This window comes from Arthrobacter sp. 260, from assembly GCF_013116745.1.
In the GTDB taxonomy this organism is placed as follows: domain Bacteria; phylum Actinomycetota; class Actinomycetes; order Actinomycetales; family Micrococcaceae; genus Arthrobacter_D.
In genome coordinates this window covers 1-221,532 of the sequence record NZ_JABFOE010000006.1, presented here as the reverse complement: position 1 = coordinate 221,532, position 221,532 = coordinate 1, and the positions used below count along the sequence as shown (strand labels likewise).

Below are 221,532 nucleotides of genomic sequence, written 5' to 3'. Positions count from 1 at the left end.
GGGGTGGGGGTGATTTCCGTCAGGTCATTCAGCCCGGCGACCGCGACCCGCCAGCCCTGGGCCTCCTCCGTCTCCTCGGCGAGGTCCTCGAACTCCGCCCAGAGTCCGGCTTGGTAGCGGCTGATCTTCAAGCCCGGCTCCCACTCGTTGAGCGCGCGGGCTTCCTCGATCAACTCACGCAGCTGCTCGAAAACCGGCTGGTTCATTGAGAGGTAGCTGTGGTCCACCAGCTTGATCTTCTTCTTGCCCTGCGCCAATGCCCGGAAAATGTGGTCGAAGGGGATCTTGCGCCCCTGGACCGTCACCAGTACCCCGAGATCAAACCAGTCGCGGTTGTCAGTCTCCACGGTGGTAATGGTCAGCTGGGCGGGTTCGGTGAGCTCCTCATAGCTTGGCTGCTCGCCGACGACGTCCACGCGGATTCCGTCGAGCTCCAGGAGTTTCGGCAGGGTGTCTTCGGTGAACTCGACGGCGGCCATGTCCTCCAGGGTGACCGCCTTGAGGGGGGTGCCTCCGAGATGGACGCGCGCGGTGCGGAGCAGCGCCTCCTCCACTGCGGGGTCCCGGTAGTCCTGGGCACCGGGATCGGGTTGCAGGGCCTTGCGGGTGGTGTCATCGCCGAGCCGGTACTCCCAGTCCCAGGACAGGTCCAGCCGGTCCCCGGACGTGTAGTGGGCCGTGAGGACCAGCAGGGGTGGCGCAATATCCGGGAAGGTCACCGAATCGTCGCTGCTGATCACTTCGATGGCCTGGCGGAGCCGCGGGTAGAAACTGTCGAGGAACAGGGGCATCTCGGCGGCGGGGATCACCACGGGGGCGGTCTGCAGCAGCAGTCCAATGTCATGGTCGGTGAGACGTTTGGCGGTGGGTGCCAGGGTGATGATGGTGCTCTGGGTGGGGCTGCCCGGGTGCACCGTGTAGATGCCGTGGGTGCTGATCGGTTGCGCAGTGTCGGGCGGGTGCTGGTGGCCGTCGATTTCCAGCACCGGACGGAGATGCAACTGGCCGTCGGTGGTGGTCGCATCAAGTTTCAGGGTGGCGCTGCCCGCCAGGACCACCGCGACCCCCTTGGTCGATCCGACAAACTCGACGCCCAGGCGCGCCGCTTCCCGTAGCAGCTGCCACAGCAGGGGGTTGCTGAAGTCTTCCAGGTAGAGCCAGGAGTCATTGTTGCCGAAGTAGCTGACACCCGTTCCCCGATGCAGGGATGGGAACTGGGAGAACCACCGGTGCTGATCCGGGTCGAGGATCATGCCGTAGGTCTGGTAGCTGATGCTGCCCCAGGACAGGTTGTTTTTGACCCAGTTGCCCTTGCTGTTGCGGATCACCGGCCGGACGCCGAGCTGCGGTTTCGCCGTCCGGCGCTGGGTCTTCGGGGTGGACTGCCAACCGGTGCGGAGGCCCTGTGCGGTCCGCAGCTCGAACTGGAGCCCCAGCGGGGTGTTGCTGGTGGGCGGTCCTGCGGGATCGTCTGCCGGCGGGGAGATCAGTCCTGAAAGCGAGGTCTGCCAGCCCTGTGGTGCGGATTTCCTGACCGGCGCGGTGAGTTCCTGACGCGAGAGGAGGTGTTCGGTGTTGCTCTGCAGGGCCGTGGCGGCGACGTGCTTGCAATCGAGGCTGATGGGGCAACTGCAGAAGCTGTCTTTGAGGTGGTACCTCCCGTCGCCCTTCGCGCTGAGGAATAGCCGGGTCCGGTACGCGCCGGGTGAGTTGCCCTGCACCCTGGCGTCCAGGGTGTTTGCCGACGGGTCCCAGGCCAGTTGGGTGACCGCCCCTTGCTTCGCATAGGTCTGCCCCCGCTGGAATGAGGCACCGCCCACCATGCGGATGATGTCGGTGACATCGATCATGGGGGAGCTCGTCTGGGGCATGGATTAATGCTCTCACGCGCTCCTGACGGAATCCCCTAGCTGTCGGCCGGTCGGAACGGGCCCACGGCGTTCGGACGGAGAAAAGAGCAGTGACTGGAAAACGACCCAGGAGTAAAATGACGGGGGAGAGCAGGGAGCGGGCGATGAAGCCGTGCATGGGTGCATATCGCAGGGTGGTTAGTTGCATAGCCATCGCGGGGCTGATTACCCCAGGGCTGGCCAGTGGTGCGGCGGCGGCACCGCCCGGTGACGCGCAGCAGAGCGATCTGCGCTATTACCAGGCCGCGGTCAACCTCCTCCCGGATTCGGACGACGCCTATGCTGGGGCGGTCTCGTTCCGACAGGAGGTCGGTGGGTTCGCAACAGTTGACGTATTCCTGTCCCGGGCGGACACGGTCACTTGTTCGGATTCAACCGAAGATATTGCCACCAGCACGGTGCAAACCGAAACCAGGGATGCGCGCGAGCCCGGTCCGGTGGTCCTCGAGATCGGACACAGCCTCGACCGCGCCGTCGGGCAAGCAGTCGTCAATCTGGTTGTCACCGCGAACCCCGGGTGCGGCGAGCCGGAGTCGGTCACGACGCTATGGGCGCAGGAGATTCAGCTTGCGGTGACAGGTACCTCGGCGAAATTCTTCACAGGCATTAGCGGCACCACCTCCGCTGGTCCTGACCGATCGACCGGCCGGTTTTATGACTTTGCCCGCGACGGTACTGGAACTCTGACCGTGGGTTCGCTCATTGTAGGGACGGAGAGCCCAGCAGCATTCCTGAAATACGCCGTGGAGCGCCAGCGAAACCACGGGGACGTTCCGGCCGCACCGGACCCGGTCGCACCGCCGGGTGGCACGGGTGCGCGGGGAGACTACAGCGCCGAGTTTGAGCCCCCCGGGGGCTTGGGTGTGCTCTTCGAGGACACGATCGTGCAGGCCAGCACCACCGGCCCCCCAGGACGTGTGACGACGGTCAGCGCGTCGAGTTTCACCGCCGAACTGATTGACTGTGGTGACGGTACGACCGCCATCCGGGAGCAATTTGTGGTCGGGTCAGGACCCGGGGTGCTGACTATCGGTCGCAAGCTGGGAACAGCTACCGCCTCCGGATCGATCCAGTTCGATCGGTTCATCACCAACGGCTGCCTTGGCGGCGGGACGGTGTCCGATGCCGTGGTTCAACCGGTGACCTTGAACCTCATTGCGACAGGGCCGATCGTGCGGGTCAGCGACACCCGCTGGCAGATTCGTCCGGGCGAGGGGTCTGAACGCACGCACGGGTGGTACCTCGGGCGGCAGGCAACCGGCTCAGTGGCGATCGGCGCCGTGGGCGGAACAACAAATCTCGCTGCTATCGGCTCCGCTGGCCCCTGAGCAGCTGGGTGGCCGAGCCGTCAGTCGTCGCCTCCGCCGATCACGTCCACGTGCACATGGTCGAGGTGGCGCAGGATCTCGTTCGCGGGGGCGGGAGCCTCGTAGTAGTGCCATCCTCCGCGGGCAAGGTGGGCACTCCAGAACTCGTCGTCGAAAATGACGTACTGGATGTCCAGGTCCTCGGCGTGGGCGACCAGCCAGTGGGACAGGACCCACCCCTGACGCCGGTTCTCTTCCGTCACCGGGCGGAAGAAGACGTCGATGGCCCGGCCGTCGTAGTGGGTGGATTCCCCGCCGTGTCCCTGTCCGACGCCACCCGGGGCGAAGCCGCCCAGGCTTTGGTCGCCGAACACCTCGGCCATCGCTACCCGGACCTGTTCGGCGCGCGGTGTCAGACCGGAGGGAGTCAGCTCTTCGACCTGAAGGTCGTTGGCGGCCGAGCCGCGGCAGTGAAGGCTGGGGCCGGCGTCGTCGGCTGGTCCATCGATGAGACGCTGGATCACCGCGTCGTCGATGCCTGTGGTGTCGGGGGCGTCGAGGCCGCGGGACAGGAGCGCCGCGGCGGTGGTGGCCCGTTTCGCCGTTTCGCGGTCCAGCCCGATGTCGCCCTCGGCGGTTTCGACGGTGCAGGCCGACCCACCGAGGAGGGATCCACCCTGGCTGGCCAGCGGGCCCACCAGACGGGGGCCCACGAGAATCAGCCCCGCGGCGAGCACCGCGACCACCAGCAGGCCCACGAGCACCCGGTACGACCGGCGTCGTCCGGGTGTCTCGTTGCTGGTCCGGGGCATGGGTTAAATGCTCTCACGAGAAGAGAGAGCGGGTGCCGCTAGGGGCGGAGCATGACCTTGCCCTTGCGGCCGGCGACGAAGTTCGCTTTCGCCGCAGCCTGTACCTCATCAAACGGGTAGACGGCCTCGACGGGCAGCGAGATGGTGCCCTCCGAGACCCGCGTGAGTAGTTCGCCCAGCAGTTCGCCACGCCGCTCTGGTGCCATCGACCCCATGACGCGGCTACCCCAGAATCCCTTAACGACAAGATTCTTGAAGATAATGGACCCGGAGTTCAGGGCCAGCGTGCTGCCGCCCATGGCGCCGAAGATGACAAGGGTGGCATCCTCGGCGAGTTGGGAGAGGACATCGTTGCTCGCGTCGCCGCCGACCGAATCCACTCCAGCCACGATCTTCGCGCCTCCGGTCAATTCGGCGACCCGGTCCTGCCAGCCGTCGCTTTCCGTGGACACGATCCGCTCGATGCCCTGGGCCGCGAGTTCCTCGACGCCAGCGTCACGACGGACGAGGCCGATGACGTTGATTCCGCGGGAGGGAGCCAGCTGCGCCAGCAGTCGGCCGACCGCGCCGTTGGCGGCGTTCTGGATGATCCAGTCACCCTCGGAGAGTTCCAGCCAGTCCAGCAGGGCGAGGGCCGAGAACGGCATGGCGACAAGCTGCGCTGCGACCTCGTCGGTAGCACCCTCGGCCACCGGGATCAGGCCAGCGGCCGGGGCGATGAAGTACTCGGCCCAGACACCGAAGGTGCCGCCGGTCGCGACCCGCTGGCCGATGGTGAGGTGCTCGACGCCGTCGCCGAGGGCGTCCACCACACCGACAGCCTCGGTGCCCGCCTGGGCGGGGAGGGTGGGCTTGAAACCGTAGGTACCTCGAACGGTCCACAGGTCGTGGTTATGGATGGCTGACATGAGGGTGCGGACCCTCACCTGGCCGGGGCCTGGCTCGGGTGTGGCGATGTCCTCCACCTGCAGGACGTCCCAGGGTTCGCCGAATGTGTGCTGACGAATAGCGCGCATAATTGCCTTCTCTCGTTGCCGTGCGGTTACGGGGAAACAACTACGGGGCCGGGTCCGGTATTCCGGCCGCACAGGACCTCCCCGGATACCGGGATGTGGGCCCCGTTTTTGCCTTCCGTGAAATCCATGTAGACTAATACGCAGTTGTAGTGTTGCGCATTTTGTATTTCAAGCGGCGAAACCCAGACGGGCCAGCCGCTTTTTCTGTAGAAGCGGGAAACGAACGCCGCGACTGAAACTACCCGACAGTCGGGATCAGTTTCATATTTCCAGAAGGATGTTTTAAAAATGGCAACAGGTACCGTGAAATGGTTCAACGCTGACAAGGGCTTCGGCTTCATCGAGCCAGAAGATGGCAGCGCCGATGTGTTCGCTCACTTCTCCGCTATCAACTCGAGCGGCTTCAAGTCCCTCGACGAGAACCAGAAGGTTAGCTTTGAGACCGAGCAGGGCCCCAAAGGTCCTCAGGCCGTAAACATCCAGGTCGTCTAGTTCGACTTAGTGGTCAATGACCACTGAAATAGGGCGGGAAGCAATTCCCGCCCTATTTTGCGTTAAGGGATAATCTATTACGGCAAATCTGCGCCTGTATTTGATTGCGCCGCCTCGGCAGCGGGGAATTGGTTCAGAGCCAGGGCATCGAGGCTCGACAAAGCGCGGTGCACCCCGATCAGGAGCAGCAAGAACCCTGCGACGGCCAGGGCGATACCCGCAGTGGTCCAGAAGTTCGACTCCGAACTGATCTGTTGCGGTACTCCTAGAAAGACCCAGGCTACAAACCCGGCAGCGGTCAGGAACAGGCCCAGCGTCGTGATTCCCGCCGATTTTTCTACGGTGAATGTAGTCATTGCAGAAACCTACCTCACGGATCCCAAATCCGGCTCGATTCACCTCAACTAGCAGGTGCTCGTCGAGAGGGAGGTTAGCTCCGTTGACTCAAGGCGGGTTTTGGGCGTTCCAGCACCCACCGGACCAACAGTCCTGCGATCAAGGCCCAGAACGCACCGCCGATGCCGGCCAGGCTCAGGCCGGAAGCGGCGACCAGGAACGTCACCACGGCGCTCATCCGCTGGCCGACGTCCGAGAGGGCTGCGGAGAGCGCCGAGGCCATGGTCCCCATCAACGCCAGTCCCGCCACCGCCTCGATCAGTCCCGGCGGGGCGCCGGTGACCACGGTGACCAGTGCTGCCGAGGCTCCAGCAAGAATAAGGTAGCAGCACCCCGCGCTGACCGCTGCAATCCAGCGGCGGCCCCGGTCCGCTCCCGCCGTCTCACCGGCTGACAGCGCGGCCGACAGGGCCGCCAGGTTGATGGCGTGACCACCGAACGGTGCCGCTGCTGCCGTTCCGATGCCGGTAACCAGCATCGAGGCCCGCCACGGCGTCGGGTATCCGAAGGACTTCAGGACGGCCACCCCTGGCACATTCTGTGATGCCATCGTCACGATATAGAGCGGCAAGGCCAGGCCGGCAACCGCCTGCAGACTGAACTCCGGCACGGTCAACTCGACCGCGGGTGCTGCGGCACTCCAGTCCAGCGCAATCCGGTTGACCGTTAGGTAGCCGGCGATCACCAGCAGCGCCCCAGCCAGGGTCAGCGGCACGGCCCACCGCGGAGCGAACCGGGTCCCGACCAGCCAGATGGCGAGCACCGGAAGCACCAGCAGCGGGATCGTGCCCAGCGCACGGAAGGGTGCCAGACACAGGGGGAGCAACACTCCGGCGAGCATCGCCTGCGCCAGGGCGGTCGGAATCCGTCCGATCAGCCGGCCCAGTGCGGGCACCGCCCCGGTCGCGACGATGAGCAGCCCGGTCACCAGGAAGGCGCCGACGGCGGCTGGCCACCCGCCGTCGTACGAGGCCGCGCCGGCCAGCAACGCCGCGCCGGGGGTGGACCAGGCCAGGGTTACCGGGATTCGATACCTGGTGGAGAGAAGGATCATCCCGAGACCGAAGATGACGGTCAGCGCCAGCAGCCCCGAGGCGGCCTGCTGTTCAGAGGCACCGGTGGCCCGCAGCCCGGCCAACACCACGGCGAACGAGGAGGTGAAACCGACGAGGGCGGTCACCACTCCGGCCAGCACCGGTTCCCGGAGCGGGGTATGCACGGCTGCGTGGCTGGCGGGAGGCACGGGACGGGCTCACAATCTGCTGGCGGGATAATCAGATGTTCTGTAAACAGAACGCTGTTATCGTAGCCGGAGGAGGCACAAGATGACCAGCAACACCACGACACCGGATCGCCTGAGCGCGGTGGGCCGCAGGATCAGGGAGTTGCGCGAGGGGCAGGGGGTTTCCCTGACTGCGCTCGCCGCCCGGGCTGGCATCGGTAAAGGCACCCTGTCGGAGCTAGAGACCGGTCGACGCAACCCGACCCTTGAGACCCTTTACGCACTGGCGGCACCCCTGCGGGTGCCGCTGGCCGTGCTCTTGGGGGAGGAGCTCGGCGCGGAGGCCAGCGACGAGGCGGTCACCGCCCGGTTGCTGGGGGTCCGCCACCACGACGACGGCGGGATCACCGAGGTCTACTGGCTCGCCATTGCCCCAAACGGGTCCCGGGTGTCGCCCCCGCACGGTCAGGGCGTCTCCGAGCACCTGCTGGTGGTGCGGGGGAGCGCGACGGCGGGCCGCACCGGTGAGCCGGCAACGATTCCCACTGGCGGATTCCACAGCTGGGCCAGCGACGCCGAACACTCCTATGCCGCCGGTGCCGAGGGGGCGATCGCTGTCCTGACGATCACCTCCCCTCCTATCGAGGATCTGGGACCCTAGCGGGGCTGCAGCACTCCCGCGCTCGCAGTGCACAGGCCCACAAAGGCGCCCAGTTCTTCAAACTGCTCCGGGCGGGGAGGCAGGTGCTGGGTGAGCTCCGGGGACCTGACGACCACCGCCCGCCATTGCCCGCGGGAGACCGCGACGTTGATTCGGTTGCGGTTCAACAGGAAACCGACACCCCGTGGCGCGTCCGCGGCGGACGAGCAGGCCATCGACACGATCACCACGGGAGCTTCCTGACCCTGGAACCGGTCAACGGTTCCCACCCGCACCTCCTCGAGCCCGGCTGACTCCAGGGCAGCCTGAATCGTCTGGACCTGTGCGTTGTAGGCAGCCACCACCAGGATGTCGTGTGGCTCCAGTGGGCGGGGCAGCGCCTCCGGGCCGCCGGTCCACTGCAGCCCCAGGTGTCCCGTGACCTGGTTGACTACCTCGTCCGCTTCCTCGGGTGACGAAGTGGTGTTGCCGACGTGGCGGACCAGCACACATTCCACCCCCGCCGGTTTGTCTTCCAGGAAGCGCCGCGTCGCCGCCGGAGCCGCTTCGAGCTTCCCGTCGTAGGACAGCCGGGACACCACCGCGCACAGGTCTGGGTGCATCCGCCAACTGTCTGCCAGGAAGTACCCGAACTCCGGCGGGAGGGTGGCGTGTCCGGCCGATAGCCATCCCAGAGCCGAGGTGTCGACCGGTTCGGGGTGGCTGCCCTGGGTCACCTGTGGCAGTTGCTGGGGGTCGCCGAGCAGCAATAGCCGTTTGGCTGCACGGGACACGGCGAGCGTGTTCGCCAGCGAGTACTGGCCCGCCTCGTCGATGACCAGGAGGTCAAGTGAGCCTGCCGGCACTTTGCTTCCCGTCATGGTCCAGGCGGTGCCGCCCACCAGGGCGCCACCTGACGAATCGAGCAGTTCCGCCACACCCTCGTCGGTCTTGTGTCCCCAGGGAGCCTGGGTGTCGCTGGTCTTTTTGGCCGTCCGGCCCGCGGGGACGCCCGCCGTGAGCGCCTGCCGGATCATGTGCTCGACCACCTTGTGGGACTGCCCCACCACCCCCACCTTCCAGCCGTCCGCCACCAGGGCAGCGATCACATGGGAGCCGACGTAGGTTTTGCCGGTGCCAGGGGGGCCCTGCACCGCGAGGTAGGAGTGGTCCAGAGCCGCGACGGCGGCGGTGATAGCGGTGACGTAATCGCCGTCGACCACCTCGGGCAGGGACAGCCTCCCGGAGAGGGTGGGGGCGGACCGGCGCACCACCTCGAGGCCCGGATTGCGGGGGAGGCCCGGTAGCGCGGAGCCTACCTGGGTAGCCAGCTCGGACAGGGCAGCGCGGATGGAAGCGGTCGCAACCGGTTGGTCGGGGGTCAACGCAATGGGCAGCTCGCTGTACTCGGCACCCTTCGTTTTGAGCTTCTCGCGGACCACCAGCACATCGCGGTCCCCGTCGTGGCTGCGGGACACCACTTCGGTGCCGAACCAGCCGGCTCGCTGGGAGGTTTTGCCCTCCGCCTCGGGGACGAGGTCTTCCGGCAGCGGTGGGGTGAACATCCTGAACACCTTCTTGCCCGGGGCAAACTCAGAACCGTCCGAGGCCACTCCCGTCAGCTTCAGGGTGCGCACGGGGTTGCTGCGGGGGGTGGGGCGTTCCCACTCGGAGAGGACCTCCGCCTCCTGCACTACGAAGAGGGTGCGGGTGTCCGGCCAGTCCTCGATTGCCCTGTCCAGCCGGTCAAAGTGCTCCCACCAGAACTGCTTGTTCTCGCGGCGGTGGTAGCCGACGGCGGCAGCGACCATCGCGACGGCCTGTTCGTCGGCGGTCAGGGCGCGCGTCAGCGGGAGGTTCTCAAGGTAGTCCAGCAGCCGGGTTTCCTCGGGACTGGGTTCCTGCACCTCGGTTGGTGTCTGGGCGCGCGACGCTGCGGGTGTGATGCCCCGCTCCGCGGCACGGTCGAGCAGCCAGTTCCGGAGCCGGAGGGTCGAGAGGCAGTCATATTCGTTGTAGTCGCGAATCCCCGCGAGGATCTCGGCGGCCAGCGCGCTGTCCCCGGCATCCCGGGCGGTGCAGTAGTCCGCGTAAGCCACCACCGAGGCTCCAGCGTCCACGACGTCCCCGCTGCGCAGATTCTCCCCCATATAGAGGGGCTCCAGCTTCTTGATGCTGTAGGAATTCTCGGAGATGCGCAGGCTGTGCCGGACCGTCTCGTAGAGGTCCACCAGGACGCCGTCGCGGAGGAGTGCGTCCACTGCGTCCTCGCCCACCACGTGGGCGAGGGAAAGATTGCGCAGCGCCGTCTTCTCGTAGGACGCATAGTGGTAGATGTGCAGGTCCGGGTACTGGGCGCGCCGCCGGGCGACGTAGTCAAGGAAGTCGGTGAAGGCGTGCCGTTCTTCACCGCGGGAGTGGGCCCAGAGCGGCAGGAACGGGGGAGGGTCGCCGGGACGGTCGGGGTTCTCGACCACGCCGAACAGGTACTCAAGCCCCCACCGGCCGGCGTCGTCCTGCCAGAGCGGGTCACCCTCGAAGTCGAAAAAGATGTCGCCCTGGCTTGGCGCGGGAAGGGCAGCGAGGGTGTGGTCGGGCAGCACGCGGTAACTCAGCGTGGCGGGCTGGCCGTCCTTCCCCTTGTACTCGACGCTGCCATCGGGGTGTGCGGTGCCGGTCTGCATCCGGGCCTGGTCGCGGAGCCGGAGCAGGCTCCTGTCAGTGGCAGGGACTTCCAGGGCGGCAAGCTCATCAATGGTGTGGACACCCTCGGCGTGGAGCTTCGCCCGGCGGGTGGTACTCATCCCTCCCACCAGTAGCAGGTCACGGGTGTCGGCGACCCTGACCTGGCAATAGGCGCAGCGGCCGCAGGCCGTGTGGTCCGCGCTGCCCCACTGCACCGGCTCGGGCTGGTGGCGGTGACGGTCGATCAGGCGCAGGAACCGGTCCCGGCGCTCGCGGAACACCGGCAGGATGTCGGCGAGGCTGTGGATGCTGTGTTTCCCGTTGCCGAGCACCAGGGTGACTTCGGACGCCGTCGGGATGCCTGCGGCCAGCAACTGATCGCCGTACGCGGCCAGTTGGAGCAGCGCGCTGACCTTGGCGTGGCGGGCCAGCTTGGTATCCCAGACCGCGTAGGAGCCGTCGGGGGTTTTCACCAGGAAGTCGGACCTGCCGTGGAACTGGCCGTCGAAGAACGCGGCCTGGAAGACGACGTCGGCTCCGGATCGGAGTGCGGCGATCGATTCCCGGTGCTTGTCCGCCAGCAGGGTGCGGTCCATGCCGGCGGCGGGGACAACTTCATACACGCCGGTCCCGGTGTCGGGGTTCCAGTCGCCGTGCTCGGCGACCAGTGACTCGAGTACCCGGTGCTCATGAACGTCGCCGAGGGCCGCGGTCCGCTCCAGCATGGCGTCCGCCTCGAACTCTGGGCGGGTGGCGCGGCCCAGCTTCTCGTCCAGGACGTAGAGCAGCCGGTACTCGCACTCGGCGGCGGTCACCAGATCGGTGGCAGAAAAGACCAGGTCCGGCGGGTCACCGGGGCGGGTGGGGTCAAGAAGAAACACTGTGCCTCCCAGCGGCTGCAACCTTGGAGCTGTTCACGGTATCGGGACGGTTTCAGCTAACCATCCGCCACTGACAGTGTGACATTTCCAACGCCCACCCAGTACGGGCGGGTGGAACCGGCTGCGGTAATTTGGAAGGACCACCACCTTTCTGGAGTGATACGCATGAGCCCCCGCATCCTGTTCCGCACCGTCGCCGTCGCCGAGGCACTGACCTGGGCGTTCCTGCTCCTGGCCATGTTCCTCAAGTACGTCACGGAGACCACCGAGGCGCTCATTTCCCCGGCCGGCGGGATCCATGGGTTCGTCTTCCTGGTGTTCGTAGTGGTCACCATCTTTGTCTGGGTGAATCAGCGCTGGTCCTTCAAGATTGGGCTGCTGGGTCTGGTCTCGGCAATCGTTCCGCTGGCCTCGGTGGTCTTTGACCAGACGATGGAACGCCGCGGGAAGCTCGACGGCGGATGGCGGCTCGCTCCGGGCGCCGACACCCCGCGTGGCCCAATCGAGCAGTTGCAGGCCTGGGTACTGCGCAAGCCCTTCCTCGCTGCCGCTGTGACGGTGGTTGCTGTCGCAGTGGTTTTCGCCGCGTTGCTGGTAATCGGCCCGCCGGTTCCCAGCAGCTAGTAGGTTGGTGGTCTAGCAGCACAGCCTGCTGCACCGTCGATGGAAGGACCGGTCCATGTCACAGACTTACCCAGGGCAGTCGCCCTACTATGGGCCCACCCACACCATGCACTCGCAGCAATCGATGCAGGGCCAGAAGCACGCCCAGATGTCGCTCGTGTTTGGGATTGTCGGACTGTTCTTTATGGGAATCATCTTCGGACCCCTGGCCATCATTCAGGCCAACAAGGCCGAGAAGTTCAATACCGCCTCGACCATCGGCAAGGTTCTCGGCTGGGTGGCGACCATCTGGGCGATCCTGCTCACCCTGGGGTTCTTCCTCATCATCGGGCTGCTGATTCCATTTGGGATGACGCAAAGCTAACCGTCACGGCGCTTCACGGCGCCAGCAATCAATCACTGAACCACCACTGACAGGCCCCCATGCCCAGCACATCCCAGACCCCCGACGACGAGCGCTACTTTCTCCACGAGGGCCGGAAATGGCGCCGCGCCGATCCGAGCCTGCCCGAGGACGTCGCCAAGCAACTGCTCTCCCAGCTGGGCCGTGCCCGCTCAGCGGTCAACAAGCACCGCAAGGCCAAGCAGGAGCCAAAGGTCAAGGACGCACGCCGCCGCGTGCAGATCGCCAAGGAAGGGCTCGGCGAACGCGGGACGCCGTGGTGGGAACAGTCACCGGCTGAGCGGCAGCAGCGTTGGGAGAAGGCCATCAAGACCCTCGACGAACTCCGGACGCCCGACGACGGTCCGCAGCAGCAGGACAAGCCCTAACCGATCCAGCCCCGCCGGATCCAGCCCCGCCCGGATCCAGCCCAGCTGGATTCAGCCCCGCCGGATCTAGCCCCGGCCGGTCCCGGTCTTCGCTGGGGCGTTGTGCCCGGCGCAGATCCACCGGACGCCCCCGCCCGCGATCCTGGCACGCAGCGACTCCTCGGTTCGCCGTGCCTGCGCCTTGTCGCTGATGGGCAGGCGGTAGAACTGGCGGAGCTCGCCGGCTTTAGAGACCCTCACCGCATCGCCCGAAAAGAGTACCTCACCGAACTGGAACGCCAGGTGTCCGGGGGTGTGCCCCGGCGTCGGGAAAGTGGTGAGCCCTTCGAAGATGCCCTGCTCGCCGGTCACTTCCCTGACCTGCGCTGGATATTCGGTGGGCAAGACCCTGGTAAGGAACCGCCGGAAACGGGTGGGCGGTGGCACCTCGCCACGCAGGATGGCGGCATCGGCAGCCCCGAGCCACACCGGCACCCCGAGCGTCTGCTGCAGTTGCTTCACCACGCGGGAGTGGTCGGCGTCGTAATGGGTCAGCAGGATGTGGGTGACCGGGCCAATCACCGGTTCAGCGTCCCGCAATTCCTCCAGCAATCCGTTGTACCCGCCGCGCATGCCGGGGTCGATCACAGCGGTGGACCCGTTGCCGCTGACCACGTAGCCGTTGGAGCCTCGGGAACGTTCCAGTTGATAACAGTTCTCAGCGATCAGTCGCACGGTGAGCCCTCGTTCTTTCCTCAAGTACCTCAAGGATATGGCGGTAAGGTTCCCCGGTGGCTCGGGTCATCCCGAGTTCACAGGTGCGGTTGCACGAGGCGTGGGCTGCCGCACCGAAGCTGACAACTTCGGCGGCCTGCCGCTCCGTGGCGGAGGCCGTGAGCTCGGGATGCAGCATGCCCCGGTCACCGGCGAACGCACAGCACCCCCAGCTTTCGGGCACCAGCACCTCCGCCGCGACGACGCCGGCCACCGCCTCCAGTGCCGGGTTCAGTCCCAGCCGGGTGGACGAACACGTGGGGTGCAGGGCTATCGTGTCGAGCGGCTCGACGTCGCCGAGCAACGGCAGCACCCGATCAGCGACAAACTGCACGGCGTCGATCACCACCAGCTCATCAGAGGTCTGGGCCAGAGCCCCGAGCAGCCCCTCGGTGCAGGAGGAGGCGTCACAGACAATAGGGAGTTCCCCGTTGCGGGTGGCCTCCCGCAACGCCGCCACTGTCTGCGCCCGCATGGCCGCCTCCCCGTCGGCCATCCCCTTCGAGGACCACGGCGTGCCGCAGCACAGTCCGTCAATGCCGGTCGGCACCAGCAACGACAGCCCCGCGCGGTCGCAGAGTTTCTCAAGACTCTCCTGCACGCCTGGACCGCCCCCTGCAGGGCCAAACATCGTCCCGACGCACGCGGGAAAGTACACGGCCACGGGAGTCCCGGTCGGGGCCGGCCGTGCCCTCGCCGAGCCGCCAGCTGGCAGCTCGGCGGAATACAGGGGCACCGTGTCCTGCCCCAGCACCTTCCGGGCCAACCGGTTCGCGGGGACGACGACGCCGGCCGGCACCTTCGCAGCGACGTCGAGCACCCGTCCGGCACCCTGGGTGACCAGCTTCCACCGATGGGCGGCGCCTTCCCAGGCAAGATTTTCTGCGCGTCCGGCCTCGTCGCGGCGCAGCCGTTTCACCAGGGAACCGGTGTTGATCTCGACCGGGCAGGCGGTCTGGCACATGCCGTCAACGGCGCAGGTCTCTACCGACTCGTAGCTGTAGTCCTTTTCCAGCCGCGCTGCCCGCGCGGAATCGCCGTCGAGCCGGGCCTGTTCGATGGCGCGCAGGGTGTTGATCCGCTGGCGCGGGGTGAGCGTGAGGTCCTTGCTGGGGCAGACGGGTTCGCAGAACCCGCAGGAGACGCAGCGGTCCACCTCGGGGGCCACCAGCGGCGTGGTCTTGATGTGACGGAGGTGGGCCTGCGGGTCGTCGTCGAGGATGATGCCAGGGTTGAGCATGCCAGCCGGATCGAACAACTGTTTGAGCTCCCGCATGATCGAATACAGTTCGTCGCCGTACTGGCGGCGGACGTACGGCGACATCATCCTGCCGGTGCCATGCTCGGCCTTCAGCGACCCGTTCTCGCCCAGCACCAGGTCCACCATGTCCTCGGTGAACGCCGCATACCGCTCCAGCTCGGTGGGGGCAGCGAACTGATCGGTCAGCATGAAGTGGATGTTCCCGTCCTTGGCGTGACCGAAGATCACGCTGTTGCTGTACCGGTGGGTGGCGAAGAGGCGGGTCAGCTGCGTGCAGGTGCGGCCCAGCGCCGGGACGGGCACCACCACATCCTCCAGCAGGGCGGTGGTCCCCGGCGGCCTGGCCCCGGACACCGACGCATACAAGCCCTTGCGGAGCCGCCACAGGCTGGCACGGGTCGCGGCGTCAGTGCTGAAGTGTGCCGGCCCGGTCGTCCCCAGCCCACCGACCAGCCGGGCGCGGTCCCCGGCCAGTTCCGCCAGTTCCTCAGCGGAGCCTGCCGAGTACTCCACCAACAGTGCGGCCTGGGAATGGACGTCGAGGGCTCGGACGACGTCGGGAGTCCCCGTCAAGCCCTGTCCCACCTTCAGGGAAACGGCGTCCATCAGCTCGGCCGTCGCCGCGCCGGAGGCCACCAGGCCGGGCAGGGCATCGGCAGCGGATGCCAGATCGGGGAATACCAGGAGGCCGGTCGCGGCGAACGCGGGGCGGTCGATGGTGCGGAACACCGCTTCGGCGATGAAGCCCAAAGTCCCCTCACTACCGACGATCAGGTGGGCGAGCATGCCGGCGGGGGTGTCGAAGTCCAGCAGCGAGTTCAGGCCGTACCCCATGGTGTTCTTCATCGAGAACTGGTGTTGCACCGTCCGCACCGATGCGGGGTTCTCCCGCAGGCGCCGGGACAGGCGTAGAAGCCCGGCATGGAGATCGGGTTCAAGGGCCCGCAGCCTGGCATCGGCGTCGCGGGCCCCGGTGTCGACCACGGTGCCGCTGGGTAGCACCACGGTCACCGAGTCAAGCGTCCGGTACGCGTTGTCAGTGGTGCCGCAGTTCATTCCCGAGGAATTGTTCGCCACCACCCCGCCGATGGTGCAGGCCGCCTCGCTGGCCGGGTCGGGCCCGAATTTTCTCCCGTACCGGGCCAACCGCGCATTCAGGGCCCGCACGGTGACCCCGGGTTGGACCCGGACCCGGGCACCGTCGTCGAGCACTTCGATGTCCCTGAAGTTCCGGCGCACGTCAACGAGGACGCTGTCCGTGACCGCCTGCCCGCTGAGACTGGTTCCGCCAGCGCGGAGGGTCAGCGGAATACCTTGCGCGGCGCTCGCCTGCAGCAGCCGGCCCACTTCCGCGGCGGTGGACGGGACCACCACCGCCTGCGGGATCAGCAGGAAATGGGAGGCGTCGTGTGCGTTCGCATGCAGGTCGATGGGGCGGGTTTTGACCTGTTCCGGGTCGGCGACCGCCGATCGCAGCGCGTCGATCATGTTCGTCGCCGCCCGGCAGTCAGTGCTTCGCCTGGTACTGCACAGGTTCGGGCAGCCCCGCCCGGCTGCGGATCCCTGCGGACAGCCGTTCGATGGATTTCAGGGCGCTCGTCAAGTCATCAACCTCCACGGGGAAGGGCATGTTGTGGATGGTTTCGCCGGGCACGGTGGCGGCCTCGGCTACCCGGCGCAGGTCCTCGTCGTCGTCGACCGACAGGCCCACCTCGGTGAGCGTGTTCGGCAACCCCACCCGGGTGGTGAATTCGACGAAGTCCCGGATGTCGGCCGTGGGAGCACCTTCCAGGACCAGCTGGGTGAGTGAGCCGATGTTGACCTTCTGTCCGTGCGCCAGGCCGTGGGTCTGTGCGGCGGCGGTCAGGCCGTTGTGGATGGCGTGGGCAGCGGCCAGCCCGCCGGACTCAAATCCGAGGCCGGACAGTAGTGTGTTGGCTTCCACCACCTTCTCCAGGGCGGGGGTGACCACGTTGTCCCGGACGGCGTCGAGCGCTGGGAGGGCGTTCTCCCACAGCACATCCCACGACAGCTTGGCGAGGGCGGTCCCCGTCAGGGTGGGCAGGCCGCCAGCCATGGTGGTGGCATTGGACTGGTGGGTGGCCCGGGCCTCAAGCCAGGTCGCCAGTGCGTCGCCCACGCCTGCGGCCAGGAACGACGCCGGCGCGTTGGCCACCAGCTGGGTATCCACCAGCACCAGATCGGGGTTGCGCGGGAAGAAGCGGTACTCCTCGAACACGCCGTCGTCGGTGTAGATCACCGACAGGGCGGAGGTCGGCGCGTCAGTCGACGCCACCGTCGGAACGGTGACCCAGCGGATCCCCGATGCGAACCCCGACGCTTTGACCGCGTCGATGGTGCTGCCGCCGCCCACCGCAACGATCACATCCGCCTGGTGCTCGGTGATGAGACCGATCAACCGATTGACCTCGTTGGCGCTGGGCACGCCGCCGAACCCCACCCGGGTGGTGGGCAAGCTGGCAGCGGTGAGGGAAGCTTCGACGTCGTGCGCCACGAAACCCCAGACCAGGTCATCGGAGACGATCAGCGGTTTGCTGCCGAGCGGGCTCAGGAATTCGCCTACCCGGTGGATGGCGCCCTTCCCTTGCACATACCGGGCCGGGCTGATCATGGTGCGCACGTTTTGTGGATGACTCATCTCAATCTCCTTTGATAGAGGGCTGTTCCACCCCCAGCGTAGGGGTGCCGAAGTTCGATGGCGCCGGGCATTCTCACCGGGCGAGAACCGAAGTTGGACGCCGCCGCAATTAACGGCAGACTGCTGGAATACCTCATTCGTTTTCGACCCAAGGCAGGCGCGCAGTGATCTTCATCGTCGTCAAATTCAACGTCAAACCAGACTGGACGGACCGCTGGCTGGACCTCACCCGGGAATTCACCGAAGCTACCCGCAACGAGCCCGGGAACCTGTGGTTCGACTGGTCGCGGAGCGTGGAGAACCCCAACGAGTTTGTCCTCGTCGAGGCGTTCCAGGACGATGCCGCGGGCGATCACGTGAACAGCTCGCACTTCCAGCAGGCCATGAAGGACATGCCGCAGGCGCTGGTGGAAACCCCACAGATCATCAGCGAGAAGATTTCCGCCGACGGGTGGGGCCGCATGGGAGAGCTCACCGTCGAATAAGTGGCGTTAGCTTGACCAACCGGCGAAGATAGGTGCATGGGACGCAACGACGCGCTTACCGGAATGGGTTCGGTGCAGAAGGCCTTCGCGCTGCTCGACGTCGTCGCCGCCGACGAGCGGGGCCTGTCAGCCAAAGAGATAGCGGCGGCTCTTGAGATGCCGCTGCCCAGCGTGTACCGGCTGCTGAAAACCCTTGTCGAATCGCGGCATCTGGTCCACCTGAAGGACCAGAGCCGGTACGCGCTCGGCTACAAGCTACATGCCCTGGATGCGTCGCTGCACCGCCAGGTGGGGACCCCGTCGGCCGTTGCCCGGCTGGTGCTGGAACTACATTCCCGGGGCGACGCCGCCGCCTACTATGCGGTGCATCGGGGTGACCACGTTGTGGTGGCCCACGTGGTGGATTCCCCCACCCGGCGGCGGATCACCCCGATGGGCTTTGGGTTCAATGACGCGGCGCATGCCACCGCGTTCGGGAAAATCCTGTTGGCCGGGATGGACTCCACTCAGCGGCGGGCGTTCCTGGCCCGGCACGGGCTGCCCTCGATGACTTGCAACACCATCAGGACCGTCGAGGAACTGGAACGCGAACTCCACCAGGTCAGTGAAGGCGGGATCGCCTTCGAACGCGAGGAGTTCATGCTCGGATCGTCCTGCCTTGGGGCGCCGGTGCGAAACGCCGCCGGGCAGATTGTCGGGTCGGTCGCTGTCTCGATGGACGCCGCGGACTTCGACCAGCGGTCGGCCTGGATTGCGACGCTGCTGCGGGACACTGCTGACAAGGTGGGCAGGGCGCTCCGGGCCACGACGGCGCTACCGCAGCGATCCTGACAGGCGGTAATGATGCGCCGGCCGTGACAAACCGGTAACCATTCCTCGATACGATCGTGTAATGGAGAATCAGTCTCAGTTGTGGGGCGTCATCACCGAGGTGCTGACATGGGTGGGGCTAGTGCCCGGGATTCTGCTGATCCTCATTGCCTGGATTGTCAGGACGTCACAGCTCGGCTGGATCGCCACCCACGCAGTTGTTTTCGTCAACGGCGAAGGCATCGGCTATCGCTGGCACGACCAGAACTACGAGATCCGGGAAACCCTGTTCTCCTTCCGGGAGGGCAAGGATCTGGTGCCCGGGACCGAGTTCACCCTCTACTTCAACCGCCGCGATCCGAGCCTGTACTCGCTCACCGAACCGGTGCCACCGGCCCATTCGCTGAGGATCCTGGGCTGGGTCCTCACTGGAATAGGCGCGGTGGCAGCGGTGGCCGGGGTGGTGCTTCTTTTCGTCTGACCACGTGCCTTGCGACTTACAGGGCCGACGTCGAGAGCTGCTCCGCGATGTACTCCGCCTGCCGGATCGCCAGGGCCACGATGGTGAGCGTCGGATTGGCGGCGGCTCCGGTGGTGAACTGGGAACCGTCCGACACGAAGAGGTTCTTCACGTCGTGCGTCTGCCCCCACTGATTGACGACGCCGTCTTCCGGGCGTTCGCTCATCCGTGCCGTGCCCATGTTGTGCGTTGCCGGGTACGGCGGAGTGTGGTGCGAGGACAGCGCTCCGACCGCCTCGTAGAGCAGCGACGCCTGCTGGTAGCCGTGGTTGCGCATGGCGGTGTCGTTGGGGTGATCGTCGAAGTGGACGTTCGGGACGGGCAGCCCCAGCCGGTCCTTCACGCTGGTGTTCAACGTGATCCTGTTCGTTTCCTGAGGCATGTCCTCGCCGACGATCCACAGACCCGCCGTGTTCTCGTAATCATCGAGCAGGGAGGCGAAGTTCGGACCCCAGGCGCCCGGGTCGGCGAAGCTGGCCAGGAACGCCGGCCCCAACGCGATGGTCTCCAGGTAGTACCCGCCCGAGAAGCCGCGGTCGATGTCGTGCCGTGACTCGTCGGCGACCAGACCGGCCATCGTCTCCCCGCGGTACATGTGGACCGGTTTGTCGAACTTGGCGTACACCGACCCGGTGGTGTGGCGCATGTAGTTCCGGCCCAGCTGCCCGGAGGAGTTGGCCAGCCCGTCGGGGAACAGGGGAGACCCGGAGAGCAGCAAAAGCCGCGGCGTCTCGATCGCGTTCCCGGCCACCGCCACCACGCGGGCCTTCTGCTGCTGGAGGTTCCCGGCGTCGTCAATGTACATGACGCTGTCCACGGTGCCCTGGGGTGTATGGGTGATCTGCACGGCGTGGCAGTTCGGGCGCAGATCCAGTTTCCCGGTGCGCAGCGCCTTGGGGATCTCGGAGACCAGGGTGGACCACTTGGACTTGTTCTTGTCGCCCTGGAAGTTGAACCCATCCTGGATGGACGCGGGCCGGCCGTCGTAGGGTTCGGCATTGGTGCCGTACGGGCCGGTGGCGTAGTGCCGGTACCCGAGGCGTTCGGCGCCCGCGGCGAGCACCTTGTAGTTGTTGTTGGCCGGGAGCGGTGGTCTGCCGTGGCGGTGCGTGCTCCCGATTTTCTGTTCGGCCCGGTCGTAGTACGGTGCCAGATCGTCCAGGGTGATGGGCCAGTCCAGCAGGTTCGCGCCGTCGATCCGACCGTAGGTGCGGCGGGTGGCGAACTCATGGGCCTTGAACCGCGGGGTGGCGCCGGACCAGTGGGTGGTGGTGCCGCCCACTGCTTTGACAATCCAGGCCGGCAGGTTGGGGAAGTCGCGCGCGATCCGCCAGGTACCCGACGTCGTCCGCGGGTCCAGCCAGGCCATCTGATTGAACGACTCCCACTCGTTGTTGATGTAGTCCTCGTTCTTGATGTGGCCGCCAGCTTCGAGGACCACCACCTTCACGCCCTTTTCCGTGAGCTCATGGGCGAGCGTGCCGCCGCCTGCGCCGGATCCGATGATGACGACCACCGAGTCGTCGTCCAGGCCGAAATGTGCCGATGTCTCGTCGCTCATATGGATTGTGCTCCTCCAACTTTGTCCTGGCCCTTGAAGAGGTCGTCGACCGGTTCTTCGCCGGTGCTTTCTGCCGAGTCCTGCACCCGCTGGGGTGCCTGCTGTGCGATGTGGTAACCGAGCGGGCCGATCTCCACGAGCGGCTCGTCGGACTCCTCGATCCGTGGATTGGGGAGCCAGTCAAGGTCGTCGAACCCGCGGTGCAGGTAGCCGCCCTTGGAGAAGGATTCCCCCTCGTAACCGAACACGTCCCACACTTCGGGGTCGTCATAGAAGTTCAGGACGGTGGTGCGCCGGATGAAGCCGAAGAACTCCAGGTCGGCGATGCGCTGCAGTGCCGCGAGGGCCCGGTCATCAGGCAGGTCGAGGAAGTTTTCTCCGCCCTGTCGGTTCAGGGCCAACAAGCCCTGGGTGAGCGCCACCCGGAACCAGGTGGACTCGTTGGATTCGGTGATGATCTTGTCGGCCATCCGCTCGTAGGGGCCGTCCGGAATCTTCGGGTGTGGGAAGGCGACCCTGATAATCCGGACCAGGATCTGCCGCGCCTCCTCCGTGAGCTGCAGCTCGTTGAGTGTCGAATATTTTGCGGGATACGCCATCGTTATCTCCCTTAGGTGTGGTTGGGGACGAGAATGCCACGGCCGACCAGTTTGCCGCTGTTCAGGTCGTGCATGGCCTGGACCGCATCTTCGAGGTCGTACGTCTGGGTGTGCAGGGTGACCTTGCCCTGCGCGGTGAGGGTCATCAGTTCCACGAGATCGAGGTAGGTGCCCACGAGGTTTCCCACGATGTTGATTTCCCGGGAGATGATCTCGATGGTGTCCAGATGTACCGCTCCGCCGTAGCCGATCGTGTAGTAACTGCCACGGTTCCGCAGCGCGTTGACTCCGAGTGCCTCGGTGCCGTGCTCACCGACGAAGTCGAAGACCACGTGCGCACCGCCCTCGGTGATCTCGAGGAGTTTTCCGCCGTCGCCGGGTTGGGACACCGTGTGATCGGCCCCCAGGGTGCGGGCCAGGTCGAGGGCTTCCTCGGAGGTGTCGACGACGGTGATCTGGGCAGCGGTGAGCGCCTTGAGGGACTGGATACCGATGTGTCCGAGCCCTCCGCTCCCGATGACGACGGCGTGGGTTCCCGGGTGCAGCAGCGGCGCGGCCTTGCGGACCGCGTGGTAGGCGGTCAGGCCGGCGTCGGCCAACGCTGCAATGTCAGCAGGTTTGAGTGACGGGTCGAGTTTAACTACCGAGCGGGCGTTGGTCTTCATCACCTCGGCCATCCCGCCGTCGACGTTCAGGCCCGGGAAGGTGGAGTTTTCGCAGTGGGAGTCCTGTCCCTCACGGCAGGCCAGGCAGAGGCCGCACGTGACGATCGGGTGCATGATCACGGTGTCGCCGGGCTGGACGTTGGTGACGGCCGACCCCACTTCGCGGACCCAGCCCGCGTTCTCGTGACCGAGAATGTAGGGGAGTTTGGGGTGCTGGATGGCGTCCCACTGGCCCTCGATGACGTGCAGGTCGGTGCGGCACAGTCCTGCGGCGCCGATGTCGACGATGACGTCCCACGGACCGGTGGCCGTGGGTTCGGGCACATCGTCAATCAGTGGGTCTTCCTGGTAGCGGTGTACCCTGACGGCTCTCATGATCCTCCTCAGCAACGAATGGCCGGGGGGACGTCCAGGGCATCAGGGCCCTCCCAGCGATGAACGAGATGTTGCAAGTGTGCCGCCGGTCACACCGGCTGGGAAGGGAGGTTCTCGCGGGGTGAGAAACCAGTGACCCTTCTGCAGAAAAGTGGCTGGTCTGGAGGGGAGTGGTCAGTTAGCCACTAGTCTGCGCCATGAGCACTTTCTGCGGGGACAGGCCGGTGGGGTGGGGTGGAGGCGCTAGCTGATCTCCCCGAACCGGCGTGCGCTCATCCTGCGCGAGGCCTCCACAAGCATTGCGGTCATGGCCTGCTCGGCGGCCGTCGGCTGGCTGTCCGCCATCCTGGCGAGCAGGATCCGACGCTGGGGGACCTCGCCAGAAAGCGGGATCACCCGGACGTCGTCACGGAGCACCGTGAGCGCCAGACGGGGCACCAGAGCAATCCCGACGCCGACCGCCACCATTGCCTGTGCCTCCTGGTAGTCGTTCGCCTCATAGGCAACATTCGGCTGGAACCCGATGTGGTTCGACGCCCGGATCAACACCTCAATCATGGGGTGCTCGTCAGCGCGGACCACCCACTGTTCATCGAGCAGTTCCGCCATGGTGACCGACTCGCGGGACGCCATCGGGTGGGTGACCGAGACCACCAGATCGGTGGGGTCATCCATCAGGTGGCGGAAGGTCATTTCCGACGACTCGAGACGTGACCAGTGGTAGTCCCACAGGAGGCTCATCGAGATATCCCGGTTGATCAGCATCTTCTGGAGGGAGGCCAGGCGCACGCTGCGCACCGACAGCTCAACGCCGGGGTGTTCGCGCCGGAACCGACTGATGGCCAGCGGGACAAGCGATGACCCGGCGGTGGGAAAGGTCCCCATCCGCAGCGCGCCAGCTCGTAGGCCGGCGATGTCATCGAGTGAGTGCTGCAGGGATTTGAGCCTGCCATGGATCTGCTCCGCGTGACTCACAACCGTCTGGCCGGCATCCGTCAACGCGATACCACGGCTATGACGCTGAAGAAGGGGCTGGCCCGCCTCCAACTCCAACTTCCGGATCTGCTGGGAGATCGCGGAGATGGAATACCCGAGGGCTTCGGCAGCGAGCGTCATAGTTCCAAGACGCGACACATCCGCGAGCAGAAGGATTCGTTCAGTGCTGGACGTTTTGATCATGTATTGAAGAATATCTTAAGTAAAGGTGTAGAAGTTGGGGATTGCTTCACTATTGTTGCCGGTTCACACTAAGTGGAGCTCACGTGATGTGGCGCACATATTCTGCAAAGGGGCATTCATGCGAATTCCAGCGGTAGTAATGCGGGGAGGGACCAGTAAAGGGCTGTTCTTCCACGAACGGGATCTGCCAACCGACCCGGGAACCCGGGATCGCTTCATCCTCGCCGCATTCGGCAGCCCTGACCCCTACCGGCGCCAGATCGACGGACTCGGCGGTGCGGTCTCGACCACCAGCAAGGTGGCGATCATCGGGGACGGAGCAGCCCACGGGGTGGACGTCACCTACGAGTTCGGCCAGGTCGGGATCGACCAGCCACTGATCGACCGTCGCGGAAACTGTGGCAACATCTCCTCGGCGGTCGGCCCGTTCGCCGTCGATGAAGGACTGGTCACTCCCACTGACCCCGTGACGATCGTCCGGTTCCTTAATCTCAACACCGACAAGGTCATCGTTGCCCACGTTCCCACCCTGAACGGGCGGTTCAACCCGCTCGGAGACTTCGAGCTCCCCGGGGTGCCGGGAACCGGCTCGCAGCTGCAACTCGATTACATGGATCCAGGCGGCGCCGTCACGGGGAAGCTCCTCCCGACCGGCAACTTGGTTGACGAGCTCAAGGTACCGGGAGTCGGCACCTTGCAGGTGTCAATGGTCGACGCCGCCAACCCCCTAGTGTTCGTCAGGTGGGAAGACCTCGGCCTGTCCGGACTCGAATTGCCCTCAGAGATCGACGCCGATAGTGCGCTGCTAGCCCGTCTCGAATCGGTCAGGGCCCACGCGTCAGTGCTGGCCGGGATCTCCGACACCATCGAAAACGCCACACTAACCGCACCTTCGGTTCCCAAGCTCTCTATCATTGGAGCGCCGCGGACCTACACGGCAACCAACGGAACGGTAATGGACGGCGTCGAAACCAGCGCCCGTGCCGCAATGATGTCGATGGGCCGCACTCATAACTCGTACCCCTTGACCGGCGCCATCGCGACTACAGTCGCGGCGAACCTTCCCGGAACGATCGTCCACCAGGCGGCGGACCGGAGCAGGGACCAGTTCATCATTGGACATCCAGCCGGCGTTCTCACGATGACTGCCGACATAGTTGCTGAGGGAAGCGGATGGAAGGTCAACAGCGTGTCAGGCTTCCGCACCTCACGCCGGTTGATGGAGGGGTTCGTGCTTGTCCCGGATCAAAGGCTCGAATCCGTCCCTGCCTGAGATCAGATTTAGAACCATCGTAAGCATTCACAAGGAGGCAATGAAGCCATGAAAACAACCAAACGTACAACAGTCGCAGTTCTGGCCACGACAGCAGTTCTGGCCCTGGGGGCCTGCTCGGCACCCCAGCAGGGCGGCGGTGGAGGCGGCGGTCAGAGCGGCGAAGCAGCCGAGATCCCGTCCAATGTCCGGCTTGTGGTCCCCTACGCGTCCGGTGGCGGTACCGACACCTGGGCTCGGTTCATGGCCCCCTACGTGGAGAAGCATGTTGAGGGTGAGCCAAGCGTCCTGGTAGAAAACACCCCCGGTGGTGAGTCGATCACTGGATCCAACCAGTTCGTCCAGAGCGGCGGCACCAACGGCGAAGACCTTCTGGTGACCTCCGGAACCACCTACTTCCAGGCGCTCCTGGGCCAGCCGGAGGTCGAGTTCGACTTCGCGACCATGCGGCCACTGATCCTCAACGGCACTGGTGGAGTGGTCTATGTATCCTCTGAAACCGGGATCGAGAACGTCTCGGATCTGGCTGACTACAGCGACACCCTCGTTTACGGCGGCATCAGCGCCACTGGCCTCGACCTCTCACTGCTCCAGGCCATGGACGTCCTCGACATCGACATCGATGCGACCTTCGGCTTCGAGGGCCGCGGCCCGGCGAGGCTGGCGCTCGAGCGCGGCGAGATCAACCTCGACTACCAGACCACCTCCGCCTACAAGACACAGGTGGAACCAATGGTTGAAGCTGGGACGGCCGTTCCGCTGTTTTCCTTCGGTGTTCTTGAAGACGGCGAAATTGTGCGCGATCCCGCGCTCCCCGATCTTCCCACTCTTGAGGAAGTCGTTGAGGAGGTCACCGGCGAAGCACCCAGCGGGGAAGCTTACGAGGCCTACAGGGCATTCCTGATCCCGGGTTACGTCTACCAGAAGGGCATCTGGGCGAACGAGGGAACCCCCGATGAAATCGTTGACGCCTTCCGCGCCGCAGCGACGGCCATCGCTGAAGACGAAGAGTTCCTCGCCAGTAGCGAGGACATCCTGGGCGGTTACCCATTGGTCTCCGGCGAAGAAGCCGAGGATGACCTAGCCGAAGCCTTCCAGATCGAAGAGGAAGTGCGCCAATACACCCTCGACATGCTCGAGACCCAGTACGACGTCGTCGTCGAGACCGAGTAGCACCCCACAGCATCCGGTGCCGTGCTGACCAGGCCCGGCGGCACGGCACCGGGTATCACCGCTTCTACCTAAAAAGGACTACAGCCAATGTGGGATGCTGCCATAACCGCACTGGGATCCTTCCTTGATCCTTCCACCCTGCTCTTTCTCATGCTCGGGGTTCTCGCCGGCCTCATCGTCGGCGTTATCCCCGGACTCGGTGGCACAGCTGCCGTCGCCATTCTTCTGCCCTTCATCTTCGTCCTCGAACCAACCCAGGCGATGGCGCTGCTCATCGGTTCCGTGGCAGTAGTCCACAGTTCCGACACCATCTCGTCGGTGCTGATCGGTATCCCCGGTTCCGCGTCAGCCTCAGTGCTGCTCCTCGACGGTCACGAGATGGCCAAACAGGGCAAGGCGGCCCGAGCACTCTCTATCGCCTTCCTCTCCTCCATGCTGGGAGGCGTCATCGGGGCAATCGGCCTCACCATCGCCATCCCACTCGCCCGGCCGCTCGTGCTGGCCTTCGGATCACCCGAAATCTTCATGCTCACTGTGCTCGGCATCTCCCTGACAGCCCTGCTGTCCAAGGGAAACCTGCTCAAGGGCGTGCTCGCTGGTGTGTTCGGCGTATTGCTGGGTCAGGTTGGCGCGGCCCCCACCTCACCCGACTACCGCTTCACCTTTGACTCCCTGTTCCTTACCGAGGGGCTGGACCTCGTAGCCGTGGCACTGGGCATCTTTGGCATCGCAGAAATCATCGCCCTCGTTGCACGCCGTACGGCCATTTCCAACGTCGCCTCCCTGGGAAGCGGCTGGGGCGAGGGCATCCGGGATGTCCTGCAGAACTGGACCCATGTGCTTCGTGGCGGACTGATCGGCATCTGGGCAGGAGTTCTCCCGGGTGTCGGTGCTACCGCCGGAACCTGGATGGCCTATGGCCAGGCGCAGGCAACGGCCAAGGGCAAGGATAAGAAGAAGTTCGGCAAGGGCGACCCCCGCGGCATCATCGCCCCCGAAAGTGCCAACAACGCTGTCGAAGCCGGCGATCTGATCCCCACCCTGCTCTTCGGCATCCCTGGCGGCGCACCTGCCGCACTGCTGCTCGGTGCACTGCTGATCTACGGCATCGAACCTGGCCCACGAATGATCACCAACAACCTCGATGTCATCTACGTGATCATCTGGTCCTTCGCGATCGCCAGCGTTGTCGGCTCCATTCTCTGCTTCCTGATGGCCAAGCCGCTCTCGAAGCTCGCCTTCATTCGTTTCCCGCTGCTGGCCGCCGGCCTCATCCCTATCCTCTTCATGAGCGGCTTCCAGGAAGTCCGCCAGCTCGAGATCTTCCCGATCATGCTCGCCCTTGGCCTCCTCGGCTGGCTGATGAAGATCTACAGCATCCCCCGTGCACCGTTCCTCATCGGCTTCGTCCTCAGCATTCCGCTGGAACGGTATTACTACCTCACCGCCAACCTGTACGAGTTCTCCGAGTGGGCCATGCGGCCCGGGGTCCTCGTGATGGCTGCAATCCTCGCCGCTCCGCTGGTCTGGGCGCTCTACCGGAAGATCCGGCCGGGGAAGGCTGCCGCGGACGGCGCTCCTGTCGACGAGGATGCGCTGAACGATGCACCGGTTTCGAACGTGTGGCGGCTCGCGCTCTCCATCGGGTTCCTCATCGTGTTCGTGTCCGCCTACTTCATGGCGCAATCCTTCTCCGACGCTGCACGGCTCCTCCCCAACATCGTCACCATCCTCGGCGCAGCATTGTCGGTGGGTGCAATCATCCTGGACCTCCAACGGATGAAGCGGGAAGGGCCACCCAGTGCCGAAGACAAGGCAGCGTGGCGCGCGCAGCTCCGCATTGCGGCCCTGTCGACAGCGTGGCTCGTCGCCTTCGTAGCGCTCACCTACGTGTTTGGACTGGTGGTCTGCGCCGCCATCTTCGCCCCCATCTTTCTCTGGCGGGTGGCCAACGCCCGCTGGCGGACGATCGTCCTCTACCCGATTGTCATCGTCGCCGTGCTGTTGGTCATGCGCGAATTCCTCGGCGTCGTTCTGCCCATCGGCTACATCTATCTAGGAGTCTGACTCATGGTTACCTCACCCAACGCTCAAGCGATCATCCACGACGAGTACGACGTCGTCGTCGCCGGTGCAGGAAACGCCGGCCTGGTGGCCGCGCTCGCGGCCCACGATGCGGGTGCCCGCGTGCTGGTGTTGGAAGCGGCACCCGAGGCTGAGCGCGGCGGAAACAGTCGGTTCAGTGGGGGCATCTTCAGATGCGCCCACGACGGGCTGGAGTCATTGCTCGGCCTGATCACCGAGGAGTCGGCGGCGTGGGCCGACCGGGTGACTGTCGAACCGTACCCGGTGGAGCAGTACAACGCCGAGTACAACAAGTCGAGCAACAGCCGCAACGATCCGCTGCTCACCAAACGGGTAATCGACGAGTCGTTCGAGACCGTGGAGTGGATGGCCGACCATGGGGTGAAGTGGGAACTGACCGTCGGCAAGCTCATCGACCCGGACAAGATCGGTAAGAACGAACAGTATGCGCTGCCTCCCGGTGGGGCGCTGCGAGCCGCCCACGAGGGCGTTGGGCTGATCGAAGACCTGTTTGCCGCCGTCGAGAAGGCCGGTATCGACATCTGGTATTCCTCCCCGGTCTCCGAACTGGTGATGGACGGGAATCGGTGCACCGGGGTGGTGGTGCAAACCACTGAAGGCGACCTGATCGTCGAGGCCGTGACGGTCCTCGCCGCTGGCGGCTTCGAAGCCAACCCGGAAATGCGTCAGCGGTGGCTCGGCCCGGGCTGGGACCTGGTCAAGGTCAGGGGCACCCGGTTCAACCAGGGCACCGTCCTGAACGCGGCGATGACCGCCGGCGCACAGCCGGAGGGACACTGGGGCGGCTGTCACGCCGTGCCGCTCGACGCCGACGCGCCGGTGGTCGGCGACCTGCGCCTGACCGACAAGATGAGCCGTTACAGCTACCCGTATGCGCTGCTCCTGAACTCGGACTGCGAACGGTTTGTCGACGAAGGCGAGAACGAGGTGTGGCTGACGTACGCCAAAACCGGTGCAGCCATCCGCGGCCAGCAGGGCGCCTGGGCGTTCCAGCTGTTCGACGCGAAATCCTCCCACCTGTTGGAGCCGCGCTACTCGACGGGCACCCCTATCGTCGCCGACGACCTCGCCACCCTCGCCGAGAAGGTGGGCGTGAACGCCGAAGCGCTCGCCGCCACCGTGGAGGCCTACAACAGCGCCTGCCACGACGGCGATTTTGACCCGTTCACCAAGGACGGACTGAGCGCCGCCCCCGCCGGGCAACCCGTGAAGTCGAACTGGGCGCAGCGCATCGACAGCCCGCCGTTCGTGGTGTACCCGGTGACCTGCGGGATCACCTTTACCTATGGCGGGCTCAAGGTCGATGACACGGCCCGGGTGATTGATACGGCCAACCGGGTGATGGGCGGACTGCACGCCACCGGTGAGCTCACCGGTGGATTCTTCTATCACAACTACCCTGCGGGTGCTGGGCTGATGCGCGGTGCCGTCTTTGGCCGCCTGGCCGGTGCGGGTGCCGCAGCGGAGGCCCTCGCCACCGCGGCAACGGTGCCGGTGTCATGAGTCTGTCCGTTCTGATCCTCGACGACCGGGAGGGACTGGTGGCCCGGTCACCGGGTCTGCAGCGGATGCAGTCAATGGCCAAGGTGCGGGTGCTCGCCGAATCGCTCGACACCCTGTCCGACGACGAACTTGCCGGTGTGCAGGTCATCATGGCCCTGCGGGAACGGACCCGCCTGGACGCGGCCACGCTGACCCGTTTTCCGGCACTGGAGCTCATCCTGCAGACCGGTGGGCACGCCTACCACCTCGATGCCGCCCACGCCGCCGGACGCGGCATCCCGGTCACGCTGGGCCGCCGCGCGTTCGGGCCGAAGGCGGCGGTCCCGGAACTCACGTTCGCCCTGGCGGTGGCAGCCCTACGCTGCATTCCCGCCGCACATCAGTCAATGCGCGACGGCGAATGGCAGCCGTTCATGGGACGCACCCTCCAGGGAAGGACCCTCGGTCTGCTCGGCTTCGGCCGCCACGGCGTCAACGTGGCCCGTATTGCCGAAGCCTATGGGATGAACGTGGTGGCCTGGCAGCGGGATACCGCCGCAACTCCGACCGACGGAGTACCCCGGTTGCCGCTGGACGAATTGCTGGCACAGTCCGACGTCGTCAGCATCCACCTGAAACTCAGCGACTCATCCCGCGGTCTGCTCGATGCGGGCAAGCTGGCGCTGATGAAAGAGGGGTCGGTGCTCATTAATACGGCCCGCGGCGCCATCGTCGACGAACCAGCCCTGATCGAGGCGCTGCGAACCGGGCCGCTCTCGGCGGCAGGGCTCGACGTGTTCACCGAGGAGCCCTTGCCAGCCAATTCGGAGCTGCGCGGACTGCCCAATGTGGTCCTCACCCCGCACATCGGCTGGACCGTTGAGGAGGTGCTGACGGAGTTTGCCGACATAGCGGCGGATCAGCTGGGCCAGTATCTTGAGGGCACTCTCGACCGTAGGGAGCTGCTGGACGCCGACGTCGTCCTCGCCTCCGGCGCCCAGGGGGGCCTGACACCTCCAGGTGGGTCCTAAAACGCCGCCGGGCAGAACCCCACGGGGGCGCCGGTGGAGTTGGGGCGGTGCCCGGCATACGGCGCTGCTGCTGCTCGGCGGATCCACGGGTGCCACCGTCCTGACGCTGCTGCACATCCCGGCAGGCGCCCTGATCGGTGCCGTGCTGGGGGCCATGGTGGTGAACGGGCTGGGCGATAGGCGGGTGGCCCGCTCTGCCCGCTGGCCCAGCACTGTCGAACGCATCCGTGGACTCCCGGGGCCTGTCCGGGTGACCGGGCAGGCGCTCCTCGGGGTGATGGCCGGGGCTCGGCTGAGCCTGGAAACCCTGCAGAGCCTCGCCGTGTCTGCCCTGCCCGTCACCCTGTCGGTGGTCCTGCTGCTGGGGTTGACGATGGTCCTGGCCCGGTACCTGTTTTCCCGGCACCGGGTGGATCCGTTGACAGCGGTGATGGCGGCCGCGCCGGGAGGTATCAGTGAACTCTCCGTCGCTGCCGCCAAGCAGGGTGCTGCCATGCACGTGGTGCTCACCGTCCACCTGTTCCGGGTGCTGGTCGTGGTGCTTGTGGTTCTGCCGATCCTTATTTTCGTGATTGGCCACTGATGCTCATCCAACTGCTGATCCTGCTGGCCAGCGGCGCCGCCGGATCAACCCTCGGCTATTTCCTCAGGCTCCCCATGTGGCCCATCACCGGGGCGCTGCTCGGCTCGGCCGCCGCCAACGTCCTGATGGCCGCGTCAATCACGATGCCGTTCGCGCTGAGCTTCACCGCGCAGGTCCTGGTGGGCACAGCCATCGGCGCGTCGGTCATGCCGGGCTTCCTGGGGGAGATCCGCAAATACCTGGTGCCGGCTGTCGCCGTCGTCGTCACGCTGGTGGCGGCGGGGATCAGCGCTGGCGTCCTGATGAGCGCACTGGGTCTACTGGGGTTGCCCGAGGCGTTGCTCGGCATGGTCCCCGGTGGGGTGGGGGAGATGGTGGCAGCGGCCTCAGTGCTCGACGCCGACAGCGCCCTGGTGGCCGGCATCCACGTGATCCGTCTGCTCATCACCCTGTGGACGCTCCCGTTGCTCATCAAATGGGCGCAGACCTGGAAGCGTCCACCGCTGCCGGGTTAGGGCTGCAGGTGCTCCAGCACCGCTGCGGTCACCGATTCGGTGCCCTTTTCCGGGCCGCCCGCTGGCAGGATTACGATGCTGCCGTCGGCGAAGGATTCCTCGACAGCCGCCTCGATCCGCATTGCTGCACGGTCGTGGCCGCTGTGCCTCAGGAGCAGGGCGGCGCTGAGAATCTGGGAGGTGGGGTTGGCCAGGTTGCGCCCGGCGATCGTGGGGGCGCTGCCGTGGATCGGTTCGAAGTAGGAGGCGCCGTGACCGATGTTGCCGGATGGGCACATGCCCAGTCCGCCGACGGTGCCCGCACCGAGGTCGCTCAGGATATCGCCCAGGAAGTTCTCCATCACCAGGACGTCGAAGCGATCAGGCTCCACCACCAGGGCGTGAGCGGCGGCGTCGGCGTAGACATGGTTGGCCTCGATGTCCGGGTAAGACGCGGCGACCTCGTCGAAGACCTCACGGAACAGCGCGAAGCTGCGCAGCACATTGGACTTGTCCACGCAGGTCACACGCCGCACTCCGTCACGCGGGGCACCGTTGCGGGTCCGGGCATGTTCGAAGGCGAACTTAACAATCCGTTCGGTCCCGGCGCGGGTAATCAGCATCTGGTCCGATGCCGCGTGGTAGTTCCTGACGCCGCCGCCACGCGAAAGGTACAGGCCCTCGGTGTTCTCGCGGATGATCGTGTAGTCGATCTGTCCGGGCTCAAACTTCATCACAGTGTCAACGCCGCGGAGCATCCTGATCGGGCGGACGTTGGCAAACGTGTCGAGGCCAATCCTCAGCAGGCCGCCGAGCAGGCCGGCTTCGGTGCCGTCAGGCTTGCGGACGTCGGGCAGGCCCACCGGTCCCTTCAATATACCGTGTGCCTGCCGCAAACGGTCCAGCGCGCCCGGGAGCAGTGCCTCCCCGGTCTCCCGGTAAACCCCCGCGCCACCCGGTTCTTCGGTCACGTCGACGGCGGTGCCATCGGCGGCGCAGGCGGCTTCGATCACTGCGACGGCGCTTGCCACCAGCTCAGGTCCGATCCCGTCTCCGGGCATAATGCTCAGGCGAAGTGGGCTGATTGGTTGGGTCTCGATGTTCGGCATGCGCCTACTCCATCTACGCTGGTGGTGGAAGGGTTTCAACAATGACTGTGTACGAGTGTATACAACATTTTTGCAATCCAAGATAAGATGTAGCCAAAGGCTTATTCGATCCGCGAAGGGATACCTGCAATGACTGCTGTCGACACGTTCGGCTCCAAAGATGTACTCGAGGTGGCGGGGGCTGAATATCAGATCTTCCGCCTCGACGCTGTGGAGGGCTCAGAGAAGCTCCCCTACAGCCTCAAGGTTCTGCTTGAGAACCTGCTCCGCACCGAAGACGGTGCCAATATCACCGCGGACCACGTCCGCGCCCTGGCCAGCTGGGACCCGGAGGCCGAGCCGGACACCGAAATCCAGTTCACCCCCGGCCGCGTCATCATGCAGGACTTCACCGGTGTGCCCTGCGTCGTCGACCTCGCTACCATGCGTGAGGCAGTCGTGGAGCTCGGTGGCGACCCCAAGCGGGTCAACCCACTGGCACCGGCCGAGCTGGTCATTGACCACTCGGTGCAGATCGACTTCGCTGGCAACGCCGGCGCCCTGGAACGCAACATCGAGATTGAGTACCAGCGCAATGGCGAGCGGTACCAGTTCCTGCGCTGGGGCCAGACCGCGTTCGATGACTTCCTGGTGGTTCCTCCCGGAATGGGCATCGTGCACCAGGTCAACCTTGAGTACCTGGCCCGCACCGTGATGACCCGCGAGGTCACCACCGGCGACAGCACCGTGCTGCAGGCCTACCCCGACACCTGCGTCGGCACCGACTCCCACACCACCATGGTCAACGGGCTCGGCGTCCTGGGCTGGGGCGTGGGCGGCATCGAAGCCGAGGCTGCCATGTTGGGCCAGCCCGTCTCGATGCTGATCCCCCGCGTGGTGGGCTTCAAGCTCACCGGCGAGATCCCTGCCGGCGCCACCGCGACCGACGTCGTTCTCACGATCACCGAGAAGCTGCGTAAGCACGGTGTGGTCGGCAAGTTCGTCGAGTTTTACGGCGAAGGCGTCAGCGCTGTGCCCCTGGCGAACCGCGCGACCATCGGCAACATGAGCCCCGAATTCGGCTCCACCGCTGCCATGTTCCCCATCGACGAAGTCACCATGGACTACCTGCGGCTCACTGGCCGCCCGGAGGAGAACCTGGCACTGGTCGAGGCCTACGCCAAGGCGCAGGGCATGTGGCACGATCCGAGCAAGGAAATCCTGTTCTCCGAGTACCTGGAACTGGATCTTTCGACGGTTGTCTCCTCGATCGCCGGCCCGAAGCGTCCGCAGGACCGCGTCGAGCTGACCAACGCCAAGCCACAGTTCCGCAAGGACCTGGAGAACTACGTGCACCGCTCCGTCGAAGAGGAGGGCGCGACGGTCGACGAAGCACTCGAAGAGTCCTTCCCCGCCTCCGACCCACCCTCGTCAGTCGAAGCCGACACCAAGATCGACGACCACCCGCACGAGACGGTCACCGAGACCGACGCGAACCGCGACTCCAGCCCCGTGGAGGTCACGACCGCTGACGGCCGCAACTTCACACTCGATCACGGTGCGGTCACCATCGCCTCGATCACCTCCTGCACCAACACGTCCAACCCGTCGGTGATGATGGCTGCAGCAGTGCTGGCCCGCAACGCCGTCGAGAAGGGCCTCGCCTCCAAGGCCTGGGTCAAGACCTCCGTCGCCCCGGGTTCGAAGGTTGTCACCGACTACTACGAGAAGTCGGGGCTGATCCCGTACCTGGAGAAGCTGGGCTTCTTCGTGGTCGGTTACGGTTGCGCCACCTGCATCGGTAACTCCGGTCCCCTCGACGAGGAGATCACCCAGGCCATCCACGACGCCGACCTCGCGGTCACCGCGGTCCTGTCCGGTAACCGTAACTTTGAGGGCCGGATCAACCCTGACGTCAAGATGAACTACCTGGCCTCCCCGCCCCTGGTGGTTGCCTACGCACTGGCCGGCACCATGGACTTCGACTTCGCGTCCGATCCGCTGGGCCAGGACGACGACGGCAACGACGTCTTCCTCAAGGACATCTGGCCGAACCCGGTTGAGGTGCAGAAGATCATCGACGAGTCCATCGACAAGGAGATGTTCCAGACCAGCTACAACACCATCTTCGATGGTGACGAGCGCTGGCAGTCACTGCCCACCCCGGCAGGCGACACCTTCGAGTGGGATCCCAATTCCACTTACGTGCGGAAGCCTCCGTACTTCGAAGGCATGAAGGCTGAGCCGGAGCCCGTCACCGACATCGAGGGTGCGCGCGTCCTGCTGAAGCTGGGAGACTCGGTCACCACCGACCACATCTCACCTGCAGGCTCGTTCAAGTCCGACACCCCCGCGGGCCGTTACCTGCTGGAGCACGGTGTGGAACGCAAGGACTTCAACTCCTTCGGCTCCCGTCGTGGAAACCATGAGGTGATGATCCGCGGCACCTTCGCGAACATCCGGATCCGCAACCAGCTCCTCGAGGACGTCGAGGGCGGCTTCACCAGGGACTTCAGCCAGACCGACGCGCCCCAGGCTGCCGTCTACGACGCCGCGATGAACTACCAGGCAGCCGGCACCCCGCTGGTGATCCTGGCGGGCAAGGAATACGGTTCCGGTTCATCCCGTGACTGGGCCGCCAAGGGCACCGCGCTGCTGGGTGTCCGGGCAGTCATCACCGAGAGCTACGAGCGGATCCACCGCTCCAACCTCATCGGGATGGGTGTGCTTCCCCTGCAGTTCCCGAAGGGTGAAAACGCCGAGTCGCTGGGCCTCACCGGTACCGAGACCTTCGCGGTATCCGGCGTGACCGAACTGAACAACGGCACCACCCCGAAGACCGTCACCGTGACTGCGACCCCTGAAGGTGGCGGCGCGCCGATCACCTTCGAGGCCGTCCTGCGGATCGACACCCCGGGCGAAGCCGAGTACTACCGCAACGGCGGCATCCTGCAGTACGTGCTGCGCCAGATCGCCGTCTGACCCGCTCCACCGACGTATCCGAGAGGCCGTTCCATGAGTATTGTTCTAGCCCACGCCCACAACCCGTCGGCTGATGCCGCCTTCGACTTCGCCCTTGCTGAAGCCGTGGCGCATCACTGCAAACTGGTGATCGTGAACTCGTCCCGTGGGGCGGCCCTCGCGGATCCAGCGCTTGCGTCGGACGAGCAACTGACCGCGCTCGAAGCGCGGGCCACGGCTGCCGGAGTGGCAGTCGAGATCGAACGACCGATGCGCGGCAATGACGCGGATGCCGAGGTGCTCGAAGCAGCAGAGCAGCATTCAGCGAAGATGATCGTGATCGGGACACGGCATCGGTCCGCGATGGGGAAGTTCATCCTGGGCAGCACCGCGCAGCGGATCATCATGGATGCCGATGTGCCGGTAGTCGCCGTCAAGCCTCCAAAGAGCTGATCGTCTGCTCTTGAAGTATGTGTATCCCACTGTATACAATGGGATACACATACTTCTTTAGGAGGCAGGACATGGACGAAGCCAGGAATGCTCAGCAGACAGACGTCGTCGTTATTGGTGGCGGCAATGCCGGATTCTCGGCGGCGCATGCAGCGGCGCAGCGTGGCCGGTCGGTCATTCTGCTGGAGCGCGGCACTGAGGATCTCGCCGGGGGAAACAGCTACTACACAGCCGGTGCCACCCGCATCATCCACGGTGGCCTGGACGACGTCTCCGACTTCATCGAACCCGATGACCGGCATGCCGTTACTGAAGTGCCTGCCTACACGGCCGAGGAATACGCCGCGGATCTCCGCAAGGTCACCAACGGCAAGAACGATCCCGAGCTCACCGAAGTCCTCGTAGCGGAGAGTCAGGACACGGTCCGCTGGCTCAGCGGCCTCGGCCTGAAATACCGCCTGATGTACGAACGCCAGGCTTACGTCCGCGAGGACGGCAGCTACCTGTTCTGGGGCGGTCTTCACGTCGGCAATGTCGGCGGCGGCGAAGGGCTGATGGCGGACCACACCGCGGTCGCCAAGACCCTCGGCATCGACGTCCGCTACGGACACACCACCACCGGGCTCATCGTCGAGAATGGCGCAACCGTTGGGGTGACCTACAGCCTGACCGATGGCAGCACCGGCGAGATCCGTGCGGAATCGGTGGTACTGGCCGCTGGCGGCTTTGAAACGAACCCCGAACTGCGCCGCAAGCACCTCGGCGAGGGCTGGGAGAACGCCAAGGTGCGCGGCACCCCGTACAACGACGGCGCCCTCCTGCAGGCAGCGCTCGACGTCGGAGCGGTGCCTGGGGGCGACTGGAGCACCTGCCACAGCGTGCAGTGGGACGCCTTCACCCCCTGGAATGAGAGCAACCGTGAACTCACCAACCGGTTGACCCGTGGCGGGTACCCCTTGGGAATTATCGTGAACCGTGACGGGAAGCGGTTCCTCGATGAGGGTGCCGATTTCCGCAACCTCACCTACGCCAAGTACGGCCGGGAAATCCTCAAGCAGCCCGGCTCCATCGCCTATCAGGTGTTCGACGCCGACCACCGGCCACTGCTCCGCAGCGAGGAATACGATATGCCGGGGATCTCGGTGGAATCAGCCGATACCCTCGAGGAACTCGCAGCGAAGATCGGGGTGGAGCCGGCAGCGCTGGTCGAGACGGTCACCACTTTCAACGACTCGATCGACCGCGACATCGTCTGGGATCCGAACGTGCTCGACGGTCGCGCCGCACGGGTGGACCCGCCGAAGAGCAACTGGGCGGCACCCCTGGAGAACGGGCCCTTTTACGCCTTCGCGGTCACCTGCGGCATCACCTTCACCTTCGGTGGCCTGAAGTCCGACACCCACGGCAGGGTGCTAACCGCCGACGGCACACCCATCCCGGGGTTGTTCGTCTGCGGCGAGATGCTCGGCGGTCTGTTCAGTGAAAACTACCCCGGCGGGACAGGCTTGGCGGCCGGAATGGTCTTTGGTCGGCGTGCGGGCAACCTCGCATAGCCCAAGCGGACCTACAGTAGTAGGGTGCCTACTGTCCGGCGCCCGTCTAGAGGAGCAGCAATTGTCTGAGTTGGCGATACGTGTCTGATCTGGCTGATTCGACGGGACGCGTAGATGGCGGAGTAATCTTCCGGGTGCTGCGTAGCGAGATTCTGGCGGGAATTCACCCTCCCGGGACGCCACTGCGTGAGGTGGGGCTCTCGGAGCGGTTTGGCGTTTCCCGGACCCCCATTCGCGAAGCGCTCAGCCGGCTGCAGCACGAGCGGCTGCTGGAGCGCGCCGCTCGGGGGCTGCAGGTGCCCCAAATCGATCCCCAGGAAGTCATCCAGATCTACGACCTGCGGGTCATGCTGGAGCAGGAGGCCGCCGGGCAGGCTGCCATCAGCCGCACAGTCTCGGACATCATGCGTCTCGAAGGACTGGTGGAGCGGGATCGCGAACTTGATTCACCGGACGACCTGACCCGGATCCGCTGCAACCTCGAATTCCACACCGCCGTCTGCTCCGCATCTCACAACCGGGTGCTGCAGGACCTGCTCGAACGGCTCTCCACCCACCTCATCCATACCCCTCGGTCCACCCTGTCGGTGGGCAATCGGTGGGAGGATGCTCTCGATGAGCACGAGGCTCTGGTGAAGGCAGTCGTCGATCAGCGGGCGGACGACGCCCGGCAGATCGCCCGGCAACACATGGAAACGGCCCGCGCACTGCGGCTCGAATTGCTGCGGACGGCCGCGAAGGCCGAGTAGCGGGTCCCTTTCGGCGTGCGTCCCACTAGTGTGGGCCGCATGCCTCACCGCCGCGTGGCTACTCCTGGCAGGCGCACCGCACCTATGGCAGGAAAGTGCTGGACGTGCAGACCAGTGGAGAGGCAACCACTTCCGTGCAGCTAGACCACTTTTCTGGTGTCAGCCGTGTAGCTACGCCACTTTCCTAGCCCCGGCTGCAGCCACGGGCGCGGGCACGACGTCGAACGCCATGTTCGCGCCGACGTCGCCCAGTAGCGCCTCAGGGACATCCAGCAGGTAATTCGTCCCGACCGTCCACGGCCGACCAATGCCCTGCCGATGGAACACCTCCGCGGACCGCTTCATATATCCGGACGAGAGATCCAGCAGGGGCCGGCTCACCATGCCCGGCTCCGGCACCGGGACGGCCACCGTGTACCCCTTCCGATCCATATGCTTCAGCAGCCGGCAGACGTACCGTGAGCTGAGGTCCGAGCGCAGCGTCCACGACGCGTTCGTGTACCCCACGCAATAGCCCAGGTTCGGGATCCCCGTCACCAGGACACCCCGGTAGACCCACGCGTCACCCAGGTCCGCTGCCGCGCCGTCGACGCTTAGCTCGGCGCCGCCGAGTGGCTGCAGGGACAGGCCGGTCGCGGTGACCACGACGTCCGCCGCGAGTTCCCGACCGGACGCGAGCACAATCCCCTGCGGTGTGAAGTGCTCGATCCGGTCGGTCACCACTGACGCCTTGTCGGAGGCCAGGGTGCGGTAGAAGTCGCCGCCGGGCGCGACGCAGAGGCGCTGCTCCCACGGGTTGTAGGCGGGGGTGAAGTGGTCGCGGACCTGCTGATCGTCGTCGAGCAGGGAGCGGGCCTGCCCGCGCAGGAACGCCTTCGCCGGCCGCGGCGCCCGTTTGCACAGCTGGTAGAACGCCAGCGGCACCACTACGTTGCGGGCACGAGCCAGCCGGTGCGCCAGCGCTGCGGGCAGGAGGCGGCGGAGCGTGTCGGCGAACCCGTCCCGCTGGCCCACCGACACCACGTACGACGGCGACCGCTGCAGCATCGTGACGTGGGCGGCGTCGTCGGCAAGGGCCGGAACGAGGGTGACGGCGGTTGCACCGCTGCCGATCACCACCACCTGCTTGCCGGTGTAGTCGAGGTCCGCGGGCCAGAACTGGGGGTGGACGACGGCGCCGGTGAAGGACTCGAGGCCGGGGAAGTCGGGTTGGTGGCCGTGGGAGTAGTTGTAGTACCCGGTGCAGGCGTAGAGGAACGAGCAGGTGAGTGTCTGGACGGTCGAGCCTTCAGGTTGCGTTTTCTCCAGCTGCAGGGTCCAGCGGCCGGTCAATGACGAAAAGTCGGCGCTCACCAGCCGGGTGTTGAATCGGATGTGCCGGGTCAGGTCGGACTCGCGGACCTCGTCCCGCAGGTAGCCCAGGATCGAGGAGCCGTTCGCGATGGCATCCGGGGCCGTCCAGGGCCGCCAGGGATAGCTGAGGGTGTACATGTCGGAGTCGGAGCGCACGCCCGGGTAGCGGAACAGGTCCCAGGTGCCGCCGATCGCAGCTCGCGCTTCAAACAGGGCGAACGTCTTGCCTGGGCATTCGGTCCGCAGCCGGTGTGCGGCACCGATCCCCGAGAGTCCGGCGCCGATGATGGCGACGTCGAGGTGCTCGATGGGGGAGGCCATGACTCCATTATCAGGCAGGAGACTTCAGGGTTCCGGGAAAGTGGGTACCCCGCAGCGACGGGGTTGCCCCACCGCTTTTGTGCGGTGGCGCCACTATCGTGGCTGACGGGCAGTAGTCTCGACAGGTGAAACCGTTTCTGTTGCTAGCCACCCGTGCCGAGGACGCCGCCGCCGACGGCGAGTACCAGGCGTTCCAGCGCTTCGGCGGACTCGCACCGGATCAGCTGCACCGCGTCCGGGCCGAATCCGGTCCGATCCCGCACCTCGACCTGAACCACTATTCCGGGATCATCGTGGGCGGCAGCCCTTTTAACTCCTCCGATCCCGAGGAGGATAAATCCGGCGTGCAGCGGCGGGTGGAACGCGAGATTGGGGAGTTGCTGGACCGGGTGGTCGCGGCCGACTTCCCGTTCCTGGGCGCCTGCTATGGCGTCGGGACGCTCGGCCGGCACCAGGGGGCGCTCATCGACAGGACCTTCGCCGAACCGATTGGGCCGGCGTCGATCACCGTAACCCCCGCCGGCGCGGAAGATCCGCTGCTGTCAGGCGTCCCGGCGTCGTTCGATGCCTTCGTGGGCCACAAGGAGGCTTGCACCACCCTGCCGGTGGGGGCGGTACTGCTGGCCTCCTCGGCCAGCTGCCCGGTCCAGATGTTCCGCATCCGCGAGAACCTGTATGCCACCCAGTTTCATCCAGAACTCGACGTCGACGGGCTGGTGCAGCGCATCGACGTGTACCGCAATGCAGGGTATTTCCCGCCCGAAGAGGCCGAGGACTACATGGCCCGCGCCCGAGCCTCCCGGGTGGAATGGCCGTCTGCCATCCTGCGGAACTTTGTGGACCGGTACGCGGCAGAGTAGCCGCGGCGAGCTTTCACGCTCCGTTTACCCGGTATTGATGTCCGGGATGTCCTGGTGAGGCAGCGTCTGTGGAGGAGGGGATCTCGCCCCACCACAACGAAGGGAACATCTTCTATGGCATCCCGTTTCGCCAAGACCCTCACCGGCACAGCCGCCGCGGCGGTGGGCCTCACCCTCCTGGCAGCGCCCGCCGCGTCGGCGCAGGCTCCTGTCCAGGCTCCTGCGGCTCCGGCACAGGACGACGCACCACCTATCCTTATCGGGCATCGCGGCGCGGCCGGAACCGCGCCGGAGAACACTGTTGCCGCGTTCAAGGACGGCCGTAAATCCGGCGCCGATTTCTTTGAAATCGATGTCCAGCTCAGCTCCGACGGTGTGCCGTTCCTCTTCCACGATGACACCCCGGCGCGCACCACCAATGTCGAGGACGTCTTTCCGGACCGCGCCACCGACCCGATTACCTCCTTCACCTGGGCCGAGCTGCAGCAGCTCGACGCCGGTTCCTACTTCGACGACCAGTTCGTCGGTGAACGCATTCCGCACCTCGACGACGCGGCGAAGGTCGCCACCACCAAGACCGGTGTCTACATCGAAATCAAGTCGCCGGTGAACTCGCCGGGCATCGAGCAGCTGGTGGCCGACGAACTGCGCACCGACAAGACCTGGCAGCGCCTCGTCGCAGCTGACAAGGTGCAGGTCCTCGGGTTTGATGAAGGTTCCAACCGGACGTTCGCCGGGATTGCACCGGACATTGAACTCCAACAGCTGGCCGGGGTGGTGCCGGGCCCCGCAGTGCTGGCCTCCTGGGCTACCTTCGCCGATTCCGTGGGGACCAACTACCGTGTCCTGACGCCGCAGAATGTCAGCGACGTCAAGGCGGGAGGTCTGGTGCTCGGCGTCTACACGGTGAACTCGCCTGAGGCGGTCCAGGCGTCGATCGACCTGGGAGTCGACGCCGTCACCACCGACTTCCCTATCCAGAACGTCCGGTATCTCAAGGGGGCGCCGGTGTTTCCCGGCAGCGGCGTGGAAATTGTCGACTCGGTGAACAACCCGGCCGGCGACGACGTCCAGCCCGAAACCGGCGAGCATGTCCTGCTGCGCAATGCGATCACCAGGAGCATTGACGTGAGCGGGTATCTCCTTCGGGACGCCGCCAACAACATCCTCACCGTCGGTGACGGATATGTGCTCGATGCAGGTGCCGAACTGCGGGTCTACACCGGTCCCGGAACCAACACCCCGGAGGCCTACTACAACGGCGGGACGGCGTCGTTGCTGAACAACGGCGGCGAATCGTTGGGTCTCTGGACTCCCGAGGACAAGCTGCAGGATGTCTTCGCCAACTAACTGGCGCAGGCCAGAGGGCTAAAGCGGAGTAGGCATGTCGCTCAGCTGAAGCCCGGCGGCGACGACGTTCAAGGCGACGCCGGTTTCGTTCAGAAGCCGGGCCCGTAGCCGCTGCCGCAGTCTGTCCGAGTGAGGCAGCACCGCGGGGTCCTGCAGGAGGGTCAGCCATACGTCATTGACCGTGGCGCATTGGGTGACGGCGCCGGTCACTCCGCGAACCAGCCAGGTATCCCCAGCAGCTTGAACGCTGGGGATACCTGGCAGGCCGTGGCAGAGGGCGTTGATGGTTTGCGCCGCGATCAGCCGGTGGCGAAGGGTGCTGACTGGGCCGAGCACCTCATCGGCAGTGACCGTCCGTCCGCAGGCGCCGCACATTTACTGGCCTCTCATTGCACTTGCGAGAGAGATACGGGGAATTATCACTGCATCACGTCACCGGAGTTGGGCCCCAGCGTCTGGCCGACGAAGAGGTTGCCGCCGGGATCGCTGGCAAGCAGCAAAGCGACGGGAGCAACCTCCGCCGGTGTGCCAAAACGCCCCAGCGGCAGCTCCTTCCGTTTGGCCGCCTTCCAGGCCTCGGAGATTCCCTCTACCAGCGGCGTTTCGATCGGTCCCGGCGCAATGCAGTTGACCAGCACGTTGTCACCAGCCACCTCGAGAGCGAGGGACTTGGTCATACCGATCAGGCCCGCCTTCGCCGCACTGTAATGGCTGAGGCCGGTGCCGCCCTTGATGCCCAGCTGGGACGAAATGTTGATGATCCGTCCCCACTTGTTCTCACGCATCTCGGCGACCACCTCACGGCAGCAGAGGAAAACCCCCGTCAGATCGACCGTGATGGTCTCCTGCCACCGGGCCAGCGACATGTCCTGGAGCGGTGATTCCGTGAGCAGTCCCGCACTGTTGACCAAGACGTCGATCCTGCCCAGCTCTGCCCGTGCCGCGGCGAAGCCGGCCACCACGCTGGCCTCGTCGCCCACATCAACGGTGATCGAGTGGGGTGAGGGCGTCCGATCCAGCACCACCACCCGCGAACCGGTCTCCCGGAAGGCCTCGGCGATCGCCGCCCCGATGCCGCTTCCGCCGCCGGTGACGACGACGGTCCGCGCGGTGCTCATGCCTTCATCTTGACGGTGAGGCCGCCGTCGACAATCAGCGACTGCCCGGTCACGTAGGCGGCGTCGGCTGAGGTGAGGAACCCAATCACACTGGCGACCTCCTCAGGTCGGCCCACGCGACCCCACGGGATGTCCTGGCCCGCGCGCTCCAGGCCGTCCGGCCCCAATGAGTTCACCGGATCCAGGGACTGAGGGGTTTCGATAAGCCCGGGAATTACCACATTGGCCCGGATTCCGCGGGGACCCAGTTCGACGGCGACACTCCTGACCAGACCAAGAATTCCCGCTTTGGCGGCCGCGTAGTGCGCATGCTCCTCCCAGCCGTAGACTCCACCCGCGATGGACGAGACGGCGACCATCGCGCCGCCCTCGTCCATACGGGTGGAGCCGGCCCGCAGGGTCCGCAGCACGCCGGTTAGATCGACGTCGAGCATGTCGTTCCAGCGAGAGTCGGTGAGCTCATCCAGGGAAGCATTGCGCAGGACGCCTGCGTTGGCTACCGCGTAGTCGAGCCGCCCAAAATCATTGAGCGCCCGATCTGCGAAGGTTTCCACCGACTCGGTGTTCCTGACGTCCACTTCCTGGATGACGGCCTGGCCTCCGGCCCGCTCGACCAGGCGGAGGGTCTCCTCCGGGTCGTGCGGATCGCCGGAAAAGGTGCCGATGACCGAGCGGACCCCGCGCTGCGCGTAGTGGACGGCGAGAGCTCGTCCAATACCACTCGCAGCGCCGGTAATGATGGCTACAGGGGACTCAGACACTCGGGTCCTCCAGCAGCTCCTTGGGGATGGGCTTCGCCATCATCATCAGCAACCCGGAAACCAGGGTGCCGAGGGCGCCCACCCACAGAGCCGCAGCAGTGGTCCCTGCTGCAGCGGTCACGACGGTGAACAACGCTCCGCCGAGGATGATGCCCGGCTGGCTCATCGCTCCAATGAACGCCAACCCGGTGGCCCGGCAGCTGACCGGGTAGCACTCGGCCATGAAGTACTGGATGGCCGCGTAGGGTCCCACCAGGAAGAAGAGTCCGACGCCGTAGGTGAGGATGATGAGGAAGGGGGTGGAAGCGATGGGGCTGAGCATCACCGAGAAGGAAATACCCGAGATGATCCAGCCGATAATGATGGTCTTCTTCCGGCCAATGACATCGCCGAACCAGCCGTGGAAGACATAGCCGAAGTAAGCCAGTGCGTTGATGACGATCAGCATCCAGAAGGCATCGGACAGTTCCACTCCGCGGGAGTTCACCAGCACTGAGGAACCCAGGATGCTGAAGACCATGATGCCGAAGAAGTTCACGATCCAGGCGAGCGAGAAGACGATCGTATTGCGCCGCAGCTGTGGTTCCCAGATGCGCTTCAGGGGAGCAGTCGAGGAGTGCTGGACACCGAAGGAGCCGGCGAGTGCGTGGGCTTCGTCGACATCGCCGGATTTCTCCAGCTGGGTCAGCTTCTCGTGCAGTTCAAACTGAGGAGTTTCCTTGAGCTTCTTGGCGATCAGGTACACGATGACCGCCGCGGGGATGGCCGCCATGATGTACAGGGCACGCCAGCCGAGTGCTGGCAGGAAGGCGAAGGCAAGGGCTGCTGCAAGCAGGAATCCCAGCGGCCAGCCGCCCTGGACGAAGGAGTAGTAGAAGCCGGGACGCTTGCGCTTCTTTTCATCCTCGGTGACCTGGAAAACTTCGTTCATGTAGGTGGCGTTGACTGCCTGCTCGGAGAATCCCAGTCCGCCGAAGGAACGAACCACCACGAGCATGGCGTTGCTGATGAAACCGAGGCCGGCAGGAATCACTGAGGTGAGCGCTGAGACGACGGCGGTGCCACCCACCGTGAGCATCATTCCCTTGCGGCGGCCGAGCCGGTCGATCACCGGTCCGATGCCGAAGCAGACGATCGCCGTGCCGACAGCAATCCAGGTGTTGATCGCGTAGGCCTCGGTCTCGGTCCAGCCGAATTCCTCCTGCATGGCGGGAAGCAGGGTGCCGAACAAGCCGTAGTCAAAGACCGCGATGGTCCATGCGAGCAGGGCCAGGATCATTGCCGTGTTGGTATTTTTCTTGCTGAAGATGGGCAGCGCGCGTTTTTCGTCAGCGGTGGGCGTGGACAGGTCGATGAGTGCCGGAGCCTTCATGAGTTGGCTTCCTTTCTGGGATTGTCGGACAGGAACTTGTCGGCGATCTGGTCGAAGGTCCGCCAGGTGACGCCGTCGTGCGAGTTGAAGTGCTGGATGAGGCGCTCGAGCATGAGGAGGACCTGGGGGCGGCCCGACACGTCGGGGTGGATGGTCATGGTGAAGACGGCGTCGTCCATTTCCTGGTACACCCAGTCGAACTGGTCCTTCCACATCTGCTCGATGTCGCGGGGATTGACGAATCCGTGCGAGTTGGGCGCCGCCTTGATGAACATCATGGGAGGCAGATCGTCCAGGTACCAGTTGGCTGGGATCTCCACCAGGTCCGTTTCATGGCCGCGAACCAGAGGTTTCATCCACGCCTCGGCGGGCTTGCTGTAATCGATCTTCGTCCAGCTGTCGCCCACCCGTACGTAGTACGGCTCGAAGTCGTTGTGCATCAGGGAGTGGTCGTACTTGATGCCCCGCTCCAGCAGGATCTCGTTGGTGATGGTTGAGAACTCCCACCACGGCGCCACATACCCGGTGGGGCGCTTCCCTGAGACCTGCTCAATGAGTTCGATCGACCGGTCAAGGATGGCCGTTTCCTGCTCACGGGTCATCGCAATCGGGTTTTCGTGGGAGTAGCCGTGAACCCCGATCTCGTGACCTGCCTCCACCACCATCCGGGTCAGTTCAGGAAACGTCTCCAGTGAGTGTCCCGGGATGAACCAGGTGGAGGGAAGGTTGTACTTTTCGAAAAGCCGGAGAATGCGGGGACCTCCCACCTCACCGCTGAACAGCCCGCGCGAGATGTCGCAGGGGGAGTCCTCGCCGCCGTAGGAGCCGAGCATGCCGGCAACGGCGTCGACGTCTACGCCGAATGCAATCTGTATGTTCTTTGTCATGGGTCAACCTTTCGATGGGGTCAAAGCGGTCGGGGTGTCTTTCTCCGGCGGGACCAGGAGGCCCCGCCGGTGGAAATGTTGTTCGATAAGGGGGCGGGTCATCCCGAGGCTGAGAAGCAGTTGCAGCAGAATCCTCGCCTGCCCGGGGCGGAGGAGCCCGGACGGGATCGCCCCCGCGGCGAGAAGGTCCTTCCCGCCGCCCGTACCATAGACCGGCACCACAGGTCCGGCATGGACCCGCGTACTGGTGACGACGACGGCGCCTCCGGCCGTCGCCTCCGCGACCGCCGCGCATATGACCGGGTTGGCGTTGCCGATCCCCGTGGCCTCCAGCACGATTCCTGCTGCCCCCGCCGCCAGTGCAGCCTCGATCATCACTGCATCGGCACCGGGGTAGGAGGCGACGACGTCGGTTCGGGGGAAACCGACATCTTCGCCTGTCTGGGGGGCGGGCAGGGGGTCGAAGCGGCCCGGGCGGGAGTCCATCGACACGACGCCGGTGGCGGTGACGCTGCCAGCCGGGATGCTGTCGGGACTGTCGAAGGCCGCATGGGCGGTGGTATGAACCTTCCGCACGCCCGCCGAATGGAAGATCTGCCCGGCGAAGCTGACCAGGGCGCCCCGACCGCCAGCATCACGGGAGGTAGCGACGGCGATGGCGCGCCGCAGGTTATCGGGACCATCAGGGGTGGGGTGATCGGCGGCGTACTGGGCGCCGGTGAAAACCACGGGTCGCCAGTCGTTGTGGAGCAGATCGGCGAGGTAGGAGGTTTCCTCGGTGGTGTCGGTCCCGTGGGTGACGACGACGCCCACCACCAGCGGGTCGCGCAGCGCGGTTTTGACCTCGGAACAGATGTCCAGCATGTCCGGGAAGGTGAGCCGGTAGGAGCCCTTCCGCATCACATCGACCACCTTGACCGGGATCGATCCGTACCCCGTACTCTGCAGCAGCACCTCGCCGGAGTCCTCGGCGACTGTCGCGCCGCCGGCTGCTGCAGAATTACGGGAAGCAATGGTGCCACCGGTAGCCAGCAGCACCACGTACTGTTCCTCGCCAGCGTTCATGATCACCTCCATCTCGTTCGACACGCCTTTACACAATCGTTTGGGTAGGTGGCAATTCAGGTCCGGTCAGGACTCGCATCCGGTGTTGATTGGCCCCAGTAGCTGACGTATCTGTCCTGCTGGACATGCAACCCAATCGTTTGGGTTGCGATCAGAAAAAGACTAGGATGTGATCTGAGTCTCGTCAAGAGGTCGGGCAAAAGTTTTCACGTCTGAAACAATCGACCCATCACGCAAGGGCAGGACGGAGGGGGAGCTTCATGAATAGATCAGGATCAGGACGTGCGCCAGTCACGCTGAAGGACCTTGCCAGCGAGCTGGGCATTCACCCCTCGACAGTGTCCAGGGTGTTGCATTCAACGTCAGATGTCGCCAAGGGTGCCGCGTCGTCAGTCACAGCCCAGAAAGTGCGGGACCTGGCCCGCGAGCGCGGGTATTCGCCGGATCCCCAGGCCAAGAGCCTCAGGACCCGCCGCACCAGGGCCCTCGGCGTGATCGTGCCGCGGCTCTCCGACATTGTGCTGGCCACCATGTACGAGGGCATCGAGGAAGCGGCAGCCGAGAGTAACTACTCGACCTTCGTGATGAATTCGCACGACAGCACCGATGAGCAGCGCCGAAAAGCCGAGATCATGCTGGCCCGCCGGGTGGATGGGCTGATCCTCGGCGACGTGCACGCCGGCAGTGACCTGTTACCGGACCTTCGTGCCCGGCACATCCCGTTCGTGCTGATGAACCGACGGCACCCGGGGTTCCCCTCGGCAACCTGCGATGACGTCGTTGGTGGGGAACTGGTGGCCGACCACCTCTGGCAGGCAGGCCACCGCCGTGTTTCCCTCATCGCTGGAGAACCCTATGCGAGCACTGCCCTGGACCGCACCGCCGGGTTCCGGCAGCGCTGGCGGGATCTCGGCGGCAACCTTCCAGACAGCTCAGTGATCTGGTCCCGTTTCGACACGGAGGGCGGCAGGGAGGCAGCGGAAACCATCGTGGGGCAGCCCGGACCTGCGCCGACGGCGGTCTTCGCGGTCAACGACTTCGCGGCGATCGGAGCCATGGGAACTTTCCGCGCCCACGGCCTGACCGTGGGCCAGGACATCGCCGTCGTCGGCTTCAATGACACTTCCCTCGCGCCGCAGCTGCCCATCCCGCTCTCCTCGGTGCACTCGCCGATGTTCCAGATCGGCCGTCAGGCGATGCTGATGCTGCGACGGGTCATCAACGGCGAGCAGGTCGAGTCGGTCAGGATGACCCCGGAGCTCTTCATCAGGGAAAGCAGCGCAGCGTCCCCTCTCGACGAGTCACAGCGTTCACTGGCCAGCTGACCCCCAGATTCGGGACCTGATCTGCTTCCCCTCAGCGCGGGCAGCGAGGGCCTCTTCCATGGTGACCGGTGTGAAGGTTGTCTGGGTGCCCGGAGCGCTGCGGGCCAGCAGATCCATGTCAGAGCTGATGACGGTGGCCACCATGGCGTAGCCGCCGCCGGAGACTGCATCGCGGTGGAGCACGATGGGTTCCTTGCCGCCAGGAATCTGGATGGAGCCGATCGCGTAGCCGGCGTCGACGATGTTCGACGGATCGGATCCTGCGCCGAACGGCTGAACCCTCGGCTTCCAGGACACGGACGGGCCGGCATACCGCAGACCCGTCCGGTCCGCGACGGGCGTCAGCTGCCACGTGGCGCTAAACAGCGTATCCAGCCCCTCCTCGGTCAGCCGATGGTCGTACAGGCCGGGCATGACCCGCACCGTGATCTGCTTGGCGAAGGTGGGACGGAGGGACTCGTCGATGAAGTCAGCGGCCGACGCGTGGCGTTCCGACCCGGCCGTCCCGACGTCCAGGGTGTCACTTGCCTTGAGGGTGCGCCCCTCGAATCCGCCCATGGCGCCCAACGCGTAGGTGGAACGGCTGCCCAGCACCACCGGGACGTCGATTCCGCCCTGCACAGCGATGTAGTAGCGGGTTCCGGCCCTGATCATCCCGAAGGACACCTCGTCGCCGACGGCCAGCTCAAGCCGGGTCCACTGTTCCCGGGGCGTCCCGTTGACAAGCACATCAACGGGGGCGCCGGCGACGGCGATGACGGCGTCGGCGTCGGTGGTGAACCGGGGACCGATGTAGGTGCACTCCAGGACGGCTTCAGCCGGCGTGTTGCCGGCGAGGGCGTTGGCCATCTCCGCCGACAGCTGGTCCATTGACCCGCCCTGGGGGATGCCGACGTGGTAGTAGCCGGGACGGCCCGTGTCCTGGACCGTCGTGGCAAGCCCGGGTTCAGTGATCCTAATGGCCATTGAGGTGCTCCATGATCTCCTGGTTGTATTCGGTGGGGTGGGCCAGGGCCCGCTCAAGGTCGAACACCACGGGCGCCTGCCGGTAGGTGAAGGACCCGTCAGCCACGAGCTCCTGGATCTCGCGGTATTCGGCTTCGTCAACCGGCTTGAACTTCACAATGTCCCCGGGTTTGAAGAAGATCATGAAGTCGTCGAAGTCCGAAAGCCGCTGGGCAGGATCGAAGATCGGGGCCGCGGCGATCCCGAACATCTGGTACCCGCCGGCGCCGCGGACCGAGTAGATGCAGGCAAAGCAGCCGCCGTGGCCGACGGTCAGGGCGGGAGTATCGGTGCGGGGGCTCAGATACTTGGGGACCTCGAGCTGTTTCTCTTGCGGCACGATCTGGAACATGAAGGGCAGGCCGGCCACGAAACCGACCATCGACACCAGCCACGGCGACTCGTGGTGGCGGCTGATGAACTCGGCCGGGGACGCCAGATTGTTCTCCTCGGCCGCGAAATCGAGGTCATTGCCCTCCGGACGCTGGTGTCCCGAGCGGAAACGGACACCGGTTTCCCGGGTATACGGATCGTCGTACCAGACCGGCACCTCGATGATGCGGGTCTGGAGAGTGTGCTGTGACATCTGCGCCACCTCGGCCTCGACGCCGCGGACAGCCTCCTCGAGGGCGCTGGGCGGGAGGTCATCCGGGTTGAAGCGGATCAACAGGGACGCGTTGGCCGGGCAGATGTCGGTGATTCCCGAGAGGTCCCGGGACCCGAGCGCGGCAGCCATCGCGTTGGCTTTGAAGTTGGCGGCGAGGCTCATGCCCTCGGCAATTTCGACGAAGAGGAATTCGTCTCCTCCCCAGGTATAACGGGCCGCGTCTAGGTGAAGGGCTGTTTCACTCATGCACTAGCTCCTAACAGGTCGGGTGTGGTTTCGATGAATTTGGAGTGGTGCTCGACGGCGACCACCTCGCTCCGCGCGAGGACCGCCTTCAGCAGGGGGAGAGTGGTCTTCACCCCGGAGATGAGGACCTCGCTGAGTGCCCCGGCCGACCGGGCCATCGCCTGGTCCCTGCTGGAATCCCAGACAATGAGCTTAGCCAGCAGCGAGTCGTAGAACGGGGCCACGGCCGACCCGGCCACCACTCCTGAATCGATGCGGACACCCGGTCCTCCCGGCCATTGCAGCCGCTCCAGGGTGCCCGGGCTGGGCATGAACCCGTTTTCGGGGTCCTCGGCATTGATCCGGAACTCGAAGGCGTGGCCGGTGAAGGCGATGTCCTCCGGGGTGAGGCGGAGTGCGCCGTCGCGCGCCACCAGAATCTGTTCACGGATCAGGTCCAGGCCGGTGATCATTTCCGTCACGGGATGCTCGACCTGCAGGCGGGTGTTCATTTCGATGAACGCTGCCTCCTGCGTGTCAGGGTTGTAGAGGAATTCGACCGTGCCCAGCCCGCTGTAGTGACATTGGCGGCCTAGTTCGATCGAGGAGGCCAGGATGGTTGCCCTGACGTCGTCGGGCAACCCGGGGGCTGGTGCTTCCTCGACGATCTTCTGCTGTCGGCGCTGCAGGGAACAGTCCCTGTCGCCCAGGTGGATGACCTGTGCGCCGTCGCCGATGATCTGGACCTCAACGTGCCGGGCGCGGTGGACAAACTGCTCAAGGTACACGGTGGAGTCCCCGAAAGCTGCCTGGGCTTCGGCCTGGGCGATTTCCACGGTCGACAGAAGATCGGCAGCTGCGGTGACGAGGCGGATGCCCCGGCCGCCACCGCCAGCTGAGGCCTTGACCACGAGGGGATAGCCCACCGTCTCCGCGATGCCCAGGATGTCGCTGTCCGGTGTGAGAGCCCCGTCGCTGCCGCGCAGGGTGGGAACTCCTGCTGCCTTGGCTGCCTGCCGGGCACGGGACTTGTTGCCCATGAGCTCGATGGCGTCGGCGGATGGGCCGATCCAGGTTAGCCCCCGGTCAACCACGGCTCGTGCGAACCCGGCGTTTTCGGAAAGGAAACCGTAGCCAGGGTGCAGGGAGTCGCATCCGGTGGCCGACGCCGCCTCCAGGACCGCTTCTGCATTGAGGTAACTTTTACCCGCCGGCGCCGGTCCGATGATGGCAACCTCGTCAGCCAGTTGAGCTGCGTAGGAGCCTTCATCGGGTTCGCTGGCCGCCAGCACCGTCTTGATACCCAACTCGCGGGCCGCACGGATAATCCGGACGGCAATTTCGCCGCGGTTCGCGACCAGCAGCTTCTCCACGGTCATCCCTCGGTCACCGTCGCAATGACGTCGCCGGGGTTGACGGTGCCCGAGTCCTCGATGGCGAAGCTTTCGAGTATCCCCGAGACGTCACTGCGCACTTCGGAGAACTGCTTCATGATCTCCACGACGCCGACCGTCTGGCCGGCGTCGATCCGATCTCCGACGGCGGCGTAGGGCTCCTTGTCGGGGCCGGGCTTGCGGTAGAAGATGCCGGGAAGTGGGGAAATGATGTCGGTCATGGGTGGCCTTTCGGTGCCCTATTTTGGGCTGCTGGGTGGACGAGTAGGTGCCATTAGGAGAGGGCGGCGCGCACGGCGGCGGCGACGTCGGGGGAGTTGGGTGCATCGGAGTGCACGCAGATGCTTTGGAAGTCGATGTGCAGTTCGGTGCCGTCCGATGCCTCGACGATGCCGTCCGCCACCGCACGGCGCACCCGTGTTGCAGCTTGGGCGGGGTCGGTGGGTTCGGGGCGGCGCTGGATCAGCAGTTGACCTGCGGGGCCGTAGTTGAGGTCCACATAGAGTTCACTGACGAACTGCACTCCCATGTCGTCACAGACCGTCTGGTGCTCGGTAGCCGCCAGACCGTAGAACGGCACGTCATAGAGGGCAGCAACCTTGGCCGCGGCGGTCATCAGGGGCCGGTCCCTGGACAGCATCCCGTAGAGCGACCCGTGGGGTTTGATGTGGTTGAGGGTGACGCCGGCGGCGGTGAGGAAGGACTGGAGGGCTCCCACCTGGTAGAGGAGGATGTTCTCCACCTCGTCGGGGGTCAGCTTCATCTCGCGTCGGCCGAAACCGACCAGATCGGGTAGCCCCGGGTGGGCGCCGATGCCGAGTCCCCGTTCGGCAGCTGCTGAGACTGTTGCGGCCATGGTGTCGGGGTCTCCGGCATGGAACCCGCACGCCACATTGATGACGTCGACGGTGTCCATCAGGGCAAGGTCATTGCCGAAGGAGTGCAAGCCCAGGGACTCACCCATATCCGAATTCAGGGTGGGGGCTGGCTTGCTGGTGGTGGGGGTCACAGCTGGCGAAGTCATGCGCTTCACACTAGTGGCCTCCCACGTAGCCGATATAGTGGACTTCCGCCCTCGGATAAACCGGTTTGATGGGCATCTGCACAGGTAGACTTGATGATTATTGCTGATCTGCTCTCCGAAGACACCCTCCAACTCCGGCTGCATACCCCCAGTTCGAGTGAGCGACTAGCCCGGGAAATCAGCTGGTGCGCCCCGGCCGAAACCATCGATCCCACCCCGTTCCTGAGCCGAAACGTCCTCCTCCTAACCAACGGCATTGGCCTGAATATCGAGGACGACCGCACCTGGTCGGCCTATGTGGAGCGGCTGGTCTCAGTGCAGGTAGCCGCCGTGGCGTTCGGTACCGGGTTCGCCCACCACCTGATCCCGCCGGGACTGGTGCGCGCTGCAGCAGACCACGATCTGCCGCTGTTGGAGATTCCACGGTCGGTCCCGTTCCTTCAGGTGCACCGTCACGTCACCAATGTGCTGCAGTCCGAGCGTTTCACCGCGATCACCCGGTCCTGGGAGCTCGCTCAGGCCTGTGCCGGTCTCGCGTCATCGGGGGCAAGACTTTCCGTCATCCTTGACGCGGTCGCTGCGGCGGTCAGGGGCGAGGTGGCGATTGCCGACGCCGTGGGTACGGTCATTGCCAGGTCGCCGGAACGGTCAGCCTGGAGTCAGGAGGACCTGGAGGTGGCAGCATCGGCAGGGATGGATGCCACGGTTCCGTTGCCGATGGGGACAGGGGATTCCTTCCAGCTAGTGGTGCGGGGTGCCGAGGTGGAGCATCCAATTTCCACCCTCCTGGCGCCCGTAGCGTCGATCATTGCCGTGCAGTTGCAGACCGCGCTGCTGACCACCACGTCCAAGCAATCCGAGTTGGTGACGTTGCTGGACCAGGTGGCCGACTGGAGTGGGGTTGCGCTGGAGCAGTTCGCCGAGACCGTGCGGTCTACCGGGCTCCTCAACGATGAGGCGACGGTCGTCATCGCGGCGCGCACCGGCCACGGCACCCTGTCGGACGCCTGGAAGACCCGGCTCATGCTGCAGTCAGCGTTCGACGTCGTCAGGGTCCAGGTGCGCGGCGGGACGCTGTTCGCGTTCGCCCAGCAGCCACACGCGACCGGTCCGCAAACCAACACCCTTGAACCGCTGCTGTCCTGGTTCATGAAAGAGATGCCGGACCAGGCCGTGGTGCTCAAGGGTCCGTGCGCGAGCAGTGATGAGTTGCGACTCGGCGTCTACCAGGCCCAGGACCTTTTGGCGGCAGCGAAGGGGCCGACCATTGCACCGGAACTGGGGATCAGCGCGCTGATTGCCTCCACCGCCACCCACGGAGCGAGGGCTGGCGCGCGGAGGCTCCTGGCTCCCGTGGTTGCCTACGATGCGACGCATTCCTTGGCACTGCTCGACACCCTCGAATGCTTCCTCGCCCACGATGCCCAACCGTCCCGCGCCGCCGCGAGCCTGTACATCCACCGAAACACCCTGAGCCAGCGGATTGGCAAACTCGAAGGGTTGTTGAAGTTGTCCCTCTCCACTTTAGAGGGGCAGGCGACCTGCCTGATGGCCCTGCGGATCCTCAAGAACTGAGCCTCTCATCAGGGCGCCGTAGGCTGACCCCATGACCATTCCCTTTCTTGAGCCCAGCCTGGCTACCGCCACCCAGGTGTTCTCCCGCGATGCCCTACCGGTATTGACGGTCAACCCCGGGGAGTCGGTGCGGGTCCGCTCCCTCGACGCGTGGGGCCACCTGGAACGTCAAATGGTTCCCGGCGAGGACAAGGCGCAACTCTTCACCGAGCGGAAGGGGCACTGCCTGACCGGCCCTATTGCGGTATCGGGGGCGAAGCCGGGGGACATGCTGGCGGTCACCTTCGTGTCGCTTACCCCGGATTCGTGGGGGTTCACCAACGCCGGGCGGAAGGATGACGCGTTCACCCGGTTGCTCGACGTCGACGGCGGCACCCCGCAGTGGCTGCTCTGGGACATCGACGTGCCGCAGGGCACCGCCAGCAACCAGTTGGGGCAAAGCGTGAAGCTCAACTCGTTCCTCGGCGTCGTTGGTGTCCCGTCGAACCGCCCCGGCGACTTCGCGACCACCCCGCCGCGGGCCGACGGCGGCGGCAACATCGACTGCAAGGAACTTACCGCCGGGTCCACCCTGTTCCTGCCGGTCACCGTCCCCGGCGCGTTGCTGAGCATCGGCGACGGCCACGCCATCCAGGGCGACGGCGAGGTGGGCGGCACCGCCATCGAGTGCGGAATGACCACCGACCTGGTGCTCGACGTCGTCCTCAATGCACCGCTACAGACCGTGCACGCAATCACCCCGACGGCGAAGATCACCTTCGGCTTCAACGCGGACCTAAACCTCGCGACGGCCGAGGCGCTCTCCGCGATGCTCACCTGGATGCAGCAGCTCTACGGCATGGAACGTACCCACGCGCTCGCCCTTGCAAGCACCGTCGTCGACCTGCGGATCACGCAGATCGCCAATGAAACGTGGGGCGTCCATGCGGTGTTGCTCCACGATGCCGTGCAGGCATCCGCCGGCTGAACCCAACTTCCAGGCGTGCAGTCCACCGAATAGCAAGTAGGCTTAGGACTTGCGATACCAACTGTTTGACCGCCCAACGATAGGGGTCCCGTCTTGAAACAACCTCAGCCTCGCGGCCCGGTGAGCTCGCTCCTGCTCGACATTCTCAATGGCCCGGAAGAGCTTCAGCCCGGTGCCACAAACCCGCGGGAGGACCTCGCCGCACTGACGCGCGACGCCATTGCCGCCACCGAGGATTTCGCGTTCGACGACGACCTCCAGCTCACCCTCTTCTGCCTCTTCGAGCTGCACTACAGCGGCATCGACGGCACCGGCGCCGACTGGGAGTGGCATCCCGACCTGATTGCCGTCCGACGGCTGCTGGAGCAGGCCTACGAAGCGCAGCTCCGGTCCATCGTGACGCTGCCGGAGCTCCCCGAGCCGACGAGCGCCGCCGTCGCCGGAGGGCTGTTTGAGCTGACCGGTGCCGACGGCGGACCGAGCATGTCCCGCTACGTCGCCAAGCAGGCCACCGAGGAGCAGATCGGCGAGTTCCTAATCCAGAAGTCCATCTACACGCTCAAGGAAGCCGATCCGCACACGTGGGCCATTCCCCGCCTCACCGGGCGGGCGAAGGCGGCGCTGGTGGAGATCCAGGCCGACGAGTACGGTGGCGGCGCACCGGACCGGATGCACGCAACGCTCTACGCCCAGTCGATGCGCGGCGTCGGGCTCGACGACAGCTACGGCCACTACCTCGATTCCGTGCCCGCGATCACCCTTGCGTCGTCGAACCTGATGTCGCTGTTCGGCCTCAACCGTCGGCTCCGCGGTGCGATCGTGGGCCACCTTGCCGCCTACGAGATGACCTCCTCGCTCGCGAACCGCATGTACGCGCGGGGATGCCGGAGGCTCGGGTACAACGACGCCGTCGCCGCCTACTTCGATGAGCATGTTGAGGCCGACGCCGTGCACGAGCAGATCGCCAGCCGGGACATGGCGGGCGGGCTGGTCGAATCCGATCCGGAGCTTCTCGAGGACGTGTTCTTCGGTGCCGCGGCGGCCGCCGTCGTGGACACCTGGATGACCGGGTTCATCCTCGACGCCTGGAACGCGGGCACCTCATCGCTCCGTTCCTCCGCTACGGTTCCGGCATGAGCATGTGCGGATCGGACGCGCACGGCGGCGCGCACGACGACGACGCGCCTGACGACGTAACCGCGCTGGATGGCGGTCCGGCGCGGTCGACGTCACGGCAGACCATCGTGGCGTTTCCTGATGGCCCGCTGCTGGTGCGTGGGGACTTCGACATCGTCGATCCCGACGGCAACCCGCTACGCCGCACCCGCAAGACTGTCGCTCTGTGCCGGTGCGGGGCATCGATGCTCAAGCCCTATTGCGACGGCAGCCACAAGATGATCAATTTCAAGACCGAGCCCGAAAGCTAGGTTCGTCTTCTCGGCGGCTTAGCGCTCCGGCAGTGTCAGTTCGAAGATGAAGTCGTTTTCGACGCCGACACCCAGCCGGAACGTCTTGACCCCCACCTTGGTGAAGCCGTGCTTTTCGTAGAAGCGGATCGCGCGAAGGTTTTCGTTGTTCGTTCCCAGCCAAGCCGCTCGCACGCCGGTCTGGGCAGCAGCCTCAAGGGTTGCCTGCATCAGGGCTGAGGCCTGTCCCTGGCCGTGATGGTCCGGGTGAACGTAGAACTTGCTCAGTTCAACGGTGGGGAAGGTCGATAACGAGGAGCGCACCCCGGCGTCGGTCGGGTCGCCGTGGATGAGCATGCTGTAACCGGCGAGGCGTTCGCCGTCGCCGTCGTGCAGGCTGAGCAGCGTCTTCGTCGGGTCGGCGAGATGTTCGCGGAATTTCGCGGCGGAAAGCTCAGTGGCGATGTGGTGAGCGATGTCCTCGGGCCGGGACGAGGCGGGGCACGCCAGCGGGAAGGTGATGGCGGCGAGGTCGGTGAGCTGATCGGCGTCGTCGGCGGTCGGCCGATCGATGAGTAGATTCACGGGATTCATAATTCCACGCCGGCTGGGGGATTAGGACCTGGGGCCGCTGCGGTGGCGCAATATGACGACGACGGATCCGCCCGCCTCTTCCCGCGTGCAGGTGCAGGTGCGGGAGGAGGCGGGCGGGTGTGCCCGGCTAGGAGCTGGCGACGAGGGTGGGGTAGTCGGTGTAGCCCACCTCGGTACCGCCATAGAAGGTGCTGCCATCGGCTTCATTGAGTGGGGCATCGGTGGCGAGCCGCTCCACGAAGTCCGGGTTGGCGAGGAACATACGCCCGAACGCGATGAGGTCGGCGCCGCGTGCCAGCCATCGGTCGGCGCGCTCCTTGTCTGCCGCTTCCTGGTTCTGGACCAGGGGCGACGGATTGACGATGAGCGTCCCCTTCCAGAGGTCCAGGATGCGCTCGTTGACGCTGTCCTCCCGGGCCTCCACGATGTGAAGATAGGCGGGTTTCAGAGGAACCAGTTGCTCAAGGAGCGACGTGTAGGTGTCCAGAACGTCATCTTCGGAGATGTCATTGAACTCGTTGCCGGGGGAGAGGCGGAAGCCAACCCGCTCGGCACCGATGGCGTCGACAACTGCCTGCATCACCTCAACAAGGAAGCGGGTGCGGGCAACGGGTGAACCGCCGTATTCGTCGGTGCGATGGTTGGTGCCGCTTGCCAGGAACTGGTGGGGAAGGTACCCATTGGCACCGTGAATCTCCACGCCGTCGAAGCCGGCCTCGACGGCGAGGCGGGCGGCCGTCGCGTAATCAGCAACAGTGTCGGTGATGTCCTGCACGGTCATGGCTTCGGGAACCACAAAGTCCTGCATGCCGTTGGTGGTGAAGACCTGGCCCGCCGGACGGATGGCTGAGGGTGCAACCGGGACCTGACCGTCGGGCAGCAGGCTCGGGTGGCCGATGCGGCCGGTGTGCATGATCTGGGCGAAGATCTTGCCACCCTCGGCGTGGACGGCGTCGGTGACCGATCGCCAGCCAGCAACCTGTTCGGCGGTGTGTAGGCCCGGCGTGAAGGGGTAACCCTGGCCCAGTGCATTGGGCTGGGTGCCCTCGGTGATGATCAAGCCGGCCGAGGCGCGCTGCGCATAGTAGGTGGCCATCATGTCGGTGGGAACGCCCTTGTCGTCGGCCCGGGAGCGGGTCATCGGCGCCATGACGGCGCGGTTGGCGAGCTCCAGGCTCCCGACGGCGGTGGTGTCAAAAAGTGTTGAGTCAGCCAAGGCAATGCCTCTCGATTGTTGGTTGGTACGATGTTCAACGTACAACGATGAAAGTCTTAGTACAACTTTCGTCGTACTAGTTCGACATGAAGGAGCTCGGCTATGAGCGCAGAACCTCTCCCACGGCAGGTGGGGCACCCGCTGTCCGAGGAGCTTCGCCTTACTGAGGTGTTGCACGCACTTTCGGATCCGCTCCGGCTGAGTATCGTCACGACCCTGGCGGAATCCGGTACGGAATTGTCGTGTAGCGCTTTTCACCTCCCGGTCACCAAATCGACCAGCACACACCATTTCCGCGTCCTCCGCGAGGCGGGCATTGTGCGGCAGCGGTACGAAGGCACGGCCCGGATGAACAGGCTGCGCCGGGAGGACCTGGACAGTGTCTTCCCCGGGCTGTTGACCTCAATCCTCGCGTCTGCGGGCCAGGATAATTAAGAAAGATCTCCTGATTCAGTTTTCGGCGTCAAAATCCAGGTCATAACGATTGCTTTTCATACAATCCGATAGCGGCGCGGTAAAATCCGAAAATGAGCAATAAAGCCAAACAAGTCATCTCGCCGTGGCGGGGGCTCTTTGGCATCCCCCTGGTGGCCACGGTTACCTTCATGGCATTGATGCTGGCGACTGCTGCGCTGAATGGTTTGCCGGTGCGGGATCCGGATGGATTTCTTGGTCCCAGCTACGTCCGTCTGCCGCTGATTGTGCTGCTGGTGATGGTGGCCGACGTGGTGCCCCGGGTGGTCGCGCAGCGCCCGACGGTTCGGACCCTGCTGCGGACTGTGGGCCGGGTCGTCAGGTCGCGGTGGACGATGCCTCGGGTGGCGGCAATCGCCGCGGGCATGGCGAGCTTCTATTTTGCGTAGGTGGCGTACCGGAACCTGAAGAGTTTCCTGCCGTTCCTAAGGGACCGGCTGACCGACTCCATGCTGGTGGACACCGACCGGTGGCTTGCTGGGGGAGGCAACCCCAGCGATGTGCTCCATGACCTGTTGGGAACGGGCTTCACGGCCGAGTTCCTGTCGGTCGTCTATGTCTCGTTCCTGATTTTCGTGCCGGTGTCGTTAGCGGTGTCGATGGTGTGGTCAGACGACCTGTCGCGCGGCGCCTGGTATGTGAGTGCCCTGTGCTTCAACTGGATTCTGGCCACCGCCGCCTACTACCTCCTGCCGTCGTTGGGGCCGATCTATGTGGAGGAGTCCTCATTCACGGATCTACCGATGACCGCGACCTCGGATCTGCAGGAGTCGCTCTACGAGAATCGGCTCGAAGTGCTGGTCGATCCGAATGCGACGCAGTCGATGCAGGGGATCGCTGCGTTTGCTTCACTACACGTGTCGATAGTCTTTACGGCCGCTCTGATGGCCCATCTGGTGCGGTTGCCGCGACCGTTCCGGTGGCTGTTGTGGGCGTATGTCGGGTTCACGGGCTTGGCGACGGTCTACTTCGGGTGGCACTACATTCTGGACGTTCCGGCGGGGCTAGCAATCGGCGCACTGTCGGTGTGGTTGGCGGCGATGGCCACCGGGATTATTCGTTTTCCAGGTCGACGCCGGGAAACCGAGAAGCTTCAGCCGATGGCCTAGGGCGTGCCCAATTCCTGACAGTCTCCTGCGTGAATACTGCACCACCTCAGACCTGTGCAGATTTAGGCTGGGTGCAGGATCTGACGGGGGAGAAGCGATGACGGCTGGTGCGGGGGCTGCTGAACAGGCGCGGCTTGCAGCTGAACGGGTAACCCGACTGAAGAGCGAGCTCGCGCAGGCACATGAGACAGTCCTGCGCCTGCAGCAACAGGTGCAGCACGCCGAGCGCGCCCATCGGGCATGGAACGCTGGCGCTGCCGGCGAATTGTTGGTGGCGGACCGTCTTGCTCTGCTTGCGGGCGAGGGCTGGCTTACCCTGCACGATTTGCACTGGCCGGGCAGACCGAAGGCCAACCTCGATCACCTCCTGGTGGGCCCGGGCGGCGTGTTGATCATTGATGCGAAGAATTGGTCTGGTGAGGTTCAGCTTCGGCGGGGTGAACTCACGCAGAACGGCGCCGTGCGATCAAAGGAGTCCGCGTCCGCCCTGGACCAGGCGGGAGCAATTGCTGCGCTACTCGAGCCTCAGCATCGGCAGCTTGTCCAGACCTGGCTCTGCTTGGTGGGCCAACCGGACCTGAAGGTTGTGACTGCATCTGGAGTGCGGGTCGAGGGGTTGAACACCATTGAGGCATCCGTTCGGGCGCTGCCCAAAGTCCTGGAACCGGAATTTGTCACCGCAATCCACCACTATCTCCGGCAACTTCTCGGCGGCGAGAAGAGTCCGATGTTGTTGACAACCGCGGGCCTGGGATCCGAAGACGGGGCCGCTTCCATGCTTCAGCATCGCCGCTTGGCGAGCGGACGTACCCGGTCCCAACTGCCTGACCGGTCGGCCACCTCCGCAGGCGCTGACCGCCCACGTAACACCCGACCACCACGGCGGAAGCCGCAACGATCTAAGAAGAAGCCCGGGTGCCTGTCCGTCTCGGTTCAACTTGCGGGACTCGGTCTGGTCCTGGTGTTCCTGGTCAACGTGATCGGCGGCTTCGGCCCGTCAGGTGTAGTGGTGCCGCAACCCACTCCAACCGTTAGCCAACCCGCGGACAGCACCGATGCTGGGTGATCGTAGCTAGCCTGCCCCGAGGATTCGCGCAGCGTCCTCCTGGGCGCACAGCTCAGCGGGGTCGACGAGGGTCCCCTCCAGATGGGTCGTCGGGCGGATCAGCCGACGTAACTCGGCTGACGAATACGGCTCAGGTGTCCGACGATGCGTCATCGCGTGGCAGTTGGGACACAGCGGAACAAGGTCGGTCAGCGGATCCAGCACATAGTCGGCGTCCATTCGCGACCCCGGCACAATGTGGTGGACCTGCATGTACTCGCGCCCGGCCGCCCCGAAGGTCTCCTCGAAGTTGAACCCACAGACCGCACAACTGGTTCCGTGGTGCGCGAGGCACAGCCGGACGGCGTCGGGATCTCGTTCGTACCGGTTTACCACGACCCGGGTCAGGGCACTCATCGGGAGGGTGCCCGGGATCGGGGTGACGGGATCAACAGCTGAAGACGGCGCATGCTCGGCCCATACGGCACGCAGCAATAACGCATCTTCGGGAGCGAGCAGTGTGCCCGACGTCGGATCGGCGCCCCACTCGATGCCCGGCACCCGATCAAGCAGTACCGACTCCGGGATGTGTTCGCCGCGGGGGAGCAGGAGGTCCAGGTCGACGGGGAGGGAGCCGTCGTCGTCGGGCGACTGACCGGCAGGGCCACGGACGTCGGCCACCGTGCCATGCCCGAGTAAGCCACGCTCGTGACCGCCCTGCAGGACAATCCAGACGTCGGCCCCGGCAGCACCAGGTGAGACAGATGCCGGCCAGCTGACTGATGCGACGCCGTCTGCACGGATGGCGTCCGCCGCTGAGGCGTAGGCGAACTGCCACTCCTCCCGCCGATCCGGGTCCCATCCGAGCATGATTGCCGTCATGGCACTCATTGTGCCACCAGCCTTAACGCGAGAGGCCGTGCACCGGAACCCCGGTGCACGGCCTCTGCGAGCTACTGCTTACGCCGGGTCGGTTGATCCCTCGGCGACGGGAGTCTTTTCCGACTCTGACTTCGCGTCACCCGCGAGGGTCTTGTGCCGGCGGTAGAGCTGAATGCCGATGGCGACGGGGATGGCAGCCAACGCGGTGGCCCGCATCCACGGACGGTCCAGGACGTGCCCGGTGGCCGAGTCCAGAGACACTGCACCCGCGCCGGCAATGGCGAACGACGCTGCGGCAATGCCCAACACCACCGGGTACTCAAACCCGCCGTCGGTCGCAAAGAAACCGTTCGGGGTGTGCACGCTCGCGGCGACACCCATCGTGGTTGCGGCGGCAGCGCCAGCTACTGGAGTGCCGAGCCCGACGGCGAGAGCAAGGCCCGCTCCAGCCTCGCCGACCCCGGCCAGCACGGCGCTGGTCTTGGCCGGACGGAAGCCCATGGCGTCCATGCCCTTGCTGGTGCCGTCGATGCCTCCACCGCCGAACCAGCCGAACAATTTCTGCGAACCGTGCGCCACCAGGACGCCACCCAGCGCAACCCGGAAGATGGTCTGGGCGGCCGTGGCGGCGACTGGCGTGTTTGCTTGATACGTCATGGAATTCCTTAAGTGTGGGGGGGGGGTGGTGCTGCGGACAGCTCCCCTTCTATAAGGCGGGAAGCCCCCAAATCCTTCCCGGAGCGCGGAAACTGACCTACGCTGTCCGGCGTGCGCTGAGCACAGCATCGTGGATGGTGAACGCCTCGCCGTCGTGATTCTGCACCCGTTCCCGGGATTCAGTGACAATCTCCCACTGTCCGGGATCCAGTAGGTGGGCGATCTCCTCAGCCGTGTAGAAGAGGTCGGCCCGGGGTGGCCGGTGCGCGCCGGACTCCATGTCGGTCGGGTGGTGCCCCACGATCAACAGGGTGCCACCCGGCGCGACGGCGGCCGCCAGCCGGGTGAACAGCGGTTCACGCTCGGCCTTCGGCAGGTGCATGAATTGGGCGGAGATGAGGTTGAAGGACGACTCCGGCGGCGCCCACCGCAGCAGGTCCTGCCGGTCCCAGGTGATCCGGGCGGCCGACTCCTCGTCGGCCGCAGCGATCGCCGCACCCCGGGTGAGTGCCACCTGGGAGATGTCGACGGCGGTCACCGTCCAGCCCTGCCGGGCCAGCCAGATGGCGTCGGCACCCTCGCCACTGCCGACGTCGAGCGCTGAGCCCGGCGTCAGGTCAGCCACCTCGGCGACCAGCTGCGGGTTGGGCTGACCGCTCCAGATGGCCGGGCGCTCGTTATAGAAGGTGTCCCAGTAGGCCTGGTCGTACTCGGTGGGCTGGTGATCGTGGCTGTGGTGGTCGTGGGAGGTCATGCGGTCACCTTTGTCTGGTTGGCGTCAGTGGTGTTGCGGTGTGCCGCGAGGTCGCGCTGCAGCTCGTCTTCCATGAGACTCATATTAATCATCGCGCCGGTCCACGAGCCATCGGCTGCCGACGCGAGCACCTGCGCCATCAGGTTCGCCGCGTTGCCCACCGCCCAGACGCCGGGGACGTTCGTGGCACCAGCATCACCCGTCGCGATGAAGGTTCCCGCCCCCGACTCGTGAGCGACTGTCGCCACCCCCAGGTCGGCGAACACTTCCGCACGGGCGTTGAAGGTTGGCCCGACGACGACGGCGTCCAGCGGGATGGTCCGGCCGTCGTCGAGCACGACACCGCGCAGCGAGTCCTCCTCGACCTTGAGTTTCTGGACGGTTCCCTCGACCACGCGGATGCCCCGGGCGGCGAGCTTCTCCAGCTCTTCGGCTGCGGGCATGGGGTTGGTGTGGAGGAAGAGAGTGATGTTGTCGCTCCACTGACGGAACAGGAGCGCCTGGTGGGAGGCCATCGGGCCGGTGGCGAGAATCCCAATTGTCTGATCGCGGACCTCCCAGCCGTGGCAGAACGGGCAGTGCAGCACGTCACGGCCCCAGCGCTCGCTGATGCCGGGGACGGTGGGCAGGCCATCGACCAGACCGGTGGCGATCAGGAGGCGCTTGCCCGTGACGACCTGGCCGCTGGCGAGGGTGACGGTGAAGTCCTTGCCGTCGCGTCCGGCGGCGACCACCTGTCCGTCGATGATGGTGCCGCCGTAGGACTCGACCTCGCCGCGGCCGATCGCCAGCAGCTCGGCGGGCTTCATGCCGTCGCGGGTCAGGAAGCCGTGGACCCCCGCGGCGGGTGCGTTGCGTGGCTCGCCGCCGTCGATGATCGCGACGGAGCGGCGGCAGCGGCCGAGCATCAGGCCTGCGCTCAGGCCAGCTGCGCCGCCCCCGACGATGACGACGTCGTAGACGTCTGTGGAGGTAAGGGAAGTGGTGTGTGTGTTCATGTCCTTTATCCTGACGCCGCATATCTAGATGTGCAAACATCTTTGCTGATATGGCAAACTAGGAGCATGGACAAGGAAATAGACGAGGCGCTGGCCGCCGTCGGGCCCCGCCTGAAAGCACTGCGGATCCGCCGGGACATCACCCTGACCGCGCTGGCCAAGGCCACCGGCATCTCCGTCAGCACCCTCTCGCGGATGGAAGCTGGCCAGCGGAAGGCGACGCTTGAGCTGCTGCTACCGCTAGCAAAGGTGCATCAGGTGCCGCTCGACGAGCTGGTGGGCGCCCCGACCACCGGCGACCCGCGCGTGCACCTGCGACCGATCACCGCCAGCTGGGGAACGCTCATCCCGCTGACCCGCAAGCCCGGCGGAATCCAGGCGTACAAGCACATCCTGCCCGGCGGTACCCGTCAGGAAACGCCAACTCAGCAGGTGCACGAGGGCTATGAGTGGCTGTATGTGCTGAACGGGAATCTGCGGCTGGTGCTGGGGGATCGGGACATTGTGCTGCCAGCGGGGGAGGCGGCAGAGTTCGACACCCGCACACCGCACTGGTTCGGCCGGGCCGATGACAACCCGGTGGAATTCATGAGCCTGTTCGGGCGCCAGGGCGAGCGGATGCATCTGCGGGAGGTGTCCGACGACGGCGTCTAGTCGGGTTCCCGGCCCGCCGGGCTTCACCTACCGCTTATCGCACGTTCGCGGCCTTTGAGCCGAATACGCTCGTGGACCATTGACTGTGTATATCCCCGGACCTAGTGTCGAAATCGCTAAAGGAAAAATAATTCCACGATGTGAAACGTGATGTTGGTGCGAAGTTTGGTGCCGACGCGTGCTCACAGTCGTGGAGTCGTGCGGAGTCACAGTCAAAGGGGACTGGTCCATGGACAATCTTGCGGTGCTCAGTTTGTTGGCGTTAGCGCCGATTCTGGTGGTGGGGGTATTGCTGGCGGGATTCCGCTGGCCAGCCAAATACGCCATGCCGGTCGGCTACGTGTTGGCGGTGCTGGTAGCACTGCTGGTCTGGGAAATGGATTTCACCGGCATCGTCGCGGCGTCCCTGGAGGGGCTCATCGTCGCCGCGACCCTGCTCTACATCGTCTTTGGTGCGTTGCTGCTGCTCTCCACCCTCACCATTGGTGGGGCGATGGCCAGCATCCGTGCCGGGTTCAATAACATCTCGGCTGACCGGCGGGTTCAGGCCATCATCATCGGCTGGCTGTTCGGCAGCTTCATCGAGGGCGCCTCGGGGTTCGGTACACCGGCCGCCGTCGTCGCCCCCTTGTTGCTGGCCATGGGCTTCCCGGCGATGGCCGCCGTCATGGTGGGCCTGATCATCCAGAGCACCCCGGTGAGCTTCGGCGCGGTGGGCACTCCTATCCTCGTCGGGGTGACCAACGGGCTGGGTGGCGACCCTGCGGTGGACGAGCGCATCGCCGTCCTCGGGCTGACCATGCCGGAGTTCGTCTCGAACATCGGCTTCCAGGTCGCGGCCATCCACGCGATCGTGGGCATCCTGATTCCGCTGATCCTGGTGTGCATGCTGACCGGCTTCTTCGGACCGGAACGGCGTTTCCGTGACGGTCTTGCCGTCTGGCCGTTCGCTATCTACGCCTCACTCGCGATGACCGTTCCGTACGTGATCGTGGCGCGGTTCCTGGGGCCGGAGTTCCCTTCCCTGTTCGGTGGGTTGATCGGTCTGATGCTGGTGATGTTCACCTCCAGCAAGGGGTTCCTGATGCCAAAGGAGACGTTCGACTTCGGTCCGCGGTCCTCCTGGTCCGACCGCTGGATGGGCTCCATCGAACCGACCCAGGCGACCGATTCCCGCACCCACATGAGCATCATCAGCGCCTGGTCGCCGTACGTGCTGATGGCGTCGCTGCTGGTCGCCACCCGGGTGATCCCATCGCTGAAGGAATTCCTGACCGGCATCGAGATTCCGTTCGCTAACATTCTTGGCACCGGGATCACCACCACCGTGCAGCCGTTCTATTCGCCGGCCTTCCTGATGATCCTCGCCGCCGTTTTCGGGTACCTGATTCATCGGATGAACGGTCAGCAGATCGCCGAGACCCTCAAGGTCTCGGGGAAGCAGTTGGCTGGCACCGCCGTGGCCCTGCTGTTCGCGGTGCCGCTGGTGCGAGTGCTGATCCAGTCGGGTCCGGACCTCAACGCGTCTGGCCTGTCCAGCATGCCGGTCACCCTGGCGGAGGGTGCTGCAGCCATCTCGGGCGTCTCCTGGCCAGTCATTGCGCCGTTCATCGGTGCGCTGGGTGCGTTTGTGGCCGGGTCCAACACTGTCTCCAACCTGACCTTCGCCCAGTTCCAGTTCTCCACCGGTGTTGCTATCGGGGTGCCGCCGGAGCAGGTAGTGGCTGCGCAGGCGGTCGGTGGCGCGGGTGGTAACCCGATTGCGATCCACAACATTGTCGCTGCGTCGGCCACAGTGGGCTTGCTGGGACGGGAGGGTGACCTGCTCCGCAAGACCATCCTCGTGACCCTCTACTACTGTCTGGCCGCAGGGGCTGTCGCGTCGCTGTTCATCTTCGGCTTCGGCGCTAACCTGGGCACGTTCGTCCTGGCGGCGCTGCTCATCGGCCTGTTCTTCCTGGCCCGGTGGATGATGCGGTTCCAGGGCAAGGAGGCGGTCTCGCGGGTCGGTGGCGGTAGCTCCGACGACTCGGCAGCTGGCAGCCGAGGGCTACGGGGAGGCAACGGTAGCTCTAACGACTCGGCAGTTGCAGGCCGTGGCTCAAGGGGCTCCGGCGACGACATTGACGACGTCGACACCCGGGATCGCGTCTAGACCACCAGCATCACCTGACCGCGTTTAGACTCAAAAGCTAGGGGCGGTGTCCCCAGAACCCGGACGCCGCCCCTTCACCACGTATTAGCACCCCTATCCGCCCGCAGCCACCCACAAAAAAGTGGTCTACCGGCACCCCCCATCCACAGAAAAGTGCCGCACCCGCAGAATCGCCGTCGGGCGACCACTTCCCTGCAGGTGCGGCACTTTTGTGTGGGCACATAAAGAGGGGCGGCCCGGGAGTCCCGGACCGCCCGCCCTTCCGAGAGGCTAGATGCCCTTCCCGGGGTTGAGGATTCCGTGCGGGTCGAGGGCGTCCTTGATGGTGCGCATGACGTCCAGGGACACCTCGCCGAGTTCGGGCAGCAGCCAGTCGCGCTTCAGCAGCCCGATGCCGTGCTCGCCGGTCAGCGTCCCGCCGAGGCTCTTCGCCAGGTAGAACATCTCCCCGAGGGCAACCTTCGCCGGCCCCTCGGTGACCGAGTCTTCAGGATTCAGCACCAGCATCGGGTGCAGGTTCCCGTCTGACGCGTGCACCACCGAGTAGATCCGGACCCCGGTGCGCTCCGAGATGTCCTTCAGCCCCACCGCCACCTCGGCCAGCCGGCCGCGCGGCACCCCGATGTCGCCGATCGACACCCGGCCCAGCTTCTCCAGGCAGGGAATGGCCTCGCGGCGGGCGGTCACCAGCTCGGCGGCGTGTTCGTCGTCGTTCGCCTTCTCAATGGACGTGGCGAACGGCTTGATCGCCTCGATCACCACATCCTGCTCCAGGTGTGCGCCGTACCCGTCGGTCTGGGCCAGCAGGAACGCGCCGCCCTGTGACCGATAGGTGGTGCCCATCGCCATGTCGATCGCCTCCAGCGTCTGCCCGTCGATCAGCTCAAGCATCGAAGGCTGGATCCGAGATGCCGTGACCGCGGACGCCGCCTTCGCCGCGGTGGCGAAGTCCGGGAAGAACGCGGCGACGGTCGCCGTCGCGATTGGCAACGGGCGGAGCCGCAGCGTCGCCTCAGTGACGACGCCCAACGTGCCCTCCGAGCCGACGATCAGCGCATTCAGGTCATACCCGGAGACGCCCTTCATGGTTTCGCGGCCGGTCCTGAGCTGGCGGCCGTCGGCCAGCACCACGTTAAGGGACAGCACCGCCTCGCGGGTAACCCCGTACTTCGCGCAGCGCATCCCGCCGGCGTTCGTCGCTACGTTGCCGCCAATGGAACAGATCGCCGTGCTCGCCGGGTCGGGCGCGTAGAACAGCCCGTACTCGCCGGCGGCAGCATTCAGCTCCGCGTTGAGCACTCCGGGTTCGACGACGGCGAGCTGCTCCACCGGGTCGATCCGGAGGATCTTGTTCATCCGGGACACGTCCAGGACGATCTCGCCCGACCGGGCCGAGGCCCCCGCCGCGAGCCCGGTTCCGGCGCCGCGCGTGACAAGCGGGGTGCAATGGGCGGCGGCGAGCTGAACGGTATGTACGACGTCGTCAGTCGTCTCGGCGAAGACCACCCCATCGGGGAGGGACTCCGAGACATAGCCGGAGCGGTCGGTGCTGGCCGCAAGCCGGTCGTCGTCGGACACCGAGCTGTTCCGGAGCCCGTCCAGGACCGTTGACGTGGAGCTGGTGTGCAATGTCATGTCGTAGAACCCCTTTGTTATACGGATCAGCAGCGCCGAAACATGAAAAGTTTATTCACATCGTGGAAGAACACTTCTACTGATTGGATAAAATCCTAGGGGTCCCCATGGGGAGGGTCAATGGATCTGCGCCGAACGCGCTCGCTGGTGCGACGGGAGGACGCAAAAGGGCGGACCCCCAAAGAGGGATCCGCCCCCTGCAGCCTGAAGGCTAGGAGATCTGCAGACCACCGTTGATGTCGTAGGTGGCGGCGGTGATGTAGCCGGCGTCGGGACCCACCAGGAAGCAGATCAGGGCGGCGATGTCGTCAACAGTGCCGACCCGACCCATCAGGATGTCCTTGGACATGTCCTGCTTGCGTTCCTCGGTGAGGGTGCCGCCCATGATGTCGGTGTCCACCGGGCCGGGAGCGACGGCGTTGACCGTGATGCCGTGCTCGCCCATCTCACGGGCCAGCGCCCGGGTGAAGCCGATGATGCCGGCCTTCGATGCACTGTAGGCGACCTTCGAGTAGGTGCCGCCGCCGCGCTGCGCCGAGATGGAGGAAATGCTCACCACGCGGCCGAGCTTGCGTTCGATCATCCCGTGCAGGGCGCGCTGCGTGACCAGGAAGGTGCCGGTCATGTTGACGGCGAATACGCGGTCCCAGGCTTCCTTGGTCTCCTGCATGAACTCGGTGGGGGAGCTGATCCCGGCGAGGTTTACCAGCGCGAGGATCGGGGGCACCGAGGCCTCGACCTTGGTGATGGCTGCATCCACTGACGCCTCGTCCGACACGTCGGCTGCGACGCCGACGGTCTGTACCCCGTGCCGCTGCGCGATGTCCGCTGCGGCTTCCTCGGCTGCGCTGCCGTCGATGTCGAGGATCGCGATGGACCAGCCGTCGCGGGCCAGCCGGTCCGCCGTCGCGCGGCCGATGCCGCGGGCGGAGGCTGCACCGGTGAGGACTGCTGTGCGTTCTGTCGGAAAGGTCACTTGATCTCCTGGTGTTGTTTTTCTGGGTGAATGAAATGTTCGTAGTCGTCGTACGTCTGGTTGATGTGGGCCTGCATCGCCTTGCGCGCCACCTCGGGGTTACGGGTCCGGATGGCTTCCAGCACCAGCCGGTGATGGGCGATGGCGTGCTCCTGCACCTCATGGAACGACGACGTCTCCCGCCGCATTGTGTACAGCAGCTGGCTCAGCGGTCCGAGGATCACCGGCACAAAGGGGTTCGCCGACGCCCGGAAGATCGCCTCGTGGAACTCGATGTCCGTTGCCGTCACGGCGTCGAGGTCCTTCGCCTCGTGGGCCGCCTGCAGCGCGATGTTGGCTTCCTCCATCCGGGCGAGGTCCTCATCGGTGGCGTGCAGCGCGGCCAGCTCGGCCGCACCGGTTTCGACCATCCGGCGGATCTCCAGCAGGCGCAGCGACACGTCGGGCGAATCGGCTGTGGTCGACGCGTACCGCAGGATGGCCTGCAGGTTGGTCCACTGCGCGGCAGGATTCACGTAGGTGCCCAGGCCGCGCTTCACCTGCACGATGTTCTGTGCCTGCAACTGCTTCAGCGCCTCCCGCACCGTCAGCCGACTCACGTCGGACGACGCCGCCAGATCGTTCTCCGGCGGGAGCGCCGCGCCGGGTGGATACCTGCCGTCGATGATCCGTTCGAGCAGGTCGTCGAACACCGACTCAGCGAGCGGTTTCCGCGTCACCGGTGGTCCCTTCGGCAGCCGGAACGCGCCGCTGGGGTGCGACGACCTTGATCACTGCCGAGTCGTCAGCGGTCCCCATGCCCTGGGTCTGCCCGAGCAGGAACAGCTGCTCGGCCGCCGCCGCGACGGGCGCTGCGAGCCCGGCGCTCCGTGCGGCCTTGCCCACAATGCCGAGGTCCTTCACGAAGATGTCGAGCCGGCTGAGCACGTCGGCGTCGCCGTCGTACCCCTGCACCATGCGGGGGCCGCGGTTGGAGAGCATGAACGACGACGCCGCCCCGGTCTCCAGCGCGGCCAACGCCAACTGCTGGTCCAGCCCGAGCGCGTCCGCGAGAGCCAGTGCTTCAGCCGCTGCGGCAATGTGCACGCCGCACAGCAACTGGTTCACGGTCTTCATGGCCTGGCCGTCGCCGGCCTTGTCCCCGACCACGGTCAACGTTGACGAGAGCCGCTCCAGCACAGGTCGCGCGGCCTCCAGGGCCGACGGATCGGCGCCCACCACGATCAGCAGGTCACCCTCGCCCGCCCGCACCGGGCCGCCGGACAGGGGTGCATCGACCAGCGCCACCCCCAGTGCACCGAGCCGTTCTGTCCAGGAGGCGACGGCGTCCATCCCCACGGTGCTCGTCATGACGACGACGGCGCCCGGCGTCAGTGCGCGGGCAATCCCGTCATCGCCGAAGAGGACACCCTCCACCTGAGCGGCGTCGCGGACCGCGAGCAGCACGATCGCCGCACCACCGACGGCGTCGGCGGCCGTCGCAGCGCAGGTCAGGCCGGTCTCTTGGGCCCGGGTCCGTGAGGCGGGCATCGGGTCGAACCCGGTGACGGCGAACGCGCCGGCGAGCCGGGTGGCCATCGGCAGGCCCATGGCGCCAAGGCCCAGCACCGCAACGGCCGTCTGTCCAGTATCAGGAGTCATCGGAGGTCCCAGTCGTTGAAGAAGATGCGGTTGTAGGAGAGGCGGCGGGGGAGCGGAGGATGTCCACGACGTCGGCGAGGGAGTCGTCGGTGCCCACGTTTCCGGCGAAGACCACGAACGGGATGGACTTCGCCGGTCCGTCGGCGGGCTGCCAGAGGGAGACGATGCCGGGCAGCATCGGCCCGCGCACCAGCGCGTGGCGGATGGACAACCCGTGGGCGGCGACGTCGGAGGAAGTAATGCCGCCCTTCGCAATCACAAACCGGACCGGCGCCGTCGCGATGGTGGAGCGCACGACGTCGACCACTGCCTGCGAGATGGTCCGCGCAATGTCGAGGCTCTGCTCCGGATCGTCGGACCGGATCAGGGTGCGGCTGGTGTGCAGGATGACCTCGCCGGTGGGGAGACCGTCGACGACGGCCCGCACCGCCTCGGCTACGCCGGCATCCCGCTGGGCTGGGTCCAGGACGGCTTCCACGTCGAGCTCGACGAGCTTCGCCTCGGGACGCCGTGCCACCAGGGCATCGAGCTGGCGGGTGGTCAGTCCCACGTGGGAGCCGACGACAATCAGCCCGCCGGTCGCAGGGGCGTCCAGGCCAGCGAACACTTCGTCAGCCGTCAGCGGCGCCCGCTCCAGCTGCCCGATCCGGGCCCGCACGAACGGCGGGCCCACACGGTAGAGCAGCTTCTTGCCCCGGCTTTCGGCTTCCTCGAGGCCCAGGGCGAGGGCGCGGAGGTCATCCTCGGTGACAGCGTCGACGATGATCGGCACGGCGTCGGACGCGTGGATGAGCGCGTCAGCGATGCCCTGGGCACCGCCGCGGATGATCGAGAGGTCCAGCCGGATGACGGCGCTCGCCGAGCCGCCCGTCTTCTCCGCCACGTAGTCGCCCAGGTCCGAGGAGATGAACCCGAAGGTGGCGTCCTTCGCGAACTCGGTCTCGGCCACGGGGGTGAGGGCGCCGTCGGTCCCGCGCAGGTAGTGGACGCTGCCGATGGTGACGCGGCCGGCGTCGGGAAAGGCGGGAACCATGACGACGCCGTCGGTCTGCGCGCCGGTCGAGTCCAGCAGGGTCTCGGCGATGACATCGGTCTCGAGCGGGAAGTGGCCGCGGAGCGTGGAGTCGCTGCGGCTGACGAACCCGATGGTGACCCCCGCCTCAGTGGCGGCGTCGAGGGAGTTGGCGACGATCTCCCGGTTGCGCGACGCGGTGGTCGCCGGGTCGAGGCTGCGGGTGTTGGTGAGAACGTAGACCGCCGGAGCCGGTGCGCCGCCGATGCGCTGGGCGAAGGCCCACGCGAAATCGCTCGGCTCCCAGGAGGTGAGGACGGGCAGATCGGCGACGGACTGGGTGCCGGTGGGGTCGTCGTCGAGCACCACGAGGATCCGTCCGGAAGCCTTGACTGCGGTGGCGATCACCTCCGGCGCGATGGCCTGGGCAGCTGGGTAGCCGTTGAGCAACTCTTCTTCGAGTATCACGAGACCGCACTTTCATCACTGGGTATTCGTCACTGGCACTTGTCAGATGTCATATGTCTTCTGCTAGTGTGACACCCAGCACAGTGCCCGTCAAAGTACCGACCAGGCCGGTGTGAACCCCCTGAGATGGCAACGAGGCCTGCTCAGTGACCAAGGAGCAGTACGTGGATATACAACTTCTTTTGGCGCTTGTTCTGGGTATCGCCACCATTATTGTTTTGGTGTTGAGGACCCGGCTCGATGCGTTTGTAGCACTCTTGATTGCCGCGCTGGTGACCGGCCTGGTTGCCGGGCAGGCGCCGCTGGACATCGTGTCATCGATTACGACTGGATTCGGCAACACCCTGGCGTCGATCGGTATTGTGATCGGCCTGGGCGTCGCGATCGGCAAGATCCTCGAAGTCTCGGGAGCCGCCAACTCGTTGGCGCTGGCTTTCCTGAAACTCTTCGGCAAGGGCCGTGAGCCGTGGGCGCTGGGTAGCGTGGGCGCACTCGTGTCCATCCCGGTGTTCTGCGACTCCGGCTACGTCATCATGAACCCGCTCGCCCGTTCCATCGCACGAGTGAAGCGCGCCGGGTACATCACCCTCGCGCTGGCGCTCGGTTGCGGTATGACCCTGACCCACCACCTGGTGCCACCGACGCCCGGCCCGTTGGCCGTCGCCGGTATCCTCGGCGCCGACCTGGGTGCGCTGATCCTCGCGGGTCTCGCCTTCACCGTCCTGCTTTTGCCGATCGTCATCTTCTACGCAAAGTGGATCGGACCGAAGATCGAACCAGCCATGAACGAGGAAGTCCGCGAAGCCGTTTACGGCACCGTGCACGCCAACGCTGGACGTCGTAGCGGCGGCACTGCCGTTGCCGATCACGACGGCGGCGCTGATGACAGCGACGGGTCCGATCTTGAGGTCGACAACAACACCCTCGGTGCCCCTCCCGCCGGTGCCAAGCCGCACAAGGTGGGCGCCTTTGTGGCGTCGCTGCCGCTGCTGGTGCCGCTGCTCCTCATCATCATGAACACCGTCAGTGGTGCGATTGACCAGGAGAACCAGGGTGTGGTGGGAACCGGCGAGTACACGCCGTCGTCCTGGGCCGCCCCGCTGGCGTTCATTGGTAACCCGGTCGTCGCCCTGGTCATCGGTGTCATCCTGGCTGTCTACGTGCTGCTGCCTCGCTGGACCCCGCGCAACAAGGTGCAGGGCTGGTTCGCTGACGCTGCTGCATCGGCGGGTCTGATTCTTCTCATCACCGGTGCCGGTGGAGCCCTCGGTCAGGTGCTGCGGAGCTCGGGTGTGGGCGACGCCCTCGCTGAGGCTATTGCCGGTACTCCGTTGCCAGCATTCCTGGTGCCTTTCCTGGTGGCCACCCTCGTTCGAATTGCACAGGGTTCGGGCACGGTCGCTATGATCACCGCAGCATCGGTCACCGCGCCACTGGTGACCACACTGGGTATCGACCCCATCGTTGCGGCTATGGCCTGCACCGCCGGTTCGATGGTGTTCAGCTACTTCAACGACTCCTACTTCTGGGTTGTCACCCGCTTTGCCGGTCTTGACGGCATTGCTGCCCTCAAGGGCTGGTCCGGCATCACGACGGCGGTCTGGCTCGGTTCGATCCCGCTGCTGTTCATCGCCAACGCGATCCTCGGCTGACCTAGCGAGTCCTTTCACCGGTGGCCGGGCGGTTCGGATGTGTATCCGAGTCTCCCGGCCATCGCTGTTTTCAGTGTGTGTCGTCTTCGCTCTTTTCGGGCTTCTAATGCATTTTAGTGGCCTAAGTCACAATCGTGACCTACGATTGCGCTACCTGGATACCCGAACCTGCAGAAAGCGCGCCTCAGACCGTCGGGTAACCGGATGCTCCGTCCAGCATTCGAATCCTGCGCGCCTATGGGGGACCCTGTGAAAAAACCACTGTTAACTGCCCTGATCACTGCTGCCCTGGCTGGAGCTGCATTAGGCGCACCGGCCGCTTCTGCTGCGACGGTGCACACCGTCTGTGAGGCTGGCTGCGACTACTCAACCATCCAAGCTGCCGTCAATGCCGCCTCTGCTGGCGACACCATCCAAATCTCCGGAGCACTGGCTACATCCGGGACCACCACGGTCAACAAAGACGTCACGGTCACCGGATCGGACGACGCTACGGTCACCCAGACCGGCACAGCGATTACCTTCCTGATGTCGGGAGCCGGATCCTCCCTGTCCAACCTCACCATCACCAGCAATGCCCCGGTTGCCAGGGAGTTTATTCAGGTCGGCGCGTCTGACGTCACCGTCAGTGACAACGTGATCTACGGTCCGGCCCAGCCCCTGCCGATGAGCAGCTGGGTGGGCAATCGGGGGATAGTGACGCAGGGCAGCATTAGTGGATTCGCGCTGACCGGCAACACCATTCACACACTGCGAAGCGGCGCCTACCTGAACCCGAACGGCACCGGAACTATCGCGGACAACACCCTCTACAACACGAAGGGTGACTTCCTCATCGACAACGCCAACTTCCAGTTCATCAACAACCGGTCCGGTGATGAGGCGCAGCCGAGTGAGTGGGGTTTTGTGGTTTTCGGGAACACGGCCCCTGACCGCTACCCCGGCATGGCGGCGCTGAGCACAGCTAATAACTTCATGACCGCATGGGACCAGCGTGACGGCGACACCTTCGTGGCGCCGCAGTCCGCCGAAGATTGCAAAAACGACGGCTGGAAGACACTGAGCCCAGGCTTTTCGAACCAGGGACAATGCATCAAGTTCGTAAACACTGGGCGGTAATTCTTGGTTAGCCCCTGCGTCCCGTAGCTTCTAAAGCTGCGAGACGCAGGGCCCGGCGCCGAGCAGTGCGAGCCCAGCCCGGTCGCCGTCGCCAAGAGCGGTCAGCCCGTTGTTCTCCTCGTACATCAGCTGGCTGGGATCATCGACATGATCGAGCCCGACGACGTGAGCCAGCTCGTGCACAATGACAGCCCTCACCTGGTCTCGGCCCGCCGGGTACTGAAGGTTCTCGGTGAGCGCGGGAGCGTCGAGCTGGACCTGACCGGCAACGTAAACGAACGGCTTGCCAGGAGTATGCGCGTAAAGGCTGCCCCCGAGACCAGCGACGTCTCCCTCCAGCCCCGGGATCTCCGCCGGGCTGGTCCACGAGATGAGGATGGGTGCCCACCGCTTGCCGTAGCGATCCGGCTGGTAGGTGTCCCGGTTCTCGCTGGGCGCCTCTGAGGTGATTCCCCTATAGGCAAAGGTCAGTCCGGTGGCGGCCGATATTTCGGCGACGGCTTCCTCAATCAGCCCGTCCGTGCCAGGTGGTGCGAAGTCCGGCCGCACCACGTAGTCGACGGGTCGGCAGGGGTCGTACGCCACATAGTCCTGTGAATCGTCGGGTGACTCCTGCAGTACGAAGGACGTAGACCCGTTACTCGCCGGTGGCAGGCCCAACGGGACATCCGAGGCATCGACACCGTGAGGCGGTACGGGGGACCCGGGCAAATAGGGGAGGGCCGCGGCGAAGATGTACCGGTCGAAGATGGTCGGAGTCAGGTACAGCCCCACCACCAGGGCAATGACTCCAACCGTGCCCAGTCTCAGTCCGCGGCCGGATCGTCGACCTCGTGGCTGGCGGACGCGTTTCGGTTTACGACTGTGCGTCTTCCGACCGTGCCCATATTCGGTGAGCTGTCCGTTCAGGGATTCTTCAAGCGCCCACAGGGGGACCCGGCCCGAGGGAGACCGCTGCACACCGGATCCGATTCTCGGCGCGGACGCAGGCCGGCGGACCGGTTTGGTGTCCTTGTCCTTATAGAACCATTCACGATCCATCGCCCCCATGGCACTGCTTTCCCGTAGTTTCAAGTGTCCCTGGTTCAGCATTACCGATGGGATGGCCTTCAGAATGGTTCCTTCCGCAATCCTGACGAAACGCTGAGCCAAGTTTCGAAGGAGATTGCCGGGGGAACCGTATGCTTCAGAAACGAGCATGAGATGGGGGACATCATGCGCTGGGTCCAGGCGTCCAAGTTCTTCTACCTGTGTATCGCGTTGTACTAAATCCATTCGCGTTATCAGTCCACGGAGAACAAGTGAAAACAATCAGAGCTGCCCTCATGATACTCGCGGTGCTGATGATCAGCGCCGGCACCCTGGTGGCACCCAGCCAAGTCAGCGCGGCCACTACCTTCAAAGATGTTCCAACGACCAGTCAGTTCCATAAGGAGATCACTTGGCTTGCCGATCAGGGCATCTCAAAGGGATGGTCGGATGGCACGTTCCGCCCGCTGCAGTCGGTCGCGAGGGATGCCATGGCGGCATTCCTCTACCGGCTCGCTGGCTCGCCCGCCTACACGGCCCCATCGCAATCGTGGTTCACCGATGTGCCGGTGGGAACCCAGTTCTACAAGGAAATCCACTGGCTCGCGTCGCAGGGCATCACCACCGGGTACCCCGACAGGACCTTCAAGCCACTCAACTCGGTCAACAGGGACGCCATGGCGGCGTTCCTCTACCGGTTCTCCGTCAAGCCAACCTTCACCGCATCCAAGTCCAGCGCGTTCCGCGATGTGCCCACGGCCAACATGTTCTACAAGGAGATCAGCTGGCTCGCGAACACCGGAATCTCCACCGGCTGGTCGGATGGCCGCTTCCTGCCCCTGCAGCCGGTCAAACGTGATGCCATGGCGGCCTTCATGTATCGGACCAAGACCGAGCTTCCGCTGAACCGTCCGGCCGCTTACGGTTCGACGGCGGTCCAGGTGCTGCAGTCCATCCCGGTCAAGGGTCGGGCTCCCAAGACCGGCTACGACCGTGACAAGTTCGGGCCCACCTGGTTCGACACCGACAACAACGGGTGCGACACCCGCAACGACATGCTGAAGCGCCAGCTCACCAACATCACCTACACGTACGGCAACTGTCAGGTCGCTACCGGGGTCTTGAATGACCCCTATACCGGCATGGTGATCAACTTCGTACGGGGAACCACCACCAGCACGGCGGTGCAGATTGACCATGTTGTTGCGCTGTCCGATGCCTGGCAGAAGGGCGCCCAGCAGCTCAGCGCCGATCAGCGGCTGATGTTCGCCAACGATCCGCTGAACCTCCAGGCCACCGACGGCCCGACTAACGGCCAAAAGGGCGACGGCGACGCCGCCACCTGGCTGCCGCCGAACACCTCCTACCGCTGCACCTACGTTTCACGGCAGATCTCGGCCAAGGCCATTCACGGCCTGTGGGTCACCCAGGCGGAGCGCGACGCGATGGCCGGTGTGCTGAACTACTGCGGCGGTCAGCCCGCCGCAGTTACTCAGCCAGCTCCCATCGTCATGAGCCCGGCGCCGAAACCGACGCCAGCGCCGACGCCCGCACCGAAACCGACCCCCAAGCCCACTCCTAAGCCGACACCGCCTCCCAAGCCGGCTAACCCGGGAGACACCAAGAACTGTGGTGACTTCAGCACCTGGCGGGAAGCCCAGAACTGGTACGAGAAGTACTTCCCCTACTACGGCGATGTTGCCCGACTCGACCAGGACAAAGACGGCATCGTCTGCGAGTCACTTCCGGGCGCTCCGTAACTGGCATCGGTAGCGCGGCGCCTAGGGGCCTCGGTCTTCAGGCGCCGCTGTTAGGCTTCCCCACGTGACTGACCTTCCTGCGCTGTCCCCGCTCCGGACTATTTCCCGCATTGTGCTGGGCGCTTTCCTGCTCTTTACCGGGACGGCTCACCTGTTCTTTGCCCGTGAAGAATTCGCCGCCCAAGTTCCTGCGTGGATGCCGCTCGATACCGACTTTGTCGTCGTGGCGTCAGGCATCGTCGAGGTGGTTCTGGGCGCAGCGCTCGTCTTCCTCCCGCGCTGGCGCGTCCACGTCGGTTGGACCGTGGCCGCGTTTTTCGTAGCGGTCTTCCCGGGCAATATTGGCCAGTACGTCGACGGTGTCGACGCCTTCGGTTTGGATACCGATTCCGCCCGCTTCACGAGACTCTTCTTTCAGCCGCTCCTGGTCGCGTTGGCCCTGTGGTCCACCGGAGCCTGGCGGGACCGCGGCCTGCTTCGCTCCCGTCGTGGTGTTGGCTCCCCTAAGCCGTAATATCCAGCGTGCGGATCAGCCCGTCCTCCAGATTGAAGGTGTACTTCAGGTCGACGGTTCCGCCGGGGAAGTTCCCCTCCAACCGGTTCCAAACGACGTGGCGGTCTCCATGGCTCTCCGCTCGGAGGAACGTGGTGGTGAACTCGAACTCAGTGGTCGTGGTGGTCAGGAACCTCAGGAGGTCCTCACGGCCCGCATAGTGTGTTCCGTTGTCGGTCACCACTGCGTCGTCTTTGAAGGCACTGATTCCCGCGGCACCAGTCGAGGGGTCCAGGTAGGTGCGGATGGCCGCGGGAAGTTGATCCTGTGCGGTCTCGGTGTCATTAATCGAGTCTGAAGCTGGCAGGTAAGTCATGAGAATCCTTCGTGTGGGTGATTATTGTAAGTAACTTCTAAAATAGAAGTGAGTAGTGACTGCTAATCTAGCACTGACTTGGAGGAGTTGGCCATGGCCGCGAAGATTCGTTTGGAAGATCGGGAGTGCCCGCTGTCGACGACGGTAGGTCTGGTTGGTGAATGGTGGACTGTGCTGATCCTGCACGACGTCTTTGACGGGTTCACACGCTTCGACCAGTTTCAGGAGAATCTACAGATCTCGTCCAGCCTGCTGTCATCACGGCTGAAGGACCTCGTGGCTGGCGGGGTGTTGGAACGTCGCCAGTACGAGCTGCATCCGCCGCGCTATGAGTATGTGCTGACCGATTTGGGCCGCTCCCTGCGTCCAGTACTGGTCGCTATGGCTGCCTGGGGAAATTCGAGGTTGGACCCCGAGAAGCGCGCCATGATTCTGGTGGACACGGGGACCGGGGATGAAGTAGACCCGGTGATCGTTGATCGAAAATCCGGACGCGAGCTCACCCCGGGAGAGTTCAGCTTCGCTGACGGCCCGGCAGCCAGCCGGGTGATGCAGGCACGCTACCAACGGAAGCTCACGCTCGCTGCGGCACTACGGGAGGAAGCCGAGCTCGCCGAAGAATAGGGAGGCCCAGGCCTACCGCGTCAAGAGACTGCCGGGTCGGGAGACCCTCGATCTGGTCGCCCACCAGATCTCCGTGGCGGTCCATCCAGTACCGGCGCAGCTATCGCCGCCGTCCGGTCCGAACACCCCACCCCAGTGCGATCCACAGGTCTTCCGCGATATCGACAGGAGCGGCTATGCCCCCGAGTCCGAAGCTAAGCGTATGGGACGTGGCGCACCTTCTGATCTCGATCCGAAAGAGACCGATCTAAGCCTTACCCCTCCCTTGAAGAAAGGTGTTACCCGAACAGGCCCGGACAAACCGGGTCAAAAGAGGGCTCTCAGGTAGTATCAGGGGGCGGCCGCCGACGCCGCAAAGTACTGAGAGGACCGACATGCCCGAGCCTTGGCTCTCTGCTGACGACATCGCTGTGCACCTCGGCATCACTAAGGACACTGTCTATTCCTGGATCGCCGACAAAGGCATGCCCGCGCATAAGATCGGGCGCCTATGGAAATTCCAAGCCAGCGAGATCGACGATTGGGTCCGCGATGGTGGCGCCGAAGCATCGCGACTAGGCCACGACTGATTGGCTGTCCCATTCGAACTCGCCCCACGTTGATGTTGGTCAGCCCATATATTCTGACCTACTGCCTAATTCCCGAAAGGAGGCCACGTGCCCACAAGCATCTACTCACACGATCGCTATGCACTATCGTTCACCAGCGGGGGACTCCTAGTGCGCGAGGCAGACGTGATCGTCGGCGAGTATCTACGCTCGCGCGACTGGGTGACGGTACGTCGTGCAGTCACTGAGCAGAACCTGCTCCAGGCGCGTACGACTTCGTCGAGTGTTCGCGTGACTCGGGAGACGATCCAGCGGCTGGGCGTCTTCGACGATTCGGAACTTGAACTCCTGGCAGAGTCGAGTCTCACCGAGCGCTGTCACTTGATGTGGGCCGCCGCATGCCGTCGTTACGAACTGATTGGTGACTTCGCGGAAGAGGTCGTCCGCGAGCGGTTCCTCCTGATGACCCCGACGCTCGGCACCGAGGACTTTGAGCGGTTCATGGCGGGTAAGAGCTTGTGGCACCCCGAGCTTGACGAGTTGAAGCCCTCAACGCGGGCCAAGCTCCGGCAGTGTGTCTTTCGGATGCTGCATGAAGCGTGCTTCCGCACCGAAGAAGGCGCCATCGTTCCGGCGGTGCTCTCAGCGCGGGTCCACGAAGCCCTTGCTACACGCGGCCCGAGCGACATCCGATTTTTCCCCACCACTCTGCCTCTGGAGTCGATGCGATGAGTACGAGCAAGCGAAGCCTCACAAGCGATGAGAAGCACGTCTACGAGGTGCTGCGCAGTGCGCGGTTCTTGAAGATGGAGGGCCTATCCAAGGAGGTGCCGTTCTTCATCTATCACTACCCGCCCGCATGGGCGCCTGAGGTCGACGGCCTCCGCGACCGCATCATCACGAAACTTCGTAGCGATGACGGATTGAACGTCATGGAGGTTAACCTCTACGACCTTGCCGTCGAGCTACTCAGGAAACGTGGGGTGTGGGATCGCGTCTTGGCCTTGGAACCGGGCATGGACAAGGCCGATTTCCGGGAGACATTGCAGGGCATGCTGGACCCGCATGATCACCTCGCACCCGCGATCCGCGCCCGTCTCGACGCTGAGCCGAGCGACATGGTCTTCCTCAATGGAATCGGCGAGGTGTTCCCCTTTATCCGCACCCACACGGTGTTGGAGAACCTGCAAAGCGTCGTGACGGGCCGTCCGATGCTCGCGTGGTTCCCGGGGACGTACGAGTTCACTCACACCAGTGGTCACCAGTTGCGCGCGCTGAACCTCAGCGCCAGTGATAGCTACTACCGGGCCAAGGACATTCTGGAACAGGAAGCATAAGCATGACCACAATCAATGAAATCTTCGCCAAGCCGATCAGCCGGGCCATCGAGGGCGTCATCAAAGCCGATGACACCTCCCATCTCGCCACCGAGGTCGAGGAGTACGTCCTCACGAACGAGGCTGCCCAGGGCCTCGAACATGTGTTGGAGGCCTACACGAACTACACGAACGCCAACGGGGTCTGGATCTCGGGCTTTTTCGGGTCCGGTAAGTCACATCTGTTGAAGATGCTCGCCCACTTGCTGGGCGACATCGACGGCCATGACTATCCGCGTGCCAAGGTTTCGGAGTACTTCCGTGCCAAGGCCGACGACGCGTTCCTGCCTGCGCTGATCGAAAAGGCTGAACGCATCGCCGCGAAGAGCCTGCTGTTCAACATCGACCAAAAGGCCACGCTGATCTCGAAAGATCAGAATGACGCCCTCCTCAAAGTGTTCGTGAAGATCTTCGACGAATCCCGCGGATACTACGGCAACCAGGGCCACATTGCCCGCTTCGAACGCGACCTCGACAGCCGCGGGCAGTACAATGATTTCAAGGCCGCATTCGAACGCATCGCCGGTATCGCGTGGACGCAGGGACGAGAGCAGGCTGCACTCGAAGCCGGGCACATCGATCAGGCCTTCGCCGAGGTCAACGGCACCGAGAGTTCCGGCATCATCCGTCAATACAGCACCAGCTATTCGGTCTCGATCGAGGACTTCGCCGACGAGGTCGCAGTCTGGTTGGACCAGCAAGTCGGCGGCTTCCGCCTGAACTTTTTCGTCGACGAGGTCGGCCAGTTCATCGGGACAAACACCCAGCTCATGCTGAATCTCCAGACCATCGCCGAATCCCTGGCCACCAAGTGCAAGGGGAGGGCATGGATCTTTGTCACCTCTCAGGAAGACATGGAGAAGGTCGGCGGTGATCGCACGAAGTCGCAGGCGAACGACTTTTCCAAAATTCAGGCCCGTTTCACAAACCGGATCAAGCTCACCAGCCAGGACGTTGAAGAGGTCATCCGTAAGCGCCTGCTGGACAAGACAGATGCTGCCAAAACCGATCTGGCGGCGATCTACGCGACTGAGCACGCGAACTTCAAGACCCTCTTCGACTTCGTCGAGGGCCGCCACTATCCGAACTACCGTGATAAATCCCATTTCGCTGGCACGTACCCGTTCGTGAGTTATCAGTTCCCGCTGTTCCAGTCCGCCATCGAGGGCATCAGCGACCACTACATATTCGAGGGGCGCAACAGCTCGGTCGGTGAGCGTTCCATGCTCGGTGTCGTGCAGGAAGTTGCCCGCGCGTTGGCCGACAAGCCGCTCGGCCAGCTCGCCTCATTCGACCAGATGTTTGAAGGCATCCGTGCCTCGCTGAAGTCAGCGAACCAGCGCGCAATCAACGACGCGGAACGCAGTCCGTCGCTGCCGCCGCTTGCCATTCGCCTCCTCAAGGCCCTCTTCCTGGTCAAGTACGTGGATGCCTTCAAGGCGACGCCGCGCAACCTCACCGTACTGGTTTACGACAATTTCGGTACCGACCTTACGCAGCTCGGCAAGGACGTCAACGAGGCCCTTGCCGCGCTGGAAGCGCAGACCTATATCCAGCGCAACGGCGACATCTACGACTACCTCACCAACGAAGAGCAGAAAATCGAGCAGGAGATCAAGAACGTCGACATCGACAATTCCGAGGTCTCCAAGAAGCTCTCCGACCTGCTCACCGGCTCGGTCATCAAAGCGACCAAGGTCGTCTACGGCAAGAACGGCCAGAATTTCCCGGTCGGGTTCAAACTCGACGGGCAGGCGATGAGCAAGCAGCACGAGCTCGCCCTGCACTTCACCAGCCCCGAGACCGAATTCAGCACGGAGCAGATTAAGGCCCATAGTGCCGGTCTCGATGAACTTCGCGTCGTGCTCCCGCCCGAGACTGACCGGATCCTCGCCGACCTGCGTCTCCTGCTGAAGACCGAGAAGTACGTCAAGCGCGCCCAGGGCGCCAGCCGTACCCCAATCGAGCAGACGATCCTGCAAACTAAGGGCACCCAGAACGCCGAGCGGGAGAAGGAGATCGTCGAACGCCTCCGCACCGCGGTCGGCCGCTCGACCCTGATTCACAACGCAGGCATCCTTGATCTCGCCTCGGCCGACGCGGTGACTCGGATCAATGATGGTTTCCAGAAGGTCATCGCGGCGACTTACGCGAATCTCACCCTGTTGGGAAGCAAGAGCTTCACCGAGCAGCAGCTGTCCACGTTCGTGAACCCGCTTGAGGGTGGCCTGTTCGACGAGACCGCCAGCATCTTGGCAGTGCCCGGGGATGATGTCCTCGCTCACCTGGAGATGAGCGGTAAGCGCCACGTGCAGGTGACGATGAAGCACCTCATCGAGAGGTACACGACCAAACCGTATGGCTGGGGCCAGTGGTCGATCGCTGCCGTGGTCGGTTACCTCGCAAGTCAGTCGAAGGTCGAGATCCAGCTCAACGGCAAGGTGCTCGCGCGCACCGAGATCACCACCGCGTTGCGCAACACGCAGAGCTACCCGAACATGGTCATCGCCCTTCAGCGAGTGTTCGACACGAAGGTGGTGGGTGCGTTCCGGAAGTTCGTCATCGAGTTCACTGACGACGGCGCGATCCCCAAGGACCCGCTGGAGCTTGCACGCGCTGGCAAGGAGCATCTCGACGCGAAACTCGCTGAACTAAAAGCTCTGCGCACCGGCTCCCGGTACCCGTTTATCAATCAGATCGACGAGCCGATCCGGATACTCGACGAACTGTGCAGCAACAAGGCCGAGTGGTTCGTCACCGACTTTGCCGATGCCGACGACCTGCTCGACGCGAAAGACAGCGTGATTGACCCGATCAAGGCGTTCCTGCACGGTGCCCAGAGGGGCATCTATGACACCGCCGTGACGTTCATACAAGCGAATCAGTCCAACATCGCCTACCTTCCCGCGGAAGCCACGGACAAGGTCGCCTTCGCCCTTGATGACCCGCAGATCTTCCGGGGCAGTAAAATCACCCAACTCGGCGCTGAAACCAAGGCCTTGCAGGACCAGCTGGACGACGTGATCGAGGCGCACCGCACTGCCGCCAAGGTGGACATCAAGGCACGCTGGGATCAGGTGCCCGCCAGCCAGGCATACAGTGCTGCAACCGAGGCGACGCAACAGTCCGTGACACGTACCGCTTACGAAGTGCTTGACCGGGTACTGCACGAAACACAGATTCCTGCGATTAAGAACTTCGCTTCGCATTTCGCAAACTCGATTTACCCACAGATTCTCGATGAGCTTGACGCAGCACGAGTTGCTCCGGTGCCCGAGATGGAGGCGCCCGACACCGCCGATAACGCTGAACCGAAGCCAGCGCCTGCCGCAATCAAGCAGACAGTTTCGATCAACAAGCTGCCGCTGCCCGGCGCCGGTCACGTGCTCGAAACCGAAGCCGACATCGATAGCTATCTTGACCAGCTCCGCACGACGCTGTTCGCGACAATCCACGACAACAAGCGCATCACGCTCTAGGACGACAAAGACATGAATACTAGACCTCTGGAGCGCTTTGCCATGCAGGCGCGCCGCGATCTTGTCGCCGCCGTCGACGCGCAGGCCACCACTGTTCTCGCGACCGGATCCGTCGCCCGCAGCGAGCGCGCCGAGGCGGTGAAGAAGCTCGAAGCTGAGATCACGGCACATGGTCGTAGGCGTGTGATCGACAAGGTCGCCTACACCTGGTTTAACCGAATTGTGGCGTTGCGTTTCATGGACGCCCGCAGCTACACCGACGCGGGTGTCGTCTCGCCCGCACAAGGCCAGGCGCATGGCCAGCCGGAGATCCTCACCGACGCCAAACGAGGCAACCTGAATATCGACGTCCTGATTAACAAGAGGACGGCAGACGCGATCATCGCATTACTCGATGGCACACGCCGGAGCACCGATGCCGAAGGCGAGGCCTATGCGCTGCTGTTGACCGAATACTGCCGCTACTGGCACCGATCGATGCCGTTCATGTTTGAGCAGGAGGCCGACTACACTGAGTTGCTCGTACCCGCAGGGTTACTAGCGGACGGCACGATCCTGTCCCTGACACGCGAGGTGTTGACAGAGGAAGTCTGTGATGACGTGGAGGTGATCGGTTGGCTCTACCAGTTCTACATCTCTGAGCGGAAAGACGAGGTGTTCGCCGCATTCAAGAAGAACAAAAAGGCGGGGCCAGACGAGATCCCCGCCGCCACCCAGCTCTTCACCCCGCACTGGATTGTCCGCTACCTCGTTGAGAACTCTCTTGGACACCTGTGGATGCTCAACCGGCCGGCGTCACGCCTCGTTGACCAGATGGACTACTACATAGCGCCGGTCGACGAGGAAACTGAGTTCCTGGAGATCAGCGGCCCTGAGGAGTTAACCGTGATCGACCCGGCCTGCGGCTCGGGCCACATTCTCACTTACGCCTTCGACCTGCTCTATGCGATCTATGAAGAAGTGGGCTACGCCCCGTCGGAGATCCCGAGCCTGATCCTCACCCATAACCTCCACGGCACCGAGATCGATCCGCGTGCAGGCTCACTCGCCGCCTTCGCCCTCGCCATGAAGGCACGTGCGAAGGACCGCCGATTCTTCAACAAGAACGCTGAGCCGAAGATCTATGTAATAGAGCCGATCTCGTTCGGACCGGCCGAGCTCGATTTCCTCGTCACCAAGGATGGGGACCGATTCGCGGAGGAGGCGTTCTGGAACCAGTTCCGCGATGCTGACACGCTGGGGGCGCTCATTCAGTCGGATGCTACGCAGACTAAGCGTGCGGAGGACGTGCTGTCAGCAATCAATGGTGGCAACGACATTATCCACGCGCGGACTCTTGAACTTGCTCGGAAAACTGTCGCACAGGCCAAAGCCCTGAGCCGTAAGTACTCCGTGGCCGCCGCTAACCCGCCATACATGGGCAGCAAGAATATGGATGGCCGTCTCGCTGACTTTGTTAAGGGCGCATATCCCCATGGAAAGCAAGACCTCTACGCATGTTTCGTCCTGCGTGCAATGGACTTTGTCCTCCATGGCGGATTCGTTGCGAAAATTATTGGCGATACATGGATGTCGATTGGAAGTTTCAAGGACCTGCGATCAGACATTCTCACTGGACACTCTTTTGACAGTTTTGTTCACCTGCACGACGTCTCCAACCACCCCGACATCTTCGGAGCAAACGCAGCATTCGTCCTTTCGATGACTAACTCGCCGGGACGGCGGGCACCTTTCGTCCGCCTGACGACGCTGAATGAGGAAGAGAAGCGACTTCGTCTTATCAAGGCGATCAACGATCCCGATTGCGAGTGGCGATTCACAGCGTCGTCTGAAGACTTCGCAAAGGCACCAGGGTCGCCGATCGCCTACTGGCTCTCCGACGCCATGCGTGCAGCCTTTAGGTACGAGCCACTTCAACGCATCTTCACAACACGGTTGGGTCTTTCAACCGCGAACAACGACCAGTTCCTGCGTTACTGGTGGGAGGTGTCTAGCGGTCGAATCGCCCACGGATGCATCGACAGGCGTGCTGCGGAGGCCACTAGGGCGCGTTGGTTTCCATACCAAAAGGGAGGATCATTTAGAAAATGGTACGGAAACCTTGAATTTGTAGTGAATTGGGAACGCGATGGCTACGAGGTGCGTAACTTTGCGGAAGAGGCGACGGGGCGAGTCCGGTCGCATAACTATAATCTGGACTATATCTTCAAGCCTGGGCTGACGTGGACGGACATTACCTCCTCTGAGAACGCGTTTCGCGTTATGGATCGAGGGCAACTATTCGATGGCCGTGGCTCGGCGGGCTTCGCCGATGATAAGAGTAAGCTCCCTGTCGTTCTGGGACTATTGAATTCAACAACCGTTCGCGAGATTCATGCAGCGATCAACCCAACATTGTCCCTCAACGTGGGTGAGGTCGCGCGGACCCCATTCCCTGACGTTCCAGACTCGTTGGCGGGCGACATAGCCTCAAACGTGACGGAGTTGGAGGCTGCGGCGCGACTTGATTGGGACTCGGGGGAAGTTTCGTGGGACTTCGAGACCAACGCGCTTTTGGCTTCCTCGGCTAATGTATGGCGCCCCCGTATTGACAGCGTTTCGGCGTCATACTCCGACGTCATGACGTCATACTGTGACGCCATGGCGGTTGTTTCTGATGAGCAGTTGGCACGGGAGATCGCGAACAATGAGTACATTGCTCAGGCGTATGGATTAAAGGGTGAAGTAGGTACAGGATCTGCTCTCCATCGCGTTTCCCTAAATCGGAATGTTGAGTTTCGATACGGGGCAGGCCGGTCTAAGCATGAGTATGCTGCATTGCAGTCCAAGGACATCGCGGCAGACTTCGTTTCGTACGCCGTCGGATGCATATTCGGCCGTTATAGCCTGGATAAGCCGGGCCTGATCCTCGCGGAGCAGGGGTCGACGCTCCAGGACTACCTCGCAAAGGTGGTCTCAGCAGGCGCGACCAGTGATGTCACTTTCACGCCGGATGCCGATAACGTGATCCCGTTTGTCGACGACGGCTGGTTCGAGGACGACATTGTCGAGCGGTTCCGTCAGTTCCTGCGCATTGCGTTCGGGGAGGAGCGCTTTGAGGAGAACCTGAGCTTCATTGAGCAGTCGCTCGGCGTGCCGAAATTGCGGGACTACTTCATCACGAAGACGGGCAAGTCGAAGTTTTACGACGACCATGTGCAGCGGTACAAGAAGCGACCGATCTACTGGATGTTCTCCAGCCCGAAGGGCTCGTTCAACGCGCTGATCTACATGCACCGTTACAATCCGTCGACGGTCCCGACGGTGCTCAACGAGTACCTACGCGATTACCGAGCCAAATTGGAGGTCGCGCTCACCAACGCCGAGCACGCTGGTGCCGCGGGCTCCACAAAGCACCAGAAGGAAGCCGACCGGCTGCGCAAGGTGATCGCTGAGGTTCGTGACTACGAACACGACGTGCTCTACCCGTTGGCAACCCAGCAACTCACGATCGACCTCAACGACGGTGTGAAGGCGAACTACCCCAAGTTCTACCCGGCGCTCAAGAAGATTGTCGGGCTGGAGGCGGCGGGGTGAGCGCGGCATCTTCGATCTCAGAGCACCTCGTGGCACGCTTCGAGCAGGACCGCCTGGTGGTGTGGCACGATCCCGACAGCAGTTACGCCACCGACGTCGACGCTCACGCGCCGACCGGCGTAGCGGTGCTACGTGTCCAGAACGACGAGTTCGGGGTCAAGCACCGCGTGCTGCGCGACGAGCCGAGCAGAAAGTTTCTGATCTATCGCAGCGGTCGTGTTGCTGAGGGGGCGGGCAACTGGCTGCTCGATCTCGAACTCGCCTACGGTGTCTTCACCGCAGATCGCGGCGCGCTCGTGCGGGCAGACCTCGGCCTCAACGCGCCCGGATCCGATGAGCTGATTGCAGGGCGTGAGACATTCTTTGGCGACGCGAAGCTGGTTTCGAAGCTTTCAGCGTTGTTGCGCGCCGACGATGATCTCGCCAAGGTCCAGGCGAAGATGTGTGCGGTCGTGCTCGGACAGAAGGAGCACAGCTTCTCTGAACTGACTCGGACGCTCCTGGTGCAGCATGCCGAAGGTGACAGTGCCGGCTATGAGGCCCTCGCCACGCAGAAGCTCGTAGACTTCCATTGGTCCGGCGCTGCGAAGATCTATGGCTATGACTCCCAGACGCCGAGCGTGGCCGGGTTCGTGTTGTGGATGTTCCAGCAAGCCCGGGGCGGGTTCGGAGCCACGACCTCGAAAGCGGCGCGCAATATTGAGATCGACTTCCGTAGCTTCCGCAACGACCGCCAGAGCCTGGCCGCGCTGAAGAAGCTCGCGCGTCAGGCCGAAACTGACTTGGACTACGTCGAGCAGGCTACGGACGCGTCGCTTGCTGTACTCATGGCCACAGACATCTTCGATGCTGGCGAGAAGGAGATCATCCGGCGTCTGATCGACGGCATTGCCTCCCAAACGATCTCGGTGCGCGACATCGCAGACACGATCCGCACCCGTCGCCGGGACAGTGTCTGGTTCGACGACTACGCCACGCTATACGTGGCGCTTGGGGCGGCGGCCGAGCTGATCCCGGCTATCCGTTCTGCCCGGATCGATGTGTTGAGTTTCGAAGATGGATTCAGCCGCTATCGCGATGATCTCTTCCGCATCGACCAGCTCTACCGGCAGTACACTCTCGCGTCGCAGACCGCGGAGTTCACACAACCGTTGGAAGCGCTGAACGAGCAAGTGGAGAATGCCTATGTCACAGATTTCCTCTCTAGGCTCGGGATCAGCTGGCAACAGCAGGTCGACCAAGTCGAGACGTGGAAGACGCTCGCGATTACTTCGCAGAGTTCTTTCTACGACCACTACATCGCCCCACAGGTGCGAGGTGGACGCAAGAAGGCCGTCGTCGTCATCTCTGACGCGTTGCGCTACGAGGTTGCCGATGAGCTGACTTCCAAGATCCGCAGAGAGAACAAGTACGACGCTAAGATCGAGGCCATTCTTGGCGTATTGCCCAGTTACACTCAGCTAGGGATGGCGGCGCTGCTCCCACACAAGACACTCGCGCACTCCGAGAACGGCGACCCGGTGCTCGTCGACGGCCAGCTTTCCAATGGCACCGCGAACCGCTCGAAGATCCTCGCGTCCGTCGGTGGCACCGCAATCCAGGTCACAGATTTCTTGAAGATGAAGCCTGCGGAGCGGCGTGATCTTTACGCGGCGCATCAGGTGCTGTACGTCTATCACGACACCATCGACGCGACCGGTGACAAGGCGGTGTCGGAGCACCGCACGTTCAAGGCTGCGGCTGATGCGATCGATGAACTCGTCGACGTCGTTAAGAAGCTGGCGAGTGCGAACGCGACGAATATCCTCGTCACTGCGGACCACGGCTTCTTGTACCAGGAGTCGAAGCTCGCGCCCCAATTCAATCTGACCGTGAAGCCGCAGGGCGATAAGGTCGTAGTCGAGAATCGTCGATATGTTCTCGGCCGCGGGTTGAAGGAAGACGATGCATTCCGCCGGTTCCTGCCCGAGCAGCTAGGACTATCGAGCCATCTGGAAGTTCAGATCCCAAACTCGATCTGCCGGATCGTCAAGCCGGGTGCCGGGTTCCAGTTCGTCCACGGGGGTGCGTCGCTGCAGGAGATCGTGGTGCCGGTCATCTTGATCAACAAGGGACGTTCCGACACCGTCGAGTCTGTGAATGTCGACATCCACCCGGAGTCCGACAAGATCACGACCGGTCAGATCGTGGTCAAGCTCTATCAGCAAAGCGCTGTCACCGATCAGCGCACGGCGAGGAAGCTGCGTGCAGGTATCTACTTCGGTAATCAGTTGATCTCCAACGAACCTGAGCTGCTCTTCGATGCCGGGAGCGCCGAAGGGCGTGATCGGTTCCAGAGCGTCCGCCTGCTGCTGAGCAAGGATGCTGATGAGGCTAATAACCAGGGCGTAGAGTTCCGGCTCTCCGAACCGATCGGCGACACCGGCGAGTGGAAGAAGTACAAGAGCGCACCCTACACGCTCAAGCGCTCATTCACCACCGACTTCGACTTTTAAGGAGCACTCTTGAGCGAGAACATCGACCTGACCCAGGTGGCGCGCGAGGACACCATTGACACCGAAGCCTCCGAAGGCGGCGCGACGAGCGAATTGGATCGCAAGATCAACGAACACTTTGCAGGGGCCGTGGTCCGGAAAGACCTGATCAAAGCGGTCAGGGGCAATGCGATCGTGCCTTCGTACGTGCTGGAGTATCTGCTCGGCCAGTATGCGGCATCGGACGACGAGGCCACGATCCAGGCGGGTATCGACAAGGTACGTGACATCCTCGCTCAGCACTACGTGCACCGTAACGAGTCCGAGCTGGTGAAGTCGAAGATCAAAGAGCGCGGGCGTTACCGGGTCATCGACAAGGTCAGCGTCACTCTCAACGAGAAGGACGACGTCTACCACGCGTCCTTCGCGAACCTTGGGATCAGCAGCGTGGTCGTGGATTCGGCCACGGTGAACGCCCACCAGAAGCTGCTTGTAGGAGGCGTGTGGTGCCTGTGCGACGTCGAGTACTTTCACACCGAAGATAATCGTGTGTCGCCCTGGGTTCTTGGTTCTCTCAAACCGATTCAGATGTCGAACTTCGACTACGACGGGTATCTCGACGCACGCGCGAAGTTCACGACCGATGAGTGGATCGACCTGCTGATCCAGTCGATCGGATTCAACCCCAACAAGTTCGGGCGCCGGGGCAAACTGCTGCAGTTGGTGCGTCTGATCCCGTTCGTGGAGCGAAACTACAACCTCGTAGAGCTGGGCCCCAAGGGCACCGGAAAGTCACACATCTACTCCGAGTTCTCGCCGCACGGCATGCTCATCTCGGGTGGAGAGGTGACCGTGCCAAAACTGTTCGTGAATAACGCAAACGGTCGCCTCGGCCTCGTCGGGTACTGGGACGTCGTCGCATTCGATGAGTTTGCCGGCAAGAAGAAGCGCACCGATAAGGCGCTGGTCGACATCATGAAGAACTACATGGCGAACAAATCGTTCTCCCGCGGTGTGGAGACGCTTGGCGCCGAGGCATCAATGGTCTTCGTCGGCAATACCTCCCACACCGTGCCCTACATGCTCAAACACTCCGACCTCTTCGACGAACTGCCCGATAGCTACCATGACCCTGCCTACCTCGACCGGTTGCACTTCTATATCCCCGGATGGGAAGTAGACACGATCCGCAGCGAGATGTTCTCCGCCGGATACGGGTTCGTCGTCGACTACATCGCCGAGGTCCTCAGGTCGATGCGTAATCTCGACTACTCCGACCGCTACCACAAGCACTTCACGCTCGGATCCGACATCTCGACACGTGATCGCGACGGCATCCATAAGACGTTCTCTGGGCTGATGAAGCTGCTCTACCCGCATGACCAGGCGACCACCGCAGAGGTCGAAGAGGTGCTGCGCTTCGCAATCGAAGGGCGGAAGCGTGTCAAGGACCAGATCCTCCGGATCGACGCCACTATGGCGGAAGTGAACTTCGGCTATGATTCACTCGGCGGTGGCTGGTCAGCGGTGACGACGCTTGAAGAAGACGAATACCCGACGCACTACCATCGTCGCCGCTCGACTAATCCGGCTGGTGGGACATTAGCCGAGTCGGACGTGCAGGTAGTCTCTGCGGGGCCATTATCATCGCTTCCCGCACCCGCGGCCGGCTCCCTTCAGGCGGAACTGTTCCGAGGACAACGGGACTTCTTGGACAACCAGCGGGGTGTCTCCTACGAGAAGCTGCTCATGCCCTACCTTCGAGACGCAACGGAGATCGAGCTCCACGACCCGTACATTCGTATGGGACACCAAGGCCGCAACCTCGTCGAGCTACTCGCACTCATCGCCGCGGCAAAAGACCCGGCAGACGAGGTCGCCTTCAACCTCTTCACAGTGCTCGACCAAGACCCCGAGTATCAGACGAAGCAACTCCACATGCTCAACGACATCGTTCAGGGAGCTGCTCAGCAAGGCATCAAGGTTAATGTGGCGAAGGATCCCGGCGGCCATGACCGCTGGATCCGAACCGACACCGGTTGGCGGATCAACCTCGGCCGCGGCCTCGACATCTTCCAGAAGTCCGACGGTGGCTGGTTAGACTTCGGCACTAGCCGCCAGGAGTTCCGGCAAGTACGTGCTTTTGGAGTGACCTATATTCGCGGAGATGAATGAGCCGATGTTTACGCAAGGGAGGCCTTCGGATCAGTAGGCAGCGACTCCGGGAAGATCATCGCCGGCAACAGGTCTCGGAGGATCCAATCTGCGATCTCGTTAGGCGCAGGGAGTTAGGAGATCCGTTTCAGCACATCACCGAGGTTCGAATGAAGCTCCCTCAACCCCACAATGCTTAAGTGGAGATTGCCCAGAGCCTCGTAATCCCAAGCCGTGAAGAATTGAAGGTCCGTTAACGGCTGGTCGTCTTCCTCAACGTCGTGGCTTGCGACAAACTGAACCCAAGCGATGTCTTTCGAACCACCCATTGCCTGGAACTGAGCAGCAAGTGATCCTTTTGCCGGTTGAGTCGCCTCATCCTCGTTATTGTCATATAGGACAACCTGGGTGAAGCAGGAGTCCTCGTAATCGCTCTTGTGGTCAGCGCACCAATGCTTATGAGTCTGTGCCTCGGCCATACTTTCCCTCCCGTTCAATCGATGATGGTCACGGTAGTGCATTAACACGTGGAAAGACACCATAACGAGAAGTTCTCGCACCTGACAGCTTAGGCTGGGCAGGGCCTGAAAACTTGTGCCCTTGCTGCTGTTCCGAACTCTCACTGACCGGTCGTCATTCTTTTACCCGATGTCCAGCCCGTAAGCGGGGCGGCAGCGGAACATTCCTTTGATTCAGCTGTAGCGCTGCCGAATTCGGCTCAGCGCTGCCGCACAGTCACACCACCTGAACACGTCCGTACCGCACATAGAATGAGCTATGCGACCGAGGAACTGAAGGAGCAGCACCGCGTCCCGGTAGCTAGGCAGGCAGTCGACGAGTTGAATGTGAGCTCGAATCAATCCAAGCTCTGCATTGGACAAGGAATAAGATCGGAACAACCTAACTAAGGAACCCAAGATGTTTGAATTCAAATCCCGGCCAACAGTTCCAGTCGTTTTCAAGACTCTCCACTCCGAGAACACCAAGATCGCCATCCAGACTCCGCCTACTGAAGGCTTAGAGGGGGACCTCAGGGCAGCAATTGGTGGAGGTCACGTTGACTTTGACTGGAACGTGAAGATATACGAATTGTCCAGCAAGCACATTGAAACGGTAGTCAATTATTTGGCTGACAGGTTTGGAGCATGTGAAGTCCAAATCATGACCAGCACAGTCGAGAAGTGCACCAAATCCTGCCAAGACGCGGAGTCCCTGCCAGTGGAGTGTGAGTGCGTATGTGGCGGTCACTATCACGGAGAGGGCTGGCCGGAAGGATGGGCCTTGGCTTCGGCTAAGGGAGATCTGCTGGTGAAGGGAAATCGCAAGATCGAAATCTTCACCATCCACGGAGAACCAGCGTAGCCTCCCAAGATTTTGCGCTTTCGGCAAGATAGGGACTCGACGTCCTCAATCTGGACGTACGCCGCAGACGGCCTGATCAACGGCCAAAAGGGTGATGGCTACGCCGCCTGGTTGCCGCCGAACACCTCCTTACTGCCGCCCCTATGTTTGCGTCAGATCTCGGACAAATCCATCCACGGTCAGTGGGTTACATAGGCCGAGCGCGACGCTATGGCCGGTGTGCTGAGCGCATAAATGGTACGAGAAATACTTACCTACTACTTGAAGTTGCCCGATCGACTAGGGCAAAGGCCTCATCGTCTACGAGTCGCTCCCCGGCGCCCCGTAACTTGCATGGGTATCGCGGCGCCCGGGGGCCCCCGGTCGTCAGACGCCGGTTCTAGGCTTCCTCGGGTGGTAGAAAATCTTGACCTTCCCACGCTGTCCCCGCCCCGGACCATCGCTCGCATTGTGCTGGCCGTCTTCCTGCTCTTCGCTGCGACGGCTTACGTGTCATTTGCTCGCGTCAAGTTCGCGGCCCAGGTTCCCGCGTGGATGCCGCTCGACACAGACTTTTGTGGTTGTCACGTAAGGCATCACCGAAGTAGTCCTGAGCGCTGCGCTCGTTTTCCTCCCACGCTGGCGGGTCCCCATTGGGTGGATCGTCGCGGCGCTTTTCGTGGCCGTCTTCCTGGGCAACATTGCCCAGTACGTCGACGGCGTCGACGCATTCGGCTTGGATACTGACGCATCGCGTCTCACCAGACTCTTCTTTCAGCCGGTCCTGGTGGTGTGGGCCTTGTGGTCCGCCGGCGCCTGGCGGGATCGTCGGTTTCTATGCAAATCCGAAGCGCGCCGCACCAACTAGGCCTGCGGGTGAGTGACTCTTCCACCGGGCCGCCCATCAGATCACCATCACGGTCTCTAAGGTAGCGCCGCGCCGCAGGAGTTCAATCTCGCGCATGTAGCGATCGACTGGATGCCCTGCAGCGTATAGATCCCCTTCCAGATCGAGTGAGCTGGTTTATCTGCTCCCGAGATGTGCAATGACAGTCGCTCGGTGCTCTTTCTATTGACCGTCTAGAGCACACGGGCTGACTTCTTGAGCCTGCGCTACTCAAGTTGTTCAGAAGTGGAACCGGCGAGACGTCGCTGTGACTTTCCATGTACTAAATCCCAGCGATTAGGGCGGGGCGACTCCCCAGCCTCTCCTAACTGCAAATTAGGTGTAGATCGGGTCATATGGGATTGGATAATGATTTTAGTCCTGCTGAGCGATCCATGCGCATGTCAGATTTCAGCAGACCAGGTTGGCATGGCTATTTCTTGGATATTCTGATGAGATCAGCTCATGACGATAAGTAGTGCCGTGGTATCAGCCCCGGTTTTTGACCTCTATACCAGGATACTGAGCGAGGGGACGAACGTGTCGCTGATCGCTGAATTGGCATTCCTCCTCGCCAAATCCGGACACTGCAGGACTAAAGGCGCGAACTGTGCGGACGTCGCGTCAACTGGCGGACCGAGCTCACTTGCAACACTTCTCTGCCCGTTACACCTTATTGACGCGGGTCTCGACGTGCCGAAAATAGGGGTTGTTGGTCGACCGGCCGGTGGGATCGACGTTCTCGGCACCGTCCCGAATTACAAGACCAGCCTATCTAAACGCGAATTCGAGAGAACGCTCAAGCAAGCCCATTACGCACATGTTGTCGCTGATGAGACATGGGCCCCCGCGGATGCTGCATTGTTCCGGTTACGTCAGCAGAGTGGAACGCAAGCGGTCCCTGCCCTCGCAATTGCAAGCCTGCTAGCGAAGAAAGTGGCCGCAGGCGTGCGATTGGCTGGTCTTGAAGCACGAATAGCGCGATTTGGGAATTTTGGGAGCCAACTAGGTCAGGCTCGTGAAAACTCAGAAATCTACTGCGGTGTCGCGCTGGAGCTTGGGCTAAGCCCAGTAGTGGTGATAACAGACGCGACTGTACCGTACCAGCCTTATATAGGGAGAGGGGAGGCTTTGACGGCTTACTGGATGGTAGTGACCGGGGAGGTGCGGGACCCATGGCTGAAAACCCATGCTGAGATGTGCGAGGAAATCGCCTCCATTGTGACGGCACAGGCCCCTTCTGTGAAGTTGGTCTCGCGGAAGAATGGAGGGAGTGGAATGCTCGCGTCTACGGAAGGCCTTCTTCACGCTCAGGGCTCTTCTATCGGGAACCTTCAACGACGAGTAGAGTCGGTAGCCGAAGAAAAGAGAAGGAAAATCTATTCAAAATCTGAGGGCTTCGTTACCTACGATTTGTCAAGTATAAGGCGGATTGTCATTGAACGAAATGCTACTGCGGCGACAAGATCGGACGGCCATGTCGCCCGGTACCCGGACCAGGTTGGCGTCCGCCTCCTTTGCCCACCCGGGCTTCGAGTTAGACGAGGTGAGGCTATTTTAGAGATCCGGTCAAACGATAATGATCATGTAGTCGGCGAATTTGAATCTAAAGCGTTTACTGTTGGTGCGGTACCGTCAGCGGTGCCTAACCAAATATTGGAGGTTGTGAGGCCATGACCAATCTAACTTGCTTTTGGCACCCAAAGCTGGGCTACCACGACTTGTCGCTCGAAGACCCCTGCGATGATTGCCGTAGAACTATGGGGTATCCTCTCTCGAACCCCCCTATTTCAGGTCTGTCAAACTTCGAAATCGTCCAGTCAATTGACCGAGGCTACTATAGCTCGACATACGTTGCGAGACAGGGCGTACTCGGCCAGAAGGTGTGTCTGAAGGTTATACCGCGATCGATCTATGAACTGCGAGGCAAGGACTTCGTCGAAGAGTGTCGCCAGCATATGGAAGTCGCTGACGGCACCCAGCATTTGGTAGATATTCGCGATGCGTTCGACGCCGACGTGCTTTTCCAGGGTGAATCTGAGACGTTGCCCTGTCATGTCGCAGTGCTTGACTACGTTGATGGGCAATCCCTAAGGTCTGTCCTCGAGCATGCGGATTCACTCTCTGCCACTCGTACTGCCCAGATAGCCGTTGACCTACTGAGACTGCTCCAGGAACTTGAGAATAAGCAGGTGTTTCATAATGACCTGCACAGCGGCAATATTCTGGTTGAAAGCCTGCCGCCTGAGCGCGAGAGGGGAGACGCCATTGATCCGTTCACGCGGGCAGTGGCAGTCGACTTGGGCTCTGTGCTGGACTCCAGCCGCAGTGATGAGAATTCGCAGAAAGCGGACAGTCACCAGGTGACCGAACACCTGATGCGTCTTGCCTTGCAGGTGATGCCTGATCCTATGGCGTCGCCTGATCTTGAATTCAGGCTCGCCTTGGCGCTCAACGACATCGCCAACTTGCTCAAGCCGGACAACATTACTCAGCGTAATCCGAATTATCCGGATTTGATTTCCAGCATCAGATTGGCGTTTATCACGGCGTCCTCGCCCTGGAGGAAGCCTAGCGACGGGCTCACACGATTCGGTGATTCCTTCAACGCACAGACTATGCGGCCATGGTTCGTTCCTCGACTTCTGGTCGACCCAGATGGTGAATGGCAGAGTCGTATTGAATCATCGGGCCCCCTAGTGATTACGGGAATGCGAGGCTGCGGCAAGACCATGTTGCTTCGCGCGCTACAGTTTCACGCGCGTGCAAGCATGGCTGGGGGCGATATCGATGAACTGAAGCAGGGCGAGGTTGTGCTTCACGCGCTGCGCGCAGACGGCTACATCGGCTTGTATGTCTCGTGCAATCGCTTGCTGGATGGCTTAGGAAAGCCTGACGGCCCACTCCACGAGCCGAACACACGCCTGTTCCTTTGCTATGCGAGAGAGGCACTTCAAGCTTTACGCCATTTGGCAGAAGTAGGAGGCCGTGGTGCAGTAAGTCCTGTGGCCCCCCGACCAATTGCCTCCCTTATCTCCTCGCTTGTAACGAGTTCAGGGGTTGATGCTGGAGACAACATCCATGTTCTCGAACGGAAAATTCACGAGATGCTTCGCTCGCTCGAAAGTGGTGAGGAAGCATATCAACTCACCGCTCACCCTGCGATTGCGATGCCCAGCCTCGCTGCGGCGGTTACAGAGTGCGCGGAGGTATGGGATGGAGCCCGGGTGCTTTTCCTTCTCGACGATGTATCGACACGTCACCTGAACGAAGAGTCAATCCGACGGCTTCTGTCGAGCCTCATGTTCGTAAATGAGAATTGTGCCTTCAAGATCACCACGGAAGCACAGACGCTCGAGCTGGTGCTGAAATCGCCCGGGCTTATTGAAACCGCAAGAAGCGGACGGGATTACGATAATTTCGACTTGGCCTCCGCAATTTACGCGAAACTACGCGATTCACAGGGTCGTGCAGGGCGCGACTTCGTTGCTAAAGTACTTCAACAGCGCGCGAACCTCACGGGGTCCCACCCTCATTGGTCGCCAAGCGAGGTTATGGGTGACCAGCCTTTGGTAGATATCGCCCGGGGGATCGCTTCGAGCTCTAATTCCTCGCCGGACCGTAAGAATGTCTATTTCGGGATGAGTGCGCTCGCAGCCGTATGCGTCGGGGATATTGGCGACGTGATCTCGATCTACGAATTGATTCTTTCCAAGGCAGGGAGAGTCGAAGCAGTGCCGGTTGCGGCAAAATTCCAATCGAGTGCTTTCCAAGAATTCTGCTCGCGAAGACTTTACCAGCTCAGTCGACGTGCAGGTCGACTAAAGCTTTTCGCTGATGGTTTCGCGAAGGCATCCCACGACCTTCTGATACAGTCAGCGCGTCGTAATCCTTCCCGCTTGCGTGATTATGCAAGCGTCTACGTTCGGGTAACCGCTGGCGATACCGATCGTCAGCTACAACAATTGCGAGAATTAATGGACGCTGGTGTTTTTGTACTTACCGGTGGCCCGGATACGCCTCGAACTAAAACCAGGGATTCCGACCCAGTCGCTCAATACACACTCACCTTCCGAAAATTGTTGGGCCTCTCAAATGCAATCGGGCTTTCACAGCGCGATCGTTTCGAACTGTCGGGGCAGAGTCTTATCGATTGGTTGGATAATCCAAGGGAATCAAGCAACCTTTTAAAGCGCAACCTTGCGTCGAAAAGTGAGACTGTTCAAGAAGACGATGAATATGTACTTTCACCGATGCTCTCGAATCTCTCTTCTGCCTCGACTGCGGAGTCCTTTTTGGATCCCATGCTGTTCGACACCATCATCGAAGATCCAACTGAGTCTCCAGAGTCTGATACCGAATCCATTGTCGAGGCTTCATTCCGTGCGCCGATTCCTTTCCCCTCGATCCTAGAACTGGATCTCGATCAGATTGCGGAGCTTAAACCGCACACCCTCGTAACAGCACAGGGGTTCGAGGAGCGAACTTTTGTGTCTACGCAGCGGCTACTAAACGCCTTCACCCCGGATATCGCGATCACTGTCACCTATCCGCTTGATGGCTTTGGATCAGAAACCAGGGCTTTGTTGGACGAAAGTGGTTGTACTGTCAGACCTATCGCGAGCGACCGCCGATTTGAACTCACACCATCAGTCCATGACGGCATAGCGCTAGTCGATGTCACTGGTCTGTCGAAGACTTTTCTATACGATGCATTGCGGCAACTGCTTAGGCGGGACGGGCGAGTCCTTGTCGTTTACACGGAGGCCGAACGCTATTACCCTCTAAACGAGGATGTGGCTGCTAGATTGGATTCGACGCTCGATGATGATTACGCGAAGCTTGAAGCATGTCATGACATACTGACTGGCGAGCTTAGGCCGTATCACTTCGTGCCGTTACACGATGGAGAAGTTGATGATGGGCGTAGAAGAGTACTGCTTGCTTCAAGCTCCGCGAAACATGAACGGTTGTTCTCACTATTAGAAGAGAGGGACTATGACCATGTGGAAATTATGATCCCTTCTGGAAAGACCCCGAGAGATGATCTGGCCCGCCTCGCGGCACGAGTCGCTGCTAAAGATTTCCATTCTTCTCGAGCCCGAGAAGTATCCAGCAATAACCCTGAAGATGTGTTGGTCACAGCTCGCGAAACGTATGAAGAGTTTTATGCACTGGAGAATTTTAACTATGAAGTTGGTTTAACGGGATCGAAACTTCATGCGGTCGCGTTGGCGGCTGCCAGCAGTGCTCTGAAGTTCTCCCAAGTATGGTATGTGCGACCGAACCAATTCGATACGGCTCGTTTCACTCAGGGTCACGGACGCACTCGGGTATTTCTTATCGAGCGGAATGCGTAATGGACACTAGTCCATGTTCTTCGTCCCTATGGTTTACAGTTCACATTTTGCTCGCCAGTTGTTGAGCGATCGCTTTGCCTAGTGGGATTGGCACGGCGTTTCCAATCTGACGCGCTATGGATGTTCTCGAGCCAAGGAAGCGATGGCTTTCGGGAAAGCCCTGGAGCAGTGCAGCCTCGTAGTGGGTGATCGCACGATCCGCACTGGGGTGCAGGTATCGGCCCTTCTCTGGTTTGAAGAACTCCGTGCGGACGGTGACTGATGGACGATCGGCATGCAGCCTGCCCATGACATCCCCAGACCCAGATGTGTGTCTACGCCAACACTCAGCCTTAAGGTTGTCCGGCAGATTAAAGCGGTTTCCACCTGCGGGGATCGCGGCGAATCGGCTGAGAGAAATCTCTCGATAACTGCGACTCCAGTGAAGTTCACGAGGCGAGAAAGGGCCAGCGTAAGGCTGGCCCTGCCTTTCGCGCATGCGCTCGGACAGGAGATGGTCCATATCGGGGTTTATGGGAACTCCCGAGAATACGTTCGCAACGGTCTCCCAAGGATTCAGTCCTGAATCCCCTGCGCGTGCGTGTGTAGGCTCTGGGAACCCGGGGAATTCAAGATCACGGTGGTGTCCGATCACGACTGTCCGTTTGCGTGTTTGAGGGGCTCCGAAGTCCGCTGAATTTAGAACGCGGTGTTCGAATGCGTACTCTCTGAGTATGCCCCGGGGCGTCGTGGACAGTTTGAAGTGTCCAAATTGAGGAGATTTTTCAAATGCAGCGACATTCTCCACCACAAAGAACTTCGGCCGAACCTTGAGTAAAGTCCTGGCGTACTGTTTCCACAACGAATTCCGTTCGTCTTGGATCTGCTGTTTTCCAAGCGTCGAGAAACCTTGACAGGGCGGCCCTCCCACAAGGATGTCGATTCCGTCTGGCATAGCGGCCGAGGCCAGCCACCCTTGTATCGTGCCGGTGTGCATGATCCCGCGCCCGAAGGAGGCCTCATAGGTTGCGGCAGCGGCTGGGTCCATCTCCACGGCTGCAACGGTTCTAAATTTTCGAGAGGCTGCGTGAAACCCGGCCGTCAGCCCGCCAGCACCGGCGAACAGATCGAGCACACGGATCTCGTCTCTGTTCATGATGGTCGATCTTATCGGGCGAAGATGCTTGTGCATAATACGTCATGGGTGCACCTAGAACATTGTTGGTGGGGGCCGGAAAACTAGACCGCCCTATGCAGGGGGCGTGTCTGCGTCTTTGGGTCGACATCCAGCGCGCGATGATCAACAGCCTCATCGCTGACCGCTACTGAACGGATTCTATGGCGTTATTGAAAGCATGGTTGGCCGCTGGTCTAGCAATTCCACAATTGGGGAATCGGATCGGGCACAGGTGGATCACTCAGAAAGTGTGCAGGGGCACAACGAGCGACAGGGAACCAGTTGTTTCGGGCTAATGCTGATGGCACGGGCCGCTGCGATGATTGGAGAAATTACCAATCAGTTAAAGGATCTGCTAGATGCGCAATGGTGCCGTACCCGAAACCGACCCCTCCCGGTTCGATGGGGCAGACGCCTCGTTCCTTAAGGACTTCGCCACGCTGAGCACTTTTGGAGCCACCGACGGTGGAGGAGTCGATCGGCAGGCCGGATCGACAGCAGATGGGGAACAGCGTGCCTGGTTCACTCAGCTTTTGACGAAGGACGGATTCACAGTCAGCTTCGATCAGATCGGCAATCAGTTTGGCCTGCTGGAACTCGAAGCTGGCAAGCCCTACGTCGTCGTCGGTTCTCACCTCGATTCCCAGCCTACGGCCGGGCGCTACGACGGAGCCTATGGCGTCCTCGCCGCAGCACACGCCGCGTTCCGCCTCGCAGCCGAATGGCAAGCCAGCGGCGTCACCCCCCGCTACAACCTCGCAGTCGTGAACTGGTTCAACGAAGAAGGATCCCGATTCAAACCGTCGATGATGGGAAGTTCCGTCTACACCGGCAAAATGACCCCCGACGTTGCACTGGATAGCACCGACCCCGGTGGTATCACCGTCCGGGAGGCACTAATATCGACCAACGCACTCGGCGAAGGCACCGGTCCGCAGGCAGCTTACTGCGCAGAGATCCACATCGAGCAGGGCCGCAGCATGGAACGTGACGGCATCGCTATCGGCGTCGTCGACTCCAACTGGGCCGCCAACAAATACGAATTCGTTGTCCACGGAGAGCAGGCACACACAGGCTCCACGGTCATCGCTGACCGTCATGACGCCCTCCTCGGCGCTTCTTTGCTCGTCGTCGCTGCACGGGAGATCGCCGACCACTTCCCCGACGGGGCCGTCCACACTTCAGTGGGTCAGCTGAACGTTTACCCCAACTCGCCCGTCGTCGTTCCCTCCCGCGTCAACCTCTTGTTGGATCTGCGTTCAGCCGATGAAGCTCTGCTCCAGGAAGCAGACCGAATGCTGCACGAACGCATCGAGGAGATCGAACGTTCCGCTCAGGCCAAGATCGAGAAGGTCGGCTCCCACTGCTGGCCGGTCACGCCCTACCAAGAGGAGGGGGTCGCCCTCGCGGAGAAGATTACAGCTAACCGCGGCGTCAGTCATGCGCGGGTGAAGACCCTGGCCGGCCACGATTCCACCAACATGAAGGACATCGTTCCGACCGTCATGCTCTTCGTCCCCTCGGTCGAAGGCATCTCCCACAACGAACACGAGTACACCACCGACCAGGACATCGTCACCGGCCTTCACGTCCTGACCGACGTCGTGCGGAGCTTGTGCGAGGGCGAACTCGACCCGCAGTAGTACACAGACACAAAGAAAAGGACGTCCGGCTGGACGTCCCCTTCTTTGTACTCAAAGCCCTATTGGGTCTCAGTCACTCCGCACCACTCTGCGATGAACAAGGCGATCGTCTTCGTGACCTTCCGGACCGACTCGACGTGCACGCGCTCGTCGAACCCGTGGATCGCCTCCGATACCGGCCCGTAGACCAGCGCGGGAATTCCGCCGTACAGGGTGAACACCCGGCCATCCAGGTAGCCCGGCGTCGTGAACGACTCCAGGGCCGACCCGAACACCTCCTGATGCGACGCCGCCAGGACCCCCTCGGCGTCGGACCCTTCCTCCAGCACGTAGCCTTCCGAGAAGAAGCCGCTCCGAACCGCCGACACCTCAGCACCGGATGTCGAGTCCCGCAGGCAAGCCTCGATCTGCGACCACGCATCGGCAGCCGTTACCCCCGGATACAGCGCCGCCCGCACATCGAACTCGCACCACGACGGCACGCTCGACGGCCAGTCACCGCCCGAGATCATCCCGATGTTGAAGTTGATCGGATGATCCAGGTCCTCGAAGTACCTATGACTGCCTTTGTCGGCATTCCACTTGTCCTGCAGCTCCCGCAGATCGCCCATCACCGTGTACGCGGCGTCGATCGCGTTGAACCCGGTCGCCATCTCCCGCACATGGGTAGGCTTCCCGGAGACCCGCACCTTGAACCAGATCACTCCCACGTTGGCTCGCACCAGCATGTTCTCTTCCGGCTCCGGGATGACCACGGCCTCCGCCGTGTACCCGCGCTGCAGGGCAGCCAGCGATCCGTTGCCCGTGCACTCTTCCTCCACCACCGACTGCATGTGGATAACCGCCGCCGGAGCCAGCCCGGCCGCCCGCAGGGCATCGAATGCGAACAGGTTAGCGGCCAGCCCGGCCTTCATATCGCCGGACCCCCGTCCGTACATCCAGCCGTCCTTGATCTCGGCGTCCCACGGACTCCGCGACCAGGTGTCTTCCGGCCCGGAGGGGACGACATCGATGTGCCCGTTGAGGATCAGCGACCGACCTATGGCCGGCGCCGCAGGCGTGTACGTGCCGACCACGTTGGTAAGGTCCTCGAACGCGACGGTCGTCGGCCCGTAGCCGATGTGCGAGGACAGGGTTTCTTCGTCCAGCTGCCAGCGGTCCATAGCGAGCCCGCGGGCTTCCATCTGCGCGAACATCAGGTCCTGCGCGCCGGCTTCCTCGGCCCGGAGCGATGGGTGCCGCACCAGCTCGGCGGTGAACTCGAGCTGACGGTCGAAGGCGGCGTCGACGGCGTCGGTAATCCGTTTCGTGATGTCTGGAGGCAACATGACTACTGCACAATCGCTTTGTCTTTGACACGGAGCTTCTCACCGAAGAACCCGCCGGCCGCCGTAATCAGCGACACCACGATCAGCAGCAGTGACGCGGTCCACGAGCCGCCGCCAGTGGCACCCAGCAGCGCCACAGCGATCAGCGGCAGGAACCCGCTCAAAGCGCCGGCCAGGTTGTAGCCCAGGGCCACGCCGCTGTACCGCAGGTGCGGTGGGAACAGCTCGGTGAGCAGCGCGCCGGTGACGGCGTACGCCAGGGAGACCAGGGCAATACCGATGGTCACGGCAAGGATGATCGCCGCAGGGTTGCGGGTATCGATCATCCAGAACAGCGGAAACGCGCCCGCCGCCGTCGCCAATCCGCCGAAGAAGGTCATCCGACCCGGTCCAACCTTCTCGCTGATCCGGCCAACCAGCAGGACGACGCCGATCTGCACGACGGCGGCCACCAGGGTGGCGTTCACCATCAGCTGGCGGTCCATGCCCAGGGTGGTGGTGCCGTAGCTGATCACAAAGGTGGTCATCACGTAGAACCCGCCGACGCCCAGGAACGCAGCGGCGATAGCGACGAGCAGCCGGCCCCAGGCCTGCTTGAACACGTCGACGGCGGGGATCTTGGCGCGCTCTTCGAGCTTGACCAGTTCACGGAAGATCGGGGATTCCTCGACCTGCAACCTGATGTACAGGGCGATGAGCAGCAGCGGGAACGCGGCCAGGAACGGCAGGCGCCAGCCCCAGGCGTCGAACGCCTCGGAGGGCAGCAGCAGCACCAGGGCAAACGCGCCCGACGACATCAGCGTGCCCACCGGCGAACCGACCTGCACCAGCGCCGCGTACCGACCGCGCTTCTCGATTGGGGCGTGCTCGACGGCGATCGTCATGGCACCGCCCCACTCGCCACCGACGGCGAGGCCCTGCATCAGCCGCAGGACCGCCAGCATGATGGGTGCCGCGAGGCCGATGCTGCCGAAGTCCGGCAGGAACCCGATCAGGCCGGTGGCCACACCGATCATCACGATGGTGATCAAGAGGGCCGGTCTGCGGCCCACCCGGTCGCCGATGTACCCGAAGAGCACCGCACCGATCGGACGGGCGGCGAAGCCGACGCCGAAGGTTGCGAACGCCGCGAGGGTCGCCGCCGTTGCATCGAGCTCGGTGAAGAACAGCCGGTTGAACACGATCGCTGCCGCGGTGCCGAACAGGAAGTAGTCGTACCATTCCAGTGCGGTACCAACGAAGGCGGCGCGGGCAATCTTGCCCGCGTCCTTGCCGCTGACTACCGGAATGTCCGGCTTCTCTTCCTGGGTTGCCTCATGTGGTTGCATGCTCAAACTTCCTGCTTCTGCGTGGTGGGAACGTGCTCTTGCGAATGGACGGTTGGTGAAGTCTCAAGGGTGTCGAGGTAGTCCTGGCCGAAGACGCCGACGCCGTCGATCACCGTGGCCAGCACGGTGATGGCGCCGATCTGCTCGGGGGCGACGTCGGCGGGATGGGCGGAGAGCATCACGAAGTCGGCAAGCTTCCCGGTTTCCAGAGTGCCGCGGTGGGCTTCGTCGCCGGCCATCCACGCGGTGTCAACGGTGTAGGCGCGGAGTGCGGTATCGGCGTCGACCCGTTCCTCGGGACCAAGCACCTTTCCGCCGGAGGTCTGCCGCAGCACCATCGACTGCATGCCGAGCAGCGGGGCGCCGGACGCCACCGGTCGGTCCGAGCTACCGGGCACGCGCACGCCCTGGTCCAGAAAGGAGCGGTGCCGGTAGACCCACGGTTCACGGTCGACGCCGACGGCCGCAGCCATCGTGTCTCCCACCTCGTAGAGGAAGTGCGGCTGCGGGACGGGGGTGACGTTCAGGGTCGCGAACCGGGCCAGCTGGTCCGGCCGGACGATCCCGGCGTGCTCAATCCGGTGCCGGACGTCTTTACGCGGGCGTTCGTTCTGAGCCACCTCGAAGGCGTCGAGGGCGACGTCGACGGCGGCATCCCCGATCGCGTGCGCGGCCACGGTCCAGCCGGAGACGTGGGCGTTGATGATGCGCTGGGTCAGCTCGTCGATGGAGAGCTGGAAGCTGCCGGTGGAATGGTTGTGGTCGCAGAACGCCTCGGTGACGGCCGCCGTCCTGCCAATGAGGGATCCGTCGACGAAGATTTTCATTGCGCCCAGCCGGAGATGGTCGTCGCCGAAGCCGGTGGTGATGCCTAGGTCCAAACCGAAGTTGATGCCGTCGTCGTCGGCGGACTCCAGCGGGTGGAGGGCGTCGCTCGCGGACATCAGCTGCACCCGGGTGGTGAGGGTGCCGCGGCGGCGGGCTTCGGTATAGGCGGCAAGTTCCACCGGGCTGCGGCCGATCCAGCCGGATCCGATGCCCGCCTCGATGACGTGAGTGAGACCCTCGGATGCGTAGATGGCGTTCGCCGCGCCGATCGCGTCGGCCAGGTCGACGATGGGGTAGGGGACCACCAGGGCGGTTACCAGTTTCTGGGCCTGCTCCTCCAGGAGGCCGGTGGGGCCGGAGTCACCGACGACCACGGTGCCGCCCTCGGGAGTGGACACCGAGCGGTCGAGGACCCCGGCGCGATCCAGCACCAATGTGTTCACCACGCACATGTGGCCGGACCGGTGTTTGAGCCACACAGCGCGGCCGGGGGCAGCGGCGTCGAGGTCGTTCCGGTGCGGGTGGGCGCCGAGCACGGTGTCGTCGTAGCCGGAGCCGACTACCCAGGCGTCGTCGTCGAGCCCTTCAGCGAACTCGGTGACCGCGGCGTAGAGCTCGTCGAGGGTCGTGCAGCCGCTGAGGTCCAGTTCGGTGAGCGATTGCCCAAACCACGCCATGTGGTTGTGTGAATCGCCAAACCCGGGGACGACGACGGCGCCAGCGCAGTCGAGCGTCCGGCGGGCGGGGAGTGCTGTGATGTCTTCGTCGAAGCCGACGATGCGGCCATTGAGCACGCCCATCGCGGTGGCCGTAGGGGCAGCTTCGGCCAGTGTGAACAGGCTGGCGTTGACGAGCTTCAAATCGAGCATGAACATCCAAGGGGTTTGGGGGTGGGTGCCGGCTGACAACGGCGGCACCTTTAATGGTGGTCTGGATCACTTCGATAAACAATGGGTGAACACCATCGGGCGGAAGGCTACACTGGGCAGATGCCCAACGGAGAGCCCTATACGCCCAGAAACGAACCCGTTCGTTCGGTCGTGTCCGACGTCGTCGCCGATTGCATGGCCGATATCGACAGCATTACCGACCAGTTCCTGCTCGATGTGCAGCAGATCGAGGGGTATGCCGGATCCACCGTCGATGACAAGGATCTGCGCGAAACAGCTGTGGCGTCCCTGGAGCTGTTGCTGCGGCTGGTGGGGGAGTTGCCGCTACCGGACCGTCTAGCTGGCATTTCCGAGGCACTGGGTCACCGTCGTGCGCAGCAGGGCGTTCCGCTCGAGTCGCTGTTGAAGGCGGTCCGGATGGATTTTCGCCTCCTGTGGGTGGCGATGCTGGAAAAGGTCCCTGCAGCGTCGTTGCCGGATTTCACCCAGGACGCGGTGCGGGTGTGGGAAGCGGTGGAGTTCCACACCATTCGGGTGCACGCCGGTTACCTGGACGAGCTGGCCAGTATGGCGCAGGCGAAGGAGCAGCAGCGAGCGTTCCTGCTGTCGAGGTTGCTCACCTCGGATGGGAAGGACCCCCAGCTGCTGGGTCAGGCCGCGCGGGCGCTTGGGGTCGACGCCGAGAGTCGGTTCATCGTGGCGGTCGCCGCCAGCCACGCGCAGAAGGCATTCCGGGAGCGGGCCGCGGCGGCCGGCGTCGGGCAATTCCTTCACGAGCGCGACGGAGCGCTCATTCTTATCCTGGAAGACCTGCCAGCGCGGGCGGGAAAGGAACCCACAGGGACCCGGCCGTGGCTGGACCAGCTGGACTGCTTCCTCGCGCCGCCAGCCCGATCGCTGGCCGAGGTGCCCCTGATGCTGCGGATCGCTCTGCAGGCTGTGCCCGCGGTTACTCAGGAGTCCTCGGGCAGGCGGACCGTCAGGGAAACGTGGGGCCATGTGGCGGCAGCCCAGCTGGGGGAGTTTGGTCCGGTTCTGGCGGATACGGTGTTGGGTCCGCTGTCGGCTATATCTAGCCATGAGCGGGAGCGACTAATCGAGACGCTGCAGTCCTATTTCGCGTCCGGCTCAGTGTCCGATACGGCCAAGGAGCTCTTCTGCCACCGCAATACGGTGCTGAACCGGCTGGCGCGGTTTGAGCAGCTCACCGGGTTCAGTCCGAACCGGCCGGTCGACGCCGCAGCGGTGCTTGCGGTGCTGAACATTCAGTCTCCGTTCGGGGATGCTGAATAAAATACCCTCTAAGTTTGGAGGCCGGGCCCCAAATTGTCAGAGACCCGTCATATCATGACCGGATGAATATCACTCAGAACACAAATGAGGTTGAACTCCTTCTTGAGATGATTAGGAAGGAGTTGCCAAGAGAAAACTGGAAGCCTTGGCCGGGTGGATATCCGGGGGAAATTGAAGCGGCTCTGATAGATGCGGTCCTCTCTATTCGCGCTTCCTATGGTTCCCCGGAAAACGGTGTGAGGGGTGCGGTGAACCGCTATAGGAGCCACATTGGAGGAGACCACACCGATGATCTGACTCGCCTCTCCGGGATGGATCACGAACTAATGTCGAGGGTTCTGAACAATCAAGTCACGAGTGGCCGGACGAAGGCCTCGGCCATTGTTGAAGCTGCGGGCAATCTTGTCGAAGCGGGAGTGACGGATGCATCAGACGTGGACCCGCTCGATCCTAAACAGAAGAAGGCATATACCTCAGTGCATGGACTCGGGTGGGTGACTTGGGAGTATTTCGGAATGCTCTTGGGAAAGCCAGGGGTGAAGGCAGATAAATGGATTGTCGCCGCAGCAAGCAGGGCAGTCGGTAGGAAACTGTCCTCGGTCGAGGCGCGAGGATTGGTACTGGGGGCCTCGGAAGAACTCAATGTCAGTGCGACCACCCTTGACCACGCACTTTGGGCCCATGAGCGATCTCGCGCAGCGGATGCAATAGAAATTATCTAATTTCCTGCGAAACCCCACTGATCGATTTTCTCAGTACGGTATTTGCTAGTTCATTCGTCAGTGTTGACGAGATTGGAGCCCAAATGAGCGAAATCCTGGTTCGTGCGACAGGGGGCCGCTGGGTCGAGCCAATAGAACATGGATTCGGCCGCGAGGCGGAGTTGCAGCAGATCCTCGCGGATCACCCACAGCTCATTCCCGGCGTCGAGGCCGGCGCAGTTGCCTGCACCGAATTCCAGTCCGGTGCCGGCCCAGCAGATGTCGTCGTGGTCAGTCCGGATGGCTCGTTGACGCTCGTTGAATGCAAGCTGGCATCCAACCCCCAGATCCGCAGGGAGATCGTCGGACAGCTATTCGACTATGCATCTGGATTCTTCAACATGCCGATCGACGAGTTCGAGAGTCGGTGGAAGTCCCGCATGGGGACGTCCCTCGAAGCCAGCATCAGTCCGATCTGGACGGGCCTAAGAGATGCCGTCGAGAAGAATCTCCAGTCCGGCCGGTTTAGCGTTGTGCTGGCAGTGGACGCGATCAACCCCGGGCTAAAGCGGATGGTGGAGTATCTCAACGCGATGTCCGGTCCAAGTACTTCGGTTATCGCCGTCGAGTACGTTCGACACCACGGATCAGGGGTCGAAATCCTGATACCGCGTACCTACGGTCTTGAACTAGCCGAGGCAAAGGTATCTGCCGCAGAACGATCCACCGTCACGTGGACCCTTGAACAACAACGCAGTTGGATCAAGGTAAACGACAGGGAGAACTTGGGCAGGTTTGATCTTCTGGTCCGTTCAGCAGCGGATGTGGACATTCCATTCGTCGGATCCCCGATCGGAGTGAAGTCAGAGGTGCCAGCCAGCGGGTTGCGGATAATACGTGGGGAACTTGGAGAACTTGGAACGGTTTACCTCTACCACTACCGAGGTCGCTCCTCATCTGTGGAGTTTAGTTTTACAAAGGCACCACCCATCTTGGCTCAGGATGAGGAGGCCAGCTCCCGATTTGAAGCCCTTCTCGATGAACTCGCGCTGATCCCGGAAGTCAGCGGCGTCGCCGATCTCCTGAGAACATCGAACTGCGCACGGCGGCCAAACGTCCCGTTGGGCGACCTGTCAGAGGCTGGAATCGGCAGTGTCGTGAAGGCGCTGCAGCGGCTTGTCAGCTAGCCGGTGGACGCGGCAGCGGTGCTGGCGGCCTTGAACATCCAGTCTCCACCAACCGACTAAGTTGCCACTCTGTTGCCTTCGGCGTTCGATGGCTTCGACTGTTCCCTACCCGTGGAGCTTCTGAGCAGTTCCCGTTGCCAGCCTGTTCCAGGCGGCTGAATAACGTTGTGGACATAAGAAACCGCAGCGTTACTCAGTCTCAGGAGCACCCATGAACGCCACCGCCGAAGCCCAGCCCGTTACCCGTCCTAGCGAAGAGAAGAAGACCTTCTCCCGCAGCCGGCGCCTGCTGCTTCCGATCGCTGCGCTGTTCGCCGCCACCGCCCTGGTCGCCGGCTCGGGTGCAGACTTTGTCTCCACCAGCGTCAACACTTCCAACGCCTACACCTCCGGCACCATGACGCAGAGCAACTCCAAGGCCAACGCCGCCATCTTCAACCTGAGCAACGTCAAGCCCGGCGACACCCTCAACGGCACCGTCACCATCACCAACAGCGGCTCCCTGGCCTCCACCTTCTCCCTGAGGGAAGCAGCAACCAACGGGTTCAGCACCAAGTCCAACCTGAAACTCGTCGTCACCCAGCAGGGCGCCACTGCCCCCATCTACTCCGGCACCTTCGGTGAGCTCGGCTCAGCCAACCTGGGCACCTTCGCGCCGGGCGAGGCCCGCACCTTCACCTTCAGCACCAACCTGGCGCAGTCGGCAGGCAACGAGGAGCAGGGCAAGACCGCCACCGCTACCTACACCTGGGACGCAATCCAGACCACGGCCGCCGCCACCAACCAGTAACACCCCCTAAACCGGGTGCGGTGACGAGCACCTGACCGTCACCGCACCCCACCAGCCCCCCTGACAACCAACCAGCCCGAAAGACACCCCATGAGCTCAGCAGCACGACGCCGCAGCCCGCTCCGCAAGGCAGGGGCGATAGCGACAACTCTCGCCGCTATCGCCACCTTCCTTCTCGCCGGCGTCGTGCTGCTGCCGGGACTGCTGGGCCTGGAACGGTATGTCATCACCGGGGGCTCCATGTCCGGAACCTTCGAACGCGGCGCGGTGGTCCTGGCGCAGGTGGTGCCAGTGGACGATCTGGCGGTCGGCGACATCATCACCTACATGCCGCCCGCGGACTCCGGCATCAGCGAGCTGGTCACCCACCGCATCGAATCCATCACCGCATCGGCGACCGGTCCGGTGTTCCGCACGCACGGCGACGCGAACTCCGCCGCAGATTCCTGGACCTTCCAACTCACGGCTCCCACCCAGGCCCGCGTCGACGTGGCCGTGCCCCACGTGGGCTGGGCATTCATTGCCCTGGCGGACAAGGACCTGCGGATGCTGATCATCGGCGTCCCAGCCGCTCTGATCGCCCTGATGAGCGTGGTCGAAGTGACCCGGGTGCTCAGCGAACCCCGGAACGCAACGGCCCAGCCCGGGCCCGTGCCGGTCGCAGGCTAGCGCCGCCCCAGATCAAAGAGTGCCCTCCCACCGTTCGGGGAGGGCACTCTTTCACTTAACTGGCACTAGCCGGCAAGCCAGCGCGCTCTGTTACCCAATTGTGGAAATGTCACCACCGCCTGTTGCATCCCTGTTGACGGCGGCTTTCTACAGTTGAGGGGAAGGCAAACCCCTACCGGAAGCTGGCCATGAAAGTACGCACGTTGATCGCCCTGCTGGCGCTCATCGTCGCGCTCATCGCCGTCGACACTCCCACGTTTTCCACCGCCGCGTTTACCTCGAAAACCACCAACACCGGAACCGTCAGCGCCGCCGTCGACTGGACCCCGCCCACGGTCACCCTCACCAACCCGGGCTCACCCCTCAGGGGAACGGCGACCGTCACCGCCACCGCGGCCGACGCCGAAACCGGCATCGCCACCGTCGCCATCCAGTACCTCGCCCCGAGCACCAGCACCTGGACCAACATCTGCACCGCCAGCACCGCACCGTACTCGTGCGCGTGGGACACCACGCCGCGTCCGGACGGCTCCTACAGCCTCCGTGCGATCGCCACCGATAAGGCGGACTACACGACGACGTCAGCCGTCGCCACCACCACGATCGCCAACGCCATCACGGTGAGCCTCTCCGATCCAGGGGAAGCAGTCCGCGGCTCGGTCCCGCTGACCGTCACCCTCGGCAACGCCGGCTCCACCAGCTACGCCGTGCGCATCGAATACGCGGTGGCGGACTCGGGAAGCTGGAAGACCCTCTGCTCCGCAGCCTCCTGCACCTGGAACACCACCGGCTTCGCCAACGACTTCTACGACCTGCGCGCCGTGGCCACCGCCAACGGCACCACCACAACCTCGGCCATCATCGAAGGGGTAGTAGTCGACAACCTCGCTCCCACCGTGACAATGACCGACCCCGGCTCCCCGCTGAGCGGCGTCCGCACCTTCACCGCCACCGCCACTGACGCCCACTCAGGTGTTGAGGAAGTCACGCTTCAGCACGCCGCCAACGGCAGCTCCACCTGGATCACGCTGTGCACCGTTGCCGAGGAGCCGTTCTCCTGCCGGTACGACTCCACCAAAATAGCTGACGGCACCTACAGCTTCCGGGCCATCGCCACGGACAACGCCGGCAACACCAGGACGTCGGCCACGATTGCCAACCGGGTGATCAACAATGTTGTCGCCTCGGTCTCGCTGGAGGACCCGGCGGCAGTGATCAGCGGCTCGGTGCCGCTCACCGCCAACGCGGCCTCCAGCGCCGGAGTCGCGTCGGTGCGGATCCAGGTTGCTCCCGCAGGAACCACCGCCTGGACCACCGTGTGCACATTGAACGCCTCGCCGTTCACCTGCACCTGGAACAGTGCCGCCGTGGCCGACGGTCTCTACGACTTCCGGGCCGTCATGGTCGATAAGGCAGCAAGGGAGAGCATCTCGGCGACGGTGACCGCCCGCCGTGTGGACAACACCCCGCTGCGCGGCCTGGACATCCAGTCGGCCAATGGGGGCAGCACCCCCGGCCGCATCGAAGCTGGCGACACGATGACCTTCATTTACAACGACCGGGTCAACCTCGGGTCAATCGTTTCGGGGTGGAACGGGTCAGCCCTGGGAGTCACCCTCCGGGCACGGGACGGTAACCTGCTGGGCCTTGGAAGTAACGGCGACACCGTCGACGTATTGCGTAACGGTGCGGTGGTCAACCTGGGTTCGGTGAACCTGCGGCAGAACTACGTTCGGAGCAACAACACCGCATCCTTCGCGGCCACCATGACCGCGAGCACGGCAACCATCAACGGCGTGCCCGTCACGGTGGTGACGGTCGCCCTCGGCCCGGCGGCCAGCAGCAGCAACCGCGTCCGGACGGTCAGCACCACGGCTTCCATGGTCTGGACCCCGAGCGGCCTGGTCACGGACCTCAGCGGTGCCCGGGCATCCAACGCGCCAATCACCGAGTCCGGCTCCCTGGACAGGGACTTCTAGTGTTGGTCATCTTCCGGGCACCTGTGGTCACGGCGATAGCCCTGCTCTTGGGGACAGCGCAGGCGATCGCCGGTGTCCTGTACCTGGGGGACGCCCCGTACCTGTCGGTGCTGCTGTTTCTGGCCGCCCTCTTCTGTGTGCTGGGAAGCGCCAAGTTGTTGCGCGACAACTGCTTCGAGTCCCGGTTTGGGCTGGCGATCGTCGCCGTGTCGACCATCGCCGGGCATATTCTCTCGCTCACCGTTGGCTTGCCGGGGAGCCAGTTTCAGCCGTGGTCGGGGTTGAACGCGATCCTCAGCATCGTGTCGCTCGCGCTCGCCGTGCTGCTGCTCGGCCTGTTGCTGCCCCACCTGTTCTCAGGTGGGGATTCCCAGCCGCCAACCGATTTGTATAGTAGTTGACATGGGGAACAATATTTTGCTGGTCGAGGACGACGACGGGATAGCACTTCCACTGCTCCGCACGTTTGAACGGGAGGGCTACGCTGTCACCCGGGTGACCGAAGGTCTGGAAGGCATCCGCAGGGCCACCGAGGATCAGTTCGATCTCATTGTGCTGGATCTGGGCCTGCCCGACATCGACGGGCTTGAGGTCTGCCGCAAGGTCCGCGAGGACGGCTACGCCAACGGGATTCTCATCCTGACCGCCCGCGGCGGCGAGATCGACCGGGTAGTGGGCCTCGACGTCGGCGCCGACGACTACATGGCGAAACCCTTCGGCCTCGCTGAACTACTTGCCCGCACCCGCGCCCTGCTCCGGCGCGCCGCGCCCGCGAACCGGCCCACGCCGTCGCCAGCTCCCGACGACGACGCCGCCCCGGCCTTCCTGGTCGACCTCCAGGCGCGCCGGGCGTTCTCCAGCGGCAAGGAAATGCCGCTCACCGTCAAGGAATTCGACGTCCTGGCGACCCTCGATAGCTCAAGGGGCGCCGTCATCACGCGTGAACAGCTGATGGACCAGGTCTGGGACCAGAACTGGTTCGGCTCCACCAAGACCCTCGACGTAACCATCGGCCGTCTGCGGCAGAAACTCGACGATTCCGGAGGCGACGTCCAGGTGGTCACCGTCCGAGGGGTCGGGTTCCGGCTGGAGAGGGTGAATTAATGCGGGAGCGCCTCATTGCCGCCTTCGTGGGGCTCGCCGTCGTCGTCGTCGCACTGTATGGGGTCCCGCGCGCCTACATTGTGGCGGATCAGGCCTTTTTCTCTGAACTGCGCAAGATCGAACGCTCAGCGGATCTCTTGGCCGTGTTGCTGCCCGATGCTGCGATGAACGGCCACATCACCGAGGAGTACCTTGGCGAGCTGGTGCAGGCGGGGGAGCGGATCGAGGTGCGGGACGCGGACGACGTCGTCCTCGCGTCCGCTGGTCCGTTGCTGACTGGCCACCCCGATGACATCAGCGTGACCCGTGAGCTCGACGACGGTTCGATCGTCACGCTGGAGCGGTCTGGTCTGACGGTGGCTGCCAGCGTCGCGGATGCGGTAATGCCCGTGGTGATTATCGGCCTCGGGCTGGTGCTGTTTTCTGCGCTCGCTGGGTTCACCCTGGCGCGGTTGCTGTCGCGTCCGTTCCAGGAACTGGCTGACACGGCGGGGCAACTGGGCAACGGCAAGTTCGACCTGGAAGAAAAGCACTACTCGGTGCCCGAGGCCCAGGAGATCAGTGTTGCGTTGCATTCCAGCTCCGCTGCGCTCTCCGATCTGGTGCAACGGGAGCGCGAGTTTGCCGCGAACGCCTCGCACCAACTTCGCACACCCATCACCGCCCTGCGCCTGGAACTGGAAGACCTGACCCTGTGGAAGGAGACGCCGCCCGCCGTCACCGAGCAGTTGACGCACTCGCTGAAGGAGATTGATCGGCTCTCCACGGCGGTGAGCGAGCTGCTGGAGCTGGCCCGCGGGCAGCGGCTCAGCGATGCGCGCGAGGTAGACCTGGGCCTGATTGCCACCCGGGCCGCCGCCCGGTGGGAGCGCCAGATCACAGCTGACGGTCGGGACATCTTCACGCACGGCGCCTCGCTGGCAGCGGTCATCAACCCGGGCCCGGTGCACCAGATCCTGGACGTCCTGATCGAGAATTCCATTGCCCACGGCGCCGGCACCATCCGGGTGGTGCCCGCGGACGCCGGCACCCACCTCCGCCTGACCGTGAGCGACGACGGCGCCCGCCCGATGCACACCAACATCTTCACGCGCCGGGTGTCGCAGGGGCCGGGGGAGGGCATCGGCCTGGCCGTGGCCTCGGAGCTCGCCGAGGCGATCGGCGGACACCTGGTTCTCGGGGCCGAGGAGCGGACCACGTTCAACCTGATGCTGCCGAAGCGGGAGCTCGCCGGGGTCCCGGCGCGCCAGCTAGTTTGAATTCCTGGTTAATTCATCCAGGTGGTTATTTACGTGCACCACCCACCAGTGCATAGTGGGCGGTACACGGCCCTTCTCCCAGAGTGCTCGTTCCAGGGGCCGGCTTTGACCGCCTCTACCCAATGGAGAAGCTCATGGAGAACACAACTGTGACCACCCCCGCCGCCCGAGAGACAGCGACCGAGCTCATCACCAAGTGGGTCGCCCTGTGGAACGGCGACTACGCGATCGCCGAGGACATCATTTCCCCCGAGAACCGTGTGCACGCCGCGATGTTCGACGGCGGCGACGGCAGCGCCGTTGGGGGAGTCACCGGAATGCAGGGTCTTGTCACCCAGATGAGATCGCTCGTGTCAGACCTCGCCTTCACCATCGAGGTCGGTCCGATCGTGGACGGCGACCATGTAGTGATTCGCTGGGTCGCGGTCGGTCACTACAGCGGTGGCCTTCCCGGTGCAGGGGCGCCGGTGGGAACCGAAGTGTCATTCCACGGCACTGACATCCTGCGAATCGTCAACAACCAGATTGTCGAGTACTGGCTCAACGGCGACACCCTCGACCTCATGACACAGCTGCAGGTCGGCGCTGGCTGACGCTCGGTAGAAAAGTTCGACCAGTCACCCATCCAAATGACAGCCTGCTGACGAAGTGAATACGGTCGGCCCAGTACGCCGACCCCATTTCAATTTCGGAGGCTCTTGATGACTGAAGTTACTGCTCACCACGGTCTTTTCAAAGACACGAACCTGCACGTCGACGACACTGGCGGCACTGGCCGGCCAGCGGTCCTGATCCATGGCTGGCCCCTGTCCGGGGAAGCCTTCAGTAGCCAGGTGCCCGCGCTGCAGGATGCTGGCTACCGGGTCATCACCTACGACCGGCGGGGATTCGGCCGCAGTGACAAGCCGAATTCCGGCTACACCTATGACACCCTGACCGAGGACCTGCGCGCCCTCATCGAAGCTCTTGATCTCACCGATGCGACGCTGGTCGGATTCTCCATGGGTGGCGGCGAGGTTGCCCGGTACTTCACCAAGTACGGAACCGATCGGGTGCGCAGCGTGGTCTTCGCGGCGGCAGTGCCTCCCTACCTGATGCAGGGCGAGGACAACCCTGACGGTCCGCTCACAAAGGATGCGGCGGCTGAGATGACCGCGGGGCTGACCCAGGACGAGGAGTCCTTCTACGACGGATTCACCCGCGACTTCTTCTCGGTGGACGGGGAGCTGAAGGTGACTGAAGCGCAGCGCCAGGAAGCCCTCGCCCTCTGCCGTCAGGCGGACAAGAAGGCCGCCCTGGCGTGCATGGAAGCCTTCGGGACCACCGACTTCCGTGACGACCTGCCCAACGTCGCGGTTCCAGCTCTCGTCCTGCATGGCGACGGCGACGCCGTCGTCCCCCTCGAAGGCTCCGGGGCACGCACCCACGCGGCGTTGCCTGGCAGCGAGCTGCACGTGATTCAGGGTGCCCCGCACGGCTGCAATGTCAGCCATGCCGACGAGTTCAACCAGGCGCTGCTCACCTTTCTGAACAAGTAGGTCAAGCTCCCCCGCTGCGAGGAGGATGAGGACCCTTCCTCTTCGCAGGGGGGATCCTGGCCATCCTCAAACCCTTAACCCCCGCGGCAACCATGCGGTTGCCCTTTTGATTGGAACCACACATGCCCATTGCTGTCACAGACTTCGCCCACGTCCGTTTGACCGTCACCGATATCCGCCGATCCCGTGCCTTCTACGACGCGGTGTTTGGATTCGATATAGCGTTTGAGGCGCCACCCGAGGATGCTGATCAGGAGACAAAGGATCAGCTGGGATTCCTCTTCGGCGGCGTGATCTACAGCTTCGGGGGAGGGTTGCTGGGTCTTCGACCGGTTGCCCCATCGGGAGACCGCTTCGACGAAGACCGGGTGGGGCTCGACCACGTCAGCTTCGCCGTCGCCGCTCGTAGTGACCTGGATGCTTCGGCAACGCTGCTGGATGGTCTGGGAATTGAGCACGGCGGGGTGAAGGACATTGGTGCCGGCTACATCCTGGAGTTCAGGGATCCAGACGGTGTTGCCCTTGAGCTCTTCGCGCCAGCGGAGTAACCATTTAAATTGTTGAACAATACCTTGCGCAGATTGTTCAACAACCTGTAGGGTCGTCTCCAATACAAAATGTGACTCCAGTCACCTTAGGTAATGGACGGGCCCATGGCAGATACCCAGAACAAACCGAAGTTGAGCTCCTCGGCTCGGCGAACCGCGCTGCTGGGAGCCATGTTCCTCATGGCGACCAGCGCCATTGGTCCGGGCTTCATCACCCAGACGACAGTCTTCACGGTGCAGATCGGCGCCGCGTTCGCGTTCGCGATCCTGGCGTCGATCCTCATCGACATCGCCGTCCAGATGAATGTCTGGCGCGTCATCGGCGTCTCGGGGCTCCGCGCCCACGAACTCGGTAATAAAGTCCTTCCCGGGGTGGGCTGGTTCCTGGCCGGCCTGGTCTTCATCGGCGGTGTGGTCTTCAACATCGGCAACATCGCCGGTACCGGGCTCGGCGCCAACGCGATGCTCGGCGTCGATCCGAAGATCGGCGGCGCCATCTCGGCGGTCATCGCCATTCTGATCTTCGTCAGCAAGAAGGCCGGGATGGCCCTGGACCGCATCGTGGTGCTGCTCGGTGCCATCATGATCCTCCTAATGATCTACGTGGCCATCGTTGCGGCGCCCCCGGTCGGTGAAGCGCTCAAGAACGCGATCCTGCCCGAGCAGATCGACTTCCTCATCATCACCACCCTCGTCGGTGGCACCGTGGGCGGCTACATCACCTACGCCGGCGCCCACCGGATGCTCGACTCGGGCGTCACCGGTCCCGACAACGTTGGCGAGATCACCCGCAGCTCAGTGCTGGGCATCATCGTCACCGGCGTGATGCGGGTGCTGCTGTTCCTGGCCATCTTCGGCGTCGTCGCTGGCGGTGCCGTGCTGACCAGCGACAACCTGGCCGCTGAAGCCTTCGGAGTCGCGGCTGGCGACATCGGCATGCGGATGTTCGGCGTGGTCCTCTGGGCCGCCGCGATCACCTCCGTCATCGGTGCCGCGTTCACCTCGGTCTCCTTCATCACCACCTCGAAGACGCCCCAGCGCAAGCGGAACCTGATCACCGTCGCGTTCATCGCTGGCTGTGCCATTGCCTACGTCTTCCTGGGACAGGCGCCCCAGGAACTGCTGATCTTCGCTGGCGCGTTCAACGGTCTGATCCTCCCGGTTGGCTTCGGTGTCCTCCTCTGGGTGGCTTGGCGCCGCCGGGACCTGCTGCACGGCTACGTCTACCCGAAGTGGCTGCTGATCGTCGGCGTCCTCACCTGGTTCCTCACCCTGTTCCTCGGCTACACCTCCATCACCGGGCTGGCACAGCTGTGGGGCTGAGTAACGGGCTGAGCGGCATGCCGGCCAACCCTGCCACCATCCTGCCCGCCGACGCCCGCGCCGCCTTCCGCGCCGGACTGGTGACGCCGACGTCGGGCTGGTCCCGCGGCTACGCGCAGGTGAACGTGCTCTCGATCCCGCGGGAACAGGCCTTTGACCTACTGCTTTTCGCCCAGCGCAACCCCAAGCCGTGCCCCATCCTCGGGGTGCTGGAGGCGGGCGAAACTACCGGACCGCTGCTGGCCGGCGGGGACATCAGGACCGACGTCCCCAAATACACCGTCTATCACGACGGCGTGAAAGTGGACGAGCCCACCGACATCACCGCCCACTGGCGCGATGACCTGGTCACCTTCCTCTTCGGCTGCTCGTTCACGTTCGAGTCGGCCCTGCAGGACGGCGGCGTCAGGATCGCTCACATCGACCAGGGCGTGAACGTGCCGATGTACCGGACGAACCGCGACGCCGCTCCGGCCGGAGCCATGTCCGGTCCGCTGGTCGTCTCGATGCGGCCGGTGCCGGCGGCCCAGGTGGCCGACGCCGTCCGCATTACCTCCCGCTATCCCGCAGTCCACGGCGCTCCCGTGCACGTGGGAAATCCTGAGGAGCTGGGCATCGACATCAATTCGCCGGACTTCGGCGATGCGGTGCGGATCCCTGACGGTCATCTGCCGGTGTTCTGGGCCTGCGGGGTCACCCCGCAGGCGGCGGTGATGCAGTCACGGCCTCCGCTGGCAATCGGCCACGCGCCGGGCCACATGCTCATCACCGACGCCCGGGACAGCGACTACCTGGTCCCCTGAGCCGGGGCCCTCATCGAGCGGCGTTAGGAGGCCTCGCTGGCGAGGTGACCCAGGAGTTCGGCCTCGGCCGAGTCCAGGTAGTCACGCAGCCCGGCGGCGGCCTCCTCGCGCTTCCCGGCCCGGAGCCGCTCCACGAGCAGCACGTTGCGGTCCACGTAGTGGCTGTGGAAGTCCGGGGCCGAGGCCATCGCGTGGAACACCAGCCGCATCTCCGCCAGCACCCGGTCCATCAGCGCACGCAGGGATTCGCTGCCGGCCAGGCCCACCACCGCGCTGTGGAGGGCCTGGTTGGCATCGGCCATGTCGGGGACGGAACCGACGTCGCGCGCTGCCTGCGCCCGCTGCACAATGGCCTCCATGTTCTCGAGCACTTCGGGGGTCACCTCACCCCACAACGCTGCAGCGGGTTCGATCATCCGGCGCACACGGTAGATCTCGCGCACCTCCTCGGCCCCCGGGGACGCCACAAACACGCCGCGGTTCGGGATCTTCGTCACCACCGACTCACCCGCCAGGGTGGAGAAGGCCTCCCGCAGGGTATTCCGGGAAACGCCGAGCGCCGTCGACAGCGACTGCTCCGACAACTTGGACCCAGGCGTCAGCTCACCGGCCGCAATCCTGCTCCGCAACACCGTGGCGATCCACGCCGCCGTGTGCGCGTGCTCGGCACCCGCCGTCGCACTCTCCAGCTCCGTCGCTGCCTCTATCGCCATTGCCAATCCCCCAACCCTCGTCACCAACAGATGTTAGTCGACCGCGTCCTGCACTTGGCCCAGCACCTCGCCGCGCGCGACGGCGGCACCCGGCTCCTGCCCGCCCCGCTGGAACGTTCCGGCAGCTGTCGAGAGCACTTCGGTTTCCATCTTCATCGCCTCCACCACCGCGACCGGCTGCCCCACGGTGACCTCGGCGCCGTCGTCGGCCAGCCACTTCACCAGGGTGCCGCCCATCGAGGCGGTGACCTGGCCGTCGTTCTTCCCCGGGTTTTCCGCAGCCTGCCCGACGACGGCGCTGCCAGTCCCACCGCCGCTCATCAGCGCGGCAAAGATTTCGGCGGGCAGTCCCAGCTGGACCGCCTTGCCGTCGATCTCGACCGTGAGGGTTTCCCGGCGAGCGAGGGGGCTTGAGGTTCCGCTGGACAGGGCGGCGTCGAGCCGTTCGGCGAACGCGTTCTCGATCCACGTGGTGTACACGCCGAGCCGGTCCGGGTTGGTGAAGTCGGCGTCCCTCACGACCGCGCGGTGGAACGGCAGCACGGTGGGGAGGCCCTCGATCCGCAGCTCGTCGAGGGCAGCGCGGGCCCGGCGCAGCGCCTGCGGCCGGTCCTCGCCGTGGACGATGAGCTTCGCCATCAGGGAGTCGTACTCGGCGGGGACGCTGGAGCCGGACCGCACCCCGGTGTCGACGCGGATACCGGGGCCGGTGGGGGCCTCGAACACGTCGACCGGGCCGGGGGAGGGCAGGAACCCGCGGCCGGCGTCCTCGGCGTTGAGCCGGAACTCGATGGCGTGACCCCGCGGCGCGGGGTCCTCGGTGATGCTGACGGGCAGGCCCGCGGCGATCCGGAACTGTTCGCGCACCAGGTCGATGCCCGACGTCGCCTCCGTCACCGGGTGCTCCACCTGCAGACGGGTGTTGACCTCCAGGAAGGAGATCACGCCGTCGGGCGCCACCAGGTATTCGACGGTGCCGGCGCTGGTGTACCCGGCCTCGCGGCAGATGGCGCGGGCGGATTCGTGGATGCGGGTGCGCTGGTCGTCGGTCAGGAACGGTGCGGGCGCCTCCTCGACGAGCTTCTGGTTGCGGCGCTGCAGCGAGCAGTCGCGGGTGCCGACGACGACGACGTTGCCGTGCGTATCGGCGAGCACCTGTGCCTCGACGTGGCGCGGCTTGTCAAGGAACCGTTCAGCGAAGCACTCGCCCCGGCCGAACGCGACGGTGGCTTCGCGGACCGCTGAGTCGAACGCATCGTCGATGTCTTCCATCCGGTGCGCGATCCGCATGCCGCGCCCACCGCCCCCGTAGGCCGCCTTGATGGCGACGGGGACGCCGAACTCCTCGGCGAACGCGCGGACTTCCTCGGCGTTGGCGACCGGTCCGTCGGAGCCCGGGACCAGTGGGGCGCCCACCTTGACGGCGATCTCGCGGGCGGTGACCTTGTTGCCGAGGCTGCGGATCGCCGCCGGGGAGGGTCCGATCCAGATGAGGCCGGCGTTCTGCACGGCCTCGGCGAAGTCGGCGTTTTCGGAGAGGAACCCGTAGCCGGGGTGGACGGCGTCGGCTCCCGCCGTCTTGGCGATGGCGAGCAGCTTGTCCATGTTCAGGTACGTGTCGGCACTGGCCGATCCGCCGAGTGCGTAGGCCTCGTCGCTGAGGCGGACGTGGAGGGCATGGGCGTCGGGCTCGGAGTACACGGCCACCGAGGTGAGTTCCGCGTCGGTGCAGGCACGGGCGATGCGGACGGCGATCTCCCCGCGGTTGGCGATCAGGACCTTTTTCATGGGTGCTACTTTCACGAGCTGTGGGTGGTGATCGGGTGCGGAGTGGGCTGCAGGGTCTCGGGATCCACGGTCTGGAACTGGAGTGTGGTCCCCGGCGCCACTTGGGCGGCGATCGGTAGGTCCTCGGGCACGACGACGCCAATCACCGGGTACCCGCCGGTCACCGGATGGTCAGCGAGGAACAGGACGGGCAGGCCCGACGGCGGCACCTGGAGTGATCCGGCGACCACGCCCTCGCTGGGGAGCTCGTCGGTGACGACCCGTTCCAGTGGCTGGCCGGGAGCCTCATTGTCGGGGGTGGCACCGACCGCGAGGCGGACGCCGATCCGGTTCGACTCGCCCGTCACGGTCCAGGTCTGCGTGGTGAGGGATTCCTGGGAGGCCGGGGTAAACCAGTCGTGGCGGGGGCCGCTGGTGATGCGAAGCAGCACTGGCTCCTTCGACCCCAGCCGGATGGCGTCGGGGAGGGTGGACGGTTCCGCGGCGCCGACCGTTCGGCCCTGATCGATCGGGCCGATTGGCAGTACTGTTGCCGCCGTGAGCGGGGCCGGTCCAATGCCCGACATCACGTCGGTGGAGCGGCTGCCCAGCACCTGGGGCACGTCGATGCCGCCGCGGATGGCAACATAGGTGCGCAGTCCGGCGTCGGGCACGTCGAGCTGGAGGGTTTCGCCGTCGTGCAGGGCGAACGGGGAACCCATCGGGGCGGTCCGGGTACTGGTCCCTACTCCGCGGATCTCGGCTGGGGTGATCTCGGCGGGGGTGATGGCACCGGTCAGCGCGAGGGTGAGTTCGCCGTGTGCCCGGACGGTGAGGCCGCCAAGGATGGTTTCAATCACCGCGTCGCCGGGAGCGTTGCCCACCAGCCGGTTGGCCTGGCGGGCGCTCGCGGTGTCGGCGGCTCCGGCTTTGGAGACGCCGACGTCGCCGAGTCCTGGGCGGCCCAGGTCCTGGATGAGGGACTGCGGCCCGGGGGCGATGACCTCGAGGGAATGGCCTGTGGACGGAGGCGTCGTGATGGAGTGGGTGCCGTCGTCGGGCGTTGGGTCAGTGAGCGTGAGGGTTTCCCGGACGGCAACGTACTGCACGGCGGTGCCGGGGCGCAGGAGGGCGGGCTGGTCCCGGTCGAGGTCCCATAGTCGGGACGCTGTGTGGCCGATGAGTTGCCAGCCGCCGGGGGAGCGCCGCGGGTAGACGGCGGAGAAGTTGCCGGCGAGGGCGACCGCTCCGGCGGGGACGGCGGTGCGCGGTGAGGTGCGGCGAGGGACGGTGAGGGTCTCGTTTTCGCCGACCAGGTAGGCGAAGCCCGGGGCGAAGCCGCCAAATGCGGCCGTCCAGAGCTGGCCGGTGTGGGCGGCAACGACGCCGTCGGGGTCGAGGCCGGTAAGGCGGCCCACCTCGGCGAGGTCGTCGCCGTCGTACACCACCTCAATCCGGACCGGGTCGCCGGTGGCAGCGGTGTCAGTGGCGGGGGCGGTGTCGAGGTGGGCGAGGGCTGTGCGGGCTGCGCGGGCGGTGGTGCCGGCGTCGAACACCGCGAGGACGGTCTGGGCGGCGGCGAGGACGTCGACCTGGCCGCGGAGTGGCTGCTCCTGCAGGCGAGCGTGGACGGCGAGGACGGACTCCAGCGAGTCGAGTTGGATTAGGAGCGCGCGTGGCCCGGCCCAGCGGATTTCAGGCTGGCTCATACGAAGCTCCGGATGCTGACGCCGGCTGCCTCCAGGTCTCGGCGGACGGCGGCGGACATCGAGACCGCGCCGGTGGTGTCGCCGTGGAGGCAGATGCTTTCCGCGGTGGTCTTCAGGGTGGAGCCGTCGCGGGCGATGATGACGCCGTCGGTGGCGAGGCGGACCATGTTGGCGGCTACATCGTCCTCGTCGTGCAGGACGGCGCCGGGTTCGCGGCGGGAGACCAGGGTGCCGTCGGGGTTGTAGGCGCGGTCGGCGAAGGCCTCGGCGACGCCGCGGAGGCCCGCCTTTTCGGCGGCTTTCAATGCGACGGAGCCGGGGAGGAGCAGGAGGGGCAGGTCGCCGCCGAACGCCTTGACGGCGTCTACCACTGCCTGCGCCTGGACCTCGTGGGTGACGATCGTGTTGTAGAGCGCGCCGTGCGGTTTCACGTACTTGATGGTGCCGCCGGCCGCGCGGGAGAGGGAGTCGAGGGCGCCGATTTGGTACAGGACGTCGTCGGCCAGTTCGGTGGGGGAGCAGTCGAGGAAGCGCCGGCCGAATCCGGCCAGGTCGCGGTACCCCACGTGGGCGCCGATGGTGACGTTCGCGGCGACGGCGTCGCGGCAGGTCTGGGCGATGGTGGAGGGATCGCCGGCGTGGAAGCCGCACGCCACATTCGCGCTGGAGACGGAGCGGAAGATGGCGGCGTCGTCGCCCATCGTCCAGTTGCCGAACGATTCACCGACGTCGCTGTTGAGGTCGATCGAAACCATTTGTGATCCTCGTCTCTTTCGGGTGTCCCTCAAGGATGCACGAAAAGTCAGGATTGTTCAACAATTTGGGTTGACTGGAGTCATGGCACAGTCGGGACTGCAGGTCCGCTGCTAGGGATGAGCTACCACTTGATGGAGGTCAGGCCGAAGTCGGCCTCGACTTGCTCCCTGAGCTGCTTCCGCAATTGGACCCACTCTTCTGCGGCGTGTTTCCACTCATTCTCGTCTGCCGCGTTCGAGGCGGTGAGGGCGGCCTGGGCGAGTGACTCCATCCGATTCCAGAGGTCCTCGCCGAGCTTCAGCCGTCCGATCTCGATGTCCTCAAAGACCTCGGTCAGTGGGACGAGTTCACCCTTGGTCAGGAAGCCATCTGGGACGGGATGGCCCGATCGGATTCGGTTGAGGTTCGTCATGATCCGCTGGAGCCGCGCATCGAGGGAGGACATCACTTCGAAACGCTCGATGAGGATCATTTCCTCAAAGGCCGAGCGGCGCTGGAGAAGTGTTTCGAAGCGTTTGGTCTTCTCGTCGAACGTTCGCGCAATCGTCTTTTCCACAATCAGCTTCACCAGGAACACCACGACGGCGCCGACAGCGATGAGCGCGACGACTGGCGGTGAGTAGGTGGCAAGCCACGCGAGCAGGTCATTCATGGGCACTCCACCCCTGGGATTGGGTGCAACACCAGGCGCTGCGCTGCACCGAATAGGGCCACAGTGTAGTCCTCCGCCCGACCGGCTGCAGCCTCCTGAGCGGCGCCGGATCCTTCGGTAGGGGTCGAGCCTTTGCCCTAGTCCCGGAGCCTCTTCTCGAGCCGGAAGGCGACCAGCGCCGTTGCTGCTCCGGCGGCGGCGACCACCGCGGCGAGGGCCCAGCCGACGCCGTCGGGAAAGTGGGTGAAGATGAACCCGAAGACGAGCGGGCCCAGGGTGGCGCCGAGGTAGGTGCCGATCTGGGTGATGCCGGTGGCGCGGGTGGTGTGGGGGTGGGAGGTACGGGACACGACGAAGTGGGCCAGGCCGTTCCATCCCCAGCCGAGGCCGAAGGCGATGATGCAGCCGATGCCGTACGCGATCGGGTTTCCGGACGCCATACCGATGAGCCCCACGCAGCCGGTGCCCATCATGATGGCGACCGTGGCCATGGAGCCGCCGATGCCGCGGTCGGCGGCGATGCCGACGAGCGGCCGCGCCAGGATGCCCGCGACGCTGGCGGCGCCGAGGAGCAGGCCCGCGGTGGCGGCGTCGAACCCGGCGCCGACTGCCGAGGACACGGTAAACGAGCCGACCACGTTGGCTTGCGCGGATCCCAGTCCGCTGGCGATGGCTGTCATCAGAAGGAACGGCCGCAGTTCGCGGGGAAGGGGAGTGCTGGTGGGTTTGCTGACGGCTGTGGCGCTCGCTGTGCGCCGGGGTATCGACCGCAGCAGCACCGGGATGAACAGGAGGGCCAGGCCTGCGGCGATGGTGAAGGTCCATTGCCAGCCGATGGTCAGCGCCACCAGCGGGACCGAGAGCCCGGCTGCCAGGGTGGCGGCGGGGATGGCTGCCTGCTTGAGACCGAAGGCGAAGGCCCGGTTTCGGGTGCCCACCTGTTCCACGATCAGGCCGTTGGAGAGCGGCTGGCAGAGTGCGTTGGCAGCGCCGGCGAAGGTGAGCCACAGGATGAGCCACGGCCAGTCGGGTGTGAGGAACGCGATCCCTGCGAGGGCGATCAGGCCCAGGCAAACGCCGAGCGGCATGCCACGCCGGAGTCCCAGGGCGGTGGCGGCGACGCCAGCGGATGCAGACAGCAGGGCTGAGACGCCCCAGAAGACGGCTACCACGATGCCCAACGACGACGGCGTCAGGTTCAGATCTGTTTCCAGTTGGACGGCGAGTCCGCCGATCAGAAAGACCGGGAGCACTCCCACGACGGTGGTGAGCGCGGCCATGGCTGTCGCCAGGCGGCCGGGCCGGCGTCGTGCAGGTTTTTGCGTTACCTCAGCGGCTGTCACGCCTTCAGCCTAGTTGCATCGCGCAACAGGTTGGTTTTGCGTCGTCACATGCGTGGTTGGGACTACGCTCTTCCCATGACCAGCAGTCAGCCTCAGAATCGACCGCCCGACGCCGACGATGTGCCCGACGCCGTGTCCGTTGCGAGCACGGAGGTCGACGTCGTCGCTGTCCAACGGCGGACCGTCGCGGTACTGATCGTCGGGCAGGTGCTGGGCGGGATCGGTATTGGCTGCACCCTGTCGATTGGGGCGGTGATGGCGGCCAACATCTCGGGGTCGGACGCGCTGTCCGGGACGGCAAGCACCCTGAGCACGCTCGGCGCCGCGGCGAGTGCCATCCCGCTGGCCCGGCTGGCGCAACGGCTGGGCCGCCGTCGGGCGCTGACCACCGGGGCTCTGCTGGCTGCATCAGGGTCGGTGGTGGCCATTACGGCCGCCGCGCTCAGTTCCTTTCCGCTGCTGATGCTCTCCTTTGCCTTGTTGGGTGTGGGTGCCGCAGTGAACCTGCAGTCCCGGTTCGCCGCCACCGACCTCGCGAGTCCGCAGCATCGGGGTCGGGATCTTTCCCTGGTGGTGTGGTTTACGACAGTTGGCGCCGTGCTCGGTCCCAACCTCATTGGCCCGGGGGAGACGATCGCGTCGACGTTGCGGATGCCTGATCTCACCGGGTCGTTCCTGATTGCGGTCACCGCCCAATTGGCGGCCGCGGCGGTGTACCTGGTGGCGCTGCGTCCTGATCCGTATCTGTTGAGCAAATCCACTTCGGCAAAGAGCGCTGAGGAGACTGGCCCCGGGGCGATCCGCGGACGGGGTCCGCTGGTCTTCGCGATCGGATCCATCGCTATCAGCCATGCGGTAATGGTGTCGGTGATGTCGATGACGCCCGTCCACCTGATCAACCATGGCGTCACGCTGACGATTATTGGGCTGACCATTAGCCTGCATATCGCGGGGATGTTCGCGTTGTCGCCGCTGTTCGGCTGGTTGAGCGACAAGGTGGGCCGTGTGACCACCATCCTGATCGGCCAGGGCCTGTTTGCTGTGTCGCTGCCGATTGTGGCGTTGGGCGAGGACGATCCGGTCCTGGTGACGGTGGGGCTCGTGTTCCTCGGATTGGGGTGGAGTGCGGCGACTGTTGCGGGATCCGCGCTGGTGGCAGATCTGGTGACCGGGGCGGCGCGGCCGAAGATTCAGGGCCGTACCGACCTCATTATGAATCTGGCCGGGGCGGTCGGCGGAGCTTCCTCCGGGGTTGCCCTGGTGCTGATCGGGTATGCCGGGCTGGCCTGGGCAGCGGGGGTGCTGGTGTTGGTTGTTGTGGCGGGATCGGTGATTGCACGACCGGGCGCCACCCGGTCGGGGGCCCGGGAGACTACCGCCGTGTGAAGTCTTGAGTGCTGACGGGCGTGGTGGGACACTTGTCGCACTCACTCACCGAGGGGTGCCCATGGCAGCGGTGCTTGTTTGTTCAACGCCGGTTATCGGCCATATCAACCCGATGGTCGCCGTCGCGCAGGGTCTGGTAGATCGCGGGCATGACGTCAGATTCCTCACCGGGCGACGCTTCGAGGACCGGGTGGTCGGGGCCGGAGCCAGTTTCGTTCCGTTACCGGTGGAGGCAGATTTTGATGACACCAAGATCGATGAGTCGTTTCCCGGCCGTGTAGGTCTGAAGGGGCCGAAGGGCATCAGGTATGACCTGCGGGAGGTCTTCATGCGCCCCGGGAAGGCCCAGTACGAGGCGGTCCAGCAGGTCATTGCTGCACGCCCCGTGGACGTGGTCCTCGCCGAACCCCTGTTCATGGGCGCATCGCTGCTACTCGCCGGGGATCAGCCGGGCCGCCCAGTCGTCATCAACTGCGGGATTCTGCCACTCAGCCTGGCGAGCAAGGACACAGCACCGTTTGGGCTGGGTATCCGGCCGATGCCTGGGCCCGTTGGCCGGATCCGCAACCGCGTCTTGCAGTTCGTGAGTGAACGGGTGGTGTTCGCTCCCGTGCAGAAGTACGCCGACGACGTCGCCCGTGCCACTACCGGTGCCACCCTTCCCACCTTCTTCATGGACTGGCCGCGGGCCGCCGATCACCTGGTCCAGTTCACCGTCCCCGAGTTCGAGTACCCGCGCCCGGACCTACCCGATACGGTGCACTTCGTGGGTCCGGTGTCCCAGGGTGGACTGCGGGCCGGTGATGCGGGCGCGGTTTTCCTGCCCGAGTGGTGGGACGAGCTCGACGGCGACAGGCCAGTCATCCACGTCACCCAGGGGACCGTGGCCAACCAGGATTTCGATGAACTGGTCCGTCCGGCTATTGAAGGATTGGCGCACGACGACGTCATGGTGGTCGTCAGTACCGGAGGGCGTCCGGTGGAGGCGCTCGAAGGGCCGTTGCCTTCCAACGTTCGTGTCTCCTCCTATCTGCCCTATGACGAGCTGCTGCCGAAAACCGATGTGCTCGTCACCAATGGTGGCTACGGCGGGGTTCATTTTGCCCTACGGCACGGCGTCCCTTTGGTGGTGGCCGGTGAAACCGAGGATAAGACCGAGGTCTCTGCTCGTGTTGCCTGGTCGGGTGCTGGCATCAACCTCCGCACCAAGCGGGCGAAACCAGATGCTGTCGCCAAGGCAGTCCGCGAAGTGCTTGGCACTCCGTCTTATCGGGAGGCGAGTCAACGGATCGGAGCCTCGATCCGGGAGTCGCCAGGTGTGGATGGGCTGGCGGACCTGGTGGAGAGTCTTTATGGTCCGGGGAGTTTCCGGTGAGAGTGGGGGCTTTTCGGGTCGGAGTGATTCGGGTCGCGCGAACGGTGATGGTCGTGCTGGGTGATTGTCCTGCCTGGTGATTGTCGTGCCTGCGTGTTTAGGGTCGCGATCTGACCTGCTTCAAGGCTCTGACCTGTGCCCGCTCGATTGTCGCTCCGGTGCCTGCACCGACGCTGGCCCGTGTGACGGCTCCGGTGCCGGGTAGGGGTGGTGCTGTGGAGTGGTAGGTGTGGCCGGTGGGCGTGGTGACTTTGAGCCTGTGCCGTGGTCCGGGGATTGTTTGGGCTGTCCAGCCGGGGTGTTCTTTGGTGTGATTACAGGCTTCGCAGAGCCCTGCCCCGTTGGTGATGGTGGTGGGTCCGCCGCGGTGCCAGGGGACGATGTGGTCGAAGTGGCGGATCGGGGCGTCACAGTACGGAGTCCGGCAGGTGTCGTCGCGGGCGGTGATGAACCGTCGTTGGGCTTTCGTGAAGAGCCGTGCGGTGGAATCCATCGCCACCAGCTCCCCGGTCGACGGCGCGGTGTAGAGCCGACGCAACCACACGTCGAAGGCATGGCCTCCGGGGGTCGTAGCGGTACCTGTGTTCCCGGCCGGATCGACGACGGTCGTCCCGCCCGATCCAGCAGGTCCAGTGGAGCGAGCGGTTGAGCCAACCGGATCGAGATGATTAGCCCAGGGGTCGGATACTTGGCCGGTTGCTGGATTGGTGACCGGGGCGGTTGTGGTGGGGCTCAAGCTTGTTGTTCCGTTGGTGGTTTTCGCTGTTTGGAGGAGAGTGCGTGCCCAGTGGGAGCCGATGATGCCGTAGCCGGGGATCCGGGCTGGTTCGCTGTCGCCTTCAAAGAGGGCGCGGTCGGTCATGATGACCTGCAATTCGACCCGGCTGACACCGCCGGGGACCCCGGTGACACGTTCGACGAGGGTGTCAGCCATGACCTGACCCCGAGACCTCGGGTCTCCGGCGGCCCGAGTGGTGTCCGCGTGACGGGACAGGGCAGCGTAGGTGCCAACGGCTTCTTTCACGGGGAGCAGGGCGGTGAGGTAGGCCATGGTGTCCGGTGCGGGACGGATACTCACGCACCGTTCCGTCACCGCACGGGCGGCCCGATTCACCACCGACCGGGGATCCCTCCGATAGGAGGCTGCTTTCACCGACGCGACAATCGCCCGATCCCCGCACCCGTCGAACGTCCCCGTATCCGGGGCGAGTTCCTCATCGACCGCTGCCCGGTCCTCAGCGGACAGGCACGCGGTTTCCTTCACCAACAGGGTCGCCCGCCACTCATTCAACTGGCCTTGATGGAGGGCCGCCAACGTGTGGGGCATTTCCGTGACTAAGGCCCGGGCTAATCCGAGGAGGCGGCTGCCGCGGGACGGGGACTCACGCCTCGCTAACGCGATCTGCGCCCCCACACCCTTGCCCTGCTCCCCAGCGGGAACCCCGGCGTCGGCCTGCGCCTGCCGTTCGGCCACATCGACAGCCACTGTAATCCGGGCCTGGACGCCCGCGATCGCGGACTTCAGATCCTCCAACTCTCGCAGCTGGTCTATCAGCCCCGCCGCATTACCGGCTGGCTTCAACGATGACAAAGCTACCGCCACCGCGCTCGTGCCCCCGAGGACAAAGTTGCTACCAGCATGAGCAGAACCGCCCCGCGGGGCGGTCACCCGGGAGGGGATTCCCTTCCGCTGCGGTGATGGAGCTGTACTGCCTTCCATACCTCTATTGTCCCAAACCCCACCGACATTTCTGCGGATTTACAGGCTATGTGGACAAAATCTCTCGAACAAATATTCGACAATCTTGAAGCTGCTCATCCGAAGCCGCAAACCCCCACTCGATTCCCTTGTCAGCGTGCCAGCCGAGGATGAAGATGAGGTGAAAACGACCCACAGGCAGGCAACGCGAAAGGACCAAGATGGAGTATTTTGCTTCGCCCGCCAACGGCGACAACTACACATCCCAGGGGTTTCAGCTTGGCGAGGTGCCCGGACTGATCTGGTGCCCCGCTGAAGCCGCACCCGGCGGGCCAGTAGTTCTCCTCGCACACGGAGGTGGTCAGCAGAAGGCGGCGCCCGCCATCGAGGGTCGCGTCGGGCTCCTCGCCGCCCACGGGTTCGCCAGCATCTCGATTGATGCGCCGGGGCATGGGGACCGGGAACCGTCGGAAACACAGCGTGCACGATCGACTGAACTGCGGCGACGATTGACCGCTGGTGAGCCAGTTACAGATCTCATCGCTGCAGACAACAGCGGCGCAGGCGACGCGGCGGGCGAGTGGCGGGCGTTGCTGGACGAGCTCACAGCCGACGGAATCGGCGTCGGGCAGGTTGGCTACTGGGGTGTCTCACTCGGTGCGGCCACAGGAGTCGCGCTGCTCGCAAGCGACCAGCGTGTTTGCACCGCAGTGCTGGGGTTAGTGGGTATCGAGGGGTTGGCCGATCCTGCCCCACGTGTGGTCTCACCCGTGAGGTTCCTGCTGCAGTGGGATGACCGATTTGTGCCCCGAGAATCAGCACTGGATCTCTTCGACGCCTTCGGCTCGAAAGAGAAGAGTCTGCACGCTAACCAGGGCGATCACGCCGAGGTCCCTCTGACCGAACACACGGATTCAGCGCGCTTCCTCACCGATCACCTCAGCAGGACCTGAAGGACCCGCAAAGCGGGCTACCCCCTCAGCGCCACGTAACCGCTACCCCTCCGGGAACTGCAGCACGCCGCCCTGATAAACCTGCCCGATCATGCCCCTCAACCCAGCCAGTTGCTCAGCCGATTCCAGCAGGCCATTAAGCACGACGACGTCGGCCAGGTGCTTCTCGGCCAACCGGCCCACTGCGCCCACCGGCGTGATGAGTTCCCCGGGTACCGAGGTGGAAGCGGCCAACACCTGCTCAAGGTTCATGCCGGCGTCGGCCATCAGGGAAAGCTCCTCCAGGTTGTCGCCGTGGGCACCGACACCGGCATCTGTGCCCATCCCGATCTTCACGCCAGCCGCAATGGCCCGGGCAACTGACTGACGGTGGTCCTCCGCAACCCGCTGCGCCTTATCAATGACCTGCTGGGAAAGACCGCTAGCTCCGGACTCACCCTTGCGGATCACCGCCAGGGGAGCAGAAAGAGTCGGCACCAGGTAGGCCTCGGAATCGAGGAACAGCTGGATCGCCTCGTCGGTGAGGTAGATGCCGTGCTCGATCGTCCGGACTCCCGCCTGCAAGGCGTTGATGATCCCGGCCGTTCCCTGCGCATGAGCCATCACGTACTTGCCCTGCATCCCGGCCTCTTCGACGATCACGGCGATCTCGGCAGGAGTGAACTGGGAGTGTCGCGGATCGGTGGTTGGCGAGAGGACGCCGCCGGTCGAACAGATCTTGATCTGATCGGCACCCGCCCGCAGCAGGGTGCGGGTCACCTTCCGGACTTCCTCGACGCCGTCGGCAATACCGCTCGGGCGGCCGGGATGGGGACCAAAGTCGGGGGACTCAAGACCTGAAGGGTGCCACATGTCGCCGTGTCCGCCGGTCTGCGACATGATGCTGACCGCCAACCGGAGCCGCGGACCCTTGATGAGCCCCGATTCGATAGCCGTCTTGGCACCCAGGTCGGCGCCACCAGCGTCGCGCGCCGTCGTGACACCGGCCCGCAGCGTTGCCTCGAGGTTCTTGACGGATTCGTAGAACTGCAGCGAATAGGGTTCCACCATCGACTGGATGGAACCGGGGGTCGAGGTCATCACATGAACGTGCAGGTCGATGATGCCCGGCAACACAGTGCGTCCGGCACAATCGACCACGGTGGCCTCCGCGTACTCCTCGGCCAATCCGGCGTCGCGTCCTACCGCGTCGATCTCACCGTCCCGAAAGACGACGTCGGTGGGACCAGAGAGGAAGCGTTCGCCGTCGAACACGTGGCCGTTCTTGAGGACAGTCGCTTGCGTCATGGGTGCCTTTCACGGGTTTGACCGCAGCCAGGCGCTGCAGGCGTTTAGCGGTCAGCCTACAGCCACTCTGCCCGTCGCAGCGGAGGTTCGTCTCCACTGGGACGTTGCACCAGCACCTGGTTCACGCCGGTCAGCCCGTTCTCGAACCCGAGCGCGCTCGTGGCCATATACAGCCGCCACACCCGTGCCCGACCCTCAGTGGTCAGCCTGACAGCCTCCTCCCAATGGTCCTCAAGGTTCTGCACCCAGGCGCGGAGGGTGAGGGCGTAGTGTCGACGCAGCGCTTCGACGTCGAGCACCTCAAACTTCGCCGACTCGAGGGCACCGAGCATCACGGTCAGGCTGAGCATCTCGCCGTCGGGAAAGACATAGCGCGGGATGAACGAGTCGGGGTCGGGGCGCATCGTGTCCCCGGCGTTCCATGAGATGGCATGGTTCAGCAGCCGGCCGCCAGGGCGGAGCAGGTCATAAAGATGACTCGCGTAACCGCCGATCTGTTCGCGCCCCACGTGCTCGGACATGCCGATGGAGCTGATCGCGTCGAACGGGCCGTCGTCGACGTCGCGGTAATCCTGGACCCGGATTTCCACCTGGCCGGTCAGCCCTGCCTCGGCCACCCGTTTGCGGGCACGCTCGGCCTGCTCGGTGGAGAGGGTGACGCCGACGACGTCGGCCGCGTACCGTTTCGCCGCGTGGAGGGCGAAGCTGCCCCACCCGCAGCCCACATCCAGCACCCGCATTCCCGGCTGCAGCCCGAGCTTGCGGCAGACCAGGTCGATCTTGGCCGTCTGCGCTGCATCGAGTCCGGTGTCGGGGGAGTCCCACACCGCGCACGAGTAGACCATCGACGGACCGAGGACTAGCGCATAAAAGTCGTTGCCGACGTCGTAATGATGGGAAATCGCGACGGCGTCACGCTTCTTGGAGTGCTTCCGGCCGACCTTGTCGATGGTGATTTCCTCAGGAGGGGGAGTGGGGTTGCGGCCGATGGCACCCAACCGGATCGCTGTGCCCAGCAGCTTCCTGCGTTCGCGGAGCGTGAGGGGGCTGAAGGGTTCGAGGTCCGCGAACTTCCCGACGGCGCTGAGGGCGGTGAAGCTTTCGTAGAGGTCGCCGGGGGCGTCAATGTCACCCGCCACATACGCCCGGCTCAGACCGAGCATGCCGGGGGACCAGAGCATCCGCCGCAGTGCCCGCCGTGATCGGAATTCGATCACCGGCGCTCCGGCCGGCCCGGCCTCCGACCCATCCCAGGCCTTGAGCCGGAGCGGGATTTCCTCGGTACCCAGGACAATGGCCAATGCCTCGGCCAACCGTGCAGCGACCCCCAGTGATTTACTCATAGGCACTGTCTACTCCGGTTTGGATTCGACGGCTAGGGGTATGGCTGCCTACTGCCGGGGCGGGAGGAGATGGTTCCTTCGCAGCGAGAGGAACGAGCCAGCGTACGCGAGGGCGAAGACGGCTGTCAGCGCAATCGACCACGCCTCAGCCCCGGTGGCGACTTGGAAAACTGCATAGGCGGCGAAGACCAGCATCAGAAGGATCGCACTGAACCCGAGCCCACGGGCGGCCCGCTTGTTCATTCTCGGAGGATTCCTATCCCTACGCATGGCTCCATTGAAGCATGGAGCCTTTCCGCCGCAGCGCTTTCAATCGCCATTGAGGGTGTCAGCTCAGAAGCGAGAATCCCAGATGGGGCACATCGATAGGGAGCACCGACTTGTCGCTGGGGGTGGAACGGATGCGCTCACCCACTAAATAAGCACCGGAGTTCCCGACGACCACACGGCCACTTCCATTGAGGAGTGCGGCGTCGCCTGGAATTGCGCGAAGAACGGGCATGAATATTTCCTCCAGCTTCCTTATCCGGATATCGCAGCCAGCCACTCCTGCAAACTTTCCTTCAACCTTGATGGGGGCGGAGTGGGTGAGGATGTACTCGTCGAGTCCGAGGTAATCGACATAGGGTCCCCATGCAGTCTGTTCCCCAGTGCGGTCGGCAGCAGCGAAGAAGGGCATGTTTTGGTAGTCGTAGAAGCGTTCGCCGCCTGGCGTCAGATCGAATTCGAGCTTCTCGACGCTCTCGTGGCGTTTGATCCACCACTCCAGACCGCCGTCGTTACTCTTGATGGCTTCCCGGGAAAAGATGACCCCGGCGCCGACGACAAAACTATGCGTTTCAAGGAATCCTTTGGCCAGGTTTTCCAGTTTTGGTAGATCGCCTGGCTCAAGGCTGAGGGGGCTCGGACGGTCTGACCACAACTCGGCCGTCTGTGCTGCGAACTCGTCGACATCGCGGCCGAGTGCGTTCATCCATGCAGCGATTTCGTCGGCGGCCTTCGTTGCGAGGCTGTTGGTGCTCACTGACGCTCCTGCTGCATAGTCGGATATCCGAGGGACAGTTTGGCATCCACAAGATGGTGAATGTCCTGCCGAATGTGATCCAACACCAGGCGTTGGGCTTCCTCGGGTGAGTCATCAGCGATGGCGCGAGCCAGCGCGAGGTGCTCGGTTGCAACTCGTTCCGCGTCGCGGGTCAAAGATACTGGTGTCCACAGTGCCTGAACCGTTTCCGCCTGCAGACGGATTTCGGCGTTCATCAGTCTCGGAGATTGCGCCAGAACCGCCAACTCAATGTGAAACCTGCTGTCGGCGCGTGCACGGAGTTCAGGCTTGTCAGACATCACCAGGGTGCGTGCATGTTCGAGAAGCCGGCTGATTTCATGGGACTCGGCACGCTCGCATGCCAATCGCACCGTGGCGGCGGCTATCGCCGCGTGCTCATCACCGACATCTCGGATTTCAGCAATCGATGTTTCTTCGAACCACTTTCTGATGGCATCAGCCGATGTGAAGGGCTGTTTGACGATGAACGTTCCGCCGCTACGTCCGCGCCGCGTGGTGACGATACCCTGATCGCGGAGGTCTGAGAGCGCTTCCCGCAGGGTCGACGGCGCGACACCGAACATTTCCGAAAGGGCTGACTCTGGCGGGAGTCGTTCCCCAACCTTCAATAGCCCCAAGGCGATGGCCTTTGAGATTCGATTGACGATTGCCTCGGAGCGCTCGGTTTCGGGCAACGACCGGTAAACCTGGGCTTGGAACGCGGTAGTAGATGCCAAAAATGACTCCATGCAGTGTAGGGACTAGGCCCGATTCTAACCCGGGCCGAAACCTACCTCTCGGACGGTTTAACGAAAGCCAATCCGCTGCTTGACCTGGCTACCGCTCCGTTGAGCCTAGTGTCGACCGGTCATTAAAGCAATGAAATCGTAGGTTAAGGGTCAGCATGACGACCAAAATTGGCCTAAATTAAGGGATTAGCGACTCTTTTGAGCCGTGTTGCAGATTTAAACCTTTGGAAGTAGGGTTTTTCGCATGTGGCCCCGCTCACAAGTAATCGGGGCCGACCGGAAGGAGTTCCATGCGCGGAGACATCACGGAGCCTGTGAACGAGCTGGACGGCGACGCAGACGCCCAACACCTCGCTAGCCTGGGTTACTCGTACGAGAAGCAGTTCAAACGGGAGATGACCTTCTGGGGAAACGTCTCCCTGGGATTCACCTACCTCTCCCCGGTGGTGGCCATTTACTCGTTGTTCGCGGTCTCCCTGAGCGTCGCCGGACCACCCATGTTCTGGTCCCTCGTCATCGTCGGTTTCGGTCAGTTCTTTGTTGCAACCGTCTTTGGTGAGGTAGTGGCGGCATACCCGGTGGCTGGCGGAGTCTATCCCTGGTCACGCCGGCTGTGGGGCCGCAAATGGGGATGGATGAATGGCTGGGTCTACCTCGTTGCCCTGTTGACCACCATCGCCAGCGTCGCTTACGGAGCAGGGCCATTCCTGAGCACTCTTGTCGGAATGGAGAACAGCACGAATTCAGTGATCATCGCCGGTCTGGTGGTCATTGCGCTGGCAACGATCCTGAATCTTGGCGGAACCAAGGTGCTGAACACCGTGGCAATGGTTGGCCTCCTGGCTGAACTCGGCGGAGCACTCGCGGTGGGGACCTGGCTGTTCGTGACCGCCCGCCAGCACGACCTCAGCGTTCTGTTTCAGTCGTTCGGTGCGGGGGAAGGCAGCGGCTATTTCGTGGCCTTCGCAGCCGCCGGGCTGATCGGCATCTTCCAGTACTACGGTTTCGAAGCGTGCGGTGATGTGGCGGAAGAGGTCCCGAACCCCGGACGGACCATCCCCAAAGCCATGCGGATGACCATTTACATCGGTGGGTTTGCCGCTATGTTCGTGTGCCTGTCCCTGATTCTCGCTGTTCCCGATTTCGCCGCTGTGATCTCTGGCGAAGACGCTGACCCCGTTGGGAACATTCTCCTGTCAGCGTTCGGGCCGGTGGGCTTCAAGGCAGTCCTGGTCATCGTCCTCGTCTCCTTCCTCTCCTGCGTGGTGAGCCTTCAGGCGGCTACCTCCCGTCTTGCCTACTCAATGGCGCGTGACGGTATCCTCCCGGGCAGCAAGCTCCTGCGCACCTTCAGCGAATCGCGCCACGTACCTCCCTACGCACTGCTTCTCGCGGGACTGGTGCCAGCGCTCATTGTCATTGGATCGAAAGTGTCCAGCGACGCATTGACAGTCATCATCTCCTTCGCCGCCATGGGCATGTACATGGGATTCCAGATGGTTGTCCTGGCATCCCTGCGGGCCCGCCTTCTCGGGTGGAAGCCCAACGGTGCCTTCCAACTCGGTGCCTGGGGCATCCCGGTGAACATCGCTGCCCTCGTCTGGGGCGTGCTGGGCATGGTCAACATGGCCTGGCCCAGGACCCCTGAAGACGGGTGGTTCGCCAACTACGTCGTCCTGATCTCAGCGGTCACCGTCGTCGTCATCGGTCTGCTCTACATGGCCTGGAAGAAGCCTTACCTCCTGGGAGATGCTCCAGCGGCTGACGCCGTTCCGACGACGGCGACGACGTCCAGCAACGGCTCAGACACCCCGACGGCGGCAGCGGCAGCGAAGGACGAGAGGTAACCACGCTCATGCTCATCACTGGCATCAAAAGCCGTCCCGTGTACGACAGGCTTATCCCCATGGCGAAGGGCTTGACCCATGTGGCTGCTGGGCAGGGTAGCGGCGGAGAGCCGCTGATCCGTCTGCTCGGAGAGATGAATCCGGAACAGCTGGCAGCGACCAGCGTCCTCTACTCGTCTGAGTCGTTCACGGGCCGAAACTATCTGGCAGAACTACAAGGATTCGGCGTCGGCGACCTCCTCGTCTTTGAGAGCAACGGCGATGCAGTCAGCGGCCTTGATTCATTCCTCGCCGGAGCCAAGATGGGCACCCGTTTGTACCTTTCTGGGTCTGAGGGCTTTATCGGCACCTCGATGCAGGTTGCCACTGCTTATGGGATGAATAGGGACGAGGTCCTGCGAGAGCACGCTGGTTCCTTCGTCCGACGTGTGTGGTGCGCTCACTGCAGCCACTATTCCGAGAATGTGACCCGTCGGGTGTTTCGGTGCCCCGGGTGTGAACGAAACCTGGTGGTCCGCGATCACTACTCCGGAAGGCTCGCCGCGTTCCAGGGAGTGAAAGCTGACGGAGAAGTACCTGGAGAACTACCGGACGACGAGGAGTTGGATACATGAGTGAAGCGCACAACGGAGCCCTGCGGCTGAAGGTCGACCGGATCGAAGCGGTCACCCCGGAAATCAATCGGTATACCTTCTCCGCCGAGGACGGAACATGGCTTCCACCCTTCTCCGGAGGGAGCCATGTTCGGGTGCTCATTCCGTTCGAGGGGGAGACACGGCGCAACGCCTATTCGCTCATGAGTTCGCCCTACGACACGAGCAAATACCAGATCGCCGTCCGTCGCATTGACGAAGGGAAGCGCGGCTCAATCGCCATGCACCGGAACGTCCGCGAGGGCGATGTCCTCTCCGTCACAACGCCAGCGAACCTTTTCCCGGTATCGAAACATGCTCGCCATCATCTGTTCATTGCGGGCGGCGTCGGTGTTACCCCGATCTACTCGCAACTGGAGGAGCTCAGCGTCAAGGGAGGCTCTTTCGAGCTACATCTCGCGGTTCGTGGTTCAGCACATGCCGCCCTCGGCCGCGAACTCAAGGAACTCTATGGGGATCGAGTGACCCTCTACGGCGCAGGAGAGGGCTCCAGGCTGAACTCGGCGGACATCCTCGCCGGTCGGCCGCTTGGTACCCACACCTACGTGTGCGGACCAGCACGGATGGTGGACGATGTCATCGACGCCGCCCAGGCCCTCGGATGGACCGAGTCGCATATTCACTACGAACGGTTTGAGGACCTCGGGTCAACCGGTAGCGCATTTAGTGTCACCCTGGCCCGATCTGGAGCAGTAATCGAGGTGGCTCCGGAGCAATCGCTGCTGGAGGCGGTCGAGGAGGCCGGCCATAAACTGCCCTACCTCTGTAGAGGTGGCGCATGCGGTGAGTGCGAGACCGAGGTTCTTGAACTCGAGGGCACCATCGATCACCGGGACGACTGGTTGTCTGAACCGGAGCGGTGCTCCAACACGCTCATCATGCCCTGCGTCTCGCGCGCCACGTGCACAAAACTTGTCATCAACGCTTAAGGAGAGCTCCCATGACAGCGATACCTGAGTCGACCACCTTTACTACCGACGAAACCTACACACCGGAGGGGCAGTATCGATTCGCCAACTCCCGTGCGGGAGTCCGTCGGCTTCCGTTCCCGTTTCCCGACGACGAGTACATGTACTCGATGAATCTTGAACCCCATGTTCCTGCCGGCACCGGCGCCCTCGTGGCCGGCTTCGACATCGATGAACACTATGTGTCCGAGTGTGCCCATCGCGCGCAGATGCTCGAAGAGATGCCAGGCGTCCACTACATTGCGTTGCCGCACATGTTGGAGGCGCAGTGGGACCTCCTGGAGCTCATCTTCGAGTCCTACAACAGGGATTTTCCGGAGCACTTCACTCTGACCAAGAACGGAAACGAGTGGCGCTGGGAGAACCGGCTGCTGGGCATCGATGACTCCTTCACATTCGGTGATCCCGAAACCTTGCCAATGGATCCGATGGAGTACGCGACGCGGCAGGCCCAAGGTGAGTTCGTCGTCCTTGAGGAGCGGGACAACACTCTTGTCATCGGCGCAGGTATGACAACCCAGCGCGCCGACTACTCCCTCCAGTTCAATATGGGAATGAGTTTCGCCGAGTTCCACGGTCCAGTGCCAAAGGTCGAGAAACTGGGCATTCTCGACCGAGCGCTCAAGTTCCTGCTTCGGATGAAGCCCGGCCACCCAGTCCGGCGGGTCAACTGGTCGCTCACCGTGAATCCGCGCCTTGAGACCTCGGTGGAAACCCTCCCTGATTGGGCGCCGGATCGGGCGAAAGTCACTGCAGAAAATGCAGGAGAACTGGTTTACCTCCGAATCGAACTGCAGCCCCTGCATCGTCTGCCCCGGTCCAATGCCATAGTGTTCCCGGTTCGCACGTACCTTGTCAGCCTGGCCGAGCTGGTGGAACACGCCCCAGACTGGGCAAAGCGGGTCCACCGGGCCCTCTCGTCCCTGGACCTCGAACTCGCCGACTACAAGGGCTTCCACCGTTACCACGGGGCGGCCGTCGAATGGCTCTCACATCACGACGACGGTGCGCCCCTCGCGACCGGCTACCCCTGGATTCAGGACGGAATCCAGCCCGGCGGTAGCTGAGCTACGCGAAAGAGGTGGGGGCTCGCTCATGGGGTGGAAAGGACATCCGGCCCATGAGCGAGCGCCTCCCTAACCGCGCCGGTCGTGTCGCTTCCGCGCCAGATCGTGGGCCAGTTCCAACAGCGACCTCAGCTCAGCCGTGGTCCGCTCCGCGGGGTTGATCACCGATACCCAGGCCTGCGACGCATAGTTTGGGTGCGGAAACAGGACATCCGACGCGGCGACGTCGTACTCCGAAAGGTGCTCGGCAGCGTCCTTCGGCGACCGCCCGAAAAGCGATTCAAAGGATGACCGACCGACTGCGACATTCACCCTGAAGATTCCCGGCCGGTCAAGATCGGACGCCTCGTCGAAGCCCTTGTAGTTCGAGCCGACAATTGTCGCGAAAGGGAACCGGTGAGTGTCGGGGATGTCGCCGTCGGGATCGTAAAAGAAGAAGGTATCTCCCCACGCGCTCTCGGGTGAACCATCAGCAGCGCTCGCGGTGAGTGACACGACACCGGGCAACCCGGAAACGAACTCAATAACCTCGTTCTCGTCCATCCGCCACATACTGCCAGTTGCCGCGAACCGGAACAACGGCATCAGCGCTGAACTAGAGCACCTCACCGGCCGTGCTGACCACCAGCAGGACGCCGAGGATCCCCACCACCCAGGACAGGGTGTTGGTCGAGTTGCGGGTCAGCCACCCGTCGAGTTTCAGCAACACCGGATCAACCCAGCGCGCCGCCACCAGGCGCAGCAGCAGGAACACCAGCGCCGGAAGAATCATCACCAGGCAGTATGCCGCCAGGACCCCGCCGGATAGCGGCCAGCCGACGTCCGACGTGGTCAGCAGCCCAATCGCCCCCAGATACGGAAGCATCGTGGCCACCTCGACCGTCCCGGCGCCCAACGCCAACCCCATGAGCGCTACCCCGCCCGACCCACTTCCGGCATCGGAGGACGGAGACCCGACCGCGCGGTCACGCCAGCGCAGGATGCGCGACGACGGCGGCGCCCCCTCTTTCTTCTCCCGCTTGGCTTTAGCCTCCAGCTGGAAACTCCAGATGACGAGGGCAATCCCCGCCACAAACAGCGCCGTCAGCATGATCCGGGAACTGAACAGGCCGCCCAATCGCTCAATCGCAGCCTCCGCGCCAAACAGGATCGCCAACCCCACCCCGAAGTAGAAGGTCGCCACCGTCACCAGGAACAGCAGGATCCGGCCCACCCGCATCCGCCCGGGCGCCAACATCAACCACAGCGGAATCATCAGGGTGCCGAAACTCGTGGAATCGATCAGGGCGAGCGCGGCGAGCGCTCCAGCAAGTGCAAGTGTCATGCCAGCGACGGTACGGCGGCGGACCGCCAAGCTGCGTCTGCGATAAGGCTGATCTCCGCCGTACCAGTACAACTTTCGGCCGACCCCAGCCCGGCACAGCTGTGATGCAATGAACTGGTGGACAACACCAATCTGCGCCGGGACGCACGCACCGCAGCCATCACCCTGGTCTGCGGTCTGCTGCTGATCGGGTTGGGGCTCACCGGGGTGTGGGGCTCCCAGATGGGACTGGTGCAACTGACCGACGACGAACGGTGGTGGTTCGCGATACCGCTCACCGTGTCCTGTGTGGCACTCGTCTTCAAACGGCGCGCGCCGGTGACCACCCTGCTGATCGGCTTCGTGGCGCTCGCGGGTGATTCCCTTCTTGGCAGCAGCATCGCCACCTTCCTCCCGTTCTTCGATCTGCTCTATACAGCGGCGCTGATTAGCTCCCCGCGGGTGCGTAGGGCGTTGTGGATCATCTCCGGCGGCCTCGTCGCTGCACCAATGATTTATGTGCTCGCCGATACCGCCGACCTCCGCCTGACCGTGCTGATTGGTATGCAGCAGGGTCTTCTCTTCAACGCCCCGCTCTGGTGGGCCATGGACGTGCGGCGCAAGACCGAGCTCGCCGAGGTCGCTGCCGCCCGGGCCGACGCCGTCGAGCGTCTCTCGCTCGCCAGCCGGCAGCAGGCCGTCCGGCAGGAACGCGACTCGCTCGCCCGGGACCTGCACGACGTCGTCGCCTCCCACCTCTCTGCGATCGCCCTGCACTCGGGTGGAGCGCTGGCCACCCCGCCCGCCGAGGCCAAGGATCGGGCCGCGCTGGCCCAGGTGCGCCGGTCGGCCCTCGAATCGATGGAGGACATGCGCACCATGATCGCCCTGCTCCGTACCCCCGACGTCGAACCCGGTGCGGAAGCCACGCCAACGCCCGACGACGACGCCGCCTTCCCGCGGCTGACCCACCTTCAGCCCCTTGTGGACCAGGCCCGTGCCAACGGCCTGACCGTGACGGTCGACAACCAGTTGGCCCAGCTTCCGGAGGGGAGCGTCAGCGCGGCCTCCGAGCTGGCCGGGTATCGGATCGTGCAGGAAGCGCTCACCAACGCGGCCAAGCACGCCCCCTACGCTGAGGTCAGCGTGCAGGTCATCAAGGACCGCGACCCGGCTAACGCGAGCATTACCATTCGCAATACCCTGCCGGCGGCAGCCGGGACTGACTCTCCGCCGGGCCTCGGCCTGGGCCTGACCTCGATGAGGGAACGGGCAGCCGCCATCGGGGGACACCTGACAGCCGTCGCGACTGCCGACCACTGGACGGTAACTGCAGTCCTCCCGCTGCTCACTTCCCCGGCGACGGTGAATCCATGACCGGCACACCGATCCGGGTACTCCTCGTTGACGATCACGCAGCGATCAGGGCCGGCATGCGGTTCATCCTGGAGGCGGCGCCCGACGTCGAGGTGGTCGGTGAAGCATCCGACGGCAACGCGGCAGTGGCCAACGCGACCGCGCTGCGCCCCGACGTCGTCCTGATGGACGTGCGGATGCCCGGAATGGACGGGATTGCGGCGACCCGGACCATCGTTGGCGCCGGCCTGGCCCAGGTGCTGATCCTGACGACGTTCGACATTGACGAGTACATCTTCGGCGCACTCCGGGCCGGGGCCGCCGGGTTCCTGCTCAAGACCGCCGAACCGGCAGCGCTGCTGGACGCGGTCCGGCGGGTCGCCGCGGGGGACGCCGTCATCGCCCCCGAAGCGACCCGCCGCCTGCTGGAGGCCTACGTGACCCTGGACCGGGATGCATCGCGACTCGCAGCCGGCCAGGACACCGCGTCCATCCCGGGCAGCAGCGCACCCGAGGACCAGCTGACGGACCGCGAGACCGAGGTGCTCGCTCTGATCGCCGAGGGGCTGTCCAACCGGGATATCTCGTTGCGGCTCACCATCTCGGCGGGCACCACCAAGACCCACGTGTCACGCATACTCACCAAGCTTGGCTGCCGGTCTCGGACCCAGGCGGCCATCATCGCCCGGGAGGAGCGGCTGGTCTGATACCAGGCGGCAGGTTAAACGAAATCGGTCGGTGTAGACGCCGAAGCGGCTACACCGACCGTGACAACTCTCCGTAGAGATTGTCTATCTAGTTGCGAACCCTAAGACTGGATGGCCGCGCGGCGCACCAGATACGCCCCGCCGAGAGCTGCGGTAAGGACCAAACCGCCGCCCAGCGCGAGAGCGCCCACATCAGTGCCGGGCTGCTGCGCAACGCCGGTCTCAGCGCCGCCCACGGGCATCTCCTGAACCTGAGCAGGCACCGGGACTGCCGGAACCTGGACGACTGGTGCCTCAACCACTTCGTCGACGGGAGGAGTGTTCTGCACAACAAGGGCATCTACAATCGACGCGTTGTAGGCAGGATTGCCCTGTGCATCGCACCCGAAGCCATCCTTATCCGCGTCCAGCTTCAGCTGGTAGCCAGGCGTACCGGCGGGAATGTTGTAAACCCCCACGGCGGCTGCTGCGTCGCAGTTTTCGAACGGAAGAGCTACCGCAAGAGCTGGTGTTGCCGACAACGCGGTGAACCCAACTGCTACCGCAACTGACAGTCCTGCTGTTCGCTTTTTCATGTATCCCCCATTTTGTTGTGACGTCGCCCACTTTTCTGAGAGCAACCCGTCCAGCCTAACCGCCAATTAGCAGCCTGCTTACCAAGAAAGGTGGACGGCGTAAGATCCACCTATGGACAACTCCTACGCCACCACGGATCAGCCAGCCTCCAGCACCGACACCCAGTTGGTGACCCTGGACGACATCCGCGCCGCCGCCAACCGCATCCAGGACCTGGTGTTGCGCACCCCGATTGTTGCGCTGCCCCACCCTGACCGGCCAACCGATGTGCTGCACCTGAAGGCTGAATCCCTGCAACCGACCGGCGCTTTCAAACTTCGCGGCGCCTACAACACCATCTCGCAGGTGCTCGACGAATCCCGCGACCTTGGCATCATCGCCCAGTCCTCGGGCAACCACGCCCGCGCCGTCGCGTGGCTCGCGAAACGCCTCGACCTGCACGCGGTGATCGTGATGCCCGACGCCGCCCCACCCACCAAGGTCGCCGCTGTCCGGGCACTGGGAGCCGAGGTGGTTCTGGTCCCCGCATCCCAGCGTGACAGCCACACCTTCGAACTCGCCGCCGAACACGGATACGTCGAGGTCCCCCCGTACGACGACCTCCGGATCATCGCAGGCCAGGGCACCGTGGGCCTGGAGCTGATCGAACAGCTGCCCGACGTCGACGTCGTCCTGGTCCCCATCTCGGGCGGCGGGCTGATCTCCGGAATCTCCACCGCCATCAAGGCGTTGCGCCCCGAGGTGCAGGTGATCGGCGTCGAACCGGAACTGGCCGCCGACGCCGCCGAAAGCCTGCGAGAGCAGCGCCGCATCACCTGGGACACCGCCCTCACCTACCGCACGGTCGCCGACGGGCTGCGCACCCCAGCTGTCGGTATCCATCCGTGGGAACACATCAGGCGCTACGTCGACGACGTCGTCACCGTCTCCGAGGAGCAGATCCTCGCAGCGGTCCGCCACATCGCGGTCGAGGGCCGGCTGGTGGCCGAGCCGTCCGGCGCCGTCGCCACCGCCGCCTGGATGCACGACCTCGCTCCCCGCGGCGCGAAGGTTGCGGCAATAGTGTCCGGCGGCTCGGTGGCCCCAGCCCTCCTGGCGAAGTTGCTCACCAGCTAGACCAGCCAACCAGCTCCACCGCACACCGGGAAGCACCGCTGGTGGTGATAACCCCCAGAGGAGGGGGAGGGTGTTCCCTCCTATCCCCGCCCGGGTTCGCTCGCCTAGCGTGGAGACCAGCCAACAAGGGGGTTTGCCGTGGGCGTTGTGCCACTGAAAGACATTCTCGATCCAGCATTCGCCGCGCGCTACGGTGTGCCGGCCATCAACATCTTCAACGACCTGACCATGGAAGCGGTCCTTGCGGGGGCCGTCGAAAGCAGATCACCGGTCATCCTGCAGACCTCGGTCAAGACGGTCCGGAGCATTGGATCCCGCGTGCTCTTCGACATGTGGCAGTCGATGACCCGGGGCATCGAAGTGCCGGTCACCCTCCACCTTGACCACTGTCCGGACCGTGCGGTGGTGACCGAATGCCTGAAGGCCGGATGGAACTCGGTCCTGTTCGACGCCTCCGAGCTCCCGGTCGAGGAAAACCAGAGGCAGACCATCGAGGTGGTGAGGGAAGCACGCAGCTACGACGCCCAGGTGGAGGGCGAGATCGAGGCGATCACCGGCGTCGAGGACGATCACGGGTCCGACCAGGTGGCCAAGCGGCAAAGCCTTGAAACCGCGTTGGCCTTCATCGACGCCACCGGGATTGACGTGTTCGCACCCTCGATCGGAAACGCCCACGGCTCCTACAAGGCGGCGCCCGTGCTGGACGCCAACCGTGTCACCGAGATCGTCGAGGCGCGCTCCATCCCCATCGCCCTCCACGGCGGCAGCGGGCTCAGTACCGAACAGTTCCAGGACCTCATCGCCCGGGGATGCGCCAAAGTGAACATCTCCACGGCGCTGAAGGAGACTTTCATGCAGTCCGGGCTGGCGTTCCTGAAACAGGCCGAAGAGGCGGGGAAGTGGGATCCGCCGTCGCTGTTCAAACACACCCGGGCAGACATCATCACCCTGGTCAAAGAATTGACTGAACAGTTCGGCAGTGCCGGAAAAGCCGGACACTGATCATGCCCACGCTGATTTTCGACTGCGACGGCGTGCTCGCCGATACCGAACAGTTTGGTCACCTTCCCGCCTTCAACAAAACCTTCGAAGAGTTCGGCGTGCCCGTCCAGTGGACCGTCGAGGAGTACGCGCAGAAGGTACTGATCGGCGGCGGCAAGGAACGGATGCGCAGCATCCTCACCGACGAGCTGAGCCAGCAGTTGGGATTGACCAGCGAGGAGGCCAAGGACGAGGCGATCCTGGCCTGGCACAAACGCAAGACAGCCATCTACACGGAACTGGTGAACGACGGCGTGATGCCGGCCCGGCCGGGCATCTTCCGGGTGGTGCAGGAAGCACACCTCGCCGGGTGGGGCCTTGCCGTCGCGTCCACGTCGGCCGAACCCGCGGTGCGGGCGGTCCTCACCCATGCGGTGGGGGTGGGACTGGCCGCCTCGTTCACCATCTTCGCCGGCGACGTGGTGCCCGCCAAGAAGCCCGCCCCCGACATCTACCTGCTGGTCCTCGACGACCTGGGCCTCGAACCCGGGGAAGCCATTGTGGTGGAGGACAGCGCCAACGGGCTGCGCGCCGCCGTCGCCGCCGGACTGCGCACGGTGGTCACCGTCAGCGGCTTCACCCGGGACGAGGATTTCACCGGCGCCTCGCTGGTGGTCAGTTCCCTCGGCGACCCGGGCGACGACGACGAACCCGCCGAGGTGCTGCAGAACCCGCACGGCATCGACGTGGGAGCGGCCGTGACTCTGGCAACCTTTCAGCAGCTCCTCGACCTGCCAAGCACCCCCACCCGATCGGAGGAATCATGACCGACCTGGAGAACGTCGAGTTTGTTGTCCGGTCCATCGCCCAGACCGCTGTGGAAAAGGAGAAGGAGTTTGGCGACCTGGACGCCGTCGTCGGCGACGGTGACCTTGGCTACTCGCTGGCCCGGGGATTCGAGAAGGTCCTGGCCGAGTGGGACACCCTCAAACGGGACAGCCCCGCCACCTTCCTGCAACAGGTCGCAGTGATCATCACCAGCAGGATCGGCGGCACCTCCGGACCCCTCTGGGGCACCGCCTTCCTGAAGGCATCCGCCGCCGCCAAAGGTTCCGACCGGGTGGATGGTGCCACGGTGGTCGCGATGCTGCGGGCGGCGACCGACGGCATCAAGGCCCGCGGCAACGCCGAGCTCGGCGACAAGACCCTGCTCGACGCCGTCGTCCCCGCCACCGATGCGCTGGAACAAGAGCTCGCCAACGGCACCGATTCTGCCGGATGCCTTGCCGTGTTCTCCCAGACTGCCCGGACCGCTGCCGACGCCACCAGCTCGCTTGAGGCCAGACGAGGGCGGGCCAGTTACAGCGGCAAGCGCAGTATTGGCTCACCCGACGCGGGAGCGGTGGCGGTGGCCATCATGATCGAACGGCTCACCAGCGAATGGACGGTCCGCTGAGCCCGAGCCCACCCGACCAACACGAGTTTATTCAGCACAACGATGTGGAGACCTGATGAAAAAGTTCGTAAACGACCCCAAACAGTTTGTCCCCGAAATGCTCGAGGGGCTGGCGCTGGCCAACCCGGAGACACTCGAGTATGTCCCCGAGTACAACCTGATCAAGCGTGCCGACAGCCCGAGCGAGGACAGGGTATCAATCGTGCAGGGCTCCGGGTCCGGCCACGAACCGGCGCACGTCATGGCGGTGGGACCGGGCATGCTCGACGCAGCCTGCCCGGGCGACGTCTTCGCCGCTCCACCCTTCGACTACGTGTACGAGACCACCAAACTGCTGGCCTCCCCCAAGGGGGTGCTGCTCCTCGTGAACAACTACACCGGCGACAAGATGGTCTTCGACATGGCCCAGGAAATGGCGGCCGCCGAGGGCCTGAACGTGAAGACCCTGTTCATTGACGACGACGTCTCCGTCACCGACTCCACCTACACCATTGGCCGGCGCGGCGTCGCCGGAAACTTCTTCGTTATCAAGGCCGTCGGCGCGGCAGCTGAACGCGGGGCGGACCTGGATGAGGTGGTCCGGATCGGCGAAAAAGTGAACTCGGTGACCCGGACCATGGGGGTGGCGCTCACCGCCTGCACCCCTCCGGCCAAGGGGAGCCCCTTGTTCGAACTGGGCGAGGACGAGATTGAGGTGGGGGTGGGCATCCACGGCGAACCGGGCCGGCGCCGGGCCAAGATCATGCCCGCGAACGAGCTGGTGGACGAGATCCTTGAGCCGGTGGTGAAGGACCTGCCCTACCAGGACGGAGACCGGGTGGCCCTGATGGTGAACGGGCTGGGTGGTACCCCGATCAGTGAGCTGTACCTGTTGTACGGGGTGGCGCACAAGAAACTGGCAGCCAAGGGCATCACAGTGGCCCGCAGCTATGTGGGGGAGTACTGCACCTCCCTGGACATGGCGGGCGCCTCGATCACCCTGGTGCGGCTCGACGACGAAATCGAGTCCCTGCTGGCTGCCCCCGCCGAGATTGCGATACGCGTGTTCTAGCGGGCACCGCCCGCGTGCACTGGGGCATCTAGGTCACGAGGGCACCGCTCCCCTGCTGGTCAGTGAGGTTCATGCTGACCAGCATGGTGCGGTTGCGCGCACCGCTCTTGCGCAGCAGTGACCCGACGTGTTTCTCGACGGTCTTGACCGAGATCAGCAGCTCGCGAGCAATCTGCTTGTCGGCCATGCCCTTCAGCACCATGGTCCGCACCTGGCGCTCGCGGGCAGTGAAGGTGTCCGGCCCGGCGTCCCGGCCGGCGGCCGACTGCAGGAGCTCATCGAATAGCTCACCATCCACCAGGGCTTGACCCTGGCCGGCGGCCACGATCACTCTCGCGAGGGTCTCGCCGTCGGCGCTTTGGCTGATGAACCCGCGCACCCCCGCCTCCCGGGCCAGCTGGACCTGTGCGGCGGTCGGGTGATCGGTAAGCACCACGATCGCAGCGCCGGGGTCGCTGCGCCTGATGTTAAGCAGCGAATCGGGTGCCTCCCGCTGCACCATCTCCAGGTCGACCACCAGGATGTCGGGGTGCAGGAGCTGGTGCGCATCCTCCAGCTGCGCCGCCGAACCGACCTCCGCGGCGACCTGTACCGCCGGTTCGCTCAGCTGCAGCAACCGGACCAGGCCGGCGCCGACGAGGGGCTTGTCGGTGCCGATCAGCACCTTCCACCGCGCTGGCGGGTGACCGCTCCTGGACGGCAGCTGGTCCGGGAGGGTGGCGCGGATTGTGGTGCCCCAGCCGGGCATCGTGTCGATCTGCAGTTCCCCGCCCAGATGGGCAGCCCGCGAGGTCATCCCATGCAGCCCGAGGCAACCCGATGGCAGGCTCTGCTGCTGGCCGCTCGCCGCGGCCAGGTCGAAGCCGCACCCGTTGTCCTCCACCAGGACACCGATCGCAGCGGGTTCATAGACCAGGCCCACCCGGACGGCGGTAGCCCGCGAGTGCGCGACAACATTCCCGAGCGCCTCCTGGATGATCTTGAACGCCTGGTGGTCGACTTCCGGGGTGAGGGGGCGTGGGCTCCCCATCACCGTGAGTTTCGTCTGGGCCCCGGACATGGACTCGGTCCACGACAGTTCAGCGGCCAACGCTGTATCCAGATCACGGCCCGCCAGCGACGCGGGGCCCATCCCGAGGACCGTGCGCCGGGTCTCGGTCAACGCGTCGTGGGCGATGGTGCGTGCCGTCCCGATGTGCCGTACCGCGACGGCAGGCTCGGAGCCGTCGTCGCGCACGGCTCGTTCGGCGTCGTCCAGGCTGAGGAGCAGGGCGGCGAGGGATCGGCCAACCGCCTCGTGAACGTCGCGTACCGCCCGTTCGCGTTCCGCTGCGATCGCCGCTTCGCGGGCACGCACCGAGGCGCGGGTGTGCAGCTGGGAGTTCGTCAGCGCGATCGCCGCCTGGCTGGCGAAGAGCTCGGCCAGGCCGGCGTCGTCGGCGGTGAATTCGCGGTCCGGGTCCGCGGCGAAGATGGTGCAGGTGCCGATCACCCGTTCCTCCCAGAGGATGGGTACGCCAATCACCGCGCAGTTCCACCGGGGATCGTCGGGGGCGATGTGGCCGCCGTCCACTTCGGAGTACCTGCGCAGGATCACCGTGGACCGGCTGCGGACCACCCGCCCGGTGACCCCTTCCTGCAGGGGGAAGGTCTGCCCTTCCTGGCAACCGACCCCGAAGTCCACCTTTTTCGAATAGGTGCCGTGGGATTCGTTGACGAGGGAAATGGACCCGGAGCCGCAGCCCAACAGGGTGACGGCGTGCCCCAGGATCCGTTCGAGGAGCGGCTGCAGGTCGAAGCGCCCAGCGAAATCACGGGCCAGTTCGGCCACCGTGTCGAGGCGCCGCTGCGGACCCTGCAGGGGCGGCGGGATCAGGTCTAACCGTGACTCAGGCATTTTCGTCCTCTCTGACGAAACGCAGATCAGTGGTCGGTGACGCCCGACACCTGCCCGGACATCACCATCTGTCCAAGCATTACACCACGACAGTTATCCGTCAGCCCATCGATGCCCGGCGGTCCCGCCAGCGGTGGTGGGGTTCGGCTTTGCCGTCGTCGTGCACCACCACCACCGGGCAGACGGCACGGGCGACACAGGCGTTGCTCACGGATCCCAGGTGCAGGCCGCGGAGACCGCCGTGACCACGCCTGCCGACTACCAGCATCTGCGCCCTGGCGGCGGCCTCGACCAGCACGGTCGGCGGATGTCCGCGCACGATGGTGCTGGTGAATCCCGGAGGCGTCTCGTCGCCGAACGCCTCCTGAACAGCCTCATCGAGGCGCTTCTGTGCACCTTTTCCGAAGATGGTCATGTCGGGGAGGAGATATTCCTCGTACATCCGTGGATAGTCCCAGCAGGCGACGGCGTGCACCTCGGCACCGAGCGCGGGAGCGAGCTTCGCGGCCAGCCGCAGGGCGAGGATGGAGGGCTCCGAACCATCGACGCCGACCACTACATGAGGATCCTCTGGGGTCCGTTCCATCGCAGCTCTCCTTGGCTCGCAGCACCATTTCCGGTACCCCAAATTTTACGCCGTGGAAGCCCCTCTGGACCCGGGAAAAAGGGAGCGAAATTCGCTCGCCTATGTGGTGTGACTGGGGGCGGCGACCATGCGCTGGACCTGCTCGCCGAGGCCCTCGATGCCGATCGTGACGACGTCGCCCGCGGCCAGGTAGGGGAACCGCCCGGAGAGCGCGACGCCCTCCGGGGTGCCGGTGTTCACCACGTCGCCCGGATCTAGGGCCATGTACTGGGACAGGTCGCGGATGATCTCAGCGACGCTGAAGACCATGTCCGCGGTGGTGGAATCCTGCCGGGCTTCGCCGTTCACGGCCGAGTACAGCCGAAGTGCCTGCGGGTCGGCTACCTCGTCGAAGGGAACGAGGGCGGGTCCCATGGGGTTGAAGGTGGGCGCGCACTTGCCCTTGGACCACTGACCGCCCGAATGGCCGATCTGGTAGTCCCGTTCGGAAACATCGTTGCTGATGGTGAACCCGGCGATGCACGCCAGCGCCTCCTCGGTGCTGCCCAGGTAGGAGGCACGCCGGCCAATGACCACGGCCAGTTCCACCTCCCAGTCCACCTTCTGGGCGCCCGGCGGGATGACGACGTCGTCGTTCGGTCCCACCACGGTGTTGGGGTGCTTGAAGAAGATGATCGGAGCAGCCGGTGGCAGGTCGCCGGTTTCTGCCGCATGTGCCGCGTAGTTCTGGCCGACGCAGACGACGGCGCCGATGGTCGCTACGGGTGCGCCCACCCGGAGGGACGCGGCGTCGGGAAGCTCCGGCAGCTCGCCGGCGGCCAGCGCATCACGGACCCTCCCGATTCCGTGTTGCCTGAGGAACGGCCCGTCGATATCGCGGGTGAGGGCGCGGAGGTCGTACACCATGCCGTTCTGGCGCACCACCGGAATTTCGTGGCCTGGCTCGCCCAGTCGCATCAGTTCCATGTCAGCTATCCGCCGGAGAGCTCACCGTTTGCGATGGCATCTGCGTACTTACCCAGGTCCGGCCCCGGTTCGAAGTCGATGAACTGTGGTTGCAGCTTCTCGAACAGAAACTTGTAGACCTGGTCCCTGTCACTGTCCGCGTGCTTGGCAGCAGCTTCCTTGACCGCCTCCTGAAGGGCTTTGTCTGCATCCGACAGGATCTTTTCGCGGGCTGGGTCATTCCACGCTACGTCCGAGATGTCCATGCTGGCCTCCGATAATAAGTCGACTGTTCAGTAGGTCAAGGCTACCTTGCGTGCGACCGGGTGGATCTGACGTCCAGAGATAATCCGCCTGCTGCAGTAGGGTTTTAGTCACTACCGTCGATGCATGACGGACGAAATCCGATCGACCGGGGGCTGGGAATGACACGTATACAGACCCCGACAATCGTGGTGATGGGGGTCCAGGGCTCTGGCAAGAGCACCATCGGCGCCCTGCTCGCCGACCGGCTTGGTGTTCGCTTTGTCGACGGCGACGACCTGCACCCCGCGGGCAACAAAACCCTGATGGCTGCGGGCACCCCGCTGACTGACGAGCACCGGTTGCCGTGGCTGCATACCGTGGGCAACGTCCTGGCCCAGGGGCGCGAAGATGGCATCGTCGTCGCCTGTTCGGCCCTGAAGCTGGTCTACCGTGACGTGTTGCGCGGCCACGTGCCTGAGCTCGTCATGGTGCACCCGCACGGGACCATGGAACTGGTGGCGGCGCGAATCTCGGCCCGCGAGCACGAGTACATGCCGCCGTCACTGCTCGCCTCGCAGTACGAGAGCCTGCAGACCCTAGGCGACGAGGAACGCGGGCTGACGATCGACATCTCGCTCGCCCCGCAGGCCATGGTGGACCAGGTACTCACCTACCTGGACGTGCCAGCGGGCGCTGAGCAGCCGCTGGACGCCCACTAGCTCATCCCAGAGCGCCCCTGACCACCAGGGCGAAGGCCGGACGAGGGTCGCTCTGGTCATTGCGGACGATGCGGTGCAGGATCAACCCTTCCGCACAGGCCATCAGTGATTGTGCTGCGTTCACAGGATCAAGCGCCCCCAGTCCGTCGAGGATGCGATGGACCGACCCTTCCATGGCTACGCGGCCAGCCGAGACGGCATCCCGCAGTTCCGGGTTATGGCTCGCCTCCATGAACAGCACCAGCCGTGCGGTCGTCAGGGTCCGGTCGGGGCCGCTGACATGTTCCACCAGTCCTCCGAGCAGTTCAATGAGTTCATCAGCTGTGGCGGGGGCGGCTGCTGCTACCGGCGGTATCTCCCGCGCCACAATCCGGTCGGCAACTCCAGACAGCAGCGCGGCGCGGGTGCGGAAGTAGTTGGAGCTGGATCCCTTCGGCAGACCGGCACGTTGATCGACCCGGGCATGGGTCAACGCGCGCAGCCCGCTGGTCCCCAACAGCTCGATCGCTGCATCCAATGCCCGTACCCTCGAAGAGTCCATAACCAATACTATAAACATAGTGACGCAGCACTATGAACGTAGTAAAATCGTAGGATGACGACCACCGACGAGTCGATGCCCCACCTCGATAGAGTGGAACACCGCTTCCTCGACCTACCCGGGCTCCGCATGCACGTTGCCGAAGCGGGCTCCGGGGATCCACTGCTGCTACTGCACGGATTCCCGCAACACTGGTGGGAGTGGCGGAAAGTTCTTCCAGCCCTCGCGCACCACCCCCGGGTAATCGCCCCCGACCTCCGGGGTGCCGGCTGGACCGACGCTCCGGGCAGTGGTTACCACCGGGAGCAGCTCCTCGCCGACCTCCTTGGCCTGCTGGATGCCCTGAATCTGGAAAAGGTGTCGTTGTTGACTCACGACTGGTCCTCGCTGGTGGCATACCAGTTGTGCTTGCAGCATCCCGACCGGGTCCGCAAGCATCTGGCGCTCAGTATTCCGCCACCGTTCTTCGATTTCGACCGACGACTGGTCGCTGCGATCCTGCGCGGCGCTCCCTACAACCTGGTCGTCCCGCTGCCGTTCGTCGGACCGCAGCTGCTGGGCAAGCGGGACCAGGCGCTTGTCCGCTACCTGCTGCTGCAGTACTCGGGGGAGGAGCGTTTACTCCCGAGGACCTGGACATCTTCGCCGGGCGATTTACCGATCCGGCCCGGGCCCGCGCGGGGTCGGCGCTGTACCGCCGCTTCATTCAGCCCGAGGGTGTCCGGGCGCTGAAGGGCACCTACCGCAGTACCCCGTTGACCACTGACACCAGGGTGCTGCTGGGCGCGAAGGACACGGTCATGTCAGCGGAACTGGTCCACGGCTACGAGGCCTATGCCAGCGACGTCACCCTTGAGGTGGTCGATCACGCGGCGCACTTCATCGTCGATGACCGCCCGGACGTGGTCCGCGACCAGGCCCTGGCCTACTTCGGCGACCAGCGCGCCGCCTAGTCCATCTCCGCGTAGCGCTTCGCCCGCGAGAGCGCATCCCGCAGCTGATCGACGTCGAACGTGGGACCGTACGCGGGTGTATCCCGCTGGAAACGCCATCCCTCGGACAGCGCGCCGGCGTCGACCGGGTCGAACCCGAACTGCGACATGAGGGAGGCAACCGTCTCCTTGGCCGCAGCAGAGTCCCCGGCAATCGGCAGGGCACGCCGCCCCGGAGATCCCTCGGGGGTGCCCTTCGTGGTCAGATCCGCCGAGTAGATGTTGTTGAATGCCTTCACTACCTGCGAGGTAGCTAGGAGGTCCTGCAGCAGTTCGGCGGTGGTGCTCGCTTCGTTGTCGAGGACCGGAATGTGCCCGTCACGCTGCGGATAGTAGTTATTGGTGTCGATGACGATCTTCCCCGCCAGCGGCTCGGCGGGTACCGAGGCGATGTTCTTCAGCGGAATAGTCACGACGACGACGTCGCCCGCCGCGCCTGCCTCGGCGGGGGTTCCCGCGCGGGCGGTGCCCGTGCCAGGTGATGATTCGAGTTCGGCGACCAGGTCCTGCAGGGTCTGAGGCCCCCGCGAGTTGCTCACCACGACGTCGTAGCCATGCGCTACGGCAAGTCGTGCCAACTGGGAGCCTATGTGGCCGCTGCCGATCAAACCGATTGTCTTTATCTGTTCACTCATGCCCGGTACAACCATCTGCGGCCCCGGGTATTCCTGTTGCCGCTGGTGCGCGATCTTTGGATACTGGGTGTGCAGGCGGTTAGCGCACGGGAGACGGACATGAACGACAAGATGAATGACGCAGCCCGCCGGGTGCAGCGGGCCAAGGGGTATCGTGCCGCGCAGAGCGTCGACCCCGACTGGTGGGTCAAGGAACTGATTGTTCGGGAACGGTTGACGGGTCTGGCCCCGGAGCCGTTCCTTCTGCGGAAGGACGACGCTGAGCTGGACGGTCGTCTCAGGGCCGAACGGACAGAGGCGGGGGTCCGGGAGATCCTCGAGGAGTTCAATCGGAGGGTGATCAACGCGCGTCGTCAGTTGCTGGGTGGCCCGCCGGTGATTACCCGGACGCGCGACATCGATGCCGAGGTTGCGCGGTGGCGCGCAGGCCGATCAGGGTCGGCCGGGTCCGGGTCCTGACCAGTTGATAGTGTCCGGCCCAGTCTTATTTGGTGCCTGCCTAAGCCGGGTAGGCAGCTCGAAGCGCCCGCATGCTCAACTGTCCGCAGTGCTCAAGAGGCTCAAGGAGATTCTGCACACCGTTCAGGTCGTGGTTCGTGAGTCGGGTTTTCATCAGGGTGGCCAACGCGGCAAGTTGCTGGAGTCCGAGCATCTTGCAGGAGCTCTCGATGCTGAGGATGACGTCCATCAACTGTGCTTCGTCGCGATCATCGAGAGCGTGGGTCAGCCGGTAGTACCGCTGGTCCCACATGCCGATGGAGATCTGGATGAAGGCATGGCAGGCGACGGGATTCTCGAGTTCGCGCTCCAAATTGACCAACGCCTGCGGCGAATGGAGGGGTAGCGCTTCAATGGCGTAGTCGATCATGGTGTCCTGTTCTTCCCGGGGGTCTTCAGGTTAGAAGCTTCCGTCCACGTTGTAACGAGTGGTAGCTACCCGAATCGGGAGGCTCGGTACGCGGTCGGACATCCTCACTACCCGGCGAGAGTTAAAACAGGATGATCATGGGGGTGCAGATGCGTTTTATCGCTTAGTTCAACCACCAAGTGTACTTACTATCTGCCGAGGAGGCCAGTGTAGGCAGCATCCATGGGCCCGCATCAGCCCCGACACCTGTTTACCAAACGGGTGTTTGGTCTTATGATCAGATCAAGGTTTAGCAGGGGGCCACAGGAACAGAAGTGTCTTGTGGAGTGAAAAAATGAAACAGCACGAGATGGCAGCTGAGGCGGGCTCACGCCTGATGGCCACAGCCGAGTGGGAACCTGATTTCCCCTCGAAGCCGTCCGATCCTGAGGCCCCGGAGTCCGGGCTTCCGGAGGACCTCTCAGAACTTTCGGTCAGTGAGCTTGCAACTCTGTGTGACCGAGTCTTCAGCGAATTGGACCAGGAATTTCCCACATTCGGGGCACACGAGGACTACCGGCTCCTTACTGAGGAGCTGCAGTCCAGGGGAGAGCACAGGTCAGCCGAGGGGCGGCTGACACATGATGTTGTGGAGGGGGCGGACGATGATGAGCAATCATGAAGTCAGCGAGGACACACCAGCGCAGCCGGACAGCAGCGATGCGGTGACACAGCCAGAGGAGACACAGCCAGCTGACGATCCTAGGGCAACCCGGTCAGCAGACCGGAAGAGGGTCAGCTGGCCGAATCGGCGCAGATCGCGGAACCCTGTCTCAACTGGTTCGAATAGCGACCTGCAGCGGCTCGCCGCCCGGAGATGGGATTCACTGACCAAACTCAGCCGCCGCACCCGGCCCAGCGGCCAGTAACCTGCCCTCACGGCGAAGTACGACGGTTCGGGACGCGGTCGGCAGGTCGGGCTGCCCTATCGGGTTGCGCCGGCCAATTGCTCCGATGAGCGCCGGGTACCGAGGGCTGCCAGCTGAAGGGTGAGGGCAGACCCGGCGGCGAGCACTGCGTCAACAACTGGTAGGCCGTAACGGCGGCGCAGCTCGCGGGTCACTCCCATACTGGTCAGACCGGTGCACGCCTGCAGAATCACATCCGCGCCATCGTCGACCAGACGTTCCGCTGCACGATAGGTTTCATACACGCCGGACGGCGTGAGCAGATCCTGGGTATGCCGGACGCCGTCGGGGGAGCGGACCGAGTACTGCTGGCTGCCCAGGATCTGCGATACCGCGCGTGGCGGCGCGGCACCCAGAGCCAGCACTCCCACGCGGGATCCCAGCGCCAGCGCAGCTGCTGCGCCCGCCGAACCGGCGCCGACCACCGGCAGGTCGACAAGGCTGCGGACCTCGTCCAGTCCTGGATCGGAGGAGCAGCTGATCATGATGCCGTCCACCAGGGGCGCCAGCTCCGCCGCAATGGCCAGGACCTTAGGCGCGGCAGCGTTGTGGGTCAGGCGATTGTGCACGCCTTCCGGCTGGTCCTGCACCGCGCGGGACAGCACGTCGACGCCGAAAGACTCCCGGACCGCTCGCCCATGGATGTTCAGTAGACGTGGATCAGAGGAGGTGAGAACCCTAATGAGGCCGATACGTGTCATTGATCCCTCGTTGAATTGGCCGGTCAGTCAAACCCCATGGTGACACCGCCGGATTAACGCGCGGTTTCCGGAGGGTAAGCATTGGAAGCGATACGAGGAACTGTTGGTGGAGCGGGCCAGCCCGTCTATCCGCCGTTGTAGGCGCGCTCCAGCTCAGAGATCTCAATCTTGCGCATCGTCAGCATGGCCTGCATGGTGCGGGAGGCTCCCTCGGCGTCGGGGCCAGCCAATAGCTCGCCGAGGCGTGCGGGGACAATCTGCCAGGACAGCCCGTATCTGTCCTTGAGCCAGCCGCACATCGACTCCTCTCCACCATCAGCCGTCAGCGCGGTCCAGAGCCGGTCGGTTTCCTCCTGGGAAGGAGTGCTGACAACCAGCGACACCGCTTCGGTGAACTGAAACATCGGCCCACCGTTGAGGCCCTGGTAGGGGACGCCGTCGAGAAGAAAATCCACAGTCATCACCGTGTCGGCGGGGACCGGGGCGCCGTCGCCGTACCGGGAAATGTTGGTGATCCGAGAATTCCCAATCAGCGACACATAGAACTTCGCTGCCTCCTCGGCCTGGGTGTCGAACCAGAGACAGGTGGTCATCACTGACATATCGGGGCTCCTCGGGTGCGGGGTGGAGGGGACTGAATACGGGTTCAACGCGGTGCTGGTCGTAGTCTGGACCGGTCCGGGAGGTTCCGCAAGAGCCTGCCTTCGTCAGCCGAGGAGTCGCTCCAGCTGGCGTTTGGCCTTGTCCACGGCCCGCTGCGCGTCGCGGGCGGCGCGTACGGCGCCCGACTGGACGCGTTCGGCGTCGTCAATCTGCCCGTCCAGTGATCGCAGATCGTTCCTCAGCTCGGTCAGGCGGCGCTGCAACTCCTCAATCTCGGAGGAGAGGTCCTGACGGCGGTCCTGCAGCTTGGCGATGCGCCGTCCCGCATCCTCGGCGTCGTCGTCGGCATCTGCCAGCGTCCGTTCGGCGTCTTCCAGGTCATTGCGGGCGTCCTCGACCTCTGCGTCGCCGTCGTCCCCGGCCTTCTGCGACCCGGAGGCAGGGCCGCTGGTGGGCCGGTCAAAGGGCCCACCCACTGCGCCAGCAAGATCGACTGCATCCCAGCCGCTGGCAGTGAGGGCGCGCAACAACCGGCCGGTGGCCACCGCAGCTGCCGCGTCCGGGTCGGTCATCGCGGCGCGGAACGTCTGTTCTATTTCGGCGGCAACCGATGCGCTGACACCGTGGCCCAGCTCCTTGGCGAGGGCCAAGCTGTCCTTGCCCAGCCCAGCCAGTAGCCGCTGCCGCTGTTGGCCAAGGTCCTTCATCCGGGCCTGATCGAGGTTCTCCTGGGCAGCCCGCAACTCAACTCCCAATGCCAGGGCTTCGTCCACCGCGGGACGGCGGTGCAGGGTCAACATGTTCATGAGCCAGCCCGCCAGTGACGGTTTGGGTAGCTTTTTGACCTGGCTGGCCATTTCCTTGTCGGCAATGTCCTTGGCTCGGGCGTTGCGTTCGGCGGTGAATTCCTCCAGGGGCAGTCCGTAAAGGTACGCGGCGGCCTCGGCCAGCGGAGCGCTGTCCGAGGGAGTGGTCTTACCCAAAGGGTGGGACCGACGGCCCGGGTTCCGGATAGGGCTGTTCAGGAAGGGTCCCGGGCAGCGGGTCCTCGCCGGGAACGCCCGGAACGCCGGGAACGCCGGGTACCTCCGGGATGCCTGGCTCGCCCGGAGGGAATGGCTCCGGCGCGGTGTCCGGGTCCGGCGACGGGGAGGTTGGATCCGGATCAGGCTCCGGTGGCTGCGGGATGGTCATGGGAGGTCCTTCCAGGTGAGATTCCGGCAACCCGGCCGGGGTACGCGTGGGTGTGATGACACCCTACGCCGGTTGCCAGCACGGGCCAACGTCCTCATCTGATCAGGACCGGCACCTGGGGCGGCGTTGGTCGCGCCGCCCGGCCCGCCCATAATGACGCTCTGTGTCGTGCCCTCGACCAGACTGAGGGACGCCCGAGCTGGCGTCCCTCATCCGCTCCGATGAGAGCTTGCCGGCCGGGTTCTAGGCGGCTCGGGCGGCCCCGTCGTCGTCCGCTTTAAAGACTGGTTGGACCGCGGGTGAGGTACCGGCCATAAATAGGGCTAGCATTCGTGTTAGGAAGTCAGTCTGGGGAGACGTGCTGCGCCTTTTCGGCAGTAATGACATACGGTCACAGGCGTGTCATGTCGGCGCGCGGTAGTACTGAAGGAAATGAGCCATATGGCGCTGAAATGGGGACCCCGGTTCAAGGGGGAGGGGTTGCCTGAGTCGCTCTTCGCGCGTGCGCACGCTGCCATGTCGGAAGTCTCGCTCATCACCGATGCGAACCAGCGAATCCTCCACATCTCAGACTCGTTCACTGCGATTACCGGGCATAGTGCGGCGGACGTGATCGGCCGGAATTGCAGCATGCTGCAGGGCCCGGGGTCAGACCCGGAGACCAAGAGCGCCATGAGGGCCGCGTTGGCTGCGGGTGAGCCTTTCCGGGGTGAGATCCTCAACTATCGCAAGGACGGATCGGCCTTCTGGAACGATCTCAGCATTACGCCCCTGTGCAATGCCGCGGGGAAAGTGACGCACTTCGTCAGTGTCCAACGCGACATCAATACCCGGATGGCCCTGCACGAACAGCTCCGCTTCCAGGCGTTGCATGATCCAGTCACCGGGCTGCCCAACCGGGTAGCGCTCGCGGAGCGCCTGTCGGAAATCTTCACCGGCGGGAATCACGCCGACGTCACAGCTGCCGTCGGCATGATCGACCTTGACGACTTCCGTTCGGTCAATAACGCGTTCGGCCACGAGGCCGGTGACCAGCTGCTCAAGGAATGGGCTCTCAGAATGCAGGCGAACCTGCGCGACGGCGACTTTCTCGGCCGGATGGGTGGGGACGAGTTCATCCTGGTGGTGCAGGACATCGACCGGGCGTCCGCGGCGGCTGTGCTCGCTGACATTCTCGACGTGCTCCACGCTTCAGTGGAGCGACCGTTCCTCGCATCGGGCCGGAGCGTCAAGGTGGGCATGAGCATGGGGCTGGCACTGTTTCCTCGGGAGGGCTGCGACATGGCATCGCTGCTGCGCCGGGCCGACGATGCCCTGTACCAATCGAAGAAGACGAAAAACAACCGTGCCCGGTGGTGGACGCTTGCGGCAGCTGATCCACTTGTCGGAGAAGGGTCGAACCTGACCTACCTGCGCGGAGGGGGTGCGGTGCCGCGTCCCGACGCGGATGTCATCGACACCTATCGCAGGCAGCTGCGTGGCGGCGGATTGGAAGCGCACGTGCAGCCAGTGATCGATCTCAGGGATGGGACGGTTCACCTGTTCGAGACGCTGGCACGCCTCCGGATGCCCGATGGGCGGCTGATTGCTCCGGGGGAGTTCCTGCCCTACCTGACCGAGGTTGAGCTCGACGAACTGTTCTCCCGGATGGTCGACCAGGCGCTCGGGTGGGTTGCTGCCTGGCAGCGGGAAGGGCTCAATGCCAAGGTGTCAGTGAATCTTCCCCCGAGCACCCTGCTGAATCCCGAGTGCCTTGAGCTGGTGCGGAGTGCGCTGCAGCGCCATGGAGTGTCAGCGGACCGGTTGGGGCTTGAACTGCTGGAAACCCAGACCCTCGAGTGGGAGGTGCAGCGGGATGCCCTGGACCAACTGGTAGCGCTCGGCGTCGGGCTGGCAATGGATGACCTGGGTGCCGGTTATAGCAGCCTCAAACGGCTCTCCGCCCTCCCCTTCAACGCGATCAAGCTGGACCGTGAGCTGTTGTCCGAAATCCGCAGGAAACCGGTGGAAACGCTGAGCATGATTGCCTCACTCATCCAGATGGGTCGGGACTTCGGAATGGACGTGGCGATTGAAGGACTGGAGGATCTGGGAATAGCTGAGGCCGCCGTCGTCCTCGGCTCACCCCTGGGGCAGGGGTATTACATCACCCGCCCTTTTCCTGCTGTCGAGGCGGTCCAGTGGGCGAAAGGATTCACGCTGGACATCAATCCTGCTGTCCCCCGCACCTATCTGGGTGGGTTGGCGTATCACTGGCAGTTTGCGCGGTTGGGGGCGCCGCACCCGCGGCCGCTGGAAGAGTGCCCTCTTACCGGGCTCCTCGATGACAGTCCTGCCAACGACGATGTGATGCGCTGGCACGCCCAGCAGCACGACACCGATGCGAATCATCCGGCGGCTGGTCGTCTGCTGGTCGACTGGCTGGTCTATCAAATCCGCAGGAAAGTCGCCGACATCCCGGGGGCCTTCACCCCGGTCTGACTATCTCGCCGCCAACTACAAAGCCTGCTTAGTATTAAGTGTAGGCTGGGAAGGTGGAGCAGGAACACTGCCCCGCCTGAGCGTTTGGAGCGATCAATGACTGAAGAGAATTCACCCAAGACCAACCCGCCTATTCCCGGTGCACCCTCGGTGGAGCCACCCAGCCTGACGGAGCCGGTGGAACCTCGCGAGCCACTGCCACCCAAGCCAGATCAGGACGCGCCCGAGACGGTGTCGCCCACCGGCACTCCCACCGGCGCCGCCAAGACGGTCAACTCGCAGAGCGGGCGCTTCCTCACCACCGCCCAGGGCACACGGGTCGCTGACACCGATCACTCACTCAAGGCGGGACCTCGTGGGCCGGTACTGCTCCAGGACCATCACCTGCGCGAAAAGATCACCCACTTCGACCACGAGCGCATCCCCGAGCGTGTAGTCCACGCCCGCGGCGCGGGTGCTCATGGAACCTTTGTGGCCAACGGTGCCGCAGCAGGCGTCACGAAGGCTGGCTTCCTCGCCAAGGACGTCGAGACCCCAGTCTTCGTGCGATTCTCCACAGTGCTGGGCTCGCGGGGCTCAGCTGACGCGGTACGTGACACCCGCGGCTTCGCCACCAAGTTCTACACGGATGAGGGCACCTACGACCTGGTTGGCAACAACATCCCGGTTTTCTTCATCCAGGATGCCATCAAGTTCCCCGACGTCGTCCACGCCGGAAAGCCGCACCCGGACCGCGAGATCCCACAGGCGCAGAGTGCGCACGACACGTTCTGGGACTTCGTCTCCCTGCATAGCGAAGCGCAGGCGCACACGATGTGGAACATGTCCGACCGTGGCATCCCTCGGTCGTACCGGACCATGGAAGGCTTCGGCGTCCACACCTTCCGGCTCCAGAACGAGGCCGGGGAGACCACGCTCGTGAAGATCCACTGGAAGCCCAAGCAGGGAGTGCACTCGCTGGTCTGGGAAGAAGCCCAGATCATCAACGGCATGGACCCCGACTTCCACCGCCGGGACCTTGCCGACTCGATTGAGGCCGGCGCCTTCCCACAGTGGGACCTGGGCATCCAGACCTTCCCGGATACCGACGACGAAATGTTCGAAGGCATTGACCTTTTGGACCCTACCAAGTTCGTCCCAGAAGAGTTGGCTCCCGTCCAGATCATCGGCACGATGACCCTGAACGCCAATCCGACCAACTACTTCGCTGAGACCGAGCAGATCGCCTTCCACCCGGGGCACCTGGTGCCGGGCATCGACGTCACGAACGACCCCCTGTTGCAGGGCCGGTTGTTCTCCTACATCGATACCCAGATCAGCCGTCTCGGAGGCCCGAACTTCGCACAGCTGCCGATCAACCGTCCCCACGCACCGGTGAACGACATGCTGCGCGACGGAATGCACCAGACTGCCGTCCACGGCGGAGTGGCGCCGTACCGGCCCAACTCGCTCGACGGCGGTTGCCCGTTCCTCGCTGGCGAGGACATGAGCGCCTACATCGAGGTGCCCGAGGAACTGCCCGCTTCGCACAAGGTAAGGGAAAGCCCCGCCACGTTCGAGGACCACTTCAGCCAGGTGCGGATGTTCTTCAAGTCCCTCACCCCGCTGGAGCAGGACCACGTCATCTCCTCGTTCACCTTCGAACTTGGCAAGGTCTACGAAGAGACACTGCGGGTACGTCAGCTCCAGCACCTGGCCAACATCGACGAGCGTCTTGCCGCCGAGGTTGCCCTGGGTCTTGGTCTGACAGCTCCAGCACCAACGGTGCAGGTCGAGGACCACGAGCCAAGCCCGACCGTCTCGCAGATCGGCGGCACCTGGCCGATCGAGGGCCGGATCATCGGCATCATCGCCGACGCCAGCAGCGACCTCACGGCCGTTGCCAAGCTGACCAGCGGCATTCACGACGCCGGGATGGTTCCACTTCTCATTGCTCCCACCGGCGGAAAGCTCGACGGCGAGATGGTGGTCCAGCGGACCTACCTCACCGCCCGTTCCACCGAGTTCGACGCACTGATCCTTGCCGGTGCTGCAACACCGGGCGACGATGCGGCGAACAGCCGTGACGCGAAGGCAGGATCACCGGGGGTCACTATTGACCCACGGGTTGCCCTGCTTCTTTCCGAGGCGTTCAGGCACTGCAAGGCCATCGGCGGCGTCGGTGACGTGGCATCAGTCCTGCAGGCCAGCGCCATCAGCATCGATGCGCCGGGCGTGGTGACCGGTGACGCCACTCCGGTTCTCACCACCCTGGGTGAGTTGCTGGCCGAGCACCGCGTCTGGGACCGGTTTCCGACACCCGCAAAGTAAATAGGCAAGAGGCATAACTGACCGTCGGGGGAGACCCCGGCGGTCAGTCGTCTTTAACGCCTGACCCGGGGGACAACTGACCACCGCGTGGTTATTCTTGGCAGGAACGGTCGAGTTTCTCAGGCGGCCCGGCAACCCCAGGAGGGACGGTCCACATGACACTGAGTTTGCGCGCACGGCTCCAGGTGACCGCGGTCGGGATGCTATCGGCAAGCGTGTGCCTCACCGGATGCGCTTCGACCCCGGGCGAGCGGGAAGTGGCGCCCTCTGCGACCGACCTGCCAGGGGCAACTTACCTTGCCGATTATCCGGCGTACGAGTCCCTGGAATCACTTGAGGAGAGCGCTGATCTGGTCGTCGAAGTTCTCCTCACCGGGGAGTCCCGGGCCGACGTCCTGGAGCCGATCGAGCCCGAGGACCCGACTGATCCAATGCAAAACCCCGAGTATGGCGCGCCTCCGGCTGATCCGAACGCGCCCACCCCGCCGCCCATTACTGTCACTGTCTTCACAGCAGAGGTGGCAACGGTGGTCAAGGGCGAAGCTCAGGTGGGGGATCTCATTGAAATCCAGCAACTGGGGGGTGTGAGTGCCGGGGCAACCTACGTGGCCGGGCAGCAGGAGTCGCTATCGGATATCGATGCCGCACTGGTCTTCCTGGAGAGCTTCGACGGCGAACCATTCAGTCTTCTCAATCCGCAGGACGGGCTCATCCCGAAAGAAGCCGGTGAGTTCGCTCCACTGCCAGGGAATGCCCTCAGTATCACGGCCGAAGACGTCGAAGCGTACGTGGCGGACAGGAGCTAGGGGAGATTACCCTTCGGGCGGTTCCCACCCGTCGTCCTCGCACGTTGATAAGAGTTGGGCACTAGCGCCAATAATTGTGCCTGGATCTCCCTGGCGGTCAGTTGCCTTAACTTACCTCCGCCGAGAAGTGAGATGTGGCGACCTACGACGCGCTCAACCCGCCCGATCTAACCACTCGGCGGAGGGTAGGGTGGCTGCATGTTTAAGACATTCACCAAGTTTGCTGTCACTGTCGACGGCGTCGAGATCGCAGGCCGGATCTCCCAGCCGACCGCTGAGCCCAAGCCAGCTCTCCTGTTGCTGCATGGGCATCCCGAGTCCCACCTGATGTGGCACAAGATCGCCGACCGGCTCGCAGAGAAGTACACGGTGGTGATGCCGGACCTGCGCGGCTACGGCGCATCGGGTCTGCCGGCCAGCGACCCGCAGCACCTCGCCTATAGCAAGCGCACCATGGCACGTGATCAGGCGTTGCTGATGGAACTCTTCGGTGCAGAGCGTGGCTTTGAACAGTTCGCCGTCTGCGCCCACGACCGGGGCGCCCGCGTGGCCCACCGGCTGGTCGCCGACTACCCGGACAAGGTGACCGCCGCGATTCTCCTGGACATCGCCCCCACCCTCGACATGTACGAATCCACCGACCGGGCGTTCGCCGAGGCCTACTTCCACTGGTTTTTCCTGATCCAGCCGGCGCCCTTGCCGGAGTCGCTGATCGAGGCGAACCCGAGAGGCTACATCGAGAATCTGATGGGCAGCCGGTACGCCGGGCTCACCCCGTTCCCGGCTGAGGTGCTGGACAGCTACGTTGCGGCGCTGTCACGGCCCGGTGCAGTGCACGCCATGTGTGAGGACTACCGGGCGTCGTCAACCATTGACCTGGAGCACGACCGCGACGACCGGAACAATGGTGCGCTCATCGACACCCCGTTGCGGGTCCTGTGGGGCGAGCACGGCGTCGTCGGCAAGCAGTTCGATCCGCTCGCCCTTTGGCAGGCGGTGGCCCCGAAGGCCACCGGCCGTGCACTCGACGCCGGACACTACCTCCCCGAGGAAGCGCCCGAGGACGTCCTGCAGGAGATCCTGGACTTTCTCTAGATGATGACTCCCGCTAGCCGACCTGGTGCGCCGTGGGAAGATGCTGACCATGACACCTTCGACCCTCCCACCAGGATCCACCCCCGCCGGGCGCCGCCCCATTGTCGCTGTCCTGGTAGGGGAGCGGCCCGTGGTCGGCCTGGAACGCGTCGCAGCTCTCGCGGACATCCGCGAAACTGACGCTGCCGGCCTGCCGGAAGCGCTCGACGGAGCTGACGTGCTCTACCTCTGGGACTTCTTCTCGGGTGCACTGGAACCGGCCTGGCAGCACGCCGGATCCCTGCGGTGGCTGCATGTTGCGGCCGCTGGCGTCGACAAGCTGCTGTTCCCGGAACTGGTCACCTCCCCGGTGACCATAACCAACGCGCACGGCGTGTTTGACCGTCCCATGGCCGAGTACGTGCTCGGCGCCATGTTGTTTGCCGCCAAGGGATTCGGCCAGACCCGGGATCAACAGCGCCAGAAGCTCTGGGGGCGGCGTACTACCCGGAACATTGCCGGTTCCCGGGTCCTCGTGGTGGGTACCGGCAGTATCGGGCGGTGCACCGCACGGCTTCTGACAGCTGCCGGAGCCAACGTTGACGGCGCCGGTCGGAGCGCCCGCACGAATGACCCCGACTTTGCGACGGTCCATGCCAGCTCCGACCTGGCCACCATCGCCGGCGGCTACGACTACCTGGTCCTGGTGGCCCCGCTGACCCCGCAGACCCACGGCATGGTCAGCGCCGCGGTGCTCGACGCCATGGCCCCGACCTCGGTCCTCATCAACGTGGGGAGGGGAAAGCTGGTGGACGAGGCAGCGCTGGTGCGGGTGCTCGACGACGGCGGCATCGCCGGAGCAGTACTGGACACCTTCGCCGTCGAACCGCTACCGCCCTCCAGCCCGCTCTGGGGGATGGACCAGGTGCTCATCTCACCCCACATGGCCAGCGACGCCGACTCTTGGCTGAACGATCTTGCCCTCCAGTTCGAGCGCAACTTCCTCACCTGGCATGCCGGGAAGGCGTTGCCCCATCAGGTCGATAAGGAGCTTGGGTACGTGCCGACATCCTCCTAGGACAGCCGTCGATAGGCTCGCGCCGACAGTGGGCGCCGTCAGAGGGACCGGAATAGAACTGAATCCTTTTGGCGTTGCCGCTAATAGGATTCCCACGCCCACACCCTTTCGAAGGATTCTCTGTGCCCCATAGTGCCCCGCCCGCCGCTGAGACCCAGTCGGCCGAGCGACCGGACGACATCGACAACACCAAACGCAACCGGCTGGTGATCTCGCTGCTGCTGGTCTCCGCGTTCGTGGTGATTCTGAACGAGACGATCATGAGCGTTGCGCTGCAGTCGCTTACCGTCGATCTCGGCATCACCGTCAGCGCTGGGCAGTGGCTTACTACGGCCTTCATGCTCACCATGGCGGTGGTCATCCCGGTCACCGGGTTCCTGTTGCAGCGGTTCCACACCCGTCCCGTCTTCATGGCCGCCATGTCCCTGTTCAGCCTCGGCACCCTGGTGTCGGCGCTCGCGCCGGGCTTTGAGGTGTTGCTTGTCGGGCGGATCATCCAGGCCAGCGGCACGGCCATCATGATGCCGCTGCTGATGACCACGGTGATGACCCTGGTGCCCCCGGCGTCCCGCGGCCGCACCATGGGCAACATTGCCATCGTCATCTCGGTAGCACCGGCCATCGGCCCTACCGTGTCCGGTTTGATCCTCAGCGTGCTGGACTGGCGCTGGCTGTTCTGGCTGGTCCTCCCGATTGCCGTTGGCGCCCTGGTGCTCGGTGCCACGCGCATCCAGAACGTCACCACGCCGCGGCGCCTGCCCATCGACGTGCTCTCGGTCATTCTTTCGGCGCTCGCGTTCGGCGGGATCATTTACGGTCTCAGCCAGTTCGGCGAGGCGGCCGAGGGTGGCGGACCAGTACCGCCGTGGTTGCCGCTCGTCGTCGGCGGCGTGGCCCTGGTGCTGTTTGTCCTGCGGCAGCGCAGTCTGCAGCGCGCCGACCGGGCCCTGCTGGACCTACGGACCTTCAAGTCCCGCACCTTCACCATCTCCATCCTGGTCATCTCGGTGTCAATGATGGCGCTCTTCGGAACCATCATCCTGCTGCCCCTCTACGTCCAGAACGTGCTGGGGCTCTCACCGGTGGTAGCTGGCCTGCTCCTCTTCCCGGGTGGCCTGACCATGGGTCTGCTCGGACCGGTGGTGGGTCGCATCTATGACAAGCGTGGCCCCCGGGTGCTCGTGGTGCCTGGCGCGATCCTCGTGAGCCTGGTCTTCTGGGGCCTGACGATGCTCAGCGAAACCACCCCTTTCCTCATGGTGATGGTGGCGCACGTCTTCCTGAGCATCGGCCTTGCCCTGATGTTCACTCCGCTGCTGACCTCGGCTCTCGGATCGGTGCGTCCGCAGCTCTACTCCCACGGCAGCGCAATCGTGGGTACCGTTCAGCAGCTTGCGGGAGCCGCAGGCACCGCGCTGTTTATCTCGGTGATGACCATCCAGGCGACCGCCCTGCTCGACGACGGCGTCTCCGAGGTGGCCGCCGAAGCCGGCGGCATCCAGGCCGCGTTCTTCTGCGGCGCGATCGTGTTCATGTTCGCCGTCGTGGCTGCCTTCTTTATCCGGAAGCCCGTGGACGCACCGGTGGACGCCGCTGAGGCCCCGGTGGACGGCGCCGGAGTCCCAGCCGTCCACTAACCTTGTCGATCGCTAGGGGTGCCTGACTCCGTCACCGTTGATGACGGCCAGGTACCCCTCGCGGAACGTCGGGTAGGTGAACCTGAACCCAGTCGCCAGCAGCGCTGCGTTGCTGAGGCGCTTACCGTTACCGCGGTTTGTCCCGCCTGTCCTGGCAGACGACGGCTGTCCCACCGGTGGGGTCGGTAGACCCAGCTGTGCTGCGAGGAACTCGACCACCTCACCCTGGTCAACCGGTTCGTTGTCGACCCCGATGTAAACGGTTCCGGGGTCGCCGACCTGAGTGGTCAGGTGCACGATTGCCGCAGCCGCGTCATCGCGGTGGATGCGGTTGGTCCACTGGATCTCCTGCGGGACGACGGCGGTCCCGGCGGTCAGCTGATCGATCAGCCGGGTGCGGCCCGGCCCGTAGATTCCCGACAGTCGAAGGATGATGGCCTCCGGACGCCGGGCACGGAGGAGTTCCTCGGTGCTGGCCAGGATGGTCGCGGTTGCAGTGGCGGGTGCCACCGGGTGTGATTCATCGATCCACTCGCCGTCGTCGCCCCCATACACCGCGGTGGAGGACACCAGGAGGATGCGGGCGTCAATGCCGTCCCGGTCCAGGGCGTCAAGAACGTTGCCGGTAGCTTCCAGGTAGGCGGCGCGGTAGGCATCCTCGGTGCGGCCGTCGGCTGCGGTTGCGACCACCACAATGGTCGTGTCGGCGGGGATGGTCGGCAGCTCGCCGGTGAGATCCACCGAAACCCCGTTAAGCTCCGCCGGGAGCTTGTCCGCCGATCTCCGCCATCCGGTGACCCGGTGTCCGGCCGCAGCGAATCTCAGCCCGGCCTCGGTCCCCAGATCACCGCACCCGGCAATCAGCACTCCGCTTGGGATCGCACTGTCCTCGCTCACGCCATTTACCCTTCTCGAACCGGCCGAAATGCCTTAAATGTCGAGCGTACAGGGGCGTGGGCCAGCGCGGGGACCTAGCCGGCTGTCACGGGCTCCGACTCGGGTTCGACCGCTGCGGCGGCTGCCCGCTTGTCCTTCCGGTGCCGCAGTTGGCCGATAAGGGTCACGACTGCGGACAGGACGGCCGAGAGCGCTATCCCGACCCAGAGGTCGATGTGCAGCGCCGCCGCCCCCACCAGCGCGCCGAGCAGGATCAACGCGATGGCCAGAGCCCGGCGTGCCCAGAAGGGGCTCTTCCCACCTGCGAGGCGTGAGTCCGAGGCCAGCCCGGTAATCGTTGAGGTTACGACGACTGTGGTGATCTCGGCGACCTTGAGGCGCTTCGCCGTGGCGGCCTGAATGCCCATGGCCAGTGCGAGCGTGCTGGTGGTGATGCTGCCCAGCAAGTGGTCGCCGGTGACATCGACGAGGGCGGTGAAGAGGGCCAATCCACCGATGAGCACGGCCACCGTGAGGAAGGTCAGTGAGGTGCGGCCGCTCCATCCCTCGGGTGCTTTTCGCAACACCCGCCCACCAATTACGGCGCCGACCATGAAGAAGAGCAACGCCAGGGCTGGTCTGAGCACCGGCAGGTCGCTGCCCCCGGCAATGGCCATGCCCAGCAGCACCACGTTTCCAGTCATGTTGCCGGTGAAGACCTGGTCCAGACCGAGGAAGCCGACGGCGTCCACCACGCCTGTGGAAAAGGTGAGGGTCAGCATGAGCCACAGATGGAGGCGGTCGGTGGGGACAGGCTGACGCTTCATTGGATCCTCCGTGATGTACGACTGGTGCCGCGAAAGTGTTGTTATACGAACCGTCATATTTCGAACGGCATGTATACAAAATACACCTTCCTGTTTATTGTTGTATGCAATCGGTCACATGAGACCTGCACCACACGCAGTCCCCGCCTCCTGAGCCAAGGATAAAAATGCCGCCCACACCATTCACGCCACCGGCCCCGCCGGAGACGCGATCACGGTCCCCGTTCAAACTGGCCGGCGTGTTTGCCAGCGCCGTCGCCGTGGCCCTCGCGATGACCGCCTGCCAGCCACTCCAGGCCCTTGAACCGGCGCCCGAACGCGAAGAGGTCACCACCGCTTCACTCGACGGCAAGACCATCGTCGAGGGTGGGGACCTCGTGATGGCCCTCTCCGCGGAGCCGGATCGCCTCGACCCCACGACGTCGTCGTCGCTCTACACGCGCTACGTCATGCAGACCATGTGCCAGAAGCTCTACGACATCGACGCGTCCGGTGAGCTGATTCCCCAGCTCGCCACCGAACTTCCCGAGGTCTCAGAGGACGGACTGACCATCACCATCCCGGTCCGCCAGGACGCCGTGTTTGCCGACGGCGCCGAATTCAACGCCGAGGCGGTCCGCCAGACCCTCGACCGACATTTGAACCTGGAGGGATCCTCCCGCGCCAGCGAACTCGGACCGATCACCAGCATCGAGGCGACCGACGAGTACACGGTCGAGATCACCTACGAGACACCCTTCGCGCCGCTAACCGCAGCACTGGCCGACCGGGCCGGGATGATGCTCTCGCCCCAGGCCCTCGATGCAGCGGGCGAGAACTTCGGCGACAGCCCGGTCTGTGTGGGACCGTTCAAGTTCGTTGACCGCGTCCCCCAGACCTCCATCTCGGTCGAGCGCGACCCGCTCTACTACGACGCCGAGAATGTCCACCTGGACACCATCACCTACCGGATCATCACCGATGCGAACATCCGCGCAGCGAACCTGCGATCCGGTGACGTGCACGTCGCGGACACCATCTCGCCACAGGACATTGACGCGCTGATCCAGGAGGACGGCATCGGCATCCTCCAGGTCGGCTCCCTCGGCTACCAGGGCCTGACCATCAACCTTGGCAACACCGACGGGGTCGGCGAACCGGTCGGCACCATCGACACCCCGCTGGCCCAGGAGGCAGCGGTGCGGATGGCACTGTCCATGTCGATCGACCGCGAAGCCCTGGTCAACACGGTGTTCAACAGTTGGTACCAGCCAGCCTGTTCGCCGATCTCCCCGGAAAGCCCCTTCACCTCCGAGCTCAGCGAAGCCTGCCCGCCGTTCGATCCGGAAGGCGCCGTCGCACTGCTGGAGGAGGCAGGCATCGAGACCCCGTACGAAATTGAAATGCAGGTCTCCAACGCCCCGGACACGCTCCGCTTCGCGCAGGCGCTCCAGGCCGCCGTGTCCGAGGAGGGTGCGTTCAGCCTGACAATCGTCCCCGTGGAGTACTCCACGCTGCTGGACGTGCAGTCACGCGGTGACTTCGAGATGCTGCAGCTCGGCTGGTCCGGGCGCGTCGACCCACATGGCAACATGTTCAACTTCCTCTCCACCGGGGGAGGCAACAACTACTCCGGCTACAGCGTCGACGAGGTCGACACCCTCCTCCGGGAGGCTGCGCAGGCCACCGACGACGACGAACGCGCCGAGCTTTACGGGCAGGTGGTGGAGAAGATCCAGGAAGACAACCCGCTGATCTACCTGTACCGTGTCCGCAGCCTCACCGCGTACACCACCAACATCGCCGGGGTGGAAACCTTCGCCGACGGTGTGGTGCACCTGTCCAACGTGGCCTTCATCGAGAACGAAGGGGCCCAGCCATGATCCGCTACGTCGGTACCCGGCTCTGGCAGTCGGCGCTTACCCTGATCCTGGCATCGCTGGTGGTGTTCATCGGTGTCCGCCAACTCCCCGGCGATCCCGCCCTCGCCATGGCCGGCGAGGAAGCCACCCCCGAACGGGTGGAAGCCATCCGCGAAATGCTCGGACTCAACGAATCGCTGGCGAGCCAGTACTTCACCTTCGTCGGCAACCTGCTGCGTGGCGATTTCGGTGAATCCACCCGCACCGGAACGCCGGTCACGGAGCTGATTGCCACCACTCTGCCGGTCACCCTGTGGCTGTCGGCGTACGCGATTGTCGTCGCCGTCGTCGTCGGGATTCTCTTCGGCGTGATCGCTGAACGGTTCCGCGGGCGGTGGCCCGAATGGCTGGCGAACGGCTTCGCGCTCGTAGGGCTGTCCGTCCCGAACTTCTGGCTGGGAATCCTGGCGATCCTCTACCTGGCGGTGACGCTTGGCTGGTTCCCGGCGTCGGGCTACGTCGACGTCGCCAGTGACCCGTTGCGGGGCCTTTACTACCTGACCCTCCCAGCGATCATCCTGGGCACCGGACTGGCCGCGGTGATCATGCGGCAGACCCGGGCCTCAATGATCGAGACCATGAGCACCGACTATGTGCGCACGGCCCGGGCGAAAGGCCTGGGACGGGGCCGGGTGCTGATGCGCTACGGGCTGCGGAACTCGCTGATCGTGGTCGTCACGATCGTCGGCCTGCAGCTCGGTGGACTGATCTCCGGCGCCGTGGTGACCGAGCGGATCTTCGCTCTCCCCGGTTTCGGGAAGCTCACCCTCGACGCAGTGTTCACCCGTGACTACCCGGTCATCCAGGCGGTGGTCCTGATCATCACCGTTTCCTACATCGTGATCAACCTGGCCGTGGACATCCTGTACTCAGTCGTCAACCCGAAAATCCGAGTCGGAGGAGCCAACTGATGGCCGCCACAGAAATCGCCGCAACCGGTACAGGCCCGGACAATGGTCCGGGTAACGGATCCGCTTCAGCTGGCCTCGGCTCGGCGCGTGGCCGGATCTGGCGCTCGCTGCGCCGGAACCCGCTCGGCATTGCCGGCGGCATCATGCTGGCGCTGGTGGTCCTCGCCGCCGTCCTCGCCCCCGTGATCGCACCCTACGATCCCACCGAGGTCCACTTCGACGCACCCTTCCAGGACCCCCTCACCGTCGGGTACCTGCTGGGCACCGACGACCTGGGCCGTGACATCTTCTCCCGCATGCTCTTCGGCATGCAGGCCTCACTCCAGGTGGGTGCACTGTCGGTGCTGCTCGCCGTGGTCGTCGGTACGCCCCTGGGGCTGCTTGCCGGCTACTGGAAAGGGTTCGACGCCGTCATCTCCCGCCTCACCGACGTCACCCTGGCGTTCCCATTCCTGATCATCGCCGTCGGGCTGGCCGCGATCAGCGGACCCAGCCTGTCCAACGCGGCAATCGCCCTGGGGATCGCGCAGATCCCCACCATGATCCGGGTGGTGCGCGGCGAGACACTGAGGATCAAGGAAAGCGACTTCGTCCTGGGTGCGCGCACCATGGACGCCTCCGGGCTGCGGATCATGGCCCAGCATGTGCTGCCCAATGCTGCGTCAGCGATCATCGTGCAGGCCACCGTGATCATGCCGGTCGCGGTGATCGGCGAGGCGCTGCTGTCCTTTCTGGGTCTTGGCATCCAGCCGCCAACGCCTAGCCTGGGTATCATGCTCTCGGATGCGCAGCAGTACATTTTCAGGTCTCCCACGGCTGCCATCTTCCCCGGCATTGCGATCGCCGTGATCTGCCTGGCCTTCAACCTCTTTGGGGATGCTCTGCGCGACGCACTCGACCCCACCAGCACTTCCCGCTCCCGTTCCGGCAAAAAGAACCGAAAGTGACTCGATGACCTACACCACCCCAGCTCCCTTCACCACGCGGCCTACCCTTGAGGGCACTTTCGGGATGACCGCTTCCACCCACTGGCTGGCCACCGCCTCGGCGCAGGCGGTCCTGGAACGTGGCGGGAACGCGTTCGACGCCGCAGTCGCCAGTGCCTTCGTGCTGCATGTTGTCGAGCCGCACCTGAACGGTCCCGGCGGTGACATGACCGGCGTGTTTGCGACAGCGGAGAACCCGTCCGAACCCATCGTCCTGATGGGGCAGGGCCCAGCCCCCGCCGCCGCGACCCGCGAGCACTACCTCGCGGAGGGACTGGAACTGGTACCCGGCTCTGGCGCACTCGCCGCCGCGGTCCCCGCCGCCGTCGACGCGTGGCTGCTGCTGCTCCGCGACCACGGCACCTGGGAACTCGGCGACGTGCTGGCTTTCGCCATCGGCTACGCCCGCAACGGGCACCCGATCGTGGGACGGGTGGGCGCCACCATCTCCTCGGTCGCCGAACTGTTCACCGAGCACTGGCCGACGTCGGCAGCGCTCTGGATGCCCGAGGGCCGCGCCCCCGTGGCGGGCGAAATGGTCAAGAACGAGGCCTACGCCTCGGTCCTGGACCGGCTGGCCGCAGCCGGCGCGCCTGATGCCACACGGGAGGAGCGCATCGATGCCGCCCGCCACGAGTGGAGCGAGGGCTTCGTTGCCCAGGCCGCCGTCGCCTTCTCCGCGCAGCCGCACCGCCACTCCTCCGGCACCGACCACGCCGGGGTGATGAGCCTCGAGGACTTCGCCGGCTGCCAGGCTGGCTACGAGCCAGCTACGACCTTCGAGTTCCGCGGGTACACGATCGCGAAGACGGGTGCCTGGGGGCAGGGTCCGGCGCTGCTGCAGACCCTCGCCATCCTCGCCGGGTACGACGATGAGCACCTGGACCCATCCACAGCGCTCGGCGCCCACACCATCCTCGAGGCGCAGAAGCTGGCCATCGCCGACCGCGAGGCCTACTACGGCGACGCCGACGTCCCCCTGGACTACCTGTTGTCCGAGGAGTACGCCGCCGAGCGCCGCGCCCTGATCACCGAGAAGGCCTCCACTGAGTTCCGCCCCGGCACTGTGCCGGGCCGCGAACCCTTCATCCCGCCGCTACGCACCGAATACACGGCGCCGGCCCTCGCCGGCGTGGGAGCCATGGCAGGCGTCGGCGAACCGACCGTTTCACGCAGTGGTGAGACCCGCGGGGATACCTGCCACATCGACGTCGTCGACCAGTGGGGCAACATGGTCTCCGCCACGCCGTCGGGCGGCTGGTTGCAGTCTTCACCGACCATCCCGGAACTCGGGTTCTGCCTGGGCTCCCGGCTGCAGATGACCTGGCTGGAGGACGGGGCGCCGTCCACCCTGCGTTCGGGCAAGCGGCCCCGCACCACGCTGACACCTACCCTGATCCTAAAGGACAGCCTCCCTGTGGTGGCGCTGGGGTCACCCGGTGGCGACCAGCAGGACCAGTGGCAGCTGCTCTACATTCTGCGCACCATTGTCGGCGGTTACTCGCCGCAGCAGGCGATCGATGCACCCTCGCTGCACACCACGTCGATCCCCGGATCGTTCTTCCCCCGCACCTGGGAGCCCGGCGGAGCTGTGGTCGAGGACCGGCTCGGCGAGGACGTCATCACCGACCTTCAGGAGCGCGGCCACGTCGTCACCCGTGCCGGAGACTGGGCGCTCGGCCGCATCTCCTCGGTGGTCAGCGACCCCGCAACCGGCGTCCTGAAGGCCGCCGCCAACCCGAGAGGAGCTCAGGGCTATGCAGCAGGGCGATGATGTGAACGGCATTGGATCGAGCGGCGTTGCAGTGGACACGGGGCCCCGTGAGGTCCTGCTCAAGGTCGAGAACCTGGAGGTCACGTTCGGGACCGCCCCGGTGCTCCACGGCGTCAGTTTCGAACTGCGGCAGGGGGAGCGGGTGGCGATCGTGGGGCAGTCCGGTTCCGGCAAGTCCACCACCATCGGTGCCATCCTGCAGCTGCTGCCCGGCGACGGTTACGTCTCCAACGGATCAATCCAGTTGGGGTCCTCCCGCAACAGGGTGGACCTGGCCGACGCGTCGGACGCCCAGATGCGCTCCATCCGCGGCTCACGCCTCGGCCTGGTCCCGCAGGATCCGATGTCCAACCTCAATCCGTCGATGAAGGTCGGAGCGCAGATCGCTGACGCGCTGATGTCCAACCGGGCTCCGGGCAGCGAACGGCTCGACCGGGCGCAGGTGAAGTCCCGGGCCGTGGCGCTGATGGCAGAGGCGGGAATTCCCGACGCCGAACGGAGGTACGGGCAGTACCCGCACGAGTTCTCCGGTGGCATGCGCCAGCGGGTCCTCATCGCGATCTCCCTCGCCGGTGAGCCGGAACTGCTGATCGCTGACGAGCCGACGTCGGCCCTGGACGTGACGGTGCAGCGGCAGATCCTGAACCACCTCCAGAACCTGGTGGACGCCCGCGGAACCTCGCTGCTGTTCATCACCCACGACCTGGGCCTCGCCGCCGACCGCACCGATCGCATCATCGTGATGTCCGAAGGGCGCATCGTCGAGGTGGGCACACCGCGCGAGATCCTGCTGAACCCGCAGGAGGACTACACCAAGGCCCTCGTGGCGGCGGCACCGTCGGTCGCTGCGGTGCTCGGCCGCGAACCGGCCGGAGGCGGGATGTCCTCGATCGCCGGACCGGAACCGATCCTCGTCATCAAGGACCTGTTCAAGGAATTCAAGCTGCGCGGCCAGCGCGGCGGCACCGTGCAGGCGGTGAAGGACGTGTCCTTCAGTGTGCAGCGGGGAACGACGACAGCCGTCGTCGGCGAATCCGGGTCGGGCAAGACCACCGTGGCCCGGATCATCCTGGGCCTCGAAACCGCCAGCTCGGGCAATGCCCTGATCGACGGGCAGACGATCACCGCCAGCCGGGGGCAGGAACGCCGGGCGCTGCGGCGCAAGGTGCAGCCGGTGTTCCAGGACCCGTACGGCTCGCTCGACCCGACGTTCAGCATTGAACGGCTGATCGACGAACCCCTGCGGATCTTTAAGGTGGGGGACAAGGAGAGCCGCCGAAAGAAGGTGGCCGACCTGCTGGATCAGGTGGGCTTGCCGCACAGCATGGCGCAGCGCCGGCCGAACGAGCTCTCCGGTGGGCAGCGCCAGCGCGTGGCAATCGCGCGGGCCCTGGCCCTGGAGCCGGAGATGCTGATCCTCGACGAGGCGGTGTCGGCCCTTGATGTGCTGGTGCAGGACCAGATCCTGCGGCTGCTCGCCGATCTGCAGGACCGGCTGGGGCTGACCTACCTGTTCATCAGCCATGACCTCGCCGTCGTCCGGCAGATTGCCGATAATGTGGTGGTTATGAAGGCAGGCGAGGTGATGGAATCGGGAAGCGTGGACCAGGTCTACAACCGGCCAGAATCCGAGTACACCCGGGAACTGCTGGGAGCGATCCCCGGTGCTGAATTTGCCGCCTGACCCCAGCCCGGCCGAGCCTGCACCCAAACAGCGGGTGCAGGACGAGATCCGGCACGACATCATTTTCGGCTCGCTGCAGCCCGGCACCCGGGTGACCGAGGCGGTGCTCGCCGCCAAGTACGGGGTGTCCCGCATCCCGGTGCGTGAGGCGCTGCGCGCGCTGGAGGCGGAGGGGTTCGTCGAGTCGAAGCCCTACGCCGGGTCCACGGTCTCGGAGATCCCGGTGGACGACGCCGACGATCTCTTCTCCGTCCGCGAGGCGCTGGAGGCCGCCACGGCACGGCGTGCGGCGCGGCGCGCTGCCGCGCAGTTCAGCGCCGGTGCCCCCAACGGTGTGTGGTGGCGGGTGCGCCGTCAGCTCGCCGACCTGCTCGACGACGGCGACCAGGCCGTCGCCGCGGGCAACCTCGAGCTGCTGCCGGAGCTGAATATCAGGTTCCACCTGGGTATCGCCGAACTCAGCGGCAGTGCATCCCTGACGGCACTGTTGCGCCAGATTTCCGGCAAGATCGAATGGCTCTACGCCACCGACGTCGACAATCGGGGCAAGCAGTCCTGGAGCGAACACCGACTGATCATGGCCGCAATCGACGCCGGCAACCCGGCTGAGGCCGAGCGGCTGATGGCCGGTCACGTGCATCAGTCGCGGGTGGGGTACCTGGACCGCTTCGCTGCCCCCTGACAGGGTTCGCGGATTACAGGAGCGGGCGGAGCGGGGCGAGGATGGCTTCGCTGACGCGGGCCACAATGTGCCGGCGCTCCCACTCCTGGATGGTCAGGATGCGGCTGTTCCCGCTGTCAATCGCGAAGATCTGCTCCATGCTGCTGGCGAGACCCTCGTCGAAGATTTCCAGGTTGATCTCGTAGTTGCCGGTCAGGCTCAACCGGTCAATGTTGGCGGTGCCCACGGTGGACCACTGGCCGTCAACGGTGGCGGTCTTCGCGTGGATCATCGCATTCTGGTAAAGCAGCACCTGGATCCCGTTCTCCAACAGCGACGAGTAGAACCCGCGGGACAACCAGTCGGAGAGCACGTGGTTGGATTCCTCGGGCAGGATGACCCGCACGTCCACCCCGCGCTTGCTGGCCCTCAGCAGTGCGTTGAGGATCTGCTGGTCCGGTATGAAGTAGGCGGTGGTGATATAGATGTGGTCCTTGGCGCGGTTGATCGCGTCGAGGTAGACCCCACGGATGGGGAACACCAGGTTCGCCGGGATGTTGTTGACGGCACGCAGCCGAGGCTCCCAGAAGTCGGCGCTGGTGTCGTCAAGGGGAGGCCGGGACCGGGCAGTGGCGAGGTTCCAGACACTGACGAATGCCTCACGCAGTTCCCAGACCGACGGCCCGACGATCCGCAGGTGGGTGTCGCGCCACTTGGTGGCGTAGAGGCTGCCGATGTTGTAGCCGCCCACAAACCCGGTGGTCTCGTCGACGACCAGCAGTTTGCGGTGGTCGAACCCGGTGCCCCGGATGTTCGTGAAGACGATCGACGGCCGCAGCACCGGAAACCTGAAGACCCGCACATCGGGGTGGAACTTGTAGAACGACGGCCTGACCACCAGATTCGCGAACCCGTCATAGATCACATAGACCTTGACCCCACGCGCGGCGGCGTCGTTGAGCGCGTCACGGAAGGTGCGCCCCACGGCGTCGCCCTTCCAGATGTAGGTCTCCATGAGGATCTGGTGCTCGGCCGACCGGATGGCCTCCAGCATCGCCTCGTACAGGTCTTCCCCGTAGGTGTAGACGGTGGTCGATGAACCGGCCACCTGGCCCTCGAAGATGCCCGGTTTGGGGAACCCCTCGCGCTTGGTCCTGATCTTTTTCTGGATCGCATCGATGATGACCAGTGTTGCGGCAACAACGGCCTGCAGGGCTGCGAGTGCCAGGGCTGCTCGTCCGACGACGGTGCGGGCGAAGCCAACAAGGCGCTTCGGGTGGTGTAGACGCATAATCAAGAGCCTATCGCCACGCGGCGAAAACCCGCTCCACCTGCTGCGTCACGTGGTGGGCACTGTCCGCCAGAATCCGGGCCACCGCACCGCCGGACGCCGTGTCGAACCGAGTGAGGCTTGAACGCTCCAGTGCCGGAGGCGTGAAGCCCAGCGCGGTGACGGCGCCCAGGACCCGGGTCCCACCAAGCACTCCCACCGCTGACCGGTGGTCGCCGGTCAGGTCCAAATCCTCATAGAGGAGGTCACCGGCCGGTCCCGAGCAGCGCACCGAGCTGCGCAGCTCGCCGGGGGTTTCCCCGGTACGGCCGCGCACCAGCACTTCCTGCAGGACGAGGCGGGCGCCAGCCGCCAGCGACACCCGGGTGTCCCTGAGCACATTGGCGCCCTCCGCGACGACCAACGGCGCCCCCGCCCACAGCAGCGTACCGCCGTCGGCCACGGTGGCCGAGAGCCGCCACCGGGCCTGCACGCCTGCCGCGTTGTAGGCGACCAGGCCAGCCGGTTCCACCACCTCAAGCGTGACCCCGGCACCCACCGACACCTCGATCAACACATCATCGCCACCGAGGAGCATCATCGAGATCCCGATCAGGGCGACCCGGGCATGGGTTGGGTCGGGTCCGCTCCCGGAACGACCAGCGGCGCGGTGCACCGGGCGGGGCGCCAGGAACTGGCCCTGGTCCAGCACCGTGTAGCTCGCCCGGCCACCGGCCAACTCGACACCGATCCGGGTGGACCTTGCCGGCACTTCCAGCGACCCTGCGACAGCGGCCACCGGCTAGTGCCGGTGCGTTCCAGCAGCCCCGGAGGGGTCGTCGTGGGTGTGGACGTAGCCGCCGTCCTCGTCGGCGTGGAAGTGCGGCGCCATCGGTCCCGGATCCTGCGGTGTGTGCGTTCCGGCCCGGTGCTGCACCACCATCGAACGGACCCACTCGGCGAGTTCGGCAACGGTGGCGGGCACCTTCCGTGACAGGGCGAGGACCGGGCCGCCCTCGCGGGCGTCGAAGGCATCGGAAAGCATCAGATCGACGTCGACATCCACGTGCGGTGCCAGGTCAATCTTGTTGATCACCAGCAGGTCGGCCCGCGCGATGCCGGGGCCACCCTTCCGGGCGACGTCGCCGCCTCCCGCCACGTCGAGCACGAAGATCTGGGCGTCCACCAGGGCCGGCGAGAACGTGGCGGTGAGGTTATCGCCACCGCTTTCCACCATTACCAGGTCAAGGGGCGCGAAATCGGACTCGAGGTCCTCCACCGCCAGGAGATTCGTGGTGACGTCGTCGCGAATGGCCGTATGGGGGCACGCGCCGGTCTCGACAGCACGGATCCGCTCGCCGGGCAGCACGCCAGCCGATTTCAGGAACCGGGCGTCCTCGTCGGTATAGATGTCATTGGTGATGACGCCGATGGACAGTTCGCCGGACATGGCGCGGCAAATCGACGCGATCAGCGAGCTTTTCCCGGTGCCGACCGGGCCTGCAATGCCAAGCCGGAAAGAACGGGTGGAAAGGGTAGGGATTTCAGGCAACGAACAGTCTCCTTGTTCTGGTGGTGTGTTCCTGCGCCCACTGCTCCATCCACGGAGCGCTGAGCGCGGGCAGGTCGTCTTCGGTCTGAGTGGTGAGCGCTGCACGCGCGACATCGTCCATGGCGGCGCCAGCGTCGAGAATCCAGCGGGTGCCAGTCATCGGATCGATGGGAAGCAGCTTCAGCGCCGCGGCGACCACCGATTGGGCGTCGTCGTAACAGCAGAGCAGTGCCAGTTCCAGTTCCGGAACCCCGAGGGCCGCCCCAAGGACGCCGAGGGCAACCGGGCGGGTGGGCTTCGGCACCTCCCTGGCCAGCAGGTCGACGGCAGGGTTGCCCGGGACGAGGGTTACGGCCAGGCGCAGCATTCCGCGGCCGAGCCGTCGGGACGCGTCACGCTGGGCACCTGACGGTGTCCGTGCGTCCAGTGCCGCCTCAATCGGCGCGAAGGCTGGCCTTCCGGGGGTCGCGCTGACAGTGTCTGCCGACTGGTCCTGTGCCAGCACCGCGCGCCGGAAGGCGAGAACTGCCGCCGCTGTTTCCACCCGCATCACCGTATGGAGCCGGGACAGCAGGTAGCCGTAGACCTGGTCCGGTCCCAGCCCGCCCAGGACCGCCGGCTCCAGTCCCGCCGAATGGGCGTACGCACCCGAGGGCAGGCGGGAATCCGCGAGCAGGAAGCCGGCAAGAGCCGATGCGCTGGCACCCATCCCTAAAGTCCCATGCCTAGAACAGGGTGTAGCGCTGGGTCAGGGGCAACTCGACGGCGGGGGCTGGCTCGATCTCCTGGCCGTCGATGCTCACCCTGAACGTTTCAGGGTCCACCTGGATGTCCGGGAGCGCCGTGTTGTTCGGCAGTGACGCTTTGGTAACCCCTCGGGTGTCGGCGATGGCCGTGAGGCGGCGGGTGAGGCCCAGCCGGTCGGCGAGCCCGTCCTGAAGCGCGGCGGGCGTGACGAACGACGTCGACAGGTGCGGCGCCGACGTCGGGGTCCCCGCCAGCGCCTCACGCATCCAGACGGGTTGAGGGGTGGGGAGTGAAGCGTTGGGGTCGCCCATCTGGCCGGCGACAATCGCCCCGCCCTTGATCACCAGCGACGGGCGGATCCCGAAGAACGCCGGATGCCACAGCACCAGGTCAGCCAGCTTCCCGACGGCGATCGAGCCCACCTCGGCATCGATGCCGTGCGCGACGGCGGGGCAGATGGTGTACTTCGCGACGTAGCGTCGGGCCCTCTCGTTGTCGGCCGGTGACGCGGATTCGGGGGTGCCCAGGTGGTGCTTCATCACGTGGGCCACCTGCCAGGTGCGGGTGATGGTCTCCCCGATGCGGCCCATCGCCTGCGCATCGGAGGAGGTGATGGACAGCGCACCCAGGTCCTGCAGTACGTCCTCGGCCATCATGGTGGTGGCGCGGATGCGCGACTCGGCGAAGGCCAGGTCCTCGGGGATGCGCGGGTTGAGATGGTGACAGACCATCAGCATGTCCAGGTGCTCCGCGACGGTGTTGACAGTGAACGGCAGTGTGGGGTTCGTTGACGCGGGAAGGACATTGGCTGCGGCGGCAACGGTGATGATGTCCGGGGCATGGCCCCCGCCGGCGCCCTCGGCGTGGAACACGTGGATGCCGCGGCCGGCGACTGCCTCAAGGGTCTGCTGGACGTAGCCCGCCTCGTTGAGCGAGTCGGCGTGGAGGGCCACCTGCATTCCCCACCGGTCGGCGGCCCGCAGTGCTGCGTCGATGGCGGCGGGGGTGGAGCCCCAGTCCTCATGGACCTTGTAGCCGGCGGCACCGGCGAGGGCCTGCTCGTCGAGGGCCGCGTCGCTGACGGTGTTGCCCTTCCCATAGAGGAGGAAGTTCAGGGGCAGTGAATCGAGGGCGCGGTGCATCGTGGCGAGGTTCCAGGCGCCGGGGGTCACAGTGGTGGCCTTGGTGCCCTCGGCCGGGCCGGTCCCACCGCCTCCGACAGTGGTGATTCCGGAGGCAACCGCTTCCCGGAGCGCGTCGGTGCCCATCAGGTGCACGTGGCTGTCGATACCGCCGGCGGTGAGGATCTTGCCCTCCCCGGAAATCACCTCGGTTCCCGGGCCGATGACCAGGGCCGGGTCAACCCCGTCCATGATGTCCGGGTTGCCCGACTTGCCTATGCCGACGATCCGCCCGTGCCTGACCCCAACGTCGGCCCGGACAATGCCCCAGTGGTCCAGGATGACGGCGTTGGTGATGATCAGATCCGGCGCGCCCTCGGCGCTGGTCCTGGTGGACTGGGCCATGGACTCGCGGATGTTCTTGCCGCCGCCAAACACCGACTCGTCGCCACCGAAGGTGTAGTCCTGTTCGGGGGTGATCCACAGGTCGGTGTCACCGAGTCTGATCTGGTCGCCGACGGTGGGCCCATACAGGTGGGAGTAGTCGTGCCTGCTGATGTCCATGGGTTAGCCTTCCGGTGCGGGTCGACGCTGGAGCCCGGGAACGGTGCCCGTGCCGGCGAGTTTGACCAGCAGGACCTCACGGGAGGCCCCGGGTTCAAAGCGGACGGCGGTCCCGGCCGGGATGCCCAGCCGGAACCCGGTGGCGGCGGCACGGTCAAAGCTGAGGGCAGCGTTGACGTCGGCAAAATGGAAGTGGGATCCCACCTGGATGGGGCGGTCGCCGTCGTTCACCACCACCAGGGTGCGATGCTCCCTGCCGGCGTTGATCTCAAGGGACCCGGGAAGGGTGCGGATCTCGCCGGGAATCATCCGGCTCGGCTCGCCGGTCATGGGATGGGCTCGGTGATGGTGACGAGCTTGCGGCCATCGGGGAAGGTGGCTTCGATCTGCAGATCGGGGATCATCTCGGGCACCCCTTCCATCACCTCGGCGCGGGTGAGGACGCTGCGGCCCCGGCTCATCAGGTCGGCGACCTGGGCGCCCTCCCGGGCGCGCTCCATGACCCAGCAGGAGAGCAGGGCGACGGTTTCGGGGTAGTTCAGCAGCACACCCCGGTCGAGGCGGTCACGGGCCACCATGCCAGCGACGCTGAGCAGCAGCTTGTCCTGGTCTGACGGTGTGAGGAACATGTAAGAGTTTTACAGCCATAGTGTTACAGCCATGTTGCGGACCCGCGGCAGGTGACCGGCACGCTACCGGGGTTAGAGGTGGCGCAGATACCGGTCTGGTTCGTTCATGAAGCTTCGCCAGTTCACGGTCAGGTCCAGCTCGTCCCAGTGCCTCTCACGGAACCCCCACGGCCCGATCTCCAGGATTGCTGCCCCGGGCAGCGCCGCCAGCAGCGGGGAGTGGGTGGAGAGCAGCACCTGGGACTTCCCGTCGGCGAGCAGTTCCTTCAGGATGGCGAGCAAGGCCAGGCAGCCGCCGAAGGACAGCGCCGATTCCGGCTCATCCAGCACCCACAGACCGGGCCCGCGGAACCGGTCCACTGTCAGTTCCAGGAACGATTCCCCGTGGGACATCGAGTGGAACTGGCGGTCGATGCTGGACATCCCCGGATTCTGTTCCAGGTAGGTGAAAAACCCGTGCATCGTCTCGGCGCGCAGGAAGTAACCGCGCTTGGTGCCGCCCGGATTCCTGACCAGCTGGATGTGCTCCGCCAGGTCGGACTCGGAGGGTCGGGTGGAATGCCGTGCGCCGGTCGACCCTCCCTCCGGGGACAATCCGAATGCCAGCGCGATAGCCTCCACCAGGGTCGACTTGCCGGAGCCGTTCTCGCCCACCAGCACCGTCGCGGCGCCGAGGTCCATCCCGCCATTCAGGAGTTGCGTTACCGGCGGCAGGGTCGCCGGCCAGGTGCCTGGATCGAGCGGATGGGCCGGGTGGGCGGTGACCCGCCGGATGGGAAACCGGTTGAGCTGCATCTCAGCATCTTGGCAGCACCCTCTGACAGTCACAATCTCCGGTACCGTCCAGCCGTATGCCATGATCAGCGCAGGGCGCGTTTCACTTGCGCCGCACTCGACACACGACGAAGGAGTCACCCGTATGACCGGCTGGAGAATCAAGGACTTTCACTCCGCGGACATGGACGCAATTCTGCACCTGTGGGAGGAGTCCCGCAGTGCTGGTGTCGAACCGGTGTACGCCCTCTCCGAGGTCCTCGCCTCCTGCCAGAAGGATCACGCCGTCGTCGCCGTCCATGGTGAGACGGTGGTCGGCACGGCGGTAGCCCGCGCTGCGCACGACCAGGGATGGATCGTGTTCTTCGCCATTGACGAGGCCTGGAGGAACCAGGGGATCGGCAGCGCGCTGCTTGCAGCCATCGAGGGCAGGATGGCCCCGCATGGCCTGACGAAACTCTCCACCCTGGTGCCCGATGCCGAACAGCGCGTGGACGCGTTGCTCAACTCAGGATTCCATGACCGGAAACACCTGCGGTACTTTGAACGGGACATCCCTGTGCAACGCCAGGAGATGGGCCTGCTCAGCGAACTCGGTGGACGGTTGATGCCGAGGAACCTGTGGAGCAACGTGGGCGGCATGCAGCGCGAGAAAGAACTGCTCGAACGCAGGCTGGTCCTACCCCTCGCCAACCCCGACCTCGCCGACCAGTACGGGGTGGTGCCGCCGCGCGCAGTGATGCTGTTCGGTCCGCCGGGAACCGGTAAAACCACGTTCGCCAAGGCCATCGCCTCACGGTTGGAGTGGCCCTTCGTCGAGGTGTTCCCGTCAAGGCTGGCCACTGACTCCAAAGGGCTGGCGGGCGCGTTGCGGGAGACCTTCCTCGAAATTGCCGAACTGGAACACGCAGTGGTGTTCATTGACGAGGTCGAGGAAATTGCCGCGCAACGGCAAGGAGAGCCGCCGTCACCTTTGCAGGGCGTGACCAACGAACTGCTCAAGATCATTCCTGCCTTCCGGGAGCAGCCGGGCCGCCTCCTGGTGTGCGCCACGAACTTCATTCGGGCCCTTGACACCGCTTTTCTCCGCCACGGACGCTTCGACTACGTCATCCCCATCGGGCTGCCCGACAGTGCCGCCCGGCACGCCATCTGGCAGCGGTATATCCCGTCCGAGGTGGCAGCCGACATTGACCTTGCCCGGCTCGTGGACACCTCCGACGGTTTTTCCCCTGCTGACATAGAATTCGCGGCACGCAAAGCCTCCCAACGGGCTCTGGAGCAGGCGGTCTTCGGAGGGGCTGACAGCGGCACGCCGGCGCCGGGTCCATCAAGCGATGATTACCTGAAGGCGATCGCCGAGACCCGGACCACCGTCTCGGCGTCCGTCGCGCAGGAATTCCGCGAGGACATTGAACGGATCGCGAGGCTCTAGCGTCACGAAGCGTGAGTCAGCTCTGTGAGTCCAGCGCCTTGCGGCCCAGATACACCGTGTTGGTCGAGTCCCTGCCCTGCAGCGGGTTGTCGAAACTGACGACGACGGCACGCACCTCGGTGAACACCTTGCCGAGGACCGCGAGGTAGTCGTCGTCGGGCGGGTCGTTGGACCAGAGGGCGAAGACCCCGCCGGGGTGCAGGTGGCCTGCCAGCCGCTGTGTCCCGGCCGGGTCGTAGAACGGCGCGTGGCTGGGGTGGAGGACATGCCGGGGGGAGTGGTCGACGTCGAGGATCACCGCGTGGAACTGCCGGCCCGGTGCCTCGGGATCGAACCCCTCGGCGGAGGCCGCCAGCGCGAAGAAGTCACCGTGGACATAGCGGTTGCGGGGATCAGCGGTCAGGGTTCTGCCCGCCGGGATCAGCCCGGTCTGGTGCCATTCGATGACTTCGCCGAGCGCTTCAACGATCAGCAACGACCTGGCCTTCGGGCTGTCGAGGACCGCCTGCGCCGTGTAGCCGAGCCCCAACCCGCCGACGACGACATCGAGCCCGTCGCCCGGGAGCTCGGCGAGTGCCAGTGTCGTCAGCTCAATCTCGGCGACGGTGAAGAGGCTGGACATCAGGAAGTCGTCGTCGAGTTTGACCTCGTAGACCTCCTTGTCGAAGGTCCGGTCCCAGCGCCGCCTGAGGCTGATCTCGCCGAGTCGGGTCTTTTTGCAGTCGAGTTCTTCGAACATCACCATCCGCCCAGTCTGTCAGGCGATCAGGTGTTCCGGCGGCTGCGGTAGAGCAGATAGATGAAGTACGGCGCGCCGAGGATCGCGGTCAGCAGTCCGGCGGGGAGCTGGGACGGCGCGATCACCGTCCGCCCGAGCATGTCCGCGAGGCAGACGAGCAGGGCGCCGAGCAGCATGGCGGTCGGTAGTGCGAGCTTGTGCCGGTGGCCGATCAGCGCGCGTGCCGCGTGGGGTGCCACCAGACCGACGAAGCCGATCACACCGATGCCTGCCACCGCGGAGCCGGTCAGCACAACGACGCAGACAATGAGGATGGCCCTGGCCGTCGGGACCCGGATGCCGAGCAGGCGGGGGGTGTCTTCGTCGAGCGCCAGCAGGTCGTGGGTGCGGTGGGCACTGGCGATGATCGGAGCCGTGAGGATCAGCGCGACGATCATTGGCACCAGGTGTTGCAGGGACCTGCCGTAGGTGGAACCGGACAGCCAGGTCAGCGCCTTCGCTTCGTTCCAGGGGTCGGTGAGGACAATCAGGAGGGTGATCCCTGCGGTGGCTGCCGCTGAAACGCCGAAGCCGATCAGGATCAGCCGGTCCGTCTGGAGACCGCCGCGGAGGGCGAGGCCGAAGACGATCGCGGCGGTCACGGCGGCGCCGAGGCCAGCGCCGGCGCTGATGAACCAGAACCCGGCGATCGGAACGAAGGTGATGACGGCGATCGCGCCGAGCCCGGCCCCGCCGCTGACACCGAGAATCGCTGGTTCGGCGAGCGGGTTCCGGGTCACTGCCTGCACGGTGGTGCCAGCCAGTGCCAGGGAGGCCCCCGCGAGCAGTGCGGCGCCGACCCGCGGCAGGCGGGTATCCATCACGTTGGACACCACTGGTCCGGCCTGACCGGCAGCCCAGTTGGCGAGGTCACCCAGGAGGAGTTTGGTGTCGCCGATCAGGACGCTGGCAAAGGCGGTGGCGACGGTGAGGGCGGCGATCCCCGCGATGATGAGGATGACCCGGCCGCGCGAGCGGGATGCGGCCATGCTGATGCGGCGGGGCTCGCGCACTGGGCCGGCTGTCCGCAGGCGTTGCGCCAGCAGCACCAGAAAGATCGCACCAAACATGGTGGTGATGACCCCGGTGGGTACCTCGACGGCGCTTTGCGCTCCGACCGCTGCGCGCAGGCCCACATCGGCGCCGAGCACCAGGACGACGCCGGTGAGCGCCGACACCGGAATCATTGCGGCGTGTTTGTGCAGACCGGGGACCGCCGACGCCGCCAACCGGACCAGCGCCGGGGCGGCCAGGCCGATGAACCCGATGGGTCCTGCCATGGTGACCGCTGCCGCCGCCAGCAGGACCGTCAGGACGATGGCAATCACCTGGGTGCGCCGGACGTTGACGCCGAGCATCCGAGCCTGGTCGTCGCCGAGCGTGAGCAGGTCCAGCGACCGCGATGTGAGCAGGAGCACCAGGATGACCACCCCGGTCAGCGGACCGAGGAGGAGGAACTTGTCGATTCCGCTCTGTCCGAGGGACCCGGCCTGCCAGGCGTAGAGCCCACGGGTTTCCTGGGCAAACAGCAGCAGCAGGGTGGTGGTGAGTGCACTGAACGCCAGGGCGATCGCCGACCCGGCAAGGACGAGGCGGACCGTCCCGGCGGCACCGGCCCCGGACAGTGCCAGGACCAGGGCTGCTGCGGCCAGCCCGCCGGCGAACGCAACGCCGACCGCGCCGAAAAGGGGCAGCGGCAGCCCGAAGGCTGCCACTGCCACCACCGCGAGATGTGCTCCGGCGTTTACCGCGAGGGTATCGGGGGACGCGAGGATGTTGCGGGACACCGACTGCATCACTGCGCCGGCAACGCCCAGGGCCACGCCGACCAGAATTCCGGCCGCGAGGCGCGGCACCCGTGAGGCGGTCACCACTGCCGTGGCCTCGTCGGTGGCGCTACCGGTGACCAGCTGCCACAGGTCGGACAGGGTGACTGCGGCCGTGCCCTGACCTAGATGAATCACCGATAGGACGACCACAGCACCCACCAACCCCGCCGCCACAGCGAACAGGGGAACGCGTGAGGCGGTGCTGGCCGGTCCGCGTGGGGTGGCGGGGGCGGGGCGGGTGAGAGTCGTCTGCGGCATGGGAGTGGTTAGTTCAGCGCGTCGACGGCTGCGTCGATGATCTGTTCCATTGAGGTAGGACCGCCAAAGGTCCAGATGGAGTCAGGGAACCGCACTACCTTGTCCTCGGTCACGAAGGGGAGGTCCATCCAGATGGCGTTGTCGGCCAACTCGTCCGTGTACGGATCACCGAAGGCGTCATTGGCCATGTACCAGAAGTGTGCGTCGCCAAGCTCAGTCAGCCCCTCGACGTCGGTCTGTGCCAGACCATAGGCGGGATCGCCCTCCATTGACCAGGCGTTCTCCAGTCCGATCTCGGCGAAGACGTCGGAAACCAGCGAACCCTCGGCGTAGGGACGGATCGAGACGCTTCCCGCGTCGACGTACGAGTCGGAGAAGGCAACAGCGTCGCCGGTGGCTCCGGCTGCTTCGACCGCGGCACGGTCTTCCTCTACCTTGGCCTCGAAGTTGGCTTTCAGCTCCTCGGCTGCGTCCTCGGTGCCGGTGGCCTTGGCGATCAGGCCGATCGTCTCGAACATCTGGCCGATGTTGTCAGCGGCGTCTCCGCCGGGGACCACGATGACGGGGATGGTTTCTTCGATCTGTTCGATGGCTCCGTCGACCAGCGAGTCGGTGACGAGCAGGAGATCCGGTTCCAGTGCGACGAGGGTGTCGATGCTGGGCTCTCCGCGGGTACCGATGTCCGTGACCGTGTCGTCCAGCGGGGCCGAGCTCACCCAGGTTTCGTAGCCTTCGATGTCGGCGGCGCCCACCGGCATCACGCCGAGTGACACCATGTTTTCGATGACTCCCCATTCCGAACCTGCCACCCGGGTCGCGGGGCCGTCGAGGACCACTTCCTTGCCACGGGAGTCGACGATCGTGATGGACTCGCCGGATCCGGTGTCGGCTGAAGAGTCGCTGGAAGCGGCATCCTCGGTGGTGCCGCAGCCGCTGATGGCCAGCATGGCCCCCGCCGTCAGGGCAGCAAGGAGTCGTGTTTTGCGCATGGTGTTTCTTTCTCTAGGTAATTCGAACTAGGGGGTGAGGGAGAGGTAGGTGTGACGTCCGACAGCCCGGGTGGTCAGGGACCCGGTGGCTGCATCGATGGTCACGTCGACCCGGACGCCGAAGGCCCGGGTCAGGTTTTCGGCGGTCAACACGTGAGCTGCCGAGCCTGCAGTGGTGATGGTCCCCGCCTCGAGCAGCACCAGGTGGTCGGCGATCGCCGCCGCCTGATCCAGGTCGTGGAGGACGACGCCGACGGTCACGCCATGTTCGACGGCGAGGTCACGGATGACGTCGAGGATTTCGACCTGATAGCGCAGGTCGAGGTAGGTGGTGGGCTCGTCAAGGAGCAGTACCTGGGTGTCCTGGGCCAGGCAGGAGGCGAGCCACACGCGCTGCAACTGGCCACCGGAGAGCGCAGCCACGGGGGAGTCGGTGAGCTCGTGGGTGTTGGTGAGACGCATCGCGCGTTCCACCACCGCCGCGCCGTCGGGGTCTTTAGCGGTCCAGCGGCTTCGGTGGGGGTGGCGGCCGTAATCGACCACCTCTTTCACAGTGGTCCCGCCGGGGGTGGGGCGGCCCTGGGTGAGGAGGGTAACGCGCTTGGCGAAGTCCCGAGAAGATAACGCGAAGGCATCAACGCGCTCGCCCAGGGTCACCGATCCGCTGTCCGGCTTATGCAGCCGGGCGACGGTGCGCAGCAGCGTGGACTTCCCGCTCCCGTTCGGCCCGATGAAAGCGGTCACCTTGCCCGGCTCCAGCGTGAACCCTGCCTGGTGCACGGCGGGCCGTGAATCGTAGGAGATGGTCAGATCCGTAGCCGTGAGGCCAACGTCGGAACCAGTGAGAACGGAGGTCATTGCTCAAAGGTAAGGCACGCCTAACCTAAAGTGCAATAAATACGTCACGAACGCGTTGTGTAATTACCGGGCCTAGTCGCGGACCCGGACCGCGGTTTCGCGGAGGTAGAGGTCCACGCGGGTGTAGGCGTCGCGGGTCAGGGCCTTCCAGAGTTCGACGGCGAGCCGCGGATCCTCGGATTCGAGGGTGGAAATGGCGTCGGCGGTCAGCACCATGACCTTGACTCCGCCCTCGGCTTTCACCGTGGTTTCCTGGCGGTCGTCGCTACCGAGCGCGAGTTCGCCGAAGGTCATGCCAGCGCTGAGGGTGGTGAGGCGGACCCGTCCTCCGGTGGGACCGGGGACCGACGTCGTAATCTTCCCGGACAGGATGAAGAACACACCGCCGAACCGTTGGCCGACGCGGCGGATCACGTGGCCGTCGTCGTACTCGCGCTCCTCCATCCGGTCGGCAAGCGCCGACGCGTCGTCAGCGGTCAGCGGGCTCAGCGCGGGGCAGTCGGTGACCCGGACCACCGTGGGAAGGTACAGGTCATCGCCGTAGGCGGCGATCAGCCGGTCTTCACACCATTCGACGGCGGCGGTGCGGGTGTCGAACGTGGGGACCTCGCGGTCCACGTCCTGGAAGGTCTCGGCGAGGGTGCCGTCGCTGTCGATCAGGACCAGTTCGCGGCCCTCGCTGACCAGGTTCTCCCGGGTTTCAGCGAGTAGGCGCAGGGAGACATCGGCTACTTCGTCCACGCGGCGAAGGTCCAGGATGATCAGCTCGACGGTCCGGTCGAGGGAGCTCAGCTCGCGGATCATCGACTCGGTGCCGGCGAACAGCAGGTCGCCGTTGAGTTCGATCACGCGGGCGCGGTGGCCGTTGTCCCTGAGGATGTCCATCGCCTCGTCGTTGCGGCGGATGCCCGACGGCGACGCTGAGATGTCGTAGGTGGACCGGATGGCCGACTTGCCGGTCCGGGCGGCCCGGACAAAGTGGAGTTCCATGTCCCGGGAGAGGCGCTGGCTGGTCGCCATGCCGCGCACGCTGCTGCCGTGCTCATCCAGGGGAGGGGAGTACACGGCGAGTCCCACCTGGCCAGGCAGGACAGCGATGGTGCCGCCTGCGACGCCGCTCTTGGCGGGCATGCCAACGGTGCTGATCCAGGCGCCGGCGTCGTCGTACATGCCGCAGGTGGTCATCACGGACAGGACCCGTTCGATCGGCCCGATCTCCAGCACCTGGCGCCCGGTGAGCGGGTTGCGGCCGCTGTTGGCGAGGGTAGCCGCCATCACCGAGAGGTCGAGGCAGTTCACCAGCACCGAGCACTGCCGGAAGTAGTCCTCGATCACCGGCTGCGGATCGTCCTCGATGATATTGAATGAGCGCAGCAGGTGGGCGAGCGCCCGGTTGCGGTGCCCGTGCTTGAGCTCGGACTCGTAGATCTCGGTGTTGACGCTCAGTTGCCGGCCGGCGAAGGCCGAGTAGGTGTTGAGGATCCGCTTGAACCGGCCGTTACCGCCGGATCCCTTGATCAGGGAGGTGGCGGTCAGGGCGCCGGCGTTGATCATCGCGTTGGAGGGGCGGCCGGTACCTTCGGCGAGCGAGATCTCGTTGAACGAGTCGCCGGACGGTTCGACGTCAACTTTTTCGTCCACGGCGTCCATCCCCAGATCGGCGAGGGCCAGGCCGTAGGTGAAGGGCTTCGAGATGGACTGGATGCTGAACTCGTCCCGGGTGTCTCCCACCTCGTAGATGTAGCCGTCCACAGTGGTGAGGCAGATGCCGAAGTTGTTCGGATCGACGTTCGCCATGGCGGGGATGGTGCTGTAGGGCTTGCCATCCTTGAGCTCGGCGATCTCCTGGTGGATACGTTTGAGGTAGCTTTCGATCGGGGAGTCCATGCAAGCAACACTAGGCGATCCGGGCGCACCCTCCGCGCGGGAAGTGCCGCCCGGGCCTGCGGACCCTCCCGGCTTGGCTACTTCTTCTTGCGACCGAGGATCAGGGCCAGCGCAATGCCGACCATCCAGATGTCCTTCGCTACGGGGGTGCCCTCCTGGCTGGGACGGATGCCATCGGATTCGGTCATCTCCGGTGTGCGGAAGTACATCAGCATGGTGCCACCGGCAAATGCGCCCAGGGCGAGACCCGCCAGCCGTGCGGGAACGAAAGGAGACAGCAATGCTGCGCCGATTCCGATCTCGGAGTAGGAAAGATACTTGCCGAACTTCTCCGGTTCCAGCTGGGACACCTGGGGAATCGCCTTCGCGGCCATCCCCTGAAGGTAGGCGGCGGAACCCGGATCGAGGTGAAGCTTGCCGATCCCAGAGTTCAGAATAAAAGCACCGGTAGCCAACCGAAGCGGCACCTGACTTGCTGTGAAACCCATGATGTTCCTTTCGCGCTGGACTTTTCCGTTTCGAGCCTACGTCCGGCCGGTCCCGCGCGCTAGGGCCGCTGACACACGGCCATGAAACTGGCTGCAGGGCCCTGCGATCATGTGGGTCAGCTCACAGGCGGAACCTCGATCCATGAGAGGATACCTAGGGCCCGTTCCCTGACGGCACGGGCTCCCCGCCCCCAAACCTGAAGGATCTTTGATGCCCGGCGAGATGCCCCCAGAGAAGTCGGGCCACGTGCCTGCCGAGAAACTGAACCACGCCGACCGCGTGGACGACGACGGCGGCAAGCCCGCCAAATGGAAGATCGTCGGACCAGGTCTGGTGGTGGCCGCCACCGGTGTCGGCGCCGCCGATATGGTGGCCACCCTGGTGGCCGGTTCCCGGTACGGGTACGGCCTCCTCTGGGCTGTCATCCTCGGTGTCTTCCTGAAGATCATCCTCGTCGAGGGTGCCGGGCGGTTTACCCTGGCCACCGGCTACACGATCTTCGAGGGCTGGCGGTCCCTGGGCAAATGGACCACCTGGTACTTCGGGCCGTACATCATGATCTGGGGCTTCGTCTACGGTGCGACGGCGATGTCGAGCGCCGCGCTGCCCCTCGCCGCGCTGTTCCCGATCTTCCCGCTCTGGGCGTGGGCCATCGTAATGGGCCTCGCCGGCTTCGTGATGGTCTGGTTCGGCCGCTACGCCACCTTCGAGAAGATCACCGCCGCCCTGGTCGGCATCATGTTCATCACCGTGGTGGGCCTGGCCATCATCGCGGCGCCGAACCTTCCGGAAATGGTCACCGGACTGGTGCCGATCATCCCCGAGGGTGGCCTGCTGTACACGCTGGCGCTCGCCGGCGGTGTTGGCGGCACCATCACGCTCGCCGCCTACGGCTACTGGTTGCGCGAAAAGGGCTGGTACACGCCCAAGTGGATGAAGGTGATGCGCATCGACAACTCGATGGCATACGTGATGACCGGCATCTTCGTCATCGCGATGCTCATCGTCGGCGCCGAAGTGGTCCGCTCCGCCGGGGTCAGCCTGAGCGCCGGTGACGAAGGGCTGCTCGACCTGTCCACCGTGCTCCGCGATGAGTACGGCGACGTCGTCGGGATCGGGTTCCTGGTCGGCTTCTGGGCCGCCTCCTTCTCCTCGATCATCGGCGTCTGGAACGGTGTCTCCCTGATGTTCGCCGACTTCTGGGGCAACATCCGCGGCAAGGAATCCGGCCACCCGGACACCCGGGTGGGCGGCAAGTACTTCAGGTTCTACGTCCTGTGGCTGACCTTCCCGCCGATGATCCTGTTCGCCCTGGGCCAGCCGATCGGACTGATCCTCGCGTACGGTGTCCTCGGATCACTGTTCATGCCATTCCTCGCTGTCACTCTTTTGGGCCTGCTGAACGGTAAGCGGATCCCAAGGAAGTATGCGAACAAACTCCACACGAATATCGCCCTGGCGGTTGTCGCGCTGCTGTTCATTGTGCTCGGCATCAACCAGCTTGTCGGGGCGGTCGCACCACTCTTCGGCGGTTAACCCGCCCGCACAGGACGAAAAACGGCCCCGGGGCCCAGACCCGCCGGTTGCAAGCGGCGGGTCTGGGCTGCGGGGCCGTTTCTGGCTGACCGGACGCGGAAACTAGGAGAACTGCGTGTCCGCGAACCCACAGACCGTGATCTCCACGGTCACCTGCAGGGAGCTGGTATCCGGTTCCCGGGCCAGTCCGGCCCGGATGGCTGCGGCCACCTCACGGACCAGTCGCGGCGCCGCCGTGTCAGTGAGTGCGGCGATCCGGGCCCTGACCGCCAGCCGGGAGCCGGAAACGTCAACGTCCACCAGAGTTTCATCGGCGCCTAAGGTTCTGGCAATCCCCGCCAGGATCGCCGAACGTGCCGGGTACAGGCCAGCCACTCCTTCGACCCCGGTGATGATCTCCTCGACCCGGAGTGCCAGTTGGTCCTTACTCATTCACCTCTCCTCTCGGGTCCCCACCCACGCGCTCGTGAACGTCGGTCACCGATACGTCGACGTCGGTCAGGTTCAGCTCCGTCTGGGTTCTCACCGTGTCGGCGATCCGTGTCCGGAGGGACTCGACCATGGCCGGGAGCGGGTAGCCGAAGAATGCAGTCACGTTTACCTCGATCCGGACCTCGCCGCCCGGCTCGGTGATGTTCCCGTGCAGGCGGCATTTGCCGATCGTGGCACCGGCGACGTCGTCGCCGGTCGAGCGGATCAACGCGACGAGGCTGCCCTCGGTCTGAGCGAAGGAGTCCTCCGGGTCCTCGCCCGACAGCGGAATACTCCGACCGGACCGCATCTCCAGCCGCAGGTTGCCCAGAATTGACTGCAGCCAGGGCTCGTCAGCCGACCCTGCCTGTTCGGTATCGGCCGCCGCGAGTTCGCCGGTCAGCCGGTGCAGCGCACGCAGCCCAGCCAACCCTGCCTGACATTCGGGGCAGCGTTCGTAGTGCTGCTCTGCTGTCGACTGACCGGTCCGCAGGTACTCTTCAAGCTCGTCGAGGCTGTGGCCGCAACCGGGATCAGGGATGTCGTTGCTCATCGCCAGTCCTCCATTTCCTTCATCAGGGTGGTTCGTGCTCTCGATAGCCTGCCGCGAACGCTGTCGGTGCTGATCTCCAGCGTTTCGGCGATGTCCTCGTAGGATTGCCCGCCCATCTCCTTGAGCACCCAACACTGGCGCTGCTCGTCCGGAAGCTTCCGGAGTGCTGCCACCAGGGACTGCATCTGAGAGCCCTGTTCGACGGCCCGCTCCGGACCGGGTGCCGGATCGGGTGGTTCGACGTCGTCAAGGTCGTCCACCGGCCGGCGTTTCCTGATCAGGTCAATGCTTTTCCGGCCGCAGATGCGCATGAGCCACGGCTTGACGGCGGCGCCATCCTGCAGGTCGCCGAGCTGGTTCCAGGCCTGGAGCAGGGTCTCCTGCACGGCGTCGTCGGCGTCCGCCGCCGAACCGGTGAGTCGCCGGGCGTAGCCGCGCATCAGCGGCCCGTACCGGCGTGCAATGGCCTCGAAGGAGGCGACGTCGCCGTCCGCCGCGCGCTCCACCAGGAACGAGTCATGGGCATCGTTGAGGTTCAGACGGGGGCGGGCCGGGGCCGTCAATCGACTCTCCGCGTGCGGGTGAGGCGCGCCCGGGCCCCCGCGTGGACGCTGACGAGGATGGGGTGGCGCACGCCAAGCAGGGTGTCCAGACCGCTGATCGCCTCCTCGGCCGCGGCGACCACGGCTGCGGGAGACGCCCCGCGGCGCGGCTGGACCCGGACGCGAAGGCCGGTCTGCCGACGTACCCGCCAGGAGGTCACTCCGACGGACAGGATCTGCCCGTTCCCCTCGAGGCTCGAACGGAGAGCGTCCTCCACGAGGGAGGTCTCGACGGTGGTGGTACCCGCGCCGGTGTCCTGCTGCGCCAGAGTGCGGGTGCGCCCGCCGCCCTGCGAGGCAATCCACCCGAACAGCAGGGCAGCGCACGCCAGCACCAGGGCCAGCGCGGCGACGGTCCACCAGCTGGTCTCGGTGTTCAGGGGAGCGGCCGCCAGAATGCCGGGGAGGCCCTCCACAGCGGCTGTGCCCACGGAGGTCCAGGTACCGGCTACCTCGGGGAGCAGGCCGGCAGCAGCGGTGAGCGCGCCGACGGCGAGAAGTACCAGCCCCAGCAGGACCAGAAGGGTCCGGTTGAGCCAGCGATGGGTGGAACTCATATGCCTAGTGCTCCTTCATGCCTGAGGTTGATCCTAACGCCTGGTTCAGGACGGATCCTGTACCCGGAGAGTTCGTCCTCGACTGCCGCGCGGATGAGCGTTTCGTCAAGAGGAGACCCACTGGTCGGGCGGACGTCGACGGTGATGCGGCGCCGGTCCACCCGGGTGGACACCTGGTCCGGGTCCAGCCCCGCCTCCTGGCGGGTTCGGCGGGACACGGCAGCCGCGATGACTTCCGAATCGACCACCACGGCCGTCCGGTCCCGGCCCACCACATGGAGGTCTCGGGTGCCCGGTGTCAGGGCGACCAGCAGAAACATCAGTCCCACCAGTGCCAGACCCAGACCGGCGAGGGTCAGCCCCCAGGGGAGGACGGTGCTGGGGAGGCCTGCCGCCCAGTTGAGCAGGGCGGGTGGACTGATGATCAGTGGTGGCTGGTTCACCACTGAGAGAACGGCCTCGGTGCCCAGCCACGCCAACCCGGCCAGCAGGACGACGGCGGCACTCACCGACGCGACGGCACGTGAGGAATGCGTTTCGCGGCGGAGAAGCCGGCGGGTGTGAAGTGTTTCGCTCATGCCAGTTTCCTTTCCGCGGGAGGCCGGATCCCGGTCAGCCGGATATTGATCCGGCCCACCTGGGACCCGGTGACCTGCTGGGCTGTTTCACGGATTCCGTTCCGGGCGCGGTCCGCTCGGTCAAACACCGTTCCGCCGCCGTGTTCCACCGCTGAGGGATCCTGTGCCGCCTGCAGGAGGATGGGCGCGGGAAGGGGGACCGAGACCGTGATGCCGAGGGCGCCGTCGTCGTCGGCCAGCACGACCCGCACCTCACTCCGGGGGACGCCGAAGGTGGCTGCTGCCACGGCCTCGGCGGTGTGGGTCAGTGCCGACTTGGTGATCCGGGTGTGCCCGGTGCGTCCCGGAGCGGCGCTCCGGTTGGTAGCGGTCACGACGCCGAACGCCGGCCCCGCAGGGCATCCAGGACTGAGCCTGGGTCAAGCTTACCTTCGGCGGTGCGACCGGCAACGGCACCGATCACCATGAACACGGCGACCAGCACGAAACCCCAAAAACCGAAGATCAGTGCAGCGAAGGCCAGGGTGGCTCCGGTGGCGATACCGGCTGTCGTGGGGCTCACGAGACGCGGGATTCGGTCGGGGCGGACTCGGCGTTGCCGTCGCGGGTGTCATCACCGGGGACGTGGATGTCACTGATGGTCACGTTCACCTCGGTGACCTCCATGCCGACGAGGTCCTCCACGGCAGAGTAGATGGCGTCGCGGACCTGATCCGCCACCTCCTTCAGCGGGTGCGGGTACTCGACGACGAGGGTGACATCGACTGCCACCTGGGTCTGGCCGACCTCGACACTGATGCCCTGGGTGTGGTCTTCCTTCTGGCCGACAGCGCCGCGGATCGAACCGAGCGCGCGCGCAGCTCCCCCGCCGAGTGCATGGACGCCGGGGATGTCGCGGATAGCAATGCCGGCGATCTTCGCCACCACGTTGTCAGCGATGGCCGTCGCGCCGCGCCCGCCGTCGTGCTGACGTTTCCCATGGGGTGCCGTGGCTGCCGCAGTAGCGGGCTGGCGGTTGGCGAGCGCCTGAGGGGTGGAGCCCGTCGTGGTCGGCTTTTTGTCCTGTGGCTGGGTGCTCATCGTGATGCTCCTTGATGCTGAAGTCGGTGGATAAATCGGTGATGCGGGGGCGCCCAAAAGAGGCGCTCCTGCAGGTAAGACGCTCCGTCCGGGGCAAAGGTCACGGTCACCTCAAGGTGATGTGCCTCACACTGACATCGACGGCAAACCGTGACCATGGCGTGATGGTTCCTTTACATTGCTGTGCCTAGTGTGGACGGAAGGCCAATTCAATGCGCCTCGAAACTACTGAAAATGTGCCTGCGGGCTGATACGTAACCAAGGTGAAGAGGGTATTGATTTGTTGGATTTCTTTGGAGACCGGCTGCCTCAAATCCTGTTTGCTAGCTGGCAGCACTTTTCCCTGGTGGTCCAATGCCTGATCCTCGGAACCGTTATTGCGGTGGGACTCGCGGCGCTCGTGTACCGCAGCAACCTCTTCAGGTCGCTCGCCAATAGCGTCTCCGCCGTCGGCCTGACCATCCCGTCCTTCGCCTTCATTGGGCTCATGATCGCTCCGTTTGGGTTCGGTGTCACGCCCGCCGTGATCGTGGTGTCGTTCTTCGCAGCGCTCCCGATCCTTCGGAACGCGGTTGTCGGCCTGACCGGCATTGACCACGGCGTGGTGGAATCCGCCAGGGGGATCGGCATGAGCCGCTTCCGCACGCTCCTGCAGGTGGAGCTGCCGCTGGCCTGGCCGGTGATCCTCGCCGGGATCCGCGTTTCGGCGCAGATGGTGATGGGCATCGCCGCGATCACCGCCTATGCACTGGGCCCCGGGCTGGGAGGCTTCATCTTCTCCGGGCTGTCCCGCCTGGGCGGCGCCAACGCCCTGGAGTCCGTTGCCACCGGCGTCATCGCCGTCATCATTCTTGCCCTAATACTCGACGTTCTGCTCATCGGCCTCGGCCGACTAACCACCCCGCGAGGTATCCGTGTCTGAGATCCAATCCACAGCAACCGACAACTCCGGGACGCCCGGGAACGCCATTACCGGGGCCAGCATCCTGTTGGACAAGGTCACCAAACGCTACCCGGGGCAGGACAGCCCGGCGGTGGACGGTCTCACCCTGGAAATTCCCGCCGGTAAGATTGTCATGCTGGTTGGCCCCTCGGGCTGCGGCAAAACCACCACCCTCAAAATGATCAACCGGCTCATCGAGCCGACTGAGGGACGGATCGTCCTGGACGACGACGACGTCACCGACATCAACGGGGACAGCCTGCGACGCCGGATCGGCTATGTCATCCAGGCTGGTGGCCTGTTCCCCCACATGACTGTCTCAGCGAACATTGGGATCGTGCCGAAGATGCTCGGCTGGAGCAAGGACAGGATCGCCGCCCGGGTCGATGAGCTGCTGGAGCTGGTGTCCCTGGACGCTGCCCAGTACCGGGACCGTTTCCCCAAGGAACTCTCCGGTGGGCAGCAGCAGCGGGTGGGGGTGGCCCGCGCGCTCGCAGCGGACCCCCCGGTCCTGTTGATGGATGAGCCGTTCGGCGCCGTGGACCCGATCACCCGTCAGCGGCTCCAGGATGAGCTGCTGAACATCCAGGCCGAACTGCAGAAAACGATCGTCTGCGTGACCCACGACTTCGACGAGGCAGTGAAGCTCGGCGACTGGATTGCCATCTTCACCGACGGAGCCCAGCTGGTGCAGTACGACACCCCCGAAAGGATCCTCGCGAACCCAGCGAACGAGTTTGTCGAAAACTTTATCGGTTCCGGTGCCGGCCTGAAGCAGCTCACCCTGACCCGGGTCAACGAGGTGGACCTGGCCGACGCCGTGGTGGCCAGCAGCGGCGACCTTGCCAGCGATGTCCTCTCCCGGCTCGACCAGGCCCAGCACGACCACGCAGTGATCGTCGACGGGAAGAACCGCCCCATCCAGTGGCTCACCCGCCGCCAGCTCACCCGGCTGGACCGGGTTACCGACGACCGTGACGCCAAACTCCCGGTGGTCGGCGACCGCGCGACCCTCAATGACGCGCTGGACACCATGCTGGTCTCCAGCGCCGGCGCTGCCCTCGTCACGGGGAAGCGGGACGCCTTCCTGGGCGTGATCGACGTCGAGACGGTGATGGATGCGATCGGACGCGCCCACACGCACGCCCGGTCGGCGCACTCCTCCGGACGTCCGGTGGGAGTCAACACCGGAACCCTGCAGGCAGTCACCGAAGGAAACGGGCAGTGAGCGCTGCCGCGCCCGCCCAGACTCCCCAGGCACTCGCCGCCCAATCGGATGTAGCCGGACCCTCCTGGCGCCCGCTGATCTACCAGCTGGCTGGAATCCTGCTGGCCCTCGCTGCCCTGGTGGCCTGGGCGCTGACGGCAGACCTGTCGGAGACCGAGCTCAACACCCTGAACCCCGATTCCCTCCTCGGTTACACCCTCGAACACCTCGCCCTGACGGCGGTATCGGCAGTGATCGTGCTGCTGATCGCGATTCCGCTGGGGATCGTGCTGACCCGCGGTCCATTCCGGCGGCTGACCGGACCGGTGCTCGCCGTCGTCAACGTGGGCCAGGCAGCTCCCGCGATCGGCCTGATCGTGCTCCTCGCCTCCTGGCAGGGGTTCGGCTTCAACGCGGCGATCACCGCACTGGTGCTCTACGCGCTGCTGCCGGTCCTGCGCAACACCATGGTGGGCATCAACCAGGTGGACGAACGGCTGGTCGAAGCAGGGCGGGGCATGGGCATGAGTGCCCTAGCCGTGCTGTTCAGGGTGGAACTTCCCCTGGCGGTCCCGGTGATGCTCGCGGGGATCCGCACCGCGCTGGTCCTCCTCGTCGGCACCGCAGCGCTCGCAGCATTCATCAATGGCGGTGGCCTGGGCATTCTGATCATTACCGGAGTCAACCTCAACCTTGTCAGCGTCCTGGTGGTCGGCTCGGTCCTCGTGGCCCTGCTCGCCCTCCTGGTCGACTGGATTGGGCGCGTCGTTGAACACGTCGCCCGCCCGAAAGGACTCTGATGCGTTTCACCACTACCCCCACCGCCGCGGCAATACCCGCTACGGCGACCCGCACCCTGACCCGTCGTCTCGGCGGCGCCGCTGCGATCCTGTCGGCCGGGTTGCTGGCCTCGGGCTGCGGTCTGCAGCCCGCCACCTCCTACGTTCCCGTCGCGGGACCCGGCAGCATTGAAGAGATTGTGGACGGCGAGCCGCTGACCGTCACGTCGAAGAACTTCACCGAGCAGCTGATTCTCGGCAAGATCTCGGTCCTTGCCGGACAGGCAGCTGGGTTTGACGTCACTGACCTCACCAATGTGCCCGGCAGCCAGCCCGTCCGGGAGCTGCTGCTCGCCGGACAGGCGGATGTCACCTGGGAGTACACCGGCACGGCCTGGCTCACCTATCTCGGCATGTCCGAGGGGTTCCCGAACCAGGAGGAGCAGTTCGCGGCCGTCTACGAGGCGGACCTGGAGAACGGTCTCACCTGGGGGGATTCGGCGCCTCTGAACAACACGTATGCGATAGCGGTGCGGAGTGAGGCAGTCGAGGAGTTGGGTGGGATCAGTACCATCTCCGAGATCGCAAAGCTGCCGGTGGAGGAGCGGACGTTCTGCGTGGAGGCCGAGTTCAACTCCCGGCCGGACGGCATGAACCCGATGCTGGCCCACTACGGGATGGAGCGCGGCGCATCCGAGGGGGTCCCCGATGACAACATCAGTATCTTCGACACCGGCGCCGTCTACACGGCGACCGATAACGGCGACTGCAACTTTGGTGAGGTGTTCTCGACTGACGGCCGGATCGACGCTCTGGACCTGACCATCCTGGAGGACGACCTGGGCTTCTTCCCCGCCTATAACGCGGCGCCGGTCTTCTTCTCCGAGACCCTGCAGGCATACCCTGCACTGGAGGAGGTTTTCGGGGCAATCGCACCCACCCTGACCGATGAGGCGTTGCGGGCAATGAACCGGCGCGTCGATGTCGAAGGCGAGGAGCCAGCGGACGTTGCCTTTGACTTCATGGTGGAGCAGGGCTTCATCTCCGAACCCGACGGGTTACTCGGCGCCGGCAGCTAGGTGTACCCAGATAGCTAGGGAACCGGCACCGGCGCGGTCAGCGCGGTGATCATCCGTTCCAGTCGGGCGATCCCGGCAAACCGTCCGGCGTTGTCGGTCACCAGCAGTGGGTCGAACCGGTAGGAGGGCTCACGGGTCATCGAGCGGTCGAGGGCGTCCCCGAGCGGAGTGTCAAGGTTGGCGCGCATCCCCTGGCTCACCACGCCGAGGGCAGCGGCGTCGGGCGTCACCAGTGAGACCGGCCGCAGGTCGGCGTCGATCAGCACCACCGATCCCAGCCCGGGGTCGCGAGTGAAAGCGTCCACTGCCTGGGTCAGGGACAGGACGGCGGGCGCGTGCTCGACGACGTCGCGCAGGACCGTGCGCTCGACGCTTGCCTGCCGGGCGGCGAGGCGGTGCGCCACCTCAAGTTCCACCCCTGCCCACGGCGGCCCGGGCCGGGCCAGGAGGTACCCCTGGACCAGGGGAACGCCGAGACTGACCAGGGTGTCGAGCTCCTCGACCCGCTCCACACCTTCGGCGAGGATCCAGGCGTCGACCCGGCCAGCGAAAATGCCGAGCATCTCGATCAGTGCACGTTTTGCCTCATCGCGGTCGACGTCGAGGATCAGTTCGCGGTCAATCTTGATCATCGAGGGGCGCAGCTGCAGCAGGTGGCGCAGGCCCGCATAGCCTGCACCCGCATCGTCGACCGCGATCAGGGCGCCCGCTGACCGCAGCTGGTGCAGATCCGGTTCCAGCTCAAGGTAGGAGTCGATGGGAGTCTGCTCGGTGAGTTCGACGATCAGGCCACCGAGGTTGCCCTCCTGGCGCCAGACGCTGCGGATCTCCTCGGTGGTCAACAGCTCGGGGGAGACGTTGAGGGTCAGAAAGCAGTTGGGAGGCAGGCTGGCCCGCTCCCGCAGGGCCACCTTGAGGGTGGCTGACTCCAGGTCCGCGCTCCTGCCATGGCGGCGTGCAGCTGCAAACCAGGCCTCCGGGTTCCGTTCAGCGAATCCGGGGAAGCGTGCGAGCGCCTCGTACCCGACGACGGTGCCCCGGGATGTATCGACGATCGGCTGGTAGGCGGTGGCCAGACCTTCTCCCCGGCAGGCGGCCGCCAGCAACGAGTCCCAGTCCGGCGCCGCCAGGGCACCGGACTGGGAGGGGTCGGCGGTGGAGCTCAACTCACCGGCTGGATGGCACCGCGGACCGACTGGACCAGCTCGTCCGGGATGGTGGTCAACCCGTGGGCGGCAGCGGCATGCGCTCCCACCTGGACCAGGATTTCGTCCTCGGTGCTGCACACCCAGCGGGCGTCGCAACCGGGAACCACATCACCACATGCAAACGACTTCATCGGATCTCCTTGTACTACGCCTTCGTTGGCGCTGAATTAACCTGTTTGTTTTCTACCGCAGCCTGCGGCATATATTCGCCCCGGCGACGCAGAAAGACTGCTGCACCACCGGCGCGAATTCCCCCACATCCCGAAGACGTCCTTGACTATCGGCAACTGAACCGGTTTAGTTAAGGCTACTTAACCGGTTAAGTGATATGAATCACTGTACGGCGTGCTTCAGCACCTCGTTACCCCGGACCACCTAGACGAGGAAGTCGACAGCGATGCGGGTAACGATCAGCGACGTAGCGCGTGCCGCTGGCGTGAGCAAAGGGGCAGTGTCCTATGCACTCAACGGCCAGGCGGGGGTCAGCGAGGACACCCGCAGGCGCATCCTCAGCACCGCGGCAGCCCTCGGCTGGACACCCAGCCTCCGTGCCAGGTCGTTGTCCTCCTCGAAGGCCTATGCGCTGGGCCTGGTCGTTGCCCGGGACCCCCGGCTTCTGGGAAGCGACCCGTTCTTTCCCTCGTTCATCGCCGGTATCGAAACCACGCTGGCCGACCGCGGCTACTCCCTGGTGCTGACCGTCGCCACCAAGACCGGCTCCGAGGAGTCCAGCTACCGCAGGCTGGCCCACGAGGGCCGCGTGGACGGGGTCATCCTCAGCGACATGCGCACCAACGATTCCCGGATCGCCCTGCTCCTGGAGCTGGGGCTCGCGGCCGTCACGCTGAACCGGCCGGAAACACCCTCACCCTTTCCCGCGGTCTGCATGGATGACACCGAGGGCATCAGCGAGGCCGTCCAGCACCTCATCGACCTGGGCCACACCCGGATCGCCCATGTGGGCGGAAGCCAGCACTACATCCACGGCCTCAGCCGCCGGAACGCCTGGGCAAACACCCTCGAACTGAACGGTCTGGCAACCGACCTTTTCGTCGAGGCCGACTTCGGCGCCGTCCAGGGGGTGGCCGCGACCGCCGACCTGCTGGGACGGGCAAATCCACCGACCGCCATCGTGTACGCAAATGACATCATGGCCACCGCAGGCCAGGCTTACGCCCAACAGCAGGGACTGCGCATCCCCCATGACCTCTCGGTTACCGGCTACGACAACACCGAGTACGCCCAGTACCTCACCCCGGCCCTGAGCAGTATTGGCAGTGACCCGCTGCGCTGGGGGAGCGCCGCAGCCCAGGTCCTGCTCAACCAGCTCGAAGGCACCCACGACGGCGAGGACGTCGTCCTTCCCGCCCCACGACTTATTACCCGCGGGTCCTCCGCGGCACCCCACGGCCGGAACACCACTGGCAGTCAGTAACAGCACATCACCAACAGAAGCAAAATGTGATCTAGGAGAAAACGCAATGACGCGATACACCAAACGAGCACTGGCCATCACGGCCACCGCCATGATGGGTCTCGGCCTCGCCGCCTGCGGTGGCGGCGGCGGGGACGCAGCAGCGGACGGGGAACTCACCAGCGGCCCCATCACCATCTGGTACTCGAACAACCAGCAGGAAGTCGCCTGGGGCGAAGCCATGGTGGAAGCCTGGAACGCTGACAACCCGGACCAGGAGGTCACCGCCCAGGAGATCCCCGCGGGCACCAGCTCCGAAGAGGTGATTGCCGCGGCCATCACCGCCGGCAACGCCCCGTGCATCGTGATGAACACGGCGCCTGTCGCCGTCCCGCAGTTCCAGGAAATGGGCGGGCTGGTCCCGCTGGACACCTTCGAGGACGGGGTGGAGTACGTCGAATCCCGCAGCGGTGACGTCGCCGACCAGTACAAGTCGGCTGACGGCCAGTACTACCAGCTGCCCTGGAAATCGAACCCAGTGGTCCTGTACTACAACAAGGACCTGTTCGAGGCGGCAGGCCTCGACCCCGAGAACCCGGCCCTCGGGACGCAGGACGAACTCCTGGAGACCTCCCGCACCCTCGTCGAGTCCGGTGCCGCAGAGTACGCCATGTGGCCGTCGCCGGCCGGTGAGTTCTACCAGTCCTGGTTCGACTTCTACCCCTTCTTTGCCGCCGCGTCCGGCGGATCCCAGCTGGTCGTTGACGGGGAGGCAGCTTTCAACACCGAAGAGGGCAAGGCTGTGGCTGGCATGTGGCAAACCATGTATGAGGAAGGACTCTCCTCACAGGAGGCCTACACCGGCGACTCCTTCGTCGATGGCAAGGCAGCGATCGCCATTTCTGGTCCGTGGGCCATCCCGGTCTACGGTGACGACGTGAACTGGGGAACCGCACCGGTTCCGGGGCTGGCAGAGGGCGATGAAAGCTACACCTTCTCCGACGCGAAGAACATGGCCATCTACTCGGCCTGCGACAACAAGCAGACGGCCTGGGATCTGATGAAGTTCGCCACCAGCGAGGAACAGGACGGTGCCCTGCTCGAGGCCACCGGCCAGATGCCGATCCGTGCCGACCTGACCGAGGCGTACGCCGAGTACTTCGAGGCCAACCCGGCCTACACCGAATTCGCCGACCAGGCCTCACGGGCCGTCGAGGTACCGAACGTGCCCAACTCGGTGGAGATCTGGCAGACCTTCCGTGACGCCTACGGCGCCTCGGTGATCTTCGGCAACGAGACAGTCGATGACGCGTTCACCACTGCCGCAGAGGAAATCACCAATCTCGCCTCCGAAGAGTAGGCGGACCGACGGTGACCACTTCAACCACCGTCGGTAAGCCGCGGGATCCGGGCACCAGCCCGGCTCCCGCCCCCCGCCGGCGCAAAAACCTGCTGGGACGTCAGCCCCTCGGGATCGTGTTCAGCGCACCATACGTGATTTTCATCCTCGCGGTGCTCGCGTTTCCCCTCGGCTACGCCGTCTACATTTCGTTTCACGACTTCTTCTTCACCGCTCCGGGCGTCGCCGTCGAACGGCCCTTCGTCGGCTTCGACAACTACGCAGCAGTCCTCACGGATCCCGACGTCGGCCGGTCGTTCGCCAACATCGGCGTTTTCCTGATCATCAACGTTCCGCTCACCGTGGGACTCTCCCTGATACTGGCTAACGCGCTGAACCGGGTCACCCGGTTCCGCACCTTCTTCAGGGTCAGCTACTACGTTCCCTACGTGACGGCCAGCGTCGCAGTCGTCGGGGTGTGGCTGTTCCTATTTGCCCAGAACGGCCTGGTCAACTCGATCCTCGGCCCACTGGGTCCGGACCCGTCCTGGCTGGTCAACTCGGGCCTGGCCATGCCCACTATCGCCCTGTATGTGACCTGGAAGCAGCTCGGATTCTTCATCCTGCTCTATCTGGCCGCGCTGCAGAACATCCCCGAGGAACTCTACGAGTCCGCCTCGGTGGACGGAGCGGGCAAGGTCAGGCAGTTCTGGTCCATCACGGTCCCCAGCGTGCGGCCGGCCAGCTTCCTGGTGACGCTGCTCGCCACCATCACCGGCGCGAACCTCTTCACCGAGCCCTACCTCCTCACCGGGGGTGGCGGACCGGACGGCGCCTCGACGTCACCGGTGTTCCTCATGTACCAAGAGGGCATCCTGCAGGGCAACCCCGACACCGCAGCGGCACTGGGCGTCATCCTGGTGCTCGGCGTTCTGCTCCTGGCATTCCTCCAACGCCGCTTTATCGGCGGAAAGGACGACTGAAATGGCCAAGGACTACCAGCCGACCCTCAGCACGACGCCGGTCACCCCGGCCGTCACTCCGGCTCCCCGCGCCTCATCGACCGAGAAGCAGCGCGGGCTGCGGCCGGTCAGCTTCATCCTGCTCGCCGTCGGCGCGTTTGTGTTCCTGTTTCCCTTCTATTACATGTTTATCGGTTCCCTGCAGACCGAACCCGACACCTCCGTGGCGGGGGCATTCCCCAACTTCGAGAACATCACCGGGGCGAACTATGTGTTGATCGACGAGTCGATCAACCTCTTTCGGGGCCTGGTCAACTCGGGGATCTTCACCGGAGGGGTGATTGCGTGCACGGTCCTCTTCGGCATTCCGGTGGGGTACGCTCTGGCGCAGCTGCAGTTCCGTGGCCGCGGTGCGGTGTTCGCGCTGCTGCTGCTGGTGCAGATGGTGCCCTTCCAGCTGCTGCTGATCCCGTTGTACGTGCTGATTGTGCGTGACTACGGGCTGGCGGACAGCTACCTGGGGATGATCCTGCCGTTCGCAATCAACTCCACAGCGGTTTTCGTGTTCAGGCAGTACTTCCTGCAATTGCCCGCCTCCCTGTTCGAGGCGGCCCGGATCGACGGTGCGTCTGAACTGCGGATCCTGCTGCAGATCGCCATCCCCCTGGTGCGGCCAGCCATCGTGACAGCCATCCTGCTGACCTTCATCGGGCCGTGGAACGAATTCCTGTGGCCGTTCCTGGTCACCAAGGACACCGCGTTCCAACCGCTCGCGGTGTCGCTCGCAAACTACATCTCCAACGTCGCGGCGACCGCAGCCAACCCGTTCGGCGCCATCCTGGCCGGTGCCTGCGTGCTCGCGGCACCCGCCGTCGCACTGTTCATCGTCTTCCAACGACAGTTCATCTCCACCAATATCGGATCAAGCGCAAAGGGCTGACCAACCATGACTTCGCAAAGCATTGCAACACCTGTGACCTCACTACCCACCGTTCCGTTCACGCTCACGCGTGCCGGTGTCATCATGACTCCCGAGGAGGGCAACGAGTTCGAAGCTGACGGTGTCCTCAACCCGGCCAGCGGCCGCGGCCCGGACGGAGAGCTGTACCTGCTGCCGCGTCTCGTCTCCAAGGGCAACGTGTCCCGCGTGGGTCTGGCGAAAATCATCATCGAAAATGGGGTGCCCACCGGGGTGGACCGGATGGGAGTGGTCCTCGCCCCCGACGAAGGCTGGGAACGCGGCACCAACAATGCGGGCACCGAGGACCCCCGCACCACCTGGGTCCCCTCGCTGGGCCTGCACCTGATGACCTACGTGGCGTACGGCCCGCTGGGGCCGCGGATGGCCTTCGCCCACTCCACCGACCTCAGGTCGTGGCAGCGACTGGGCCCGTGCTTCTTCGAATACAAGGCTGAGCTGTCGATGGACCTGAACCTGTTCCCCAACAAGGACGGGGTGTTCTTCCCCGAACCGGTCAACGACCCCGACGGCGTCCCCTCCTACGCGCTCCTGCACCGCCCCATGTGGGACCTGGGCTGGATCCGTGAAGGCGAGGGCGAACACCTTCCCGCCGGGATCACCGACAACCGGCCCGGCATCTGGATTTCCTATGTGTCGGTGGAGGACGTCGAGAGGGACATCCGGAACCTGGTGCACATGGGCAAACACACCCTCGTGGCGATGAGTGAGTTCGAGTTCGAGGAGCTCAAGATCGGCGGCGGCCCACCACCGATCCGGGTGGACGAGGGCTGGCTGATCATCCACCACGGGGTGGCCGGAGCGCTGGAGAAATCCGCGTTCGACCACCAGCAGAAGGTCAATTACTCGGCGGCGGCAATGATCCTCTCCGCTGATGACCCTTCGATCGTGATTGCCCGCAGCCGTGAACCCCTGCTGCAGCCCGAGACGGACGACGAGAAGTCGGGCATTGTGCCCAACGTAGTCTTCCCGACCGCCATTGAGGAGATTGACGGTCAGCTATTCGTCTTCTACGGCATGGCGGACTCCAAAATCGGTGTGGCCCGCCTCGATCGGGTAGTGGCATGAGCCCCCGGGCCGCACGCATCCCGTGCCTGGCGGTTAGCGCGGCACTCGCGTTTGTCGGCGTCGGGATGGCACCGGTCGCGGCAGCACCGGGCCCCGTCTCCCTGGCTCCGGCGGGTTCCACCTTCCTGGCACCGGCCCCTGCGGAGACTGCGCCCGTGACCAACACCTCCCATCTGGACTGGTTGCTCGAGGAGGTGCCAGTTCCCACGATCGAGGGCCACAGCACCTACCGTTCGGAGGAACAGCCGGCGGCGCTGGCGCCGTGGACCTATGCCGACCGGAACGACGACGGCACCTACCGCAAGATCGGCGGCGGCAACCTCGACGCCGAGGGGAACTGGAGCCAGGGCGCCTACAACGCCGATGACATCTCCCGCACAGCTGTGGTCTACCTCAGGCACTGGCAGCAGACCGGCAGCGAGGCGAGCAGGGAATCAGCCTTCCAGACCCTGCGTTCGCTGGCCTACCTGCAGACCACTGACGGCCCCAACGCAGGCAATGTGGTGCTGTGGCAGCAGACCGACGGGGATCTCAACCCGAGCGCCGAACCGATCGAGCTTCCCGATCCCAGCGATTCCGCCGAGTCCTACTGGGTGGCCCGCACGGTGTGGGCGCTCGGCGAGGGGTACGCGGCGTTCCGCGACGCCGACCCCGAGTTCGCCGCGTTCCTGCAGGACCGCCTCCACCTGTCCCTGGATGCGCTGAACCGGCAGTCACTGGGCCAGTACGGCCAGTACGAGATGGCCGACGGCAAACAGGTCCCCGCCTGGCTGATCGCCGACGGCGCCGACTCGTCAGCCGAGGCCGTGCTGGGACTGTCGGCGTACGTCGAGGCGGCGCCAACGGATGAGGTGGCGCGGACCGCACTGGTTCGCCTCAGCGAGGGCATCGCCGAAATGTCATCGGGTGATACCCAGGCGTGGCCCTTCGGCGCCATCCTGCCGTGGACCAAGTCCCAGACCTTCTGGCACGCCTGGGGCGGCATGGCTCCGGCCGCCGTCGCCGATGCCTCGGTGGTGCTGGACCGTCAGGACCTGGCTGACGCCGCTGTGCGTGACACCGCAGGGTTCACCGCGCAGTTGATCGCCGCTGGCGGGCCTGACAACGCGTGGACCCCCACGCCGTCGGAACAGGTCCAGATCGCCAACGGCGTGGACTCACGGCTGCAAAGCCTGGTTGCCACGGCCGAGGCGACCGGCGCGACCGGGCTGTACGAGCTGGCGGCGGTGATGGGCGGCTGGTACTTCGGCGCCAATCGCAGCGGCGAGCCCACCTACAACCCAGCCACCGGTGTCACCTTCGACGGTGTCCAGGCGGACGGGTCCGTGAACTTCAACTCGGGAGCCGAATCCACCATCCACGGGCTGCTGTCGATGCTGGTGCTCGACGCCCACCCGGAGCTGAAGGCTGACGCCCTGGGCATCAATGAGACAGTCGCCACCGACGGGCTCACGGTGGTGGAGGCGGAGTCCGGTGCCATCAGGGGGAACGGCTCAATGGTGACGGCCGAGTCCGCGTGGACAGGCGAAGCCAACATCTCGGGCGGTGCGTTCGCGCAGCTCGGCAACGGCGCACGGCTCCGCATCCCGGTGCCGGCACACCAGCAGGACCGGAACGTGTACCCGATCGTGAACCGCACCATCGAGGAGGCGGGGACCACCTCCTGGTCCGGGAAGCGGAAGCTCGGCACCACCCCCAACGGTGGCGCCGGTGAGCAGGGCATCACCGACGCGCCGGGCCTGCTGCAGCCGTTCAGCCTGGACCGGGAGCTGGCAAAGGGCGAACGAACAGTGACAGCCTTGGTCCGGGGAGCCGCGTCGATCGATGCGCTCCTACTCCAACCGGTGATCTCCTCGGTGACGGTTGATGGGCCGGCGGGGGAGTCCACCATCTATGTCAGCGCTTCCGGGAAGAAGTCGCTGCATACGGTTGACGTACCCCGCGGCTATCGGCTGGAACAGCAGGCCTTCGACGCGGCCGGCCAGCCGGTGAAGGTGCCGGGTAGCAGGGACTCCGGCGGCAAGGGTTCCAGCAGCAAGGGGCCGGACGGCGGGAAAGGCCATGGCAAGGGCCACGATAAGGTCTACCTCGCGCCGGGCGGGTTCACCGAAACCTCGCTGGTCCGCCGGTAGGGAGTACTCCGCGGCCGGGCTTCGGCCCGGCCGCGGAGCCCCCGGGAAGGGTCAATCTCGCACCGTTATCCGACTTGCCGTACTGTGTTCACCCTGTATTGGTTTGATCTCTGCTTTGATGGAGGTCAATTAGGTTGTAAACGGTCACCGCCAGCTACCTAGAAGGTCACCATGAATTACCGGACGGCCGAGCATCCTCGGCCGCAGCAGTTTATCCTCCACCTCAGCGACACTCACCTGCTCGGCGGGTCCGGGCCACTGTACGGGGCGGTGGATAGCGAAGCCCGGTTGCGTCAGATCTTTGACGAGCTCGAAACGTCGGGCGCCAGACCCGAGGCGCTGGTTTTCACCGGTGACCTCGCCGACAAGGGCGAGGCCGACGCCTACACGAAGCTGCGCGCGATAGTTGAGCCCGCCGCAGCGAAGCTCGGCGCCGAGGTGATCTGGGCGATGGGCAACCACGACGACCGCGCCAATTTCCGGGTCGGGCTGCTGGACCAGGCGCCGGACGCGTCCCCCGTTGACCGCAGCTACCTCATCAACGGGCTGCGGATCATCACCCTCGACTCCACGGTGCCGGGTCACCACTACGGCGAGTTCAGCCACGACCAGCTGGTGTGGCTGGCCAACGAACTGCTCACCCCGGCACCCCACGGCACCCTGCTGGCCCTGCACCATCCCCCGATCCCCTGCATCCAGGATCTCTCGGTCCTCGTGGAGCTGCGCGGCCAGCGGCAGCTCGCCGACGTCGTCGCAGGGTCCGATGTCCGTGGCATCCTGGCGGGTCACCTGCACTACTCCACCACCGCCACTTTCGCCGGTGTGCCGGTGTCGGTGGCGTCGGCCACCTGCTACACGCAGGACCTGGGGTACGACGGCGGCGGCACCCGCGGGCAGGACGGCGCCCAGGCGTACAACTTGGTGCACGTCTACGAGGACACGATCGTGCACTCGGTGGTCCCCATCGGCGCCTACCGGCCGGTCGGCGAGACCGTCCCGCTGGTCGAAACCCGCCGCCGGCTGGACGCGGCGGGCGTGCGGATCGCCGACGCGGCACCGGCCCGCCAGCTCACCGGGGCCTAGCCTCTCAGCCGGGGGCGGGCTCGCCCCCGGCTGCCGGAACCGTGCGGCCTACTTCTCCCAGGGTGCCTTGATCGGGAAGTACTTCTCCAGGAAATCTGTCACCAGGTGCGCCCGCTCGTCGGCGGGCACTTCAGGGAAGCTCCCGTCATTGAGGCAGAAGAAATCGGTGTGCCGTTTGTCGAGCAGTTTGTTCAGGCTCCGCAGCCCCGACCGCATGGTGGTGTCGATGTACTGGACCTTGGCCGATTCCTGGGTGACAGCCCGTCCGGTGAGCAGTGCGTAGTAGTGGTACAGCGAGTTGGTCACCGAGATGTTGTCCTTGGCACGGAACCGTGAGGCGGCGGTCGCCGCAAACTCGGCGGAGAACTCCTCCTCCATCTCCAGCAGCACGCTCCGGCGCAGTGGAGCCGCCGTGTGCTCCAGGTGGCGGGTGGTGATCCTGCCGAAGCGTTCGTGCAGCAGCCTCCGGTTCACCCGGGCAGCATTCTCGAAGCCGCTGCGTTCGGCGTCGTTGTCGCCCAACCCAATCCGGGTATCGGCCTGGATGAACTTGGTGATCCCGCCGGGGGAGAAGAACATTTCGGGGGACACCGGGCGGCCGAAGAACATGTCGTCGTTGGAGTACAGGAAGTGTTCCGACAATCCGGGAATGTGCTGCAGCTGGCTCTCGACCGCCTGCGAGTTGTGGGTCGGGAGGACCGATGGGTCCCTGAAATGCTCTTCCGACCGGACCAGGGTCACCGAGGGGTGATCGGCCAGCCACTCAGGGGCGTCCGAGTCGGTGGCAATGAAGATCCGGCGGATCCACGGCGCGAACATGTACACGGACCGCAGGGCGTACTTCAGCTCGTTGATCTGCCGGAAACGGGCCTCATGGTCGTCGCCCTCACCTACCACTGCGTCCTTCATCCGGGCGGCGCGGGCGGCCTGGTACTCGGCTGAACTGCCGTCCACCCAGGAGAAGACCAGATCAATCTCGAAGTCGATGTCGGTGGCATGGTCGGCGAACATGTTGTCGATGGTCGGCCACATCAGGCCGTGCCGTTCGACCGAGCCGCGGACCACCTCCGAGGAGGGCAGGGTGCGGCGGGTGAGGGAGTTCTCCACCGGTAGTTCGATGGCGTCGCCGTCGAGCGACCACAGTTCAATTTGCACGCCGGCGGACGGGCCGAAGGACAGGCCGCCGATCGGTTCGATGCGGGGCCGGAACAGGCGGAAGATGCGGGCCTTCGCGCTGTGCGAGAGCGAGCCGTCGGTGACCAGCAGGGTGGTGCGGCGTTTGGTGTCTACGGTGCGTGAGTAGAACGGTTCGTCGCGGCAGGCGGAGACCAGTGCGTCCCGCAGCCGTTCGCGGTACTTGAGGTCGATCGCGATGACGGGACGCTCGTCGTTGCCGCGGACCAGCAGGTACTCGATGCCGGCGTCGTCGAGCGCGGCGCGGATGAACAGGAGGTCCTCGACCATGGCCTGGTGCGGGGTCACGCTCTGGTTGATCAGGGTGAAGCGGCGCTTGACGGTGGTGATGTCGGTGCGGTCAGTGAAACGCGCGACCGCGGCGCGGGACGCCGACTCGAGGACTTCGGCCTCGTTGACCGGCTCGGGAGCCCCGAAATAGATATCGTGTTGGGCAGCAGTATCCGTAATGGGTTCCTCCAAAGGGGGTAACAGGAGTGTTTAGTCCATGATAAAGCCTGCTGCTTACTTGCCCGTCGGCGCGCGGAACACCCGCTAGTAGGTGGAGTACAGCTCACCGACGCGCAGTTCCGCGTCCACCCGGTTGTCCGGCCCTGGAAGTGGGCAGGCCCATGCCTCGTCGTAGGCGCAGGACGGGTTGTAGGCAAAGTTCAGGTCGATGACCACCTTGTCGCCAGCCATTCCGAGGTGCGCGCCCTTGACCGTATCCAGCACGTAACGCCCACCCCCGTAGGTGCCGTCATCCTGGCCACCCGAGCCGTCGCGCAATGGCAGGAACAGCCCGCCGCCGTAGGAAGCGAGCCGCCACAGGGCCAGCCGGCCCACGCCGTCGAGGCCCACGGTGCCGAGCCGCTGGAACGTCACGGTCCCGTCGGTGCCGGTGGGGACGTCCATTTCCTCGCCCACGCCGTCGTCGTCGATCACTGCCTCGAACCGGTAGTCCGCCTGGTACGGGGCTACCGCGAGGCCGTCGAAGGACGCCTTCGCCGTGTCGTCCAGGGGCGACGCCGGGTGGGTGGCGAACAGCCTGTCGCGGCCCGCGCGCCACAGGTCATGCGCCGCCGACGACGATCCGGCCGCCGCGCTCTCGCGCACCTGGCGGTAGAGCTCGAAAACCTGGTTGCGCCAGTCGGCGATGTGCAGTGCTGTGGTCGCTGTTGGCATCATCCAAGCCTAGCGGCCCCGTACCGGCGGTCCGTCACGGAACAGGAAATACAGTTGCCCAGGCGTACTGTGTCATCTGTGACCACCGGCATCTTCTTCATCGTTCTCTTCTCCATCCTGCTCGGCGCGGTAGCGCAGCGGATCGCCGGCCTTGGCTTCGCCCTGCTCATCGCGCCGTTCCTGGTGATCATTCTCGGGCCGCATGAGGGTGTGATCCTCGTCAACATTTGCGGGGTGGTGTCCTCCACTCTCATTGTGGGACGGGTCTGGAAAGACATCGACTGGAGCATGTTCAGGTGGCTGGCGATCCCCTCCCTCTTCGGGTCGGTGCCCGGCTCGGTGGCCGCTGTGATGCTTCCGTCCGCTCCGCTCTCGGTGACCGTTGGAGCGGTCGTCCTGGTTGCGCTATCGGTGTCGCTGGTGCTGCAACGCTCGTCAGTGGTGGTCAAGGGCAATACGCCGAAGGTGGTGGCCGGGTTTACCGCGGGCCTGACCAACTCGATGGCAGGGGTGGGCGGGCCGGCGGTCAGCGCCTACGCGCTGCTGTCCCGTTGGCCCCAGCGGCAGTTCGCCGCGACGCTGCAACCGTTCTTCGTGGTGATCGGGCTGATGACCCTGATCGTCAAGCTCAGCCTCGATCCCACCGACGCCCCCGCACTCCAGTGGTGGATGTGGTCGGCCATCGGCGTCGTGATCGTGATCGGAATCTTCACCGGGGAGAAACTTGGCCGCTTCATCAAGGACGATCACGCCCGGTTCTTTGTGATTGTGATCGCATTCCTTGGTGCCGGGGCCGCGCTGGTCAAGGGACTGATGGACCTGCTGGTCTAGTCCCGGCCCGAGTCGCTGGACATGCAACGCGGCTCCCGGTGGCACCATTGAGGTGATGAAACTTCCTCTCCGTATGCCCGGTCGGCGAGCCCTGCCCATGCCCCTGTGGTTACAGGGTGTGTTTGAGCTGGCCCAGTCAGCAGTGATCTCCGGGCTACTGATCCTGGTACCCCTGGCCGCCGTGTGGTTGGCGGGAGGGTTCGGCGACAGGACCCCCGACGCCATGGCGCAGCTGGGAGGGCAGATCTGGCTCCTCATCCACGGGGTGCCCCTGGAAGTAACCTTTGCGGCGGCTGAGCCCGACGGCGCCGGCACTACCGGCATCCTCTCGCTAGTGCCGCTGGGCCTGACGCTCATCCCGTTCCTGCTGTCCTGGCGTGCTGGCCGGCGGCTCGCCCGGGCCTCGTACTCCGACCAGCTCTGGCAGGGCGTGGTGGGCGCACTCGGCATCTACGCAGTGATCGGCGCCTCGGTCGCCTACCTCAGCTCCACCGCTGAAGCGGCGATCCAGCTGGCCGCTGGCGCCCTCATCCCGCTGCTGTCGGCGGGCCTTGGCCTGGTGATCGGTGCCTACCGTGAGGCCGGGGCGTGGAGCCGGCTGATCGGCGTCGATGGCGTCGCCTGGCTGGCACGCACCAGCCAGCACTCGCGGTGGGCCGGGTCCTACGCCTGGTCCTGTCTGCGCGCCGGATTCGTTGCCCTCACCATCTCCCTGGGGCTGTCAGCGGTACTGCTCGCTGTCACATTCGGCTTCCGCTGGGCCGAGATGGCGGCCGTCTACCAGCGTCTTGACGCTGGGATCATCGGCGGCAGCGCCCTCACCCTGGCGCAGCTCGGTTTCCTCCCCAACCTGGTGGTGTGGACCCTCTCCTGGGCGTCCGGTGCAGGATTCGCCCTGGGCTCGGGCAGCGCGATCACCCCGCTGACCACCAGCGCCGGGCCGCTCCCGGCCCTGCCCGTGCTGGGCGCAGTGCCGCCCGGCACCCTCGAATACGGTCTGGCCGCCCTCGCCATCCCGGTTCTGGCTGGACTGCTGGCGGGGTGGTGGTTCTTCAGGGAAGGCGAAAACCACCTCGACGAGTGGCTGGAAATCAAGATGGAGGCCCGCTGGTTCACCGCCAGCGTCTCGACCGTCTGCGCGGCCGTGCTGATCGGCCTGGCCGCCGGAGCCATGGCAGCGGTTGTTGCCTGGCTCTCCCACGCCTCGCTCGGCCTGGGCCGGCTGGTGGATCTGGGGCCCAACCCGCTCTGGGTGGGGCTGTTCATCGCCGGCGAGGTGGCGGTCGGCGTCGTCGTCGGCTATGCCGCCGGACCGCTGCTGGAGCGGGAGAAGCGCGCCTAGACCGGGACTTCCCAGACTGGGACTGCTCAGGAGCCGCCGGGGAGGAACCCGCCGAGGTTCATCAGGTCGTCCTGGCACTTGGCCTGGGCAGCATTGGTGAGGGCGGTGCTCATGCACTCCTCGTATTCGACGGTGACCGGCCACAGGGCCACCTGGGCGCCGGTACCCAGCACCAGGAACGCTGTTGCTCCAAGACCCACCATTGTGGTGATGCGGAGCAGAGCCGGAAGCTTGTCCCGCACCGCCCGAACGAGGGCGAAGATCCCCAGCACCAGGGCCACCAGACCCAGGACGAGGCCGATCACCTTCCACGGCAGGGGAAGGGTGCCCGTGAGGACAGCACCGAGCATCGCCAGCAGGAACCACCTGAAGTAGCTCCGCGTCCTGGCCAGCTCCTGTTCCGCAGGCGACCCGGGGGTGGGCGCGCCGGGGGCAGGTTTAGCGG

At 64.6% G+C, this 221,532-nt stretch carries 207 protein-coding genes and 1 pseudogene; 109 read left to right on the top strand and 99 right to left on the bottom strand.

The genetic code is table 11. From position 1 onward, the window contains the following. The coding region (locus HMI57_RS09315) for an SWIM zinc finger family protein (protein WP_171585667.1) at positions 1-1,871 on the bottom strand (1,871 nt) is incomplete at its 3' end. A 173-nt stretch (positions 1,872-2,044) separates the two neighbouring features. Here HMI57_RS09315 and HMI57_RS09310 point away from each other — a divergent pair. Next, positions 2,045-3,238, top strand: coding sequence for a hypothetical protein (locus HMI57_RS09310; protein ID WP_171585666.1), 1,194 nt, complete (start codon positions 2,045-2,047; stop codon positions 3,236-3,238). 20 nt (positions 3,239-3,258) lie between these two features. Here HMI57_RS09310 and HMI57_RS09305 read toward each other — a convergent pair whose 3' ends face one another. After that, positions 3,259-4,029: a hypothetical protein gene (locus tag HMI57_RS09305; RefSeq protein ID WP_216607279.1), complete on the bottom strand. Its 771-nt coding sequence runs from the start codon at positions 4,027-4,029 to the stop codon at positions 3,259-3,261. A gap of 38 nt (positions 4,030-4,067) precedes the next feature. After that, the gene (locus HMI57_RS09300; protein ID WP_171585665.1) at positions 4,068-5,045 is read right to left on the bottom strand and encodes a zinc-binding dehydrogenase; all 978 of its coding nucleotides are present in this window, start codon (positions 5,043-5,045) and stop codon (positions 4,068-4,070) included. Between the two features lie 288 nt (positions 5,046-5,333). Here HMI57_RS09300 and HMI57_RS09295 point away from each other — a divergent pair, with 288 nt between their 5' ends. Continuing rightward, complete coding sequence (locus tag HMI57_RS09295) at positions 5,334-5,537, top strand: cold-shock protein (protein WP_019483883.1); 204 nt, start codon at positions 5,334-5,336, stop codon at positions 5,535-5,537. Between the two features lie 77 nt (positions 5,538-5,614). Here HMI57_RS09295 and HMI57_RS09290 read toward each other — a convergent pair whose 3' ends face one another. Further along, positions 5,615-5,893 (bottom strand): hypothetical protein, encoded by a 279-nt coding sequence (locus HMI57_RS09290; RefSeq protein WP_171585664.1) that lies wholly within the window; start codon positions 5,891-5,893, stop codon positions 5,615-5,617. 74 nt (positions 5,894-5,967) lie between these two features. Next, on the bottom strand, positions 5,968-7,152 hold the full coding sequence (locus HMI57_RS09285; protein ID WP_346655175.1) for a benzoate/H(+) symporter BenE family transporter: 1,185 nt from the start codon (positions 7,150-7,152) through the stop codon (positions 5,968-5,970). 106 nt (positions 7,153-7,258) lie between these two features. Here HMI57_RS09285 and HMI57_RS09280 point away from each other — a divergent pair, with 106 nt between their 5' ends. Next, positions 7,259-7,816 (top strand): helix-turn-helix transcriptional regulator, encoded by a 558-nt coding sequence (locus HMI57_RS09280; RefSeq protein WP_171585663.1) that lies wholly within the window; start codon positions 7,259-7,261, stop codon positions 7,814-7,816. On the opposite strand, the gene HMI57_RS09275 is transcribed toward HMI57_RS09280, so the two are convergent. Continuing rightward, the gene (locus HMI57_RS09275) at positions 7,813-11,361 is read right to left on the bottom strand and encodes a TM0106 family RecB-like putative nuclease (RefSeq protein ID WP_171585662.1); all 3,549 of its coding nucleotides are present in this window, start codon (positions 11,359-11,361) and stop codon (positions 7,813-7,815) included. The two genes, HMI57_RS09280 and HMI57_RS09275, sit on opposite strands and share 4 nt — an antisense overlap. A 165-nt stretch (positions 11,362-11,526) precedes the next feature. Here HMI57_RS09275 and HMI57_RS09270 point away from each other — a divergent pair, with 165 nt between their 5' ends. The 3 genes from HMI57_RS09270 to HMI57_RS09260 are packed head-to-tail and all read left to right on the top strand — an operon-like array spanning position 11,527 to position 12,756. Then, complete coding sequence (locus HMI57_RS09270) at positions 11,527-11,985, top strand: DUF3817 domain-containing protein (protein ID WP_171585661.1); 459 nt, start codon at positions 11,527-11,529, stop codon at positions 11,983-11,985. A gap of 55 nt (positions 11,986-12,040) precedes the next feature. Next, positions 12,041-12,349: a hypothetical protein gene (locus HMI57_RS09265; protein ID WP_171585660.1), complete on the top strand. Its 309-nt coding sequence runs from the start codon at positions 12,041-12,043 to the stop codon at positions 12,347-12,349. 59 nt (positions 12,350-12,408) lie between these two features. Then, a complete protein-coding gene (locus tag HMI57_RS09260) occupies positions 12,409-12,756 on the top strand; it encodes a 2-polyprenylphenol hydroxylase (RefSeq protein WP_171585659.1) in 348 nt (115 codons plus the stop codon). Positions 12,757-12,822: 66 nt separating this feature from the next. On the opposite strand, the gene HMI57_RS09255 is transcribed toward HMI57_RS09260, so the two are convergent. From HMI57_RS09255 to HMI57_RS09245, 3 genes are read right to left on the bottom strand one after another with little or no spacing between them, the layout of a single operon-like run. Then, positions 12,823-13,470, bottom strand: a complete 648-nt coding sequence (locus HMI57_RS09255; protein ID WP_171585658.1) for an MBL fold metallo-hydrolase — start codon at positions 13,468-13,470, stop codon at positions 12,823-12,825. Next, complete coding sequence (locus HMI57_RS09250; RefSeq protein ID WP_171585657.1) at positions 13,454-16,258, bottom strand: FAD-binding and (Fe-S)-binding domain-containing protein; 2,805 nt, start codon at positions 16,256-16,258, stop codon at positions 13,454-13,456. The genes HMI57_RS09255 and HMI57_RS09250 overlap by 17 nt, the downstream gene beginning before the upstream one ends. Positions 16,259-16,277: 19 nt before the next feature. After that, on the bottom strand, positions 16,278-17,429 hold the full coding sequence (locus tag HMI57_RS09245; protein ID WP_171585656.1) for a glycerol dehydrogenase: 1,152 nt from the start codon (positions 17,427-17,429) through the stop codon (positions 16,278-16,280). A 164-nt stretch (positions 17,430-17,593) separates the two neighbouring features. Here HMI57_RS09245 and HMI57_RS09240 point away from each other — a divergent pair, with 164 nt between their 5' ends. The 3 genes from HMI57_RS09240 to HMI57_RS09230 all read left to right on the top strand — a co-directional run bounded on the left by HMI57_RS09240 (position 17,594) and on the right by HMI57_RS09230 (position 19,205). After that, a complete protein-coding gene (locus HMI57_RS09240; RefSeq protein ID WP_171585655.1) occupies positions 17,594-17,914 on the top strand; it encodes an antibiotic biosynthesis monooxygenase in 321 nt (106 codons plus the stop codon). Between the two features lie 36 nt (positions 17,915-17,950). After that, on the top strand, positions 17,951-18,745 hold the full coding sequence (locus tag HMI57_RS09235) for an IclR family transcriptional regulator (RefSeq protein WP_171585654.1): 795 nt from the start codon (positions 17,951-17,953) through the stop codon (positions 18,743-18,745). A gap of 61 nt (positions 18,746-18,806) precedes the next feature. Then, positions 18,807-19,205 carry a hypothetical protein gene (locus tag HMI57_RS09230; protein ID WP_171585653.1) on the top strand — a complete coding sequence of 133 codons (399 nt, stop codon included), beginning with the start codon at positions 18,807-18,809 and terminating at the stop codon, positions 19,203-19,205. A gap of 16 nt (positions 19,206-19,221) precedes the next feature. Here HMI57_RS09230 and HMI57_RS09225 read toward each other — a convergent pair whose 3' ends face one another. The 4 genes from HMI57_RS09225 to HMI57_RS09210 form a co-directional block, all read right to left on the bottom strand. Then, entirely contained in the window at positions 19,222-20,805 is a 1,584-nt protein-coding gene (locus HMI57_RS09225; RefSeq protein ID WP_171585652.1) for a GMC family oxidoreductase, read from the bottom strand. Next, positions 20,802-21,404 carry a hypothetical protein gene (locus tag HMI57_RS09220; protein WP_171585651.1) on the bottom strand — a complete coding sequence of 201 codons (603 nt, stop codon included), beginning with the start codon at positions 21,402-21,404 and terminating at the stop codon, positions 20,802-20,804. The genes HMI57_RS09225 and HMI57_RS09220 overlap by 4 nt, the downstream gene beginning before the upstream one ends. 11 nt (positions 21,405-21,415) lie before the next feature. Beyond that, the gene (locus HMI57_RS09215) at positions 21,416-22,444 is read right to left on the bottom strand and encodes an NAD(P)-dependent alcohol dehydrogenase (protein ID WP_171585650.1); all 1,029 of its coding nucleotides are present in this window, start codon (positions 22,442-22,444) and stop codon (positions 21,416-21,418) included. Positions 22,445-22,687: 243 nt separating this feature from the next. Then, on the bottom strand, positions 22,688-23,623 hold the full coding sequence (locus HMI57_RS09210; protein ID WP_171585649.1) for a LysR family transcriptional regulator: 936 nt from the start codon (positions 23,621-23,623) through the stop codon (positions 22,688-22,690). A 118-nt stretch (positions 23,624-23,741) separates the two neighbouring features. On the opposite strand from HMI57_RS09210, the gene HMI57_RS09205 reads away from it, so the two are divergent. The 6 genes and pseudogenes from HMI57_RS09205 to HMI57_RS19535 all read left to right on the top strand — a co-directional run bounded on the left by HMI57_RS09205 (position 23,742) and on the right by HMI57_RS19535 (position 31,786). After that, positions 23,742-24,896, top strand: coding sequence for a PrpF domain-containing protein (locus HMI57_RS09205; RefSeq protein WP_171585648.1), 1,155 nt, complete (start codon positions 23,742-23,744; stop codon positions 24,894-24,896). Between the two features lie 48 nt (positions 24,897-24,944). After that, positions 24,945-26,069 carry a hypothetical protein gene (locus tag HMI57_RS09200; protein WP_171585647.1) on the top strand — a complete coding sequence of 375 codons (1,125 nt, stop codon included), beginning with the start codon at positions 24,945-24,947 and terminating at the stop codon, positions 26,067-26,069. Positions 26,070-26,156: 87 nt separating this feature from the next. Further along, the gene (locus HMI57_RS09195) at positions 26,157-28,136 is read left to right on the top strand and encodes a tripartite tricarboxylate transporter permease (RefSeq protein ID WP_171585646.1); all 1,980 of its coding nucleotides are present in this window, start codon (positions 26,157-26,159) and stop codon (positions 28,134-28,136) included. Positions 28,137-28,139: 3 nt separating this feature from the next. Then, the gene (gene tcuA, locus HMI57_RS09190) at positions 28,140-29,678 is read left to right on the top strand and encodes an FAD-dependent tricarballylate dehydrogenase TcuA (RefSeq protein ID WP_171585645.1); all 1,539 of its coding nucleotides are present in this window, start codon (positions 28,140-28,142) and stop codon (positions 29,676-29,678) included. Beyond that, a complete protein-coding gene (locus tag HMI57_RS09185; RefSeq protein ID WP_171585644.1) occupies positions 29,675-30,688 on the top strand; it encodes an NAD(P)-dependent oxidoreductase in 1,014 nt (337 codons plus the stop codon). Before tcuA (HMI57_RS09190) ends, HMI57_RS09185 begins: the two co-directional genes overlap by 4 nt. A 154-nt stretch (positions 30,689-30,842) precedes the next feature. Further along, positions 30,843-31,786: pseudogene (locus HMI57_RS19535) on the top strand (AbrB family transcriptional regulator). On the opposite strand, the gene HMI57_RS09170 reads toward HMI57_RS19535, so the two are convergent. Further along, on the bottom strand, positions 31,783-32,874 hold the full coding sequence (locus HMI57_RS09170; protein WP_171585641.1) for an isocitrate/isopropylmalate family dehydrogenase: 1,092 nt from the start codon (positions 32,872-32,874) through the stop codon (positions 31,783-31,785). The pseudogene HMI57_RS19535 and the gene HMI57_RS09170 sit on opposite strands and share 4 nt — an antisense overlap. A gap of 129 nt (positions 32,875-33,003) precedes the next feature. Here HMI57_RS09170 and HMI57_RS09165 point away from each other — a divergent pair, with 129 nt between their 5' ends. The 4 genes from HMI57_RS09165 (at position 33,004) to HMI57_RS09150 (ending at position 38,569) form a co-directional block, all read left to right on the top strand. Further along, positions 33,004-35,835 (top strand): aconitate hydratase, encoded by a 2,832-nt coding sequence (locus tag HMI57_RS09165; protein ID WP_171585640.1) that lies wholly within the window; start codon positions 33,004-33,006, stop codon positions 35,833-35,835. Between the two features lie 33 nt (positions 35,836-35,868). Next, a complete protein-coding gene (locus HMI57_RS09160; protein WP_171585639.1) occupies positions 35,869-36,267 on the top strand; it encodes a universal stress protein in 399 nt (132 codons plus the stop codon). Between the two features lie 71 nt (positions 36,268-36,338). After that, positions 36,339-37,820, top strand: a complete 1,482-nt coding sequence (gene tcuA, locus HMI57_RS09155; protein ID WP_171585638.1) for an FAD-dependent tricarballylate dehydrogenase TcuA — start codon at positions 36,339-36,341, stop codon at positions 37,818-37,820. Positions 37,821-37,900: 80 nt separating this feature from the next. Continuing rightward, positions 37,901-38,569 (top strand): FCD domain-containing protein, encoded by a 669-nt coding sequence (locus HMI57_RS09150; protein WP_171585637.1) that lies wholly within the window; start codon positions 37,901-37,903, stop codon positions 38,567-38,569. Between the two features lie 171 nt (positions 38,570-38,740). Here HMI57_RS09150 and HMI57_RS09145 read toward each other — a convergent pair whose 3' ends face one another. Then, a complete protein-coding gene (locus HMI57_RS09145) occupies positions 38,741-40,243 on the bottom strand; it encodes an NAD(P)/FAD-dependent oxidoreductase (protein ID WP_171585636.1) in 1,503 nt (500 codons plus the stop codon). A gap of 125 nt (positions 40,244-40,368) precedes the next feature. Between HMI57_RS09145 and HMI57_RS09140 the strand changes: the two genes are divergently transcribed. Further along, positions 40,369-41,103 (top strand): glutamine amidotransferase, encoded by a 735-nt coding sequence (locus HMI57_RS09140; protein ID WP_171585635.1) that lies wholly within the window; start codon positions 40,369-40,371, stop codon positions 41,101-41,103. Between the two features lie 114 nt (positions 41,104-41,217). Beyond that, a complete protein-coding gene (locus HMI57_RS09135) occupies positions 41,218-42,453 on the top strand; it encodes a glycerophosphodiester phosphodiesterase family protein (RefSeq protein WP_171585634.1) in 1,236 nt (411 codons plus the stop codon). A gap of 18 nt (positions 42,454-42,471) precedes the next feature. On the opposite strand, the gene HMI57_RS09130 is transcribed toward HMI57_RS09135, so the two are convergent. From HMI57_RS09130 to HMI57_RS09105, 6 genes are read right to left on the bottom strand one after another with little or no spacing between them, the layout of a single operon-like run. Beyond that, positions 42,472-42,828, bottom strand: coding sequence for a hypothetical protein (locus HMI57_RS09130; protein WP_171585633.1), 357 nt, complete (start codon positions 42,826-42,828; stop codon positions 42,472-42,474). Between the two features lie 44 nt (positions 42,829-42,872). Further along, complete coding sequence (locus tag HMI57_RS09125) at positions 42,873-43,571, bottom strand: SDR family NAD(P)-dependent oxidoreductase (protein WP_171585632.1); 699 nt, start codon at positions 43,569-43,571, stop codon at positions 42,873-42,875. Beyond that, on the bottom strand, positions 43,568-44,332 hold the full coding sequence (locus HMI57_RS09120; protein WP_171585631.1) for an SDR family oxidoreductase: 765 nt from the start codon (positions 44,330-44,332) through the stop codon (positions 43,568-43,570). Before HMI57_RS09120 ends, HMI57_RS09125 begins: the two co-directional genes overlap by 4 nt. Then, entirely contained in the window at positions 44,325-45,704 is a 1,380-nt protein-coding gene (locus HMI57_RS09115; protein ID WP_171585630.1) for an MFS transporter, read from the bottom strand. Before HMI57_RS09115 ends, HMI57_RS09120 begins: the two co-directional genes overlap by 8 nt. Then, on the bottom strand, positions 45,701-46,591 hold the full coding sequence (locus HMI57_RS09110) for a polysaccharide deacetylase (RefSeq protein ID WP_026551726.1): 891 nt from the start codon (positions 46,589-46,591) through the stop codon (positions 45,701-45,703). Before HMI57_RS09110 ends, HMI57_RS09115 begins: the two co-directional genes overlap by 4 nt. A gap of 3 nt (positions 46,592-46,594) precedes the next feature. Continuing rightward, complete coding sequence (locus HMI57_RS09105; protein ID WP_346655174.1) at positions 46,595-47,680, bottom strand: asparaginase; 1,086 nt, start codon at positions 47,678-47,680, stop codon at positions 46,595-46,597. A 236-nt stretch (positions 47,681-47,916) separates the two neighbouring features. Between HMI57_RS09105 and HMI57_RS09100 the strand changes: the two genes are divergently transcribed. Next, positions 47,917-48,981, top strand: a complete 1,065-nt coding sequence (locus tag HMI57_RS09100; RefSeq protein ID WP_171585629.1) for a LacI family DNA-binding transcriptional regulator — start codon at positions 47,917-47,919, stop codon at positions 48,979-48,981. Here HMI57_RS09100 and HMI57_RS09095 read toward each other — a convergent pair. Genes HMI57_RS09095 through pxpA form a run of 5 tightly spaced genes read right to left on the bottom strand, consistent with a single transcriptional unit; the run spans position 48,967 to position 53,236 of the window. After that, entirely contained in the window at positions 48,967-49,947 is a 981-nt protein-coding gene (locus HMI57_RS09095; protein ID WP_171585628.1) for a biotin-dependent carboxyltransferase family protein, read from the bottom strand. The genes HMI57_RS09100 and HMI57_RS09095 overlap by 15 nt on opposite strands. Continuing rightward, positions 49,937-50,839: an allophanate hydrolase subunit 1 gene (locus tag HMI57_RS09090; RefSeq protein WP_171585627.1), complete on the bottom strand. Its 903-nt coding sequence runs from the start codon at positions 50,837-50,839 to the stop codon at positions 49,937-49,939. Before HMI57_RS09090 ends, HMI57_RS09095 begins: the two co-directional genes overlap by 11 nt. Next, positions 50,836-52,197: a biotin carboxylase N-terminal domain-containing protein gene (locus tag HMI57_RS09085; protein WP_171585626.1), complete on the bottom strand. Its 1,362-nt coding sequence runs from the start codon at positions 52,195-52,197 to the stop codon at positions 50,836-50,838. Before HMI57_RS09085 ends, HMI57_RS09090 begins: the two co-directional genes overlap by 4 nt. Beyond that, entirely contained in the window at positions 52,194-52,433 is a 240-nt protein-coding gene (locus HMI57_RS09080; RefSeq protein ID WP_171585625.1) for an acetyl-CoA carboxylase, read from the bottom strand. The genes HMI57_RS09085 and HMI57_RS09080 overlap by 4 nt, the downstream gene beginning before the upstream one ends. Before the next feature lie 53 nt (positions 52,434-52,486). Next, the gene (gene pxpA / locus HMI57_RS09075) at positions 52,487-53,236 is read right to left on the bottom strand and encodes a 5-oxoprolinase subunit PxpA (RefSeq protein ID WP_228721012.1); all 750 of its coding nucleotides are present in this window, start codon (positions 53,234-53,236) and stop codon (positions 52,487-52,489) included. 93 nt (positions 53,237-53,329) lie between these two features. Between pxpA and HMI57_RS09070 the strand changes: the two genes are divergently transcribed. From HMI57_RS09070 to HMI57_RS09055, 4 genes are all read left to right on the top strand, one after another. Beyond that, a complete protein-coding gene (locus HMI57_RS09070; protein ID WP_171585624.1) occupies positions 53,330-54,811 on the top strand; it encodes a PucR family transcriptional regulator in 1,482 nt (493 codons plus the stop codon). Positions 54,812-54,842: 31 nt separating this feature from the next. Then, the gene (locus HMI57_RS09065) at positions 54,843-55,778 is read left to right on the top strand and encodes an acetamidase/formamidase family protein (protein WP_171585623.1); all 936 of its coding nucleotides are present in this window, start codon (positions 54,843-54,845) and stop codon (positions 55,776-55,778) included. A gap of 93 nt (positions 55,779-55,871) precedes the next feature. Next, positions 55,872-56,915 carry an iron-containing redox enzyme family protein gene (locus HMI57_RS09060; protein ID WP_171585622.1) on the top strand — a complete coding sequence of 348 codons (1,044 nt, stop codon included), beginning with the start codon at positions 55,872-55,874 and terminating at the stop codon, positions 56,913-56,915. Then, positions 56,912-57,205, top strand: a complete 294-nt coding sequence (locus tag HMI57_RS09055) for a CDGSH iron-sulfur domain-containing protein (protein WP_346655173.1) — start codon at positions 56,912-56,914, stop codon at positions 57,203-57,205. Before HMI57_RS09060 ends, HMI57_RS09055 begins: the two co-directional genes overlap by 4 nt. Positions 57,206-57,223: 18 nt before the next feature. Here the strand turns inward: HMI57_RS09055 and HMI57_RS09050 are convergent, their stop codons facing one another. Beyond that, a complete protein-coding gene (locus tag HMI57_RS09050) occupies positions 57,224-57,778 on the bottom strand; it encodes a GNAT family N-acetyltransferase (RefSeq protein WP_171585621.1) in 555 nt (184 codons plus the stop codon). Between the two features lie 127 nt (positions 57,779-57,905). Further along, positions 57,906-58,994, bottom strand: coding sequence for an alkene reductase (locus HMI57_RS09045; RefSeq protein ID WP_171585620.1), 1,089 nt, complete (start codon positions 58,992-58,994; stop codon positions 57,906-57,908). Between the two features lie 102 nt (positions 58,995-59,096). On the opposite strand from HMI57_RS09045, the gene HMI57_RS09040 reads away from it, so the two are divergent. From HMI57_RS09040 to HMI57_RS09025, 4 genes are all read left to right on the top strand, one after another. Next, positions 59,097-59,429 carry a helix-turn-helix domain-containing protein gene (locus HMI57_RS09040; protein WP_171585619.1) on the top strand — a complete coding sequence of 111 codons (333 nt, stop codon included), beginning with the start codon at positions 59,097-59,099 and terminating at the stop codon, positions 59,427-59,429. A gap of 92 nt (positions 59,430-59,521) precedes the next feature. Continuing rightward, on the top strand, positions 59,522-59,857 hold the full coding sequence (locus HMI57_RS09035) for a hypothetical protein (protein WP_171585618.1): 336 nt from the start codon (positions 59,522-59,524) through the stop codon (positions 59,855-59,857). Next, the gene (locus HMI57_RS09030) at positions 59,858-60,577 is read left to right on the top strand and encodes a phosphatase PAP2 family protein (RefSeq protein ID WP_171585617.1); all 720 of its coding nucleotides are present in this window, start codon (positions 59,858-59,860) and stop codon (positions 60,575-60,577) included. Between the two features lie 97 nt (positions 60,578-60,674). Then, positions 60,675-61,643, top strand: a complete 969-nt coding sequence (locus HMI57_RS09025; protein WP_171585616.1) for a nuclease-related domain-containing protein — start codon at positions 60,675-60,677, stop codon at positions 61,641-61,643. A 6-nt stretch (positions 61,644-61,649) separates the two neighbouring features. On the opposite strand, the gene HMI57_RS09020 is transcribed toward HMI57_RS09025, so the two are convergent. The 4 genes from HMI57_RS09020 to HMI57_RS09005 all read right to left on the bottom strand — a co-directional run bounded on the left by HMI57_RS09020 (position 61,650) and on the right by HMI57_RS09005 (position 64,913). After that, complete coding sequence (locus HMI57_RS09020; protein WP_171585615.1) at positions 61,650-62,504, bottom strand: HNH endonuclease; 855 nt, start codon at positions 62,502-62,504, stop codon at positions 61,650-61,652. Between the two features lie 78 nt (positions 62,505-62,582). Further along, the gene (locus tag HMI57_RS09015; protein WP_171585614.1) at positions 62,583-63,161 is read right to left on the bottom strand and encodes a DoxX family protein; all 579 of its coding nucleotides are present in this window, start codon (positions 63,159-63,161) and stop codon (positions 62,583-62,585) included. A gap of 97 nt (positions 63,162-63,258) precedes the next feature. Then, a complete protein-coding gene (locus tag HMI57_RS09010) occupies positions 63,259-63,915 on the bottom strand; it encodes a class I SAM-dependent methyltransferase (RefSeq protein ID WP_171585613.1) in 657 nt (218 codons plus the stop codon). After that, positions 63,912-64,913, bottom strand: coding sequence for an NAD(P)/FAD-dependent oxidoreductase (locus HMI57_RS09005; RefSeq protein ID WP_171585612.1), 1,002 nt, complete (start codon positions 64,911-64,913; stop codon positions 63,912-63,914). Before HMI57_RS09005 ends, HMI57_RS09010 begins: the two co-directional genes overlap by 4 nt. 66 nt (positions 64,914-64,979) lie before the next feature. Between HMI57_RS09005 and HMI57_RS09000 the strand changes: the two genes are divergently transcribed. Together HMI57_RS09000 and HMI57_RS08995 are read left to right on the top strand one after the other, a co-directional pair. Further along, positions 64,980-65,567, top strand: a complete 588-nt coding sequence (locus HMI57_RS09000) for an XRE family transcriptional regulator (protein ID WP_171585611.1) — start codon at positions 64,980-64,982, stop codon at positions 65,565-65,567. A gap of 229 nt (positions 65,568-65,796) precedes the next feature. After that, on the top strand, positions 65,797-67,722 hold the full coding sequence (locus HMI57_RS08995; protein ID WP_171585610.1) for an L-lactate permease: 1,926 nt from the start codon (positions 65,797-65,799) through the stop codon (positions 67,720-67,722). 270 nt (positions 67,723-67,992) lie between these two features. On the opposite strand, the gene HMI57_RS08990 is transcribed toward HMI57_RS08995, so the two are convergent. From HMI57_RS08990 to HMI57_RS08970, 5 genes are all read right to left on the bottom strand, one after another. Further along, positions 67,993-69,357: an FAD-linked oxidase C-terminal domain-containing protein gene (locus HMI57_RS08990; protein WP_171585609.1), complete on the bottom strand. Its 1,365-nt coding sequence runs from the start codon at positions 69,355-69,357 to the stop codon at positions 67,993-67,995. Positions 69,358-69,568: 211 nt separating this feature from the next. Then, positions 69,569-70,333, bottom strand: a complete 765-nt coding sequence (gene fabG, locus HMI57_RS08985) for a 3-oxoacyl-ACP reductase FabG (RefSeq protein ID WP_171585608.1) — start codon at positions 70,331-70,333, stop codon at positions 69,569-69,571. Further along, positions 70,330-71,052 carry an FCD domain-containing protein gene (locus HMI57_RS08980; RefSeq protein WP_171585607.1) on the bottom strand — a complete coding sequence of 241 codons (723 nt, stop codon included), beginning with the start codon at positions 71,050-71,052 and terminating at the stop codon, positions 70,330-70,332. The genes fabG and HMI57_RS08980 overlap by 4 nt, the downstream gene beginning before the upstream one ends. Then, positions 71,030-71,974, bottom strand: coding sequence for an NAD(P)-dependent oxidoreductase (locus HMI57_RS08975; RefSeq protein ID WP_171585606.1), 945 nt, complete (start codon positions 71,972-71,974; stop codon positions 71,030-71,032). The genes HMI57_RS08980 and HMI57_RS08975 overlap by 23 nt, the downstream gene beginning before the upstream one ends. Further along, positions 71,964-73,454, bottom strand: a complete 1,491-nt coding sequence (locus tag HMI57_RS08970; protein ID WP_171585605.1) for a four-carbon acid sugar kinase family protein — start codon at positions 73,452-73,454, stop codon at positions 71,964-71,966. The genes HMI57_RS08975 and HMI57_RS08970 overlap by 11 nt, the downstream gene beginning before the upstream one ends. A 164-nt stretch (positions 73,455-73,618) precedes the next feature. Between HMI57_RS08970 and HMI57_RS08965 the strand changes: the two genes are divergently transcribed. Both HMI57_RS08965 and HMI57_RS08960 read left to right on the top strand, forming a co-directional pair. Further along, the gene (locus tag HMI57_RS08965; RefSeq protein ID WP_171585604.1) at positions 73,619-75,106 is read left to right on the top strand and encodes an SLC13 family permease; all 1,488 of its coding nucleotides are present in this window, start codon (positions 73,619-73,621) and stop codon (positions 75,104-75,106) included. Between the two features lie 249 nt (positions 75,107-75,355). Then, positions 75,356-76,225, top strand: coding sequence for a right-handed parallel beta-helix repeat-containing protein (locus HMI57_RS08960; protein ID WP_171585603.1), 870 nt, complete (start codon positions 75,356-75,358; stop codon positions 76,223-76,225). 30 nt (positions 76,226-76,255) lie between these two features. On the opposite strand, the gene HMI57_RS08955 is transcribed toward HMI57_RS08960, so the two are convergent. Beyond that, positions 76,256-77,275 (bottom strand): matrixin family metalloprotease, encoded by a 1,020-nt coding sequence (locus HMI57_RS08955; RefSeq protein ID WP_228721010.1) that lies wholly within the window; start codon positions 77,273-77,275, stop codon positions 76,256-76,258. Between the two features lie 251 nt (positions 77,276-77,526). On the opposite strand from HMI57_RS08955, the gene HMI57_RS18840 reads away from it, so the two are divergent. Next, entirely contained in the window at positions 77,527-79,014 is a 1,488-nt protein-coding gene (locus HMI57_RS18840; RefSeq protein ID WP_216607277.1) for an S-layer homology domain-containing protein, read from the top strand. Positions 79,015-79,078: 64 nt separating this feature from the next. Continuing rightward, positions 79,079-79,528, top strand: coding sequence for a hypothetical protein (locus tag HMI57_RS08945; protein WP_346655172.1), 450 nt, complete (start codon positions 79,079-79,081; stop codon positions 79,526-79,528). On the opposite strand, the gene HMI57_RS08940 is transcribed toward HMI57_RS08945, so the two are convergent. Beyond that, positions 79,518-79,883, bottom strand: a complete 366-nt coding sequence (locus HMI57_RS08940) for a nuclear transport factor 2 family protein (RefSeq protein ID WP_171585602.1) — start codon at positions 79,881-79,883, stop codon at positions 79,518-79,520. The genes HMI57_RS08945 and HMI57_RS08940 overlap by 11 nt on opposite strands. Positions 79,884-79,976: 93 nt before the next feature. Between HMI57_RS08940 and HMI57_RS08935 the strand changes: the two genes are divergently transcribed. From HMI57_RS08935 to brxL, 8 genes are all read left to right on the top strand, one after another. Then, a complete protein-coding gene (locus HMI57_RS08935; RefSeq protein WP_171585601.1) occupies positions 79,977-80,507 on the top strand; it encodes a helix-turn-helix domain-containing protein in 531 nt (176 codons plus the stop codon). Positions 80,508-80,881: 374 nt separating this feature from the next. Continuing rightward, entirely contained in the window at positions 80,882-81,076 is a 195-nt protein-coding gene (locus tag HMI57_RS08930; RefSeq protein ID WP_171585600.1) for a helix-turn-helix domain-containing protein, read from the top strand. An 87-nt stretch (positions 81,077-81,163) separates the two neighbouring features. Then, a complete protein-coding gene (locus tag HMI57_RS08925; protein ID WP_171585599.1) occupies positions 81,164-81,787 on the top strand; it encodes a BrxA family protein in 624 nt (207 codons plus the stop codon). Beyond that, entirely contained in the window at positions 81,784-82,392 is a 609-nt protein-coding gene (locus tag HMI57_RS08920) for a DUF1788 domain-containing protein (RefSeq protein WP_171585598.1), read from the top strand. Before HMI57_RS08925 ends, HMI57_RS08920 begins: the two co-directional genes overlap by 4 nt. 2 nt (positions 82,393-82,394) lie before the next feature. Then, the gene (gene brxC, locus HMI57_RS08915) at positions 82,395-85,910 is read left to right on the top strand and encodes a BREX system P-loop protein BrxC (RefSeq protein ID WP_171585597.1); all 3,516 of its coding nucleotides are present in this window, start codon (positions 82,395-82,397) and stop codon (positions 85,908-85,910) included. A gap of 12 nt (positions 85,911-85,922) precedes the next feature. Next, positions 85,923-89,486, top strand: coding sequence for a BREX-1 system adenine-specific DNA-methyltransferase PglX (gene pglX / locus HMI57_RS08910; protein WP_171585596.1), 3,564 nt, complete (start codon positions 85,923-85,925; stop codon positions 89,484-89,486). Beyond that, a complete protein-coding gene (gene pglZ / locus HMI57_RS08905; protein ID WP_171585595.1) occupies positions 89,483-91,981 on the top strand; it encodes a BREX-1 system phosphatase PglZ type A in 2,499 nt (832 codons plus the stop codon). Before pglX ends, pglZ begins: the two co-directional genes overlap by 4 nt. A 36-nt stretch (positions 91,982-92,017) precedes the next feature. Further along, a complete protein-coding gene (gene brxL / locus HMI57_RS08900; protein WP_346655177.1) occupies positions 92,018-94,135 on the top strand; it encodes a BREX system Lon protease-like protein BrxL in 2,118 nt (705 codons plus the stop codon). 113 nt (positions 94,136-94,248) lie between these two features. Here the strand turns inward: brxL and HMI57_RS08895 are convergent, their stop codons facing one another. Next, positions 94,249-94,593, bottom strand: coding sequence for a hypothetical protein (locus HMI57_RS08895; protein ID WP_171585594.1), 345 nt, complete (start codon positions 94,591-94,593; stop codon positions 94,249-94,251). A 439-nt stretch (positions 94,594-95,032) separates the two neighbouring features. On the opposite strand from HMI57_RS08895, the gene HMI57_RS08890 reads away from it, so the two are divergent. The 4 genes from HMI57_RS08890 (at position 95,033) to HMI57_RS08875 (ending at position 101,701) form a co-directional block, all read left to right on the top strand. Next, a complete protein-coding gene (locus tag HMI57_RS08890) occupies positions 95,033-95,476 on the top strand; it encodes a hypothetical protein (RefSeq protein WP_171585593.1) in 444 nt (147 codons plus the stop codon). Between the two features lie 658 nt (positions 95,477-96,134). Further along, positions 96,135-96,323: a hypothetical protein gene (locus HMI57_RS19530; protein ID WP_346655171.1), complete on the top strand. Its 189-nt coding sequence runs from the start codon at positions 96,135-96,137 to the stop codon at positions 96,321-96,323. 483 nt (positions 96,324-96,806) lie between these two features. After that, on the top strand, positions 96,807-98,018 hold the full coding sequence (locus tag HMI57_RS08880) for a hypothetical protein (protein WP_171585592.1): 1,212 nt from the start codon (positions 96,807-96,809) through the stop codon (positions 98,016-98,018). After that, entirely contained in the window at positions 98,015-101,701 is a 3,687-nt protein-coding gene (locus tag HMI57_RS08875) for a protein kinase (RefSeq protein WP_171585591.1), read from the top strand. The genes HMI57_RS08880 and HMI57_RS08875 overlap by 4 nt, the downstream gene beginning before the upstream one ends. Before the next feature lie 40 nt (positions 101,702-101,741). Here the strand turns inward: HMI57_RS08875 and HMI57_RS08870 are convergent, their stop codons facing one another. Then, on the bottom strand, positions 101,742-102,836 hold the full coding sequence (locus tag HMI57_RS08870; RefSeq protein WP_171585590.1) for a DNA cytosine methyltransferase: 1,095 nt from the start codon (positions 102,834-102,836) through the stop codon (positions 101,742-101,744). A 380-nt stretch (positions 102,837-103,216) separates the two neighbouring features. On the opposite strand from HMI57_RS08870, the gene HMI57_RS08865 reads away from it, so the two are divergent. Beyond that, complete coding sequence (locus tag HMI57_RS08865) at positions 103,217-104,500, top strand: M20 family metallo-hydrolase (protein WP_171585589.1); 1,284 nt, start codon at positions 103,217-103,219, stop codon at positions 104,498-104,500. A gap of 59 nt (positions 104,501-104,559) precedes the next feature. Here the strand turns inward: HMI57_RS08865 and HMI57_RS08860 are convergent, their stop codons facing one another. The 3 genes from HMI57_RS08860 to HMI57_RS08850 are packed head-to-tail and all read right to left on the bottom strand — an operon-like array spanning position 104,560 to position 108,853. Then, positions 104,560-105,828 (bottom strand): ArgE/DapE family deacylase, encoded by a 1,269-nt coding sequence (locus HMI57_RS08860; RefSeq protein ID WP_171585588.1) that lies wholly within the window; start codon positions 105,826-105,828, stop codon positions 104,560-104,562. Between the two features lie 2 nt (positions 105,829-105,830). Continuing rightward, entirely contained in the window at positions 105,831-107,156 is a 1,326-nt protein-coding gene (locus tag HMI57_RS08855; RefSeq protein WP_171585587.1) for an MFS transporter, read from the bottom strand. 2 nt (positions 107,157-107,158) lie between these two features. Beyond that, positions 107,159-108,853: an amidohydrolase gene (locus HMI57_RS08850; RefSeq protein WP_171585586.1), complete on the bottom strand. Its 1,695-nt coding sequence runs from the start codon at positions 108,851-108,853 to the stop codon at positions 107,159-107,161. 120 nt (positions 108,854-108,973) lie between these two features. Here HMI57_RS08850 and HMI57_RS08845 point away from each other — a divergent pair, with 120 nt between their 5' ends. The 14 genes from HMI57_RS08845 to HMI57_RS08780 all read left to right on the top strand — a co-directional run bounded on the left by HMI57_RS08845 (position 108,974) and on the right by HMI57_RS08780 (position 122,068). Next, a complete protein-coding gene (locus tag HMI57_RS08845) occupies positions 108,974-110,167 on the top strand; it encodes a helix-turn-helix domain-containing protein (RefSeq protein WP_171585585.1) in 1,194 nt (397 codons plus the stop codon). Between the two features lie 62 nt (positions 110,168-110,229). Beyond that, the gene (locus HMI57_RS08840) at positions 110,230-110,889 is read left to right on the top strand and encodes a hypothetical protein (RefSeq protein WP_171585584.1); all 660 of its coding nucleotides are present in this window, start codon (positions 110,230-110,232) and stop codon (positions 110,887-110,889) included. Between the two features lie 83 nt (positions 110,890-110,972). Then, positions 110,973-112,055, top strand: a complete 1,083-nt coding sequence (locus HMI57_RS08835; protein WP_171585583.1) for a hypothetical protein — start codon at positions 110,973-110,975, stop codon at positions 112,053-112,055. A 211-nt stretch (positions 112,056-112,266) separates the two neighbouring features. Next, the gene (locus HMI57_RS19360) at positions 112,267-112,845 is read left to right on the top strand and encodes a TasA family protein (protein WP_171585582.1); all 579 of its coding nucleotides are present in this window, start codon (positions 112,267-112,269) and stop codon (positions 112,843-112,845) included. Positions 112,846-112,935: 90 nt separating this feature from the next. After that, positions 112,936-113,514 carry a signal peptidase I gene (locus tag HMI57_RS08825; protein WP_171585581.1) on the top strand — a complete coding sequence of 193 codons (579 nt, stop codon included), beginning with the start codon at positions 112,936-112,938 and terminating at the stop codon, positions 113,512-113,514. A gap of 188 nt (positions 113,515-113,702) precedes the next feature. Beyond that, positions 113,703-115,493, top strand: a complete 1,791-nt coding sequence (locus HMI57_RS08820; RefSeq protein WP_171585580.1) for an Ig-like domain-containing protein — start codon at positions 113,703-113,705, stop codon at positions 115,491-115,493. Then, complete coding sequence (locus tag HMI57_RS08815; protein ID WP_171585579.1) at positions 115,493-115,894, top strand: hypothetical protein; 402 nt, start codon at positions 115,493-115,495, stop codon at positions 115,892-115,894. Before HMI57_RS08820 ends, HMI57_RS08815 begins: the two co-directional genes overlap by 1 nt. Before the next feature lies 1 nt (position 115,895). After that, positions 115,896-116,597 (top strand): response regulator transcription factor, encoded by a 702-nt coding sequence (locus HMI57_RS08810; protein WP_171585578.1) that lies wholly within the window; start codon positions 115,896-115,898, stop codon positions 116,595-116,597. After that, the gene (locus tag HMI57_RS08805) at positions 116,597-117,856 is read left to right on the top strand and encodes a HAMP domain-containing sensor histidine kinase (protein ID WP_171585577.1); all 1,260 of its coding nucleotides are present in this window, start codon (positions 116,597-116,599) and stop codon (positions 117,854-117,856) included. Before HMI57_RS08810 ends, HMI57_RS08805 begins: the two co-directional genes overlap by 1 nt. 134 nt (positions 117,857-117,990) lie before the next feature. Continuing rightward, positions 117,991-118,449: an ester cyclase gene (locus HMI57_RS08800; protein WP_171585576.1), complete on the top strand. Its 459-nt coding sequence runs from the start codon at positions 117,991-117,993 to the stop codon at positions 118,447-118,449. Positions 118,450-118,557: 108 nt separating this feature from the next. Next, positions 118,558-119,394, top strand: coding sequence for an alpha/beta hydrolase (locus tag HMI57_RS08795; RefSeq protein WP_171585575.1), 837 nt, complete (start codon positions 118,558-118,560; stop codon positions 119,392-119,394). A 122-nt stretch (positions 119,395-119,516) separates the two neighbouring features. Next, a complete protein-coding gene (locus HMI57_RS08790; protein WP_171585574.1) occupies positions 119,517-119,942 on the top strand; it encodes a VOC family protein in 426 nt (141 codons plus the stop codon). 105 nt (positions 119,943-120,047) lie between these two features. Further along, a complete protein-coding gene (locus HMI57_RS08785; protein ID WP_171585573.1) occupies positions 120,048-121,265 on the top strand; it encodes an NRAMP family divalent metal transporter in 1,218 nt (405 codons plus the stop codon). Positions 121,266-121,282: 17 nt separating this feature from the next. Continuing rightward, positions 121,283-122,068 (top strand): putative hydro-lyase, encoded by a 786-nt coding sequence (locus HMI57_RS08780; protein ID WP_171585572.1) that lies wholly within the window; start codon positions 121,283-121,285, stop codon positions 122,066-122,068. A gap of 23 nt (positions 122,069-122,091) precedes the next feature. Here the strand turns inward: HMI57_RS08780 and HMI57_RS08775 are convergent, their stop codons facing one another. The 6 genes from HMI57_RS08775 to HMI57_RS08750 form a co-directional block, all read right to left on the bottom strand. Further along, the gene (locus HMI57_RS08775) at positions 122,092-122,781 is read right to left on the bottom strand and encodes a GntR family transcriptional regulator (protein WP_171585571.1); all 690 of its coding nucleotides are present in this window, start codon (positions 122,779-122,781) and stop codon (positions 122,092-122,094) included. Between the two features lie 33 nt (positions 122,782-122,814). Then, a complete protein-coding gene (locus tag HMI57_RS08770) occupies positions 122,815-124,569 on the bottom strand; it encodes a biotin carboxylase N-terminal domain-containing protein (protein ID WP_171585570.1) in 1,755 nt (584 codons plus the stop codon). Positions 124,570-124,580: 11 nt separating this feature from the next. Continuing rightward, a complete protein-coding gene (locus HMI57_RS08765; protein ID WP_171585569.1) occupies positions 124,581-126,257 on the bottom strand; it encodes a 5-oxoprolinase/urea amidolyase family protein in 1,677 nt (558 codons plus the stop codon). After that, positions 126,254-127,012, bottom strand: coding sequence for a 5-oxoprolinase subunit PxpA (locus HMI57_RS08760; protein WP_171585568.1), 759 nt, complete (start codon positions 127,010-127,012; stop codon positions 126,254-126,256). Before HMI57_RS08760 ends, HMI57_RS08765 begins: the two co-directional genes overlap by 4 nt. Before the next feature lie 122 nt (positions 127,013-127,134). Next, the gene (locus tag HMI57_RS08755; protein WP_171585567.1) at positions 127,135-127,665 is read right to left on the bottom strand and encodes a hypothetical protein; all 531 of its coding nucleotides are present in this window, start codon (positions 127,663-127,665) and stop codon (positions 127,135-127,137) included. A gap of 137 nt (positions 127,666-127,802) precedes the next feature. Further along, positions 127,803-129,008 carry an MFS transporter gene (locus HMI57_RS08750; protein WP_171585566.1) on the bottom strand — a complete coding sequence of 402 codons (1,206 nt, stop codon included), beginning with the start codon at positions 129,006-129,008 and terminating at the stop codon, positions 127,803-127,805. 75 nt (positions 129,009-129,083) lie between these two features. On the opposite strand from HMI57_RS08750, the gene HMI57_RS08745 reads away from it, so the two are divergent. Further along, positions 129,084-130,394 carry an MFS transporter gene (locus tag HMI57_RS08745; RefSeq protein ID WP_228721009.1) on the top strand — a complete coding sequence of 437 codons (1,311 nt, stop codon included), beginning with the start codon at positions 129,084-129,086 and terminating at the stop codon, positions 130,392-130,394. A 61-nt stretch (positions 130,395-130,455) separates the two neighbouring features. After that, a complete protein-coding gene (locus tag HMI57_RS08740; RefSeq protein WP_171585565.1) occupies positions 130,456-131,769 on the top strand; it encodes a nucleotide disphospho-sugar-binding domain-containing protein in 1,314 nt (437 codons plus the stop codon). A gap of 97 nt (positions 131,770-131,866) precedes the next feature. Here HMI57_RS08740 and HMI57_RS08735 read toward each other — a convergent pair whose 3' ends face one another. Then, the gene (locus tag HMI57_RS08735) at positions 131,867-133,489 is read right to left on the bottom strand and encodes an HNH endonuclease signature motif containing protein (RefSeq protein ID WP_171585564.1); all 1,623 of its coding nucleotides are present in this window, start codon (positions 133,487-133,489) and stop codon (positions 131,867-131,869) included. Positions 133,490-133,689: 200 nt separating this feature from the next. On the opposite strand from HMI57_RS08735, the gene HMI57_RS08730 reads away from it, so the two are divergent. Continuing rightward, the gene (locus HMI57_RS08730; protein WP_171585563.1) at positions 133,690-134,421 is read left to right on the top strand and encodes an alpha/beta fold hydrolase; all 732 of its coding nucleotides are present in this window, start codon (positions 133,690-133,692) and stop codon (positions 134,419-134,421) included. A gap of 42 nt (positions 134,422-134,463) precedes the next feature. Here the strand turns inward: HMI57_RS08730 and HMI57_RS08725 are convergent, their stop codons facing one another. The 5 genes from HMI57_RS08725 to HMI57_RS08705 form a co-directional block, all read right to left on the bottom strand. Further along, positions 134,464-135,708, bottom strand: coding sequence for an amidohydrolase family protein (locus HMI57_RS08725; RefSeq protein ID WP_171585562.1), 1,245 nt, complete (start codon positions 135,706-135,708; stop codon positions 134,464-134,466). Between the two features lie 56 nt (positions 135,709-135,764). After that, positions 135,765-137,051 carry a cyclopropane-fatty-acyl-phospholipid synthase family protein gene (locus HMI57_RS08720; RefSeq protein WP_171585561.1) on the bottom strand — a complete coding sequence of 429 codons (1,287 nt, stop codon included), beginning with the start codon at positions 137,049-137,051 and terminating at the stop codon, positions 135,765-135,767. 48 nt (positions 137,052-137,099) lie between these two features. Further along, entirely contained in the window at positions 137,100-137,294 is a 195-nt protein-coding gene (locus tag HMI57_RS08715) for a hypothetical protein (RefSeq protein WP_171585560.1), read from the bottom strand. A gap of 85 nt (positions 137,295-137,379) precedes the next feature. Beyond that, on the bottom strand, positions 137,380-138,075 hold the full coding sequence (locus HMI57_RS08710) for a cache domain-containing protein (protein WP_171585559.1): 696 nt from the start codon (positions 138,073-138,075) through the stop codon (positions 137,380-137,382). Further along, positions 138,072-138,833, bottom strand: a complete 762-nt coding sequence (locus HMI57_RS08705) for a GntR family transcriptional regulator (protein ID WP_171585558.1) — start codon at positions 138,831-138,833, stop codon at positions 138,072-138,074. The genes HMI57_RS08710 and HMI57_RS08705 overlap by 4 nt, the downstream gene beginning before the upstream one ends. A 302-nt stretch (positions 138,834-139,135) precedes the next feature. Between HMI57_RS08705 and HMI57_RS08700 the strand changes: the two genes are divergently transcribed. From HMI57_RS08700 to HMI57_RS08685, 4 genes are read left to right on the top strand one after another with little or no spacing between them, the layout of a single operon-like run. Further along, positions 139,136-140,692 (top strand): APC family permease, encoded by a 1,557-nt coding sequence (locus HMI57_RS08700; protein ID WP_171585557.1) that lies wholly within the window; start codon positions 139,136-139,138, stop codon positions 140,690-140,692. An 8-nt stretch (positions 140,693-140,700) separates the two neighbouring features. Beyond that, positions 140,701-141,306: a dimethylamine monooxygenase subunit DmmA family protein gene (locus tag HMI57_RS08695; RefSeq protein WP_171585556.1), complete on the top strand. Its 606-nt coding sequence runs from the start codon at positions 140,701-140,703 to the stop codon at positions 141,304-141,306. Continuing rightward, complete coding sequence (locus HMI57_RS08690; protein WP_171585555.1) at positions 141,303-142,274, top strand: PDR/VanB family oxidoreductase; 972 nt, start codon at positions 141,303-141,305, stop codon at positions 142,272-142,274. Before HMI57_RS08695 ends, HMI57_RS08690 begins: the two co-directional genes overlap by 4 nt. An 11-nt stretch (positions 142,275-142,285) precedes the next feature. Continuing rightward, positions 142,286-143,380, top strand: coding sequence for a DUF3445 domain-containing protein (locus HMI57_RS08685; RefSeq protein ID WP_171585554.1), 1,095 nt, complete (start codon positions 142,286-142,288; stop codon positions 143,378-143,380). Between the two features lie 69 nt (positions 143,381-143,449). Here the strand turns inward: HMI57_RS08685 and HMI57_RS08680 are convergent, their stop codons facing one another. Together HMI57_RS08680 and HMI57_RS08675 are read right to left on the bottom strand one after the other, a co-directional pair. Next, positions 143,450-143,923 (bottom strand): DUF6194 family protein, encoded by a 474-nt coding sequence (locus HMI57_RS08680; RefSeq protein WP_171585553.1) that lies wholly within the window; start codon positions 143,921-143,923, stop codon positions 143,450-143,452. 52 nt (positions 143,924-143,975) lie between these two features. After that, positions 143,976-144,704 carry a GAP family protein gene (locus HMI57_RS08675; RefSeq protein WP_171585552.1) on the bottom strand — a complete coding sequence of 243 codons (729 nt, stop codon included), beginning with the start codon at positions 144,702-144,704 and terminating at the stop codon, positions 143,976-143,978. Positions 144,705-144,821: 117 nt separating this feature from the next. Here HMI57_RS08675 and HMI57_RS19525 point away from each other — a divergent pair, with 117 nt between their 5' ends. Next, a complete protein-coding gene (locus HMI57_RS19525) occupies positions 144,822-146,060 on the top strand; it encodes a histidine kinase (protein ID WP_171585551.1) in 1,239 nt (412 codons plus the stop codon). After that, positions 146,057-146,746 (top strand): response regulator transcription factor, encoded by a 690-nt coding sequence (locus tag HMI57_RS08665; RefSeq protein ID WP_171585550.1) that lies wholly within the window; start codon positions 146,057-146,059, stop codon positions 146,744-146,746. Before HMI57_RS19525 ends, HMI57_RS08665 begins: the two co-directional genes overlap by 4 nt. 101 nt (positions 146,747-146,847) lie before the next feature. On the opposite strand, the gene HMI57_RS08660 is transcribed toward HMI57_RS08665, so the two are convergent. Beyond that, positions 146,848-147,321, bottom strand: a complete 474-nt coding sequence (locus HMI57_RS08660) for an excalibur calcium-binding domain-containing protein (RefSeq protein ID WP_171585549.1) — start codon at positions 147,319-147,321, stop codon at positions 146,848-146,850. Positions 147,322-147,433: 112 nt separating this feature from the next. On the opposite strand from HMI57_RS08660, the gene HMI57_RS08655 reads away from it, so the two are divergent. The 5 genes from HMI57_RS08655 to dhaK all read left to right on the top strand — a co-directional run bounded on the left by HMI57_RS08655 (position 147,434) and on the right by dhaK (position 151,926). Further along, on the top strand, positions 147,434-148,438 hold the full coding sequence (locus HMI57_RS08655) for a threonine/serine dehydratase (protein WP_171585548.1): 1,005 nt from the start codon (positions 147,434-147,436) through the stop codon (positions 148,436-148,438). Positions 148,439-148,576: 138 nt separating this feature from the next. Beyond that, a complete protein-coding gene (locus HMI57_RS08650) occupies positions 148,577-149,440 on the top strand; it encodes a class II fructose-bisphosphate aldolase (protein ID WP_171585547.1) in 864 nt (287 codons plus the stop codon). Between the two features lie 2 nt (positions 149,441-149,442). Next, the gene (locus HMI57_RS08645; RefSeq protein WP_171585546.1) at positions 149,443-150,246 is read left to right on the top strand and encodes an HAD-IA family hydrolase; all 804 of its coding nucleotides are present in this window, start codon (positions 149,443-149,445) and stop codon (positions 150,244-150,246) included. Next, a complete protein-coding gene (gene dhaL / locus HMI57_RS08640; protein ID WP_171585545.1) occupies positions 150,243-150,875 on the top strand; it encodes a dihydroxyacetone kinase subunit DhaL in 633 nt (210 codons plus the stop codon). Before HMI57_RS08645 ends, dhaL begins: the two co-directional genes overlap by 4 nt. A 55-nt stretch (positions 150,876-150,930) precedes the next feature. Continuing rightward, positions 150,931-151,926: a dihydroxyacetone kinase subunit DhaK gene (gene dhaK / locus HMI57_RS08635; protein WP_171585544.1), complete on the top strand. Its 996-nt coding sequence runs from the start codon at positions 150,931-150,933 to the stop codon at positions 151,924-151,926. 28 nt (positions 151,927-151,954) lie between these two features. Here the strand turns inward: dhaK and HMI57_RS08630 are convergent, their stop codons facing one another. The 4 genes from HMI57_RS08630 to HMI57_RS08615 all read right to left on the bottom strand — a co-directional run bounded on the left by HMI57_RS08630 (position 151,955) and on the right by HMI57_RS08615 (position 155,620). Then, positions 151,955-153,823, bottom strand: coding sequence for a GAF domain-containing protein (locus HMI57_RS08630; RefSeq protein ID WP_171585543.1), 1,869 nt, complete (start codon positions 153,821-153,823; stop codon positions 151,955-151,957). 100 nt (positions 153,824-153,923) lie between these two features. Then, positions 153,924-154,409, bottom strand: coding sequence for a universal stress protein (locus HMI57_RS08625; protein ID WP_171585542.1), 486 nt, complete (start codon positions 154,407-154,409; stop codon positions 153,924-153,926). Between the two features lie 99 nt (positions 154,410-154,508). After that, positions 154,509-155,375, bottom strand: a complete 867-nt coding sequence (locus tag HMI57_RS08620; protein ID WP_171585541.1) for a fumarylacetoacetate hydrolase family protein — start codon at positions 155,373-155,375, stop codon at positions 154,509-154,511. A 5-nt stretch (positions 155,376-155,380) separates the two neighbouring features. After that, positions 155,381-155,620, bottom strand: coding sequence for a hypothetical protein (locus tag HMI57_RS08615; protein WP_171585540.1), 240 nt, complete (start codon positions 155,618-155,620; stop codon positions 155,381-155,383). Between the two features lie 159 nt (positions 155,621-155,779). On the opposite strand from HMI57_RS08615, the gene HMI57_RS08610 reads away from it, so the two are divergent. Next, entirely contained in the window at positions 155,780-156,319 is a 540-nt protein-coding gene (locus HMI57_RS08610) for a gluconokinase (protein WP_171585539.1), read from the top strand. 1 nt (position 156,320) lies between these two features. On the opposite strand, the gene HMI57_RS08605 is transcribed toward HMI57_RS08610, so the two are convergent. Next, on the bottom strand, positions 156,321-156,860 hold the full coding sequence (locus HMI57_RS08605) for a TetR/AcrR family transcriptional regulator (RefSeq protein ID WP_171585538.1): 540 nt from the start codon (positions 156,858-156,860) through the stop codon (positions 156,321-156,323). Positions 156,861-156,914: 54 nt separating this feature from the next. On the opposite strand from HMI57_RS08605, the gene HMI57_RS08600 reads away from it, so the two are divergent. After that, on the top strand, positions 156,915-157,592 hold the full coding sequence (locus HMI57_RS08600) for an alpha/beta fold hydrolase (protein WP_216607275.1): 678 nt from the start codon (positions 156,915-156,917) through the stop codon (positions 157,590-157,592). 23 nt (positions 157,593-157,615) lie between these two features. After that, positions 157,616-157,813, top strand: a complete 198-nt coding sequence (locus HMI57_RS18835) for a hypothetical protein (protein ID WP_216607273.1) — start codon at positions 157,616-157,618, stop codon at positions 157,811-157,813. Here HMI57_RS18835 and HMI57_RS08595 read toward each other — a convergent pair. Then, positions 157,810-158,475: an NAD(P)-binding domain-containing protein gene (locus HMI57_RS08595; protein ID WP_171585677.1), complete on the bottom strand. Its 666-nt coding sequence runs from the start codon at positions 158,473-158,475 to the stop codon at positions 157,810-157,812. The two genes, HMI57_RS18835 and HMI57_RS08595, sit on opposite strands and share 4 nt — an antisense overlap. A 111-nt stretch (positions 158,476-158,586) precedes the next feature. Here HMI57_RS08595 and HMI57_RS08590 point away from each other — a divergent pair, with 111 nt between their 5' ends. After that, positions 158,587-158,946, top strand: a complete 360-nt coding sequence (locus tag HMI57_RS08590; RefSeq protein WP_171585537.1) for a hypothetical protein — start codon at positions 158,587-158,589, stop codon at positions 158,944-158,946. Positions 158,947-158,986: 40 nt separating this feature from the next. Here HMI57_RS08590 and HMI57_RS08585 read toward each other — a convergent pair whose 3' ends face one another. Then, a complete protein-coding gene (locus HMI57_RS08585; protein WP_171585536.1) occupies positions 158,987-159,355 on the bottom strand; it encodes a hypothetical protein in 369 nt (122 codons plus the stop codon). A gap of 334 nt (positions 159,356-159,689) precedes the next feature. Here HMI57_RS08585 and HMI57_RS08580 point away from each other — a divergent pair, with 334 nt between their 5' ends. Next, on the top strand, positions 159,690-160,016 hold the full coding sequence (locus tag HMI57_RS08580) for a hypothetical protein (protein WP_171585535.1): 327 nt from the start codon (positions 159,690-159,692) through the stop codon (positions 160,014-160,016). A gap of 303 nt (positions 160,017-160,319) precedes the next feature. Here the strand turns inward: HMI57_RS08580 and HMI57_RS08575 are convergent, their stop codons facing one another. The 4 genes from HMI57_RS08575 to HMI57_RS08560 all read right to left on the bottom strand — a co-directional run bounded on the left by HMI57_RS08575 (position 160,320) and on the right by HMI57_RS08560 (position 162,800). After that, positions 160,320-161,003 (bottom strand): aspartate/glutamate racemase family protein, encoded by a 684-nt coding sequence (locus HMI57_RS08575; RefSeq protein WP_228721008.1) that lies wholly within the window; start codon positions 161,001-161,003, stop codon positions 160,320-160,322. Positions 161,004-161,128: 125 nt separating this feature from the next. Next, a complete protein-coding gene (locus tag HMI57_RS08570; RefSeq protein WP_171585534.1) occupies positions 161,129-161,605 on the bottom strand; it encodes a VOC family protein in 477 nt (158 codons plus the stop codon). Positions 161,606-161,710: 105 nt separating this feature from the next. Further along, a complete protein-coding gene (locus tag HMI57_RS08565; RefSeq protein WP_171585533.1) occupies positions 161,711-162,589 on the bottom strand; it encodes a YscO family type III secretion system apparatus protein in 879 nt (292 codons plus the stop codon). Next, on the bottom strand, positions 162,582-162,800 hold the full coding sequence (locus tag HMI57_RS08560; protein WP_171585532.1) for a hypothetical protein: 219 nt from the start codon (positions 162,798-162,800) through the stop codon (positions 162,582-162,584). Before HMI57_RS08560 ends, HMI57_RS08565 begins: the two co-directional genes overlap by 8 nt. A gap of 441 nt (positions 162,801-163,241) precedes the next feature. Here HMI57_RS08560 and HMI57_RS08555 point away from each other — a divergent pair, with 441 nt between their 5' ends. The 6 genes from HMI57_RS08555 (at position 163,242) to HMI57_RS08530 (ending at position 172,186) form a co-directional block, all read left to right on the top strand. Next, the gene (locus tag HMI57_RS08555; protein ID WP_171585531.1) at positions 163,242-165,281 is read left to right on the top strand and encodes an EAL domain-containing protein; all 2,040 of its coding nucleotides are present in this window, start codon (positions 163,242-163,244) and stop codon (positions 165,279-165,281) included. Between the two features lie 96 nt (positions 165,282-165,377). Then, entirely contained in the window at positions 165,378-167,591 is a 2,214-nt protein-coding gene (locus HMI57_RS08550) for a catalase (protein WP_171585530.1), read from the top strand. A 155-nt stretch (positions 167,592-167,746) separates the two neighbouring features. After that, positions 167,747-168,397, top strand: a complete 651-nt coding sequence (locus tag HMI57_RS08545; protein WP_171585529.1) for a hypothetical protein — start codon at positions 167,747-167,749, stop codon at positions 168,395-168,397. A gap of 198 nt (positions 168,398-168,595) precedes the next feature. Next, positions 168,596-169,492 carry an alpha/beta hydrolase gene (locus tag HMI57_RS08540; RefSeq protein ID WP_171585528.1) on the top strand — a complete coding sequence of 299 codons (897 nt, stop codon included), beginning with the start codon at positions 168,596-168,598 and terminating at the stop codon, positions 169,490-169,492. 49 nt (positions 169,493-169,541) lie between these two features. Next, positions 169,542-170,549, top strand: coding sequence for a D-2-hydroxyacid dehydrogenase (locus HMI57_RS08535; protein ID WP_171585527.1), 1,008 nt, complete (start codon positions 169,542-169,544; stop codon positions 170,547-170,549). Between the two features lie 179 nt (positions 170,550-170,728). Further along, positions 170,729-172,186, top strand: coding sequence for an MDR family MFS transporter (locus HMI57_RS08530; protein ID WP_346655176.1), 1,458 nt, complete (start codon positions 170,729-170,731; stop codon positions 172,184-172,186). Between the two features lie 12 nt (positions 172,187-172,198). Here the strand turns inward: HMI57_RS08530 and HMI57_RS08525 are convergent, their stop codons facing one another. Both HMI57_RS08525 and HMI57_RS08520 read right to left on the bottom strand, forming a co-directional pair. Beyond that, complete coding sequence (locus tag HMI57_RS08525; protein WP_346655170.1) at positions 172,199-173,083, bottom strand: SDR family oxidoreductase; 885 nt, start codon at positions 173,081-173,083, stop codon at positions 172,199-172,201. A gap of 74 nt (positions 173,084-173,157) precedes the next feature. Beyond that, the gene (locus tag HMI57_RS08520) at positions 173,158-173,889 is read right to left on the bottom strand and encodes a YoaK family protein (RefSeq protein ID WP_171585525.1); all 732 of its coding nucleotides are present in this window, start codon (positions 173,887-173,889) and stop codon (positions 173,158-173,160) included. Positions 173,890-174,056: 167 nt separating this feature from the next. Between HMI57_RS08520 and HMI57_RS08515 the strand changes: the two genes are divergently transcribed. Genes HMI57_RS08515 through HMI57_RS08490 form a run of 6 tightly spaced genes read left to right on the top strand, consistent with a single transcriptional unit; the run spans position 174,057 to position 181,827 of the window. Beyond that, positions 174,057-175,751: an ABC transporter substrate-binding protein gene (locus HMI57_RS08515; protein ID WP_171585524.1), complete on the top strand. Its 1,695-nt coding sequence runs from the start codon at positions 174,057-174,059 to the stop codon at positions 175,749-175,751. Beyond that, complete coding sequence (locus HMI57_RS08510; RefSeq protein WP_171585523.1) at positions 175,748-176,701, top strand: ABC transporter permease; 954 nt, start codon at positions 175,748-175,750, stop codon at positions 176,699-176,701. Before HMI57_RS08515 ends, HMI57_RS08510 begins: the two co-directional genes overlap by 4 nt. Further along, entirely contained in the window at positions 176,701-177,648 is a 948-nt protein-coding gene (locus HMI57_RS08505) for an ABC transporter permease (protein WP_171585522.1), read from the top strand. Before HMI57_RS08510 ends, HMI57_RS08505 begins: the two co-directional genes overlap by 1 nt. 4 nt (positions 177,649-177,652) lie before the next feature. After that, entirely contained in the window at positions 177,653-179,461 is a 1,809-nt protein-coding gene (locus tag HMI57_RS08500) for a gamma-glutamyltransferase (RefSeq protein WP_171585521.1), read from the top strand. Continuing rightward, positions 179,445-181,145: an ABC transporter ATP-binding protein gene (locus HMI57_RS08495; RefSeq protein ID WP_171585520.1), complete on the top strand. Its 1,701-nt coding sequence runs from the start codon at positions 179,445-179,447 to the stop codon at positions 181,143-181,145. The genes HMI57_RS08500 and HMI57_RS08495 overlap by 17 nt, the downstream gene beginning before the upstream one ends. Continuing rightward, positions 181,126-181,827, top strand: coding sequence for a GntR family transcriptional regulator (locus HMI57_RS08490; RefSeq protein WP_346655169.1), 702 nt, complete (start codon positions 181,126-181,128; stop codon positions 181,825-181,827). The genes HMI57_RS08495 and HMI57_RS08490 overlap by 20 nt, the downstream gene beginning before the upstream one ends. A 13-nt stretch (positions 181,828-181,840) precedes the next feature. On the opposite strand, the gene HMI57_RS08485 is transcribed toward HMI57_RS08490, so the two are convergent. The 8 genes from HMI57_RS08485 to HMI57_RS08455 form a co-directional block, all read right to left on the bottom strand. Beyond that, positions 181,841-183,097, bottom strand: a complete 1,257-nt coding sequence (locus HMI57_RS08485; protein ID WP_228721007.1) for a phospholipase D-like domain-containing protein — start codon at positions 183,095-183,097, stop codon at positions 181,841-181,843. 10 nt (positions 183,098-183,107) lie between these two features. Next, the gene (locus HMI57_RS08480) at positions 183,108-183,875 is read right to left on the bottom strand and encodes an urease accessory protein UreD (RefSeq protein WP_171585519.1); all 768 of its coding nucleotides are present in this window, start codon (positions 183,873-183,875) and stop codon (positions 183,108-183,110) included. A gap of 3 nt (positions 183,876-183,878) precedes the next feature. Continuing rightward, positions 183,879-184,628 (bottom strand): urease accessory protein UreG, encoded by a 750-nt coding sequence (ureG, locus tag HMI57_RS08475; RefSeq protein WP_228721006.1) that lies wholly within the window; start codon positions 184,626-184,628, stop codon positions 183,879-183,881. Then, positions 184,621-185,337, bottom strand: coding sequence for an urease accessory UreF family protein (locus HMI57_RS19075; protein ID WP_228721005.1), 717 nt, complete (start codon positions 185,335-185,337; stop codon positions 184,621-184,623). The genes ureG and HMI57_RS19075 overlap by 8 nt, the downstream gene beginning before the upstream one ends. 16 nt (positions 185,338-185,353) lie before the next feature. Further along, positions 185,354-187,060, bottom strand: a complete 1,707-nt coding sequence (locus tag HMI57_RS08470; protein WP_171585517.1) for an urease subunit alpha — start codon at positions 187,058-187,060, stop codon at positions 185,354-185,356. A gap of 3 nt (positions 187,061-187,063) precedes the next feature. Continuing rightward, positions 187,064-187,369: an urease subunit beta gene (locus HMI57_RS08465; protein WP_171585672.1), complete on the bottom strand. Its 306-nt coding sequence runs from the start codon at positions 187,367-187,369 to the stop codon at positions 187,064-187,066. A gap of 17 nt (positions 187,370-187,386) precedes the next feature. After that, on the bottom strand, positions 187,387-187,689 hold the full coding sequence (locus tag HMI57_RS08460; RefSeq protein WP_171585516.1) for an urease subunit gamma: 303 nt from the start codon (positions 187,687-187,689) through the stop codon (positions 187,387-187,389). A 72-nt stretch (positions 187,690-187,761) separates the two neighbouring features. Next, positions 187,762-188,484 (bottom strand): AAA family ATPase, encoded by a 723-nt coding sequence (locus HMI57_RS08455; RefSeq protein WP_171585515.1) that lies wholly within the window; start codon positions 188,482-188,484, stop codon positions 187,762-187,764. Between the two features lie 124 nt (positions 188,485-188,608). Here HMI57_RS08455 and HMI57_RS08450 point away from each other — a divergent pair, with 124 nt between their 5' ends. Further along, positions 188,609-189,898, top strand: coding sequence for a bifunctional GNAT family N-acetyltransferase/ATP-binding protein (locus tag HMI57_RS08450; RefSeq protein WP_171585514.1), 1,290 nt, complete (start codon positions 188,609-188,611; stop codon positions 189,896-189,898). Positions 189,899-189,914: 16 nt separating this feature from the next. Here the strand turns inward: HMI57_RS08450 and HMI57_RS08445 are convergent, their stop codons facing one another. The 6 genes from HMI57_RS08445 to HMI57_RS08420 all read right to left on the bottom strand — a co-directional run bounded on the left by HMI57_RS08445 (position 189,915) and on the right by HMI57_RS08420 (position 196,985). Beyond that, positions 189,915-190,643: a spermidine synthase gene (locus tag HMI57_RS08445; protein ID WP_171585513.1), complete on the bottom strand. Its 729-nt coding sequence runs from the start codon at positions 190,641-190,643 to the stop codon at positions 189,915-189,917. A gap of 20 nt (positions 190,644-190,663) precedes the next feature. Continuing rightward, a complete protein-coding gene (locus HMI57_RS08440; RefSeq protein ID WP_171585512.1) occupies positions 190,664-192,763 on the bottom strand; it encodes an iron ABC transporter permease in 2,100 nt (699 codons plus the stop codon). Positions 192,764-192,771: 8 nt separating this feature from the next. Continuing rightward, the gene (locus tag HMI57_RS08435; protein WP_171585511.1) at positions 192,772-193,752 is read right to left on the bottom strand and encodes an iron-siderophore ABC transporter substrate-binding protein; all 981 of its coding nucleotides are present in this window, start codon (positions 193,750-193,752) and stop codon (positions 192,772-192,774) included. Positions 193,753-193,779: 27 nt separating this feature from the next. Then, positions 193,780-194,610 (bottom strand): ABC transporter ATP-binding protein, encoded by an 831-nt coding sequence (locus tag HMI57_RS08430; protein WP_171585510.1) that lies wholly within the window; start codon positions 194,608-194,610, stop codon positions 193,780-193,782. A 72-nt stretch (positions 194,611-194,682) separates the two neighbouring features. Continuing rightward, a complete protein-coding gene (gene glsA / locus HMI57_RS08425) occupies positions 194,683-196,497 on the bottom strand; it encodes a glutaminase A (RefSeq protein WP_171585509.1) in 1,815 nt (604 codons plus the stop codon). Between the two features lie 77 nt (positions 196,498-196,574). Further along, positions 196,575-196,985 (bottom strand): hypothetical protein, encoded by a 411-nt coding sequence (locus tag HMI57_RS08420; protein ID WP_171585508.1) that lies wholly within the window; start codon positions 196,983-196,985, stop codon positions 196,575-196,577. Positions 196,986-197,208: 223 nt separating this feature from the next. Between HMI57_RS08420 and HMI57_RS08415 the strand changes: the two genes are divergently transcribed. Further along, complete coding sequence (locus tag HMI57_RS08415) at positions 197,209-198,522, top strand: Nramp family divalent metal transporter (RefSeq protein ID WP_171585671.1); 1,314 nt, start codon at positions 197,209-197,211, stop codon at positions 198,520-198,522. Positions 198,523-198,624: 102 nt separating this feature from the next. Here HMI57_RS08415 and HMI57_RS08410 read toward each other — a convergent pair whose 3' ends face one another. From HMI57_RS08410 to HMI57_RS08375, 8 genes are read right to left on the bottom strand one after another with little or no spacing between them, the layout of a single operon-like run. Then, positions 198,625-198,954: a hypothetical protein gene (locus tag HMI57_RS08410; RefSeq protein WP_171585507.1), complete on the bottom strand. Its 330-nt coding sequence runs from the start codon at positions 198,952-198,954 to the stop codon at positions 198,625-198,627. Further along, a complete protein-coding gene (locus tag HMI57_RS08405) occupies positions 198,947-199,546 on the bottom strand; it encodes an Asp23/Gls24 family envelope stress response protein (RefSeq protein ID WP_171585506.1) in 600 nt (199 codons plus the stop codon). The genes HMI57_RS08410 and HMI57_RS08405 overlap by 8 nt, the downstream gene beginning before the upstream one ends. After that, positions 199,543-200,109, bottom strand: coding sequence for a sigma-70 family RNA polymerase sigma factor (locus HMI57_RS08400; RefSeq protein WP_171585505.1), 567 nt, complete (start codon positions 200,107-200,109; stop codon positions 199,543-199,545). Before HMI57_RS08400 ends, HMI57_RS08405 begins: the two co-directional genes overlap by 4 nt. Then, positions 200,106-200,705: a hypothetical protein gene (locus HMI57_RS08395; protein WP_171585504.1), complete on the bottom strand. Its 600-nt coding sequence runs from the start codon at positions 200,703-200,705 to the stop codon at positions 200,106-200,108. Before HMI57_RS08395 ends, HMI57_RS08400 begins: the two co-directional genes overlap by 4 nt. Then, positions 200,702-201,283: a DUF6286 domain-containing protein gene (locus HMI57_RS08390; RefSeq protein ID WP_171585503.1), complete on the bottom strand. Its 582-nt coding sequence runs from the start codon at positions 201,281-201,283 to the stop codon at positions 200,702-200,704. The genes HMI57_RS08395 and HMI57_RS08390 overlap by 4 nt, the downstream gene beginning before the upstream one ends. Continuing rightward, positions 201,280-201,657: a hypothetical protein gene (locus HMI57_RS08385; protein WP_171585502.1), complete on the bottom strand. Its 378-nt coding sequence runs from the start codon at positions 201,655-201,657 to the stop codon at positions 201,280-201,282. The genes HMI57_RS08390 and HMI57_RS08385 overlap by 4 nt, the downstream gene beginning before the upstream one ends. Then, on the bottom strand, positions 201,654-201,845 hold the full coding sequence (locus tag HMI57_RS08380; RefSeq protein ID WP_171585501.1) for a DUF2273 domain-containing protein: 192 nt from the start codon (positions 201,843-201,845) through the stop codon (positions 201,654-201,656). Before HMI57_RS08380 ends, HMI57_RS08385 begins: the two co-directional genes overlap by 4 nt. Further along, a complete protein-coding gene (locus HMI57_RS08375; RefSeq protein ID WP_171585500.1) occupies positions 201,842-202,363 on the bottom strand; it encodes an Asp23/Gls24 family envelope stress response protein in 522 nt (173 codons plus the stop codon). Before HMI57_RS08375 ends, HMI57_RS08380 begins: the two co-directional genes overlap by 4 nt. Before the next feature lie 280 nt (positions 202,364-202,643). Between HMI57_RS08375 and HMI57_RS08370 the strand changes: the two genes are divergently transcribed. Genes HMI57_RS08370 through HMI57_RS08355 form a run of 4 tightly spaced genes read left to right on the top strand, consistent with a single transcriptional unit; the run spans position 202,644 to position 206,371 of the window. Beyond that, a complete protein-coding gene (locus HMI57_RS08370) occupies positions 202,644-203,285 on the top strand; it encodes an ABC transporter permease (RefSeq protein ID WP_171585499.1) in 642 nt (213 codons plus the stop codon). Then, positions 203,278-204,534, top strand: a complete 1,257-nt coding sequence (locus HMI57_RS08365; RefSeq protein WP_346655168.1) for an ABC transporter ATP-binding protein — start codon at positions 203,278-203,280, stop codon at positions 204,532-204,534. The genes HMI57_RS08370 and HMI57_RS08365 overlap by 8 nt, the downstream gene beginning before the upstream one ends. Further along, a complete protein-coding gene (locus HMI57_RS08360; RefSeq protein WP_171585498.1) occupies positions 204,531-205,313 on the top strand; it encodes an ABC transporter permease subunit in 783 nt (260 codons plus the stop codon). Before HMI57_RS08365 ends, HMI57_RS08360 begins: the two co-directional genes overlap by 4 nt. Continuing rightward, positions 205,313-206,371: a glycine betaine ABC transporter substrate-binding protein gene (locus HMI57_RS08355; RefSeq protein ID WP_171585497.1), complete on the top strand. Its 1,059-nt coding sequence runs from the start codon at positions 205,313-205,315 to the stop codon at positions 206,369-206,371. The genes HMI57_RS08360 and HMI57_RS08355 overlap by 1 nt, the downstream gene beginning before the upstream one ends. Positions 206,372-206,385: 14 nt before the next feature. On the opposite strand, the gene HMI57_RS08350 is transcribed toward HMI57_RS08355, so the two are convergent. Next, positions 206,386-207,537 (bottom strand): EAL domain-containing protein, encoded by a 1,152-nt coding sequence (locus tag HMI57_RS08350; protein WP_228721004.1) that lies wholly within the window; start codon positions 207,535-207,537, stop codon positions 206,386-206,388. Continuing rightward, a complete protein-coding gene (locus HMI57_RS08345) occupies positions 207,534-207,710 on the bottom strand; it encodes a DUF1059 domain-containing protein (protein ID WP_171585496.1) in 177 nt (58 codons plus the stop codon). The genes HMI57_RS08350 and HMI57_RS08345 overlap by 4 nt, the downstream gene beginning before the upstream one ends. Positions 207,711-207,976: 266 nt before the next feature. On the opposite strand from HMI57_RS08345, the gene HMI57_RS08340 reads away from it, so the two are divergent. The 7 genes from HMI57_RS08340 (at position 207,977) to HMI57_RS08310 (ending at position 216,556) form a co-directional block, all read left to right on the top strand. Beyond that, positions 207,977-209,014 (top strand): LacI family DNA-binding transcriptional regulator, encoded by a 1,038-nt coding sequence (locus tag HMI57_RS08340; protein ID WP_171585495.1) that lies wholly within the window; start codon positions 207,977-207,979, stop codon positions 209,012-209,014. Positions 209,015-209,060: 46 nt separating this feature from the next. Next, positions 209,061-210,353: an extracellular solute-binding protein gene (locus HMI57_RS08335; protein ID WP_171585494.1), complete on the top strand. Its 1,293-nt coding sequence runs from the start codon at positions 209,061-209,063 to the stop codon at positions 210,351-210,353. Positions 210,354-210,442: 89 nt separating this feature from the next. Further along, positions 210,443-211,315 carry a sugar ABC transporter permease gene (locus HMI57_RS08330; protein ID WP_205208036.1) on the top strand — a complete coding sequence of 291 codons (873 nt, stop codon included), beginning with the start codon at positions 210,443-210,445 and terminating at the stop codon, positions 211,313-211,315. Between the two features lies 1 nt (position 211,316). After that, entirely contained in the window at positions 211,317-212,234 is a 918-nt protein-coding gene (locus HMI57_RS08325) for a carbohydrate ABC transporter permease (RefSeq protein WP_171585492.1), read from the top strand. A gap of 33 nt (positions 212,235-212,267) precedes the next feature. Further along, positions 212,268-213,341 (top strand): glycosidase, encoded by a 1,074-nt coding sequence (locus tag HMI57_RS08320; protein WP_346655167.1) that lies wholly within the window; start codon positions 212,268-212,270, stop codon positions 213,339-213,341. Further along, entirely contained in the window at positions 213,338-215,473 is a 2,136-nt protein-coding gene (locus tag HMI57_RS08315) for a hypothetical protein (protein WP_171585490.1), read from the top strand. Before HMI57_RS08320 ends, HMI57_RS08315 begins: the two co-directional genes overlap by 4 nt. A 171-nt stretch (positions 215,474-215,644) precedes the next feature. Then, on the top strand, positions 215,645-216,556 hold the full coding sequence (locus HMI57_RS08310; RefSeq protein WP_171585489.1) for a phosphodiesterase: 912 nt from the start codon (positions 215,645-215,647) through the stop codon (positions 216,554-216,556). A gap of 48 nt (positions 216,557-216,604) precedes the next feature. Here the strand turns inward: HMI57_RS08310 and HMI57_RS08305 are convergent, their stop codons facing one another. Together HMI57_RS08305 and HMI57_RS08300 are read right to left on the bottom strand one after the other, a co-directional pair. Continuing rightward, positions 216,605-218,020, bottom strand: a complete 1,416-nt coding sequence (locus tag HMI57_RS08305) for a stealth family protein (RefSeq protein ID WP_171585668.1) — start codon at positions 218,018-218,020, stop codon at positions 216,605-216,607. Positions 218,021-218,284: 264 nt separating this feature from the next. After that, positions 218,285-218,914 (bottom strand): DUF1684 domain-containing protein, encoded by a 630-nt coding sequence (locus tag HMI57_RS08300; protein ID WP_346655166.1) that lies wholly within the window; start codon positions 218,912-218,914, stop codon positions 218,285-218,287. Between the two features lie 78 nt (positions 218,915-218,992). Here HMI57_RS08300 and HMI57_RS08295 point away from each other — a divergent pair, with 78 nt between their 5' ends. Continuing rightward, complete coding sequence (locus HMI57_RS08295; protein WP_346655165.1) at positions 218,993-219,745, top strand: sulfite exporter TauE/SafE family protein; 753 nt, start codon at positions 218,993-218,995, stop codon at positions 219,743-219,745. 55 nt (positions 219,746-219,800) lie between these two features. Next, positions 219,801-221,087: a DUF6350 family protein gene (locus HMI57_RS08290; protein WP_171585486.1), complete on the top strand. Its 1,287-nt coding sequence runs from the start codon at positions 219,801-219,803 to the stop codon at positions 221,085-221,087. Positions 221,088-221,113: 26 nt separating this feature from the next. Here HMI57_RS08290 and HMI57_RS08285 read toward each other — a convergent pair. Continuing rightward, positions 221,114-221,532, bottom strand: a 419-nt coding sequence (locus HMI57_RS08285) for a hypothetical protein (RefSeq protein WP_171585485.1), incomplete at its 5' end; no start/stop codon positions are given.

Excerpts from the sequence above, each read along its gene's own strand:
- pglX (WP_171585596.1), top strand. The coding sequence starts at position 85,923 with ATGAATACTAGACCTCTGGAGCGCTTTGCCATGCAGGCGCGCCGCGAT.
- HMI57_RS08860 (WP_171585588.1), bottom strand. The coding sequence starts at position 105,828 with ATGTTGCCTCCAGACATCACGAAACGGATTACCGACGCCGTCGACGCC.
- HMI57_RS09280 (WP_171585663.1), top strand. The coding sequence starts at position 7,259 with ATGACCAGCAACACCACGACACCGGATCGCCTGAGCGCGGTGGGCCGC.
- HMI57_RS09000 (WP_171585611.1), top strand. The coding sequence starts at position 64,980 with ATGGACAAGGAAATAGACGAGGCGCTGGCCGCCGTCGGGCCCCGCCTG.
- HMI57_RS09290 (WP_171585664.1), bottom strand. The coding sequence starts at position 5,893 with ATGACTACATTCACCGTAGAAAAATCGGCGGGAATCACGACGCTGGGC.
- HMI57_RS08315 (WP_171585490.1), top strand. The coding sequence starts at position 213,338 with ATGAGCCCCCGGGCCGCACGCATCCCGTGCCTGGCGGTTAGCGCGGCA.
- HMI57_RS08560 (WP_171585532.1), bottom strand. The coding sequence starts at position 162,800 with ATGACCATCCCGCAGCCACCGGAGCCTGATCCGGATCCAACCTCCCCG.
- HMI57_RS08725 (WP_171585562.1), bottom strand. The coding sequence starts at position 135,708 with ATGACGCAAGCGACTGTCCTCAAGAACGGCCACGTGTTCGACGGCGAA.
- HMI57_RS09135 (WP_171585634.1), top strand. The coding sequence starts at position 41,218 with ATGGCATCCCGTTTCGCCAAGACCCTCACCGGCACAGCCGCCGCGGCG.
- HMI57_RS08570 (WP_171585534.1), bottom strand. The coding sequence starts at position 161,605 with ATGTCAGTGATGACCACCTGTCTCTGGTTCGACACCCAGGCCGAGGAG.
- HMI57_RS08645 (WP_171585546.1), top strand. The coding sequence starts at position 149,443 with ATGCCCACGCTGATTTTCGACTGCGACGGCGTGCTCGCCGATACCGAA.
- HMI57_RS08700 (WP_171585557.1), top strand. The coding sequence starts at position 139,136 with ATGCGCGGAGACATCACGGAGCCTGTGAACGAGCTGGACGGCGACGCA.
- HMI57_RS08845 (WP_171585585.1), top strand. The coding sequence starts at position 108,974 with ATGCCCAACGGAGAGCCCTATACGCCCAGAAACGAACCCGTTCGTTCG.
- HMI57_RS09205 (WP_171585648.1), top strand. The coding sequence starts at position 23,742 with ATGCGAATTCCAGCGGTAGTAATGCGGGGAGGGACCAGTAAAGGGCTG.
- HMI57_RS08435 (WP_171585511.1), bottom strand. The coding sequence starts at position 193,752 with ATGCGCAAAACACGACTCCTTGCTGCCCTGACGGCGGGGGCCATGCTG.
- HMI57_RS08785 (WP_171585573.1), top strand. The coding sequence starts at position 120,048 with ATGGCAGATACCCAGAACAAACCGAAGTTGAGCTCCTCGGCTCGGCGA.
- HMI57_RS08300 (WP_346655166.1), bottom strand. The coding sequence starts at position 218,914 with ATGCCAACAGCGACCACAGCACTGCACATCGCCGACTGGCGCAACCAG.
- HMI57_RS08890 (WP_171585593.1), top strand. The coding sequence starts at position 95,033 with ATGTTTGAATTCAAATCCCGGCCAACAGTTCCAGTCGTTTTCAAGACT.
- HMI57_RS09005 (WP_171585612.1), bottom strand. The coding sequence starts at position 64,913 with ATGAACACACACACCACTTCCCTTACCTCCACAGACGTCTACGACGTC.
- HMI57_RS08760 (WP_171585568.1), bottom strand. The coding sequence starts at position 127,012 with ATGGTTTCGATCGACCTCAACAGCGACGTCGGTGAATCGTTCGGCAAC.
- HMI57_RS08740 (WP_171585565.1), top strand. The coding sequence starts at position 130,456 with ATGGCAGCGGTGCTTGTTTGTTCAACGCCGGTTATCGGCCATATCAAC.
- HMI57_RS08660 (WP_171585549.1), bottom strand. The coding sequence starts at position 147,321 with ATGAAAAAGCGAACAGCAGGACTGTCAGTTGCGGTAGCAGTTGGGTTC.
- HMI57_RS09010 (WP_171585613.1), bottom strand. The coding sequence starts at position 63,915 with ATGACCTCCCACGACCACCACAGCCACGATCACCAGCCCACCGAGTAC.
- HMI57_RS08615 (WP_171585540.1), bottom strand. The coding sequence starts at position 155,620 with ATGGACATCTCGGACGTAGCGTGGAATGACCCAGCCCGCGAAAAGATC.
- HMI57_RS08500 (WP_171585521.1), top strand. The coding sequence starts at position 177,653 with ATGACCTACACCACCCCAGCTCCCTTCACCACGCGGCCTACCCTTGAG.
- HMI57_RS08410 (WP_171585507.1), bottom strand. The coding sequence starts at position 198,954 with ATGAGTAAGGACCAACTGGCACTCCGGGTCGAGGAGATCATCACCGGG.
- HMI57_RS08935 (WP_171585601.1), top strand. The coding sequence starts at position 79,977 with ATGGCCGCGAAGATTCGTTTGGAAGATCGGGAGTGCCCGCTGTCGACG.
- HMI57_RS09070 (WP_171585624.1), top strand. The coding sequence starts at position 53,330 with ATGATTATTGCTGATCTGCTCTCCGAAGACACCCTCCAACTCCGGCTG.
- HMI57_RS09260 (WP_171585659.1), top strand. The coding sequence starts at position 12,409 with ATGCCCAGCACATCCCAGACCCCCGACGACGAGCGCTACTTTCTCCAC.
- HMI57_RS09165 (WP_171585640.1), top strand. The coding sequence starts at position 33,004 with ATGACTGCTGTCGACACGTTCGGCTCCAAAGATGTACTCGAGGTGGCG.
- HMI57_RS08855 (WP_171585587.1), bottom strand. The coding sequence starts at position 107,156 with ATGCAACCACATGAGGCAACCCAGGAAGAGAAGCCGGACATTCCGGTA.
- HMI57_RS08590 (WP_171585537.1), top strand. The coding sequence starts at position 158,587 with ATGAACGACAAGATGAATGACGCAGCCCGCCGGGTGCAGCGGGCCAAG.
- HMI57_RS08390 (WP_171585503.1), bottom strand. The coding sequence starts at position 201,283 with ATGAGCGAAACACTTCACACCCGCCGGCTTCTCCGCCGCGAAACGCAT.
- HMI57_RS08675 (WP_171585552.1), bottom strand. The coding sequence starts at position 144,704 with ATGACACTTGCACTTGCTGGAGCGCTCGCCGCGCTCGCCCTGATCGAT.
- HMI57_RS08485 (WP_228721007.1), bottom strand. The coding sequence starts at position 183,097 with ATGCGTCTACACCACCCGAAGCGCCTTGTTGGCTTCGCCCGCACCGTC.
- HMI57_RS08720 (WP_171585561.1), bottom strand. The coding sequence starts at position 137,051 with ATGAGTAAATCACTGGGGGTCGCTGCACGGTTGGCCGAGGCATTGGCC.
- HMI57_RS08775 (WP_171585571.1), bottom strand. The coding sequence starts at position 122,781 with ATGGCGATAGAGGCAGCGACGGAGCTGGAGAGTGCGACGGCGGGTGCC.
- HMI57_RS08755 (WP_171585567.1), bottom strand. The coding sequence starts at position 127,665 with ATGAATGACCTGCTCGCGTGGCTTGCCACCTACTCACCGCCAGTCGTC.
- HMI57_RS08305 (WP_171585668.1), bottom strand. The coding sequence starts at position 218,020 with ATGGTCGAGGACCTCCTGTTCATCCGCGCCGCGCTCGACGACGCCGGC.
- HMI57_RS19360 (WP_171585582.1), top strand. The coding sequence starts at position 112,267 with ATGAACGCCACCGCCGAAGCCCAGCCCGTTACCCGTCCTAGCGAAGAG.
- HMI57_RS09305 (WP_216607279.1), bottom strand. The coding sequence starts at position 4,029 with ATGCCCCGGACCAGCAACGAGACACCCGGACGACGCCGGTCGTACCGG.
- HMI57_RS09085 (WP_171585626.1), bottom strand. The coding sequence starts at position 52,197 with ATGACCGTGGAGAAGCTGCTGGTCGCGAACCGCGGCGAAATTGCCGTC.
- HMI57_RS09065 (WP_171585623.1), top strand. The coding sequence starts at position 54,843 with ATGACCATTCCCTTTCTTGAGCCCAGCCTGGCTACCGCCACCCAGGTG.
- HMI57_RS08880 (WP_171585592.1), top strand. The coding sequence starts at position 96,807 with ATGACGATAAGTAGTGCCGTGGTATCAGCCCCGGTTTTTGACCTCTAT.
- HMI57_RS08620 (WP_171585541.1), bottom strand. The coding sequence starts at position 155,375 with ATGGAACTGATGCGACTGGGCGAGCCAGGCCACGAAATTCCGGTGGTG.
- tcuA (WP_171585645.1), top strand. The coding sequence starts at position 28,140 with ATGGTTACCTCACCCAACGCTCAAGCGATCATCCACGACGAGTACGAC.
- HMI57_RS09110 (WP_026551726.1), bottom strand. The coding sequence starts at position 46,591 with ATGACAAAGAACATACAGATTGCATTCGGCGTAGACGTCGACGCCGTT.
- HMI57_RS08975 (WP_171585606.1), bottom strand. The coding sequence starts at position 71,974 with ATGACTCCTGATACTGGACAGACGGCCGTTGCGGTGCTGGGCCTTGGC.
- tcuA (WP_171585638.1), top strand. The coding sequence starts at position 36,339 with ATGGACGAAGCCAGGAATGCTCAGCAGACAGACGTCGTCGTTATTGGT.
- HMI57_RS08825 (WP_171585581.1), top strand. The coding sequence starts at position 112,936 with ATGAGCTCAGCAGCACGACGCCGCAGCCCGCTCCGCAAGGCAGGGGCG.
- HMI57_RS08540 (WP_171585528.1), top strand. The coding sequence starts at position 168,596 with ATGTTTAAGACATTCACCAAGTTTGCTGTCACTGTCGACGGCGTCGAG.
- HMI57_RS08895 (WP_171585594.1), bottom strand. The coding sequence starts at position 94,593 with ATGGCCGAGGCACAGACTCATAAGCATTGGTGCGCTGACCACAAGAGC.
- HMI57_RS09020 (WP_171585615.1), bottom strand. The coding sequence starts at position 62,504 with ATGACGGCAATCATGCTCGGATGGGACCCGGATCGGCGGGAGGAGTGG.
- HMI57_RS08455 (WP_171585515.1), bottom strand. The coding sequence starts at position 188,484 with ATGCAGCTCAACCGGTTTCCCATCCGGCGGGTCACCGCCCACCCGGCC.
- HMI57_RS08920 (WP_171585598.1), top strand. The coding sequence starts at position 81,784 with ATGAGTACGAGCAAGCGAAGCCTCACAAGCGATGAGAAGCACGTCTAC.
- HMI57_RS08345 (WP_171585496.1), bottom strand. The coding sequence starts at position 207,710 with ATGAAGTCGTTTGCATGTGGTGATGTGGTTCCCGGTTGCGACGCCCGC.
- HMI57_RS08585 (WP_171585536.1), bottom strand. The coding sequence starts at position 159,355 with ATGATCGACTACGCCATTGAAGCGCTACCCCTCCATTCGCCGCAGGCG.
- HMI57_RS08545 (WP_171585529.1), top strand. The coding sequence starts at position 167,747 with ATGACACTGAGTTTGCGCGCACGGCTCCAGGTGACCGCGGTCGGGATG.
- HMI57_RS08805 (WP_171585577.1), top strand. The coding sequence starts at position 116,597 with ATGCGGGAGCGCCTCATTGCCGCCTTCGTGGGGCTCGCCGTCGTCGTC.
- dhaK (WP_171585544.1), top strand. The coding sequence starts at position 150,931 with ATGAAAAAGTTCGTAAACGACCCCAAACAGTTTGTCCCCGAAATGCTC.
- HMI57_RS09185 (WP_171585644.1), top strand. The coding sequence starts at position 29,675 with ATGAGTCTGTCCGTTCTGATCCTCGACGACCGGGAGGGACTGGTGGCC.
- HMI57_RS08765 (WP_171585569.1), bottom strand. The coding sequence starts at position 126,257 with ATGAGCCAGCCTGAAATCCGCTGGGCCGGGCCACGCGCGCTCCTAATC.
- HMI57_RS08375 (WP_171585500.1), bottom strand. The coding sequence starts at position 202,363 with ATGAGCACCCAGCCACAGGACAAAAAGCCGACCACGACGGGCTCCACC.
- HMI57_RS08495 (WP_171585520.1), top strand. The coding sequence starts at position 179,445 with ATGCAGCAGGGCGATGATGTGAACGGCATTGGATCGAGCGGCGTTGCA.
- HMI57_RS09095 (WP_171585628.1), bottom strand. The coding sequence starts at position 49,947 with ATGGCCATTAGGATCACTGAACCCGGGCTTGCCACGACGGTCCAGGAC.
- HMI57_RS09145 (WP_171585636.1), bottom strand. The coding sequence starts at position 40,243 with ATGGCCTCCCCCATCGAGCACCTCGACGTCGCCATCATCGGCGCCGGA.
- HMI57_RS08340 (WP_171585495.1), top strand. The coding sequence starts at position 207,977 with ATGCGGGTAACGATCAGCGACGTAGCGCGTGCCGCTGGCGTGAGCAAA.
- HMI57_RS08630 (WP_171585543.1), bottom strand. The coding sequence starts at position 153,823 with ATGCCTGAGTCACGGTTAGACCTGATCCCGCCGCCCCTGCAGGGTCCG.
- pxpA (WP_228721012.1), bottom strand. The coding sequence starts at position 53,236 with ATGACTTCGCCAGCTGTGACCCCCACCACCAGCAAGCCAGCCCCCACC.
- HMI57_RS09250 (WP_171585657.1), bottom strand. The coding sequence starts at position 16,258 with ATGATCGACGCGCTGCGATCGGCGGTCGCCGACCCGGAACAGGTCAAA.
- HMI57_RS09050 (WP_171585621.1), bottom strand. The coding sequence starts at position 57,778 with ATGAATCCCGTGAATCTACTCATCGATCGGCCGACCGCCGACGACGCC.
- HMI57_RS08405 (WP_171585506.1), bottom strand. The coding sequence starts at position 199,546 with ATGAGCAACGACATCCCTGATCCCGGTTGCGGCCACAGCCTCGACGAG.
- HMI57_RS08470 (WP_171585517.1), bottom strand. The coding sequence starts at position 187,060 with ATGGACATCAGCAGGCACGACTACTCCCACCTGTATGGGCCCACCGTC.
- HMI57_RS09025 (WP_171585616.1), top strand. The coding sequence starts at position 60,675 with ATGACGGCTGGTGCGGGGGCTGCTGAACAGGCGCGGCTTGCAGCTGAA.
- HMI57_RS08865 (WP_171585589.1), top strand. The coding sequence starts at position 103,217 with ATGCGCAATGGTGCCGTACCCGAAACCGACCCCTCCCGGTTCGATGGG.
- HMI57_RS08555 (WP_171585531.1), top strand. The coding sequence starts at position 163,242 with ATGGCGCTGAAATGGGGACCCCGGTTCAAGGGGGAGGGGTTGCCTGAG.
- HMI57_RS09225 (WP_171585652.1), bottom strand. The coding sequence starts at position 20,805 with ATGAGCGACGAGACATCGGCACATTTCGGCCTGGACGACGACTCGGTG.
- HMI57_RS08430 (WP_171585510.1), bottom strand. The coding sequence starts at position 194,610 with ATGACCTCCGTTCTCACTGGTTCCGACGTTGGCCTCACGGCTACGGAT.
- HMI57_RS09220 (WP_171585651.1), bottom strand. The coding sequence starts at position 21,404 with ATGGCGTATCCCGCAAAATATTCGACACTCAACGAGCTGCAGCTCACG.
- HMI57_RS08510 (WP_171585523.1), top strand. The coding sequence starts at position 175,748 with ATGATCCGCTACGTCGGTACCCGGCTCTGGCAGTCGGCGCTTACCCTG.
- HMI57_RS09090 (WP_171585627.1), bottom strand. The coding sequence starts at position 50,839 with ATGAGTGAAACAGCCCTTCACCTAGACGCGGCCCGTTATACCTGGGGA.
- HMI57_RS08465 (WP_171585672.1), bottom strand. The coding sequence starts at position 187,369 with ATGATTCCCGGCGAGATCCGCACCCTTCCCGGGTCCCTTGAGATCAAC.
- HMI57_RS09215 (WP_171585650.1), bottom strand. The coding sequence starts at position 22,444 with ATGAGAGCCGTCAGGGTACACCGCTACCAGGAAGACCCACTGATTGAC.
- HMI57_RS08930 (WP_171585600.1), top strand. The coding sequence starts at position 80,882 with ATGCCCGAGCCTTGGCTCTCTGCTGACGACATCGCTGTGCACCTCGGC.
- HMI57_RS08780 (WP_171585572.1), top strand. The coding sequence starts at position 121,283 with ATGCCGGCCAACCCTGCCACCATCCTGCCCGCCGACGCCCGCGCCGCC.
- HMI57_RS08735 (WP_171585564.1), bottom strand. The coding sequence starts at position 133,489 with ATGGAAGGCAGTACAGCTCCATCACCGCAGCGGAAGGGAATCCCCTCC.
- HMI57_RS08810 (WP_171585578.1), top strand. The coding sequence starts at position 115,896 with ATGGGGAACAATATTTTGCTGGTCGAGGACGACGACGGGATAGCACTT.
- HMI57_RS08460 (WP_171585516.1), bottom strand. The coding sequence starts at position 187,689 with ATGTTCCTCACACCGTCAGACCAGGACAAGCTGCTGCTCAGCGTCGCT.
- HMI57_RS09160 (WP_171585639.1), top strand. The coding sequence starts at position 35,869 with ATGAGTATTGTTCTAGCCCACGCCCACAACCCGTCGGCTGATGCCGCC.
- HMI57_RS08685 (WP_171585554.1), top strand. The coding sequence starts at position 142,286 with ATGACAGCGATACCTGAGTCGACCACCTTTACTACCGACGAAACCTAC.
- brxC (WP_171585597.1), top strand. The coding sequence starts at position 82,395 with ATGACCACAATCAATGAAATCTTCGCCAAGCCGATCAGCCGGGCCATC.
- HMI57_RS08820 (WP_171585580.1), top strand. The coding sequence starts at position 113,703 with ATGAAAGTACGCACGTTGATCGCCCTGCTGGCGCTCATCGTCGCGCTC.
- dhaL (WP_171585545.1), top strand. The coding sequence starts at position 150,243 with ATGACCGACCTGGAGAACGTCGAGTTTGTTGTCCGGTCCATCGCCCAG.
- HMI57_RS08535 (WP_171585527.1), top strand. The coding sequence starts at position 169,542 with ATGACACCTTCGACCCTCCCACCAGGATCCACCCCCGCCGGGCGCCGC.
- HMI57_RS08995 (WP_171585610.1), top strand. The coding sequence starts at position 65,797 with ATGGACAATCTTGCGGTGCTCAGTTTGTTGGCGTTAGCGCCGATTCTG.
- HMI57_RS09295 (WP_019483883.1), top strand. The coding sequence starts at position 5,334 with ATGGCAACAGGTACCGTGAAATGGTTCAACGCTGACAAGGGCTTCGGC.
- HMI57_RS08665 (WP_171585550.1), top strand. The coding sequence starts at position 146,057 with ATGACCGGCACACCGATCCGGGTACTCCTCGTTGACGATCACGCAGCG.
- HMI57_RS09270 (WP_171585661.1), top strand. The coding sequence starts at position 11,527 with ATGAGCCCCCGCATCCTGTTCCGCACCGTCGCCGTCGCCGAGGCACTG.
- HMI57_RS09230 (WP_171585653.1), top strand. The coding sequence starts at position 18,807 with ATGGAGAATCAGTCTCAGTTGTGGGGCGTCATCACCGAGGTGCTGACA.
- HMI57_RS09040 (WP_171585619.1), top strand. The coding sequence starts at position 59,097 with ATGAGCGCAGAACCTCTCCCACGGCAGGTGGGGCACCCGCTGTCCGAG.
- HMI57_RS08290 (WP_171585486.1), top strand. The coding sequence starts at position 219,801 with ATGAAACTTCCTCTCCGTATGCCCGGTCGGCGAGCCCTGCCCATGCCC.
- HMI57_RS09265 (WP_171585660.1), top strand. The coding sequence starts at position 12,041 with ATGTCACAGACTTACCCAGGGCAGTCGCCCTACTATGGGCCCACCCAC.
- HMI57_RS09170 (WP_171585641.1), bottom strand. The coding sequence starts at position 32,874 with ATGCCGAACATCGAGACCCAACCAATCAGCCCACTTCGCCTGAGCATT.
- HMI57_RS08695 (WP_171585556.1), top strand. The coding sequence starts at position 140,701 with ATGCTCATCACTGGCATCAAAAGCCGTCCCGTGTACGACAGGCTTATC.
- HMI57_RS08520 (WP_171585525.1), bottom strand. The coding sequence starts at position 173,889 with ATGAAGCGTCAGCCTGTCCCCACCGACCGCCTCCATCTGTGGCTCATG.
- HMI57_RS08440 (WP_171585512.1), bottom strand. The coding sequence starts at position 192,763 with ATGCCGCAGACGACTCTCACCCGCCCCGCCCCCGCCACCCCACGCGGA.
- HMI57_RS08515 (WP_171585524.1), top strand. The coding sequence starts at position 174,057 with ATGCCGCCCACACCATTCACGCCACCGGCCCCGCCGGAGACGCGATCA.
- HMI57_RS08610 (WP_171585539.1), top strand. The coding sequence starts at position 155,780 with ATGACACGTATACAGACCCCGACAATCGTGGTGATGGGGGTCCAGGGC.
- HMI57_RS08505 (WP_171585522.1), top strand. The coding sequence starts at position 176,701 with ATGGCCGCCACAGAAATCGCCGCAACCGGTACAGGCCCGGACAATGGT.
- HMI57_RS08605 (WP_171585538.1), bottom strand. The coding sequence starts at position 156,860 with ATGGACTCTTCGAGGGTACGGGCATTGGATGCAGCGATCGAGCTGTTG.
- HMI57_RS08690 (WP_171585555.1), top strand. The coding sequence starts at position 141,303 with ATGAGTGAAGCGCACAACGGAGCCCTGCGGCTGAAGGTCGACCGGATC.
- HMI57_RS08940 (WP_171585602.1), bottom strand. The coding sequence starts at position 79,883 with ATGACTTACCTGCCAGCTTCAGACTCGATTAATGACACCGAGACCGCA.
- HMI57_RS08840 (WP_171585584.1), top strand. The coding sequence starts at position 110,230 with ATGAATATCACTCAGAACACAAATGAGGTTGAACTCCTTCTTGAGATG.
- HMI57_RS09080 (WP_171585625.1), bottom strand. The coding sequence starts at position 52,433 with ATGACCGACATCATTTCCCCACTTCCCGGCATCTTCTACCGCAAGCCC.
- HMI57_RS08790 (WP_171585574.1), top strand. The coding sequence starts at position 119,517 with ATGCCCATTGCTGTCACAGACTTCGCCCACGTCCGTTTGACCGTCACC.
- HMI57_RS08680 (WP_171585553.1), bottom strand. The coding sequence starts at position 143,923 with ATGGACGAGAACGAGGTTATTGAGTTCGTTTCCGGGTTGCCCGGTGTC.
- HMI57_RS08990 (WP_171585609.1), bottom strand. The coding sequence starts at position 69,357 with ATGACATTGCACACCAGCTCCACGTCAACGGTCCTGGACGGGCTCCGG.
- HMI57_RS08550 (WP_171585530.1), top strand. The coding sequence starts at position 165,378 with ATGACTGAAGAGAATTCACCCAAGACCAACCCGCCTATTCCCGGTGCA.
- HMI57_RS08600 (WP_216607275.1), top strand. The coding sequence starts at position 156,915 with ATGACGACCACCGACGAGTCGATGCCCCACCTCGATAGAGTGGAACAC.
- HMI57_RS09300 (WP_171585665.1), bottom strand. The coding sequence starts at position 5,045 with ATGCGCGCTATTCGTCAGCACACATTCGGCGAACCCTGGGACGTCCTG.
- glsA (WP_171585509.1), bottom strand. The coding sequence starts at position 196,497 with ATGGACTCCCCGATCGAAAGCTACCTCAAACGTATCCACCAGGAGATC.
- HMI57_RS08325 (WP_171585492.1), top strand. The coding sequence starts at position 211,317 with ATGGCCAAGGACTACCAGCCGACCCTCAGCACGACGCCGGTCACCCCG.
- HMI57_RS08730 (WP_171585563.1), top strand. The coding sequence starts at position 133,690 with ATGGAGTATTTTGCTTCGCCCGCCAACGGCGACAACTACACATCCCAG.
- HMI57_RS09055 (WP_346655173.1), top strand. The coding sequence starts at position 56,912 with ATGAGCATGTGCGGATCGGACGCGCACGGCGGCGCGCACGACGACGAC.
- HMI57_RS08795 (WP_171585575.1), top strand. The coding sequence starts at position 118,558 with ATGACTGAAGTTACTGCTCACCACGGTCTTTTCAAAGACACGAACCTG.
- HMI57_RS08395 (WP_171585504.1), bottom strand. The coding sequence starts at position 200,705 with ATGAGTTCCACCCATCGCTGGCTCAACCGGACCCTTCTGGTCCTGCTG.
- HMI57_RS08355 (WP_171585497.1), top strand. The coding sequence starts at position 205,313 with ATGCGTTTCACCACTACCCCCACCGCCGCGGCAATACCCGCTACGGCG.
- HMI57_RS09115 (WP_171585630.1), bottom strand. The coding sequence starts at position 45,704 with ATGAAGGCTCCGGCACTCATCGACCTGTCCACGCCCACCGCTGACGAA.
- HMI57_RS08800 (WP_171585576.1), top strand. The coding sequence starts at position 117,991 with ATGGAGAACACAACTGTGACCACCCCCGCCGCCCGAGAGACAGCGACC.
- HMI57_RS09015 (WP_171585614.1), bottom strand. The coding sequence starts at position 63,161 with ATGACGTATCAAGCAAACACGCCAGTCGCCGCCACGGCCGCCCAGACC.
- HMI57_RS19075 (WP_228721005.1), bottom strand. The coding sequence starts at position 185,337 with ATGGGTGCCAGCGCATCGGCTCTTGCCGGCTTCCTGCTCGCGGATTCC.
- HMI57_RS09195 (WP_171585646.1), top strand. The coding sequence starts at position 26,157 with ATGTGGGATGCTGCCATAACCGCACTGGGATCCTTCCTTGATCCTTCC.
- HMI57_RS09245 (WP_171585656.1), bottom strand. The coding sequence starts at position 17,429 with ATGAGTCATCCACAAAACGTGCGCACCATGATCAGCCCGGCCCGGTAT.
- HMI57_RS08955 (WP_228721010.1), bottom strand. The coding sequence starts at position 77,275 with ATGGGGGCGATGGATCGTGAATGGTTCTATAAGGACAAGGACACCAAA.
- HMI57_RS08835 (WP_171585583.1), top strand. The coding sequence starts at position 110,973 with ATGAGCGAAATCCTGGTTCGTGCGACAGGGGGCCGCTGGGTCGAGCCA.
- HMI57_RS08715 (WP_171585560.1), bottom strand. The coding sequence starts at position 137,294 with ATGAACAAGCGGGCCGCCCGTGGGCTCGGGTTCAGTGCGATCCTTCTG.
- HMI57_RS09100 (WP_171585629.1), top strand. The coding sequence starts at position 47,917 with ATGAATAGATCAGGATCAGGACGTGCGCCAGTCACGCTGAAGGACCTT.
- HMI57_RS08625 (WP_171585542.1), bottom strand. The coding sequence starts at position 154,409 with ATGGAACGGACCCCAGAGGATCCTCATGTAGTGGTCGGCGTCGATGGT.
- HMI57_RS08875 (WP_171585591.1), top strand. The coding sequence starts at position 98,015 with ATGACCAATCTAACTTGCTTTTGGCACCCAAAGCTGGGCTACCACGAC.
- HMI57_RS08415 (WP_171585671.1), top strand. The coding sequence starts at position 197,209 with ATGCCCCCAGAGAAGTCGGGCCACGTGCCTGCCGAGAAACTGAACCAC.
- HMI57_RS09235 (WP_171585654.1), top strand. The coding sequence starts at position 17,951 with ATGGGACGCAACGACGCGCTTACCGGAATGGGTTCGGTGCAGAAGGCC.
- HMI57_RS08420 (WP_171585508.1), bottom strand. The coding sequence starts at position 196,985 with ATGGGTTTCACAGCAAGTCAGGTGCCGCTTCGGTTGGCTACCGGTGCT.
- HMI57_RS08870 (WP_171585590.1), bottom strand. The coding sequence starts at position 102,836 with ATGAACAGAGACGAGATCCGTGTGCTCGATCTGTTCGCCGGTGCTGGC.
- HMI57_RS08450 (WP_171585514.1), top strand. The coding sequence starts at position 188,609 with ATGACCGGCTGGAGAATCAAGGACTTTCACTCCGCGGACATGGACGCA.
- HMI57_RS08770 (WP_171585570.1), bottom strand. The coding sequence starts at position 124,569 with ATGAAAAAGGTCCTGATCGCCAACCGCGGGGAGATCGCCGTCCGCATC.
- HMI57_RS08850 (WP_171585586.1), bottom strand. The coding sequence starts at position 108,853 with ATGCTCGATTTGAAGCTCGTCAACGCCAGCCTGTTCACACTGGCCGAA.
- HMI57_RS08745 (WP_228721009.1), top strand. The coding sequence starts at position 129,084 with ATGACCAGCAGTCAGCCTCAGAATCGACCGCCCGACGCCGACGATGTG.
- HMI57_RS09210 (WP_171585649.1), bottom strand. The coding sequence starts at position 23,623 with ATGATCAAAACGTCCAGCACTGAACGAATCCTTCTGCTCGCGGATGTG.
- HMI57_RS08445 (WP_171585513.1), bottom strand. The coding sequence starts at position 190,643 with ATGGTGATGTTCGAAGAACTCGACTGCAAAAAGACCCGACTCGGCGAG.
- HMI57_RS08310 (WP_171585489.1), top strand. The coding sequence starts at position 215,645 with ATGAATTACCGGACGGCCGAGCATCCTCGGCCGCAGCAGTTTATCCTC.
- HMI57_RS09200 (WP_171585647.1), top strand. The coding sequence starts at position 24,945 with ATGAAAACAACCAAACGTACAACAGTCGCAGTTCTGGCCACGACAGCA.
- HMI57_RS08575 (WP_228721008.1), bottom strand. The coding sequence starts at position 161,003 with ATGACACGTATCGGCCTCATTAGGGTTCTCACCTCCTCTGATCCACGT.
- HMI57_RS09130 (WP_171585633.1), bottom strand. The coding sequence starts at position 42,828 with ATGTGCGGCGCCTGCGGACGGACGGTCACTGCCGATGAGGTGCTCGGC.
- HMI57_RS08655 (WP_171585548.1), top strand. The coding sequence starts at position 147,434 with ATGGACAACTCCTACGCCACCACGGATCAGCCAGCCTCCAGCACCGAC.
- HMI57_RS09035 (WP_171585618.1), top strand. The coding sequence starts at position 59,522 with ATGAGCAATAAAGCCAAACAAGTCATCTCGCCGTGGCGGGGGCTCTTT.
- HMI57_RS08580 (WP_171585535.1), top strand. The coding sequence starts at position 159,690 with ATGAAACAGCACGAGATGGCAGCTGAGGCGGGCTCACGCCTGATGGCC.
- HMI57_RS08335 (WP_171585494.1), top strand. The coding sequence starts at position 209,061 with ATGACGCGATACACCAAACGAGCACTGGCCATCACGGCCACCGCCATG.
- HMI57_RS09125 (WP_171585632.1), bottom strand. The coding sequence starts at position 43,571 with ATGAGCACCGCGCGGACCGTCGTCGTCACCGGCGGCGGAAGCGGCATC.